The organism is Paenibacillus sp. FSL R5-0908, from assembly GCF_038006245.1.
In the GTDB taxonomy this organism is placed as follows: Bacteria; Bacillota; Bacilli; order Paenibacillales; family Paenibacillaceae; genus Paenibacillus_AQ; species Paenibacillus_AQ odorifer.
This window is the reverse complement of sequence record NZ_JBBOUV010000001.1, coordinates 2,883,067-3,113,752: the sequence shown is the minus strand read 5'-3', so window position 1 is coordinate 3,113,752 and position 230,686 is coordinate 2,883,067. Positions and strand designations below refer to the sequence as shown.

Here is a 230,686-nt window from a genome sequence, read left to right as displayed (position 1 = left end):
CCAATAACCAGTACCGAAGAACCTGCATGGACCTTTAGAAGCTTGGCCACAATCTCAGCTTTAGCAGGATTGCATGAAGCCATACGAAATTTTTCTTTTGCCGCCGCGTACATATATTCTTGTTTAAGCTCCGGATTCATGGGCACAATGATCTCTACACATTCCACTTCAGCGATCCAGCCCTGCTGCTCCAGCTCCTTCCAAGGCAAATCGTAGCGTTTCGGTCCAATTAAAGAAAACACATCCCCTTCTTTCCCGTCTTCTCTAACCAAAGTGGCTGTAAGCCCCAGCCGACGTGTAGCCTGAATGTCTGCTGTAGCCCGAAATACAGGCGCTGGAAGCAGGTGAACCTCATCATATATAATCAAGCCCCAATTGCGTTCGTTAAACAGCTTCATATGGAGAAACGGACCGTCTTTGGACGAACGATGGGTTAATATTTGATAGGTGGCAATGGTAACTGGCCGCACTTCTCTTTTTTCACCGGAATATTCACCCACTGCCTCCCCAGCCAAATCTGTTCGCTCCAGCAATTCATCCATCCATTGCCTTACGGACGTTGTATTTGAAGTTAAAATCAGAGTTTCACATTGGAGACTTTCAAGTACTGCTACTCCTACAATTGTCTTCCCTGCGCCACAAGGCAGCACCACCACACCGCTTCCCCCTTGTCCTTCTGTCCCTTGAAACAGCTGAACGGCCTCCTGCTGATATTCACGTAAGCCAAATGAATCGTTTGCCGAATCAGCCTTGCAGGTATCGTGATTCTCCTTCCAGGTCAAGCTAAGCGCTTGCCCTTCATGATATCCGGCGTAGTCGAGAACTGGATAACCCAATTTCATCAGCTCTTGTTTTAAAAGTCCTCTGTTCTCCGCAGGGCACGAGCATTCCAGAGGATTTATTCTCAGTAGACCCAACGCTTTTAGACCTTGTTCATCACTCAATTCATCCAAAAGCTCAGGAGCATCCGCTCTTAACATAACGACCTCATTCTGAGTCTCTTGGCCATGAAGAGTCAGCTTTCCATATCTGGACAAAAGAGTTTCGATTTCCTCCTCCAGTCCTGTGGGAACACCCCAGCGTGCAAGGTGATGCAGGCTAGTGATAATCTCCTCAGCAGTATAATTAAGCGCAGCTGCATTCCAAAGAGATAAAGGGGTAATTCGGTAGGTATGGTAAGCAGGAGGACTTTTTATCAGCTCCGCGAAGGTCCCTAGCTTTTTCCTTGCCACCTCAAAATCCGGATGAGCACATTCCAGTAAAATTGTCCGGTCCCTGCGTACGATGCACGCTCCTGATCCATTCATAGCTTTTCCTCCCTAGTGTTCAAGTAATTTAAGCTTGCGCTATGTAATTTTGTTTATTTTCATATAACAGGAAAAAGCCCATCCCCGCATAACGGTCATGAGCTTCCCTATCTGACTATTTAATGTAAATGCTGCTGCGAAATATCATGGAGGGCTTCACCAGCTTCATCCGCAAAAATATCGCGCACAGCCAGATCTCCAATCGACACTACGCCCACCAGCTTCTGGTCACGTGTCACCGCCAGCCTGCGAATTTGCCAGCCAGCCATTAACTCTGCAGCCTCATCTACTGAAGTATTCTCCGAGACGGTCTGAATCTCTTTGCTCATTACAGTTTCCACTGAGGTTGAACCAGGATGTTTAGCCGCATAACCTCTAATCACGAGATCGCGGTCAGTAATTACACCGAGCAGTGTCTTATGTTCTTCATTATCAACAACAGGTATAAATCCAGTGTCATAATCTCGCATTTTCACGGCAACTTCATACACATTATCTTGCAGCGTAACCGTTGCAGGCTCCTTCGTCATAACCTCTTTCACTGTCTTCAAGAATGAACCCTCCTAATCATGGTCTCCATGTTATGGGAATAGGTTCTCCTCTATGAAACGAAATTATACGATTGTGTTCTCACGCATACAGGAATTCGCCATAGCAATGAGCAGCTTCATTCCGTGCAGCATGGCATCTTCGTCAAAATCAAATTTGCTGTGATGATGTGGATAGTCAGCCTCTTTATCCGGATTTCCGGCACCCACAAACATAAAGCAGCCTGGAATCTCCTTAACATAATAGGCAAAATCCTCAGCTGGCATCAGCTTTTCCATCCGAATCACTTCAACAGATTCTCCTAAAGCCGCTGGGGCCACCTCGAAAAACCGCTGCACTTCACCATCGTGATTTACGAGGGGAGGATATCCCATAACGTAATCTATCTTAGCTTCTGCCCCGTAAGCGCTGGCAATAGAAACGGTCATTTCTTCGATTCGCTGGCGTATCAAATGCCGTGTCTCCTCGTCGAATGCCCGCACTGTCCCTGTGATCCGGCATTGCTCGGCAATGACATTCTGGGCGAATCCCCCTTGAATGGTTCCTACACTGAGTACAGCAGGCTCCAGCGGGTTCACAGAGCGGCTTACAATGCTCTGAAGCTGGGTCACCAGCGCCGCTCCCGCCACGATGCTATCAATGGTACGGTTCGGCATGCCGCCGTGTCCGCCTTTGCCAATGATATCTATAAAAAACTCGTCCGCAGACGCCATCAACGGTCCCGGAGCACTCCCTACAGTTCCCATAGGCAATGGAGTCCACAGATGCAGACCATACACCGCATCCGCTCCTTCTAACATGCCTTCGGCAATCATTCCCTGCGCCCCTCCTGGGCATACTTCCTCTGCGGGCTGAAAAAGAAAACGCAGCTCCCCTTCCAGCTCCTCAAGCCGGCTGCTGTAGTAAGAGGCTACACCGAGCAGTATGGAAGTGTGACCATCATGTCCACAGGCATGCATTACCCCTTCATTTTGCGAAACGTAATCCTTCTTGTTCTCCTCTTTAATAGGTAGGGCATCCATGTCCGCACGAAGAACAACGGTTTTCCCCGGCCGCTTTCCCCGTAGTGTGCCAAGCACACCATACCCTGTCTCGCTTCTTCTGACTTCAATTCCGAATTCGGCTAACTTATCTGCTATAAATGCTGACGTTTCCTTTTCATGAAAAGACAACTCCGGATGACGATGCAAATGGCGTCTCCATTCCACGATCTCCGGCATGAGCGAATCAACCGCTAAGCTCTTCAAGTTCTCCATCCCCTTCTCGATAAACCCGCATCCATAGCAAGCGATAGCAGTCCTGTTCACTTTGTTTCAGCCGCGAACGACTATAATTCTTTTATTGTAGCAGAAACGCAAAAAACTGGGTATTGTTAGGCACTGCCTACTCTTGCACAACCTTTAGAAACATACTATCATGAGGTAGAACATCAGCAATCGGATCAGAAATTCATCATTATACTTCATAAGGGGGATATGCGTGCTATGATTTTTGAGAACACGGGCCTCGTAGGATTGAAGAGTGATCTTCTCTATCTGGACGAGAGTGCCACAAAAGCTGGCTTCATCCGCTGGCAATGGGAATACTATCGTGCCACTTACGACTGCAAAATTGAAGACCCACAGGATGGTGGCGAATACTTCCTACGCATTAACACTCGCGCTGTCGAGGGAAAGCTAGAGAAGTCTGATGCCGTACTTGCAATTGAAGCCGTATACTTAGGAAAAGCAACCTTCCCTCATGGCCTGGAATATGAATCTCCGGTGCCAAAACCAGTATTGGACACTGCTGCTAAGCGGATTTTTGAATTAAAGCAGCTGTTAGAGGCTTGAGTAACAGAAAGGGAACGACGAAACAAAATGTCAGCCTGCCCAAAAGAGGAACACCCGATTTCCAACTACTTATCTTAACACTACTACTTGTGGGTTTCGGTCTAGTCATGGTCTTCAGTGCTAGCTCAAGCTTAACCTTAGCAAGCCCGAAGTTCGGTAATGACCCTCTATATTTCATTAAACGCCAAGTGATATGGATCGTACTCGGAACCGTTGTTATGTTTATAGCTATGAACATTCACTACAGTAAGTTTAAGAAGTGGTATGTACCTATTTTTATCATCACCGTTATACTTCTGCTCGTGGTAGCCTTCTCTGAAAAAATTAATGGTGCCAAGAGCTGGCTTAGTATCGGGAAACTTGGAATTCAGCCCACCGAATTAGCCAAAATATCGATTATCCTGTATATCTCAGCACTCATCACCAAAAAAGGTGAACGGTTTAGAGATTTCCGTACAGGATATATCCCTGTAATGGTCATCGTGGGTATTGTTGCCGGACTTATAATGATGCAGCCGGATTTAGGTTCTTGCCTCATTCTCGTAGCTACCAGCGGACTTGTTATTTATGCCGGTGGTGCCAGCATGAAGCATATTCTGGGCTCTATAGCACTGCTAGTGCTGGGTGTAGGACTAGTTATAGGCGCCAAAGCAGCGATTGATTCCTTATCTCCATCCGATAAAGCTACTGACACTCAGGATTATAGAAAAGGTCGTATCGTTGCCTTTTTAGATCCTTATCAGGTTGCTGAGGGTGATGGTTATAACATTATTCAATCCTTAACCGCTCTTGGCCAAGGTGGAGTAAGTGGTTCCGGCTTCGGCAAAAGCATTCAAAAGCTGGACTATCTAAAATACCCTTATACGGACTTTATCTTCCCCGTAATTGGTGAAGAGTTCGGCTTTCTGGGGACCTCCATATTTTTGATGTTATATCTGTATTTTATCTGGCGAGGTATTCTAATCGCTTTAAGGTGTAAGGATCCCTTTGGTACGCTCGTCGGAATTGGGATTATGGGCCTCATAGCCATTCAGGCCTTTGTCAATATCGGCGGTGTAACCAATACAATCCCTCTTACCGGCGTTACCTTGCCGTTTATCAGCTACGGGGGCTCTTCACTCCTTGTCAGCATGCTGTGCATGGGAATTATGCTAAGCATCTCAAGAGAAACCAACCTGCCTGCCAAAGAGGAAGTAACGAAATCTGTAACAACGGTTAGACAGGTTCGTTCCCGGTAAGCTTTATAAAGCCGGAGGTTAGGGAATATACACATAAAAAAGCAGCCCAGGGAATTAACCTTGGACTGCTTTTTTGTGTACAAGTTTTTTAAGAGATTTCATCATTCTTGAAAGCTACGCCTTCAACTTTGACATTTACCTCAACAATATGAAGTCCAGTCATGCTCTCCACAGCTTCACGTACGTTCTGCTGAAGCATCCGGCACACTTCGTGGATCGGTGTTTCATAGAGAACGATAATACGTAGATCTACTGCTGCTTCCAGCTGTCCTACTTCAACGGTAACGCCCTTCTGAACGTTCTTACCGCTTAGACGTTTCGCCCAGCCTTCTGACAGGCCACCAGACATGGCTGCAATTCCCGGAGTCTCCAAGGCAGCCAAACCGGCAATTTTTGAGACGACGTCATTTGAAATTCGTATATTTCCCATTTCCAGTTGAAGTTGTTCTGCCATGCCATATCCCCCCTACACTCATTATCAATTATTGTAATTCCAAAACAGGCTAAAAAGCAAATCACTTTATCGCTTTCTCGTTTACACCTAGGAACAATTTGGGTATATTGATTATGAATTCAATCTAAATACATAGATAGGAGTGTCCTTTACATTGAAAAAATGGATTTCACCATCACTGATGGGTATCACCTTTATCCTTAGTGCAATCGGCCATTATGCCGATTGGGATCATACCCTGCAGTTCATACTCTCAGCAATCGCTGTGGTGTTTGTGGCTGGATTTCTCGGCCGGGCCACTGAAAGTGTAGCTCATTACGCGGGGCAGCGACTGGGCGGTTTCCTTAACGCCACCTTCGGCAATGCTGCTGAGCTAATCATTGCCTTCTTCCTGGTCAAGGAAGGATTGTTCGACATGGTCAAAGCCAGTCTTACCGGTTCTATTATCGGCAACCTGTTGCTTGTTCTAGGATTGAGTATTTTCGCCGGCGGGATGAAGTTCAAAGTTCAGAACTTCAACGTAACCCTTGCCGGAATGAATGGCTCCCTGATGATCGTTGCCGTCATTGCCTTATTTGTTCCCGCTATGTTCTTTACCACCCACTCTATTACGGAGAAGGATACGGATGTGCTCAGTTTAATCGTTGCCGGGCTGCTCATCGCTTCGTACATAGCTTGGCTAATCTTTTCCATGATCACACATAAGAAACATCTAGAGGACGTTACAGAAGAGGGTAAAGAAGAATTAGCTCATGAACATGCCCCTGCTTGGTCCAGAAACAAATCCATCCTTTATCTCGTGCTTGCCACTGTAATGGTAGCCTTCGTGAGTGAGTGGCTGGTAGGAACGTTAGAGACTTTAACAGAACGTTTCGGATTCAGCGAGCTGTTTGTAGGTGCGTTCCTCGTAGCCATCATCGGTAATGCCGCAGAGCATAGTGCAGCCATTATGCTGGCCATGAAGAACAAAATCGGTGCGGCAGTAGAAATTGCGGTTGGAAGCAGTCTGCAAATCGCCCTGTTCGTAGCACCTGTCCTAATCTTCGCCAGTTATTTCATGGGTGATACAATGGACATTGTTTTTACGACCATCGAAATTGTCGCCATCGGTGTAGCTGTCTTTATTGCCAAATCAATTACCCAGGACGGCTCGACTAACTGGTATGAGGGCCTCTTGTTATTAACGGTCTACCTAATTTTAGGAGTCTCCTTCTACCTCGTATAATCATTATTAACCATAGTACACAACAAAAAGCGCACATGAGCGATTCGTCCTCATGTGCGCTTCTATAAATACTTAAGAAACCGATATTTATTCTTCCTTCGCTTTGTTGTTCAAAGCCTCGTAGAGTACTGCTAAGTTACGCTCCAGCTTACTTAGTACCATTTTACCAGTAATTTCTGGGACCAAACCTGCTCTAACCGCAAAATCCACTTCTCTGGAGAAACCGTACATCTGGGTATCCAGCACTTCCTCATAGAGAGGGCAGTAGCGTGTTGCCAGATTCTCCATCTGCACTTCTATAAGTTGCTGAATTTTATCGGCATCTTCTTGTAGAAGATTGATTGCTTTAAGATTATACTGTTCCTGTAATTCCGATGAAGTCATGCCTCTATCCCCCCCATGTCCAAAAGTTAAGCTGCTTTTACTATTTTACTTAATATTAGACGAAATCCGGTATCAATACAACAATTCAGTTTATACTAACCATATATTTAAAAGAACCTGCTGCGTTATCCTATCAAGTTTCATATCTACTTCTAGAAAAAACGCCCCACCGAAAACCGGTAGGACGTTTTTAGCACGACTATTACTCAGCAACAACTGTGAATTTCAAACCGTGTTTTGCAAACACTTCAGTCATTGCCTTCTTAGCTTCTTCAGCATCTGCCCCATGAACATGAAGCTCATAGCTTTGGCTGGATACCAAAGTAGTGAACAAACCAAGGATACTTTTAACATCAATGTACTTGTTGTCCGCTTGAAGAACGATTGAAGAGTTGAACTGGCCTGCCGTTTGGGCAATATCGACAATTGCCGCATTGTTACTGGACATAGAAATCCCTCCGCAACTTGATTATAAAACTTTAGTCTTTTGTTATCATTTCTTATGATACATTGAATCCGCTTACTTGTGCAAGGAGTTTTCTTGTTATTACATTTTATTTCAAGTTTTCAGGATTCAGACCTTCGAGTTCCGGCAACACAAAAATTCCATCCTTACGGATCAATACATCATCAAAATAAATTTCTCCGCCGCCATAATCTGGACGTTGGATCAACACAAGATCCCAGTGAATGGAGGAGCGGTTACCGTTATCTGTAACATCATATGCTTGTCCTGGCGTAAAGTGCAGGCTGCCTGCGATTTTTTCGTCAAAAAGAATATCATTCATCGGGTGAAGAATGTAAGGGTTAAAACCAATAGCGAATTCGCCAATATGACGTGCGCCGTCATCTGAATTCAAAATTTCGTTCAAACGGGCGGAGTCATTGCTGGTGGCTTCAACAATTTTTCCGTTCTCGAATGTAAATTTGATATTTTCAAAGGTCACTCCATTATATACTGACGGTGCATTATAGCTGATCGTTCCATTTACAGAATCGCGAACCGGGGCGCTGTAAACCTCGCCATCCGGAATATTTTTTTGCCCGGAGCATTTCTCTGCACCGATTCCTTTAATCGAGAACTTAAGATCTGTTCCAGCACTCAAAATATGTACCTTATCCGTTCTGCGCATGAGATCAGCTAAAGCATCCTGAGCCTTGTCCATCTTGGCGTAATCCAAATTGCACACTTCGAAATAAAAGTCCTCAAACGCTTCAGTGCTAATATTCGCAAGCTGAGCCATGCTCGCATTCGGATAACGCAGTACTACCCACTTCGTATGCTTCACACGTTGTTCGCTATGCACTGGATGAGAGTACAACGAGTTATACAATTTCATATTTTCTTCAGGAACATCGGACAGATCGTTCACATTCTCACCTGCACGAATCCCGATATAACAATCCATTTGCTTCATCCGGTTCAAGTCAATTTCAGCCCATGTCTGAAGACTCTCACGAGTTGCGTATTTAAGCATGCTGCGCAGGACTGTACGATCTGTTAATTGTACAAAAGCATGACCGCCGGCCTTACCGATTTCCTCTACAACAGCTTTGATTAAATCTCTTTCATTGCCAATCATTTCGACGAGCACGTTCTCGCCTGGCTGGACATTTACGGAATAACCGACTAGGTTAGCTGCCAGCTTTTGAATTCTGGGATCTTTCATTGTGTATTCTTCCTTCCTCTGTCTAAAAAATAAGCAAGCTTTTCTATTGTAGCACGCCCTGTATGGAGCGCAAGACCTGTAGGATAATGTGAAAATCAACGAAAGCCTGAAAAATTCACCTGCGATACATAAGTTTCGTTATCAGATTTATCCCCTGCTTCCGAGTAGGTAACCTTACGATTTAAGGTAAGCTTTCTAGGCAGATTATGTTTTGTATCAACGGTTAAATGGTAGACAGTCTCAACATTAGCTTGTTTCAGCTTTTGCTGTAATTCATTATTTTTCTTCTCCCATAGCTCCACCAAAGCTTGTGTAACCGCCTGATCGCTCTTTGTTATTTTTCCAGCAGAATCTGGTGTTTCAGGTCGAAGGTCTTGCATCTCTTTTTCCAATTCAGCAGTCAGCTGCTTTCTGGCCTCAGCAGGCGTCAGCTCGATCCGCAGCACATTTGTCCCTCTGCCTGCACCCGCATCTTCAGTCACATTAGCCTCCATAGATTGCAGCTCCTCCAGCTGTTTCAACGGATTAAGCAAAGCAAGCGGATTTCCGTCCTCAGAGGAACCTTCAGTGGTCAACGCTACCCATTCCCCCTCTTTTTTCTCTAGCTGACTATGAAAAGCTTTCATAGAAGTAATGCTGCTTTTTAAATCTTTAGCGCTATTTGCTGCTTTTTTAGTGGATGAGGATCTATCAGGAAGCAGTGTATACAGATTGACCTTCTTATGGTCCTGTACTGTGCCTTCGTAAAATATCATGGATTCCGGAACGGTCTTTCCACCTTTTGTAAGCATGGTTGACCCTTTAAAAGTAACCCCGTCGCTGCCCGTTATACCCGCTAACACCAAACTTAGATCTTCCTTGGCTGGTTTGTCTCTAATAACGCTGCAACCGCTGTTGAACACGCAGGACAAGGTGAAGATCATAAGAACTAACCCCTTCAGTAATAATGACTTTCTCACGGTCATCAGGCCTTTCTTGGAGTATTTTACTTTACAGCCCACTATAGGGTTCTCCCTTCCTGCGCGCCTTATACAGATGCAAATACGTTGCTGCTATCGGTTTCCATACATTGCTCTAGGCTTTAGCTTATGCGCGTTCGTCGCTTGCTTTCGAATGTCAGTACATTATCACCTTCAGACTCACGAAGTTACCGCTGCCAGTTGCCGCGCCGTTGAAGCTTTCGGACACAGCTGACCTTAATCGCAGCATTTCCCGATATTTCCCATACAACGGACTCCAGCGCAGCTATTGCACCGAAAAGCCTCAGATATGCCCCTCTTACTAAGCAATAGTGTCTCTGGTGTCCGAAAACATGCTCAAAAGGCGAACATCACGCATATAGCGTCATCTGAGTCCGCAAGCCTCGCAGCATGATAGATACACAGTCGAAGCAGCCAACCAACTATCAAAAACAATGACCAGCGACCTTCCAATTACGGGAGAACCACTGGTCAAATGCCGATGCGCGAATATTACCGCTGCCAGTCGCCACGCCGTTATCTCTATCGGACACAGCTGACCCTTAACGCAGCATTTCCCGATAGTTCCCATACCAACGGACTCCAGCGCAGCTATTGACCTTAAAAACGCACAAAATGAGTCCTTTTCCAAACAATAGCGTCTCTGGTGTCCGAAACCTTGCTGAAAAAGCTAAAATCATGCCAATAACGTCATCTGGGTCCAAATGCATCGCAGCGGCATGTTTGATACACAATCGAAGCAGCCAGCCCATCTGCCAAAACAAAAAAGCAGCGGCTCTCCAATAACGGGAGAACCGCTGCTCTGCTATCATTTTTACTTATGAGGCAATCCCTTCACACCGCTGCCATTCTCTTTAGTGTCAACGATCACTTGGTTACGCCCATTGTTCTTAGCTTTATACAGTGCCATATCTGCTCGATAGAACAGGGATTCGACGCTTACACGTTCGTCCATCCAGCTCCATTCTGCTATACCGCAGGACACTGTTACATTAGGTTCGGTCTCGTTCATCACCCGCTTGCGAATACGCTCAGCTACATTTACTGCCTGCTCTACTCCCATTAAAGGTAAATAAACCGACAGCTCTTCTCCACCCCACCTCGCAGCAATATCCCCTTGACGGATGGAGGACTTCACAATTTCACTGACCTCTTTTAAGATCTTGTCACCCTTTTGATGACCATAGGTATCATTCACCATCTTGAACTGATCGATATCCACAACAATTAAGCAACCGCAAAAATCTGTAGACTGCCGTTCCTTTATTTCTTCGTCCAGATAATGACGAGCATAAAGTCCAGTTAGGCTATCTCTGTTCGCTAAACGTCTAACTTCGGCATGCAGCCTTGCGTTCCCCACAGCTAGTCCAATATGTCCCGCCATCGCTTGAAGCAATCTGTAATTGTCATAAGAGAAATAATGGGCATCACGATGCGCCAACATGATGGCACCACGCACTTCACCACCTACACTTAAAGGTGTGGCAATCAGCGACTGCGACCCGGTAGCATTCATTAAACGAGAAGTAGTATTAGGATTATCTATGTAGTTAGACATGATTAATGATTCCCCAGTAGTATAGACCTTCCCGCCTAAACCTTGTCCTACTTCTAAAATTTCATTTTGCAAGGAGGAATGATTGCAAGCAATAACCTCTAGCCCGCCCTTTTCTTCGTTCATATGTAAAATACAGCAGTAGTCTGCGCCAAACATCTCCAACAGCTCTTCAAACGCAAATTGAAAAATATCTCCTAAGCGCAAGCTTTGATTCAGCCGTTGTGTAAGTTCGTTACTCATACGCAGCTCACGAATGAGCTGATTGGAGCGTTCATACAGCTTGGCATTCTCAAAAGCAGTACCTGCGGTATCCGCCACCATCGAGAGAAACCGTAAATCTACATCCATAAAGATCGAGTTATCCATCACCATGTGGAATACGCCATAAACCCCTTGCTTCCCGCCTAGCGGAAGACCAATTTCTACAATGTGTTGATCTTCAGTATTGGTGTTCAAAGCAACACGGCCGTCTTTGAATGCTCTAGCGCAGACATCATCACTGGACATCTGAAACGGTAAAGGTTTGACCTGCGGATGAGTGCTGCGGTGATCTTGCGACATAAACAGCTCAAGCCTGGCACCAGGGTACATTGCAGAGATGCTATCAATAACCTCCGTAAGCACGGCGTTCACATCAATATTGTCATGCATCCGCTGAACGATCTGAAATAACAAGGAGCGGCGATTACTCTCACGTTCAGCATGTAGATGAACACTCGCAAGATCAGTTACAAAAATATGTTCAAACTTATGATAGAAAATGGTCCGGAACTGCAAAGATATAGCCTCAGCAGTATCTCGTCCACCCATTAAATATTGTTGTGTCGGCATAGCACAGCCCAGGAAGGCAAAAATTTCTTTGTCAACACGTGTGATGAGCGGTATAGTAAAAAAGCTCATATCCTGACCCTGCACCGTAAGTTGAACAGATGAGGTTGCGCCAGAAAGTAAACTAGCTGCAGCCGCTTGCTCCCATTGGTGCCTCCATCGTTCTTGCTGATCGGCAATATTAGCAAAATATCTGCCTTCAAAATTCAGCACACACCAATCCCATGATTTAGCAAATGGTAGAGCCTCTAGCCCATCGATCCATTCCTCGAAGCTGTCTGCAATCAGATTGGCCAAATATGGGAAGTCATGGGACACTATTTCCGTTTCCCTAAGCCAGGCGGTGGGATCTTCGGAATCTCTACTAGCGTGCAATTTGTCCTGTATCAGCATACGACTGTCTTGAGAAGCGTATGCTTTCTGTTCTGACATAACGAAGATCCCCTTTGCTTCTCAATTAAGAAAAAAAACCTTCCCAATTAACATCTAATTAACTATATTTTACTCCCTTTCTTTGTGTATTGCATTATATTTTCCTTATTTCCGGGATTTTTTTTAGGACCAAAGAACTAACGACAAAGAATGACAAAAACTCTTTTAATATGCGCTTGACTTTATATACTACTTTCATATAATATTTATTGTTGAACAAGACTGTAACAAGTCTTACTTGGGCGTAACGTTGTGTCACCCTCACGCATTTCGTTACTGCCAGGGCAGCGGCTGAACTTCCCTGGTAGTGTGGAAGCCAATAATGCTAATCACGGATACGAAATGCGGCGCAAATAGAGCCCTAACCTGAAATTTCAAATATAAAGGAGTCTACTATAACATGGCACGTTACACCGGACCTAAATTCAAACTCAGCCGCCGTCTGGGCATTTCCCTTAGCGGTACAGGCAAAGACCTGAAACGCCCTTTCCCACCAGGACAACACGGCGCTAACCAACGCAGAAAAGTAAGTAACTACGGAATGCAGCTTTTGGAAAAACAAAAACTGCGTCACATGTACGGCTTGGGAGAGAAACAATTCCGTACTCTCTTCGCTAAAGCACAAAAACTTCCAGGTCTTGCGGGCGAAAACTTCATGTTCTTGCTTGAAAGCCGCTTGGACAACCTAGTTTACCGTCTTGGATTTGCTAACTCCCGTGCTGGAGCACGTCAGTTGGTATCCCACGGACACGTAACTGTAAACGGCAAAAAAGTCGACATCGCTTCTTACCGTGTAAGCTTGGGCGACGTTATCGGTCTTCGTGAGAAGAGCCAAGGCATGGCTTCCATTAAAGAAGCTCTTGCTAACCGTAACCACCTTCCAGCTTACCTGGAATATGCTGAAGGATCTTTCGAAGGTAAATATATTCGTTTGCCAGAACGTTCCGAGCTTTCCCAGGATATCGATGAGAAACAAATCGTCGAGTTCTACAACCGTTAATATCTCGCTTTTAGCGGGTATGACCGAAGCCTCCGGATTAATCCGGGGGCTTTTTGTTATGTCAATATCCTAAATTCCATGCCGTTGGTAAAAGGTTTCGCTTCCGCAAATCATCCCCTAAATTACTTTATTTATAATTTTTGCACAAAAGTCGAATCTTAAGACCATGAGAATCAGGTAGAAGCGCATTCAAAAACGCCAATTTATGCTATAATAATTCCGTTAAAAGGAGGAATTATCGTCGATGGCTCAAGAGAACAAGAAAAAAAACGCTAAGAAGCCTTCACCCCGCAGATCCGCCCTAAGCAGGTTCGGTTCTGTAGTTAAGTGGATGTTTATTCTTGGAATAATAGGCGTTCTATTTGCCGGTGGTGCTGTAGCAGGCTATGTCGCTTCCATTGTGAAGGATGAACCTGTTCGCTCCGAAGAAATGATTCAGCAGCAGGTCAGTCAAAATGCGATCACCGGATTCGCTTATTTCCGAGACGGCGCACCGATCGGCCAGCTTCGGACAGAAGAAGACCGAAGGCTCATTGAATTCAACGATATCCCCCAGCTTATTATCGATGCAGTTCTCGCTATAGAGGACAATAATTTTAATGAGCATAATGGCGTGGATTTCAAAGGCACCTTGCGTGCCGTCAAACAAAAGCTTCTCAATGAATCCGTTCAGACCGGAGGCAGTACACTCACCCAGCAGCTCGCAAGACGTGTATTCCTGAATCTGGATCGGACAGAAGATCGCAAAGTAAAAGAAATTCTACTTTCTCTTAGATTGGAACGCTTCTTGACCAAGCAAGAAATATTAACGGCTTATCTGAATAAGGTTCCTTTCGGCAACGGTTCGAATGGCTACAATGTATTCGGAATTAAAGCAGCAGCCAAGGGGATATTCGGTCTAGACGATCTGGACAAATTAAATGTCGCTCAAGCAGCGTATTTGGCTGGTCTTCCGCAGCTCCCTTCCACTTATTCTGCATTTAATGGCATAGGTGAATTCAACGAAAAAGCTTTCAACAGAGCTATGGACCGTCAACATCTTGTACTTCGTCGTATGCTTGAGGAGAATAAGATCACTACCTCTCAATATGATGAAGCCCTTCAATTTGATATCAAGAGTTCTCTGGCGCCGCACACCAAAAAAGCCTATGCTACCTATCCATACCTGATGATGGAGACTGAGCGTAAAGCATCCGAGATCCTTCTATCATTGAATGAAGAGAAAAATGGCACAACGGATGCCAATAGCACTACTGACAATGCCGTGTTACTTGAGGAAGCAAGACAGCAGCTCATGACCGGCGGTTATCGAGTCTACACAACCATTGATAAAAAAGTTTACAATGCAATGCATAGTGTCTCAGAAGACAGCAATAATTTTACTAAAGACAGCAAAACCAAAGGCATGGAACAGACGGCTGGCATGTTAATCGATAACAAAAGCGGAGCCATTCTCGGCATGATTGAGGGTCGCGACTTCAATATTGAGCAGATGAATTATGCTACCCAAATGATCCGTCAGCCCGGATCGACTATGAAGCCAATTTCAGCTTATTTACCAGCCTTAGATGCAGGGCTGATTCAGCCTGCCGGGATTGTGGATGACGCGCCAATTATTCTAAAGGACGGCGGAAAAGGATTCCACATTCCTAAGAATGCTAATAATCGCTATCAAGGTCTGGTCACTGCCCGTTACGCACTTAACAAATCGCTCAACTTGCCTGCGCTTAAGCTGTTTAATGAAAAGGTCGGAATAGAGAAATCTTGGGCCTTTACTAAAAAGCTGGGGATCACCACCCTCACAGATGATGATTACAGCGCGCAGACTGGGGTTATAGGCGGTCTCAAATATGGTGTATCCGTAGAAGAGTTAACCAATGCTTATTCCGCTATCGGTAACCAAGGGGCCTTTAATGATGCCTACATGATTGAGAAAATCGTCAATTCAGAGGGCAAAATTATCTATCAGCACAAGGTTAATCCAGAGCAAGTATTCTCTAAGCAAACAGCTTACCTAATGACAGATATGCTGCGAACTGTAATTACAGAGGGTACAGCCAGCACAGTAAAAAGAGAATACAAACACTCAAAAGAAATTCCGATTGTCGGTAAAACTGGATCTACCCAGAATTATGGAGACGTATGGTTTATGGGCTATACTCCTGATGTCACACTTGGAATGTGGGTCGGCTACAAAGAGCAAATCAACACCCTTACGGGAGACACACAAAAACGTCAAGCCCAAACATTATGGGCAAAAGTGTTGAATGCTGTCATTGATAAGCAGCCGGAACTATTCGTCACAGACAAATTTGCACAACCTGAGGGAATTATCAAAAAGACAGTTTCCGCATATAGCGGCAAACTGCCAACATCCCTGACTGATAAATTCACAACGGATATATTTAATACAAAATATGTGCCAAAAGAGAGCGACGACGGGATTTCCAAAGCCAAGTATATTACTTACAAAGGCGTCAATTATATCCCATTGGAAGGTACTCCAGAGGAGTTCCTAAAGGAAAAAATCGTCGTTAAACGTGAGAAGCCGATACAGGAACTAGTCAAAGAACTCCTGGCTGCCTTCCCTAAGATGAAGGATCATAAATCACTGGAGTATTATATGCCAGCCGATGCCAAGACGGATTTCCCAACAGAAGTTGATCCACGTGTGGACGATGGGGCTTCCCCTGCTGCTCCTGGAAATGTTAACGTCTCTTATAGCACTGGTAAAGCGGTCATCAGCTTCTCCGCTAGCAGCTCGGCAGATGTTGTGGGATACCGCTTATATCGTTCATTAAACGGAGGTTCTTTCCAGAAGCAATCTATACTCATGGCAGATGAGAACAAGGTATTTACGCCGGGTACACCTGCAAGTGCTAATGCTACCTTCTATGTAACCGCCGTAGACGTGGCAGGTAATGAGACGGCTTCTGGCAGCGTTGCTGGAGGGATTACCCCAACACCAGAAGCAACTCCTACACCTGATCAACAACCTGGTACAGAGCCGCCTACAGAGCCTGAGACGACACCAGGAGACATTATTGAGGATCCAGGTAACATTCTCCCGCTACTACCGACGGAAACACCAGCCGGCGGAGGTAACAGTACTGGAGGCAGTAATAATCCCACAGCAGGTAATAATACAGGGACACGTTAACCCGAAGTTCATTAAATAATTTCACACAGCAAAACACCGTTCCCATGAATTCATCCGGGAACGGTGTTTTTTCACAATTCATTCTAATCCTCAATCGTGGATAGATCTCCTGTCGGTAGATGCAGCTCCCATGCCTTCAGTACACGCCGCATGATTTTACCTGATCGTGTCTTCGGAAGTTTATCCTTAAACTCGATTTCCCGCGGGGCAGCATGTGCAGACAGACCCGCTTTGACAAAAGCGGCGATCTCCTCTTTCAAGGCAGCAGTTGGAGTATAACCTTCTCTAAGCGAAATAAAAGCCTTAATAATCTCCCCCCGCACAAGATCCGGTTTGCCGATTACACCCGCTTCTGCCACTGCCGGATGCTCCACTAATTTGCTCTCCACTTCAAATGGACCAATACGCTCACCAGAAGAGTTGATAACATCATCAATTCGTCCCTGAAACCAGAAGTATCCTTCGTCATCCATATAAGCTGAGTCGCCAGAAATGTACCAGCCAGGAATCCGGAAATATTCCTCATACTTTGTCTGATTGTTCCAGATCGTTTTCATCATGGATGGCCACGGAGTTTTTATCGCAAGATTCCCCATAGAAAAAGGCGGGAGAACATTTCCACGATCATCCAGAATCGCTGCTTCAATCCCCGGTAACGGACGCCCCATCGAGCCTGGTTTGATATCCATTGACGGATAATTACAAATCAATTGTGCCCCTGTTTCAGTCATCCACCAAGTATCATGAATACGCTGATTGTAAAATTTATCTCCCCACCGCACCACTTCCGGATTTAACGGTTCACCAACCGATAGAACATGGCGCAAACTGCTTAAATCAATCCCCTGTAAAGAGTGCTCCCCTGCACCCATCAACATACGAAAAGCTGTAGGTGCGCTGTACCAAACAGATACCTTATTCCGTTCGATTGTCTTATACCAATCCTGAGGACTAAAGCGGCCGCCTCTGACTACATTGGTCACCCCATTTAACCAAGGGGCAAATATCCCATATGAAGTTCCGGTCACCCAGCCAGGATCTGCCGTACACCAGTATATATCGTCTTGACGTAGATCTAGCACTACTCTACCTGTATAATAATGTTGAATCATTGCTCTATGCACGTGATAAACGCCCTTGGGCTTGCCTGTAGAACCAGATGTATAGTGCATAATAAGGCCATCGTCCAAATCAAGCCATTCTAAATTAAGATCAGCAGAAACGTTAGCCATCTCTTCTGCGAACCCTAAGTTTCCTTGCTCAATATCAGTTGCTCCACCTACTAGAAAAATATGACGCAGCTCAGGAAGCTCTTCTCGCTTGACCCGATGCAGCAATTCTGGCGTAGTTACCAGCGCAACAGCCCCACTATCCTCCAAACGATCTTTAACTGCTGTTTCCATAAAGGCTTCGAATAAGGGTCCTGCTATGGCTCCGATTTTGAGAATACCTAGCAGACTGAAATACAGTTCCGGTTGGCGAGGCATAAAAATAAATACCCTATCTCCTTTACCGATGCCATATTTACGCAATACATTTCCGAACCGGTTCGACCGCTCCTGCAGATCGGCAAATGTATAGGATTCTTCCCGTACAGTGTCACTGTAGAGTAGGGCCGTTGCCGCTCCCCGCCCTTCATCAACATGGCGATCAACGGCTTCATAAGCCATATTAACCTTGCCGGTTTCATACCATGAGAAATTACGTTCAACATCCTCCCACTCAAAATTGGCTACTGCCTCCGCATAATCAGACATATTGGAGCTCTGCACACGACCCGGCAAAATTTCGCTATGGACTTGACCCATCACTCTTGCCTCCCTCACTCGTTTGATTTAAGCTTTAAGGGTAAGACTCATGTTTTAAATAATGATGTCAATGCAATGAATGTGAATTTTTTATGTCTGAATCAGTATACCATAGCAAGCGTTTACATACCATTTTTTTGATCTGAAAGGAGCACTGTCATGGAGCATCGCAAAATCCCTATTTCCCATACTCTCTCCTATATGGGTAGAACGATAACTGTGAGCGGACCCCGATCTCCCGAGGACCTTGAAGCCCTGCATATGCATCAAGACCTAGATGCTTTCCGCAGGCCATTAGAGCAGCAAGAGGCGCTCGTAGAGATCGCCAGCTTGCCAGAAGGCCGTATAATTACCGCAGTAGAGAATGACGTTATAGTAGGCTATGTGACCTTCCATTATCCAGATGAAATGGAGTTATGGTCACAGGGTGGGATGGAGGATCTTATTGAGCTTGGAGCGATAGAGGTGAGTAATGATTATAGAGGGGCCGGACTAGGCCGGCTGCTGATTTCTACTGCTTTTGAGCGGGAGCAATTGGAGAATTGTATTGTTTTTACAACAGAGTATTACTGGCACTGGGATTTAAAAGGCAGTGGGCTGGACGTATGGGCCTATCGCCAAATGATGGAACGGCTGATGAAGACGGTTAATATGGTTTGGTATGCTACGGATGATCCAGAAATTTGTTCACATCCCGCTAACTGCCTAATGGTTCGTATTGGACAAGAGGTGCCCATGTCCTCCCAGGAGACCTTTGACAGAGTACGTTTTAGACAACGCTTCATGTATTGAGCATTAAATATGCTGCAGCATAAATTCTAATATGGAATGCGAGCGTTGTGAAGATTGTACTGTAAATTCCCTGAAATTCACCTCAGCTGATCCATCAGACTTATCTGACATGGAGCGAATGATGACAAAGGGCGTGGCGTTCATATGACAAACTTGGGCAACCGCCGCCCCTTCCATTTCCACACAAGCTCCATCCATTTGCTCTCTTAATTCAGCTACAATCTCCGCACTAGAAATGAATTGATCACCAGATAACACCTTGCCAATCAAGTACTTTTGACCTAGCTCATTGCATGCCTTCTCAGCAAGCTGTACTAGCGCAGGGTCTGCCTGGAAGACGGAAGTCTCCTGATAAGGAATTTCGCCTTTTGCGAACCCAAGCCTCGTAGCATCGATGTCATGTTGTACACATGTAGATGATATAACAATATCTCCAATATTCAATTCGGGATGTACTGCTCCAGCAACCCCCGTAAACAGCACACGGGATACGCCAAAATTATCAATTAGAATCTGAGTCGTAACTGCTGCATTTACTTTACCTACGCCAGATTTACAGAGCACTACGGATTTGCCTAATATGTTTCCTATGTAATATTGTATTCCTGCTTTAACTTTTGTCCGCTTGTCCTCCATACCCTCTAGAAGCAGCTTGATTTCTTCATCCATCGCTCCGATTAATCCGATGATTTCACTCACAGTAAATACCTCCCTTGATGATTTATTTAGCAAATAAAAACATAAAAAGCTCCATAAGGAGCTTTTTACGGAATAACTGTTCAGTTCTTAAATTACTTATTCAGATGATTAACCGACAAGCGGAGAATCGTTTCATGAGGCAGGATAACCCGCGGATTCTCAACGGTTTCTTTCTTCATAAGCTTGGTCAAAAGTCTCATCGCAACCGCGCCTAAATCGTACATAGGCTGAGCTACAGTTGTCAGCAAAGGACGAACCATCGAAGCCATACGAATGTTATCCACACTAATAATGGAGAAATCATCCGGTACCTTCAGACCTTCATCTTGAATACTGTGAATGGCGCCAATAGCCATTTCATCCGTTGCCGCAAAAATAGCGGTTGGTTTCTTCTTGAGTCCAAGGAAATACTTCATTGCTTCTACACCAGATTCATAGCGGTAGTTACCGATGCGTACCAAATCCTCTTGGTACTCGATTCCTGCCTGTTCCAGTGCTTTCTTGTAACCATGGAAACGTGCATATCCATTTGCAGGATCCTGCAGTGTGCCACTGATCATAGCAATCTCACGATGACCGTGACGAATCAATGTGTTCACAGCATCAAAAGCAGCGGTTTCATGATCGATGTCAACGGAAGGATAAGTTCCCTTCTCATCCCGTGTAGCACATAGAACAATCGGAACTGCAGAAGTCTGGAAAGCTTGAATATGTTCGTCAGTTACTGTACCCCCCATGAAGAGCAGACCATCGACCTGTTTCTCCAAAAGGGTATTAATGACACGAATTTCTTTCTCTTTACGCTTATCCGCGTTACACAATATGATATTGTAATGATACATGTTCGCGATATCTTCAATCCCGCGTGCAATTTCTGCAAAAATCGAGTTTGAAATATCAGGGATGACAACCCCAACGGTTGTCGTTTTCTTACTGGCAAGACCTCTTGCCACGGCATTGGGACGATATCCCAAACGTTCAATCGCTTCAAAAACTTTCTTCCGGGTCTGCGGTTTCACGTTAGGGTTATTATTCACAACCCGTGATACCGTAGCCATAGATACGCCTGCTTCTCGAGCTACATCGTAAATGGTTACCGTCAAATTACTCTCTCCATTGCGATAAATTTTATCGTTCGACTAATTAAAAATATGATACGACACTTTGTACATTTGTGCAATGATAACGCTTCATTTTCCTTTCAAAATTTCTTTCAAGGCTGAAAACGTCACCCTGGATTAAAATTGTGACCAGTGCTGGTTAACCTGTCCAAGAGCATCAATAATGTAACTTCTATCTATCGTAACAAAAAGTGAGTGAAAAATCCAACATTCCGTGAAAAATTTTCATTATTTTCACACAATTTTTTTATAATCTTCATTTTCAGTCATTTGGAAGGTTAATTGAGACAATCTTCGACTAGTTTCTTCCATCCAATGCTGGTCTGACAGCTTCTCAGCTAAACGATAAATATCGAGAAGCATATCGACCCGGCTCTGAATCCTCTCTCGGATTATCGTCTCTAGTTCTGATATTCCCCCTATTATAGTTTCTGACAAGGATTCTTTTAATACACTGGCCAATTCATTTCTCTCCGTAAACAAAAAATCTTTTCCCGGATCATCTCCACTGAGTTCTTTTACTACTTTGCCTAGATCTGCTTTAATAAACTGCAAAGGTTCATAACTAGCGCATTCTGGGCAGGTATAGACAGGAACATGCGTAATCTTCATCTTCGTATTAAAAATCAAAGAATGCATATGTAAGTTCATGAGGCCACCACAACTGCACAACTTCTCCATCAAATTATCTTTATACATCTTCTACACCTCTTGCACAAAATTAATAAAGTACAAAGTTTGACTTTTCAACTTCTATATTCGACTCCACTCGATTAAAACCCTCCTTTATTGCATATAATGATTAAATTGGCAATTTGTCTATATTTTACATCCCTAAAGATGACTTCATATTTTAAATTTGATAGAATAATGAAAGAATCATGGGAATAGAAAGGAGCTTAACTAAATGAGACTAGCCGGTAAAAAGGTCATAGCACTCGTAGACGATGAATTTGAAGATTTGGAGCTCTGGTATCCCGTGTATCGGGTGAGAGAAGAAGGTGCCGAGGTTCACTTGGCAGGTCTGGAAAAAGATAAGACATACATCGGTAAATATGGCGTACCTGCTAAAGCAGATTACTCCTGGGACGAGCTTAATGCCGCAGATTATGATGGGATTTTGGTTCCAGGCGGCTGGGCTCCTGATAAAATCCGTAGATACAGTGCCGTTCTAAAGCTCGTACAGGATTTTAATGCAGCGAAAAAACCGATTGGGCAGATCTGCCATGCAGGCTGGGTATTAATTTCTGCTAAAATTCTGGAAGGTGTAACCGTCACCTCTACGCTAGGCATCCGTGATGACATGGAGAATGCCGGAGCCATCTGGAAGGATGAGGCTGTAGTTACGGATGGACATATCATTTCCGCTCGCCGCCCGCCAGATCTTCCGCCATACGGTAAAGCCTTTTGCGATGCACTCGCTGGGGAATAAACAGTAGGAATTTAGTTTAAAATCAAACAAGCCCTGTTTCTCACAATTTGAGGAACAGGGCTTTTGATTTGAGGCTTTAAAATCCAGATGGTTATCTGATCCGCACAGAATCCGCCTCCATGATCATATTGGGATAATTTGTAAACCTAAAAGTCAAAGGTTGAGGCAGCTTTTCTTTGCCTACGTTAAGAAAATAAGTTATTGTAGTTCCCTTAGCGTCCTCACGGTATTCTCTATATCTAGAATAACCCTCAGAATCATGGACAAGCCAATGTCCGCTTCCAGCGCTATCCACAAAATTATCGTCTATCCCAAAACCAGTTGCTTCATGCAACTCCTCAACTTTTTTAGGAATCATTAAATCCAATACTATAATCCCCTTCTCCTCGTCCGCGGTCCGTTTAGAAATCGTGAGATAGTTATCCGGTGCCTTTAAAATCTGTTGTGTTTCCGTATTAATCACAAGTTCGACCTCCGATTGATCTAGAGCAGAGATTCCCTCAACTTCAAGTTTGACTGGATCATCAGGTCTCATATTGTCATTGTGGTAAATATTCGAACCACTTGCCCACATTAGTTCCTCTTGATGATCCCCTTTTCCGAGGACAAGCTTAGGTGAAAGCAAACTAAAAATCCTCATTGTATTCTCTCTGCCAAAGGTTTCCCGCATATAAATACCCGTAGGTCCAATATAAACCTGGTCCATTATAATTTTCTGTCCGCCGATAGACAGACTATCCTTCAGATCAACGAGCTCTCCTTGAAAATAATTGTTATCAGCTTCCAGTGGAATTTTGACATCCATTTCTTTTATATCCTTGTTATTAAAAACTTGACCAAGAGCATCTGGAAAAAGCGATAATGTGATATTCAACTCTTCTGGTATCTCATCCTGATATTTATCCCAGACGATTTGCTCATACATACGAGTCGTCCCAGGGAACCCAACCTCTTGTGCATTAGAAGTGCTAAACCCGCTGTATCCACTAAGGTGGTATTTATCCTCTGGTGTCTTTTTCAAAGACAAGCCAAAAAGCCGCATCTTCTGATCCGTATTGTTCTGGATTGTATATAGCACAGCAATGCCTCTTCGGTCTGCAAGGATTCCATTAACAGTCCATGTTATCCCGTCCACCTCAGGAGAAGAGATATTTACCTGCTTCATCATCCCCGCATCAAGTGCTGATTTAATCGTCAGATTATTAGTAATAACGGGTCTAAACACTTCAAGCTGACCCCAGCTTTTTGGAGGTAATTGCGCACGTACGGGATTTATCATCTGATTTGCCCAAGGCACAATTATAAGTAAGGCGAATGTCAAGACCACCAATACAACAACAGCGTACCTTTTTCTAAAAGACAAACGTGTACGGTTCCCTTGCTGCATCCCCTTGCGGATCGCGGTGTCCAGTTTTACATCCAGAATTTCTTCTGCCTCCGCATCGATTTTCTGAAAATAATCCTTAAGCAGTTTTTCTTCAGATTCAGCCATAAAACAGCTCCCCCTTCCGCTTCATTTTGTCACGCAGTTGTTTTAATCCTTTATTCAGCCATGTCTTCACTGTACCCTCTGGTTTATCCAGCACCTCTGCAATCTCAGCAAGGGTCATATCCTTGTAATATTTGAGCACCAGCACTTGGCGATACTTGGGTTTCACTCCATCCAGCGCTTGTTCCATGTCCAGTCTGCGGTCACTTTTCATCTCCATGATCCCCTCATCACTTCGAGCAGCTTCTGGGACTGTATTCCTCTTTCGGCGCTTCAGCTCATCATTACAGCAATTAATCAAAATACGTGTTAACCAAGGAGCGAATCGCTCTGCGTCTTTTAAGCTTTTTCGTTTAATCCATGCGCGGCAGGTTGCCTCCTGCAAAACCTCCAGCGAATCCGCTTCATTTCGCAAATAGCTGTAGGCAATGCTATAAAGTTTTCTTTTCTGTCCAGCCACTTGCTCATAAAACAGCTCTTCATCCGTAGCGGCCATTTCCATTTCGTCATTAATAATGTGATCCATTATCGGCCTGCCTCCCCCCTTGCCTTTATTCCTAAATCAGTTCTGTGTAACTCTCTCTATGTATTGACTGCACCGCAGGGCAAACGGTTTTGTTTTTTTATAAGTATGGCAGAAATATAGAAAAAGGCTCGGCAAGAATGCCGAACCCTTGATATGAATTGAATAAAAGTTACAGTAACTTTAGGATGAGGCTTTCTCCTGTAGTTCCCCGCTTGATCCAAGTGTAAGACCACTTTTTTGTGCAAACGCAGTTAACATTTCTTCCGTCTCTGAGCTTGTACGATGATGGAAACACGCTTTGGCGATTCTTTTGGCATCCTTGGCCAGAGTGTTCAGTGTGCGGTGTTTAACCTTCAGCAGCGCCTGCGGCGACATGCTGAGCTCTCTAATTCCAAGCTCCAGCCAAAGAGGCAAAGAACGCTCATCCGCCGCCATTTCACCACATACACTGATATCAATCTTGGCATTACGTGCCGCTTCTACCGTCATACGGATCATTCGCAGAACCGCTGGATGGTACGGATGATACATATGAGCAATTTGTTCATTCATACGGTCTACCGCTAACACATATTGAACCAAATCATTAGTGCCAATACTGAAAAAGTCAACTTCCTCAGCCAGTAAATCAGCAATCATAACCGCCGCCGGAACTTCAATCATAATACCCACAGGAAGATTCCGGTTAAACGGTATATCTCGTTGCTCCAGCTCAGCTTTCACTTCTTCTAAAACAACTTTTGCCGCCTGCACTTCCTCTACGGAAGAAATCATTGGAAACATTAACTTTACATTCCCGTATGCACTTGCCCGCAAAATGGCACTTAGCTGGGTTTTGAACATATCTAATCGGTCCAAGCTGATGCGAATCGCCCGATAACCAAGGAAAGGATTCTGTTCTTCCGGCAGCTGGATATAATCCAACTGCTTGTCCCCGCCAATATCCAGCGTACGAATCACTACAGTGTTATTGCCCACCTTCTCGACAACCTGTTTATACACTTCAAATTGTTCATCCTCAGTTGGAAAAGATCTGCGGTCCATATAAAGAAACTCCGTACGGAACAAGCCTACACCTTCAGCTCCATACTTAAGTGCTATGTTGAGTTCTTTAACTGAACTGATATTGCCGGCAAGTCGCAGGTTCACACCATCCTTGGTGACAGCCTCCACAGTGGCAAGCAGTTCCAGCTGCTCTTTCTTTTTATGCTGTTTATCCCGAATCGCTACGTATTCATTTATCGTAAGTTCATCTGGATGGATTTGTACAGATCCGGTATCGCCGTCGATCACAAGCATGTCCCCGGTCTGAATAGGATTAGACAGATTATTCTCCAAGCCTGCTACAAGCGGAATGCCTAGTGCACGAGCCATAATGGAGGAATGTGAAGTTTTACCGCCCATCATGGTGACAATACCTAGAACATAAGTTGGATTCAAGTGAGCTAGCTGGGAAGGAGACAACTCCTTCGCAACAAGAATATATGGCTGTGTATCCGATGGTAACGTAACCTCTGGAGCGCCTAAAAGATGTTTTAAAAGACGGTTTCCGACATCCTTGATATCCACCGCCCGCTCCTTCATGTACTCATCGTCTAGCAGATCAAACATCGCTACAAAATGATCAATCGCTTCTTTCACAGCTACTTCTGCCGCCTTGTACTGGCGCTCAATGATCCCGCGGATTTCACTCATGAACACAGGATCATCTAAGATCGCCAGATGAGCATCAAAAATACTCGATTCCTCCGGACCCACCACTTCTCTGAACTCTTTTTTGATGAATTCAATCTCGTCCTTAGAGGTACGGATACCTTCGTATAAACGCTCAAACTCCTTAGCTAGATCCACTGGGTTCACTTGTGTATCCGGTAAGCTCCATTCCCAGTTCGGCAAGACAAAGGCCTTCCCGATAGCTACACCTGCTGCTGCGCCTATGCCTTGTATCATCCTTCAATCCCTCCAACGTTACTTTCGTGTAAGACTACGGACATTACTGATGATTGCCCCTTTTTAACATTTTTAAATGGAGCATAGCTCCATGATTTGACTCGATCAGGATTCGTGATCACCATCGGTGTAGCCAATGAGGCCGCATGTTCACGCAAATAAGCGAGGTCGAATTTAACAAGCAATTGACCCGGCTCCACGCTGTCGCCTTCTTTTACAACCGCCTCAAAGGGTCCCTTGAGCTGTGAAGTGTCGATCCCTATATGCATGAGTACTTCAAGCCCTTCCGGCGTCGAAATACCCACGGCATGCATTGTAGGATAGACGTGCATAACTTTCCCGAATACAGGTGAAGTGAGTTCCCCTTTTTCCGGCAAAAATGCAACACCATCCCCCACTAGCTTAGCTGCAAAAATGTGATCAGGCACTTCCTCAATGGGCATCATTCTACCCTGCATTGGCGAACTGAACAGTACCTGCGGTAAATCACGAAGCATAAGCTTATTAATCTCCTCGCGGATCAGTTCTGAATACGTGCCAAATACTACCTGGACATTTCCGCCGCCCAGCTTGATAATCCCTGCGGAACCCAAACCTTTAAGCGCTCCAGTATCTATATATCGGTCATTATGAACGGTAAGCCGCAGACGGGTGATACAGGACTGCACTTGTACAATATTTTCCTTGCCTCCTAGCGCCTCTAAGATTAGCGGTGCCTGATAAGGGATATTGCCGGCCCAATCCCCAAGCTCTGAACCTTCTTCACGCCCCGGTGTCGGGATCTGAAAACGGCGAATCGCCCAGCGGAATAAATTATAGTATACAATCCCGTAGCCGATACCAATCGGAATCAGCAGCCAAGCCCTCTGTGACAAATGCATGTTCAAGAAGAAATCGATGGCTCCAGCCGAATAGGAGAACCCGTGATGGATTCCCAGCATGTAGGTCAGTACCATTGCGAGACCAGACATTACAGTATGTACCGCGAACAAATACGGAGAAGCAAATAAAAATGCAAATTCGATCTGCTCCGAAACCCCGGTCAGAAAACAAACCAACGCCGCACGCACAAAAGTCTTTTTAATCTTGGGCTTCAAATCCTCGCGCGCTTCCTGAATAATTGCAAAAGCAATGGCAGGCAGCGCAAACATCATAATCGGAAACAACCCCGCCATAAAAATCCCCGCCGTAGGATCGCCTGCAAAAAAACGCGGCAAATCCCCCTGAACCACTGCACTGCCATCAGGAGTCGTAAAATTCCCAAATTGAAACCAAAACACATTATTAAGAATATGATGTAGTCCAAAAGCGGTCAGAACCCTATATAGGACCCCATAGATAAAAACACCAAACCCGCCCGTCTGCAATATTCCCTGAAAAAGATTATCCAGCCCAATCTGCAGCAGCGGAGATATTCCTAACATTACCCACGCGAACCCGGCAGAAAATAAGCCCATGAACAGCAAAACAAAACGCGACCCTCCAAAAAACTGGATCGCCTCTGGAAGCTTAATATTTTTAAACCGGTTTTGCGCGACACCGGCAACGATACCCAGCAAAATTCCGATTAGTGTTGCAGGTTGTACAAGCCCGTCTCCCATTTGGGTGACAATTCGGTCGTAAGTGAACATCCCAGCCAGCGCTGCAAGACCCGCTGTTCCGGCTTGATTGGATAACCCCCATGCTACACCTACAGCGAACAAATAAGGCATATAATAAAATATTGCCTGCCCCGCGTAAGTAGCCACTTCAGACACCGAAGAAAGTCCCCATGCAGACCAAGGTAAGCTGCCCAAACTCAGCAAAATGGCTGCCGCCGGCAGTACCATGGTAGGAAGCATTATGGCTCTGCCCAATTGCTGCAATGATCCGAGCCAATTCAAGGCTACCCTCTCCTTTCTTTCTATATTGAATGGTAAGCGCTGCGGGGATTTTTGTCAAAAGAAACTCATGAGATCTTCACGTTACATTTTTAAAACAAATATTCTCACATTCCACTAAACATTTATTCATTAGAATCCATAAAACGGCTGGTTTTTAAGTGAGGCTATCGATACTACAGAGTCAGAATCGAGTTTAAGTGTACTTTGTGCAACTATTTATATCGGCGTTACTCTGAGCACCTTTTTAACTGCACTTCATACAACTATTTTTAGTGATTTTTCACTTCAGCTAATCTCTGATGCGTTTTAAGTGTACAAAGTGCAACTATTTCGCATTTAGATGGTTATTTCAGCGATTTAGCTGTATAAAGTGCAATTATTCCCTTGCGCAGCTACCGTATAGATGTCCCTCGCATACCTGAATTGATTTGATTGGATTTGATTGGATTTGGTCTGGTCTGGTCTGGTCTGGTTTGGTCTGAACTGATCTGATCTCATAGCATCCGCTTCATAACATCGAACTTTTCTCCCCCACTAACTAGCTCTAACACCCTAAACTCACAGTTAGAAATTCCACCTGAGTTTAAGTGTACTTTGTGCAACTATTCCTATCGACGTAACTCTGAGCACCTTTTTAACTGCACTTCATACAACTATTTTTAATGATTTTCCACCTAATCTAATCTTTAATGCGTTTTAAGTGTACAAAGTGCAACTATTTCGCATTTAGATGGCTATTTCGGCGATTTAGCTGTATAAAGTGCAATTATTCCCTTGCGCAGCCTCTAAAGTTCCTCTTACCACATTTGATCTGGTCTGAGAGCCTTCACCTCATAATACCGAATTCTTTCTCCCTGATTAACCGGCTTCAGCAACCCCTTCTCACTTAATGATTGCAGCAATCGACGCGCCGTACGGAAATTAATGCAGAAATTCGTGGCCACATCCTTTGGACGAACCGGTTTACCGAGACGCCAAGCGAAACGTAGAACCTCTTTCTCCTCAGATAAAATAGCTACGCTAGCATATTTACGCGCCAAGTAAGGCGCCAGCACCAGTTGTAACAGCATCCGGCAGACCTCGGGACGTTGCTGGATATCATCAAAAGAAAAATGAATCATTCTCCAGCCCATCCCAGTCAAAAAAGTGTCCCGATTTACTGAATAGTTGAATTTCTCGCGGTCCATATCTTTCACATGGCTTTGATATCCATCACACTCGATCCCAAAGCTGCTGCCCGTCTGCGGAAGAAAAGCAAAGTCCAAAAATTGTGATTTGCGATTCCAGTCATATACTTCGTATTCTGGATGCAAATCGTCTAGGGACTCAAACATAGGCCACCATACATTCTGCAAAAACAGCTTTTCCGCAAAATTATGTCCTCTAACCAGCCTGCCTCTTCTTTCACCTGTTCTTGATTTCATATGTTGGTCGATAAACAAACCATGAGCTTCTTCAAACTCCATAACCTATAGCCTCCCCTACAAAATAAAAAAACGCCCTTCACCGCAAAAAGCGGTTAAAGGACGTTCTTCGTCTAATCTCATTATAACTAGCGCAACAGGCGATTTGCATTAGAAATCGCACCATGCGTTACACAATACCACTTATTTTGGCTAAACTTCATCATCTAAGTTTGCATTAGCCACAGCATCATAAATTTAAACCTAGTTAGTTTATTCCACTTTTGCTCGTTCTCGCCAGTTTGCTCTTCGCCAGCTAGTCCGTTCTTCATCAGCTAGTCCGTTCTTCGCTAGGTAGTTCGTTCTTCACCAGACCGTTCGTTCTTCACCAGCTAGTTCTTTCTTCGTCCGTTCTTTGTTACGTCCGTTGGTCAACGATAACTGTAAATCACCACACACTTAATTCGGTGTTCAGTTTAACAGTTATATAACCGAACCTACTGCCGGCTACGCCCATGCATTGTGATCGCTTCTTCGACCTTGATGCAGCGGTCCATAATGGCGATCATACCGTGCTCAGCGGCGATTTCAGCGGCTTCCGCGCTAACTATACCCTGCTGGAGCCACAGCACACGTGCGCCAATGTCAGCTGCCTCCTGCGCGACCTTTGCGCAGTGTTCGCTTCGACGGAATACATTGACGATGTCCACTGGCTCCGGAATTTCTGCTAAAGTGTGATAACACTTTTCTCCCAGGATCTCACCATCCACCGTTGGGTTAACGGGAATGATCCGATATCCCCGGCTTTGCATGGCGCCCGCGACCATATAAGAGGTACGATCTGTTTTGTCTGATAAGCCGACAACAGCAATATTACCTGCGGAAGCAAGGATATCTCCGATCTGCTCCCGACTTGGATTCTCAAAGCTCATAAGTAGTGCCCCTTTCCATAGTTACACTTAATGATTCTTGTTTAACTGAAGCTAGATACGCTAGCTCCCTCATTCCTATTGTACCCACTCCACATTCGCACCAAGCGCACGCAAGTGATCAAAATATTGCGGATAAGATTTTGCCACATGATGTGCATCCTTAATCAAAAGAGGTTGACGCGCACGCAAGCCTACTACGGATAGTGCCATAATTACGCGGTGATCATAATGCGCATTAATGGTGACTCCGCCTTCGACACCTTCGGGCATGCCGTGAACAATAATCTCATCGCGGCGTTCTTCTACCTTGGCTCCGGCACGGGTTAACTCTGCCAAGTAATCGGTAATGCGATCACATTCCTTATAGCGCAAATTCTCAACATTGTAGAATCGGGAGGTACCTTCTGCAAATACTGCAGCAGCCACCATGGCCAGTACCGCATCGGTTGCAGCATCTCCATCGAATTCAACAGCTTTTAGGATACCGTTCCCTTGGACATGTACTGTACCCTCTTCATGTGTAAGAGGAACTTCCATCATCCGCAGCACATCAACAATGGCTCTTTCACCTTGTTTACTTTGTTCTGCAAGACGGTGAATTTTCACATCCGACTTTGTAACGGCAGCCGCCGCAAGGATTGCCGCAGAGCCTGGGTAGTCACCTTGAACAGTATATGATTTAGCTGCATAAGCTTGACGACCCGGAACTTTAAAGGACATGTAATCATCCGCAGCGTGCACCACAATACCTGCCTGCTCCAACACTTCCAAGGTCTGGCCCACGACAACCTTCGATTTCAAATCATCGAGGACAATAATTTCACTATCGTCTTCAAGCAATGGCGTCAGAAATAGTAGAGCACTTAAGAACTGGGAGCTTACTGCACCAGAGACAGTAATTCTGCCTCCAACCGGTTTACCTCCACGGATCGTGATCGGCAGTTTCCCTTCATTATGCTCAACCTGAACACCTAACTGTTCCAATGACACAATCAAGTCGTCATGCGGACGTTTGCCCAATGAGTCTGGATACGTATTTACAAAAGTAACCTCAGGACTTAATGCGGCCACAGCCATAAGAAAACGCAGCACCGCTCCGGCATTTCCTACATTAAGTTCTTTAACGTCTTTTGGGTGACGTCCGAAGCCTTGAATCACAATTTTTTCCTCATCTTCTGTAAGCACAGCACCCAAATCTGCTATGCAGCGGCGTATCGCGTCGCTATCCTCGCTATGTGCAGGATGATAAATCGTACTTACTCCTTCAGACAATGCCGCAACCAGCAGATAACGTGTCGTATAGTTTTTGGAAGAGAGGGCTCCAAATTCTCCTTGCAGAGATGGCGTTGGCCTAACAATAACGTCCATAATATAAACTCTCCTTAGTAGATGTAGTTGGTATGTAATGCTCATTTGACAGGGTATTCTGTTCTTGTGTTATCATTAAACCATTCTTCTGATGAAATGAGGTCAAACCCATGCATAATGTACCACAAATCACACCGCAAGAATTACGGCAGTGTATAGAGACAGGTGAAGACCTTGTACTCATCGATGTTCGCGAAGACGAAGAGGTGGCCTTTGGGATGATTCCCGGTGCACAACATATCCCTATGGGAGAAATTCCGCACCGTACTGAGGATATTCCAAGCGACGCCAAAGTGATCTTCATTTGCCGTTCCGGTGCCCGCAGCCAACGTGTCTGCGAATATCTACAGCAATTTGGTTATAACGCTGCGAACCTTAGCGGCGGTATGATTGAATGGAATGAAACACTCTCTTAAAAGCTCAACCGCGGTAATGCATTAAAATATGTTGCGACACTTCTGCCGCAGTCAGTCCCGTTGTATCGACCGTGTAATGCGCGAATAGGTAGGCATCCTGGCGATCTTCCATGATTCGTCTGACCCGTTCTTCTGCATTGCCGGCGAGCAGCGGACGATTCTCATCCCCGCTAACACGTGCAATAATCTCTTCCTCAGTTGCCGTTAGCGCAACCACATGCCCTTTACTCAGCATTAAGGCTGTATTCCCCGGCGCCAATACCGCGCCTCCACCAGTGGATATTAATTTATTCTCAGACTCTAGCATTTGCTTTAGAACCGCAGTTTCTATGCTTCTAAAGTACTCCTCGCCATCTTCTGCGAAGATTTCTGCAATGCTTCTGCCTTCAGTCTCAATAATGACATGATCCAAATCAACCAGCTCATAGCCCAGCTCCTCGGCCAAAATAGCACCAACGGTTGACTTACCAGTTGCCATCATCCCTACTAAAATAATGTTTTTGTTCTTATCTTCCTGACTCATCGTTTTTAGTTCTTCAGTATCCCCAGCCATGACTATCCTCCAACCGCGATATTTGTCATATCATAACACAGGGGCAAAACATTAGACAATCCGCTTCTTCCAGTAAAAAAAGACCCGAAAGGCTCCCCATTTCTGGTGAAGCCGTCCGGGCCGCTTGTCATTCAGTCAATTAGATTATTCTGCTGCCATCCAGTTGTGGTGGAAGACGCCTTCTTTGTCCACACGTTTGAAGGTGTGAGCGCCAAAGTAATCACGTTGAGCCTGAAGCAAGTTAGCAGGCAAACGTTCTGTACGGTAGCTGTCATAGTAAGCCAATGCGCTGGAGAATCCAGGGACTGGAACACCCAAAGTTACCGCAGAAGCAATGACTTTACGCCATGCGGATTGGTAATTGTCCATAACATTCTTGAAGAAAGGATCAAGAAGCAGATTCTTAAGCTCTGCATTGTTTTCATACGCATCTGTGATGTTTTGTAGGAAACGGGAACGGATAATGCAGCCGCCGCGCCAGATTTTAGCCAGCTCGCCATATTTCAGATCCCAACCATATTCGTCGGAAGCTACGCGAAGTTGAGCGAAACCTTGCGCGTAGGATACGATTTTGCTCGCGAACAATGCTTTACGCACGTTCTCGATGAATTCGGCTTTGTCGCCTTCAAATGTTGTTGCTTCTGGTCCGTTAAGCACTTTGCTTGCTTCTACGCGCTCATCCTTCATAGCAGACAGGAAGCGGGAGAATACGGATTCGGTAATCATGGACAGAGGTACACCAAGATCTAGTGAGCTTTGGCTTGTCCATTTACCAGTACCTTTTTGGCCAGCGGAATCAAGAATAACGTCAACCATAGGTTTGCCGGTTTCTTCGTCATATTGAGCAAAGATATCAGTAGTGATCTCGATCAGGTAGCTGTCGAGCTCGCCGCTGTTCCATTCTTTGAAAATATTGTGAAGTTCTTTTGCATCCAGACCTAGAACATCTTTCAACAACTGATAAGCTTCACAGATCAATTGCATATCACCATATTCGATACCGTTGTGCACCATTTTAACATAGTGTCCTGCACCGTCAGGTCCGATATATGTACAGCAAGGCTCTCCGTCCACTTTGGCTGAGATTGCCGTTAGGATAGGCTCTACAAGTTTATACGCACTTTCTTGACCACCTGGCATAATCGAAGGACCTTTAAGTGCCCCTTCTTCACCACCGGAAACTCCAGTACCGATAAAGCGGAAACCTTTTTCTTCCAGCTCTTTACTACGACGAACTGTATCAGGGAAGTAAGCATTCCCTCCGTCGATAATGATGTCGCCTTGATCAAGATGCGGCAGCAGTTGCTCGATGGTAGCATCAGTAGCTTTACCAGCTTGAACCATGATCAGAATTTTGCGCGGTGTTTCCAGCGAAGCTACAAATTCCTCAACGGAAAATGTGCCTACGAGGTTTTTACCTTCCGCTTCAGCAAGAAGATCATGTGTCTTCTCCGGGGAGCGGTTGAATACGGATACGGAAAAACCTTTGCTTTCGATATTTAGAGCCAAATTCTTGCCCATTACCGCCAAGCCAATAACGCCGATTTGTTGTTTTGCCATCTGGTCCTCCACCCTTTGCACCCTATATTTTTGTGAAATCCATTTCTCGCAGTATAAGAATACCACCCTTTATCAGAGACAGCAAAGCCTGCCCTGCGAATAGAGATCAATTTCATTGACAAATTCAGTCTAAGAAATGATCACAATGACTATTTTAACGTTTTTAACGTCAGAAGTGAACCCCTGTCTGCAAGTTCCAATACAAATATAAGACACCCCGATGAACGGGGTGCCTTGAAAGAACATTTGCGGCACTTGCTTACCATTCTAACATAAACAATTCCTTGGTCAAAAAGGCAAGCTCAGCTCGACATTTGTCCGCACGAACCGTATCTCCAGCTTTTAGTGCATCATTTAACCGATCCAACTGTTCATCCACTTCAATTCTCCGCTGGCGAACCCGTTCTTCCCCTTCAATAGAATAAAAGAGTCTTGTCAGCTCCTCATCTGTGAGCATAGGTCCCTTCTGATATAACACGCGCTGCTGATAACCAGAAATTTCAACTAGGCGAATCACTTCGCCAAACAAAATATTTTCTATAATAATCTGCCGATCCCGGAAACGTTTAACGATAGCATGCCCGCGCATATCCCCAATTAATTTCTCCATCCACTCTGACAAGCGAGCATCACGGATCATATAATCGCCCACAAGCTTATAGCCGTCTTTAATCCTTTGAAACCGCAATTTCACTAACTTACGACCCGTACGGACCGAAATCACAAAGACCTGTTCATTCTCGCTCCAATATAGGGAATAACCTTCTTGAATCAAATCCTTGATCAGGTCCTGGATATGCTGTCTGTCGAACCGCAGTTCCAGGTTACAATATTCCACCTCGTCGTTTTTGTTCACGGCACTCCCCCCTAACAACTTCACATCTGTAAAGCCAACCTTCATTAGTTCAATTCCAGAGTAATCATGGCTGCCGGACCTCTTCTTGAGTTAACTTCCTTTTTGCGTTCGTCTTAATCTTATTTTATACTTCAGTTTATGTAGCGGTAACTTGGTTTATTGACTATTTTTACCCGCAACAGCCTTTCTCCAAACGCTGATCGAGAATTTTAATGCCTTTTAGCCCTTTTGGAGCATAGACACTCTAGTCCTTCAGCTGCACTGTGTCATACAGAAGACCTTCGAAACTTAATTCCGTTATATCGTATGTCCTTCTAATTTTCTAAAAAATCCGCTGATAAACCGGATCATTCTCCGGTCATCAGCGGCTTTTTATTTTCCTCAGCTAGTCTTAAATTTCTGTTTCGTTCTATGCACGATAAGCAGATGCAACCCGAAGAGCAGCAGCATTACAATGGCACTTGCCAGGAATGGGACACCATGTCCTACATGATCCCACAATCTTCCTGACAATACTGGCCCCGCTACCATTCCTGAGCCTTGAAGTGTCAGGAACAGCCCCCAGACCGTCCCTCGTTCCCCCTTAGGAACTTGCTTAGCCAGAAAGGCATTCCATGCCGGGAGGATAAGCGCGTAGCTTATACCGACCAATGCCACCGCGATAAAGGCAAGTGGCAGCCAGCGAACCTGAGAGAAAAAGGCCAGCGAAAAAGCAGCTAACAAAAAACCTATATTCAGAAACACCGTTGTCCCTATACGGTCCACCAGCTTACCTGCGGGAATAAGTGCAAGAACTGTAATCCCTCCCCCTGCAATGAGGAGCAAACTGAATTGATTGGGACTAACATGCAGCTCTGTACGTGCAAATAAGGTAACTACAGGTGTCATCAAGCCAATGGCGAAGGCCTGTAGGAACAACGCCGGGTACAGCCATCTGCTGACTTTCAGCGTAGTTCTCACCTGATGCAGCGTTCTTTTTATACTTTCTAACGGACTTAGCTTTTTTCGCTCCATTGCTCCGCCAAGTCCATGCATGTCCCTCACGACAGCATGAGACCCGCTAGAAGAGATTCGTTTAGGTAAGAAAAGGGCTACTACAACTACAGCGGCAGCACAACCTAACAAGACTAGAAAAGCTACGTGATAGCTTTGTCCACCCTGATCCATTAAAAAATTCACAACAATTGGACCGATTCCTGTTCCTGCGAGAGAAGCCATCTCAACAGCGCCCATGGCCGCACCACTGCTGCCGCTTTTGGTTGATCCGGCCAGCTCGGTAATCCCGGTCATCACACATGGCCAAAGCGGAGATGTTCCGATCCCAAGAATGAGACAGGCGATGGATAACGCAACGGCCGTTTTGGCATAGATTATCAAACCAATGGCTACTAGAATCAGCAACAATGCACCTGTCATCGTCCAGCGGAACCCTATGCGCTCCATAACCCAGCCTGAAGGGCTGCGGAAGACATTGTCCCCCAAATACTGTAGGGCAAAAGCGAATCCCACTACTGTCACCGACAGCCCCAGTATATTCTCCATATACACTGGCAATAAGGCGACAAGCAGCGAACCTTTAACAAATTCAACTAAAAAAATAATTACCCACATCTCCACAATAAATGGTGATGCTAAACTAATATTCATCCGTTGTTCAGCTTTCGTGGACATTCTATCACATCCAAATCCTAGTATTCTGAAGATTGTTTTGTTATACTGATGCTTGCCTTAAAAATTAACTATTCGCGAAAGGTTGTGACAGCATTAAATGAATCAACACCGTACTCCCCTCTTCACAGCTCTAAAAAAGCATGCCGCCGGCAATCCAGTTCAATTTCATATTCCCGGGCATAAGAAGGGGCTAGGAACCGATGCCGAATTCCGTGAGTTTATCGGCGATAACGCTCTATCCATAGATCTAATCAACATCGCACCGCTTGATGATCTACATCAGCCAACTGGCGTAATCCAGGAGGCTCAAAAGCTGGCTGCGAAGGCTTTCGGCGCCGACTATACGTATTTTAGCGTACAGGGCACGAGCAATGCCATCATGACGATGATCCTCTCTGTCTGCTCACCGGGTGAAAAAATAATTGTGCCGCGTAACATTCATAAATCCGTAATGTCGGCCATTATCTTCTCCGGAGCCAAGCCTGTGTTCGTCTCGCCTGTACAGGATGAGAATCTCGGGATAGATCACGGCATAACCACCAGTGCGCTGGAACGAGCGTTAAAGCGTCATCCAGACGCTAAAGGAGTTCTAGTTATCAATCCAACGTACTTCGGCGTATGTGCCGACCTGCGTTCGATTGTCGACCTGGCTCACCGTTACGGGGTACCCGTTCTGGTGGACGAGGCACATGGAGTACTGATTCATTTTCATGAGGATCTGCCGGTATCGGCCATGCAGGCCGGTGCGGACATAGCTGCCACTAGTGTGCATAAGCTTGGTGGTTCCATGACGCAAAGCTCGGTACTGAATCTAAATGCGAAGACTGGGCTGATTAACCCACAACGGGTGCAGACCATTATGAGCATGCTGACTACAACATCAACCTCATATATTTTATTAGCGTCTCTCGATACATCTAGACGCAATCTCGCGCTGAACGGACATGAAATGGCGGAAAGAACCATCCAATTGTCCAACTACGCACGCGAGACCATTAACACTATCGAAGGCTTGTACAGCTTTGGTAAAGAAATACTTGGAACAGAAGCAACTTTCGATCTAGATCCAACCAAACTTAACATTCACGTTCGCCATTTAGGGATCACTGGTTACGAAACAGAAAACTGGCTGCGTGAGAAATACAACATCGAAGTTGAACTGAGTGACATGTATAATATTCTTTGCCTTATTACCCCAGGTGATACTCAAGAATCAGTAGATAAATTATTAGCTGCTTTGCGGGTGCTGTCCGCTATACATTATAGCAAGGGTGAAATCTATGAACTGAAGGTTCAGGTTCCAGAAATCCCGCAGCTTGCTTTGATTCCAAGAGATGCTTTTTATGCTGACACTCAGTTAGTTCCGTTCCGCGAATCTGCCGGGTACATCATTGCAGAGTTTATCTATGTATATCCACCGGGGATACCGATTCTCCTCCCTGGCGAAGTCATTACTCAGGATAATATCGACTACATTATCGACCACGTCGAAATCGGCCTGCCGGTTAAAGGTCCTGAAGACCGCAGCATCACTAATGTTAAGGTGATTGTTGAAGCCGATCCTATATCCTAAGATCTATCTTTTTCCTTAAAAACTTAAATCATTTATACAAAAACCCGATACCATAATAAGTATCGGGTTTCTGTATATAAGCATCAACTGTCCCATTCACATAGAACAGCTTAAGTTTAGTCGCTAGAATCTATTCTTGCTGAGCAAGCAGATTGTTGTAAGCTTCTTCAACAGCTTTCCATTCTTCTTCATCTTCGATATTATACAATACCATTTCTTCGTCTTCTTCTTCCATACGCAGAATAATGCCGTCTGCTTCTGGATTCTCGCGCTCTAACAACAGAGCATATAATTTCTCGCCTATGTCGAACGTTTCTACAAGCACCATTTCCACATCTTCGCCCTGCTCGTTCGTCAAGGTCAGCACAAACTCCTCGTGCTCATGGTCGTGATCATGCCCGCAACCGCATGCTTCACCATGCTCATGTTTGTGATCGCTCATTGTAATACCTCACTTTGAATTGTATTATCCTACATCTGGTATCGTACCACGTTAGATTAGTTCAGGTCAATTTAGAACACCTAATTTAACGCTGTTATTACCTTCTCCGACACAAGTACGTAATCGGCATTTTTGGAGGGCTTAATATAGAAGCCTACCCGATATTTGCCCGCTTCTTTAAAATCATAAGTAAACTCCGAGGTTGGAAACCAGAAATTATCCTTCTGCGAGCCTTCAAGCACCTGTGACTGAATATCCTTAACGTTTCCAGACGGATCTGTCATGGCCACTTTCACAGCTGAAATCTCTTCGGTCAGACTATCTACCTGAGTTAATATCTTAATTTTCAGCTTGCCTACGTTGACATTGCCAAAAACCGTATCCCCTTTAAAAAGTACAATATGGACATTAGGTTTAAGGATCGTAACTTTCCCAGAACCGTCCCAAGTAACAACCCCGCCTGTTTCTCTAGCAGGAATGTACGTTTTTCCATCAATTAGATAACCGCCGTCTACAATTTCTTTTCCGTTGCTCCATACTCTAATTTTCTGATTAACGGAATCGGCGAATAATAATGAGCCACCCATTAAGGAAAAAGCAAACACGCACAAAGTGATTTTTTTCCATCTATTCATTTGAGACCCTCCAGATAATTCATGCTGTTAATATATACTTACTTTGTTTCAGCAAGTTGCGCTGATTTCAGGTAAATATTTCATTGATCTTGCGAAAAATGATATTATGGTCTTATTCGAAGTAGAAACATTAGCTATAACCGATTTCAGGAGGGTTCTTTCTTATGAGTCTAAGCCTACAAATGCTAGGAACAGGCAATGCTTTTGCGAAAAAATATTTTAACAACAATGGCTTGCTGCTAGATGAAAATTACACCCTGCTGATTGATTGCGGGATAACAGCCCCGCTTGCCATGCATAGACTTGAAAAATCCTTCAGTGACGTAAATGCAACGCTCATTACACATATTCATGCGGATCATGTTGGAGGGCTGGAAGAGCTTGCGCTAACCTTAAAGCATGTGCACGGTAAAAAAATGATCTTACTTCTTCCGGAGACACTTATAGAGCCCTTGTGGAACAATACGTTAAAGGGAGGTTTATACCAAGAAGATGCTGTATCTTCCTTATCTGATATCTTCGATGTTAAGCCCATGCAGCCTGGAAATACCTACAAGCTCTCTCCTACTCTTTCATTAGAGATCATACAAACACCGCATATTCCCGGCAAAAACAGTTATTCCCTTCTAATAAATAACGAGATTTTTTATAGTGCGGACATGACCTTTCAGCCGGATCTACTGATTAGCCTTGTGCGGGAGCGCGGGATCCGGATCATCCTGCATGACTGCCAACTAGGTGGAACAGGCGTTGTTCACACCACACTGGAAGAGCTGATGTCTCTGCCTAAAGATGTTCGTGAGCGGATCAAGCTCATGCATTATAGCGATGAACAACCAGATTTCGTCGGACTTACAGGAGAGATGGAATTTTTAGAGCAGCATGTGAACTATAAACTCTGATCTTTGCATATAAAAAAGCCGTACATAAACGTCTGTTGACGTATGTACGGCTTTTCGTGTTGAACTATGAAAATGTCGGCAAATTATCCAGATTGTTAGTTGGATCTCCATCCGCATCTCCGCGAATATAAGTTTCTCCATCCTTACCTTTAAAAGCGTTCACTCCGGCAATATTTCCGGCCTGTACTTCTTGTAGGGCTTGGTCATAAGCCAGCACACGTCCTGTAGAGGTCTGGAAGCTTGTTAAATCGCCATCTCCATTTTTTTGAACAGCTACGAAAGATTCACGTTCGTTATTTGGCACTTTAGCTCGCCCCTTGCACTTGGATTTGCCATCATTCGGCACATCCTAGCTTGCGTAAAGAATCCAATAATTATGTGCACCATCTTTAAAGCATTTTTTGCATCCGTACATGTAATATACCTGCATCATAAAATGGCTCTGTAGAAATAACTTCATAGCCAAGCTTTTTATAGAAATTCTCTGCCTGACACTGAGCATCTAGAATCGAAGCTTCCAGTCCAAGCTCCCGAGCAAGCTCTTCCATCGCCAGCAACAAGACACGTCCGTATCCTTTGACCCGATAGTCTTTCAATACGGCGATGCGCTGCATTTTAGCCGTACCTGCTTTGTAATAGATCAATCTACCTGTTGCTACAGGTATCCCTTCATCTATAATCAGAATATGGTGCGCATTCGGACTGATGGCATCGTATTCATCAATTTCTTCCTCGGCCGGTACCTTTTGTTCCTCAACAAATACTTTAGTGCGGATATCCAGCCCCATCTGAAGCTGTTCCTCTGTAGTTACCCGTAAGATTTCTGCCGCCATGTTAGTTGCAAACTCCTCTCTCTATGTAGCCAACGATAGTTGTCTATTATATAAAATAATGACAAGAAAGAAAAGCCTACACATGGAATCCGTAACCTCTCAGTAGACTAATCCACAGAATATACTTCTTCAGGGATTGAACGGTTATATACGTCTTGCATCACAGGTGACAACGGAGGATACTGACTTTTAGATTTGCCATCCAGATTGGTCATCTCATTGATCTCGATAACTTTTGCGGGTTTCGCCGTAGAACACCCCACTACACCCAGTAGTAACACTAGGCAAACGCCGACTTCCCATTTCACAATTTTAGACATAAAAAAGCTCCTTTCATCGCAGCTGCAGTTATACTCACTACAGCTTTGACGATTCAGGAGCTTTATAAACAATAGGAGCTATTCATTCCAGTTGCCCTCTTAGAGATTGACGTTTCCAACCAAATGGACTAAATACATCATCCCAACCAAAAAGCCTGCTAAAACAAAATAAGCTGTTCCATATTTCCAGCGTGTTCTGGCTGGCACATCGTAATACTTATCATTATCGTGCACGGTACAGCTTATGTCACATTGCATTTTTAAATGAAGACCATTCTCTAACGTTACTTGCTCCAGCTGCGAAATTCTTACCTTTTCAATAATACATTGCTGTGGCAGTGTAGCTTTGCCATAATAATTCAGCTGATCCCATCTCACCACAACATACTGCTGTCTCTCTAGATCACTGTAGGTAGTAAAAGGTAAATCCCGGCGATGCTCAGCTCCTGGAATCATGTAACCCGCCTCTCGCAAGGGCTCCACGGGAATTAAGAATCCCTTAGTCACAGACTGCGGCCGGTTGTTGTTACGTCTTTTCACATATTTATTATACAGATCGTAAGCAAACATTGCCCAGATGATAAAAAACAAAATCGAACGCAAGTAAACGATTATAGCTAAGCCACCCACCAGACCCACAAGCCACAGCCAGCGCGTAACTGCGGTAGCAATACGTCCACCGTCTAGCGGATGGATGGGCAGCAGGTTAATCAAATTAAGCAATAAGCCTATATAAGCCAGGGAATAAAAAAGCGGACTATCCATATAATATGCCGCTCCAAACACAGCAGTAGCCCCAATAGTACCCAGAATTGGCCCGCCAAAAGCAACATACGCTTCTGTCTTCGCATCCAGCGGATGTTTTTTCATAGTAATTAACGCGCCTAAAAAAGGAATAAATAACGGAGCGCTGACGGGTAACCCGATCCGCTTAGCGGCTATAACATGGCCCAATTCATGAACAAGCAAAAGCAGGACGATACCTATAGCAAACCCCCACGGATAAATCAAAGCATATGCCCCTATCGAAACCATCATGGAAATTAACGGCCCGGCAATTTTACCTATTTTCAGCAGAGACAAAATCGCCTTTCCTTTTAACAGGAGCATGGCGGCTCCGCCCCCCAACCATTTCAGCGGAGTAGAAGTATTCTTTTTCTGCTCATTTTGCATTTGCGGCAAGATCACAAGCTCCTTTATCTTTCAATTTTAAGAAACTACTGTACAGTTCCATCTATCTTATCATAGAAGCATTAAGGATATTTCTACAGTGAGCCCTTCGGAAAGTATACGACGCAACTTTTAGAAACGTTTCAGCGTCAAACCAACTATCTTGGATAAATTTTACTGCCAAATAAAGAAAGGATTGGTTCATATGCTCTCTTTTCACTCCAAAGCTTGGTTATCCGTCTTAATGCTCTCAACACTTTTACTCCCTGCCACCATGTCAGCAAGCTCTTCATTAACTGTATCGGAGTCCTCTGTGCTCGCCCAAGCTTCCTCTGCTAATCCTTCGCAAGTATACTACCAATTTGGCATTCCTGGTGGATACATAGGCGGACCTGCGCTGCTCAAAAATGGGGTAATCTACGTAGATGTTCGGGGGATCGCTGAGCAAACTGGCTTAAAAATGGAATGGGATAAATCCGGCAAACGTGCTCTGTTCAAAGGCTGGACTAAAAGTTTTGCTGTTCGAATCGGGAGTCAAACTGGCGTGCTTGACGGGAAAGCGGTAGATCTAGGAGGAATACCTTTTAAATCCAAAGAAGATGGAATATATGTGCCGGCCCGTTTTATCGTTAAGGCTTTCGAAGGCAGCCATCTCCGTCTGGACTCCACAACGAACACACTTTTAGCAGATGATCTGAAGACCTACAATGTTTTCACAGAATCCTTTGGAGGGCGTACCTATACGCTGGTCAAAGCTAGTGGTGATTTATATGTCTCACAAGGCAAGGATACGGTGATAAAACTCACTTCACTCCAAACAAACTTTGACTGGGCAGGAATGAAGATCGAGAAAACGGCGGGGGGTCTGCTAGTCATTAAGATTATTGATTCCTATGGAGAGCCTCATATTAATACACGCGAAATCACACTCATATTCAAAAATGGTGCGTTACTACGCAAGGCCACATTCGCTTACCAGTTCAGAGGAGATGCGGATTTCAAACCTTATGATGGCAACCTCATCTTGCATGATGGTAATACCTTACGTTTTATCCAAGACGGCACGGGCAATGTAATAGATACTCTTGATCTTGTAAAGCTGGGTGGCGAGGAAGATGCTTACTATGTAGAAGGCATTGATAAAGAAATCATACTGCTTCGTGGAAATCAGAATGGATTGCTTACCTTAATCGACCGCCAAACAGGCGAGCGGACCCTTTTGTACAAGGAGTTGCTTACAGCAAAGGATCAGGAATACGCGGAAAATAACGATGTTCCTTTTAAAGGAGATACTTTGAAATTCGTAAAGCGCAGCGGTGACAAATTGTATTTTATAAATGACTCCCCGCTTACTGGCAAAAAAGAAGTAATCTACTCCATTGAAGGTCATTCCAATAACTCCAAGAATACTACTGATTAGATAGTACAGCACAAGTATATGTATTGATTAAAGGACAGATCCTCCTCAGTGATTATCCCTGAAAATTAACCTTCCTACATATAGGCAAACGCCGTGAACGTTGTAGGCTAAGGACCATAGACTGTTATCAGGATTGAAACATTCGAGGAGGATATCCATGGAATCAAATACAAATTTTCATCAACAGGTCGCTTGGAATTGCATGAATAAATATGTAGGTATAGTAACGACTGATGGTCAATCCTTTGACGGCTTCATCGCTCACGTGGACCAGAACTATATCACCCTTGCGGTTCCCAGCAACGAAATGGTCGATCGTATGAATGGAATGCCTGCTGAGCAGTCGAACTATAGACAATTCGGGTTCCAGCCCGGCTTTTACCCAAGACGCCGCTTCTATCCACGCCGTATCCCTTTTTTCGGAATAAGCAGTCTATTTCTACTCCCGTTTTTTATCTGACTCGGTGCAGGGGGATGAAGGGTCATCCCCTTTCTAGCTATTAAATACTAAATCGGAAAAAATTAAGCTTAAATACAACTCTACATCTATATAGATTATAAAAAAGAATTGCCATCCTACTCTCTCATATGGTATTATAAATTTCGTCGCAGGACGGTAGCTCAGCGGGAGAGCACTATCTTGACAGGGTAGGGGTCATGGGTTCGAACCCCATCCGTCCTATACTGAAAAAGCCTTATTATATAAGGCTTTTTCTTTTTTTCGATCATCGATGCCGCTCTATAAATTTGTGAATCTTGCTCTTGGGGACGGATTGAGGACGAAATTTTTCTTCTCATAAAAAAATGGGCTATCTTTTTCACAACTCAGGCAGCCCTCTCAGTTACTTTAATAAATGTTATCTGGAGAAGCCAACTTCAAAAAGTGTACAGTCAGTATTATGGTAAATCTATTAGTTGAAGAGAAAAAATGAAAGCTGCACTCTTAACATTTTAGCAACCAGAATTATCACCAATGACCAGCATATAAGCCCCACCATTAACTGATGGTGCTTATTCATATGTTTCATCGCACCTCTTCTTCAAACTTCTCCCAATCAACAATTATTTGCTTTTGTTCACTTAGCCACTTTTCCAAAAAAAGCACTTGTCTCTTTAACCGGATCATACCATTTCCCACCGATTTTATATTTTGGAAATCTATCATCAAAGAAAAATGTATCTTGAATTGAATTCCAACTCTTACAAGTTCGTTTTTCAAGCTCTGTTGTATCCCAAAATACGTACTCATTATCTATTTCATCAAGTAATTTCTCTATTTTTTCTCGGCAGATTAATAATATCTCCGATTTATCTATATTAATAGTAACTAAATTCTTACCATCACTCATCTCACAAACTCCTTACATCTTCATATAAACGGTACATCAAAGTTTTATTACGAACTTGCTCCAATAATGTCCTCTATTTTAATCCAATCCCAATCCTCGCCATAACGAAACTTAATCTGTCTAAGGTGCTGATCTACTCTCATGATTATCCCATGGATGGATCTGTCCTCATATTCCCCAAACAATGTAATTGTGATGAGACTACAATCCTCTAAAGATTGAGCTAATACCTGTGAGATTTCAGCTAATTCTTGGGAATCTAAATCAGGCTTTGATCGCACCCTTCATTTAGCGGATCGTCCAGAATCCTATTTTTATGTTCAGGCATTAACATCCGACTTCCCTCCCAAAGACCATTACCTTCAAGTTTCTTACGCTGTTGTGATTTCATTGTCTTCGTCGACTCCCTTAATAACTCTCAATGCTCGTGGCATGTTACCTCTCTGTATTTACCCCTTACTCTTCAAGCGCTCCATGTGCGCATGTATTACCACTGTAGATGACAACCCTACCTCCCTAGCAAGTTCACGTAGTTGGTGGATAGTGAATTATTTTGATCATCTTAATTAATGATCTGAGCATTTCTTTCTCTTTATCCGTTAATGGCTTCATGCAATTGCTCCTTTATCACTTGGCTGCCAAGCTAATATATTTACCATTAGAAACAATCTTGGTGCTCCTGTATTTAAGCATGTTGCACGAATCTTTCCGTCCTTTATACCTTTAACTTCAATTTTGCGCTGAGTAATTTTGCCAACTTTATCTTAGTAAACAATTTCAACGGTTTACCAATCCGCATATGCACGTTGATAGCCCCCAAAAAATAAGAACGTTTGTGTAACCAAACTAATGTTCTATAATCAAGACATAACACATTCATTATCTGGAATTTAAAGTAAATAAATCTGTGAATCCGAATCATTTTATTACATATATAGGTATTAATGTTTAGACATAATCCTTTATTATGGGTAAACTTCATAAGATATTGGAAAAAATACATAATTTATAAGGGAGAGCTTTGTATGAAAAAGATTAAAATTATTTTGATGTTTTTGCTTATCTTCACTATTATACCGATTACTGGAGTTTCAGCCGAAGAAGGTGGATTACTTAACGGTAAGCCGTTAACTTATGGTTCCCTCGGTTCGATGGGAACCGTTAAAGTTACAGAAGCCACAGACGGCGACCTAAGCACCGTGGCACAAGTAGGACATAGTAGCACACCTGATCGTCGTGTATATTATAAATTTGATACTCCGACAACGATCGATAGTTACAGTTTTTATGGCGATCTGTATGTTGTTCTACAGTACAAAAAATTCGGGTCCAATACTTGGGTCTTTTTTGATGATGGCATTTCTGTTAGCCGAGGTTTAATGTTACAAGGTAGCAAAATTAAAACGCCTAAACCAATTACAGATGTTGAATATATTATGATGGTTTCATATGATGGTAATAACAAGTATGTTAAAGAATTTGATCTGTTTTCATCAGAAGTTACGTCAACGCCGCAACCAACTGCAACAGTTGAACCAACCGCTACTCCAACACCTACAGCAACACCAACAGCTACTCCAGTACCTACAAGTACCCCTAGCCCAACTGTTACACCAACACCAACAGTGACGCCAAAACCTTCAGCAACTCCAGAACAACCAACAGGCGATCGAGCGATTCTTACTATTACACTGGTGAATGGAACAGAAAAAGAATATGACCTACCGATTGCTGAAGTGAATGCATATTTGAACTGGTACGATGCTCGCGATGCAGGCAGAGGTGCAGGATCATATGCTATTGATAAGCATTCAAACAATAAAGGTCCGTTCAGCAAACGTAAAGACTATGTTGTATTCGATAAGATACTTACCTTTGAAGTTAGTGAGTATATTACAAGCGAATAAATAGAAAAAATCCCCGCCAATCACTTCAGGTTGACGTGGATTTTTTTATTTTCACAAAATTTAAGTATGTTACTGGCAGTACCAATATTCGCTTCCCATATATCAGAACAACCTATAGACACTATCTCGACTGCTCAGCTACGCCTGCAAGGTTAATCCAAGTAGATATTAATCCTCTAAAGAATTGTCTTTAACTCTTCTTTGGAAGTATTACTCCAAATGAATTTCTGCCTTATAACAAAGCGTGAAACTATCATAAAGTATGTACGCATCATACCGAACAAACTATTGCTTAACAAACACGAGCTTTTTCGCAATTGGAATGATTATGTATAAATGGTGAATTTAATATATTTATACCATATATACAAAAAAATGTTTGGACGAAACCCATTTATTGTAATAATCTTATCGAGCTTGTATTGTTATTGGGTTCTCATTCTAAGAAGAAAGGAGAAGTATTGTTTTATAAACTTAGTACATAAAATGCTCATTTGATTTATGGAATCCGAAACATTTGATTCGTCGCAGTTCCAACATATATTGAACTAATAAAATCTACAGGAAATTAAGAACTAAAGATATTTTCCTGTCGATAAAAATTATCCAAGGGGTGTATAATGAAAAAACTTTTCTTTCTTACGTTTCTATTAACTTTACTTTTGCCTATAAGTAAGATCCATGCAGAAAGTGTGCCGGAGGACGTATACGATTATCTATCAGGAAAACCATTTGTAATTGCAAATAGCACTATTGAAAATCTTAGTTTTACCGACAATAATAATACCACAGGCACCCAAATGTACAATCATTATACTATTTCCTTTGAGAATCCTATCGATATTTCGGGTTATTCATCTTACTCAGTAGGTGGAATTTATGGGGCAGGTGTTGCAATAATTTTCAATTATGACAATGGAACGAGTAATACTACTGTCGCTGGAGGAAGTGGAGGTTACACAACTTTAGACTTAAAAGGAGTTAAAAAAATAACTCTTGCACGAACTGGTACAGAAGGAAGCCCAGGCTTTTTATATGATTTAAAAGTTTTTGTAAAAAAGACACCAACACCAGTCCTGAATCCTACACTTGATGTGACGATCGAAAAGGAAAAGGTAAGAGTAGGTCAAGAGTTCACAACAGGAATTTCACTTAAAAATGTAAAAGATATTTATGCCGAAGACTTTGAAATAAAGTATGACAATCAACACCTACAGTATCTTGGATTTGAAGAGGTTGCTGGCTATAAAGTATACAACACACCAACCGACTTAAACGGTACTCTACGCTTTATCGTAGCCAGCAAAGGTGAAGACTACGGGATTAATAAAGACACAGTTATTCTGAAATTGAAGTTCAAGGCGAAAGCCATAGGAACAGCAGTTGTCGATTCCACAAAAGCTAGGATTGCTGATACGGAGCAGGAATATGATCTTGAGAAAGAAAACTGTTTAGAGGACAGCATCATAATTGAAGCAACAGATGTCAACAAATCAGGAGAATTCACCTTGGTTGATCTAGCGATTGACGCCAGATATTTCAAGTATTTGGCGGCGGATGTTGACCCGGTAAAATACAACGCTCAGCAAGCTGGTGATGAGTACGTCAATGACGATGACCTTCTTTATATTGTGGATCAAATATTAAGTAACCCAAACTATTTGCCTAACAGCTAATAAAATAGCCTCCCAACTCTTACCTCCTCTATCCTTAGTAGCCAAGAGCTATAATTGGATGGAGGAGGTTTTGTACGTTTATAACACCTACACTTATGTTATTACAAACTGCTACCGGACCATTCAGTCACAGCGATTACATATATGAACCAAAGATAGATGGGCATCGTCTTATTTATTCTCAAGAGTCCGGAAACTAATTACATCTCCCATTTGCGGACGATGTTGTTTTAGACGGTGAAGTAGCTTGTGTTGATCCTACAACCGGAGTATCAGATTTCGAATCTGTTATGAGTCGTTTTCAAGCGAGACGAGCTGATAAAATAACTCAACTCACTGGGACACTCCCAGCGTATTACGCCATCTTTGATATCTTAATGTACAAAGATCAGGATCTGCATGGATTGCCCCTGATGAGCCATAAGGAGATACTGGCGGGGTTAACTCTACCGTCTGATAGCTTTGGAGTAGCGCCTCACGTTGAAGGTGCTGGAGAGGCATTGTTTGAGCAGATCGAAACTCGCGGTAAGGAAGGCTAGTGGGTAAACGTAAAAATAGCGTATATGAGACTGGCCGCCGTTCTCACGCATGGCAAAAGGTCATCAATTGGACCTATGCTGATGTTTTCATAACCGAATATCGCAAACAAGAATTTGGTTGGCTGGCTGCTGTTCCATCCAGTACATCCAGAAAACTACGTCCAGCTGGGATTATTGAACTCGGTGCTTCACCAATTCATAAACAGGCATTCAGAGTTGTAGCACCGCAACTAATTAAAGGTGAGGATAAGGAGTTAGTTCATTTAGAACCACGGCTACAAGCAAAGGTAAGAATGAGGAACTGGACCAAATCTGGCATGCTTCGAAGCCCAGTATTTACAGAGTTTATCGTATAAGCACTAATAGACCCTTCCGGCATAAGCTTGACAGGTTATTTTATGTTTGTTCAGAATCTAAATCGCTACGGGACAAACGTGGCAACTCATAATTTCTAACAACACCTAGCCTCTAAAATTGGTCCCTTTTTTATTAAAGAATTGGTAAAGGCAGGAGTAGACTCAATTGGTGTACTGGGATCAACTGGAAACTACGCGCATCTTAGTAGAGGGGAGCGTTTGCGTGTCCTTGAGCTTGCTGTTAGTTCTGTTGAAGGGATCCCCGTGATGACAAGCATAAGTGCGATTCGAACTCCAGAAGTACTTCGATTAGCGGAAGATGCACAACAAGCTGGGGCAAGTGCAGTACTCTTGGCTCCTATCTCCTATCAGGCGCTAACAGATGAAGAAGTGTTTTTTGTATACGAACAGGTGACAAGTTCACTCTCCATTCCACTTTGTGTTTATGATAATCCCGGCACTTCACATTTCCATTTCAGTGATGAGCTGCCCAGCAAAATTGCTAGGTCACCTAATGTTTGTTCCATTAAGATTCCCGGCATACCGTCAGAATCTGATAAAGCCAAGTTACGTGTAGAAAAACTCAGAGCTGTTATTCCACTCCATGTTACGTTTGGAATAAGCGGGAATCCATCCGCATATCTAGGCTTGAGGCAGGTTGTGACTTATGGTACTCAGTGCTAGCTGGTTTATTTCCGAGGTTATGTCTAGATATCACAAGAATGACTCAAAGTGGCCATTTAGCAGAAGCACAACACCTTTCAACATTACTAGAACCGATCTGGAAGTTATTCAAGAGCTACGGTAGCCTTCGAGTGATTTCAGCAGCTGCTGAAATCATTGGCTTAATTAAAAGTCCTAGTCTTCCCTTGCCTTTACAACCATTAAACAAATCCGTTAGGAATCACCTGAATATCATTCTAAAAGAATTAAAGTTTACTGTATAAAATTAATATAATTCATTTGGAAGTATATATCCTGCTCTATATGCCAAAATCACGCTTAAAACATTACAACATTGTCAATTGTCAACTATTTTGCGTTCATCAACAATGAAGTGGGTATTTTATGAATATAATCATCTTATGCAAGGGGGCTTTAATATGAATCTCGCACTGATTTTTCACGCAATTGAAACAGAATTACAACTACAAATACATTTAGTCAGTGGAGAGACATATGTTGGTTTTTGTCAGGAGAGCGACTCTTCAGGTTACTTCACAATAAGAACTAAGAGTGGTTTATTTTCTTTTCCTTCTTGGGCGATCAAACGGATTAAAGAAGTGTGATATCGTAGGTTATTTAATGCATGCTCTAAATTCAAATCACTCCCAAACAAAATGAGATCCAGCTAGTTTAATAGATCCGGTGTATCCCCCTCTACAATCCCACCATAATCCATAAGATGACCTATTGGATCTTGTTCCAAACGAAACCAATCCAAGTATGAGTATCCATAGAGTTGCTGGATTCCCCACAATAAAGTATGTCTCTCTGTATTGAAAATCTTTATTGTTCATCAGTACAAAAACTCCTTGTTCTCCGAACTATCTATTTCTTCGCAACCAATCGTTTTTCTGCTTTAAAGTCCTTCTTAATTGTAAATACGACACTAAGTAAACACTTCCCGCTTCTGGCACATCTTTATTGTAAAGACACTTCTTGCATTGTTGCTGTGGCTCTTGAAGAAGAACGTGGACAAAATTGAGATTAACTCCTGACTGTCCTTGGTGAAGGGGAAGTATCCGATCTTTTTACAACTCCATAACAACTATCCTCCTAATTCTATAATAACTTGGTGTTAAGATGTATAAAGATTCATCATCTTAGATCCCAATGGAGGTAATCCGATTGAACAAGAAAAAGCGGTTCGCTACATTAGTTGTTATCCTGTTTTCAGCTGGTGTGCTTGCAGCCAGTGCTCTGATCGTCCCTAGCCTGATGAATTCCGTAGTTTTCGCCAAGAACAGTTCGTCAATTCAGGGCAGTAACCGGCTGGCTTTGAGCGAAAGCACGATACCCGTGCTAAAGGTGGAGGCGCCGGCGCCGGTATCCACCATACAACAAGACCTGTATCAACAGATGACAGCGGCGCAAATCCAGCAAATCTATAACTTTATAGACAAGGCAGAAGATCCCCATATTTCAGGTCGGGAACAAACCGAATCCGAAATCAACCGCAGACAAGTGTTGGACGATAAGTATGTGTATGACGGCCTCCGCCCCAAGCAGCAGCTGCCGTTAAAGGCTGGACAAGCAGATATGTATCTAGATTTAGAAACCAATACGTACACCTACCCGGAGAGGAGTATGACTGATGAGGAACTGTTACAGCTGATTGACTGGTACTACCGGGTGAATTACTTCGTGTCCAAACGAAATCCGACTGTGCCTCAGCTTCAGCCTCAGAAAATCAGCCAGGTTGAAGCTGAGGCACTGGCCTCTGACAGTGTGCGCAAGCTGTTCGATGCCGACGTGTCCAAGCTAAAAACATCGGGAATGCTGATTGAGCTGGGACTAAACAAACGTCCAACCTGGACAGTTCATTTTGCTCCTTACAAGAATCTTACCCTGCTCGGATCAGGCGAGGTATTCTGGGAATATGATGTGTTGATTAATGCAACAACCGGTGCCGTAGAGGATACGACAGCCATTAATTTGGCACTGAAGAGAACTCCCATCGACGACGACGCAGCCGGCACCATCCAGAAGGATGCCAGTTGGATTCATAAAGCCGTGCAGGTCATCACGGACAAGCAGGGAGAAACAAGAACCATTGTCAAAGCTTATCTAACCGACACCGAGTTTAACAACAAACGCGGAATGGTGGATGTTAAACTGTTGTTGGAAGATGGAAGTAGCTATATCGCGGAGTTCCGCTATCCCGATCAGACCCTTCGTTGCCTAATCTATGAAGCTTCTGACAAAGCCAATTAAGCGGAAACGTTACAGAAATACAGCAGTCGGGGCACCGCCGCCACACTGACTTTTTCAAGACCAGTTATTAATGTAATTGTGAGTATTGCGCGAACATCAGATGGTTCTGGTTCAGGTTGATCTGCCTTCTGAGGGGTAGCTGATGCTTCGTTTGAAACTTAACTTTCCATTATTATTCAATGTAGTAACTACATAAAAATTGGTCTTACCGTTAGAAACTGATATATCTAAAAACCTATCTTATTACCAAGAAGCACAGTAGATGAAATATACAACATTAGAGGTTCTGTCTCTAAGAGCAGTATCTGTCGATATGGTGCAGAGGTTACATTTAATGATGAGATCGGATATCCATATGAGTATGGTGTCTGTAAAACAACCTTTCTGTGATGCTTTAAAGTAATTAATATTTATAACTGTCAAATCATTTCATATGTAGGTATGACTATTGTGCTAATCTCAGTCGAATGAATAGTACTCAGCAGCCTGATTCTTGTAAATATTAACATTTGATTATAAAATCAAACAAAGGCGGTGTTAACAATGAGATTAGTACTATTCATGTTGGCTGGAGTAGGCGCGATTTTCTATCTCTCATTAGGAATCATCATTGTAAAGGTACTCCTTACAAGAAAATTACCAAATAATAATTACACTCCATTTGACTACATCACGGCCCAATCTCCTGTTGAGTTTCACGATGAGAAAAAAGAGATAGAAGAAAATGCGGACCATGGTGATGATAAGGACAAAAACATCATTTCATTATCAAAACGACGACCTTCTCTTCCCTGATGCGCAATAGGCTGCTACTTCTTCATAACCTTTGGAGAGATACTCCTACTCCTTTAATGATCTGTATCTTCGTACTGTGACATAAAAAAACTCTTACGTTATAATAGTGTTGAATTAAATATTGAAGGGACTGAACTATGCGCAGATATCGATATCTTAACCCCAAAACAAATAGATAATGGAGGTAATATATTGATTACAGAAATACAAACCAAAAGACTAAAATTAAGAAAAATGAAATTATCTGACTCTGCTAGTTTGTTTAACATTTGGTCTGATCCCTGAGGTTACAAAGTTTATGAATATCAATAGTTTCACTGATGAAAGCCAAGCAGTAGAAATGATTAAAATTCTTAATAACCTGTCTTTGGAAAGCAAAGCTATTCGTTATTCCATAATCGAGTTAGAATCAAATCGCATAATTGGTTCCTGCGGTTATAATTCTATAGATTCTTCAAACGCTAAAGCAGAGATTGGATACGATATTAGTAAAGATTATTGGGGCAATGGATATGCTCCTGAGGCCATTCAATCTCTGATGGATTATGCGTTCAACACTTTAAATTTCAACAGGATAGAAGCAAAAGTCGAACCCGAAAACAATAATTCCATAAGAGTTTTGCAAAAGTTAAACTATACATTCGAAGGAACAATGAGAAAGTGCGAAAAGTCCAAAGGAAAGTTTATTGATTTATGCATTTTCTCAAAATTAGTAACAGAGTAACTTTTAATGAGTGGGCCTACATTTTTATGGTGTAGGCTTTTTATTTACTATATTTTCACGTTGCTCAACTAAATGAATAGTTTGCGTCTACTTCGTCATAGCCTTTGGGAGAGGAGGGATACTCCTACTCGTTTAATGATCTGTATCTTCGTACTGTGTATTAAGTAGCGCAACTGTTATCACATCTTCCAAACGTAGAAGGCTAAACAGACTTTCCTAGCCTCAGCCGATTCCGGATCGAGCCTAACCGCCTTCTGCCGGCAGCTCTGGGCTTTTGTATACAGATTTTCAAATTAGGTATTTATTGATAATATCTATTCCTTAAGGAGGTGGACGCACTGTTAATGATCTTTGATAAGTTATTTAATATTTCCAAGGTTGCGGCATATGCAACAATTGCGATGTACACATTCTTCCAGTTTGTACTCACAAAACATAATACGGTAAATGATTTAATCAATAGCAACCTTTTAATTTATGTCGTAGCTGCTGCTATTCTTGAGGCATTACATAATCTATATGACTTTTTATGTGGTCATCTAGAGCGGTAATTCCACTACTACCATACCTCACCAGCCCAGCGTTCCCTTTCCGTTACTTCAAAGCCTCGACGAAAATAACCCGGAAAACGGAAGCGCGAACGCTTGGGTCACGTGCTCTCCCTTACTGGCAAAATATTCGCTAGACAGTAGATTTACCCCGATCGCCTCACTTCCCTTAATAAACCTAGCCATACGCAGTATGAGTCAGTGCCATCAGGCCAATGCTTTCCCAAGCACACATCATGACGCAATAATGGATAGATTTACTCTTTTGGTCCCTATTAATCATCTATTTTTTATATGGAGCACTTAATTGACCATCTATTGATTGCATTGTATAATACAGGTATATTATGTAAAATAAAGGCAGGTGAGGCCGTTGGATGGAAATATCGATTTAGATTTAGATATAAATCTTCTAGATCTTGATCCAGCCGTAAAAGTTCTTAAAATGATATATTCTTTTGAAAGCTGGCCCAATCTTCTAAAACTAGCAGATACTTTTTACAACCGAATAACTCAAATTTATAATAATTACACACACAATAATGAACTGGAACTAAAACACCAACGACCTTTAATTTATTATTATGGATACAGCTTGCTTATGCTGGGACTAGCCCACAAAGAAATCGAAAATTATGATAAAGCTCGAACTTACATTAAAGCTTATAGCGATTTGAGTTGGTTCAAGGGATTAGATGCTGAAGGATTAAATGAGGTAGCCTATTATAAGTACATATCAGAACCAAATCTTTTAGAAGTAGAAGTGCTTTCTGGAAATATTCAATTCATAGATCGTTATGTTTCTTTCCTTTTATCCAACTCTAAAGAAGTTCTACCGGGACTGATAACTTTGTTAAAGACAGCTACTAATTTCAATTTAAACATTGAATCTCATTTAGAACTTTTCTCTAATAGTATTTCAAAATTTGAGGATACCCCTGCGGATGAAATTATAATAAATTCCTACCAAGAAACTTTTTTTATTAATATGATCAGATATAAAACGAAAATTCAAGATTATAATACAGCTATCAAATATAGCATGAAATTATTAGATTCTGCAGAGGTCACAAACTCTGATAAAATCTTTAAACAAGCAGTAGTATACTTCGAATCATTACGTTCATGTGCTAATGCTACTCAGATTAAAGATTTTGAAGAGAAAATAATAAATTTCAAAGAAAGGGTTGAGTCTCTATGAAAAAATTTGCCGTCTCTTTATTGTTGGTCCTCACTATCGTCAGCATTGCGCCAGCACTGCCAAGTACCTCACCAGTGGTCTTATTCCACGGAGCAGAACATTAATATCAGAGAAGTACAGCGCAGGTTAGGAGATTGCTCCTAACCTGTTTTTTATGAAGTGAATTATGTAGTTATTGCAATAACATCCCCCATCTTGAACCAATCCCACTCCTCCTCAGACCAGCGGAGTTTAATTCCCTGTTGTTTATCCAGTTTCATCACGATACCTCGTTTTAATATATTCTCCATGGGATCAAACAGAGTGAGTGTAATCGGGCTGTGCTCTTCCATCGAACGATATAACAATATTTCAAAACGCTCTATCTCCTGTAGATCTAAAGTGGGTTTTTCACGACGTTCCTGCTCATTATTGTCATCTAAAATCCGGTTTTTATGTTCGGGCAATATCATTCTGCTACACTCCCATACGTTCTCTAATTTTTCCATCATGAAGCTGCCTCCTAATAATCCGTCCAGTAGTTCGTTTTACTACCATCTATCCCCCACTGGAGCTCTTGTGGCTCTGGCTTTCTCTTTTTAAACCTAGGGTCAATCCTTTCCCAGCCTTCAATAATTCGGGCGCTCTCTGGTGGAGTGTGTGGGGTCCATTCTATATATTTTTCGTTAACTAATTCCCTAAGCCCACTAATGATCTTATCTGGTGTCCGTCCACTCTTGATCTCTAACTCCTGTAAAGTTGGCATATGAGCATGATGCACAGCAGAGTGTCGCATGATCATTAGTAGCTTTCGGGCGGTGTCACTAAGCATAACGCTTTTTTTGCACAGGCTGCCAAGCAAGAATATTAGCCTCCAGAAATACGCGTGGAGCTCCGGTTGATAAGCAAGTTGCGCGAATATATCCTCCACGAATCCCTTTCACTTCAATTTTACGTTGAGATATCTTACCTGATTTATCTTGGTACACTATTTCAATGGTTTGACCCATACTTATTTGCATAATTACTCACCTTCCAAGGATAAGAACGTTTGTTTGTATTATAACCAAACGTACGTTCGTTAATCAATGTAAAAATATCCCGCCAGGCATGAATTATTACATACAAAGTCATCGCCCAAGTTTATAATTTGTTCTATAAGCATTTATTGCATTTCCGCAAACAAACTAAGGAGTATGAGTGTTTTTTATATGTTATAGGGGGAAACGAATATTAGGACCGATGACTGAGGCTGAAGCTATGCGTGAATGGTTTACACTCTCCGGTACAGTGAAGGAGATTTATATTATTGAGGTAGATGAGAACGATAAGGTAAGACGCCAGATCGGACCCACAAAGAAGAAAAAGAAATAAGTATAAAGTAGAAAACGTAAAAACACCCCGCCGACCCATTAAGGTTGACGAGGTTGTTTTAATTTTCAAAAAGGAAACTGAGTAAGCGAGACTATTAACATTACAATCCCAACAATCGAGGATAGCACAGCCATTTCATCTTTCGTTTTCAAATACAATGCCGCTCCATTAAATATTAAAGCTCCGCACATCCCCAGCATAGTCCAAGACACTATCACTTGCTCCTGGCCGCACGCTAATTTAATATATTGGTTCCGCCATAAATTATAATTCATAGATTACTATTCCTATATCTGGTAGAATTAACTAGCAATTATTAGCAGATTTAGGGGGATATCAGATTGAACAAAAAAGCTTTTTTATGTATCGTGGCAACTATTGTAATCCTTTCAGGATGTGGCAGTTCCACAACAAATTCAGAGAAAAAAAATACAACGTCTACAGGAGTTACACCGTCCGAAGCAACAGCCAGCCCTTCAGAGCCCACTCCTGAGCCAAAAAAGAAACTTACAGCTTCCGAGAAACTGGCTCTCAACTATGTGGAGATTTTCCTCAATGGTTCAGATATCGAAGCGAAAAAGAAATTCGTATCCGAAAATATACTTCCAGATGTACAACCCATTTTCCAAATGGCTGAATCTACTGAGACACCCGAGAATAATAAACTTAAGAATCCTACAGTAATTGAAACAGCTGATTATACGGACAAAGATGGCGGAAAAGATAAACTCGTGCTTATCCAAGGTGAGAAGTCTTCCTCCAATAGCGAACTTATCATTTTTATTAAAGATGACAAAGTTGGTTGGGGGTATTCGTCTAATGACAAGGATAAGGATGCATTTAACGAAGTGAGGAAACTCTTCAAGGAACCTGTAATTAGTACTTCAGATTCTGGTAATGCAGGTACAACTGAACAGTCTCCTGAAGCGACACTTAAAGAAATCAGTAATTTTGTCGTTTCAGATATTTGGAATGATGGATTTGTTGATATCAGCTGGTATGCAGGTTCAGGAACTGGCTCTACGGGTGAAACAATAGATATAGATTTTACAATCGAGCAATTAGGAAAAGCTATGATTCAAAAAATGGAATACGATAGTTATATCAGCAACCTTGATGCAAAATATGATTCAGTTAAAAGCATCTGGACTAAGCTCACGGGTGAGATGGATCGTATGTACAAACAAATCCAAGATACGCCTCCTATTGCAAATGATGCAACCACCAAAATAGATACAGGAATATTCACCCAGTACTTGGAAGCCTTTACTGAGGAGGTTGACAAATTACCTAATACTTAGATTGAAAAATAAAGTCCCTGCTGGCCGCCTCGGTTAGCAGGGATTTTGTTCGGCTTTAATGGCTTGCGACTCAAAATAGTAATCCACCAGAACATAAATGAAACCAGCAATACCGAAAAAAACAACAGCTGTACTACTATTCAAATGGTATTCCCGTATAAAGCGTTCATCGTACAACTCGTAAAAGAAACCATATCCCGCAATACCACTCAATAAGAATATCATTATGCGGCTTATTAAAGGATTAGCTATCTTTCGAATAACCCATGATAAAGGAAGCAGTATAACTGGGTAAAGAAGAACTGAAAAAAGGAACATCAGAAAAATAAAAGCAAACCCAATGTTTTGAAAACCGTAATATTCTGTTGTACTTATTTTATTTCCTTCCCAAAGCTCCAATCCAAAGGCTGCCAGGGTGAATAAAACCGTCGAAACAAACCATAACATTATAGGCTTAACTGCACGCAAAATAATCCCACCATTTTTATGCTTTTTATACTTACAGCCGTTCTTTCAATTTATCATTTCGCACTTAGTTTAGATGGATTACCTTTTTACCTTGCTGAATAATTCTTGCATGTAATCTTCCGTCATGTATTCTCTAAACTCTTTATCTAATAAGTATATTTCATCTTGATTTATCCATTGGTAGTTAAAAATAGTCCCACAGTCTTCACCTTCTCCTTCTCCAGTGAAGCTCCACTTTTCAGGTAATCTCGTTTCTGGAATTAGAAGGTAGTCATGTCTTTCGACATTCGCATCTATAAAATCCTTATAATAATATTGTGTGCCTATTTTCTTTACTAATTTAAATTGTTTAAGTCCACTTTCTTCTTGAATTTCCCTGAATAACGCTTTTTCTTCTGTTTCCCCGGCATCGACATTTCCACCTACTAATCTAAAGGGTACTTCAGGTACATTAAGATAAACTAATAAGGTCTTTTCTCCAACTTCATTGTCTTGCAAAATAAATCCGTATACCTTTTTTCTAATCGATTTTCCTACCTTCATCGTGACACCTCATATCTTCAACATCTCTTCTGGGACTAAGTGGCTCTTCTAATATTGTTTTTCGATCTTTTGCTTCATCCTTATTTACCTGTATCGTAATTATTTTTTTCTTTTTTTGAGCCGGAATCATATGAAAAAAATATTGAAATAGGATTATGAATCACAATTTTTTTCAAGGAATCACACATAATATTTGTTTCACCGATTACTACACTATCATCTAGTACTTCAAGTTTATGCTTTTCCTTTTGACTTTTTATCGAAATAAATAGAAAAGGAAAAACTGGCAGTTTGTGTCCAACATACTTACACCTCTATTCATCACCTTAATTATTTCACTTTGGATATTATATCATTAATTCCCATCTTTTATAGGTATGATCTCCCTTTGGAAAGGTTAATTGTCTTGTAATATGGGTAATCCATCTTCTCTTGAACTTCTCGAACTACATTTTCATTAGTAAGCGATTCTATGAAATATAAACCCAGATCAATCGAAGCTGCTACTCCTCCCCCAGTAAAAACATTTCCATCCCTTACGAGCCGTTCCTTAACTACTTCGGAACAATAAGGTGCTAATAGTTCATATGCAGAAGGATTGGTGGTCGCCTTTTTCTGATTTAAGAAACCGGCAGCTCCCAAAATTAAAGCCCCTGTACACACTGACACCTTGTATTCAACCTCTCGAGCAGTCTGAATCCATGTTATAAAATCAGTATCGAATCTAAGTTGTCGAGTGGATAACCCTCCAGGGATAAATATCAAATCATAGGCTGACAGATCAGGGGAAACCTGGTTTATTTTCAACGTCAATCCTCGATCATCCGTGACTTCTTCCTTGTTGGAACAAAAATCCCACGATACATTTTCTATAGCCTTTAGAACTCCCATCCGGGTAACCGCATCGTAAAAACCAACAAAATCTAACGTGGTCATCCCATCAAATAGAATATAAGCCATCTTCATCATTTTCATTCTACACACTCCTTCGATACTTTTCGGCGAAATTCATTGGGGGTGATCCCGTATTCATTTTTAAAAACACGATAGAAAGAACGCAAACTGTTAAATCCGGAATCAAACGCGATATCCGTGACCGGATGGGTAGTGGATAACAGCAGCATATGAGCAAAGGCTACCCGTTGGCCATTGATGTAATCACGAAATGAAATATGAAACTGCTCCGAAAAGATTCGGGAAATGATAAATTTACTAATGCCAAGCTCTCTTGAAAGCGTCTCCAAATTTATGTGATCTAAAAAATGCATGTCGATATAAGCTAGGATTTTGGGGACGAGATCCATTTCTTTTTTGTAGTCTACTTTTTTCATTAGCAGTAACGGCAGCGCGTGCCCTAATACTACAGAGGTATAAGCCTTGAGCAGACGAACATCACATTGTTCTTTATATAGTTTATACAAGGTTGCCAGCAGATCTTGAAGCACCTTTTGTTTCGAAACTATAGGGTTATCCGGAACATGATTAAGCAAATCCCCCGCAAAATCCCCTGGAAAAGTGGCGTCAAAAAAGAACAGCAGGATCTGGCTTTTCTCTAGGGTTTTGTAGCTGTGAGGTTGATTGGAAAAAATAATCGCTATGTCTCCTTCAGACAAATCATACTCTTTTCCATTGATGTTGATATTGATTTTGCCGGACAAAACCATTGTTATCTCTACATTTTTGTGTAGATGAAGAGGATAAGTGTTATTGGTAGAAATAAAGGAGTGAAACGCCTGGTCACGATGCTGATATTTAATATTCATGTTTTTCTCCCTATCGTCATGGAATGCCAAGCACTATAGCTGCTGTAATACTAAGAACATAATATGAATTTGTTCGTTTGCGCAAGAACCAAAGAGCAATAGTTGGCACAAAAAAAGATTTTTTTGGCAGGTAAATACGCCCTAAAAGTTTTAAAGTATTACCAGTAAGCTGCTTGTCGCAGACCAGTATCATTTCACTGAGAGGAGGAAGTATAACAGGAACAGCATTCAGCGATAAAACTGTATCCATGTTATACGTCAAAAAGATGAAATGGAAGAGTAAAAAATCAGGTAAGGTTATAGGTGTCTTATTGAGTTTTTCGGTAGCGTTTTCATTTTTAGGAGGTCACACACTCGCAGCTTCAGGGCAGGCAGACGGAGACAAAAGTTTTGCGGGTGCCTCTATTCTTGCTTTTCCTGGCGCGGAAGGTGGCGGCGCCTATACAAGCGGTGGTCGAGGGGGCGATGTATACATCGTAACTACCCTTGAAGATTACGCTGTAAAAGACAAACCGATTGCAGGGTCCCTTCGCTATGGGATTTTATCTACGCCTAAAGAGGGTCGTACCATTGTTTTTCATGTTTCCGGAACGATTGAACTGAAGAGCACGTTAAGTCTCAATAATATTAAAAACCTGACCATCGCTGGGCAAACCGCTCCAGGCAACGGAATTACCATTGCAGGTTGGGATACCAATATCAGCAATTCAGAGAATATCATTATTCGGTACACCTCTTTCCGTCCGGGTGCCACTAATGTTTATAATGGCAGCGATTCAATGGATGCGCTTTGGGGGAGAGACAACAACTACTTCCTCATAGACCATTGTTCCTTCAGTTGGAACACAGATGAAACTCTATCTTTATATAGAGGCGAAAATGGCACGATCCAGTGGTCCATTATTTCCGAAAGCCTGACTCTATCCGGGCATTCTAAAGGAAGACATGGCTACGGTGGTATTTCAGGCGGAGACAAAACAACATTCCATCACAATCTGTATGCGAACCATACCTCGCGAAACCCAAGACTAGGCGGCGGTTACGCAGGTGCTGCAGATGCTGATCATGTGGCGGTTGTTCAGTTCTCCAACAATGTAATTTACAATTGGGGCTTTAACGGCACTTATGGCGGAGGTTTTACTTTTACTAACTTTATGAACAATATCGAGATTGCCGGCCCGGGTACAAGAGATAATGTAATTAACCGAGTGATTGATGCCGGTGAAGCTACCAAACTGGGCGGTTTCTATATCGCTGGAAACAGAATTAACGGGAAGCTCACAGGCTTACTGAATGATTCTTCAGACTATGTGAAATTTTCTGGCGTACAGAGTGGTGAACAAAAGACGACTCTTGCAGCCACACCATATCTTTCCGCGGACAGTACTGGAGTTAACCATGGTATTACCAATAAAGCATTTGATAATTATATTAAGTCCGGCGTAAAGCAAGCGAATGAATCACTATTAAAAAACATTCTGCAACAAGCAGGAGCTACCTATCCGCGTCGCGATGCTATCGATGCAAGAATTGTGGCAGAAGTCGAGCAGAACTCGGGAAGATATATCAACACTGAACATGAAGTCGGGGGTTACATTTCAGACTTTGGCGTCATCGAGGCACAATATGATAAGCAATTTGACACTAATAAAAACGGAATAGACGACAAGTGGGAAAAGAAAAATAAAATCTGGGGCATCAAGGATGCATACAAAACGGTTACTAAAAATGGTTACACCTGGCTTGAGCTTTATATTAACGGTCTAGTTGATATGAAACACGTCGCCGAAAACCCTGATGCTAAGCTTTTAGCGCCAGAAAACAATGCACAATTTCTTACCGGGAAAGAGGTCGAAGTTAAAATTAATGCTTCCCCTAAATCCGGAAACAAAATAAAAAAAGTTGCTGTATATAATGGATCTAAATATCTTGGGGAAGCAGTCAAAAAAGGCAACACATACACATATACCCTCAAGAATTTAACGGATGCTTCCTACTATATTTCTGCAAGAGTGACCGATACCCAAGGAAATGAGACGCAGACCACAGCCACTAACATCCATATCAATGCTGCTACCTCTTCCCTGGCTGAAAAGGGTTGGACTACAGCAGATATCGGTGATCCGAGCATTAAGGGTTCCGGAAGTATGACAAATGATGTGCTTACCGTTAAAGGCAACGGAAAGCTTGGTAAAAGTGAAGGTGGCACAGAACAATCAGAAGCAAACAATGCAACCAAAGATAACTTCCACTTCGTGTATAAAGAACTGAACGGAGATATGGAATTTACCGCGAAGCTCGAAGAAATCGGGACCGTTGACAACCATGCCTTCACCGGGCTAATGATCCGCGATAACTTGAATAAAGACAGTGCCGCGGCGGCCCTTGGCGTCTCCTATGTGAAGTTATCCAAAGAGACCAGCTGGTCATCTTATCTGACGGGCAGAAGCATTAAGGGCGGAGGATTTGATGAATTAACTGAAACTTTAGACAGCGTATCTGCTGCTGAAAAAGCTGGCATTCAACTTGTTTCAGATATTCCATTTAAAATTAATGGTGTGGAGCAAGGATATTGGCTCAAGCTTGGCCGTAAGGGAGATGTTTTTTATGCTTACGGATCAACGGACGGAAAAGACTGGAAGCTAATTGGCGAGCGAACTATTGTTATGGATGGTTCGGTATATGTCGGATTTGCCGTTGACAGCAACGATGTTGCCAATAAGATTGAGCAACTGAACTACGCTAAGTTCTCTAACATTACTGTGGAGAATACATTCACTCCAATAGGTGACTCAGCGATAAATAAATAGTGTCTGTTCTTCTACACAGTTCCAAAAACACGGAAGCCAGTAAAGCGGCTTCCGTGTTTTTATTGCTATCCAATTGGACCAGCACAATAAATTGCCTGATTCACTGTTCACTATGGCTTTAAAGTTCCTTCTTTAACATTACTTCATCATCCTTAACATACCCGCTCAATTCATACGCTTTTATGGCCACACGATTATCTTCTCCTGTTAAAATCTTAACTGTTTTGACTCCACGAGAATAAAGCTGACTTTCCAGAAAAGAAATTATTGCAGTAGCGACACCATTCCTACGAGCCGACTCTTTTACATACATTTCAGTAATTTCACCATATGCTTCATTATAACAAAATGATTTCAGACTTTGAGCACAGCCAAAACCAACCACTTCATCCCTTAAAGTAGCCACGGCCACCACTTCATTATTGCTGTTCAAACACTTAATGATCTCCGGCACAGGACGTTTTACTCCACCATTGAACTCAAGATTTAACCTAGACAAAACATCCGCGTCACATATCGTTGCCAGCCTAACATTTGGAAGCATTCTCTTCCCCCTCTACAACGTTCCCTTTTCAAGAACATACTCTTCATTGGAATTTTTTAAAACGATATCAAATTTATGATGATAAGGATGCATAAACAACTCATATTGCATCCTGCGCTGTTCATGGGATTTTCTTAAATAATTTATATCTGTTCCTCTTTCAGAAACATCACGTATACTCCTTCTCACCAACTCGGTTTCTTCATCCGTATATAAGTAGATTTTCAGATCATACAAATTTGGGTCAGTAAAAGCAACGCTCATGCCTTCTACAATATTTATCTTGTTTTGTGAAGATATGAACATACTTTTTGTATAGCCCGTGCCAATGGTGTAAAAATCCAACCCATCCCTCAACATATGAATATCTCTCTCTAAAGCAGATATATGATGAGCAGCAGGATGACAAGCTGTCACTTTATCGTGGTAATGTGCATTCTTATATTCATAGTCGATAGAAGTGTATTTTCTAAGACTAGATTCAACAATATAGGGGTCTGTATTAATATAATTCACATCATCCCGCTGCAAAAGCTTTAAAAGATTATGAGCAAACGTTGTTTTTCCAGATGCACCATGACCCGAAATCCCAATGATGAATCTATTAGCCTCACCGCTAATCAAATTAGTTATTTTATGTAACACCTTGTCCATATTATTCGCCCCTCTCCCTACTCGATCCTATGTATTCCTTACTCCGCTATGGTTTAGCACATTAAAATCTATGGTGCATTTTATATAAAGAAACTTAATAGAAAGGGGTAGATCTTCCATGGCTACTCGTCAGCCTGATTTAGTATTGATCAGTTGGAGCAGAAATCCTTTGGTTGCTGGATCAGCACGTAGGATTATTGCCGCCCGTGTTATTGGAAATGCTGTGCCTTGCAGACCTAGCTTGAGACCCAATGGATTGCTTAACACCGCTTTGGCTTGCTTATTAGACAACGATGTTGGTTTTAAAGTAGTATTTCGTAAAAAAACTTCAAGCATTAGCGGATATATTTTGTTACAACGTAACTAATAGGTTTAGGGGGCAGTGAAAATTGCTGCTCTCTTTTTCCTGTGCATCTCATTGCACTAAAAGTCCAATCAATCCTAGAAAATGGTGTATATAATTTATTAGAAACTGAATCTGATTGAAAATGGGTGAGTCCATGAAATTACAAGCTGTGAAAAAAAGCTATGATTTAATAGTAAGCTTAGGGATGTCTTGTGCTCCTGCTATAAATCTGCAAAGAAATAGCTTGAGGAAATTCTCCATGCCGCTCGACTGGATGGTTTCTTATTCATTAGCTGATGTAAATAGACTTTATAAGAATAGATTTCAAAATTTCATGGAATTAATAAATCTGCAAATCCTTGATGAAACACATTTTTTTCTGGAGGATGGATTACCAGTTTATCCTAATGGGAACAAAAATGCATTAGTGAAATCCTATTTTATTCAGGATACTTTATATAACATTATCTCAGTTCATGATTTTCCAATCCATCAAGGTAAACACTGGTCTACAACCTTTCCTTCGTATAAAGCGAAGCTGGAATTGCGAATTAATAGATTTTGGGACAAGTTAATCCACAGTAAAAAAACTTTATTCATTAGATGGTTTGCCTCATATGAACAGGCTGTAGAGCTACAGTCAATTTTGTCTGCTTTATTAAAACCGAACGAATTTATTATTCTTATTCTTATTCCCGTTCGTGAATCAACCTCGGTACAAGAATTAAATTGGAACATAAGTGATATTTGTGTGTTAGAAGTTCCTGAAGATATGAACGATTATGATAGCTGGGATTATATTTTGAAAGACATACAAGTAACTAATAACTAATTTCGCTTTGACCGATCAAATGATTAATTATTTCCTCTGCTGCAAAAACATATGGATACAAATACAGCCTACTGATGCTGACCAATAAAGAAATAGGGTTACTAATTCCAAAATCGTATTGATTCCCATGCGCTGCTGGATTTGCGGGTTCAGGCTCTACAAGATCATACTTCTCCATCAGCCTTTCCTTCGTTCCACTATCTACTACTGTTCCGTTACCTTTATCCGCAAGGACAGATCCCGATTGAATACACGCCATGAATAAGACACAGCAAATGGTGAGGATTGCTAGTTTCTTTTTTCGCATCATACATCTCCTAATTCTTTCTGTGGTCTCCCCTAAAACTTGGAGCCGTTCAAATTATTTCTTGGGTAATCGCAGGAAAACTATGTATTCGACAATCTTGATCAGTATAGATCATATTTCATGAAAATAATGGGAGAAAAAGTCTCGAATTCTATAATACTCCTTTCTATATATAAAAACAAAAGCACCCCACACTAAAATTAGCAGGGTACTTTTGGATTCTTCGCCGTATTTACAATATCAACATTCCGCTGAGCAGTTTATGGAGTTGGTGTTCCGCCGTTCGCATTCAGTGTTTCGCCACTGATATAGCTAGATTCTTGGCTAGCCAGGAATACATATGCCGGAGCCATCTCCGCAGGCTGTCCCGGACGACCTAGTGGTGTGCTCGACCCGAACTCTTTCAGGACTTCCTCCGGTTGCCCACCCGCAACTTGAAGAGGTGTCCATACGGGACCAGGTGCTACTACATTGACACGAATTCCCTTATCAGCTACTTGCTGAGCGAGAGACTTACTGAATGTATTAATAGCAGCCTTGGTGGTCGCGTAGTCCAAAAGGATCGGCGAGGGATTATAAGCTTGAATAGAAGAAGTGTTAATAATGGTGCTGCCCGGTTGCATATGCTTCACCGCAGCTTTGCACAGCCAGAACATGGCATACACGTTCGTCTTAAATGTGTCGTCAAAATGCTTCGTAGTGAGATCAGCGATGTCTGGAACGAATTGCTGTTTGCCCGCGATATTGGCTAAAATATCAATTCCACCTAGCTCCTTAACCGCAGTATCAACGAGTTGTTCGCAGTAGGCCTCCTCCTTCAGATCGCCTGGAATGGCGATTGCAGTACGACCTGCTTCCTGCACTAGCTTGACCACCTGCTTTGCATCTTCCTCTTCCTCGGGCATATATGATAGAACAATATCTGCCCCCTCGCGAGCAAAAGCAATAGCAACAGCACGGCCTATACCGCTATCCGCTCCCGTAACTAAAGCTTTCCGTCCGGTCAGGCGCCCAGTTCCTTTATAAGTATCTTCTCCTGTATCAGGTATTGGATTCATTTTCTTTTGCAGGCCCGGCTCCTCTTGTTGCTGCTTAAATTCCGGTCCAGCCTTAGTGTACTGAGTGGTAGGATCTTGCATCGTATATTGGTTAGACATCGATCAATTCCTCCTTTATTTTTAGAAATACATTTTTATATTTTCCGAACTCTTTGTTATGTAAACACAACAAGCACGCCTCTAAACATTCACGTTCGATAACACAGCCTTGAATAGTGCCGCAAAAATACCCTAGCCACCTGTCAAGGTGGCTAGGGTATTCCTTCTCTATTTCTCAAACTTAAATCTCCTCTGACCTGCCTTGCACTGACTCATACCGCGTGCGTATGCTTAAATAAATATATGGTAGCTCACTTGTTATTTGGGGAACGCTCCGTATAGTCTGGCGTATACATTAGATAAAGGAGTGATAAATCATGGGCTTTTTTATATTCCTCTTTGTACTGTTAGCATTGCTTAATATCTTCTTTCCTCATTTGGGATGGTACATGCGCTATGGCTGGATGATGAAAGGGGATGTAGAGCCCAGTGATGCCTATTTATTAATGACTCGCATCAGCAGTATAGTGGCACTTATTATCCTCTTTTTTATCTGGACTAGTTTCTGACTTACCCTAACGCTCTTAGCACATCTTCAATCTTGCGCTGATGCGACAATACCCCATAATTCATCCAGGCCATAAAATCCACCTCATACACACAGCGATTACGAACAGCGGGCAGATTGCGCCAAAGCGGTGTATCCAGCAGCTCCCGTCCTTCTCCTTCCTGTCGATCAAAGGTAATGAACAAATGATCTGCAGTGAGGCTTGCAAGCTCTTCTCTTGTTAGGCTCACCCGCTTCTGTCCACGAGTCAACTTCGGAACCAATTCATGGGGCTGCAAACCTAAATCATGATGGAGTACGCTACCTGTATAACCCAATTGCCCGCATCCATAGAGATTGATTCCGTAGGAAGATATTCTAAGGCATGCTACAGTCTGCCCTTGGACAGAACGGTTTAGCACTCGTCTGGCTTGCTGCGCCCGATGCTCATAATTTCCGATCACTTCCTGGACACGATCTGTTCTGCCAAAGACGGCTGCTGCGGAAAATAACGTGGCCCGCCAATCCTCTTGATGACAAGGCAGCTTGAATAACGGAGCAATTTGGCTGCACTCATCCAGGTGCCAACGCTGAAAGCCATCATCCAGCAGGATCAGTTCGGGCATGTACTGGGAGAGCTCCTGCCAATCGCCAGTCGAAATATCAACCGCAGGCACATCGAGGAGGGACAGATACTCCTGCTTCCCCCACTGAGCGTGAGAATATTGCGCCACCGGTGTAATATCCAGAGCCAGCAGATAGTCTTCCAGAAAAGGAGCGAACACCCGAAGCCCTTCCTGATGGAAGCTTCTGTATTGGCCGGGCGTAACGCCCACCGATCTTTTGAAACGCCGGTTAAAATAATACTCATTGCTATACCCTACGGATAACGCGATATCATGCATACGGTCATTCGTAAGCAGCAACTGCTGCTGCGCCCTTTCAATACGAAGTCCGTTCAAATGCTCTAAGGGAATCCGCCCTGTCACTTCTTTAAAAATCTGTGTGTAGCGTGTACGTGTAATGCCTGCCACTTCAGCTAATTGATCGACGGTTATGGCGTGATTGTAGTGTTCTTGCATATAGCGGATGGAACGCTGTACCGCCTCATGGGCTCCTTTCATCTGGATGACAGAGGAATTTGCCCGCATGATCAGCAGCAGTAACTCTTGAAAGCGGGTATGGCCTGCGAACCATTCAATCTCTTCCGTACTTCTGCGACTATGATAGATAGCCTCCAGCAGTAATGCACATTGTGAAAAAGGTCTGCAGCTTAGCGGACCGGACCGGAGAATTCCTTCTTTAGTCCCCTTTTCCATTCCACTCTGCCTGCTTCCCCCCGTTTCTATGACTTCAAAAGTAAGCCTATAAAAGCTAAGTCCTCGCTCCTCGGCATTGATTTTGCTTATTACCCCCGGTTCGAACAAGAACCCGACACCTTTTTCCAGAGGAAAACGCTTCTCCTCGGCTTCTAACCATCCCTGTCCTTCCGATACAATGATCAGGGTATGATTTTGAAACACTAAGGTCTGTCCGTTCACCGATAAGGATTGGGCTTCTATGTTAATCAAGCTATAGAATAGCCTCTTTTTATTGCTGTCTTGTAAATCTTCTGCCATTCTAACGCCCTCCAATTGAGAACCATTTTCATTCACTTTACTATAGTTTAGAATAAAAAAGAAGGTCTATCAACTATGCTGATAGACCTTCTTTATGCTATTCCTTACGACGACTGCCGTTTTATTTCACCATAGCTTTCAGCAAGTCATCAAGCTTCATCGAATTGGCTGTGATGGCACCAGTCTGCCAGTGGGAACGTTCCATTCTATAAACATTCCCGTTCTTCACCGCCGGCAGGCTCTTCCACAACGGGCCATCAAGGATTTGAGTCGCTTCCTGATTCCCTTCAGTATCCCAGCCCCCGTTGTCAGGGAACACAATGATATGATCCGCTTCGAGCTGAGGGATAAGCTCTTCGGAGATAATAGATTGATATTCAGTCATTTCTGCCGCCATAGGCACAGGTGTCAGGCCAAATTGAGAATAAATCACACCGGTGAAACGGTTTTTAACACCGAATAGAGCAAAGGTTTTATCCGCTAAGTTGAGCCGGATCACTGCTACTTTTTCCTGACCCAGGGCCTGTTGCAGCTTAGCTTTCCCCTCTGCCACTTTCTGATCATACGCTGCAAGGACAGATTCCGCCTTCTCCGGAATACCGAGCGCATCAGCAATAGCCGTAAGCACTTGTCTTGAGTCTTGCAACACCGCCTCAGGTAGACGATAGGTTGGTGCTATCTTGGAATATTGTTCATATTTCGCCGCATCCGCACCTCCATCCACAATAATCAAATCCGGATCTTTTTCCAATAATGCCTCCATGCTACCCGTGATATCGAATTCTGGCACATCCAGATTTAAATAATCCTGTTTGCCCCAGCTTGGATGATACCACTGCACGACCGGAGTAATGCCCAATGCCTTCAAATAATCTTCAACATAGATTCCGGCTACCCGTTGCGGTTTAACTGGAATTTCAACATCCCCGAATTCCCCGGCAATCGTCCGAGTTGCACCCTCTTCTGCGGCATTTCCATTTCCTTCAGTTGGTGCGCTAGTGCTCGCGGAGGTAGATTCCTCTGCATTCTCTGTCTTAGCAACGTTTTCTTTGGCAGTATTGTTATTCGTTCCGCATGCTGCCAGCGCGGTTATTGCCATTATAAGTACCGCTGCCCATAAAAACTTCTGACCCCATCTTGCCATTGATCCCTTCACTCCTATGCTTTATTGTCATTGATTATCATTCTCAATAACCTTTATCACAATAGTAGCATGACTTTCATAGCTTTCAATGCACTTTCTCCGCAAAAAACTTATACAAACTATTTCTAGTTATTCTGCTCTATCATGATTCGGTAGGATTCTTCTTCTATTAAAAATATGTCATCCTTTATTAACTTGATCGCAAAATTTCTTTTTTACAATTGATTTATACGATACTTTCGCTTACAATAAACTCATAAACGCGCGTTTATGAAAAGAGGGGAAACATGCGCAGCGAAGATATTGCTAAGTTGGCCGGGGTTTCCCGAAGTACGGTATCCCGCGTGATCAACAACTATTCCAATGTTCCTGAAGAAACCCGGGCCAAAGTGCTGCGGGTGATTGAGCAACATCAGTACGAACCGAACAGCTTTGCACGGGCTCTGGCCGGTAAGAAAACCGATACCATCGGATTGTTCGCCATCAGTATGAACGAGAAAGAGAACACTACCCGAATTTATCAGAACAATTACTTTGCACCCTTCGTCGATGCCGTAGTCGACACGTCGAATGCCCGCGGATGTTACGTTCTGATTCATACGGTATACTCTCCGGACGACTTTCTGAAGGTAAAACAAGCTTTTCTGCAAAAACGAATTGACGGTGGTATAATTGTCGGCACTCAGAAGGATATTAATATCGTCCGCGAAATGGTGGGACTCGATTCTCCGCTAGTACTGATTGATTATGATATCTCAGAGATTATGTCGGAGCATCTTGACCGCAATCATTTGGCCATTGTGAATTCCAAAGACTACGAGGGCACCACAGAAGTGATTGAACATTTGATCTCCTTAGGCCATCAAGAGATCGGTATCATCTGTGGGCAAATGAATACGTACTCTGGTCGAGAACGCTACACGGCCTATGAGGACACGCTGAAAAAACATGGTCTGCCTATGAATGAGAAGTTTATTCTAAAGGGTGATTTTCTGAAAGAGACGGCTTATGAAGAGGTCAAGAAGCTGCTTTCTTCTGGTGAATCTTTGCCGACTGCCTTTTTCTCTTCCAACGATGACATGGCTATTTCAGCGATGGAAGCGTTCTCCGAACATGGAATCATTGTCCCGGAGGATATCTCCATTGCGGGTTTCGATGACATTCAGCTGGCATCCCGTATTCAGCCTAAGCTCACCTCTGTGCGCTTGCCGATTTACGAAATGTCAAAGGCTGCAGTGGAAAAAGTAATCGAGCTGTGTGATTCACAGCAGCCGACTTTCAGCACGATCAGCTTTCCAGCTCGTTTAGTGGAGAGAGATTCCTGTCAACCGCCGAAGAAGTAGCACAGATTCATCATTCACTGAAGAATACATATTTTTCTGTGGAGCTGCTATCATCGGTTCTCGAAATCACTGCCTAATACTATCTTTTAGAAACAACGGAAAGAATCCCTTCCCTCGAGGGAATTTTTCCTGAAACTTATAAACGCGCGTTCACAATCGAAAGGAGACTTTCTCACATGAAATTCGGTACCTTTGACGACACTCGTAAAGAGTATGTAATTAACACACCAAAAACACCTTACCCTTGGATTAACTACCTTGGTAATGAACAATTTTTCGGACTTATTTCTAATACTGCTGGTGGCTATACCTTCTATAGAGACGCTCGTCTCAGAAGATTGACCCGTTACCGTTACAACAATATCCCTATGGATGCTGGCGGCCGTTACTACTATCTTTATGATGATGGTGATTTCTGGACTCCAGGCTGGATGCCAGTAAAACGTGATCTGGACTTCTACGAATGCCGTCACGGTCTTGGCTACACTTCCATTACTGGTGAACGCAACGGGATCTCTGTAAACCAGCTTGCTTTTGTACCTATGGGTCATAACGCTGAAGTACATCGTCTTGTAGTGAAAAACACGGGTTCTGCAAAGAAATCCGTTAAACTGTTCTCTTTTGCAGAGTTCTGCCTTTGGAATGCACAAGATGATATGACTAACTTCCAACGCAATCTCAGCACTGGTGAGGTTGAAGTGAAGGGTTCTGTTATCTATCACAAAACAGAATACCGTGAGCGCAGAAACCACTACGCTTTCTACTCTGTTAACAAAGAAATCGCCGGCTTTGATACTGACCGCGAAGCTTTCGTAGGGATGTACAATGGTCTGGAAAGCCCGCAAGCTGTTGCTGCAGGTGAACCAACTAACTCCGTTGCCAGCGGCTGGTCCCCTATCGGATCGCACGCCCTGAACATTACTCTGGAGCCAGGCGAAGAGCAAAGCTTCATCTTTGTCCTTGGTTACATTGAAAACCCAGAAGAAGATAAATGGGAATCCTTGAATGTAATCAACAAAAAACCAGCAGAGGCTATGATCGAGCAATTTGCTACAGACGCTCAAGTGGATGCTGCTTTGGCTGCACTGGCTGCACACTGGGATAACCTGTTGTCCAAATATCAAATCCAAAGTGGCGACGATAAGTTGAACCGTATGGTTAACATCTGGAATCCATATCAATGTATGGTTACCTTCAACATGTCCCGTTCCGCTTCTTACTTTGAATCCGGTATTGGCCGTGGTATGGGCTTCCGCGATTCTAACCAAGACTTGCTCGGATTTGTACACCAAATTCCTGAACGTGCTAAAGAACGTATTCTCGATATCGCCGCTACACAATTTGAAGACGGCAGTGCCTATCACCAATACCAGCCGCTCACCAAAAAAGGTAACAATGAAGTCGGTACCGGCTTTAATGATGACCCGCTTTGGTTGATCCTTGGCACAGCTGCTTACATCAAAGAAACTGGCGACACATCGATTCTTGATGAGCAGGTTCCTTTTGACAGCAATCCGGATAACACGGCTACGCTGTTTGAACACTTGAAACGCTCCTTCGAGCATGTAACTAACAATCTCGGACCTCACGGCTTGCCGCTGATCGGCCGTGCAGACTGGAATGACTGCTTGAACCTGAACTGCTTCTCTACAGAGCCGGGCGAATCTTTCCAAACTACTGCCAACATCGAAGGCCGCGTAGCGGAATCCGTATTTATCGCGGGTCTGTTCGTCTTCGTTGGACCGGACTATGCAGAAATCTGCCGGATGCGCGGACTTAATGATGTAGCTACGGATGCAGAAGCTAAGATTGACAACATGCGTGAAATCACACTGACTCACGGTTTCGATGGTGACTGGTTCCTGCGCGCTTATGACCACTATGGCGACAAGATCGGTTCCAAAGAAAACGAAGAAGGTAAAATCTTCATCGAACCACAAGGTATCTGTGTTATGGCCGGTATCGGTGTGGAAGATGGTCAAGCTGAAAAAGCTCTGACTTCCGTGCAAGAGCATTTGGATACTAAATATGGTATCGTATTGCAACAGCCACCATATTCCAAGTACTATCTGAACCTGGGTGAAATTTCTACGTACCCTCCGGGCTACAAAGAAAATGCTGGTATTTTCTGCCACAATAACCCTTGGATCATGATCGCTGAAACTGTACTTGGACATGGTGACAGAGCGTTTGAAATTTACGCTAAAATTGCTCCTGCTTACTTGGAGGACATCAGCGAAATTCACCGTACTGAACCTTATGTATACTCGCAAATGATCGCAGGTAAAGATGCCGTTCGCCACGGGGAAGCTAAAAACTCCTGGTTGACTGGTACTGCTGCTTGGAACTATGTAGCGATTACACAATCTATCCTTGGTATTCAAGCGGACTTCAATGGTCTGAAGATCGATCCATGTATTCCTACAGAGTGGGACAGCTTTGAAATCACCCGTGTCTTCCGTGGAGATACTTATGTGATTCAAATCAAGAACCCGAACCATGTATCCAAAGGTGTAGCCAGTCTTACCTTGGATGGCGCAGCTGTAGAAGGTAACATCATCACTCCTGTTGGAGACGGCGCTGTACACCAAGTAGTTGTAGAACTGGGTTAATATAAAAAATCCGCTCAATCGTTCAAACGAACGGTTGAGCGGATCTAAAATTAACATTAGATGCCCCCTGAAGGATTCAGGGGGCATCTTTTTTTACCCTTCCACAATATCTGCTCTTAAATCACTCGCAACCTCAAGCATTCTAGGAATCACGGCTTCATTAGCCCCAGAAACATAAATATCGCCCTGATAATGTCTAAATGGGATTGTTGTTTCACCATAGCTCCACATAAAGAAATCTCCCTCAATGGACATGGTAGTGGCACCTGTTACTGTAAAAAATGATGTATAGGTGAAATCAGGTTTGGATGCGAAATATTGCTTACACTCTTCTAAAGATAGGGTTGTTGCTGAATCTCCATCATTCTGCATTGCTCTTGTCATTCGATAACGTTTACTCATTGTGATGCCTCCAATATTATCTGTAAAATAATCAGTTGCCTTATCCAGATCAAATATAGCATACAATGAAGGGCAAATCCCATTCCATTTCTAAGTCAAAAATGTTAATATAGCCGTTTTTCATAGCTTTCTTTTAGTGATTTCGAGATATCCTCTGGAGTAACTCCAAGTTTGCGGGCATGCTGCGCCAGTATTTTTGATGGATTAGGCAATACTTCTTTCGCAAGCCAATGATCGTCATCCCACAAATGTGACCGCTTAAAGGCTTTTGCACAATGCATATAACATTCTTCAACTTCCACGCCAATTCCAATGACCGGGACTTTACCATGCGCCTCCATAGGTTTCAATATTTCTTCATCCTTAACTATACTCGCGTGCCCATTTATTCTTAATGTTTCTTCAAGTCCGGGGATGATGAATATCAATCCGACTTTTGGGTTCTCAAGTATATTCCGCAAAGAATCAAACCGTCTATTCCCAGGGCGTTCAGGGATCACTAAATGTTTATCATCCAACACGTGAACAAAACCTTCTGCGTCCCCGCGCGGAGAGACATCACAAGCACCGGACGAACCGCTTGTAGCCATAAAAAGCATTGGGGATTTTGAGATATAATCACGGCAATGATGATCTATAAAAGTTATGGTTTTGTTGTTAACTAATTCGCTTGGGTACCCAAATAAAGACCTTAGCTCTTCTTCTGACTCTATAACTTTTTCGAAAAAGTTTGGCTTCATACTTCTCCCTCTCTCAACTTAATAAGCCCCAATATTCTTATTGTTGCTCAAATATCCTCTTAATAATTCCCCATGATATCTTGGAAACACATGTAAATGATAATGCTATACATCTTGGCTGCCATCCGGCTCATTATGTTGTCTAGAAGAAACGCCATCACATTTATAAACTTCTTTAAGTCCTCTAGCAACTTCAATTTCCAGCTCATGTATCCGGTTTGAGATCTCAACTTCCAATGTGTAAATGTTCTCGATATGCTGATTAGGGATGATTAGAACATGCCCGAAACCAACAAACAAAAGGGACAAGTATAACCCTCTGGAGCATGATTATAAATATAGCCCGCCTCCACTGTTATAGGATTTAAGAATATTTCTATGTTTCTTCTAATTTCGCCATTTCGCATGCGTTCTCCTTTTTGCAAAAAGAAAAGGACAGACTGTAAATTACAGCTGTCCCCATCGGTAAATGTTGATAAACTACAGCCATTCCCGAGATCTATGTCTACCTATAACTTAAACGCTGGCTTCCGGAATCCATACCTTCATTTCACCACTGCCACGATTTCCCCATAAGTAATACGGAACTGCCTTAACCTTAACAGTTTGAACTGGTGCTTTGACTCTGCTGTAAAGCTCACCACTCCAGCCCTTTTTATCTACACGCAGCCCCTCTGCCTCGACAACAACAGCGCCGCCGAGTAATGTCTCTTCAAAAGCCGCAGTAAGTTCACTGCCTTCTTTTAAAGAAATCGAGCTTAACGGCTCACCATTATCGATACTTTCAAGACAATACACAAGAGGTCCACGCTGAATCGTTACTTTTTGAGCATCTGCACGCAAACTTGGATGTGCGTAGATACGATGTGCCTCCATAGGGTCATGCACTTCGATTACATCTCCTGCTCTCCACAGTCTCCGGATAACGAGGTATCCCTGCTCGATGTTCTCAGCAGTATCCATTGCTTCACCGTTGACTCTGATCTCCATTCCTTGGCTCCAAGATGGAATCCGCAAGGCAATCCCAAACTGGGCTTCCGCTGCAGGATTAATCTTCAACGAGACTGTACCTTCCCATGGATAGTTACTCTCTTGCTGAATCGCAACATCTGTTCCGCCCAGCTTTGTTGTCAGCTCACTCCCAATATACAAATTCGTATAGAGCGTATCGCCATGGATCGTATAAATATATTGATTAAGCGAAGTCAGCAGACGCGCCACATTCGGAGGACAGCAAGCGCAGCCAAACCAACCTTGGCGCTCGGACTTCACATGATGTTTATCTGGGTTGCAGCTGCATGCCTTAGGCCATACTTCCAGTGGATTCACATAAAAATAGTGCTTACCATCCTGTGCCATTGAACCCAACACATTGTTATAAAGCGCCCGCTCCATGACGTCGGCATAACGTGCATCCGGCGATATTCTCAGCATCCGCTGTGCAAAAAAGATCAACCCAATAGATGCACAAGTCTCTGCGTACACCGAATCGTTAGGCAGATCATAATCGAAGGTGAAAGCCTCACCCCGATGCGTAGATCCGATCCCGCCAGTAATGTACATTTGCTTAGTAGTGATGTTATTCCACAGTCTCTCGCATGCTTCGCGAAGGGTATCCTCTCCCGTAAGTGCGGCTAGATCAGCCATAGCACTATACATATAAACCGCACGCACAGCGTGTCCTACAGCCACTTCCTGTTCTCTTACCGGAAGATGACTTTGGTAATATTTTAAATCTAATTTCTCCTTCTGACCTGTGAAAAAATTGATACTCCCCAGACTATCCCATTGTTGCTTTAAGAAATTCGGCTGTTGACCTCGCTCATTAATAAAAAAGCTGCTGAGCTTCAAATACCGCTCCTCACCTGTGAGCCGATACAGCTTAACGAGCGCAAGCTCAATCTCCTGATGGCCATCATATCCCCGCATTTTGCCTTCTTCCGCACCAAACACAGAATCGATATGATCAACCATTCGGCACATGATGTCGAGCAGTTTTCTTTTGCCTGTAGCCTCGTAATAAGAAACGGCGGCTTCAATGAAATGCCCAGCACAGTACAGCTCGTGGCAATCGTTCAGATTGGTCCAGCGTTTGCCGGGTTCTTTTATCGTAAAATAAGTATTTAAGTACCCGTCTTCCTGCTGCGCTTCTCCAACGAGGTCAATCACTTCATCCGCTTGACGCTCCAGCTCAGGATCACGTTTGATGCTTAAGGAATAACCTACGGCCTCCAGCCACTTGGCTACATCACTGTCTTGAAATACCCAGCCGTAAAATTCACCGGTCTTCCGGCCCGCAGCAATCTCAAAGTTAGCAATGGCATGACTGGGCTCAGCTCCCGCTGCTTTGTCGTGCAATGCCTCATATTGATATGGGATTACAACATCTTGTACCAGCTTTATATAACTTCCCCAGAAATCATCTTTAATGCTAACGGATTGATCTTTTACAACTTGCTGATCCTGGATCGTTTTATTCATCATCATCTTCCCCTTAGCCTTATTTTATACTCGCTAATTACAATTATAGAGCGTACAATAGATAAAAAATATAATCAGAAGCAACCCCTTTTTTGTACTATTTCACACTCCTATTTCCAAGGACAATTTGAGCTCGGACTACGATAAAAAGAGAGGTAGAACACAGTGAGTCCTTCCTATGTACATTTCGCAGCGCCGCCTTTTCCATATTTTCTGGAATGCAATCACACTGTCTATCAACCCGGAGAGCAGCATCCAAATAGAAGCCATATCGGGTTATTTGATCTGATTATTGTAGAGCAAGGTTGCCTATTTATCGGTGAAGAGCATAATCAATGGGAGGTTGCGGCTGGGCATACGCTGCTTCTGCTGCCTGACCGCTATCATTATTCCGTTAAGTCTTGCGAGGAGCTGACTTCGTTTATATGGATTCATTTTCATACCCTCGCAGATTGGTCAAGCTCTGAAGGCGAGCCTGTGTATATCAACCGAGAGACACATTTCCGCCAGTTTCTTACTCATCCATATACCATTCGCATCCCGCAGTTTGGTCCCCTTCCTGATCCCTTTAAAAGGAGTGGACAAGCTGAGAAGCTTTTACAGCTGTCCACTGGAAGACGTTCCAGTGCAGTTTGGGAGCAGCAAAGGATTTTTGAAGAAATGCTGCGGATGATGGATCTAGCGCAGTATGATACTTCAGAAAGTCATGCGGTAGAGATCGCCGAGAGGACAGAGACTTATATCCGCAATCATTACGCGGAGCCTCTCTCCAATGCCTCTCTGGCGGATGCGCTGCATTTTCATTATAACTACCTTGCCCGCTGCATGAAACGCGTATATGGACTGACTCCGATGGAGTATTTAACGGATTACCGTTTGGAACAGGCCAAGCTGCTTCTGCTTAAGACAGAGATGCCTATAGCTGCGATCGCAGAAAGTATCGGCTTCGAGAGCACCGCCTACTTCTCGCGTCGCTTTACTCAGCAGATCGGCATCTCTCCGCTTCGCTTCCGCAAGCGGTATTCCCGATAACGGCAAAAACAGCACGTCTCATAATTGGAGGCGTGCTGTTTTCGTTGTTGCTCATAATTTGCCCGCAATCGGACTACATTTGTGGGAATAGCTGCAACTGAGTCCGATAGTGTGACAAAACGAGCGGAATCATGGAAATAAGAACAACTGAGTCCGAACAGTTGCTGAAAAGAACGCCGCCTGCCAAATTTGCACCTAAACGTGCTAGCCATTGTTTAAACTAGCTTTCTGGGGCTCAACCTAGCTACACTGTGCGAAATTAACTACCTATGGCTTAACCAAGCTACTCCGTGCGAGAAATTAGTTACCTGTTGCTCAAACTAGCAGCCTACGTCTCGAAATCTGCTACCTTTTGCTAGAACTTGATCGCATCGGACCGTATTGCAGCTATTTCAGCATATGGGTTCATTTTGCGAAAGTTTCGGACTGTATAGATCTTATTGTCCTTGATATGCGCAGAAAAGGAGCGCATTTGAGCGAATAGCTGCAACTGAGTCCGTTAGTGTGACAAAACGAGCGGAATCATGGAAATAAGAGCAACTGAGTCCGAACAGTTGCCGAAAGAACGCCGCCTGCCAAATTTGCTCCTAAACGTGCTAGCCATTGTTTAAACTAGCTTTCTGGGGCTCAACCTAGCTACACTGTGCGGAATTAGATCCCTATGGCTTAACCTATCTACACCGTGCGGAATTAGCTACCTATAGCTTAACCTAGCTGTCTACGTCTCGAAACCTGCTACCTTTTGCTAGAACTTGATCGTATCGGACCGGATTGCACCTATTTGTGATTTTCGGCCTATTTTGCGGAAATTTCGGACTGTATAGCTCTTATTGCTCATAATTTGCTCGCAATCGGACCACATTTGTGGGAATAGCTGCAACTGGGTCCGTTAGCTCGAAAAAATACCTTGTATCTGCCTAATAGGGGCTCCTGGGTCCGCATGGAGGCTGGGCGGTGAGTTGCTCTAATGTCTGTTGAGCTAACGGACCGCACTGCACCTATTTGTGGGCGAGATCTCGCATAATGTATTGGTGAGAGTAACTTAACGTCTGTTGAGCGCAACGAACCGGATTGCACCTATTTTGGGGTGGGATCTCGCGTGTGATGTATGGGTAGGAGTTACTTAAATCTATTGAACGTTGCGGACCCTATTGTACCTATTTGTGATTTTCCGTCCATTTTGCGGCAGTTTCGGACTGTATAGCTCTTATTGCTCATAATTTGCTCGGAATCGGACTACATTTGTGGGAATAGCTGCAACTGGGTCCGTTAGCTCGAAAAAATGCCTTGAATCTACCTAATAGGGTCTCCTGGGTCCGCATGATTAGGCCCGAAATCAGTTTTTTTGCTTCACTGCAATTTTTTGGAAGTGACAAGCATATTTATAAGACATGCCTTTAATGTGGAGATGTTAAATATGCAGTCATTATTAAGATACGCGATCATCCTGATCGGAAGCTTGCTTATTGCAGCAGCAACTAATTTTTTTCTAGTCCCATATAAAATCCTAGATGGGGGAATAATAGGAATAGCCCTCATCATCAATTATTTATCCGATGCCAAAATCGGTATAGCTGTCCTTCTCTGCAGCTTTCCGATTTTCCTGTTAGCCTGGCTGAAGGAACGCGATATCTTTTTCAATAGTGTATTAGGTTTATTGACCTCATCGTTTCTGATTGAGCTTCTCGGTCCCTTTCAGTACCACTTTCTGTATTATTTTGAGTTCGGCTCCATTTCCAGCGCCATTATTGGCGGTTTTTTAATGGGAACGGGTCTTGGCCTTATGCTGCGGTTCAAAGCCAGTACAGGCGGAACGGATCTGCTGGCTCAATATATCAAAAGGTATCTCCCGCTTAATCTTGGACTCATCATTTTTTTGACAGATTTCATAATTATCGGCGCGGGAGGACTCCTGATTTCCAAAGAAACCTTCTTCCACTCCATCCTCACGATTATCGCTGGGGGTGTGGCCACAGGTCTCTGCACCTTGGAGACTGAAGAGAAATGGAAAAAAATATGAATATACACGATCATATGTTCGTATTATAATAATAAGAAAATCATCTACCGTATCTCTACCTCACCTGGAGAGTGTGAATCTATGAATAAAGAGCGTGTTATTTTGTTATCCGATTGTCAGAGCTTTTACGCCTCCGTGGAGAAGGCCTCTAATCCGCAATATAGCAACAAACCGCTTATTGTCGCCGGAGATCCGGCTAGACGAAGCGGGATTGTGCTTGCCGCTTGTCCGTTAGCCAAATCTTTTGGCATTACTACCGCCGAGACCTTGAAGGAAGCACTCGCGAAATGCCCCGAAGTAATCGTCGTCAGACCACATATGCAGCAATATATCGATGTTTCCTCCCAAATCACGGACATTCTACGCAAATTCAGTGACCTCGTAGAACCTTATTCCATCGATGAGCAGTTTATTGATATCACCGGCAGCCTCAGCTTATTCGGAAGCCCAAGACAGATCGCTACGACCATTCAGGACCTGATCCGCAGAAATACAGGTGTGCGCGCACGTATCGGTATAGGTTATTCGAAGGTTACCGCCAAAATGGCTTGCGACCTGTGGGCCAAGAAGAACCCGGAGGGTCTATTTACCCTCACTCAGGAAGAGCTACCCGATGTACTTTGGCCGCTGCCTATTAGTGAGTTGTTTATGGTAGGCCGCCGCATGTCTGCGCACTTCCAAAGCATGGGCCTCACAACGATTGGCCATTTGGCACAGATGCCGCTAAGCGAGCTGAAATGGCGCATGCGGGAGAAATTCCATAAAAAATGCGATATCGATGCCGAGCTATATTGGCGAATTGCCAACGGCATCGACGATAGCCCTGTAAGTCCGGCTACCTATGAAGTTGCCCCCAAGAGCGTCGGGCACCAAATGACACTGCCACGGGATTACTATACACTGCAAGAGATCAAGACCATCATTCTGGAGCTCTCAGAGCTGGTGTGCAGGCGCAGCCGCAAGCTGAAGGTGCATGGTGCAGTCGTGTCTGTTGGCTGCCAAGGCGCCAGCTTTGATGACCCCAGCGGCTTCTCGAGACAGACTACGATGAGCGATCCTACGAATGCAACCCAGCTGGTATACGAGGCCGCCCTCGCTCTTTTCAAACAGCATTGGGAGGGTCAGCCTGTGCGCCGAATTCATTTAAGCCTGTCCAATCTGTCTGACGAAAGCCAATATCAGCTAACCTTATTTGAGTCGCGCCCCCGCTACCGTGAGCTCGAACGGGCCACTGATGCGCTGAAGAATAAATACGGGGAATCGATCATTGGACGCGCCGCATCGTTCACAGATGCCGGACAACTTAAGGACAGATCCGGAAAGATTGGCGGGCACTATAAATAAACAGTGCATCTTTATACATTTTATTTCTGAAACTATATTAAAATATATCCCATATCGTTTATAATGCTATATTGAGGTTGTTATTTTCACACAATGAAGCGACAATCATAAGTATATACACATAGATATGTAACATTCCAGGGGAGGACCGGAGAAGTTGGAAAGCACGAGCAACACTAACACTACCTATTATGAAATCGTTGATCTCTGTCTTCTTGCTGGCAAGATCATGCTGCAAAACGGTGCAGAAACCTACAGAGTAGAAGATACAATGACACGTATGGCTGCTTCTCTCGGTTTTCCAGGGGCACACAGTTATGTGACGCCAACCGTTATTATGTTCACCACCAATAGAACGGAGCCTGTTAAGTTATATCGGATTGCCGAGCGGACAACAGATCTGCAGAAAGTCTCGGAGGTTAATGATATCTCGCGGCGTCTGAATGATCGTCAGATTACAGCCGAGGAAGCTCGGACACGATTAGGTGAGGTCGATGATGCCGCGCATGCATATCCGGTATGGCTGCAAATCATAGCAGCGGCGCTTACCGGCGCTTGCTTCACCGTTATGTTTAAAGGCAGCTTGTGGGATGCTCTCCCCGCATTGCCGATTTCCGGGTTAGGTTTTGCTGCGGTTATCTACCTGCATCGTCTTGTGCAGACTAGATTTTTTGCAGAGTTCTCTGCTTCCTTCCTGATTGGACTTCTAGCCTTCTATTCTGTAAAGCTGGGCATAGGTCAAGAAATGGACAAAATCATCATCGGCTCCGTGATGCCTCTAGTACCCGGTCTACTCATTACTAATGCCGTTCGTGATCTGATGGCTGGTCATCTGGTCTCAGGCATATCCAAAGGAGCAGATGCCTTTCTAACTGCTTTTGCGATCGGTACAGGCATTGGGCTTGTACTATCACTATTTTAATTTTCCATGTGAAAGAGGTTAGCCCTTCATGATTTTGCAACTTATAACCAGTTTTATCGCCGCGGCAACCTTCTGTATTTTATTTAATGCGCCTAAGCGCGCTCTACTGCAGTGTGGTTTTGCTGGAATGGTAGGCTGGATGGTGTATGTAATCCTTGATGTAGAGTGTGGGCCTGTTGTTGCTACGTTTGCGGCTACTGTAGTGGTGGGCATCGTCAGCCAGTTGTTTGCCCGATCCTTCAAAATGCCGGTTATTATTTTTAGTGTAGGCGGTATTATCCCACTTGTTCCGGGTGGCCTTGCTTACGATGCTATGCGTAGATTTGTGGAAGAAAACTATAATCTGGCTGTAGAAATCGCTGTTCGGGCATTAATGCTCTCTGGTGCAATTGCGGCTGGACTGGTACTGAGTGAAGTTATCGGACAAATGTTCCGCCGTCGTGCCAGCAAAGCGTAACCTTCTTACAACGTCATTTCATAGATTCAAAAAAAAGAAATCGTCTCTTGGTATAATGAGGATCATACATCCCTCTTCCAAGAAGCGATTTCTTTGTACTGTCCTATCTACACAAGTACTGCTACAGGTTCAACCTCCGAATAAATACTATTGATCCGGTTATTTTTAATCCAAGAAAGTCCTACGGTACCTTCACCCGCATGAACAGCCACGGCAGGAATGTAAGTCATAATCTCCGTACGTAAATCAGGCGCCATCTCTTTGATGTCTTCTTCTAGCTTCAGCGCCATTTCTAAATTATTGGAATGCATGATGCACACATCGCTAACAAGTCCAGCATCCTGTTTAAAGATATCTAACAGCGCCTGCTTTGTCTTCTTCATCGTGCGGATTTTTTCCACAACAATGACCTTGCCCTCGTCAAAACGCAGCAGCAAATTTATCCGCAGTAATTGACTAAGAATTACCTGTGTACCAGAAACACGCCCACTACGGTGAAGCTGGGACAAGCTTGCAGGAATTAAGTAGAAGGACATATTTTGAATGATATTCTCTATCTTTTCTTTAATCTCTAGACCAGTAAAGCCCATCTTGTGCCAATGAATACCTCGCGTGATCATTTCCCGAATCGGATAAGCGCCAACCTTGGAATCAATTCCAATAACATTAGCTTCCGCTATTTCAGCACCTTGCATGGAAGCATTGTATGTTCCGCTAAGCCCTGTCGAAAGATGCACCGCGATAATCTCATCATATTCTTCCTTCAACCGTTCGTATAACTCGATAAACTCACCGATTGGCGGCTGTGAGCTCCCTACTTGATCATGCTGACGCATTTTCTCATAGAACTCATCGATCGTAATATCTATATTTTCTTTATAACACTCGTTGTTAATAATCAGACGTAAAGGAACAATATACACATGGTTGTTCTTGGCGAACTCAGGATCGATTGTACATGTACTGTCGGTTACCCAGGCAATTGATTTCATGGTCACTTGTCACTTCTCTCTTTCATGAAAGGAATAGTAGAATGTTTGAAGAGACAAGGGCCACTAAACCTTCTCGGCCAATGAATCACTCTCTCATCCTGTACAATCAACATACGAATAGACCAGCGGTTTAGGAAGTCCTCGTGCGTATTCGTAAATTATACAAGATAACGAGCGATAAGATAGGCAAAACAGGACGATAATGCAAATTTCATTCATCTTTTTTCAACTTTATTCGACATTATTTCACATTATGTATGACGAATATACCTATCCTAATAGAACCAGTTCATGTTATGTAAAAGCCTAACCACAGCAAAAATATCCCCGTCCCCACCCTCACCTTCCTTACATAAATCAGCGCTTGGTAGTTACATTAATAGGTACTCTTTACAGTTGTTACAGTACGGGGCTAAGTTATGATTGGTCAGATATGGCCCGGCATCTGTCAATTTGTCCAACTTTCCCTGTTGGCGGGTTGCGCTCGCCTTTATGAAGATCAGTTACCTTCTGCTGTGATAAAGCTTATTACGGTGTGATTAAGGCTACCGTCCAGTTTTTCTCCTGAATTTTAAAATCCAACTCGCGATAAGACTTAGACAGTTCATCGATCCGCTTCTGAATCTGAGCGACATCCACCGTTCTCTGGAAACGAACCTCAGAGCGGCTATACCGATCCTGAGTGATCGAAGCTTGCTCAAGCAAATCGCTAAACAGCTTCCGCAGCTGCAGCATTTTATCCCGTTCGGCTAGGGCATCGGCAATACTCCAATTCTCATTGAAGGCAACAGATGAATTCGTTCGATTAATCGCTCGAATCAAAATCGCCTGCTCGTTAACAGCTATTTCTAGCTCATGCAAAAGAGCCTCCGGCTGCTCTGCCGGATCTTCCCCCTCCTGCACCTTAACGACCCGATCGAGCCGCTGCTTTAGCTGCGCGATTTTACGGGTAAGATCACTTCGGTTCACTAATGCTTCCGCAAGTTTCATCTTTAAATTCCCCCTAAGATTTTCTGATAGGTGGCGATATCCAGTCTTCGACCAAATTTACAGCCAATCTCCTTGAAGTAGGCACATTGTTCATATCCATTCTTTGAGAAAAGCTGGCGACTGCGTTCATTCTCTGCGCAAACGGTAGCTACTAACACATGGAAATCCAGTTCGGCAGCTCTCTTTTCAATAAAGCGTAAGGCATGCTGTCCTATTCTTTTACCCACACAAGCCGGTTTCAAATACACACTGATCTCCCCAGAGCTATCATAAGCCGGCTTACTCTTATGTCTAGCAATCAGAACATAGCCCTGAATAACATTATCCCAGGATAATATAACGTATGATTTGAACCGCGGATCATCATTCATCACTGATTGCCGCATTTCGTCCAAACTTAAAGGCTCGGTATGAAAAGATACCGTAGTGTTCAGCACGTAATAGTTATAAATATCGAGTACATCCGACAGATGCTCTTCGCGAATTTCAGTGAATAACAAGCTTTCTCCCATTACTTTGTTCAACACAGCTAATCCTCCCAAATGGATGTTTCCAAATGATCGACGAACTTGCGTAATTTACCGGCTAGCTTGCGGTTAATAGTTCCATCCTGGTACATTTGCTGCACCTTATCCCGTTGCTCCTGAATAGCTTTCAGTTTCAATTCAAGCTTTTGATCATCAACGAGACCATCCTTTGTCCAGCCTTGACCCTGCTCGAAGCGTGAGATTAGTTGCTCATAACTGCATGCAACCTTCTCTACTGCTTTTCGGTTGTTCTCATTCATACTTGCATTAACAGCAGCTATTGCTGCGCGGGACATAGAAACCTTAGCTTTTCTTGCACATTCAGCCTGTTGCAGCATTTGTTGGCTAGCTTCCCGTTCGTTTTGTCCTGAGAACATCCCCGCAAATAGCCTTCTAATCTCTGTAAGGGATAATCTAATTTGAGAGTTGAGACTTCTGGCTAAGAAAACTTCACTATGATCCAAGAATTCTTCCATTTTCTGAGCCACTGAGGCAGGAATCTCATTGTTAGTAAGCAATCGGGTCAGCTCTTTGCGTTCAGCATGCAAGCCCACTATCCTTGCTTCAACCCCAAGCCGACGGAGTTCCTCAAATGCCGGATCGTTCGCTTGATCCTCGCGGTTCAGACTATAAACCTTTTCTCTAAATTCACTCAAAGCTGGCTGTGCGGAATCCTTGCTCTCCTCCGTCATCATACTTTGAAGCAGCGTTATCCCGGCAGCAACAACCTTAGATTTGGCCGCCTGCTCAACCTCAGTATCCCCTGGTTCGGCAACCGGCTCTTCTTTACCTGCGAGAATTGGTAAAAAGATACTAGCGATCAGCAGCGACATTAGAATCACACCCGCAGCGATAAAGATGATTAAATCACGTTCAGGAAAAGGCGAGCCATCCCCTAACACAAAAGGAATCGAAAAGGCACCGGCTAAAGTAACCGCGCCTCGCACCCCTGAAATGGTCAGGATTAGCATGGACTTAATAGACGATTTTTCCATTTTTTGCAGGCCGGCGCCAGCCAGGGAAAATACATATACCCATATAAAACGCAGCACAAAAAGCAGCAAAGTTATCGCTAATACATAACCAATCACCATAAGATTGTCCACCGCTGTATCCCGGTAGATCACTTCAATAACATCTGGAATCGACAATCCGAGAATAAGGAAGACCAAACCATTCAAGATGTAGAGCAGCACAGACCATGTGCTGGCGGATACCAGCTGTAGTTTATACTGTGGTGAGACCGCACGGTCCTTCTCGACCGCATGAATTATCCCTGCTGCAACCACAGCTAAAATGCCGGATACCCCTATTTCTTCACTAATCAGATACACAATGAAAGGAGTCAGGATTTGCAGCAGCACATGCACTGTGATGTCCTCCATCCCCAGTCTGCGGATAAATACGCTGAACCGAATCAGAAGAAACGCGAGTATTGCTCCGACAATTAGCCCGCCTAAAGCGATAATCACAAAGCTAATGGAGGCTTTCGGCAAAGAAAATATGCCTGTAACAGCTGCTGCAATAGCGAAGTTAAACGCAACAAGGCCAGAGGCATCATTCATCAATGATTCGCCCTCTAGAATACGATGAATACTCTTGGGAAGATGTACTCTCCCAGCGATTGCACTTACCGCCACAGCATCTGTCGGCGATAAAATCGCTGCCAGCGCAAAAGCAGCTGCGAGTGGAATGGTTGGAATCATCCAGTTAATGGAATAACCAGCGATAAGCACTGTAGCAAATACCAAGCCTAGTGCCAGCATTAAGATTGGAGCCCGCAGGTTCCATAACTCATTTCTTGGGGTTCGCTTTCCGTCATTAAACAAAAGCGGAGCAATAAATAACACGAAAAACAACTCTGGCTCCAGTGACATATGTATTCCCAAAGGCAGTAGTACGACCACTACACCCAAGCCAATTTGTATTAAGGGTATCGGCACGAAGGGAATGAATCGGTTTATGATGTTGGATATTGCGATAAGCCCAAGTAGGACGAGTACAACTAGAAATGTCTCCAAACCACATCAACTCCCTTTTTTTATTTGATTATTATATCGCAAAGCTTTAGGCAAGGGCAAAATCTAGCAAAAGATTCTCAATAATAAATTCCCCTACAAATTCCACAAAAATTCCATCAGATACATATTGACATAAATATTTATTTATGTTATAATAAAATATTTACCTATTGTGTTTATTTTCAGTTTTGAGTAATATATGCATTAGCCTCACGGCGTCGCTCTTATTATCAATCACGGAGGGATAATAATGTACATTGCTCAAGGAATAGAAATGCTCGAGATTACAGCGCAGGTTATGGGTGGAAAAGACACGATTTACCCCACGCTACTCTGGGATGAACATGCCGCCGTACTCGTCGATACCGGATTCCCGGGTCTACTCTCTACTTTCAAAGAGGCTCTAAAAGAAGCGGAGGTGCCTTGGGAGAAGCTCCGTACCCTTATTATCACGCATCAGGATTTAGACCATATTGGTTGCCTCCCTGCCCTATTGGCTGATGAAGATCTAGAGCTTACTGTTCTGGCTCATGAAATTGAACAGCCTTATATTCAAGGAGAGTTAATGCTCCTTAAGCACACTCCCGAAGCTTTAGCGGCGGCAGCGGCTATGATCCCAGCTCATGTACCTGAGGAGTGGCGGCGTGCCTTCCTCTCTGTATTAGCCCATCCTCCTAAAGGAAAGGTGGATCAAACGCTTGTGGATGGAGAAAAGTTACCTTTTGCCGGTGGAATTACGGTGATCCATACCCCAGGCCATAGCCCAGGGCATCTCAGTCTTTACCATCATGATAGCCGTACACTTATTGCCGCTGATGCCTTGACCGTTCAGGATGGCGAGCTACAGGGTCCCGCTCCTTCCGCCACACCTGACATGGAGCTGGCTTTGGCCTCTCTGAACAAGTTCTCTGAGTATGAGATCGATACGGTCATTTGTTATCACGGCGGACGCTACCGCGGAGATGCAAACAGACGTATTGCTGAACTAGCAGAAGGAAAAGGAAAGCTGTAATAATACAAGAGAAGACAGAGCCTAAAATCCGGCTCTGCCTTCTCTTGTCATATAGGATCGTTATTCTTCATTATCACTTAAGACTCTGAACCCACCGTAAACCGTTCACGAATATGCTGCGGCTGTTCGATTTCATCGACAATAGCAACAGCATAATCTTCGTAGCTGACATAACTTTCGCCTTTGGAGTTCACCAGAAGATTATCCTTACCTTTTACATAAGAACCTGTTCTTGTGCCGATGGCAAAATTAGCAGATGGACTAACAAAGGTCCAAGAGAGTTCATCTGTTCCTTGCAGAATCTCCAGATTCTTGGCTTGATTCGTCGCTGTTGGCTTAATAAAGTCAGGAAAGTCATTCGTATCCACTACTTTAAGCGTTTTGGCTTCATCTACATAAAGACTTCCTGCACCCCCAACTACAATCAATCTTGTATTGGGCGAAGCCTTTAACGCTTCAATAAGCACATTCCCGGCATCCACATGCAGATGTTCTTGTCCAAACGGCGCACCAAAAGCATTCACAACCACGTCGAACCCCTGCAAATCTTCAGCGGTAAGTCCAAATACATCCTTTTCAATGACATTCGCTTTACTATTTGTTACTTTAGATACATCCCGCACAATCGCTGTAACTTCATGACCTCTATCCAACGCTTCCTGCGTAATTCGGCTTCCAGCTTTTCCACTTGCTCCCACAACTGCGATTTTCATATAATTGTCCTCCTGAGTTTACGATGTTTTGGCTTTAATATTTATATCAAGGAGCTCCTGAACGATGGTTCTATCGATATCGAGATCAAATTTTCTCCCCCAAAAGCATTCCGTGCCCCGTTGAGTGATCCGATCATAGTCTTCTATCGTTAGCGTTCTAGGATAATCCGGTCCTGTTTCCCAATCTGTATACCGCTTGATTTCATTCAGCACATGCATCTTATAAATACTATTCAAAATTATCGTATGGAAAAAAATTTCGTCTCCACATAAAGTGTTCCTAAAAAATCTGACGTATTCCGGAGAGCTTTTTGTAAAATCCAAGATGTACTCCATACATCCACCTGTAATAGACATCCAGTTTGAGCCTTTATATAAACCGTTCGGCAGAGCGCTTAATCTTCTTTGCAGAAACGGAACGCTCATAATTAGTTTAATGTACCTCATTCGGATCGCTGTCATACGCCGGGTCCTTGAGATGAGGAATCTAGGATAATAAACTGAGACCCGCTCGTAACATCCCCAAGTTTCCGCAGCATTAGGCAGCTGCAAATACTTCACAAATTCCTTACCTTCATTCACCTTAAAGAAATCTAGAATCACTTCATTTGAAGCAAGAGGCAGATCCTGACCGCTTAGGATGTGAATATAATTGAAATCCCCATGTTCTTTGATCAGCAAAAAGCACTTCAAAATGCATTCAATCTGGCTGTAATGCCCCCACTGCACATCAATAGGCTTTTCCACAAAATGAATATCGTTACGGTGAATAATATCAGCTTCAATATTACTTTTCTGATCGACATGCAGGAAAAACTCTACGGACTCGTTAGTTAAACTATCGATTAGCATATTGATCTGCTCCGGATTCTTATGACAAAGAATGATATACGCCATTTTGAATGCTTCCAACAAACTTCACCCTTCCGCCCATCTATTTCCAATATTATAAAATAAATGGACGAAAATGGATATATAATTATCTCTCTAAAACAAGTCTGATTCCAATGTTCCATGGATCTTGGAATGTAGGATTTCCATTCACTTCTGTAACTGCGTAACCAGCCTGCCGAACTCGCTCCACCACAGCGTTGCGTTCCTCTTCATTCGTAAGAATTAAGGTAAAATAATCAATCCCCACAGTATCAGCTGGAGCCGCAGGTGCGCCCTGTCCGGCCCAAACATTCAGCCCGATATGGTGATGATAGCCACCAGCAGAGATAAACATAGCAGCACTTCCATAATTAGCTGTTAGTTCAAAACCAAGCAAATCGACGTAGAAGGCTTTCGCCTTATTTAAGTTCCCCACATGAAAGTGAACATGCCCAATCACTGTTCCCGCTGGCAGCCCGTTCCATGATAAACCTTCAGAAGCTGCCAATAGTCCATCTACATCCACTGGATCAGTAGACATCATTACATGCCCTTCCGCATCATATTTCCATTCACTCTTAGGTCGATCTCGATAGATTTCAATCCCATTATTATCAGGATCCTGAATATACAACGCTTCACTGACCAGATGATCCCCCTGCCCCACTTCAATCCCCGAAGAGATCAAATTACGAACAACCAATCCAAGACTAGGACGGTCTGGAACAAGAATAGCAAAATGATACAACCCCGCCACAGAATTAGGACGGATCACCCGCGCATTTTCAATCTCCCGCAAAATCAATAACACATTCTGACCGTCAGCGGTCATTTCCACTTCACGACCAGTCTGCCGCAAAACGCTTAACCCCACAACATTCTGATAAAAGGTGAGCGAACGCTCCAAATTGCTTACTCTAATCTGCACCAGACCGATCTGAGTGTCTGGTTGAAGTATTGTTTTAGTCGTCATTATAAATTCCTCCTAATCGCGCTGTAACTGCTATAGTTACAAATTAACTATCTTTAGTATAGTTACATTCTATATGTTTGTCAATTACCTATAAAAAAATCATGTCGACTGGTTCACAGCCAAACATGATTCACAAAATAATATTATAAGTAATTCAAAAAAAGGTTTCCGGGTATTTCAACTCTCCCTTAATCCTCTGCAGTACGCCTTCCTTCAGCTCACAGACCATAAAGACATTCTCCGGTACCTCAAATTGCTTCAACTCCAGCCCATGCAGCCCTGCGGGTTGAAATCCGAATCTCGGGTAATATTCGGGATGCCCGATTAAAAAGACAAGCTCATATCCGAGCGTTCTACATCTTTCTAACCCTTCTTGGATCAGCGCCTTGCCGATTCCTTGCTTCTGAACGTTCGGCAGAACAGCTAATGGGGCTAACGCAATCACATCAGATAACTTCCCCCCATCTTGAACTACAGCCTTACTTAACAGTAGATGTCCTACAATCTCATTATCTTTTTCCGCGACAATCGAGAGCTCTGGGATAAACCCCTGCGAACTTCTAATGTTTTCGACCAACTGCGCTTCATCTTCCCGATCACCAAAAGCCTTAACATTCACTTGAAATACTCCATTATAGTCTGCCACAGTTTCTGTTCTAATCCTCATTTTTGTTGCTCCATTCCAGAAAATATTCGGATACACTGGATTCCAGAAGGCCGATCAAATCTTCATCCATATACTTATAGTCATCACCTATGTTCAGGCAAATTATTTTTTTGCTCATTACACAGTCTCTAAATTTATCTTGAATTCTTCGAACATGTTTCTTCTCCATCACAAAAGTCACATCCGCCCAACCCAAATGCCCTTCAGAAATTTTAATTCTGGCATGATCTTCAGTCCCTGCAGATCTCACTTCATGGCCATCAATTCCTTGAAAGATCTTCTCCGCAGTTAGACTCCGCCAGCGATTCTGGCTGCAGACAAACAGTAGTTTAATAAGTGCACCTTCCTTATCCGATTGTTAAAAAGATATTTATTGTCTCGCCTGCTTCGTGTATTCAATCAACCAACAATCTCTTAGCTCTCCTTCATGTTGCTCGTGCTGTTCAAGGTATCTCTTCTTCACAAAGCCAATCTTCTCATATACTCTAAGGGCTCTCTTATTCCAGGCTTGCGGGTCCATGACAATTCTGTCCGCTTGTTTTATTTCGATAAGATACTTAACCGTTTCTTTAATGAGCCGTGAACCAATTCCCTGATTCCATAAATCAGGCTCGCCAATGAACTGGTCCATCCCAAAGATTTGACCTTTGAATCCCACGTAGCCGTACACTTCTAATTCTTCATCATCTATAAGATAGAACTGGAGATAACCTATATCCCGCTCCTTGTATTGCACTATACACCGCGTGACTTCGGCTTGCTCGTCGTAAAAATGCTCCCTCACCAGCTCCAAATCATGAGGGCGATCACGACCTTCATAGAACTCCAGGACAACAGGATCTGAAAGCCATTTTACAAGTAATGCGGCATCGTTTAGCTCAAGTGTTCTTAGTCTGATCTCTTGCTTTTCAAAAATAATCACAACGCGCCATACAGTTCATAAAGAGGTCTGTAGCTTGGATGTTCTTCTATTTCCGTTACGACAACACCTTGCTCGGAGTCAATCACACGGTAGGCTTTAGCATCTTCTCTGGTCGACATCACTTTATATTCCTTATCTTTATAGATGATCGCACAATTGTTATCCACCGCGATTCCAGGCAGACCTCCACCTTTAACCATGCGTGTAAAATCTTCAACCCGAATATCCTCATTATAATGCGGACAATGAATGCCCGGCAGAATCCCCATGGCTTCAAGCTTGATATACTGCCATTCCCCCTGGTCGTCGAACGCCTCAGAGTCACTATGCCCATATTCGAACCAACAGATGGAACCTGCGCTAAGCCCGGCCAATACGGTTCCAGAGGAATAAGCTTCTTTCAAAAGCGTATCTACCCCTGTATTTTTCCAAATCTCCAGCATCTTTCGGGTATTGCCTCCACCAACATAAATCAAATCAGCAGCTGTAATTAAATCTGTAATCTCATCCTGAGTGTAGGTTTGGCTCACAAGCAATAAGTGACTTGTTTCACATCCGAGAATATCGCCATATACTTTGCTAAAAGTATCACAATACCCCGGCGCATCACTACTGGCTGTTGGAATAAATAACGCCTTCGGCTTAGCCTTTTGAGTTAGCTGCACAACTTCACGATCAATTTCCAGCGTTTCAAGCTCGATTAACTCTCCCCCGCCAATAACTACAATAGTGCCCATGATTTCCCCTTCTTTCACTAGGATTACATCCTATTGCTCACTCTTGGCTTACCGATGCTTGCAAAATATTCCTCTGCCAATATGCTGTAGATTTCCAGATCCACCAGCCCTTTACCTGACCATACATGCGCCTGCCTTAACGTGCCTTCTTTCGTAAAACCATTTTTCAAAAGCACCCGCTTCGATCGTTCATTAAAGGGCATAACCTCAGCTTGAATTCGATTGACTTCTGCAGTCTCAAATAAATATTTCACCACTAACTGAATGGCCTGAGCTGCAATCCCTTTTCCCCAATAAGGTTCCGCCAAAAAGTAACCGATCGTCACCATATCCACCTTTTGATTAAAATCCATAACTTCGATGATACCTAGCAGTATGTAAGGGTTATTTTTGAGGAAAATCCCCCATTTCACTCTTACCCCTTTGGTAAAATCACGTTCGAAATGCCCGATCATATTCTTAACTGTATCTTTATTATGTTTTGGAATAATCCCACAGTACTCAAACACTTGATCATTGCTATAAATGCCAAATACCTCATCAAGGTTGCTGGCTTCAATCTTTTTCAGTAATAATTGCTCGGATTCCAAAGTAGGGAATTGCTCAAATACGTGACTAAGCTTCAATTTGTTCCCTCCATTACTTTTTGATGGCTTGGATTAGGCTTGCAGTTTGTTTTTTTGTTTCCTTTATTATCCCCGGACACTTCCCCTGTACTGCGCGGTTCTAAGCTCACGAATATAGGGCTCTGCAGCTGGCATATCTGCCTCAACGGCCTGTTGAACGGCTAACTCAATGTCATAAGGCACTCTTACAAATTGCATATTCAAAGGAGCTGCTGACACTCCCATGTATTCTCCCTCCATAATCACATAAGATGCCTGGGTTAAATCAAGCGGATTCCCCACACTGCCTACATTAAATAAAGTCTTGCCTTCTAGATGTTGAATAAAAGCATTATGAATATCCCCGTAACCTACGAGATCCGCTTGTCGTTTCTCCTGGCAGAGATCAGAATAATCAAACAAAGATAATCGCTTTTCATAATCATCCCAAGGTTGAACACGTTCATACAGGCTTCGTGGCGAAGCATGAAATAACCGTACAAATTTACCACTCATCATAAACTCAATCGAAAACGGCAGCGTGCTTAAATAAGCTAGGCGCTCTTGACCTAACAACCCGCGGCACCACCGGGCCATCTCAAAATCAACATCCTGATTCATTAAATCATCCCAGTTCCCCATAACACTGATTTCACAATTCTTTTTTATGATATCAACGGCTAGATCTGAGTTCGGTCCTTTTCCAACAATATCACCTAAACAAAAGACTCTGCTGATTCCCCGCTGCTGGATGTCATCTAAAACGGCCGTAAGGGCCGGTATATTTCCATGAATGTCTGAGATTATTGCAATTTGCTCCACTGTAGGACCTCCGTATATATTGATCTTTAAAAAAGTTACTTATCCTAATTCTAATTGTACTGCATTCTCAATGTTGGCTGTTGCTGCTCATTTATAGGGCATTTTTGCCTTTCTTTTCGCTACTTTTGATGATTTCAGCCAAATCTGAGGCATTTATACCGTACATTTCAGCATTCCAGCCACTTCAGCACATTTTAACGGCATTTATACCGTACATTTCACCATTTCAGCCACTTCAGCCCATTTCAACGGTATTTATACCGTACATTCCACCATTCCAGCCACTTAAGCCCATTTCAACGGTATTTATACCGTACATTCCACCATTCCAGCCACTTCAGCACATTTCAACGGCATTTATACCGTACATTTCAGCATTCCAGCCACTTCAGCCCATTTCAACGGTATTTATACCGTACATTTCACCATTTCAGCTACCTCGTTCTAGTCACACTTAATCTTTTGTAAACTTTATGGATTGTAAAATATCCTCTATCCTCTTCATATCTTCTTTATGTACTTCATCCACACTATAAGGGAACTGCACCATAAATGACATTTCCGGTTCCTCAATAACGTAATAGATAGCTTTCCCTTTACTCCCTTCCTCTTCGAATACTTCAGTTTCATACTTTATGGACTCTAACCCGCCTAAATTAGCTTTACTTTTTGTCAGCTCCGCCCCGTTGTTGTAATTCGTTTGGGCATCCTCGAGCCATTTGTTGACAAGCTCCATGTCCTTAGGCTTAAATCCAAAGAGCATTACTCCCGGACCATTAAGTCCCTCAGCAGGTTTATAATCAGTCGTAGAGACTATCAACCATAATGGCGCTCCATACTTCTCAGTTACAACCCAATGATCCGGATAGTTAAAGGTGATTCCAAAATTAGTATCCTCGTATTTAGTGGTATCCCTTGATTCATTACATCCGGTAATCATTACCATAATTAGTAGTATTGGCAGTAATTTCTTTAACATTCTTTAGCTCTCCCTCAATGTAAGTATGTATATTAACTTTATCCAGCTTATAAATACAGATTCTATATTCCCTCTTACTTCCCTTCTTTGACCATAAACCTAATTAAGCAAAAAAAGACCAGAATCACGTTTTCACATGTTCTGGTCTTCCTTCTAAGCTATGATATGGTGTAATCATAATTCAGGCATTTCATTCACAATTTGTTCCAATGTAACCTCCTGGAGAACATTCTCCATTGCTTTTTGGGCGAGCGAGAACACAGGTACAATTGCACTGGCTATATTCTTGCCAACAGGACAATCGGGATTAGGATGCTCATGGACAGAAAACAACGAGTCCTCTTCCACCGCATTAACTGCCTTATAAATCTGCAGCAGCGTAATCTCGGATGCGCTACGCGTAAGCGAGGCGCCTGCGACTCCCGGACGGGCATTTACTAGTCCTGCTTTTTGCAGCATACTCGTAAGCCGACGGATAACTACAGGGTTTGTGTTTACGCTACCAGCTATCCACTCCGAAGTGCTTTTGCCTTCTTTATTGCTGTCAATCAACGTTAATATATGAATGGCTACCGCAAATCGGGTGCTAATATTCATAGAAATCTCTCCTTCTGCCTTGCTACAAAACATCATTCAGATGCAACTATAATAGTTACATTTCAAGCATTTGTCAAACTTTTGAGAATATGAACAACTTAAAATCTATCAATATTCTCCATATAAATTAGGATGGTATATTTTCATCAAAAAAGGTCGCTGGGCAATATTTTTAATAATAACAGTTGTCTTTGAATTTATTAATATAACTTACAGTTTAATATTCGAACAATCCATAGAATGGTTTTCTTTGATTATATTAATTCTCTTTGTTTCTTTAATTGTTAATTCTAATATAAGTAAAAACAAAAAAATGATTAAATACAACTGCCAAATGGCACTCGTATCCTAAGTATCTTTTCCTATGTTATCGAATTCCTTTAGAATCTCAGCCACCTGGGCAGCATATTTTTTACTCAGACGCGATTTGCCAAGATTACTCTTCACAATCTTAAGGATTCGGGCATCTCGGCTCTTTGCAAATCTCTCCAGCATAACAAAGCCTTCTTCAGGCTCATTCGCCACAAATACACTCAAGCTGTATTCAAGTCCCTTAGATAATACACGAAAATGCTCAGTATCCTCATGTTGCACTCCCCTACCATCTATACTCTCCATGATTCGGGCAGCCAACTGAAGACAATATAGCGTATTTTCTTTCTTTTTTAAAAGAGGAGGATGCGCTAATGCCGCTACAAAAGCCCGTTGTTCAAGCCTGTTCGCACCTTTCTCCCACATGTCAATCAGCTTCCTGAGCAGGGTGAAATCATCCTCCCCTATACTTTGCAGCGCCATAGCAGACGCTTCACGCACCCTCCATCTCGAATCATTCATAGCTGTCTTAATGCTGTTTTGAATCACTACTTGCTGTTCTTCTCCAGCGTAACTGTAATAAACACCGAACGCCCTAACCGCACAAAACGGCAGAAACTCACGGGGATCATTCACCCCAGCTTCAGCTTCAGTAATATTAGTCCAAGAGACGAGCAGCTCCCAGCCTGTATCTGTTAGATTAGGATGCGCGAATTGTTTGGCGAAATGGTCTGAGAGCTCCAAATTCACTCGTGGTCCTGGGAGTTTACTCTCCTGCATCATCAAATCATTAAGCTGTACCCACAGCTCCTTATCGTTTACCCATTGCTGAAACGGCACTTCAATCATCTTTTGCTCAGCCATCTCTGGTCCCTCCGATAGTTATCTTCAGATTCGAACGATTCCTTGCATCGCGTATGCGAGTTTCCTGTTCCATCAATATTTGATCAAATCTCCAGCATTAATCACTCATGGACATTTTACATCACATCAATGGCTTATGCATATAACCGATGAGGGAATATTAACACCTTGGCAGAAAACTTCAAATCTAGATAGAGCGAAAACGTGCAAGACAAAAAGCAACTTATCTGTAGATAAGCCGCTTCTCTGTAACAAGTTCAATATCACCTAGGCTTAGATCGTTAAAAAGCATCCAATAGTTGCATGCAATCCTGGTGAAATTGGCATTGGTCTACCACTGAAACCTCCCCGGGAAATAAGGGGTTTTGCGCACATACGGCTAATTTATATTTCTCATCAATATGATACTGCTTAAAGTGATACAATCCGATTGCGTCATGGTTCTCCAATTGAATTCCGTTGTTTAAACGAAACGAAAACGAGTTCAATGGAAGAGATAATCCCTTCCCTATCGCTTTGATATAGCTTTCTTTAAGTGTCCAAAGGTCAAAGAACAGACTCATCCGGCCCATCTCTTCACATTCCGTCAATTGGACATATTCATCTTGCGAAAAAAAACGCTTAGCAATATTAAGATCGGCTTGCTGAATCTGCTCAATGTCAATACCGATCGGCAATTCATCTAATGCGCAAACCACCCATTCTCCTGAATGCGAAATATTAAACTCTACAGTACCCCCCCTTTTTTTTAGGGAGGGTTTTCCGTAGACATTTGTAACAAACTCGATATCGCGGTTGTTCACTTTTAACCGTTTATTTAAGCTTACACGAACCAGCAATTCAGCAATAAGAGAATGCTGCAACGCTTCCACTCTTTTAAAGCGTTTAAGCCGCTCTCTCTTTTGTTGGGGGATGCGCCACATTAATGTTTCTAACGCAGGTTCAGATATTAGCTCAGCCACCTTCACCCCGAAAATCTCCATCGCTCATCGCTACTCCTTCAGCTCATAAGTACTTGCGAATCCTATTCATGAAAGGACAACACGTCATTCTCTATAAAAGCAGCTTTCTCTACAATTTTCCGCTTATAATTCCTTACTTTTGAATCATCTTTCTCTCCTTGAAGTGCAAAAAAACTGTCCCGTGTTTCATCAGAAATTCCCCAGAATTTTTGCATCACCAAGGAAGTATGCATGTAGCTTTCTTCACCATCTTTATAAATTCCAAAATCAAAAAGCTGTTCCTTCACCTGTTCATATAGCTGTGTGCCAACATAAGGAACATTGATATTTATCACATAATTATCAGCCTTTAAGGCTTTAAAAAAAGGTAACATCTCTATATAATCTTGGTCATTGAATCCAGGGCATCCCAGCAAAATATAGGCTGTCCGTTTGATTCCCGCCTCCGCTGCCATGCGGAAAGCTTCCTCGACTTCCGTCAATCTAATTCCTTTATTCACCACTTGCAGCATCCTTTGGTTGGCCATTTCCACACCAAATTTCAAATGCACGCACCCCGACTGCTTCATCTTATCAAGGATATTCTGTCTCACACAAATGTCCACGCGCGCCTCTGCCCACCAGTGAAACTCAGGGTACTCCTCTTTTAGTTCAATCAGCAATCTAAGCATTTCTGAAGTGCGTTTGCCTAAGCCCGGCAGAAAGATCATATCTGAGAAATAAAATCCAAATACATGCATACGTTCAATGCGGTAGCGGATTTCGCTAACAAAACGTTCGGGAGACATAAAGGAGACATTGCAGCCGCGCAGCGAGGGCTGATAACAGAATGTACAGCGTTTGGGGCACCCGCGCATAGACATAATGTAGTCCCAGTCTTCCGGCTTATTTTTCTGCGCTAAATATGAATCTGTCAGTATCGGAAGATCGTTTAATTGCTGGGCCCATTTAACAGGCAGCATTCCCCTTGCATTCTCCTCTACTACAGAAACCGCAAGGTCCTCACCTTCTCCAACAATGATCGTATCCAAATCAGCCATATCCTTCAGCTTAGCATGTTTAAGCAAATGTCCATAACCAATACAGGTAACCTTATCTCCCCATCTCTTCTTTATCTCTTTTGCAAGGTATGCACAGGACTGAGTACTTCCAAGCTCGACAGTAGGCATCAGAACATCGCCAACACCAATAAACACATAATCAGGCTGAAAGCGCTCTAGCTCATTTATTATCATATCAAAGCTTTCATGCCCCCGAGTACAGCGTTCCTGCATAAGCCAGCTGTTCATAGTCATACTGTACCGCTCTGTATAATCATGATCATCTGGAGCATTATCGCCATTAATTAACGTGACTGCATGACCCCTACGATGCAATATCTCCGCTATGTAATGCATAGCAGGACTGATCCTATTGTTTTTCGACTCAATAAGCCGGTAAAACGGGGGAATAACACAGGCTACTCTTTTACTCTGACGATCTGCCATTGATTTCGGCCTCCATTGTTAAATTTTAGTGAAACTGAGGTCTGAATCTGAGACGATGGAAGAACCGACTTTGGCAGCGGAACCGGGAAGTGTTCCAAATCTGGCACCCAAAAAACTGGCAGAGAATTGGGGCATCCAGCCATGCACATTAAAGCAGCCATTTCGGTCAAAACCGGCAATTAACATTCCCGAACGGTCGTATCTCCCTCTTGGAAGCCAAATCCAGTATTCCGAATCCGGGGTATTACCTGTCAAAAATCTCACTCTAGCCACGAAAAGAAGATACCTTTCCAAACTAAAGTTAAGATCCCCGCTGTCTTCCACCAAGTGTGCAACCTCTAGCCCTGTGTGTTTCATTAATGAAGGCGACAGCGCAGCCGATGTGCGAATCCAGCAATCTTCCTGCTCCGTTGCGGCTGTCACAAGTGGATCTTTTAAGGCCCAGCTTGAAATTCTTGTAAGCTCACCAATCTGTTCCCGTGTAATTCCCTTGGGAAAGCACAAAATAATTTCTCCATTTTCTCTCGATGAACGAATCTCTTCGCTTGTAAAAGGACAAGGCGATAGTTCGAATTTTCTGCCAATGATCTGATCTACCCCCATCCCACGATACCAGGATTCAAGCTCCAGACGCAGCATTTCGGGATCATCCAGTGAATGCTCAAGGTTTGCGGTAAACCGTTTGAGATCCGTCCGCTGAAGCACATTTGCGTTTAGCATATTATCTATAAGCTTTAACATTTGGTTCTTAGAGTTCTCCATTTCAATAAACCTCCTATACTTCTAAATCTTGTAGTATTCATTAATTTTTCTGCCTGCTGCAGTTAGCCAGCGATTGGACCGCAATGATGATATGTCTAATGTTTGTGCCGAATTCCCGGCTATTTCTTCACTGATTAGGAGTCCGGCGGCCGGGCTGTGCATAAAACCATGTCCGCTGAATCCTGACGCATGGTAAAACCCTTGGATTTTGTTATCAGCGCCCAGCACCGGATGGGAGTCCGGCGTGTCATCATAATACCCTCCCCAGCAGGATTTGATGGTTGCTTCCTGGAGACGAGGCAGCCGACGAAGAGCAGCTTCCAGATGTTTATATTCCCATTCCGGGTCCGAGTAGCTATAATCCGGATCTTCGCATCCCCCTGCAACAAAGGGCTTATTTAAGCCCGTTAACAGACCGCCTGTCTCCTTATGTAAGCCCAGACCTTCCCCGGGGAACACAATAACGGGAAAATCGGCGGGCAGCCATGGGAGCACATCTGTAACCAACAACTGCTGATGGCAGGGGATTACCGGCAACTCAATTCCGGCTTTAGCAGCCACAAATTTGGACCAGGGGCCAGTAGCATTTACAACAACTCGCGAAGTTATCGCTCCTTCTGACGTTACCACTTGCTGTATCGCGGAACCGTCAGTAATAAAGTCCGTTACAGCGACTCCAGGATAATATTTGACACCCAGCTCTCTGGAGAGCCGAATATACGTGCTTGTAATCTTATTGGGATCGATCAATCCATCCTGCTTATTGTAAGTTGCACCGGTTACATCCTCTAGAACCAGCATCGGCAGCTTCTTTTGAATCTGCTTAGGCTCCATCCATTCCGTTTGCACACCCAACCTTTGCTGCAAAAGCATCGCATCATAAAACTCAGAAAGATTATCTTGTGCCGTGAAAATAAACATATATCCGCACTGGTCCATTTCATCCTGAACAAGGTTATACGAATCAAGCTGCTCCAGCAATCGAAAACTTAACTTGGACAATTCAATATTTATCTCCGTTGTAAACTGACTTCGCATCCCGCCTGCGCAGATAGATGTGGTTGCTCCGCCTAAACTTTCGCTTTTCTCAAGCACTACCACATCGGTTATTCCTTTTTTGGCTAAATAGTAGGCTGTACACGCCCCGACTGCCCCAGATCCAATAATAACAACTTCACATTTATCGGGTATCACCGAGAATTCTCCTTTTCTTCTATTTTGCTGATTACAGTACTAAACTCTTTCAAAAGCGCTGACAGAAGCGCGCGCTCTTGCACATCGATACTCTCCACTGTGCGTGCAGCGATCCGCAACAGGTTAAGGTCAGGCTCAAGATGATATTTCACCAAAATGTTTCTGAGAATAAGAGTGGTTTCGTATATATCCTCATAGCCTTTCATAATGAAATCAGAAAGGTTATATCCACATTGAGATAAATATCCAAGCCTGTTAACCATGCATTTTTTGTGCTCCCAGAGTAAATGAAACGGACGAACACAATAGAAAATTTCGTTACGCGCCAACCTATCTAAATAGTCTAGCAGCGCTCCATACACCTTCATTCCCCAACACGAACCTCCATCTGTTCCCGGGCAGGTTACCATGGTTTCTGGCTGGCGTGAATAGTAATAATCCGCTAGGCTTGCGATCAGTGTAGTTGGCTCAAAATGCATCTTATCAGCTTCATTTAGCCGGACAGAGCGAATCGAACGCCGTTCGAATGCATGAGCGCGCAGCGATGATATGATCTGATCGGCGGGAAGCTCATGAAACTCGAAGATTTTATCGTAATCCGAGCCAGCAATACTAAATGTATGACTAAGATCATCATAGCCGTAAATCATAAAATTCCTTTCGAAATGAACCTTATTAAAATAGTGCTTACCTTCTATATAAAATTCATCCAAGCTTACTTCGACATACTCCTTCTCGGCCAGACAATCCAAGATCTGTTTTACAGCAACACGTTCAGGACCAAGCCTGATCTCTTTCAAATTCAGATAGGGGAAATGCCCCAAAGATTGCTCGGGTGACAGAAATTCAAGATCCATCACATCCATATTCGCTCCAAGATATAAATGAATATAGTGGTTATGCAGCCAATCCATCTTTCTAGAGCAGACTTCCACTACACTGAGCAGATGAGAGCTGTTCATGCTGCTGTTCACCATAGGGTACTTGATCGGCAGGTTAGGCATCTGTGGCACATCCTTCACCATTTTTACTCCAGAGATATGCCGTTAAATCTCCAACCGTAGGAAAATGTCCTGCTACCAAAAGGTAAGGATCAAAGTCCAATTGCAACGCCCGCTCAACTTCAACAATAAATTTGATGTAAGTAAGCGAATCCATTTCCAGATCTGTGAACACACTTTCGGGCTCCAAGGAAATATCACACTTTACAAATAGGCGCAGCAATACCTCCACCCGCTGTTGTATTTGGTCCATCATATCCTCCCCGTCCATCATTTATCTCTGGCCTAATGTTCCTTCGCCTACTTGCAAAATTTCTTCCAACGACATTCCTAATTGAGATAACACTGATTTCGTCAGCTGTCCCTGGGCTGCAGCAGAGGACGGTTCAGCAAGCATGTCCGCCATTCTTGCAATCGTAAATTCGCCTAGGTACAACTCGATAATGGTTATGTTTGTATTGAATCTTTTGTTGACAATACTAACTAGCTTTAGAGCTAATAACGAATGGCCGCCCAGATCAAAAAAATTCTCGGCAATGCCGATCGCACGGCCCTCCAAACTCAACAACTCTTGCCAGATAGATTCTATCTCTTCCTGAAACTCATTTTTAGGAAGTAGAGCGCTGCTCGCTTCTTTAAATCTCACATCAGGCAGCGGAAGCGCCTGGCGATCAACCTTACCATTTCGATTTAACGGAAATCTCTCAAGTCTCATAAAGATGCCAGGAATCATATAGGCCGGCAAATAAGCTCTCGCATAGTTTCGCAGCTCCGCAGCGGCAATCTCTTTATCGCTCACATAATAGGCAATCATAAGCTGCCCCCCGTTATTCTGCTTGAGCGGATGGACAAGAATCTCTTTGATCCGGTTGTAACGGCGAAATACGGCCTCGATTTCACCCAGCTCTATCCGCGCACCGTTGAGCTTGATTTGTTGATCTGTTCTTCCCCCATAAATAATCGTGCCGTCTTCGAGGAATTTGCCCATGTCTCCTGTGCGGTACAGATGTTCAGCAGCAGGATGTCTGGAGTAAGGATCGGGTACAAAACTGCGGTTGGTCAGCTCTTCATTTCCGATGTATCCTAGGCCCACTCCTATTCCACCAATGCATATTTCTCCGTAAACCCCAACGGGAACCGGCAGAAGATACTTATCCAGAATGTAAATTCGGAGATTGGAAATCGGTTTGCCGATCGGAACACTTGAATGGCCTCGGCTCTCCGCACAGTCCCAGCAGGTTACATCAATGGCCGCCTCAGCGGGCCCGTACAAGTTGAACAAATGCGCAGCGGATTTTGAGAAAAAAGAATTACGTAACGTGGTACTCAGCTCTTCTCCACTGCAAATGACATTTTTAAGTGAAATACAGCTTTCTATTGGAAAGGAGTCCATAAACTGCTGCAGTAACGCCGGAACAAAATGAATCGTCGTAATATGCCTCTCGACAATCACATTCCCAATATATTCAGGATCATGCGGTTTATCCGGTCGGGCCAATACCAATTCCGCTCCATGCAGTAATGGCCACAGTAGCTCCCATACTGCCACATCAAAAGTGAGCGGTGTCTTCTGCAGCACTTTATCGGTCTCATCCAAACCAAACTGCTGCTGCATCCAAAGAAGCCGGTTGTATAATCCCTCATAGCTGTTCATCGCGCCCTTCGGGGTTCCGGTTGAACCGGAAGTATAGATAACATAGGCTAAATCACTGGGTTCAGCCGGCTCATTGTGCACAATTTCACACCTTAAGTCAGCTGAATAAGAGCTAATCCCGACGAGGACCACCTTATGCATCGGTTTAAACAGAGCCGCATATTGTTCCTGGGTGATGATCAGTACACACGACGACTCACAAATCATATGGGCCAGACGTTTGGAGGGCAGCTGTGGATCAAGCGGCATAAATGCCCCGCCGCATTTAATTACCGCCAGAATTGAGGTGACTAGCTCAACAGATCTCTCCAAGCCCAACCCAACAAGGCTGCCACGCCCAATCCCCAATTGCATCAGCCTCGAAGCAAGCATATCTGAGGCCAGATCAAGCTCCTCATAACTCATGTTGTCTTCTCCGCTCAAAAATACAGCCCGCAGATGACTATGCTTCGCAGCTTGTTTTTTGATCTGGCTTATGAACCTTCGGCTGTCCAGACAGCCGAAATCCATACAAGTATCATTCCATTCGTAGATCACTTTATTGATTTCTTCCGCGGTCAAAAACATGTGGCTGCTAACCGTAGCCTCCGGTCGCTGCAGCAGCTGCTGGAGAATGTTAATGTAGTGGTAATGGAATTGCCTCAATGAGGCCGCGTACCATTTATCATTGTTGTATTCGTAAAATAATTGCACTCCGCTTCCGGTATCATTAAGCCCAATCGTCAGGTCAAAGGCCGAAGAGCTTTTATCTGCCTTTAACGCTTCAACAGTTAGGTTGGATAACTCCAAATCCGTTTTGCCGCTCTGCACATAAGTAAACATCGTTTGAAACAGCGGATTTTCCCCTGGCCTGCGATCTGGATGCATAATACTGACGAGCTTGTCGAAAGAGACTTGTTGATAGGCAATGCCCTCATTAATTGTTTCTTTCTCTTTATTTAATACTTCAAAGAAGCTGTCTTCAGTCTGCACATTGGTGGTGAGTGGCAAAGTATTGGCAAAAAAACCGAAAAGATTCCTTACTTCAATGCGGTTACGGTTAGCCATGGTTGAGCCGATAATCAGGTTAGACTGGCCGGTATATCTAAACATCAGGACCCGGTAGGCTGCGAGCATAACGTTATAGACCGTGAATTCGGGGTGACGTTTTATAAAATCCAGCATTTCATTATAGGCATCCTGCGACAACTCTCCCCCATAATTGCACTCCGAATCGGTTGGCCCAGCAGCTTCAGTCATTGCCGCAAGGTTTAAATCAAGCCGTGTATCTGCCGAAGCTAACTTGTTGCTCCAATAATCCATTAGTGTTGGATTGCCGGCATTTGCAATATATTTTTGTTCCCAGACCGCATAAGCAGAATACTGTACCGGCAATTCAGGCAAGCGTGCCACCCTGCCTTCTTCCAAAGCGTTGTAGATCTCACTGAATTCATTTGTAAAAATATCCAGAGACAACGCATCTGAAATGCTGTGATGGAAACGAAATATCAGTAAATGCTCGGTTGGGCTCATCTGTACCAGTACCGTCTCAAATAAAGAGCCTCCATTTAATTCGAACGGTTTATTAATCTCCATTGCCAACCAATCCAGCGCCTGTTTCTCCATCTCTGACTCAAGACAATCCAGCCGCTCAATCCTGACCACTGCGGGCTGTGGAACCGTCTTTTGGTAAGGCTCCCCGTCTTTTTCGTAAAATACAGTGTCTAAAATTCGATGCCTTTCCTTCAAGATACCCAGACATTCAGTCAAGTGTTTATAATTCAGACAACCCTTCAAGCGGTATTGTATCGTCATATTGTAAGCGGAGCTGGCAGGGTTCAATTGATGCAAAAACCATAATCTGCGCTGAGCGCCGCTCAGCGGAATATCGGTTAAATCGGAATCAGCACGGATAGGAGGGAGACTTCTATGCATTCGCTCGGCCTGCAGCAGCGCTTCCCAATTTGATAAACCTCGAGTCATACTTCATCCTCCCGATTCTTGGAATTAAAAATCATGCATCAGGAAATTGCCTTATCATTGAGCAACACTTTAAGACAGTTAATAATCGTCAAGGGAGACTCAAAGGTCTCTGGAGTGAGACAGTTGTCTGGAATCTGAACCCGGAAGACCTCCTCCAAATCGTACAGAAGATATAAAGCCCGGAACGAATTAACTCCCCATTCGGTTAAAGTTCTGTTCAAATCAGCAGCCTGTAGCGTCTCTTTCTGCTCTACTGAGGGTAAGGCTCCATTTTTGCGGATTAGTTCCATCACTGTCGCTTGGATATATTCCTCATCTCTGTTCATAACGGTCAAATCCCCTCGTTTCCCGTATTATTTTTCAATTAAGAAATTGCCGACCGCCAGCGCATCCATAGCGGAGGTATAGAAGGTTTTAATGGCGTCGTATGGAGTCTCACACACCGGTTCTCCTCGTGTGTTAAGCGATGTGTTCATTATCAGCGGAATGCCAGACAACTTATAATGCTCGGCAATAAGCTGATGCCAGACCGGATTCACCTCGCTTCGGACCGTTTGCGGTCTGGTAGATCCATCTACATGCACGATGGCAGGAACAGCCTGCCTTCTCTCTTCTTTGACTGTGTAGGCTTTCAGCATATACGGCGAATACTGCGCCTCCTCCACCAACCAATCCGCATGTTCATCCATAATACTTGGCGCCAGCGGTCTCCAGGATTCTCTGAATTTGATTTTTTGATTGACTTTTACATATGAATCATAACTTGCAGGACTGGCTGTTATGGAACGATTGCCCAATGCCCTTGGCCCCATCTCGGCTGCGCCTTGGAACCAGCCAATGACTTTACCTCTATCAATCAGTTCTGCCGTCTGCCGGCAAATATCGGATGAATAGTTATACTTCAAACCAAGCTTGTTTAATACCTCCGATATATGGTTGTCATCATAGGAAATTCCCCAGTAAGGAGTCTTCAGTCTGCCCTTTACAGGGAGAACGGAACGTTCTTTAGAGGCAATCATGGCAGCTCCGATACAGCCCCCAGCATCATTGGTTGCCGGTAATACGAAGATTTCATCAAAAATTCCGAGGCGTTCCAGCCTTCCATTCGTCGTACAATTGAGAGCAACACCTCCGCCTAGCACCAAATTTTTACTGTTGCCTTGCCGGATGGTCTGCCGGCAAAGATGCACAATAGTGTCTTCCAGCGCCTGCTGCGCCGATGCGGCAATATCTTTGTGCTTCTTGCTGTATTCCACCGTATAATTGAGCCCGCCATACAGTGTATTATTGCTATAGATACGCTTTGGAGGATCACCGAATTTACGGTACATTTCCTTCATCCATATTCGGGTCAGCTTGTTATACTTATCCTCCAAACCAAGCGAACTATCAGGTTCTCCGATAGGAATCTCGTACCCGTCTTCCGTCAACCGTACAGAAAAGTCATAGACTGACTCTCCATAAGAGGCTAATCCCATCAGCTTTCCTTCTCCTGATGTTCCAAGCTGTAAATAATCACTGACGATGGAATAAAAAAATCCAAGCGATTGTGAAATCCCGTATTCTTGCTTGATCTCTATGTGCTCATTCTCCCCATAGGCTACTGTGGTTGAAATATCGTCACCTTGTCCGTCCATGACCAAAATCACCGCATCATCGAACCCGGATAAATAGTAGGCACTTGCCGCATGGCATAAATGGTGGCTGACCGAAATGATAGTGGGCATTTTTTTGCCTGATAATACCGGATGCTTCTTGAATTTCTCCAATATCCCCAATTCTTCCGCCTTTTGCGGGTCCCATGATAAAGCAATCAGATCGATATCTTCAAAAGCAACACCCGCTTGGGACAGACAATTGAGGAGCGACAAAACCGGGGGCTCTCCGTAAGCATGTTTTTTTCGGCAGAAACGCTCCTCCTCAGCATAGGCCACCAAAACGCCATCATGAACCAAACATGCCGCTGAATCATGTCCTAGCCCACCGCTTAAACCAAGAATTAACACGTATACTCCCCCTCTAAGTTTTGTTGATATTGATTGAGAAGCTGATTTACAATTCGACCTGTTTTGGAATTCCTGATTTCCGCGATGTTCTCTGGTGTACTTTCACCCAAGACTTGTCCCCCCTCCAGGCCTCCCTCCGGCCCCATGTCAATAATCCAGTCCGCCATGACTAAGACATCGGTATTATGTTCTATCACAACGACAGAATTACCCGAGTCGACCAACTGCCCAAGCATATCAATCAGCTTAATCACATCATGCGGATGCAGGCCTGTTGTTGGTTCATCAAGCAAGTACAAGGTGTGGTGTCTACTGCTTTTTGAGAGCTCTCTGGCCAACTTTACCCGTTGTGCCTCCCCGCCGGACAAAGTGGTTGCCGGCTGGCCCAGAATTAAATAATCCAGTCCAATACGGCACATCACATCCAGCTTGTTATATACGGATGGTTCATCCGCGAACAGTTCCATCCCTTCTTTTACAGAGCAAGCCAATACATCTGAAATGCTATGGTTTTTATACTTTACATCCAGAATCTCCGGCTTAAATCGTTTGGTCCGGCATACAGGACATGGGGTCTCAACCGACGGTAGGAATTGCAAATTCACTTGCACAAGCCCTGCTCCCTGACAGCGTTCGCATCGGCCGCCGGGGACGTTGCAAGAAAAGTGTTTGGCCTGGAGATTACGCATTTTCGCTTCAGGCAGCGCAGCAAAAATATTCCTTATCGCCGTGTACACATCTGTGTAAGTTGCCGCGTTTGATCTTGCAGTCTGACCGATAGGGGATTGATCAAAGCTAATGACCTTATGCACATTCTCCCAGCCCTTAACAACTGCATAGGCATCAGTCTCGGTGCTTTGGGTAAAATGAAGCTGTGCGGATCGAGCCAGGACGTCGAACATAAGAGTCGATTTCCCCGACCCTGATACCCCGGTCAGCACAACGAGCTTGCCCAACGGGATATTAACACTTACATCCTTAAGGTTATGGCGATTGGCGTTTGTAATCTCAATGCATTTCCCGTTCCCTCTGCGGCGCTGTCTAGGAAGAACCACCGTATCTTTACCAGCGAAATACTGCCCGGTCCATGATCTGCTGCACTGAATCAGCTGCTGCACGGAGCCAGCCGCAACCACTTCTCCCCCTTGCTTGCCCGCACCCGGTCCGATATCAATAAGGTAATCGGCCGCCCGCATAACATCCGGGTCATGCTCGATAACTAGAACCGTATTTCCAAGATCACGCAACTGCCGGAGCACCCGGAGCAGGCCTTCGGTATCTATCGGGTGAAGGCCAATTGTCGGTTCATCGAGAATATACAACACTCCTGTTAAGCTAGCTCCGATTAATGAGACGAGCTTAAGCCTCTGCATTTCTCCCAGAGATAAAGAAACGGTGGAGCGGTCCAAGCTTAAGTAGCCGACACCCACTTCAATCAAGCGGGCCAGCTTTTTTTCCATTTCGGAAACGATGTTCATAAGCGGATCCTGACTTCCCCCTAGCTGTTGAGCGGACACTTTACGCAACCAGCCAAGCAAATGGAAGAGCGGCATTGCAGATGCTTCGGTGATACTTTTCCCGGCTAGCGTAACCGCTCGACTGTCTGCGTTCAGCTTCGTACCGTGACAATCCGAACACTCTTGCAGATGAAAGAATTTTTCAATCTTCTCTCGATAGTCCGATTCGTGTCCACGTTCCTTGTATCTGCGTTCCAGGTTGGTCAGAATCCCCTCGAATCTTCCCTCTGCAGCATAAGTTGGAGGGGTCTTCCCAGGAAAATGCCTGATAAATCGCTGGCTGTATACACCGAAATACAGCAGATCCCGTTCGACCGTGCCCAAATCTCTCAAGGGTTTATCAGGATCAAACACAAATCCGTAATAGTTACCGGCTGCAACCAAATTATCGGCCATTAACTGTGCTCCATGAGGATTGCTCCCCTTAAGTGCACACTGCTTCAAGCTGAGGCTGTCATCGAAAATTTCTTGTAAATTCGGTTTTCGTTCAACCCCCAAGCCCATACAAACCGGACATGCGCCTTCAGGTTTATTGAAAGAGAAATGGGACATGGTCAATGCTCTAAGCTCATGGCTGCACTCTGGGCACACGGCTTTGCCCTCATCGGAATAGGACATAGGAAGATCTTGAATCTCTGTTTCGATCGACTCATAGTTTTCCTGCCAGATGTCAGCACTACTTGAACCCTTGACTTGGCTTCCGCAATTAGGACAAGCTCTTTCTCCGCTTTTGGTAAACAATATACGAAGCAAGGTGTACAAATCCGTTGTAGTTCCAACGGTTGACCGGGGATTTCGGTTAGTGTGGCGCTGGTCAATACAGATGGAAGGCGACAACCCTTCAATAGAATCAACCTTAGGTTTGTGGATAAAATCACTTATCATACCGAGCGAATCCATGTATTGCCTCTGACATTCCTGCTGCAAGGTATTCATGGCAAGCGTTGATTTGCCGGAACCAGACAATCCAGTTAACACCACTAGTTTGTTTCGGGGGATAGACAGAGATATATTTTTCAGATTGTTTTCTCTCGCACCTTGAATTTTAATCCAGTCATTCAATGTGATCGGCTCCTTCATGAGACATCGTCATATGCTGCCGTATGAATGTTATCCATTCGGTCTTCGCTTCAAAAATGTTCATCAGTTCACTGAAGCATGATTCATGATTAAAAGCTACTAACAGATTTCCTTGCATCTTTGATGCTGGTTTTCGTTTTTTGCCGCTCCATATTTCTCCTTCAAAAAAACAATAGCTATCTTCATCCGTTATACAAACCCCGCCTTGAGACTGGTGGCTTTGATTTAACCAGACATACACCAACACTGTAAGGGAAGCCGGATCGGCGGTACCGTGACGTATTACTTGGTCCGCAGTCATCAGTCGGTCGTGTTCCCGAAATATGGATTTCTTCTTCAATAAATCCACATACTCAAAAAAATGCTGTTTCGTATTATAATCGCTCAGGAACTGACGAATAAGCGGACTATTCATAGATGCGAGAACATAAGCCTGCGGTTTTGTTACTAATAGTGTCTGATAAGCATATTTGGCGTACGTATATACAGAATCCGGCAGATTGCAGCTGTATCTCAGCATCGTTTGGCGCAGCAATTGATGAAGTTGCAGCGGGTCAGCGCATTCTTTTAAACTGGGCATTGGGCATTCATCCATATAGCTAATTCCCGTTGTTAGCGGACGCGAGAATTTAAACACAATGCCATCCTTGAACCAGTTATTTAATCGCTCCACCGTCCGGCCTGATAAATTCGAACTTCCGGCAGCAGACCAATACTCCCTCTCATTGAACAGCTTGCTGATTTCGGTCTGATAATAGTAAGTACCTGCTTTTAATTTAACAATCCGGTCTGTGAAAAACAGATATGCCTCTCCAGTGATGGAGACGAGCAAACAATCGTAATTAACTAAACGGAGCTGGACGATATCCGAAGCCGCCAAGCCGCATAATCGGAGCACCGCAAAATAAAATGACATAAGCGGCGTACAATTAGCGGTTAATGGAAAGTGATCTTCAGCCAAGGTCAACAATTCATCATAACTAAACGTTGGAGCAGTAAATTTGCTTGACCAGCTGCTGTTACGATCAGGCCGCTCAATCTGGAAATTGATATTTTCACTTGCAAAATGATATAAGGACTCCAACGTCCCTAGAGTGGTTGGCTGAAACAGCAATGCTGCCAGATCAGCTACGCGTAAAGACAGCATATTGGATAGAATGGCCGCACATTCCAATTCAGAGTGCACTTCCCGGGAACGTATATTTCGTGGAATTGCCCGAGCGTACAAATTCGCCGGCAGAGGATCGCTGCTGTTTCTAACAATCTCCAACTCCGCTTTATTGGTCCACCAGAAGAGATCAGTCATGGAATAAGTATCGTAATGAATTAGATCGGCTTCGGCCGAACCAAACGGTAGCCAGCTTTTCTCGATCGTTACAACCTTCCATTCTTTTTTGTCTTCAACATAGCGCATAGTATAAATATGCTCATCCTTTAGCTGGTCAAACTGTTCATAAGTAAAGGTCAAAGTACAGGCTGCAACAATTTCAGCAAGACTTATTCTGACATTTCGTACGTTAAATTCTACGCAAGTCGGAACTGTTTTTTGTAAATACCCATGGAACCATGCCCGCTGTGATTCAGCTTCCATTTCATCTTCGAAATACTGGGTCTCCAGCCAAAGTTCAATATCTCCTGTTGTTAAAGCACGATGAAGACAGTCGAGCAATGTAACGGAAATGGCGGATGTATCCAATGTCTTTTCCACACTCTTCACCTCACCTTGCTGACATTTCGGATCGCAGCATATTCTCCAGATACAGTTCGAATTTTTCAGGCTGGGCCTCCGTTATAAATTCCTGCGCGGCAGCTTTAGAGGCTGCAGAAATGGATTCGTAGAGTGTCCTGTCCGTCAGCAGCCGTTGCAAAGTCTCTACCCATATGGCAGTATCCTGTTCGGGAATAACCGGCATTGTATGTCCTGTTGCTTCATCCTTGTAAGTTTCCGTAATCGGCGTCACCGGAAGATTATAGTCAACCTTGCATTTCGATTGCATGAGGCCGCCTTGGTCGCTTGCAATAACAGGAATACCTCTTAGCATCGCTTCAATTACTGTCTGCCCAAAAGCTTCAGCGCAGATGGAAGGATGAAGCCACACTCGTACCTGTTCAAAAATCAAATTCATCTCGCGCTCCGGTTCAAGCAGTGTCACATTAGGCAGAGCACGTAAAGCGGATTGTTCCTCCTGCTTCAAATCGCCCCATGTAATTACCGCAGCAAAAGGATAGTCCGGAAAAGCTTGAGCCAGCTTCAGAAAAATGGATAAACCCTTAATCTCTGTAGGGTTGCATATCGCGATGTATCCTCTGTTGAAATTATGAAAGGTTGGAAAAATACCCTCCCCATAAATTGGGAAACGTAGCGAAACAGCATTGGTATAACCACCCCATTCGGTGATAGTATGAGCTACGAAATCACTGTCACCAATAAAGCCGGAGACCTGGGCAAGCTCCTGTCGGAGCAGCGGATTTTCGATCCAGCTATGCGGCCCAAAAGGGAGAGTGATCACATCATGACAAATCACAACCAATTTTGTTGCGCCTCCAGCCACGAGCTTTATTCCCGCAGCAACCATGGTGTGGTAAGCCATATTCACAAGAACCACGTCCGGCTTGCCTCTTTTCATCAAATCCCCTGCTGTTCTGTATAACAGCATAACACTCGTGGTGAAATGGCATTCTACACCATTTACTGTACCCTGAAGACTATGCGTGGAACGAATAATATCGTTTACCCCATGCTCCTGCAGCTGTTCCTCCACCTGTAACAGAGAATCTTCCTGGTCTACCAGATGGACTACTCTACATTGATGTCCCCTGGCAGCCAGGGACTCGAATACTGCACGGTTAGCCTTGACGGCCCCTTGATAATAGGCAAAATAAGCACCTTCAGAAAGAAACAAAAGATTCATCGTCAGCTGCTCACCCTTTCCGACTGTCCTCAATATATGCCGTCAATTTTCCGGTATCATTTAATAGTTCCAGTGCCAGGTCATCATCTTCAATGACGATTCCAAGCTGCTGTTCAATCTTAACGATAATCTGCAAAGCAATCAGTGAATCCATATGGAACGCTTCAAGTAAATCCGCTTGCGCATCCAGTTCCTCCATTGTAACCTCCTTGCTCAAGACCTCTGAAAAAATAGCGGCCAGCTTACCCAGAATCTCCTTGTTCTGCATGCTTATATCTCCTCTCAGAAAACCTTTGGTTGCCGCTCTGCCGTATCTTGTACCAGCTGCTGCAGCATGTTCAAGCTCTTGGTCCGGGCGGAAGGATCAGGAAACGAAAGGGCTTCAACGGCAAATTGATCGCAATACCCGCATACCGCACAATCCAGCGAACGGCAATCGACTTCTTTGAAAAAATCAATAAAACCTTGCAGCTTAGAATTGTCAAGATAAACATCCAATAAGGTCAGGGCACGGATGCTCTGGCGGCTCTGCTGCGTTTGCCGGGAAAAAACCGCCTTTTCTCGTGTAACCGCACCGGCGGCTCTGCGATGGTTGGTGTGAACGATGTTCAAAATATCAGCCAAGTTCCCCGGATACTGCCTATCATGATAGGCTTTTGCCGCCTGCAACAGCCAGGCAGTAGATTTTGACCGGTCCGTCAGCTTAAAACGGTGTATGCCTATCTGCTCATATTCCGCCAAATCCTCCGGCCTGATCCAGCGCGCCTTCATGATATTCCCTGGATCATTAAATTTCTCGTAAGTGCATTTGACGGAGCAATAATCCATAAAGCTTTGGTTATCCGTTCCACGGTTGGATGAGCCATGGCTCATTACATTGTCATGATAGACCTGCATTGGACATTCATAGAGACAGGTCTGATTGACAATGACCTGGATTTCACATTCAACGCTGTTCTGTATACGTTCAAGCAGCCTGAAATCTCTGGCTATATTTTCTCTCACTGTGATCTCTTTGACGCCCATTGAATCAAAGTATTTTGCCCGTTCCACACTTTCGACCACCGCAAAGGAGGACAAGCTCACTTTGATCTCAGGATGTCTTCTCCTGCAAATGTCCACAAGCAGCTGATTGGCTAAGGTGATCCAGTCCACACCTATTTCAGCGGCCCAATCCATTTGATCTACAATTTGTCGGTAGCCTTCATCCTCATATTCCCTGTTGCCGAGACAGGAACTGTTCATCAAATAGTTAAACTCTTTGTTGTACATATGGGCACGCTTAACCGCTTGTTCAATATCGCTCCGCGTACTTATCGGCATTGCCGCAGCCGATCTTCCGCTTCCACAGCCCTCCTGAGAAGAACCACCGAAGAAGCAGCTGATATATTCGTATCCGCCCAGCTCGTCAATAAGCTGGATATCGCCGTTATATGGAACAGATATCTTCATAAATTACACCTGCCAGCTATTTTTTTGTGCCAGTGCGATCAATGCAGCACAGCAATTCTCAGTTCCGCTTAAAGTCCTCAGCTTGGACCTATAATGCCCGCGAAGCTCAGCCAAATTATCGTTCAACGCTGTCTCAACAATCTTACGGATACGGCTTGGTCTGAATGCTTGAACGGGTAGTTTATAAGTGAGCCCAAGATTTTGGAGCTGCGTACAATTATAGTCCCGTTCAAAATGTTGACCGGGAATGGTTATGCTCGGAAGTCCATGCAGCATTGTCGTAAGCATAGTATCTTGTCCGCCATGAAAAATTACCAGAGCTGCTTCCGGCATAATTTCAGCAGCCGGGATAAACCAATGGAATTGAATATTGTCGGTATGGTCAGGAAGCGCCTTAAGCTCATAATGAAATCCGCATAAACAGGCAACACGGTAGGGTTGCTTGTCAAAGATCTCTTTGACCAGCTCAATATAAATTAAAGGGGGAATAGCACTAACGCTTAAATAAATAAAAATTAGCGGCTTGCCCTGCCAGTCCGGATGCCACTGCAAATTTGAAGATTGTCTTGCCTCCAAATCCAGAATGTAACCGGCGAAATCGCACTCCTTCAACGCAGCCAGCTCCGGCTCCAGTTCCGGTAGTGTCGGTGCCATTTTAATCGTTGCTCTTGAAAATAATAATTCAGCCAGATTGGAAACAGAATCCAGTGAATAATCCGCCAACACCTCATTAAAAGCGGCGATAGCTTTGGCAGATCCCGGATACTGTAGGTTGGCCGGGAAGGCTGGATGGCTTGGCCAGCTCGCAATCATCAAAGCGGGAATCTGGGCCACGGCAGCTGAAATGGAAGCACTCGGACGAGACTCGGCAAATATGGCGTTGGGTTTAAAAGCCTGTATCGCCTTCAGTTCAGCCTCAACCGCTTGACGAATAAAGCCCGATTCTGCCATCCCTGTCCACTCCACATAATCGGCAGCACTGCGAACATCTCCGGAATTCCCTGAAGGAAGCGGAATCGGATAGTCATAAACCTGAAAGCCGTTGGCTCGGACAAAGTCAGCAAGCTTGCCGCCAATCACAAAGCTGACCGTGCAACCTTGGCTTTGCAGAACCTTGGCAATGCCCAGCGTTTTGCTCACTGATCCTACAGAACCGGAGCTAGGGGGGCTTGGAAGAAGCATAATTCTTGGTGGACTCACAAACTATTCACCTCGCTTCTATTGGACATTTCTTCGATTAAATAAGGAATCGCATGGGCGTAAGTAGGGTATGCCAGCCGTACATCGGCATTCTTTTTTATCTTTTCGTTTCCCATACGTACGGAAAGGGCGCGTAAACCATGTATACTTAGTCTGATACGCTCAGTGACAGCCTCAGGAGAAATCCATTGTATTTCAGACAGTTGAGCATATTTCCGAACCTCTTTTATCAATTCCTCCTGTGTTAGAGGAAGATCATCACTCACGTTATAAATCTCTTGAACAGCAAGATTACTCCAGGCCAACTGCATCATTGAAATAACATCATCAATATGCACTTTAGATGAATAACTGCGCCCGTTCCCCAGCATCTGAGTGCAGCGCATTAATTGCCGGATATAATTATGCTCAAGCGGGCCGTACACTTCAGCGATCCTGAGAATGATATAAGAAAATTTCGCATGGGTGCAGTATTGCTGGACCAGCCGCTCCATTTCGAGTGTAATTCTTCCAAATGGATGAACGGGGTGGCACAGTGCAGATTCATCGGCCACACAAACGTTGTCGCTTCCATATACAGCCCCATTGCTTGCCACAATGAACTTGCCATACGTTCCGCTGCGCAAAAGTTGGTCCAGCAGATTCCGCGTCCCCTCTACATACAGCTGCCTCATCCGGGACACAGAACCAGAATGTTTGCCGGCAAGATGATAGACGACATCAATATCCTCCCCTATGCCATCCATCGTTTCAGGGTTCAGAACGTCGCCTACCCACAGTTCCATACCCAATTCTGCAAGTGTTTCGCCAACGCCTTTTTCCTTCGGCAATACAAGCCCTCTGACAGCATGTCCCTGTTCCAGTAAACTGCTTGTTAACCTGCTCCCGATAAAACCGCTGCAACCTGTCACAAGAAACCTCATGACGTCAGGATGTGACTGGCTGCTTGATTCTGATTTCTCAGCTTCTTCCCATAGCGACCCTTGGGAATGTTATCCGTCCACTTGATTACTCTCGGCACCTTATATGCCGCAAGTCTCGCTGAACAGAATCTGATAATATCATCGGCTGATACCTGGGCATCCAGCGGCACGATCTCCGCAATCAGCTTGCTGCCATAGTATTTATCGGAAACACCATATACAAGTGCTTCTTTAATGCCGTTATGGAGCAGCAGGACTTGTTCAATCTCTGCCGGATTTACCAAATGTCCGCCGACATTGATGTTATCAGAAAGCCGCCCCGACAAATACAGATACCCAGCCTCATCCAACCTTCCCAGATCACCCGTACGTACCCAACCCTGTTGAAAGACCTCTGCCTGCAACTCGGGTTGCCCGTAATACCCGCACGATATATGAGCGCCGCTGACCCATATCTCTCCTTCCTCTCCATGAGCAACCTCGTGCCCCTCCGGGTCAAGCAGCCGAATAGAAACTCCCAGATGTGGCTGTCCCACCGAATCTCTGATCAGTTCTTGCTCATTTGAAGGATTATAGGCAATTGCCCCACCTTCGGATGAACAGAACAATGAACGGATAGACTTGCCCGACAGCTTATAAAAGTCCTTAAAAGTCGCTGCGTCCAGATGAGCAGAGCAGCTGATGCACAGTCTCACTTTATCCCAAGCTACACTTGACGATGACACGACTGACTCATTAAGCAAGGTATACATATAGGGAACCGCAAAAAGAATCGTTACCTCTTTGCGATTGATCTGCTCGCAAATTCTAGCAGGCATTGTTCCCTTCGACATGATTAATGTAGCACCGGCACAGAGGGCCGGTAGGACTACAGTGGTTAGCGTCGCGGGCAGCCACGGCGAAATCGGTGTGAGCAGCTTGTCGTTTGCAGTAATTTCAAGCCCTCTACAGATGGCCATTACATTATTGTAGATGGCCCGATGGCTAAACTGTACGCATTTAGGCGGTCCAGTCGTTCCTGAGGTATAAAAATTCAAAGCAATATCTTCATCAGAATGCTTATCTGCCTGTAAAAAAAGCGTTGCAGTCCTAAAGATAAATATCGGTACTCTGAGTACGAGCTCAAGCTGACTGCTGCCCTCCGAATCAATTGGATCGCAAATTAAATACTGACAATGGCTTGACGAGTGCATTCTCTCCAGTTCCGGTAAGTTCTTCACAGGTTCAAATGGGATCGGAACGGCTCCCGTATGCCAGCATGCAAGCCACAGCATGATAAAAGCAGATTTGTCTGCAACGGCTAAGGCAACTCTGTGCCCGGGCCGGATCCCCGCGAGATCCAGCTTCTCACTACTGTGCTCCAGTTCCTGCCGTAGCTCTTCATAAGTGATCGTTGATCCTTCATAATCAATGGCCGTAAGCCCTGGATTATTCGAGCAATTGAAATAAATCAAATCCAATATGGAAGAAGTGTTCACTTAGAATCCTCCTCAGCTAGAAGCACTTGCATATTTTTTCACTGCTCGTTTAAAAAACGCACTGGCTAACATTAGCAAAACCGCAGCTAGCAAGCTGCCTCCGAATAAATAGGACAGGCTTACCCTGCCCACTAATGCTTCTGCAGGAATGGAAACGATAAAGGCGACAGGAACGATCCAGGTAAGCGCTAATTGAATTGGTTTCTGATATACATTGACCGGAAATCTACCCATCTGCATGATACTGTCGAATATACTCAACATCGGACTTCCGGCATACCAAAACGCCAAAGAGCTTAATAACAGCAGTATTGAGTACAACAGCAGTAAAGCATTGCAAATGGCCCATACAAACATCAGACAAGTGGATATTCCTATCGCTTCTTGCATTTGAGAAACGCCCAGCACCATCACCGCTACTCCCACCATAACATCAAACAGATTAAGCGGAGACCAGTATCTCGTGCTCACATAAAACTGGGTCTCAATCGGTTTGAGCAGCGTTAAATCAAATCCTCCAGTCCATAGCTCCCCTTCCATCCCGGCTAATGAGCCAAGGCTTGGACCAACAAATAGATTTTTCATTGCCAAAATAAAATAGTACACGCCCGATAATGCCAGCGTATCCGCAAAAGTCCAACTGTTAAGCGAATTTGTGTTGGAAAAGAGGATCGCGATCCCGCCAATCGTCCCGGTTAAATTAATTGCGGTATACAAAATTTTGATTAGAAAGTCACCGCGGAATGACGCTTCCTTTAGAAGCGCTGTAGAGAAAAACAATCTCAGCAAACGCATATATCTCAGCATGTTCCCTACCCTCCCACGGCCATGTATGCACGAATCCCTTTTTTCCACACTAAACGGTTACATAATATGATAACGACCGCCCAAATGAATTGAACAATTATGCCAAAAACAAGCTGTGAATGATCCAACTTTCCAAGGGAAAACTCTATCGGAAAGCTGATCATATATTGAAAAGGCAAATAATCCGAGATATCCTGCATAAATCCCGGAAGCAACGACGAAGGCGCTACCTGTCCGGCCAGCAAAAATACCAGGGTGTCATTAATAGAAAGCAAGGACTTGATTTTATTGGTGAAAAATGCAAACAGGGAAAGTGTATAGGCCAGCATAAATCTGATTATTTGAGCCATGAGAAGAAGATAAACGGCCACCAGCAAGTCCAGACCGGATATAGCCAGTCTGAAGTTCAAAAAAATGGCAGCCACACCGGCAACAAATATAACAAAAGGCATACAGACGATTTTGACAGCCAAATCTGATGCAACCACATCGTAAAAAGGCGATATCGGCCTCAACAATACAATCGACATCTTGCCGCCATAGATTTGATCGCCGACCGTCCAGTGTGAGGTAGGGTAGGTCAGCTGATTCACAAGAATTAACAGAATATAATACCTCACAAAATCCTGCTGAGTGAACCCGGTTATGCTTCCATCTCCCGCAGCAACGGTCCAAACAAACATATAGATGATAGGTCCCATCATCCAACCAAGCGTCAATGTCCAGAAAAAACCTTTTTCAGCCATAAACCCGAACATAGTCCTACGTATCAGCGCAAAGCCTCCGCGAAAATTCAAAGGAGCCTCCCCTCTCGATACACTTCATCAATTACCGAATCGATTGGAGCATCATTGATTGTTACATTTCCAATGCAATAGCTATTAAAGATTTCTGAAACAATCTCAGGTACAGCTTCCTTCTGAATCTTAAACAATACGTAGCTTTCCGCAAGCTCCATGACCTGCAAGCTGTCAGTAAACTTCTCCTTTAGCTCTTCAATTGTGCCCGTTACGTCTTCATCCATAAAACTGACTTTAAGAATGCGGTAGGGAGCTATTTTACCGCTCAGCTGCTCCAGAGATCCGTCGTATAACAGCTTGCCTTGATTGATCAGCACAACCCGTTTACAAAGGGAAGAAATATCCTCCATATAGTGACTGGTAAGCAGGATGGTTGTCTCATGTTTTTGGTTATACTCCTTGATAAAACTGCGAAGCCGCAGCTGCATGCTGACATCCAGCCCTAAAGTAGGCTCATCCAAAAACAATACACGTGGCTGGTGTAACAACGCTGCTGTTAATTCACACTTGGAGCGTTCTCCCAAAGAGAGATTCCGCGCCTGATTCTTAAGCAGATGCCCTATATCCAGCAGTTCTTTTAGCTCATTGAGTCTTTGTTTAAAATCAGCATCAGAGACTCCGTATATTTCCTTCATCACAAAGAAAGAGTCCTCGACCGTAATATCCCAGGTTAACGTCGATTTGTTCCCCATTACCATACTGATGTTGCGCAGAAACTTATGTTGGCGTTCCCAAGGTTTGAAGCCATAGACGGAAATGTTGCCTGATGTCGGATACAGGATACCGGAGAGCATCTTCAGCGTGGTTGTCTTTCCCGCGCCGTTAGGTCCGATGAACCCGACAATTTCTCCCGGCTCAACCCTGAGGTCGATACCTTTTACCGCCTCAACTTCGTTGTATTCCATTTTGATCAGACTTTTGAACGCATGCTTTAACCCATGTTCTCTTACAGGGACGCGATAGACCTTTCTCAGATTATCAATAATAATGCCCTCGTTCATTGCTGCCCCCTTAACTCTGCGACCACACTTAAGAATACAGCCAAAACATAATCGATCTGCTGATCAGTCAAATTGGGATAAATCGGCAAGCAGATATGACGCCGACAATAATCATCCGCTAGCGGATATTCCCCACTGAACTGTAGAGAAGCAGCGATCGGCTGCCTATGAAGCGGCGTTGCATATACCTCCCCTTGGAGCGAAACGCCTTTCTCCTTGAGTCTGTCCTTCAAATCGGAACTGTCAACGTCTAAAGGCACTATAACAATGTACTTATACCAACTGCATCTGTCCTGCGGCATCACAATCTCGAAATCAGGAAGATTTTTCGTAAAGAAGGAAGTATAACGGTTGGCGATCGCTTCCCGTTGTTCAATGATCGCGTCGAGCCGCTCAAACTGCGTAAGCGCTATCGTTGCTGTGATATCACTCATTCGATAATTGTTGCCAAGCGAGGTGTGGTAAGTCTCCCAAGGCTGGGGCTTGCCATGATTGCGGAACATTCTTAGCTTCTCAGCCATTGAATGATCGTTTGTGACAATGATCCCTCCTTCCCCCGAGGTAATGATTTTCGTGGCAAAAAAGGAATAACTTCCGGCAATTCCGAAAGCTCCCGCACCTTTTCCGGCCATCCTGCTGCCATGTGCATGAGCGGCATCTTCAAATAACCAGAGCCCCTGCTCATCGCACCATTGCCTGATTTCTTCAATCTCCGGTGTAACAATTCCGCCAATATGTACGATAATAACCCCTCGGGTACGACTCGTGGCCTGCTTCTTTATTTCAGCCAGCGACACCGAAAATGTACGGGGATCAATATCAACAAGGCGAACATGCCCTCCGGCAAACAGGACACTGGAAGCCGTGGCAATAAACGTATTTGCCGGAACCAGCACTTCCTGCCCCTTTACTTCGAGCACTCTCATTACCGCTTCAATCGCACTTGTACCCGAATTAACCGCAATGGCATGAGTAACTCCTACATACCGGGCAAAACGTTCCTCCAGCTCCTGTACATACCTACCCTGACTCAACGCTCCTCTCGACAGACAATCATCAATTCGCTCCATAATGATACGCCGCTCCTGCTCAGAAAATGCAATATCGAGTGCGGGTACATCCATAACACCTTGTGTCAACTGCATGACGAACCTCCTCTACCAGTCATAGACTACAGTTTTCCCTTCAAAAAAGCCTTCCTCCGCTTGCCTGATAAATTGCTCCATATGTTCCGCATGAATATGTTGGGCAATTAGGCTGGTTACTTCAAGCTCTTGCTTCCCAATTCTGCGGGAGATTTCCTGAATACGGTCATGCGTTATGGATTCCTTAAGTATTCCAGGTCTTGTCAGATCAATAAATTGTATGTGGTGGTCTGGTGGATGGTTTTTTAAAGCCGAATGCCGTTGAACCTGCGAGAGCAGGTCCGAATCAAGTGCAACAATGGCTCTCTCCTCGCAGTCCCACACACCGCTGTTTAACCCGGCCCAAATCTCATCCTTGGCCTCCTTCTTTTCAACACTGAAGCTCAAATCTTCATCCTGCTCAAGCAACCTTAATAAAAGCTTTCCTAGCAGTCCCATTCCCCACAGTTCCACCGTTTTAATGCCTTCATCTGCCAGCTCTTCACACACATTTAGTGCCACACAAAACATAGGAACAAACGCAGCTGTCACAGGGTCTAAGTCGTTGGAAATAAAGATCTGACCATCCACCCCACTGTGCAGAGGGACACATACATCCTTTGTATAATGAGGAGAAAACACAAGAGCTTGGCCTACGCGATGCTCTGCTCCAAGCCCCGCTTTAGTCACTACTCCGACACTGGAGTAAGGATAATGCCCTGGTAAATGGCATGCCCCATGAAAAAGCTGCAAGCAGGATGGGTCCTTTACCGTTCCCGTTAAAGTAAAACGGTTGGTAATGAACAATTCATTAGGACCCGGTTCCGCCTTGCGAGCAGCGGTGAAGTGTACACTAGGCTGAGGCCCCGATTCAGTGAACTTATTGTACATAGCCGAAATAACCGTCTCCTTACTGTTTATATATGGTCAGGTATCCAGGTATAACGTCCGCCCACCATAGGCGAGTGGAAATTCGGCATCCAGCCATGTGCTGTAAACTCGCCAGCCGAGTCGAAACCAACCACAAGCATCGCCTTTCCTTCATATTTGCCGTTGGTAATCCACATCTTTGTCCTTATATCCGGTGTTTGTCCTGTCAGATGCCTCATGCGGGCGACAAATACCAGATACCGCTCCAGACTCATTCCCAATTTTCCGGTTTTCTTGTATGTACGCTGTATTTCCACAGCCGTCCGATCCAGCATATCCGGTTCGGTTGTCCGCGGAACGGTGAACCAGAAATCCTCAATTTCCGGAGTTGCTGCGACCAGTTCACTCTCCAGCGCCCAATTGCGGATATTAAACAAGCAGCCTAATTGCTTGCGGCTGACGCCTTGGGGAACACATAAAATGATCTCGTTTCTTCGGTCCGCTTCTTCTAATTCTTCTCTCGTAAACTGCGGCATCCGAAGTGAAAATTTTCGCTGGATGATATATTCGATTCCTAATGTTCTGTACCAATTCTCCATCTCGCTCCGGATGTATTCCGGAGAATATGTGTCGTGGACATCGCTTTGAAACCTGAACATATCCTCCTTCTGAAGCAAGTGCTCATCGAGCATGACGCCAATCGTATGCAGCGTTTGTTGTCTTAACAGCTCCTTCTCAATCATCGCCCAACCTCCTGTACTGTGTTCAATGCCGACAATATTTCAGGTATGACTGTAAAAAGATCGCCTACGATCCCATATGTGGAGTAATCAAAGATAGGTGCATTGCGATCCGTATTTATTGCAATTATCGTCTCCGAATGATGCATCCCAACCTTATGCTGCACTGCCCCAGACACTCCGCAGGCGATGTACAGTTTGGGCTTGACCATTTTACCTGTCAGTCCGACTTGATGCATACTATCCATCCATCCACATTCTACAAGCGGTCTGGTAACCGCTACTTTCCCCCCAAGCGCATCGGCGAGCGCATAGATTAAACGAAGATTGTCTGCGTTTTGAATGCCTCTCCCGGCAGCAACAATAATTTCTGTAGTCTCGATGTTCTCCTTGCCCGCGGCTTCTTCAATTACTCCCATAAACTGCAGGACTGAGGAAGAGCAAGAATACAGGGAGCTTAGATCAACAATCTTGCCCTGCGCGACGTGTGCGGTCTCAGCAGCGGAATAAAAATTGGTTTTTACAGTTGCCATTTGCGGCCGTCTTGCCGGTATTTTTATCTCAGCGAATTGCTCGCCCATTTGCGTCGGTCTGGTAATAATAAAATCCCCGTGATCCGGTCCCATCTTCAAATCGATGCAATCGGCGCATAGCCCCGTCCGCAGGCGGACTGCGACTCTGGGGAAAATAGACCTTCCCCATGCGGTGGCCATACCTAGCACGACAGAAGGTCTTTGATCCCGGAGCACCGCAGAAATCAAATTATAATGAATATCTTCGGCGTAACGCTGTATTCCCGGTTTGTTCACCATCCACACCTCATCTACTCCCCACTGAAGCAGACGCTGGGCTAGGTCTTCTATACGCTCTCCGACGACCAAAGCGTAAATGCGCTGGGCTCTCATAGCCTGCAGCTGTTTTGCTGCGGTAACCAGTTCCGGAAAATATGAAGAGAGAGCGCCCTCAGCATGTTCCACAACAAGGCAAATACCCTCATGCTCAGGGTACGGTTGTCTGGTCTCCTGTGCCCTGTCTTTCATTATAATGGCTTGGTTAGGACAGCAAGACGTGCAGACTGAGCAATAAGTACATGCCGCAACGTCGATACGCAAGCCCTCATCCTCATCCTTGATTGCAGCGGCGGGACAGCGTTTTAAACACAGGAGGCAATATGTGCATTGTTCCTGATCAATCCTAATCATCCATTTCTAACCTCGCTGATTTTGCTGATTATCGGCTCCAATACCCGTAGACATTCATCGCTTTCCAGCAAAATCCCCTTTCTTTCGGAGTGCTGTTCGTACACTGAAACTACTTCAGTAGCCGAGCCTGCCAAACCAACCGTCTGTGGGTCAAGGCCAAGGTCATGACAGGACCATACCAGAATATCCTTGGTTCTGGCATGCAATTTGGCAGCAATTGTTAGCGGTTTCAACTCAGAGACGGCTGTCATTCCACCAATACTCAATACTGCCGGAAGCCGGCAAGACTGTCTGGTTGTTACCCCTTCGTCATGCTGGCGGTGGAACAATACCTCATCAGTCGAAATATCCTCAAACCGTGTTACATTTATCGCGTGGGGGATATCTAGATACTCGCCGATACCCGGACCTACCTGACCGGTATCACTGTCGGTTGAATGGCTACCGGTCAGAACCAGATCACATCCACCAAGCTTCTCAACAGCACGAGCCAGTACCAGCGATGTCGCCAATGTATCCGAACCGGCAAAAGAAGCGTCGCTGAGCAGGACAGCCTCATCGATCCCATAACCCATAAACTCCTGCAGAACCGTTTTACAACCGGGAGGGGCCATGGAAATAAGAGTTACATTAGCATTACAGCTATTCTTCAGCTCCAATGCTACATGGATGGCTTGCCGGTCCGGATAGTTTAGCTCAAAGGTTGCCTTCGGTGGTGGTGTGGCCGAGATCTTACGGCCTTCATCAATACCACGCACATTGTTTTTGTTCACGTGTGCAATAAACTTTAAACAAACCACTATTCGCAATATATCGCTCCCCCCATCATATTCTGCAGCTTTTTTTACCAGAGAAACGTATGCCAAAATGTTTCCAAAAGTACTATTCTTCGCCAGATTACCATTTCCCTTTATTATCATAATATGATTATCATCACATAATTGGAACGAACAATTATTATAGTATAATAATGTCATTTATTTCATTTTCATTTACATATAAGGGGAATATGGAGGTGTAAATTGAGTAAAATTACTTTACCCGTTTCCGATCCACTAATAAATACTTCCAACGCCTATGGGACTTTGTTTTCTATTATTTCTTCGGATAACCGCATATGGCCCTGGGTTTATTCCAACTTCATTCAGCTGAGATATGTAACGGATTGGGAAACTTACTTTTTTGACAATCATGAGCTTCTTGTTGATTATTGCCCATTTCTCAATAAGTTCATATTGCCTAGAACCATCATTTCCAAGTGGTCTTCCTTTACGGATTTTGTAGTAGACTCTATCAACGGCGATTGCTATGTATGGTGCCATCTCGACCGGTACTTTATATCTGCATATCAGGAGTTCGGCCAAGAGCACCGTTTTCACGAGACATTAATTTACGGCTACGATCTTGATCGCCAAACAGTCTGCATTCGGGACAATATTACGGGCGGTAAATTTATGACCGCTCAATGCACCTTTTCCGAACTGGAATCCGCCTTTGACTATCCGTCCGGGGAAGAAAATTTTATTACGCGTGTAACTTTGCTTAGCAAAATCGATGCAGAATTTGATTTAAACGTCGAACAGATTGTCGACAGCTTGCAGCGATATCTATCCTCCAAGCGCTCATTCGATTTTATTAACCATACCACTACCAGCATCTATGGACAAAGTGTGTACCCACACCTCATTTATCAAATGGAGCATCCTAAAGAAGATGACCCTGAGCTTGACATTAGAGCCTATCATTTGCTGTGGGAGCATAAGAAGCTTATGGTTTTAAGACTTAAATATCTCCAACAAATAAAACTCCTGCTGCAAAGCGACCGATGGATTGAGCGTTATACTGAGCTTGAAGAACGCTCTCTTCTGAACAGAAATATGGTGCTTCGGTATAATCTGTCCATGGACCCCAAGGTGCTAGACGCACTCAAACATTCTCTGTTGACCATACAAACAGACGAAACCAAATTATTGGGCGAAATAATAAGCGCGCTCGGCTCCAAGGGATGAATTGGAGAATTAGCAGCAGTTGGAGGGACAATTATGCAGACGTTGCAGACGTTAGAAATGGAATATTACTATAATTCTGCAGGGGAGCCTATAGCAGAGGTACAGTCACTGGGAAACTGCTATACCCGTAATATTTTTTTCATGCTAAAGAGGTATGTCAATGACTCTAGCGTATTGTACAAGATGTTTTTAGATGATTTTAATCTGAAATTAGTTACCCATACTGACAGTGACCAGTTTGAATTAAGCTTGAACGAGATCAAAGATCCCGAGAATTATATAACAGTCGCTAATAAACATACTTTTAGCAACAATGCAGAGGCAGCCATCCAGACGATAGAGACACTGTTAGCAAATAACGAAGTCGTATTTGTCAATACGTTAATGAAACGAGTCCCCTTTTATAGAACATTTGAATTAAACCCGGCTCTGGAAACAGATCATATTGTGGATGGGCATATATTTTTGATCCTAGGGCAGACAGCAACTGATTTTTATTTCTTGGACAATTATATAAATTACAACAAAGAGTATTTCAAGCCTTATCCGCATAACAAAAATATCGGTCAAGATGCCAAAACTTCGTTTATGGATGCCTACAATCGGCAGTTTTCCTGTTTCACAGTGCATCCTAATCAAGATGAGCTTGCTGAATTGCCAGCCCGAGCCTCGCTCATTTTAAGAACCGCGCTATCGAATTATTATAAGCCGCCCTCTTGTACCGAAGGACGCCTGGAATATATCGGACGATCAGCTATCCAGGAACTGAACAATCTGTTTGCAAGTGGACGCTTCATCCTCAATACAAAGATTTCAAACCGCCCCCATGACCTTTACTCTTTAACCCGGACGACGCTCACCCGTCATTCAGATCGAAAAAAAGTATTGCTGTTGCTGCTGAATTCCTTAGCAAATCCTAATGCTCTCAGCGATGTCATTCATTGTGCCCGGCAAAGCATCGAACAATGGGAACTTTTAAGGAATGTTATGACCAGGCAGTATATCATGAATGAATTTACACTTACTGACCAGATGGAAGAATACATGGCCTATGTCCTTCATGCGGAAGACCTGTTTTATCATTCCATTGAAAAAAACATCGATAATTTATGCCAAATATAGGATATAAGCGTAACGCCTCATCCTAGAAAAAAAGAGACTTGTCAAATAGACAGGTCTCTTTAAAGTATTTACCGCATTGCCACTTATCACGGCTAATAACAACTTCGTTAACGACATGGAAGGAACGGAGGGTCCGGGTAAGGGCTTTTGCTCATATCCCCCTCCATCCTCCACCCCTTTAAGTCGCTATTCGGGCTTACACACTAGTCAGAATTATAGGCTCACCTTTAGTCACGATAATCGTATGTTCAAACTGCGCTACCCGACCGTTATCTACAACACTTAGCGTCCAGCCATCCGATTGCTGCTCCACATAGTCCGCTCCAGTCGAGAGGAAAGGCTCTACTGTAATTACTTGTCCTTCCTTCAGTACTGTGGTCACTCTTGGATTATAGAAGGGTAGAATTTCAAAAGGCTTCTCATGCAGTGATTTGCCAATTCCATGGCTGCACAGATTACGCACCACTCTATAACCGCGTTTGCGAGCTTCAAGTTCCATCATTCTGCCGATCTCGTTAACCTTCATTCCTGCCCGCAGATGATTGATCACACTCATCATGGTTTCCTCTGTACTCCGGCATAAACGCAGAATATCATCGTTATAGGGCGGCAGTTGAAAAGAAACGCCAGCATCCCCATAATACCCATTCAGCTCAGCAGAGACATCAATGTTGATCAAATCGCCAGCATTAATCACTCTCGGACCCGGAATACCATGAGCAACCTCTTCGTTCACACTGATGCAGGTGCTGCCCGGGAAATTATAAGTTATCTTCGGGGCTGAGGATGCTCCGAAGCTTTCCAGAATCTCAGCTCCAATAAGATCTAACTCCGCGGTCGTCATCCCAGGGGTTACTTTCTTTTTCATCTCGGCAATGGTGTGGCCCACCACTTTTCCAATAGCTTTTAACCCTTCTAAATCTTGTACCGTATCACTTGTCATCCAACACACATTCCTCTCACTTCATGAATTAATCATTTGTCCAGCCTCTGAAATGCACTCCCTACCCACTGAAAAGTATCTTCCACTTGCTTGCCTGCTGCGTTATCGTAGTAACTTCTCTTGAAGCTATGCTCATCAACTTTATCCAGTTTTATGGAATACCGCTCAGGACTGCTGATAAACAGCTGATTTTCAGGTTTAATAGGCAGTTCTTCTATCACGTTATTTCTTCTGAGTGTAAAAAGCTTGTAGAAATAACCGTTACTCGTTCCATATTGTCCGATCGTAAAATCGGGATCACCGTCTCCATTATAATCCTCAAACTGAAGCTGGAAAAAATCATTAAAGGTCTGGGCAAATTGATCATTTAACGGATAGCTACTCAGCGTTTTTCCATGCTCATCAGTCACTACTAGCCTAAATCGGCCACTCCAGTTTCTTCCCGCTAACGGACTCGGTGTAGTCCAATCTTCGCTATATGTCCCCTCTAGCAGTTGCAGATTTAAAAATCCTGCTCTGCCTGTGACCGGAGACAGTTCATTATGTGATAGGGTTACTGGACCTGTTACCTCGACAGAAGTCTCCACAGGGTCTGCCTGTTCAACGTTCTCCGTATCGATTGTTCCATAAATGAGCTTTCTTAACTGGTCAGAGTTTTTTACAGGAATCGTGTAGCCCTGACTGCTGTTCTCCGCTGTAGTAAACATCCCTTCATGTCCAAGTTGATCTCCAAGCGCTATGTAATAGCCTTCTGAATAGCCGTCTCCATAAACAAGCTTCATTTCAAATTCCGGACCCCAATCCAGATCATCAGAAAATTTTTTACTCTTGTTCATAGCCTCCGCAAGCGTCTTGATCAAAACAGAATCCTTTAGCGTTAAGCTCTCTGAGTGCAAAGGACGATCCGCTTGTTTCTGATCACTAGTTGCGACGGGTGTCAACGACACGCCTTCGATCCATCTGGCATTGATGAAGCCCAAATCACTTTTACATCCGCTTAACACTACGACCAATAACAAAGATGCTATCCATATTAACCGCCTAATGCGAATCGCCTCCAATACATAAGCATATTCCAATTATAACAGTGTCTATAAATATATAAAAACGACTTTACGAACACGCGATTAAAAAAAGACTACAACCTGCTTATTAAAGCGTGGTTCTAGTCTTAACATGGCAATTGATTAGATTGCTCCCATCGTTTTGAGCCAAGCATCCGCAATAAGTGCATGACCTGCAGGAGTAGGATGTACTCCATCATATGCCCAGTAAGCCGGTTCTGCTTTTACGGAAGCCGCTGCAAAAAGTCCATCTAGCTGAACCAGCGGCGCCCCATATTCACGTGCCAGCTCGCGGACAATATGAATTTTAGGATCAAGATCCTGACGCCAAGTTCTACGATCTTCCGGTACAGGCAAAACAAAAGGCTCTATAAGCACTAATTTAGCAGCTAAAGATTTCTGAGTGCGTTCGATCAGGTCCCGATACGAAGCTTCAAACTGCTCGGGAGTGGTTTCTTCACCAGAATCAAAACGCCGCCAAGTGTCGTTAATTCCAATATAAATAGACACCCACGTCGGCTTCAAATCCAGGCAATCCTTATCCCAACGTCCCTGCAAATCAACAATACGATTACCACCAATACCACGGTTAAAAAAAGTAAGATTCTTCTCTGGATATAAATGCCCCAGTCGAGCGGCGACCATCATTGCATAACCTACTCCAAGTGATGAAGCGTCTTCATGATTACGCCCCCAGTCTGTTATGCTGTCCCCTTGAAACAGAATGACATCGTTTTGTTGGAATATCATAAATGAAATCCTCCTCTAACTACCTCTGTTAATATAACCCAATCTATTATATCAAATACAATGAATACAGCCTACTGTGAAACATCAATAATGCAAACATTTCACTAAAAAAACAATAACAAAAACCCCGCTCAGATTTGAGCAGGGTTTAAGGTTAAACTATATTAGTACGCTAGGCTGAACAATCCTTTAATGTGGGACAAGTAACGGATATTACTTGCTTCCTTCATCAGAGTTGCAGGTAAGCCTTTTAATGGAGTAGAACTTGCACCAACGATGGCAACACCGTCTTTACGGCCTAAGCTAGCAAGTGTACCAGAGTTGATTGGACTAAAGCTTTCAAACGATTTATTTTTCAAGAAGGCATACAGATTGTATCCGATCAATTCACCCATTTGCCAAGCGATTTGAGCAGTTGGAGGGTAAGGACGTCCATCTTCTGCAAAGACCACCGCGCTGTCACCAGCAACGAATACATCTTTGTGGGAAGTGGATTGCAAGAATTCATTCACCGTTGCACGACCGCGGTTAACTTCAAGACCGGATTCGCCGATGAGTGGATTTCCTTGTACGCCACCAGTCCATACAAATGTGTTAGCAATAATTTTTTGACCGTCTTTCAAGTCAATCGCATTGCCTTCTACATTCGTAACAGGAAGACCTGTCAAGAATTGAACACCACGTTTTTCCAAGCTTGCTACAGCACGTTCGATCAATGCATCTGGCAATACTGGAAGGATTTTAGGACCTGCTTCAACGAGCATAAGCTTAATTTCTTTAGGATCAACGCCATATTTTTTAGTAAGTGTAGGCAATACATCCGCGATTTCACCAACAAGCTCAACACCTGTTAAGCCGCCGCCACCGATCAGGATGTTTGCATCTGCTTCATTTTTCGATTTCGCATATTCACGAATACGATCTTCAATATGTTGATGAATTTTGTTAGCATCTGCAGCTGATTTCAATACCATACTGTATTGTTCAAGCCCTGGAATGCCAAAATAAGCTGTAGTGCTGCCAAGACCTACAACAAGCGCATCATAAGTAAGTGTCACACCATCAGAAAGAACAATTTGTTTGTTCTCCACAGAAAATGAATTAACCTTCGCGATTTTCAGGTCAATATCTTTACCTGCGAAAAGCTTAGTTAGAGGCATAGCTACAGCACCCTCTGCAACACTACCTGCTGCAAGACGATGCAATTCTGTAATGATTTGGTGAGTAGGATACTGATTAACTACAGTAATTTTAGCTTCATCTTTTTTGAGATATTTGCGTACGGTTAAGGCGCTTAGTAGACCACCATAACCTGCTCCTAGAATGACAATATGTTTAGACATGATGTTTCCTCCGTCCCTTACGTATAAGATATGAAAATGATTATTTCTGCTTACTGCGTTCTCCAGCAACTTGAAGGTATGCATTTACGAAACGGAAAAGCTTTTGCGCTTGCGGATCTTTCAACAACTTCATAAGACCAAAAAGACCAATAACTTCGTTACTTTCATTCGCACGATCTTTTGCTTCGATCACTGTAGCTGCCATATTCTTCGCAGAATGCACTACAGGTTCAGCAAGTTCTTTAATTGCACTTACCGTATCACTTTTCAAGACATCATCCGCTGCGACAGTTTGCACAAAGTCATAGGACTTTGTAAGCACACCAACAAGCTCAGTTAATTTTGGCAGCTGTTCCACCAAGACTGTTAATGATTCCTGAACTTCTGGTTTCAAGAGCTGTTCTAGAACATCCATTTGTTCCTTGCTGACAGCTACCTTTGGTGATTCTTGTTCAGGTTGTGTTTGAGTGATTGATTCTGACATATCCAAATCTCCTCTGCAATAAGCTTTGCTGCTTAATAGTAATGAAAAACATAAGAACTTTTAACGCCATATTTCTATTATAGCACTTATCAAGTTATAAATGTCACAAAGTTTTTGAATTTCCATAAAATTTTGTGATTTTTATTACATTATAATGAATTATTTAAATTACTAGTGTTAATTAAAACCGTTTGAGTGAATTAATGTACAAATTCATTCAAATTCTTCTCAGTTTTCAACAAAACATCTACAATGTCCATATTCTTCTCTGTTAGAAGTAACCTGAAATAAAGAGAACGCAGGAAGTTCTTTGTATTTATTCGAGTAACGTACTGGCTGTGGCTTCTAGGCCAACTGCCACATTGCGCCAAGTCGAGAATCCAATCGGTTATAGACTGCTGTGGAAGTAAATGATGATCGATGATTGTCACTATAATAGTAGCAATTCTTTCATCTTCTTCCTCCCTGAATATGTATTGATCGTTATAAAGCATCTTTTGAATAACTGTCAGAACCTCTTCTCTAACCGCGGTATCACTCTCCGAGCATAAAACCAGCTCATCCAAGGCGTCTGCGCCATGGGCTGCTGCGTGTGCCCAGCCTTCTTTCTCCATATAACCTCTTAAGTCCCGTTCTTCCTCATAATAACGAATCAAACCCTGCTTCACCTTTATAAATTCAGTGCTATCCAATATAGCCTTTTCCCTATGCCGCTGGAGAATAAGAGCAACAACCAATACAGAAAATGTTCTTGTATACACCGTCAGATCTTCTTTATTCCCAATGTGATAAAACAGATGCTGCTCGTCAAGAAGTATCCACAGCAGTTCACGAATCTCAACATCATTAAACCAATGTTTCTCATTAATCCATTTGTAGAATGTGGAATAAATCAATTCATCACGCAGTACAGACTCGGGATCTCCTATATGCTCAAGCATCAACTTCACATAATCCTTTATGTCCTCTCCACTTCTAAGCTCGTAGTCATTCTCTTCGATTCTTTGCAAATCTATCATCAATTGTTCTCTACTATTAATCAATTTATCCACCCTTTCATCCACTGTGTTTCTACATATCCTAATATCCTAATTTATGTCCTATTTTTTGACAACAGGGTATTCAAGATTAACTTCTATAAATTTTATCATTGACGAATTTTATAGGCTGTGTTATTTTGAGTTAGTAACATTTAGTTAGTTCATTTATAAATATCAGGTGTTTATATTTTACAACCGAATACATATACAACGGAGGAATACTTATGAGCGCTTTTACAGACTTGATTCAGTCCCGCAGATCCGCAATGAATTTTGTGGAAGGAGTCATCATCCCTCAGAATGAATTAGAGGAAATGTTCTCTTACGCCAGATTGGCACCATCGGCCTATAATCTACAGCATACAAATTACAAAGTGATATCTAACGAGAGTTTAAAAGAAGAAATTCGCGAAGCGGCTTACGGCCAATATAAAATCCATACTGCTTCAGCAGTTATTGTAGTGCTAGGAGATAAGCATGCTTATAAGCAGGCTCCAGAAATCTATGGCGGGCTTAAAGCTTTAGGAGCGATGTCACAAGAGGAATATGATGAGCAGATAGAGATGATTAACAATGCTTACATTGATAAGGATGCTTTTCAAAGAGATGAAGCAATACGTAATGCCTCTCTCTCGGCCATGCACTTTATGCTGATCGCCAAAGATAAAGGCTGGGATACCTGCCCGATGATCGGCTTCGATGCTGATGCTATCCAATCCACCTTGAATCTGCCGGATCATATGGTACCTGTTATGCTGATCACGATCGGCAAAGACAAAAAACATAAAATCAGACCCCGCGGCTACCGTAAGCCAGTCAATGAATTCGTTGAATTCATCTGATAATAGATACAGCAAAACGTTCCATCCGAGGGAAGTGGCGGGTGGAACATTTTTTTTAATTGGAACTCATCATGAAGATAATGAACCGTGTGCCCGATATACAAGAGAGGCTCTACTTCGCATATTGCAAAATGGCAATCGCTGCTCGTTCCCGTCGTTCAGAGTCATCACAAATCAAAGCTTCTTTCAAAATATTAAGCGCCTTAGAGAGCGTCTCCTCATCCAATTCCAGCGGACTATTCACTTCTTGTACATTAGCAGCAACACCTGTAATCCACAAATCCAAGCGAGCGCTTGGTTTTGGACCCTTATATTGTACAACCGGTGCACTTTGATTAAATAACTCCCGCACATCTGTGTTTAGTTCAGAAATCAGCAGACTTTTCAACCACGTCACACCTCGCCGATGGCATGTACCTTCGTCAACATTATCAGTTAACGCGTTGTAAAAATAATCTCCGAGGTCCCCGAGATGTACCCAATCTCCATCGGCCACCAGCACATAATCTCCATCTTGCATCGTATGTACAAATAGCTGAAGGGCCTGCAGATGTTGCATAAGCTCCAACTCACTATGTTGGTATGTGCCAATCAATCGATCACGAAGTTCCTCTGTGCTTAGATTCTCCAGATCCCCTATTCCGGGGTAGCCGATACTCACATAATTATCCTCCAAAAATGTGCTGATCCGCTCAATCCCCAGTGGCTTCGATCCCATCCGAAACAGATTCATATGTCATTCCTCCAAATACTTAATAAAATGCTTGTAGTAGCCCTTGGATTTGGGAGTAACAAACCGTCCATCATTCGCAGAATCCTTCATTAGTTTATGAAGATTCGGACCTCCAGTATAGGGATCTACTACGCTAGCCTTCAGTCGTGTCGCTTGGATTGCCTTCTGAGGACAAGAATAAACACAACGCATACATAATAAACAATTTTGACTGAAAACAATTCCTTCTACGCCGCTACTAATATTGGATGTTGGACAGTTGCTGACACATTTTAAACATAGTGTGCAAGCGTCCGTTGTACGCAATCCTTTGGCGAAGTATTTTCCCCCTTGGTGTTCCTCACAATAATATACTGTTCTCAGAACCCGCTCCAACACAGGGTGAATCGGCAGATTTCGTGATGTCCGGTTTACGATTTCCTCTGCAAACAATTCCACCTTACGCTGTGCGGCTTGGTACAACTGCTTATTCAACCTGTCATCATATTTGATATAAAAATTACATGGCATCGCCAAAATCGAATTGTGAAAAGGATTATATCCCTTCCCACGCAAAGAACGAAGCACCGTATTCGAAGCACCGTTATTGATATAGTGTGGAGAGGATGCCGTTTTGAATACAAATGCCGGGGTTCCATTACATTCAGGCAGCTGATCTGCAAAAAGTTCAACAAAACCGGAAGCGCCAAAGCCTAGAACCGGATGACCAATACCTATAAGATCATAAGCTTCATATTCTACAGAACGAGTGCCTTTAATAATATCTTCCACTCTAAACAAATCTACGTCTTGCCCTTTACTTCTTAGCCTTTCAACAAATTGCTTAGCAATAATCTCCGTATTGCCCGTACCTGAGAAATAAAATATGGCCGTCTTTGCATTATGCATTCCATCCCCTCCCAGATCAAATATACCTCATTGCCGTCTGGGAAAGCTGTGAAGTTGAAATGGGTTTAGGCTGTTTCGGACTCAGTTGCCCTTATTTCCATGATTCCGCTCGTTTTGCCACACTATCGGACTCAGTTGCAGTTATTCGTTCAAATGTGCTCCTTTTCTGCACAAATCAGGGGCAATAAGAGCTATACAGTCCGAAACCTTCGCAAAATGAACCCATTCGCTGAAATAGCTGCAATACGGTCCGATACGATCAAGTTCGAGTAAAAGGCAGCTGGTTTCGAGGCGTAGGCGGCTAGGTTGAGTAATAGGTAACTAATTTCGTGCACGGAGTAGATAGGTTGAGCTATAGGTAGCTAATTCCACATGGTTTGGATAGGTTGAGTCATAAACAGCTAGTTTAAACAGCGGGCAGCACGATTAGGAGCAAATTTGGCAGGTGGCGTTCTTTTCAGCAATTGCTCGGACTCAGTTGCAGCTATTCACCCAAATCTACTCAAATACTGTACATTAACAAATCTTCAATCATGAGTCCTCACAGGAGTAATTAAAAAAAGTGTGGACGAAGATGCGTCTACAGGCAGGATCACCAGCGGCCTTTCTTTTCCCGCGAACCTGATTCTAAGCGTCTCACTATCGATCGCCCGAAGGATGTCCCTGAAATATTTTCCGTTAAATGCTACTCGAAAATGATCACCTTCCAGATGCTCCAAAGGAATCTCTTCTTTTACATCCCCAATTTCTGCAGTCTTGGACACTAAACTTAACGTGTTAGAAGGACGTACGCTGAGCATAACACTCTCGCCAGCCAATATAGAAATACGTTCAACCACATGTAACAAGCGGTCTTTCTTAACAACCACTTCGGAGAGGTACGCTTTTGGGATTAAATTATTGACAGAGGGATAAGTTCCTTCTAAAAGAGCTGACTGAACCCTCAATCCATTAGAAATAAACCTGATTTGCTTGGTACCTATTTCTAATTCGGTGCTGCTGTCTGCATCATCGTTTAATATTTTTTAAAAGATCCTCCAGGGTGCTGCCCGGAATAACAACATCCAAAGGAATTGCCCCGTAATCTTCTACGCTTTCAACAACATGCTGGGCGAAGCGAATGCCATCAGTGGCGACTACACGAATATTTCGCTTATCTATTTGAAACAAAACTCCTGTGAGCACAGGTCTGGTTTCCGATGAAGAGACCGCAAAAACCACTCTTTTAAATATTTGCTTCAAGAGAATGTTCTTCATGCTTATCCTTTGAATATTTGGATGATCTATGTATTGGATTCTCGGAAACTCTGCTGCATCCATTCCACATAAACGAAATTGAGTGTTCCCTGATTGAATATTTAAAATGAATGACTCTACGATTTCCAGCCTAATTAGTCCAGGATCAAGCTTACGAACGATCTCATAAAAATAACGTGCGGGAACTACGATCTCACCTGTGTTGTGCACAACCACCGAATCCATCTTCACAGGGAGCTTATACTCAATGGTCATTCTTATATTGCTGGCTGTTAATATCAAACCCTGGGTTTGCGCTTGAATAAGTATTCCTGATAGAACACGTGAGGAACTATTCGCGGATATGGCTTTTAATGCTGCCTGTAAAGCGGTACTAAGTGAATCTTTTGATACATGGATTAGCAAAGACTTCACCTAACTCTCCTTAGATTCCTTTACAAAATGCGCCTCAATAATGTTCCGAAATACTTGGGAGCGAGACGCGTTCTGATCCGCACAAGCCTGCTCTATCTCTTGCCAAATGTCCTCAGATAACGTCAAAGATACCTTTTTGGTTACACCAGTGCTTTTTCTCCCTGCACCTTCCCGAAGACCTCCCCTTGTAAAAAGAAACCCCAACTGCCCGTCTTTAGTGGCTACACCTACTTTGACTTTATCCTCGTTGTTACTTGCGCTATCGCTAGTGACTTTATCTTTAATTTCGCTAATACTGCTCCCCTTGTGTTCGCCTTCGAATTTATGATCACCCAATCCCTCACACCTCCATATTTGAATTTAGTAACTTAAATCAATATATCCACTAATTTCATAATACCATAATCGCCATTAATCCACCACAATTCTAACCACAAAAAAACACCCCAAAGATCGGAGTGTGTGCGGTGCGGTGGGCTGGGCAGAGTTGGGTATGAGTTGGTTATTGCAACGTTAACCCATGGTTTTTTTATTTTGCTTAAATTTGTTTGTGAATGTATGAGTTAATTGCACTTTATACAACTATAAACCATACATTGTGCTGCCCGAGCGAAATAAGTGTATTCTCTGCAACTAAATTCAACGATATTAACAAATTAGTGTGAAAAGACTTCTTTTAACTGCACCAAATGCAACTAAAAGTGACTAAGCATCTTATCTCCTGCAAATAAGTGTATAAACTGCAACTATCCCGTTTGCCCGCTCCCTGACACACGCATAGACGCACACGCACTCACCCTCATCATGCATTAACCCAATCTTCCTCCCCTCTCACTCACCCTCATCATGCCACTACACCAAACCTTCTTCCCCTCTCACTCACCCTCATCCCGCCACTAGCCCAACCTTCCTCCCTCTCCCTCACCATCTCCAAAGACTCCTTTCCCTACAACTCCCATTACCTTTACCGCAGAACTCCCTACTCATGTAAAAATAGCTCGCCTCATAGCTCAACGTGTGGCACTTATTAACATCTACTCTTCCACCCGCCTTACCGAAACTACACTATCTCAGGATGTTCTGATAATTTGGTGGGAAGTCTGACTTTTTGGGGTCTTTTAGATGCTTGAAAGATTCAAGCTTCACCTTAGGACCAGGAGAGATCCTAAAAGTCATGGTATCTTCTCCAACTGAAATATGTGGACCTACTGTAGGATATACGTTAAGTGTAATCAAGAAATCAAACCCACGGAAACCATTGAGCCGCTTCACCTCAGTCACATCCACAAAGTAAGGATAAACCATTGGCGATTCTCGCAGAAGCGGCGAATAAATATCCGCAATTTTTTTCTCAATATGGGGTAATAGAAATAACATCAGCATGTCTTGAAACTTAAGTTCGCGAGAATCTTGATCTGGCAGTTGAAGTCCCGAATCAGACCTGGAGGGCGTTATAGATTGAGGTTGAATTAACCTATTAGCGGAGCAAGGTTGTGGCGTCAGAACGAGCATCACTGCGACAAGAAGGGGAGCAATCCAGCTTTTTTTCATCACAATAGCCTCCTTAGGGAACTTTATATAAATTCCCCAAAGAGACCCTATTTCTATACGTTAAATCTCAACCCTGTCAAAAAGAAAGGGTGCTCCCTTAAGATAATTTCTCAGGATCGCTAACGCATAGGGCTGTTCTGCTTTTAGACCCTGGGTTTCCCTAGGATCGGATGCGTGATGGCAATAATTTTCGATCATAACCATGACCGTAAAATTCTCTAAAGTCTGAACCCACTCCCCATCAAGCTTGGCGATACTTTCGTACCCCTTAATGACCCCTTCTCTTTGTAATGGATACAGTCCAAGAAGGGTATGTGCCACGTCATAAAGATAATACCCCCAACCACATCTTCCAAAATCAATCGGCCGAGGCTCACCCTCTTTAAATATGATATTGCCTTGATGTAAATCTCCATGGATAACGCCATAAGACCTTCTGTTCTTATTTTTATGCTGCTTGCTTAACCAATTGTATAACTTCTCAGCTGCCGACTGATACAGCACAAACTCTTCATCCGTAAGAAAACAATGATAATGCAGCTTTAAACGAAGCATTGCTTTTCGAAAGCTATGTTCATCCCAAACAGGACGATTAAAGCCAGGGGGTAACTCCAGCTCCTGTGCCGCCTTATGTAGCTTGGCTAATAGAACACCTTCTTTGTAAATTTGTTCTTCGGTAAGATTTTCATTCGCATGTTCCCCTTCAACCCAGCGCATTAAAGAGGCATACACGCCTTCTCCATTTCCCTGTTCCACTTTGAACGTTACAGCACCCGTGCGATCATGAACACCTTTTGGCAGGGGGACATCAATTTTGCTCCTTAAAAGCTCCAGCCACGCGATTTCGGAGTTAATTTCCTCTTTAGATCTCCCCGAATGAAGGCGCAGTAAAAAAGTTCCCTCTTTATTAGTTTCGATTACAAAGGTACAGTTATCCGATAGCTGGTTAAAACGAATCTGCGTCCAATCCAGGTCAAAGTTCTGAAGCGCTATTAAAGCTGCCTGCTTATAATTTTTTCTCATCGCAAAGGAAGGAACACTTCAGCCTCACCGGGCCAGGAAGGGTTCGTAAATTGATAAATTTCTATATCCAATCCATGATCATTACTCTGCAAACTGCTATTAAAGTCTCTCTTCATTTCCGGCAATTCAAGCACTTGGACTTGGCCATCATCATTCATAAATAACCATCCCTTCAATGATCTATAAAATGAAAAATATCTGAAAAAATATTTATCTTGAAAATATTTTCAGAAAACTAAATAATAGAAAAGCAATACTTACATGTCGGATCTATCATCTTAACCAAGGTGGAGCTTCATTACAGGCAGAAGAAAGGTTGAACATCGGCATCATGAACGCAATTCCAAACCTCAACAAGGCACAAACACGCAAAGAACGAGCAGGGAAAGAGCCTTTTCCCATCTCTATACTTTCTCTTACGGTAGGCGCTTTTGCGATTGGTATGACTGAGTTTGTTATTATGGGTATTTTACCAAATGTCGCCAACGATTTACAGGTTAGTATTTCGACTGCTGGCCAACTCATTACAATGTACGCACTTGGAGTGGCCGTTGGCGCACCCATCCTGACCATTCTCACGCAGCGCATTCCGCAAAAGAAACTGTTATGCCTTCTCATGATTCTTTTTATACTGGGCAACGGAATCTCTGTGTTTGCACCCAACTATACCGTTCTCATGGTAGCTCGTATAATTACAGCTTTAACTCATGGTACTTTTTTTGGGGTTGGCGCAGTCATTGCATCCAATCTTGTACAACCCAATAAGCGGGCCGGAGCCGTATCTATTATGATGGCAGGTTTAACGATAGCCAATATTGTCGGAGTTCCTCTAGGAACATTTATTGGACAAAGTATGGGCTGGCGGGCCTCATTTGCAGCGATTGCTGTCATGGGAGTCGCCGCGCTGATCGGCATCCTCATTTTTATTCCAAAGCTTAAACAAGAGAAACCAGCGAGTGTTATCCAGCAGATTGCTGCTCTGGCTAATCCAAAGCTGCTGCTATTCTTATTGATCGGGGCGTTAGGGAACGCCAGCTTGTTCACCGTGTTCACATATATTACTCCACTGCTTGAAGAAGTGACTGGTTTTGCTGAACATAGTGTGACTTGGATTCTAGTCTTATTCGGCTGTGGGGTGACCATCGGGAACATCGTTGGCGGAAAGCTTGCGGATTGGAAGCTGATGCCTTCTATCGTGGGACTTTATTTTGCAGTCAGTATGATTCTAACGATCTTTTCCTTCACGATGCATAGCCCAATAGCTGCGGTAATCACAATATTTTTCTGGGGTATGGTGTCCTTTGCGGTCATGCCAGGTCTGCAAATACGGATTATGAGTCTGGCTCAGGCAGCCCCTGCACTTGCTTCAACGACCAGCCACTCCGCCGGGAATCTCGGTAACGCAGCGGGTGCCTTTATTGGTGGTTGGGTTATTTCTCATCTAGCGATCACTTCGCTTCCTTGGGTCGGTGCGGTTCTAGTGGGCCTTGGTCTGGTATTAGGCATAGCTTGTTTTGTAGCAGAACGGAAAGAAAGTGTAGCGTAAGCTTTATAGATATTTATACAAAAAACGAGGGCGCTCCCAAAGTCATCATGGCTTGAGGCACCCTCGTTTTATATTTCAGAGGAACAATTCTGCTCTTCTAATCTTCAACATCTGCTTTGCACCTTTTTGAAATTCATAAGGAACCTCTAGTTCCTCTGTAGTAAATCCTTGTCTTACCAAATCATCAATAAGGCGGTCTAAATGCTCATACCTTTTGCAAGAAAGATCGACTAGTGGAAAGATTCGAAGCTCGCCTCTCGTCACCCGCATGAGTTCCTTAACAGTCTCTAGATGGAATTCATAGTCCAGCCGATCGCTGTACATAAATAGAAAGTGAGCAGATAATGTCAGATCAAATGCTTCATCCGCAAAAGGCAGATCCGGAAGTACCACAGGAACATAATGCTCCGGGGTTTGTTTTCGATCCTTAGTGCTGGCGGTTAAAGCTGCGTTTCTCGCTTCGGTCAGTCCCTCGATTGATTTAAAGTAGTTCCAAACGAAATTATCCTGTACTTTTTCCATTCCGGACATCGCATGTGCAATATCTAGAACCCCTTTGACTGCCAGCTCATCTTCAGAGTAATAGTAAGCAATATCAGCAGCCGTTACTTCACCACCCAACTGATTCGCTATTGCTGTAAAAGAGCAAGCACCCGCAGGACAATCCAGAATTCTCTGGCCGATAAGATCTGATTCCAGCAAATCAAACATACGTATATATTCCTCATAGGTCCTGCCAATAAAAACAATTCTCTCCAAATCAAGTTTTCCCTTTGCTCCGCTCATCTTAGCTCACCTTTCCTCTTCTATGCTCATCTACACTTCTACTTCTGTTTTATTATACGAATCAGGTAATCCATTAGAATACCCAAAATCAAAAACGTTCCAAAATGAATAATATAAGTTGGGAATCTGACGCTGATTAACGCACTATTGGTTTCCCATCTCGGATTATTTACATCAACCATGAAGCTTTCAAAAGGTTCTGTAAAGATCAGTGTATCTATAATAGGGTTCAAACGGACAAGAATAATATTCGCGATCCCCACCCCCAGATAGTCACTCAGACAGATGATGATACTTATAATCGAAAGCCAGAAACTGAATTTCCTCCTAAAAAACATCAAACACCGCCCTTTCTATTTTTTCTATTTCTTAACAATTCGTTTAAAATTCAAAATATCCTTGTCACGGTTAGTTCTTGTTTTAAAAAATGATACAATCTGGAGCTCGCTAGCTTGAGCGGATAATCTGAAAGTTTACATAGGATCCCACAGGTCATATCAATAACCTTCCCCTCCAGCTTCCGTACTATAGTTCCTGCTGGGGCTGGATTCAGCACAATCTCAGGAACAAGTGCCACGCCTAAACCACTTCCCACAAAATATTTCAGCGCTGTCATACTCCCAATCTCCATTGTATCTAGTGGCGGCCCGCCTGATTCCTGCAGCACACTTTCTAATTTTTTGCGATAAGGACAATTCGCTGCCGTAATCAGTAAGCGATGACTCTGTAGATCCTCTGGGGTGATATGTTCCTTGGATGCTAGCGGATGCTCTTCTGGCAAAAGTAACAAGAATTCCTCCGCAAATAACGGTTCAAAATAAAGCTCCTTACCGAGCTCTGGTGCCGAACACACTGCCAAATCAATTTCACCACTCAGGAGTAGTTCACTAAGTGCGGCGGTTCCCGCAATATCCACGGAGACCTTCACTTTAGGAAATTGCACCATAAACCTACTTAAAAGCTGCGGCAAACGATAGCTCGCCGTCGGGTCCGTTACTCCTAATCGCACGTTGCCAGCTTCTCCTATTTTTAAATCAGCCAAACGGCTCTCTAGTCGTTCCATATCTTTAACGATATGTAAGCTCTCTTCATAAAACAATCTGCCTGCTTCTGTTAAGCTAATCTGCTTACCCCGCTCAAGCAATTGACATCCCAGATCGGATTCAAGCCTTTGCATCTGCATAGTAACTGTAGATTGGGCATAGTTCAATTCTTCTGCTGCGCGATTAAAGCTTCCGGAAGTTACGATCATTTGAAAGGTTTTTATTGTTTTTAGATCCATCTTAGTGTCCTTCCCTATTCAATTCAAATAAATTGAACCAAACCTTCATTATATTCAATTATACGAAATCAACTTTTCTCTATAGAATACTTTATAACAACAATATTCGCCACATAAGGAGTGACTGAGGGTGGATCTCAACAATAAAGTCGCATTAGTAACTGGTGGAGGGACTGGAATAGGCAAAGCTGTAAGCTTGGAGCTATCCAAACGTGGAGCCCACGTCGTAGTGAACTATTCTAGATCTGAGGATGAAGCCATTGAGACCGTAAAGACGATTCTGAATCAAGGGGGGCAGGCTATAGCAATACAAGCGAATGTGTCTAAAGATCAGGAAGTGCAAAGTATGATCCATTCGATTATTCAACATTTCGGGACAATAGACCTGTTAGTGAATAACGCCAGTATAACTAAACATATTGCTCTCGGAGATCTGGAAAAGGTAACAGAGGAAGTATGGGATGAGTTATATGATGTAAATGTGAAAGGAATGTTTTTCTGCGCCAGAGCGGTTGCACCGTATATGATTCAAAAAAATTCAGGAGCCATCCTCAATCTCGGCAGCATCGCTGGACAGACAGGCTTAGGCTCATCCCTCCCATATGCCGTCTCCAAAGCGGCTGTCCACGGTCTTACCAAATCGCTGGCACACGCGCTGGCTCCCCATATTAGAGTTAACTGTGTAGCGCCGGGAGCCGTTGCTACTAGATGGTGGGCTGGACGAGAAGAACAGATGCACAAACTAGCCCCTAATCTGCTGCTTCAGCATATTTCAACCGCGGAGAATATCGCCCAGTTCGTCTGCGCTGCGCTAGAACAGGAAGCAATGACTGGACAGATCATTACCATAGATAGCGGACAAACATTGTAACAGCTAAAACAGCTAATGGTATGTCAGAACTACTTTTAAGTATCATTAGCTGGTTTTTGCGTACCGTACAGGAGGAAGTGAAGCGTTGAAAAAATAATTGGGGAATTTCTCCCTAAAATTCTGAGTTTTCTGGTCATCCAACCAATAATTAGGGAAATCCTCCCTAATTATTAGCTAATTTACTGAAAAATAACGAATTCGCCTGATTTTTAGGGAGGAATTCCCTGATTTCGTTGATTTAAAGCAAATACCGGCTATTTTCAGGGAGGTTTTCCCTAATTACTCTCTAGCCCACACCGCACGAACCATAAATGCATCTGACATACCACATAACGTATACCCACGCCTCCTCATAGCACATACCACATACCACATGATTCATAGAACGTAGCCATCCGACATACCACATACCACATGATTCATAGAACGTAGCCATCCGACATATCACATATCGCATGACTCATAGAACGTAGCACATAGCGTATCCCACATGCCTCATAGAACGCGTAGTACATAGCCTATAGCATATAGCACATAGAACATACCACCTATAGCCTGAGGGTTAAAGTAAGAAGCTGCCCCAAAGTAGAATTTTCTACTTTTAGGACAGCCTTTTCAGCATAACTATTGGTGAAGATTCTTAATTAGGTTCACTACCCCAGATCAGATTACCCGAGATGTAGGCTGGCGCTTTTGTCCAGTCTACAAAATTGGTATCAACCGCATTAAAGGAGTAATCTCCGGTTTGAGTGTAATTTGACCAATCCTCTTTAGCTACTCGCACTTGGATATCGATGCTCGCACCCGCAGCAAGTGAACCTGCTGCACTCGAGAATCCAAGCTCCAGATAATAATCCGCATCAGCTTTAGCCGTTGGCAGCTTCACAAACGTGCCCGTTACATTCGCGCTTCCAGCCTGTGACCAATCGCAAAAGAAGCTTTGTGCCTTCTCTCCGTCAATTGTGTAATAATATCTTAATTTCACATCAGAAAGTGCAACAGCACTTGTACTTGTGTTCACCAGCTTGAACTTTGGATTTAGCGTATTTCCGGAAGCAGTCACTGTACCGTTATACATCTGCACTTTCAGTGCTGCTGTAGGAGCTACTGACGTATCTGAGATAGTGACAACCAAGGATTGTGCGGCTCCGGCACTAAACTCAAAGGTCAGCGTTGTCGTTCCTACGGCTTGAGTTGCCAGATACTCCTTCTTGAGAGTGACTGTTGATCCACTTACCGTATAATCCGTTCCGGTTACGAGGGTTGCCGTTCCGTTCTTGATCGTGCTCAGTGTATTTCCGTTCAACGTCATAGTTACTGCGACGTCCGCTTGATTTGCTGTTTTCTTATCAAATCCCGCGTTTGTTGGCGTTATCGTGGAGTTGGATACCGGTGTTGTAGTATCCGTTACCGCTACCGCCAAGGATTGTGTGGCTCCAGCGCTAAAGCTGAACGTCAGCGTTGTCGTTCCTACCGCTTGCGTCGCTAAATACGCTTTTTTAATCGTCACTGTTGATCCGCTTACCGTATAATCCGTTCCAGCTACGAGGGTTGCCGTTCCGTTCTTGATCGCACTCAGCGTATTTCCGTTCAACGTCATAGTTACGGCGACGTCCGCTTGATTTGCTGTTTTCTTATCAAATCCCGCGTTTGTTGGCGTTATCGTGGAGTTGGATACTGGTGTTGTAGTATCCGTTACCGCTACCGCCAAGGATTGTGTGGCTCCAGCGCTAAAGCTGAACGTCAGCGTTGTCGTTCCTACCGCTTGCGTCGCTAAATACGCTTTTTTAATCGTCACTGTTGATCCACTTACCGTATAATCCGTTCCAGCTACGAGGGTTGCCGTTCCATTTTTGATCGCACTCAACGTATTTCCGTTCAACGTCATAGTTACGGCGACGTCCGCTTGATTTGCTGTTTTCTTATCAAATCCCGCGTTTGTTGGCGTTATCGTGGAGTTGGATACCGGTGTTGTAGTATCCGTTACCGCTACCGCCAAGGATTGTGTGGCTCCAGCGCTAAAGCTGAACGTCAGCGCTGTCGTTCCTACCGCTTGCGTCGCTAAATACGCTTTTTTAATCGTCACTGTTGATCCGCTTACCGTATAATCCGTTCCGGCTACGAGGGTTGCCGTTCCGTTCTTGATCGTGCTCAGTGTATTTCCGTTCAGCGTCATAGTTACGGCGACGTCTGCCTGATTCGCTGTTTTCTTATCAAAGCTTGCAGTTATTGGCGTAATGGTCGAGCCTGTAGCTGGTGGATTTACAGGGTCAGCATACAAGGTGCCTCGGCCATTCGTACCGAGATATACACGTCCATAGATTCTTGGATCCCCAGTAATCGCCATATTGATCTTAGCGTATTGGTGAGCATCGTCATTAATACGAACCCAAGTTGCGCCAACATCATCGGAACGGAATACGCCCCGTACACCATCAATCTTAGCTACGGTATACAATGCCATATAAGTTTGGCCCGGAGCAGCCTTACCATAACCAATAAGATCAGCTTCTTCTACATTCGTTAACTTCGTGAAGCTCGCACCTGAATTAGTAGAGTGCCATAGACCATATTTATTCTCAACCGTATTCCCTCCGGCGAACCAAATGTCACCTTCAATACCTGGAACTGCCTTCATACTGATTTGGGCTTCATTCGGCTGTAATCCAGCCACATTATTGGTCGGGAAGCCCGAAGCTGCGGTGGCAGTAAATGTAGCTCCACCATCCACACTTACATAGAAGGTTCCTGCATAAAATCCATAGTATTTGTTAGGATTCACGCGATCAGACGCTATCTTCGCGCCTGCCGGTAATCCTGCACTTGCTGTCCAAGAATTGCCTGAGGTTTTGGAATAATACACCCCGATATCTGAGGTGCTCCACAGAATGGAATTACCACTTGCAGAGACAGCTACTTGTCCATGGCCCACCGTTGTTTTGGTTCCATTGGAAGGCTCGGAGTTTGGCATGTACCAGTTCACTCCACCATCGTTAGAGATACCAATGGACTTCATACTTGGCGTTTTTTCTTTATCTGCACTGCCTACCCGCACCATATAGGACGGACTCAGTTCAGCATAGTCAATACTCATCGTCGTTGCCCATGAAGGACTGGTCTGGAATTTAGTCGGCGCTACCGACAAATCCTCATGACGGAAACCGGAAACGTCACCAAGTGCAGTGATCAAATGGGAGGTTCCCGTTGGCGGGCTAATTAGCCCCAGCACTGCAGTTTCCTCCACACCTTTTGCCATGACAGAGATATTTACCTTGCCACCGGTATCCCATGAGGTCAAATTGTTCGAGCCATAAATTGTTGCTCCAGTGCCGTACATCATTCGATTCGAGTTAAATGGATCAATTTCCAAATCACCCATCATCCAGCCTAGCTTCGGTGAAGGATCCAGGGATGTTGAAGTGGTTCCATGATCGAGCCATGGAGCGGCGGTGATATCCATGCTGAACTTATAAGTCCGTTCTGGATAATTGCCCCAATCCCAAATGCGACTCCAAGTAGCGCCACCGTTGGTACTGCGGAAAATGACTTCATCAGGCCACCAAGCGTTTAAGCTGGATACCATCAATGTGTTAGGGTGCTGAGCATCCAGCGCCAACCCACCAAAGCCGTACCAATTATCTGTACCCGTCGTAGGACTGATATTGGTCCAAGCCCCACTAGTTTTGTTGTATTTCCATACTTCACCCTTACTACCATCATACGGTCCTACACCATTACTATAAGTAATATAGAGATCGCCTGTGGATGACAGCTCGCCGTGATGTGGCAAGAACCCCGTAGGTTGTCCAGCCAGAGCTGTCCAGGTTACTCCACCATCTGTACTCCGATATACACTGCTTGCCGTATCAGCTACACCGACATATATCGTTTGAGTTGCGTTGCCAAGTGTACCTGTACTCTTATCAAAAGTGATCCAAGACAATCCGACAAGATCATTCCCATAATCAAGTGTTGGATTCTGAATATACGTTCCAACGTTTGGAAAAGAGGTTACCTTTGACCAAGTTACACCTGAGTCAATACTTTTCCAGAGGCCATTACCACTTCTAGCTCCAAAGTAGAGAATGTTGTTCTTATTGGGGTCGATGACTAGGCGTTCACCAGCGGAACGGCCCGGCATATTGCCACCTACTTTAAAAGGCAGTGGAGTAGTTTGCCAGGTGTTCCCCCGGTCATTAGAGCGCATAATCTGGCCATTATTATCCCAATGATTAGTATACGTACCCGTTGCCATGTAGACTTTATTAGGATCAATTGGGTCTGTAGCCAGAGCATCTACGCCATTCTTGTTCCAATCTACCCAGCCTACCGAGTCACTAATTGAGACCCAACTGGATGTAGCTTGATTCCAGCGATAGGCACCGCCAATATCTGTTCTGGCATAAATCAGATTCGGTTCAGTTTGATTAAAAATAATTCCGGGTACAAAGCCCCCACCAGCTCCCGTTACAACGCTTTTCCAGGTGTAAGGTTCACTTGAGGCTGCATGGGTAGTAGCTGGGAATGCAGAGAATAAAGAGCCTACCATCGCGCCAAGCAGGACCAAAAGTCCTGTTTTTCGGATACGGTTACGAATCACGTTTTACGCCTCCTACGATATAATTGGTTTGTTTATGCCATCTTCTTACTCTATATCCCTGCTCCTCCCTCCCCCTTAATCCATACCTTCTGAACTTAGAATCCATTTTCTGATAACGCTTTCATTATAATGGTAAGGTTTTTCATTATCGAGAGAAAATGGTTATATTTTGCAGAAGATTGTCTCTAAAAATCGTACCATTTTCACACTTTAGGATACAATTTCACTAAATTTTGATCAAAAAAATTCTGTTGATAAAGAAAACCTCCGGAATAAATCCCAGAGGCTTTCTAATATAACTATTCTTCACTAGTATCTGCAGGCATAACAATCTCTTTTATACCATTAAAATGGCTGATATTTGTTTGCAACGTGAGCACTGATTCTGAATCTAAGTTTTCTGATTTCAATGAAGTGAATATTTCCGCTTCCACTTTTTGCGGCAAATGTGTAGTTTTATCCAGCGTATATCTTAGTTTAATTTTGTCTGTTAAATTCTGTTTCATCAATTTGAGTGTTTCCTTACTCGCATCATTAGACGATATCTCCATCGAAAGTATGTATTCTTGTTCCTCTTCAGTAACAACGATCTCCTGAGAATCTATCTGGTACGTGTCTATATAATCGTACGGATCAATAAATCTTTGTACAATTTGTTTTTCTTTCACTGGAATATAATCGTCTTGCTTGATAAATAAATCATCCATTACCTTTGTATGATATTCAGTATCCGATATGTACTCTTCTCGTTCCTTCCCTTCCGCAGTCTCCGATTTTAGATATACGGTATAAGGATTTCTAACATAGTCGACATGAAATGAGACAGCGCTCGACCAATGTTTATCTTCACTTTTTTCCGATTTGCTTGATGTTTCTTCTTGTTTCTCCATTTCTATAGTGTAGCTCTCCTGCTTAGCCAGTTCACTCCGAGACATGCTGAGCAGCTCCTCTGCACGCTTATCTCCCTCTCCTTCAGCACCCGATTTAGTGTTCGTTGCACAACCTGTCAAACCTAACATACAAATGATACCGATAAAAACCGCTTTTCTGATAAACATATTACTTCCCCTTCACTTCAAATGAAATCCAAATATAACTAAATCTATTTTATCATTATAAAGCTAACAGCTTATATGACGGAAAAGGTAGACATGTGAAAAAGCGTCTTAAGGTGTACAGTTGCGCCGGGTTTGGTGGTTTGATGCAAATCAAAAAAATACCTCCCCGCCTTTACAGCAGAGAAGGTATTTTAGTAATATTACCAATTCCATTAGCTCAATGTGTCAATACAAACTCATCCAGCAGCTTTCCATCCACATCATAGGCCTGATAGGTTAATGTATCCCCGGTAACGTTAATGCCGGCAAACATTTGCTTATTGTTCTGAAAATGCACTGCGTGATAGAACTGATCTTCTTTTTTCTCGTTAAATTTCCCTCCAGAAGCGTTGGTCACAACATAGACTGTCCCTCGTTTAGCATCTTTGGAAATCTCACCTTCTGGAACTTTTTTTCCGCCAAGTAACGGGTAGGATCTGGAATATTCATGATTATGACCCTGCAGCACTAAGTCAACCTGATACGTATCAAAAATATCCGTCCAATCTTCAACTTTCTTATAGGAGTTCCCCCCGTAAGCCGGACGGTGCATCGCAACGATTTTCCATTTCTTGTCTGTGTTCTTCAGATCTTCCTTCAGCCATTCCGTTTGCTTTTTTAGATTGCTCTCTGTATTTAGTACCGTTACATGCACAGGTCCATAATCGAAGGAATACGAGGTACCTGCAATTGAACCCTTCGCCCCATTATCCGGCAGGTTGAAGTGTGAATTATAATACGTTGCATCCTCATCCACCTCATCATGATTGCCTGTTACCGGCATTAACGGAATCCCTGAAATCCAGCCCTGCACATTGCCAAAAAAATCATCCCAGCCTGCCGAATCCTCCGGATCCTCCGTCAAATCCCCATTATGCACAATAAATTTGGCTTCAGGAAATGTCTGAAAAGCCTTGTCCAGTGTATTCCCCCACAGCTTAAAATCCTCTGCCGTTTCCCCTTGAGAATCCGTCACGTTGATAAAAGACACACTGTCCAGTCCATCTTCTTCCGTTGTAAATTCCGCTGCCGGACTCCATTCCCCTTCAACGCCACTACCCACTCTATAAGTATATAACGTCCCGGGTTCAAGACCCGTAGCTTCCACTTTATGAACACCTTTGGTGCCATTGTCTGTTTTGATGGAACTACTTTTCGCTTCTACCCTTTGTACATCCGTATTTGCAAAAGAGGACACCTGTCCCTTTACAATCTCCAGAATGCCTGCTGCACTAGAATCACTTGTATACCAAGTAAACGCGCGGCTTGTGCTCGCGGCTCCCTTAAAGGTAGTCACGAGATCATACGGTGCTGGTGAATTTGCATCACTTCCGCTTTTCGATCGTTCCAACCCATAAGCCACTAAAATAACCACAATCACAAGCACTCCTAGGATTATGGCAAATTTATAGTCTCTCATCACAGTACCTCCTTATGAAAATTTCTCTCTAGCCTTCTAAATAAGATAGCCCCCTGCAAAGTCAGAAGTCAAATCTGCACACGATTCTTTATACAGACTTTTGTTAACGCAGTGTAAAACATTCAGCAAACATTCAGTCTATTTTAAGTTAAGCATAAGGTCTGTCTCCTAGAATTAGTCAAGCAGGAAGGTTAGCCAGAGATAGAGAGAGAAACGAGGTGTGAAAATGAATAAGAAGCTTCAATTCCGGCATGAACTTAAATTTTTCATTAACTATCATCAATACCTTATATTACGCCAGCGATTGCAAAGCTTGATTGATAAAGATCAACACGCTAATGAGAGTGGAGAATACCACATTCGGAGTTTGTATTTTGACGATATCAACAACACGGCACTTGCAGACAAGCTCGGCGGTCTCAGAGAGCGGGCCAAATACCGGATTCGCATTTACAACATCCAAGACAACATCATTCACTTTGAGAAAAAAATTAAAATGGACGATTATATCGCCAAAATCAAAGAACCGCTTACCCGGCAAATGTACGACGAGATTATGGCGGGCAACTACGAAGTACTGAACGTCCCGGACAGTCCGCTGTTCATGGAGTTATACGATCAGATGCGCCATAACCTGCTGCGACCCAAGGTCATCGTGGATTATGTTCGCGAGCCTTATGTTTGCCACAACGGCAATGTGCGAATAACGTTCGATAAAGAATTACGTACGGGCCTGCATTCTACGGATATTTTCGATAAGGATTTGCATCCGATTCGGGCAATTGATGAGAACTTCATAATTTTTGAAGTGAAATTCGATGAGTATATTCCGGAGTACATTAAAATCGCGTTGCAGCTGGAGGGACTGAATAGGCAGTCCGCTTCGAAATACGTGATCTGCCGCAAATTCTTAAAAACTAACACTTGGGAGGATTATTGATTATGAATGCATCACTAGCACCGCTAGCAGCTACAACAACGACTACAGATACTACAAATAATTTTTCAGACATTATTAAAAACTCGGTGATCGACAATTTTGTATCTGATATTAGTATCTCCAAGATGCTGATTACCTTGGGCGTAGCTTTTCTGATCGGATACTTCATTTACCTGCTCTACAAACGTGTCTTTAGCGGTGTTTTATATTCCAAAAGCTTTAACGTCTCACTTATGGGCATGACCATGATTACAGCTACTGTCATTATTGCGATTAACTCTAACCTTGTGCTGTCCCTCGGTATGGTCGGCGCATTGTCCATCGTTCGTTTCAGAACACCAATCAAAGATCCAACTGATCTGATCTTCTTGTTCTGGGCAGCTGTAGCAGGGATTGTAACTGGAGCTGGATTTTTCACCTTGGCTATTATCGGTTCGATCATTATCGGCCTCATTTTGTTCCTGTTCATCAAACACTCTTCTATCGAAACGCCATACTTGCTGGTCATTAACTGCGACAGTGATGAAAGTGAACGTGAAGTACACAGCCATATCACCAAATCCGTAAAACGTTACAATGTAAAGCAAAAAACAGTCTCCGCAAACAATATTGAATTGACGCTGGAACTTCGTCTGGATGATAAAGTAGGCGGCTTTGTCAACACAGTCTCTGACCTAAAAGGTGTCAAAAATGCACTCTTGATCAGCTATAGCGGTGACTATGTATCTTAATTACAACGAGATGAAAGGCGGTGCCCCAGATGAAAACCAGAGGTAAGTCAATCCTGCTGAGTTTTTGCTGCCTGCTGCTGGTCATCGCCGTAGCCGGGTGTCAGAACGCAAGTCCGTCTGCAACAAATAATCCAACGTCTGATGCTCAAGACAAGGTCATTTCGAGCGATGAGAAAAAGCTAGACGAGCAGGTCTTTCCAAAAGATAAGGTCGTGGATGTCAAAATCACTTTGGACCCGGACGATTTTCAGGATATGCTGGATAATGCCAGTGCAGAAGAATATAAAATGGCTTCCGTAGAGTACAACGGTATGAAATACGATAATGTAGCTGTACGGACCAAAGGAAATCTCAGTCTCAGAAGCGTAGTACAGATGACAGACTCTGACCGCTACAGCTTCAAAATTTCTTTTGATGAGTATGTAAACCAGAATTTATTCGGCATTACTAAGATCAACCTGAATAATAATTACAGCGATGCTTCTTATATGCGTGAATTTCTAACCTATGAGCTCGCTGAAAGTGTCGGCCTCCCGACGCCGAAATATTCCTTCGTCAATGTGTATGTAAACGATGAACTGAAGGGTTTCTATCTTGCAGTAGAACAGATCGGTGATGCTTATCTGGAACGCAATTTCGGCAACACTTATGGTGCACTTTATAAAGGTGTAATGACCGGTCAGGGCAGTGATTTGACTTGGCTGGGCGATGATCCAGCCCTCTATACTGGACTAGAAATGAAATCCGATAAGTCCAACGATGATATTCTTGTCGACATGCTGAATGAGCTAAATAACGGCACCGATTATGAAAAATACATCGACGTAGAGGAATCGCTGAAGTATATCGCTCTAAATGCGGTCACGGGTAATATGGACAGTTATTTAGGTGGGAATAAGCAGAATTATTACTTATATGAAGACGATGGAGTCTTCTCGATTCTGCCGTGGGATTATAATATGGCTTTTGGCGGCATGGGAAGCGCAGATGTGTTAATTGACGAGCCTACCCAAGGTGCGTTGGCAGAACGCCCGCTGATTGCGAAACTGCTCGCTAATGAGGAATACAAAACGAAATATCATGAAATTGTTAATGAGATGATTACTGGCTATCTAGCGGACGATACGTTCCAGGCTCGGATTGATGAGCTGAACACGATGATTTCCAGCTATGTCAAAGCGGATCCATCCGCCTTCTACACTTTCGAACAGTATGAAAATGGGATAAAGGCTGTTGAGACCTTCATGTCGAACATGGCCACAAGTATCCAGCAGCAGCTCGACGGCACCATTCCTTCCTCCGGTGACGGATCAGGAAGTGGTGGTGGCATGGGCGGCGGTGGCTTTGGTGGCGGCGCTAAAAATGGCGCAGCTCAAGGCGCTGCGGGTGCAGGGCAGGCCACAGGTGCGGATGGCGCTAATGGTAATACTGGCGCAAACGCAGCTGCACCTAATACCGAAGGGCAAGCAGCTACGGGTGGACAGACTGCTCAGGGTGGTGCAGGTGGTGAGCCTGGTGCCATGGGCGGGCCGGCTATCCCTAATGCCGGCGGGGGTCCTGGCAGTAACTCACAAGCAGCTGCGGGTGGGCAGACTACACAAACAGGGCAAACTGCTCAGGGTGGACAAACCAACACTAACGGCCAAGCTGCTCAAGGTGGATTTGACGGCGGTGCGGGTGGTGAGCCTGGTGCTATGGGCGGACCCGCTTTCCCTGAAGGCGGCGGAAATGGCCCTGGCGGTGGCGGCATGGGCGGCGGTGGCTTTGGAGGCGGTATGCCTGGTGGTATGGGCGGTGGCGACTTTGGTGGTGCTGGTACTATGCAGCAAAAAGGCAGCACGAGTGAAGCCATCACAACTGGCGTCGCCATCCTTCTCCTAATACTAACCGCTGCTTTCGTAACCTACTACAAACGCAAACGGCTGTAGAGCAGTAAAAAGTATCTTCATCAACAAATAGTTCATGCAAGAAGCCTCCGTCGTTTATTGGCGGAGGCTTCTTGCATGAACACTATATTCTTGTATCACAACTAGTTCCCGCTTACTCTTTCCGCCCGCGCAATATACTTATGGTTGCTATTAAAAAGGCTAGTAAAGAGATCCCTAATGCGATATAGACCATTGGGTTGACACTGTTAGAGTTGTTCTCGCTTTCCATGATGGCATTATGTTCTTCCATGCTCATGCCATTGTCACTGGAACCATGAGAATGTTCATCCCCACCGGAAGCTTGCACAATCGAAGTAATAGAATGTGGACTTTCTGTTCCTGCCTCACCAGACCACTGCACCAAGCTGCCATCGGCATAATGCTGATAAGCATCCCAAGCAATGTCGCCTGCAGTATCAGGATTCTTTGCTGTGAAATAGAAACGTTGGAATTGTCCTGCTTTAATTCCTTCTCCATTAGCTATCCAGCTAACTTTGTTCCCCTCAATGGTAACATCCCAGCCCGGTGTAGCCTCATATTGCTTGAACTCGGCACCTGCCGGGATTCGTAGATCGACTTGTACAGTCGCCACATCTTTTTCTGAAGGAACTTTAAGTGTGTAAGTCTCCCATGCTCCGGTACTGGATTGTGCTGGTGCCACGGTTACGTGCGCGCTAGCCACGGCTGCGAACAACAGAAGTGTTGCAGCGGCTGGTGCGAAGAGTGTCATTATTTTGCGAGATAATCTGTTCATAGTTAGAGTGCCTCTTTCTTTAAGTAATTTTATCATTATTCACTTTCATCTCTATCCTCATATTTACCGCGGAAAATCACGTTTACGTGAAGCAAGCCCCTGCTCCAGAGCATAACGCGTCAGCTGCGTACGATTTTGGAGTTGAAGCTTCTGAAGGATGTTTTTCAGATGGTTTTTTACGGTATGCTCCGAAATCGACAGGCTTATGGCAATCTCTTTATTTGTCGATCCGGAAGACACACAGCTTAAAATCTCCTTCTCTCTTGCCGTCAATGACTCTCCTTCGTCCGTTACTGAAGGAACGGTAAACTCTTTCAAGATTTGAAAAGCCAGCTCCCGGCTTAGCGGTGCTTCTTCATTCACAATGGCTTGCAAATATTCAATCCAGGTGGAAGGTGCCAGATTCTTCAGTAAGTACCCCTGTGCGCCTTGCTTCAATGCTTCGAGGAGGTGGGAAATTTCGTCCGATACCGTAACGATAACGATTTTGACATAGGGATATTCCTGCTTGATCCGGCGAGTAGTCTCCAGCCCGTCCATCTCCGGCATCTGAATGTCGATAAGAATGAGATCAGGCATCCACTGGGCCGTGAACGCGATCGCCTCAGGACCACTCTGCACTACACCAATGACTTCAAAACTATTATCCATGGACAAAATCTCACACATCGCCTCACGCGCATGCGCATGATCATCCACAACCAAAACCCGGTACCGGCTCATAAAATCCCCCCTCCTTTCGTAATTTCCACATTTGTCCCCGTATTGCCGGAGATCACCTGAAGCTTCCAACCCATTCCTTCGACACGTTCCTTCATGATCTGAAGGCCGTAACTTCCGTTCACCTCAAAGGGGTCATGCTGAAATCCTTCGCCATTGTCGACAATCGCCACGCTCCAGTTTTTCTCAGTGCCTGCACCCGTGATAGAAACCTTCGCCGCTCTTGTATGCTTACGCACATTAATAGTAGCCTCTCGGATACAAGATAGCAGCTCTGCTTTTTCCGAAGGAGAGAGAGCTTCATCCTGTAGACTCCATTCCAGGGAAACCTCAATCATAATCTCGTTAGCCATTTGAGCAAGCTGATCTTTAACCGACTGTTCCAATGAAAAAGAGTGCTGCTCAGACACTGGTACCTTCAGATTGGCGATCGCCTGCCGAACATAACGGTTCACCTCGTGGACGGTCTTTTTGATCTGATCCACATTTTCTTCGCTGACTTCCCCATTCCTGCGGCTTGCTTCCAGACGATCTATTTTGACAGATAAAAGAAATAAAGATTGCGCCATCCCATCATGCAGTTCCTTAGCTAGCCCTTCTCGGGCTTTCATTGCCTCTTTGAGCGCACGTTCCTGCTCCAGCTCCCGCTGATTCCGCTCCATAAGCGAAAACAAAGGGACGAGCAATACAAGAGTGAACAAAAATACGAGGACAGGTGTCAAATAATTCCCCAGATCCATCGATATATAAGGCATTAGAAACTGATGGCGCACGACCTCCCAGATCCCTACCATTAGCGTTGGCAGTAACAGGATCATGTACTTGATTCGGTTATACGTTGCTGTCCCCTCCCGTACATCTTATGATTAACAATATCACCGTCACAATTCTGCTACATGACTCGATCGGGCTATTTAAAGTTCTTATTGTTACAAATTTAAGTATTTTAAAAAATTAATGCTATCCTTCATAATATTATAAGCAATATATAGTGAAAATTTATACTTTCTTATATTGTAGCAAAAAAAAGATACACCCTTCGATGTATCTGCATCCCAGTTATAGTGGTGATGTGTATCGTCCGTATTGAATGTCCATTTCTTTAAAAACATCTCCCTCTTTTTTCAGGAAAAATGTATTTACGCCTTCCGCTCCCCACCACTCCATACCAAGTAATGGACCTTCAGCGGTTTCCGCCGCAAAAAGAATAGAGAACATCTCTGGTATGACTTCCCCACCATCATCCACTCTCCAGACAGAAAATTCATCGCCTTGAATGACAGCCGGATAATCCATAAAGGTAAGCCCCGCCTTGTCTTCCAGCACGAGACTAAATAACATCTCCTGATCCTGCCTAATGAATTGAACGAGATACAGCTGCCGATCACCAGACAGGTCAGCAAGTTTCCAAATGTGCTCTACTTCACGATTTTTCGCAGAAACAATATTCTGCCGCACACTTTCTGCAACATTTAGCGAGGCTTGCTTAACCTCCGTAGGCTTAACAGAGATTAGCGCATTCGTATTAAATTCTGTCTGATCCGTCAGGTAATAGGTCTCATCAGGAGTCGCTTTTCCCTCTTCAACCGTATAAAGATACCCTGGCAGATTCACAAAATTATGAGCCATCTCCCGGCCATTACTGTTCTCCGTACCCTCCTGCCATTTATTCAATTTCACTTTTAGCACTTGCCCATGATCGCCGATCGCCTCATTCAATTGTTGCATTTGCGCATCCAGCCCTTTTTCCTGCCCGGTGACTAAGATGCTCTTGCCAGACTCATCTGCAAAACCAAAACTCGCCTTCAGCTTTTCAGCTTCCAGATAAGCTGCTGGCTGCTGCATGCTTGCCGTTGGTGCTGGCTCTGCACTTGGAGAAGGGGTTGGCTTGTTAGAGCCTGAGCAGCCCGCCAGCAGTAGAACAATAAGAAAACTCACACTGAGCTTATTCATTCCCATTCCTCCAGACGAAACTAAAATATTCCCATACTAAGATACCGTTCCCCTGTGTCAGGTGCAATGCAAAGCACGCGTTTGCCAGCCCCAAGACGACGCGCTTCCTGCAACGCCGCCCATACAGTGGCACCACCGGATGGACCCAGCAGAATTCCTTCTTTTGCAGCCAGCGTTCTTACCGTCTCCAAGGCAGCTTCATCCGCAACCTGAACGATGTCATCGTAAACCTGTGTATTCAAAATGGCGGGTACGAAGCCCGGACTCGTTCCTACCAGCTTATGTGGTCCTGGCTTTCCTCCAGATAATACGGGCGAGCCTTGCGGCTCAACCACAAGAACCCGGATATCAGGTAGATGCTCACGCAAAACCTCACCCGTTCCAGTTATCGTGCCCCCAGTTCCTGATGAAGCAACAAACACATCCAGCTTACCTTCCATTTGCTCCAGGATTTCCAGAGCGGTCGTTGTCCGGTGAATATCGGGGTTGGCTTTGTTCTCGAATTGCTGTGGAATAAAACTGTTTTCCACTTCTTTTCCCAGCTCAATCGCTTTTGCTATAGCTCCCGGCATCCGTTCTGCTGCGGGCGTTAGCACAACATCCGCACCATAAGCCTTTAGAATATTGATTCGTTCCTTGGTCATATTATCAGGCATGACAAGAATCGCTTTATACCCTTTTGCCGCGGCATTCATCGCTAATCCTATCCCAGTATTTCCACTAGTCGGCTCAATGATCGTCCCGCCCGGCTTCAGCAAACCTGCTAGCTCGGCTTGCAGGATTAGATTATAAGCTGCCCGGTCTTTTACACTGCCACTTGGATTAAAAAGCTCCAGCTTTACATATAGTTCTGCATCTTGGGGGCTAGTCAGCCGATTTAATCTTACAACCGGTGTATTCCCAATCAGCTCTGTTATATTGTTAACCACTAAGGATGTCATTTTAGAGCCTCCTTCATTTCTGTACCTTCCATTATTGTAACGTGAGCAGCACCTCCTGTCGATTCAGAACCCTTGGTTTCTGCAACCTGAAAACAACCGCCCCCCACGAAAGCGGGAGACGGCTGTTCAGTACTGGCAACATTTATTTTTAAGGATTAACGTTAATCGTAAAAGTAGACGTATTGTTTTTAATATTCGTTACCGTGTTGGTAATCTTCAGATTGTTAAAGGTGGCTGACCCTCTGGCAGGACCTTGCCCAGCCTCAGCCGCTTCATTTACCCAGATGCCCACTCCGGATTTGCTGTCAAAAGCATCTCCACTCTTTTGCGCACCGGAAATTGTGACATTCGTGAAGATGGTATCTGTCACTGGGAATTGCGGCGTGGAGCCGACATAGTTAGTTTGGAACATGATGCCATGATAGGTTGGATCAATGATATCCACATCACTGACACGAATGCCTTGGAATACCTTAGAGGCTGAGAATACCCAGATTGCCGGGAAGGTCTGTGCCCCCCAGAAATGTCCACCTGCACGAACAATGGAAATATTCTCAAAATTCGTTGTCGGTGAAGCGCCAAAGCCGTTCATTGGATACCCGAAGTCAAGTGAGCTGATCGTAATTCCAGAATAGCAAAGCGTGTCGGCAATATAAATGTTGCGGAAGGTATTGGCATATCCGCCATAGACGGCTACACCTGCTGCCCGCCAGGTCAAGATTGAAGTGAGATTCTCATAAATATTATCCTTCATATCTGCACCACCGGAATCAATAGCCGAAAACAATGCAAAGCTATCATCCCCTGTTGCCCTTGCCTCAATATTGGATACGAGATTATTTGTGCTGCCATTCGTCATATTGATGCCGTCAGCGAAGGTGTTGCGGATACGGGAGTTTTTGATCACCATGTAATCCGTATTAGCTCCCCAGTACATACACACCTGATGTTCGGTCCAGATGTTATCGATCGTAATATTTGCCACATTGGAGAAATCAAATACTTTACCCGGACCATCAATACGTGATGTGTAGTTCCCGAAGTAAGCGAAATTCGCAAAAGTAGAGCCGTTAGCGGTATCACTTGCCCGGAAACCGATATCCGTATTCTCCTGATTCGTTGGAGCGTAGAATCTCGTATACCAAGGGCCTGCACCAATGATCTTCACCGCTTTTCCATAGACCTGAAATTTACTGGAGGTCTGATAGTTACCAGCTGGCAAATACACACCTACGAGATTTCCGGTCGTATCCATGCGTACTTTATCTAGCGCATTTTGCACATCCTGATGTGTAAAGCCGGCAGGAACCGTATATTTGGCCGGATCTGGATTGGCAATCGGTGAAACCTGCTCCAGACTGATGAAATCAATGGCATACTGCGAGGTATTTGCCACATCCTTTTGCAGTCGAATCGTACTACCTTTCGGAATCGTGCTGTCGAACATAATGTTAGCTTCATCATAAATATGCCGCGGAGAACCCGCGCTTGGTGAATTGCCGGGACTTATCTCTGAACCGTACAGCCATGCATATTTAGAGGTCAGATTAATCGCCTTGGTATAAACTCCGTTCACATAGATGTTCAGTGTAGCATTCGTACCGTCTCCACCCGCCGAATCTGGAATCGAGAAGCGGGTGACCAGTGTATTAGTATCAGCCTTAGTAGTGAATTCTACATAACTGCCTGTAGTATTCAGTGTGACTGCTCTTCTGCCTGAAGCCTCACCCGCAAGATCTCCAATGGTCCGATTAGCAGCAAGCTTCACAGCCCCGCCACCAATCACACCCTCCTCAGCCTCATACATGTCGTAAGGCATATTGGCTCCACGACCTACAAAAAGAGACTGTGTTTGAATATTGTTGGCTTGTTTAACTGGCAGCTCATTTGTGTCTACGGCAATTTCGGTCTTCACAGTATATTTGCCATTAGCTGCTGTCCAAGTGCCCAGACTAACAGGAGGCGCTGTTACTTCACTGCCAATCACGCCGTTATAGGTTCCAGTTAAGGTTTGGAGTACAGCATTCGTAGTAGCATCCAGAACCTTCAAGGTTATGTTATGCGCACCCCCTGCGGATGCTGCCGTCCCTTGATTCTTGATTGCCACCGAGAAGCTGACCACATTGCCGCCTGCTGGATTGCTTGGTGTCCAGCTAACAGGGGAAGCTACTAGATCAGAACTGGATACGGGAGCAATAATAAGAGAATTTGGACTAGTGAAGCTGTTATTGCCTTCGTTCAATTCAATAACCGTATTATTCTCGTCAACCTTTGCAGTTAAAGTATAGGTAGCTGCATCCTTTACGCCCATATTTAAAGTGACGTTCGTAGATGCGCCAGCCGCTAACGGGCCCACTGGGCTAGTACCTACAAGTGTGCTGCCCAAGTAGAAATTTACATTAGTCGCTGTGGAAGCTAACGTTCCAATATTTTTTACCGTTGCATTTAAAGTAATGGCATTGGTCTCTACTGGAGCTGAAGGTGTCCATGTAAGACCGGTTATCGCCAAATCCGGATTAGCAGCTGGTGCACCCATCACTTGGAATTCAGCGATTTGTCCAGCGGTTGAACCAGTATTGGTGGTAATCTTCAACTGTACTTCACTAGCCGTGGCCGTTACCGGAATAGTGACCGTATTGCCGGTTGCCGGATTAAAAGTATACACGGTTGCTGGCACAAGACTAGTAAAGGCTGTTGTATTCTGATTATGCCCAAGCACTTGAATAGTCTGAGTACGTGTGGACCAGGCCGATGATGGATTCAGTTTGAGGACAATGGATGTAATATCGGCATTACTACCCAGGTTTACAGATAATGTATTGGGATAACTTCCTCCTGCTCCTTCCCAGTAAGTAGTTACATCACCGTCATTCGCATTTGCAGGAACAAAGGTAAAGACGGAAGAGGAAGCGTTGATGCTTTTGTTCAAAGCCAGATTGGAACCCGCCCCAGGCGTTGGTGTAACTGTTGGTGTCGGGGTCGGTGTTACCGTTGGAGTTGGTGTAGGTGTTACTGTCGGTGTTGGCGTAGGAGTTACCGTCGGTGTCGGTGTTGGTGTTACCGTTGGAGTTGAGGTAGGTGTTGCCGTTGGTGTTGGAGTTGCCGTCGGAGTTGGTGTTGTAGCAGAAGCTGGAGTGACGTTCAAATTATCTAGATTCACATTTCCAGTGTCTCCTGCATCGTACTTATAAGTAATCGTGTTAGTGCCAGCATTCAGAGCCAGCGTCTCAATCTTTGTTGACCACGTATTCCAATTGGCCAGATTCGCAAGTGAGGTTTGCTTAATTTTAGTTCCATTCACATAAACACTGATGGTTTTTGTACTGCCTGATGCATTTGAAAATCTTAATGTAGCATCGTAGTTACCAGCAGAAGCCACATTAACACTAAATGCAGTCGCAGCACCTTGATTTAGGTAACCATCAACAAATCCTGTACCTGTATAACCTGTATGATCCGTGTTAACCTTGGCACCACCGGATAATGCAGCATTCTCCGCTTCATATCCTGAGGATGGATTTGTAGTTGTATTACCATGTACCTCAAACTCCGCTAACTGTGCTGCTGGCCAGACCGTATTGGATGTGAAATTCAGTTTCACATATCTGACATTCGCAGCTGTAAAGCTGATGGTCACTGTATTGGAATCACTCGTTGGATTAAATGTATAATTGGCGGAATCTACTAAGTTATTGTAAGCTGCATCATCTGTACTCCCTTGCACCGCTAACGTTTGAGTTCTTGTTTCCCAATTCGTTGGCAGCTTTAGCACAACCTGATTCACGCTGCTTGCTGCCCCTAAATCGACTTTAATCCATTGCGGAAAAATACCGCTTGCGCTCTCCCAATACGTTCCTTGGCTGCCGTCATTAGCATTGGCTGCTACGTATACATCACCGAAGGAGCTTGAAGTAATAGTCTTCCCTTGGGCTAAATTCCCCGCGGCTAAACTCACCGAGGGATATAATCCTAACTGACCTACAAATAATATAACAATCAAACAATAAAGTACTGCCGTCTTCCCGGTAAATCTTTTAGAAGCTGCTATCATTGAATAACCACCTCCCAAAATTTTGTGGAGCTATACAGCAGAAAGGATGCGCTTTCAAAACAGTAGTTTTATAAACATTCGCCTCCTACATTTGAAATGATGGATTACGGATACAAGCTAACTAATAACGCTAATAATATAAGTTATAGGTAGATGGCCGTCGATGGCGATTTCTATGCTTTCTATGTGGGATATTACGTTCAACAAAAAAAGCCCCGGAGAGGCCAAGGGGACTATATTGCCCCTTAACTCTCCGACGCTTCGTGTTATACATTAAATCTAGCTACCAACCCTTGCAGTCCATGCGCCATTGTACTTAATTCACTTGCAGAGGATGCAATTTGTTCGACCGAAGCCATTTGCTCTTGTGAGGCTGCTGACACATGCTGAGTACTCGCAGCGGTTGTTTCCGAGATTTGCGTAACATTACGAATTGACTCTACAATCTCATCCGCAGCCGCCGTAATCTCCTCTACGGCTCCAGATACTTCCTGAACCTGTTCGGCGAGTGAATCTATAGATAATCGAATCTCACCGAAGGAACGTCCCGCTTCTTCGATAATCTCCGTACCTCCCTTTACTTCACGCATGCTGCTCATCATCACCTTCATGGCATCATCTGCTTCACTTTGGATCCCAGTCGCCATTTCTGCAATTTGATTGGCGGATTCCGCGGACTGCTCTGCCAGCTTACGGACCTGATCGGCAACCACAGCAAAACCTCTACCTTGCTCACCAGCACGAGCTGCCTCAATCGTCGCATTTAGGGCCAGCATATTCGTCTGCGAAGCGATTCCTTTTATGACTCCTACAATACTGCCAATCTCCTGAGATCGCTTCACAAAACCTTGGACCTGCTGTGATAAAGATTGTATGGAGTGATTAATCGATTCCATTTGCTGCCCAGCGGCCTGAAGGGATTCATCTCCTGTAATGGCAAATGCCGCAGAGCGATGGGAGGCTTCCGAGATGTCCTGGACACTGGCAGCAATTTGGCCGATTCCTAGTGATATTTCTGAGATTGTAATTGTATTAGTCTGCAAATCATTCATCTGTTTGGCTGTTCCAGAAGCGACTTCACCCATAATATCCGATATTCGTTCTGTGGCGCCTGCCGTCACTCCACTATCTGACCTAAGCTTTGTAGAGGAACTCGCGAGACTATTCGCTGATAACTTTACCTGCTCAATCATCGTGCCCAGATTATCTGTCATTTTATTAAAGTTAAACGCCAGTTCACCAATCTCATCTTTAGAACGAACACTTAACTTGCGGGTAAGATCGGCATCCCCATCTGCAATTTCCTTCAACTGAGTGTTCACATCACGAAGCGGTTTAATAATCCGTCCAGAAATTAGCAGCGCAAGGATCACCGCGAGCACTACCGACAATCCGGTCACACCAAAGCTAGTAATCAAAGCGTTATTACGATGCGAATTTGCCAGGCTTTGTCCATTCTCTATTTCCTCCATGAGCATGTTCTGAAACACAATCTGAGATTCAATCATAGCGTCTAATGACAGGTTCGTGAATTTCTTCTGCGCTTCCGGGAAGTTACCTTCCTTAGCTAAGGCAAAAGCTTCCTTCAGAACGATTAAATAATCATTCCATTTGCTCTTCAGCTCAGTTACACCCTTTAACTCAGCTTCACTTAATCGGGCACTCTCCAGCTCTGTAATAGCATTTTCAATCAATGGGAGCATTTCTTCATACTGCGCCAGATAGGAATTCCGCTCATCATCTGTGTTGCTCATCACATAACGAGCACCCAGCTCATCTGCGGTACGAATCTTATCCGTTAAACCTTGAACAAGTGACAGCTTGTCCCAGTTACGATTAACCTGATCTGTCAATTGGGTAACCTTCCCCTGAAACAATGTGTTTCCGGCTATCGCCACTAGAAAGACTATAATCACAGCAGTAAATCCTAAGACTATTTTTCCACGGATACTTTTCACCATCGTTTTTCCTCATCTCTCTATGTATGTAGGTCTATTTGGTACTTTTATCCTACTGGCTCTCCCTTAAGCCTCTCTGAATTTGAACTGAATGTTTGCTTAAAAAAAACAAAAAGACCCCTATTTCCGGCCGAGGGCAGGAACTAATGGTCTTTTGAGATCTTTTTATTCGTATAAATTTCCGTTAGCCAGCTCTGCCAGCTTCGATTCATCCAGTACACTTAAGCGTCCACGATTTCGTGTAATGATTCCTTCATCAATAAAACGACGTACGATTCGATTAAGATGCCGATAGCTTGTGCCAAGCAATTCTGCTGTCTCAATAAGACTTGAGGTCCGAATCTCCTCCACTCGCCGGTCACCGTTTTTATCCGCGAATAAAGACATTAAATAACTGGCAAATCGATTCTCCACAGGATACAACAGGTTAAGTGCTGAGGCTTGACCTAGCGTATGCAATTTGTGACTAAGTTCTCCGACGAGAAAACGTAACAACGCTGTATTTTCCTCAAGCTCTCTCAGGAGTAGTCTTCTCCCTGCAAAAAGAATCAAGCTCTCACCCACAGACTCCACTTGATTCTTAACAGGGAACCGGTGAAGCAGCTCTACATCCCCAATCACAGATATCGGATTTGTAAACCGCACCAGCATAGATTTGCCATTTGGCAGCAAGGTCTGAATTTTGAGCTTGCCCTCAACCAATATGAACATCCCATCCAATTGATCGCCAACCAAACACAGCTTTTCTTCATCCGCGTAACGTCTCAACTCCATTTTATGCGTTACCAGCGGGCTAAATATTCCGTCCAGACCGTTCTTCACTGCCAAGGCACGGACAGCCTCACGGTCATTTATCGTCTGCATGTAGTGCCCCCTCTATTGTTTGCTCCAGTGTAATTTAGAATACCCCACAAAAAAAGGACATATGTCCTTTTTAATGAGGTTTTCCTATGACACTTTACATTACAACAGAATCCACACAATAACGAATCATATCTACCTTCTGATCCTGCAGCCAAAATTCAATACTCCGATGGTTGATTTTATCCACGTATCCGAGAATCTCAGCCCCTTGCTCCCCTCTTTTATAATAAGAAGTCCCATAAGCCTTGATCACTTCGTCTGCTGAAGCTCCAATATGAATATCTCTTGCCGTACTCACCGTATGATCGGAATAGACGCTGATTAGAATGATCTTATCATCACCACGTGCTGTGGCTATTGTTGTCTCGTGACCCAGATCATAATACTGATACCGCTCTATATCATTATTTGGCTTAGGTTCCCTAGCGATTGAATCAAGGCTTTGAAGCAGCTGAATGCCGCCCAGACTTTCCTGTTCAAGATTGGTGCTGGAAACACGCGAGTAATGATTTTGTTTGGGCGCATTGTATAAATAGATATGATAGATCCCGTAACTTAAACCTACCGTAATAAAAATGATGATAAATGACCAGCCTCTTTTAAATGGCTTCTTCCTCACTGACCTCACACCTTCTTCTTACCTTTACTGTGCAAAATATTCAGCCAGCTCACGCTGCGCCAGATATTGCGGGAAATTAAACGACTGCCATGCCTGCTCACGCTTATTGAGTTCTCTCCATTCATTCTTTAAAAAATCATCCAGCATCCCATCTTCCTGTTCACTAAACCTTATCAGAGAAGGGATGACCTCCGGAGATAAACGGACCAAATAATTGGCATCCAATTTGCCACTTGCCGCATAACGATCCATATTTTTATTAGCGATAATAACATCCATCCCGATATAGTTCATGACGACGTAGGAGATCAAGCCCAGCACAATATAACATTTCGCCAATGGCACACGCTGAACAGCTATCCGTAAGGCTGCAACCACCAACAATAAGCCCATAAATATCATAAATGCATGCACTAAAAACCGAGTCGTGGTATAGCCGTACACCTCTTCATATAGAGTCAGACGGGTATAGGCGGAATATAGCATCACTGTCGAGCAACCAACCAGAATGTAGAGCAGGACATTAATGAATTTTTGCAGCCCTCCACTTCTTTTTCCTTCAGATACCAAAGCCAGCAGCAAAATCACGAAATTAATCGCAGCCACCATAATCAGCTCAAAAAATCCACTACGTGCGTAATCAGCATATGAGCTGCCCTCTGGTAAAATCCCTTCCCATGCTCCAAACAAGTAAGAAAACTGTACGAAAACAAACAATACATATACCGTGTTAATGGCTATAAGAATCGTCGTCATAATTATCGGATCCATTTTAAAGCTTACAGGCGCCAGTACTGGACCATATTCCTTAGGCTGCATATTCCAGTCATAGATTTTCGAATCCACATACCCCCACACTAAGCCGAACAAGCCCATGCCCAGCAGGATAATCCACAGCACCCGCACAAAACTTTCCCCAAATGAAATCCGATCCAGAACATTCGGCAGCTCCAGCAGTACATGATGAAACACTCCGTCCGCTGAGGACAGCAGAGTAACCACAACCAGCAATATTGGAAAAGAGATCGCAAGTCCTATCAGCACTTTCCCCATGACCTGCTTACGCTCGTCCTTCATCTTACTGCCGCCAGTCCTTTTAATGATCGTAAACACAGTGCTCCAATGGCGGAAATTCTGTGGAAGCACATGCTCCAGTGTGTTCCCCACTAATCCAAGCCGGCTCCAAGCCGGCCGTTTATCACTAAGCAAATAAGTCGTATGTAATAAAATCAACACCGGGATCACCAGCAGGTTCAGCCCAAAGAAGAAAAAATTATGAAAGAATAAATAGGTTAATGAAAGTAGAAAAATCGCTCCAAACCAGAAGTAACTGAATTTGTTAAGCTTGCGGATTTTAGCCTTGGCATAATAAAGCATGAACGCATAGAACAGACACACAAAGATTGGATACGATAGGCCCGCCAGCTTTCCATAAAATAAATACTGATGAACTATTGCCAATAAGAACGCGGCAAGCAAAGCAGCAAGCGATCGATTAAGCCTAAGTCCCGTTTCCGATTCCATTTCCTCGGTCATGGTAATTACCCCCATTTTCTTACTTTCTCATCCTTATTTTACGTGATAAAATAAGAAAAAAAAGAGAAAGAATTTATTTATAATTTCCTATTTTCCGAAAGGAACCAAAACAATGAAGCTGCATAGCCAATTTTTAAAGCTGCAATCTCATTTTGGTGGAGCTACAGAAATCTCAGTGACGATGGATGAGTTGGCATTGATTTTCGGCTGTACACACCGCAATGCCATGCATATTGTGAATAAAATGATGTTGCAGGAATGGATCAAATGGACGCCTAAGCGTGGGCGGGGAAGCCGCTCTTTGCTGCAATTTCTTGTTCCCTCCGAAGAAATAGCCCTTCAATCCATGATGCAGGCGATTAGCCGCAAAGATGTTCACAACGCTATAGAAGGCATCAAAACCCATGCCAGCTCCACCTCACTACAGGATACATTGCAGGGGTGGCTGCTGACCTATTTTGGGCATCATTCTGAAATTCGTAGTGACAAGCAAATTGATACTCTCCGGCTGCCTATTACCCAGCAGCTCCATACCTTCGATCCGCTCTATATGAATCTGCTGGCAGAGTCATTTGTTTCCAGCCATGTTTTCGACGGGTTAGTGAAACGAAGCGGTGAACGGGATAAAATTGTTCCCTGTCTGGCTCACGCCTGGGAAGTCGATGAGAGCCGGACGCTCTGGACTTTTTTTCTACGTAAAGAGGTGTTATTCCATCATGGAAAAGTGCTGACAGCCAAGGATGTAGTCTATTCCCTTGGACGGTTGATGCAAACCTCTAAACGGACACTCTATAGCTATATTTTCAAAGAAATCCAGCGGGTCACCGCATTAAATCCATCCACCGTTCAAATTACGCTTAAGCAGCCTAATGAACTATTTCTGCCATTTTTGTGCACGAGCAGAGCTGCAATTGTACCGCGTGATTTAGAAGGAATGGATGAGCAGAGCTTTGGCCGTAGACCCGTGGGGACTGGCCCCTTTAAGGTTGTGGATATGACCGAGGACACTTGTGTGCTGGAGGTTTTTCCTTATTATTTTCAAGGACGGGCTCATTTAGATCGGGTTGAAATCCTTTATGTCCCGTGGGATACCGAAACATCATCCTCTGATACGGGTTCTGCTTTTCACGTGATTCAGAATCCCTCATCCGCCAGTTCTTCGACCTGGAGCCGAATTCATTCGGAGTCTTCCATTCGGAAATTCGTCACCTGCAATACGCAAAAAAAGGGACCGCTAAGCGATCCCCTGCTTCGGGCAAAAATAGTCTCCTGTTTAAAAGACGACTCAGCGTCCTTCGAGCAGGAAGTGATAAAAGATCAAGAAATCACGTTGCAAATCTCTACGATTCCACAATATGCTGGCGATGCTGATTTTATTGCCACTAGACTAGAGCAACAAGGTTATAAATGCAATGTCATTTCCGTGTCTCCAGAGGAATTTAAAGGTCCGATTCGGCTGGAATCTGACCTGATTGTTTTCTCATTATTTCGTGACGAGGATGAACAACTTCGTTTGTTTGATCTATACCTCACACTCTCTAAGCATATTGAACCGCATACTAGAGCGGATATTGAAGGCTGGTTATATACCATCGCGCGCGAGCCTAATCCGGTGGCCCGAGCGGAAAGTTTCAGTATCATCGAGAACCGTCTGATTGAAGAGCACCACCTACATATTTTGTATGAAAAGCCGACTCAGACAGCTTATCTCCCCTCTGTCCGCGGGGTTAGCTTCAATAGCCAGGGTTGGGTTGATCTTCGTCATGTCTGGTTTCCGCCACTGCTTTCTAGCAGCACAAGTTGATCTGCTTGATTAAAAAATGCGGAAATCCAGAGGTTACCCCGGATTTCCGCATACGCGATAAAGCTAATTACTAAGCTGCTGTTTTAGTCGTAGCTGTAACTGTAGAAGTCCCTGCATCCCACTTCACATCCATATTCAATCCCTCGGAAATAAATCTTACCGGAACCAGTGTCCGATTTCCGATAATTTGTGGAGGAACGTCGAGTGTGAGCGCTTTGCCATTGATGTAAGCAGTCTTGCTGCCAATGGCCATTACGATCGTTGTATTGTCTTTTACTGCGGTGATTTTCTTAGTCGTTTGATCCATGGTTACTGTAGCACCCAGAGCATTAAAGATTGCATTCACTGGCACCAGCACCCGGCCATCCTTATTCACAGGAAGCTGATCTGCAAAGCTGACCGCTGTTCCGTTTAAAAATACGGATATTCCGTTAGTGCCCGTCGTGTTCGGATTAGTTGTTGATGGTGTTGTAGTTACAGAGGGTAGAGGTGTGACATTAAGTCCTAGCTGGCCTTGCAGATTAGCAAGTCTGTTCAGCGCAAAGGTCATAATCGAACCTGCAGCCATTGTGCCCATACCTTGTCCCCCGCCTCCAGCGTTTCCTGTTGGTGGTGTAGGATTACCATCAGTCGCAGTCCCTGTATTATCAGGACGTGCTGGCGGTGTCGTTCCATCCGGAGGTGTCATGCCCTCCATCCCTTCAGGAGGTGTCATGCCTTCCATCCCAGCTGGTGGAGTCATTCCTCCACTACCACCCATCTCACCTGATGCTGAATAAGTAACATTACTTTCAAATTGTTCCATGGTATAAAATTTGGTTGGGTCTGCTTGAACGTAAGGTTTGATTAAGGTAGCTAATTCAGTAATTCTGCTCTGAATTCCTTCCAAATAATCAACCAGCTCAGATACATATTTCAGGTATTTAGTCTTATATTCAGGCACTTCCAACAAATTAGCAATCATTGGGACCTGATCTAAACTTATCCCAAGTGTAGGATTATCAATTGATGCAGTTACTGCGTTGGTATTGGCTGCGATGGTTGTTGCCGATGTAGAAGTTGTGCCCGCAGCAGCTGTTGTATCTGTTGTCCCTGTTCTGCCGCCTCCGCCACCAGAATACCCGTTAAAGGACATGTTCATATCCCATGGAAGTACACTAAATTTTCCGGATGCATCCCCGTACAACATATAATTATGACCTTTATCCCCGTTATAGCTGTCATAGTTCCCCAATACAGCATTAGCAGCGATATACTTCAGTGCAGAATCCACATCTAGCACACTTTCAATAGAACCCTTCTCACCGGCAGGCATCTCATTCAGCACCTTGATGAAGTTCTTTAACGAAGCTTTATCATCTTCTTTACCTGTATCATAAGTTATCGTTTCGTAGTCACTGCCTTCTTTGTACTGCAGATAACTTTTTTCTTCTGTATCATACAAAACACCATCGTCATAATTTTCTCCATAGGTACGTTCTAGATAGCTGTCATCTATCGCTTCCACACCTACATAAAAACCATATAATTCTCCGTTGATATACAGGTTGGTGAACACAGTCAAAGGTGCATCCACACCAATAGAACGGAGCGCTTCGTAATGTAAATATTCACGAATATACGAAGGGTCCGAAAAATTGTTGTTCAGTACCATTTTATCAAGACCAAGTAACGTTTGCTTCTTATCATATTTATCAAATTTCAGCCGGAAGCTGTATCTGTCCGAGTCTGTCATACTGGCTACCGATTTCAACGTCAGATTCCCTTTAGTAGAAAATCCAACATTTTCAACAACATTCCCGTCAACTTCAACCTTAACTTTTTTGTATTCTTTTTCGAGGGGACTTGCTAATATACTTTTCCAATCCGCATCATCAATCGTTACTTTAACATCAATGATTCTGTCACCCGCGAACAGGGATTCATACGCTTTCGTTACACCTGCATCCGCCGCACTAACTACGGGCGTGTTTCCAGCAACACCAAACGCCGTTGAGACGATAGCGAGACTTAGTATAGCTGCCATGAACTTTCTCAGCAAATTTTTCTTCTTCACCATGTGTAATCCTCCTTGAAGTACAGATTTATGTTTTCGCAGTTCAAGGAGATTGTAAAATATGAATCTGAATATACGCTGAATAGCTTGTCTATGCCTTGTTAGGCAGGCTGTTTATCAGCCCTTTGCCAATCAGATTAGCGGAAACCGGCATTTTTCCGATCTCTCTGGCCCAGACAGATAATTGCCCGACATGATGAATCTCATGAGCAATCACATGGCGCATTACCTCACCCCAGGCATCGGTCACGATCCTGCCATCCGGAAGGTGATCCTCAAAGATCCTCTGCTCCAGCCCCTCATGCCAAGCCGTTACAAAGGGTTCCACCTCTGTGTGGAATTTTGCATCCAATTCTCGTACTTGCTGCAAAGTCTTGTACCGCTCAAAATCCTCTTGGAAATCCGGTTTTCCTTGCAGTACTTGAATCCAGCTCCACTCCACATCAACAATATGAAAAAGCGTCTTAAGAATACTGCCTACACCACCTATACGTGTTGCGAGCAGCTCCTCCTCAGAAATATTCGCACACCACTCATACCATTGTTCACGGACCATCCAGTTATATTGAAAAAATGTCTGCAAATAAAAACCTCCTAGAAAGTTGTTGTGTTTTTAATGGGAGCTTAAATGTTTTCGGTATCCCTCCACCTTTTCATCTCTATAACCTAACGATTCATAGAACACATGCGCTTCCTTCCGCTGCTCACCGGAGACTAAAATGATATAGTAGCAGTCTCTTTCCCGGGCCGCTTGTTCAATGGCGTTCATAAGTTTTTTGCCAACGCCTTGACGGCGCGCCCGCGCTGAAACCACCACATTCTCAATCACCATAAACGGTTTGCAGTCCCCCACTAAGTCCTGACACACGATGCCCATCAAAGACCCTAGTAGCTTCCCCTCTACAAAAGCACCCAATAGAATGTAGCGGTTATCCGCCTTAACCACTTTAAATACTTCTTCAAGCTTATTAAGGTCAGACGGTTTATTCATCAGCTCTTGATATAAATTCCCCAGTTCAGGAAGAGATTCTATTTCTATTTCTTTTATAACAACCATGATTGTTCATCCTGCTTTCTTTTAAATTAACGGCCCTGCTCATACACATATAGTCCACCATTCCGTGGATGAGATATACGCTTTCCATTATAACCTCTTTGGACCAACTGCTGCGCCAACACCTTCATAAAAACTCCATGGGTAACTACTAACACATTTGCTGATCCAAAATCGCATTCTAAGCGCTCGATCATATGCTTCGACCCAAGCGTTAAAATTCTCCCCAGATATTCGTCCGCGCCTCGGTTAATTGTCCACTTTAAAGTGCCTCACTAAACCTATCTTCATTGAACTACACTCCTATTTGCTTAGACATTCAGAGCCCCTTTTAAATCTATGTATCACTTATACTCATTTGTAAATATCTCAACACGATCTCAACGCGCTCTCCAACCGATAAATCTTCCTCTATTCGTAAAACAGGACATTCCAGTGCGGACATCCATTTCTCATGCAGCACTTTGCTCCTGACTTCAACTCCAGCAACATCATATAATGCCGCCCACTCCATAAAGGTCTGATATGCTTCGTATTTACTTCCGCCAGGCAAAATATGATCACCATATCTCTCGTACTCTCTGGCTCTTAATCTATCTAAACGAATTTCCGGTGGAAGTCCTAGAAAAATAACCAAATCGAATAATGGTCGAAGGCCATCTCCCCAGCCACATACCGCACCGCTTAGAATCCAAGGCTCCTTATGGGTCAAATCCCTTGTAATTCTTGCCAATCGCTCATTGACCTCACTCTGCTTAGTGAATTTATGCTCCCAAAAATAGTCGTCACTGTCTAACTGGACATGTGGCAACACTTTAGCTAATTCGTAACCTAAAGTACTCGTTCCTACCCCTGAGGCTCCCATAATATGAATTCTTCTCATACATTCCCTCACCTTTAAATGGATTTAAAGTTGCAATTCGGGCAATTTTCCTCCAAGTATAAAAACAAATAGACTGCTCTCTAAGTAAGCAAAGCAGTCCATTTATCGTATAAATCTTATTCCGTTATAGCTGCTACGTCTTTAGGAATCCGGCGTGCTGCATCCGTGGATATAGCCGCTTGGATTACTGCCAGGCGCACCTGCTCAACTACTTTTTCGTTAAAAATACTTGGGATGATATATTGCTCATTGAGTTCATCCGGATGAACGACCGATGCAATGGCTTTTGCCGCAGCCAGCTTCATTTCCAGATTCACAGTTCTAGCCCGGCAATCCAGTGCGCCACGGAAAATACCCGGAAAACATAACACATTGTTGATCTGGTTCGGATAATCACTTCTGCCTGTCGCTAGAACACGAACAAAAGGTTCCGCCAGATCTGGTTCAATCTCCGGTGTAGGATTAGCCATCGCAAAAACGATGTTATCACTGGCCATGCTTTTAAGATGATCCACGGTCAGAATTCCCCCACGGGACACCCCAATAAAGACATCTGCCCCTCGTATAACCTCCGTTATTCCACCCTCAATTCCCTCAGGATTGGTTGCGGCAGCAAGCTTCTGCCATTCCGGATTATCATACTGGAGATCTTTTCTGAGAACGCCTTCACGATCAACCGCATAAATATAACGCGCGCCCGCTGCCAGCAGCAGATTACATATGGACACCCCAGCCGCCCCAATACCCACAACAACAATCCGTGCATTTTCAATAGATTTATTTACAACTTTAAGCGCATTCAAAAGTCCTGCAAAAGCCACCACGGATGTTCCATGCTGATCATCATGAAATACCGGAATGTCCAGCTCTTCCGCAAGCCGGCGTTCGATTTCAAAGCAGCGTGGTGAACTTATATCCTCTAAGTTTATCCCTCCAAAGCCAGGAGAAACTGCTTTTACGATATTGATAATTTCATCCGGATCTTTGGTATTTAAGCACAGCGGAAAAGCATCAATGTTCGCCAATTGCTTAAACAGCATCGCCTTACCTTCCATGACAGGCATCGCTGCTTCCGGACCGATATCCCCTAGTCCAAGTACAGCAGTGCCGTCCGAAACGACTGCAACTGTATTTCTTTTCATCGTCAGAGAATAAGCTTTTCTGGGATCTTCGGCAATCGCTGTACATACCCGGGCTACCCCCGGAGTATACACTAAGGATAAATCCTCCCGATTTTTAATTGGCATTTTAGGTGTGATTTCGATTTTCCCGCCAAGATGAGCCAGAAATGTCCGATCCGACACGTTGATTATTTTAATTCCCGGCATCTTCGATAATATTGAGATAATATCTCCATTAGCTGCGTCTTGCACATTCACTGTTATATCTCGGGTAGTGACATCCTTCCCTGCACGTATCACGTCAATAGCAACAATATCTCCGCCAGCTGCGGCAATTCCTGAAGCAACATCGCCAAAAGATGCAACCGATTTCCGAATTTCGAGCCTGATAATCATTGTAGTCGCAATCGACATGAATTAGCCTCTCTTTCTTCAATCCTATTATTTAAAAAATACTATACTTTCCCATTTAAACATATCTTCCGCCTATTAACTAGATCAACGAAAAATTTTTCTTCTTACAGTATTCCCATCCGCACCCGATCCAAATACATCCTGTATGGTAGCTACGGGCACAGAGGCATTTTCCCATAAAAATAAAATTCATCATAATCTAAAGTGTATGTAAGCATAAACAAACCGTAAGCTCTTCTACTCTTCATTACCTTCTCTGCATGCTGTAGAGCATCCTGCCGATTCCTTTTCTCCTTTAGCCCTTTCTAGTTGTTCTCCTTCACTAAGGTCTGTACTGCTCTTCTAGCAAAACAACCTTACCTTCTACAAATGTCATATGGAATAATCTATCCATTAGCTCTTCGCTAATAAAACTCGTATAGTCCACTTGCTGATGTCTCGCCCCGTTTAGTTCAGCTATAGTTACATCAGTCTCCAGCTTAACCCGCTTGATTTCTTCGCTTGCGTTTCTGATATAGAATCCATTAGGTAATGATTCGGGTTCTAGTACACCGTCTTCTTTAGCTGCAATTTCTGCCGCCTCTCCACCGAACCATTCCACCTCATCCAGATCCAGATAAACCGTATTCCCTTCTGTGATTATTGCCTTTATAAAAGCTATTTTTTTCTCCACTTGCGGTAACTTATAAACAATTTTTTTCAGTTCCTCCACACTCTCACCCTGCACTCCGCTCTCAGAGTTAGATTGGATTGAAATCTCACCCATAGTTTGAACTAGCTCCTTAGTAGTTGGGTTAGTCTTTTTTGGTGGCTTGTTGTAAAAAGAATATCCATTAAAACCAAGTGAGACTAATGTGATACCCGCTAAGACTGTAATCATTAAATTTTTCCATTTCATAAGCTTCACCCTCTATCACGCGATTTAACGGAACCTTAATAAACAATTGCGCTATATCATAGACAATCACAAGTTGACCGGGCAGAATAAATATTATATACATGTCTTACCTATAACGTAGTTGAAGGAGCTCACACTTATGACAGAATCATTTCAAGCATTAGTTGTCGACAAAACAGAATCTTCCTTCTCCGTAGCTGTTAAACCGGTTACCCTAGAGGATCTGCCAGCTGGAGAAGTTGTAATTAAGGTTGCTTACTCCAGTGTAAACTATAAAGACGGTTTAGCCAGTATTCCAAACGGTAAAATTCTAAGAACATATCCCTTTATTCCAGGGATAGATTTATCCGGTATTGTGGTATCTTCCACAGACGAGCGGTTTCATAAAGGGCAGCAAGTCATTGCGACAGGATATGGTGTTGGCGTATCACACTTTGGTGGCTTTAGCGAATACGCTCGTATTCCCGCAGGTTGGATCACTCCCCTTCCCGACGGCCTAACGCTTAAAGAAGCTATGATCTACGGTACTGCAGGACTGACAGCCGCCTTGTCCATACTAGCCCTGGAAGATCATGACGTTTCCCCGGACAAAGGCAAAGTACTTGTAACAGGCGCTACCGGCGGTGTAGGTGGATCTGCTATTGCCATGCTTGGCGCAAAAGGGTATAGCGTAGTGGCAAGCACAGGTAACGCTGAAGCTGCCGATTACCTTAGAGGTATAGGAGCCGAAGACGTGATCTCACGTGAAGAGGTCATTGGCGGCGCCAGCAAACCCTTGGACAAACAATTATGGCAAGGCGCAGTAGATTCGGTGGGTGGTGACACTCTTGCCGCAGTTTTGAGTAAAATCACCTACAGAGGTTCTGTAGCTGCAAGTGGCTTAACCGGAGGCACTTCAGTCCCAACTACAGTACTTCCGTTTATTCTTCGGGGCGTTAACCTTCTCGGCATAGATTCTGTGGAATGTCCTGCAGACCTTCGCCAGAAGGCTTGGAAACGAATGGCAAGCGATCTGAAGCCAAGTCAGTTGGAGAACCTCGTGGATCGTGAAGTCACGTTAAACGAGCTACCGCAAGCATTGGAAGATATTCTACAAGGAAACCTTAGAGGAAGAGTACTTGTCCGTTTATCTTAGATTCAATAACGAAACCTCCCGGAATCTAGAATTCCGGGAGGTTTTTTTAGTTTACTCTTGGTTATTCGGATACTGGTAATGCGGCTGCTGCTGTACATAGGGTTGTCGGCGATAATGCTGATCATAACCCTGCGTATAGTACCCTTGCATCGGGTATGGCTGATAATTAAAGGCTTGTGTAGCTGGAGGCATTTGTGAAGATATCGGGATAGGTTGTGCCTGCATATGAGCGTATGGATTCATATTTGGCTGCATATTAGGATACATATTTGGTTTAACATTGGCTTGCATATTTGGAGCCATGTTAGGGGCCATATTAGGAGCCATGTTGCTGCTGCCCATTACTTTATCTTCTTCGCAGCAGTCAGCAGGAGGGCCGATGAAGGTTCCAGGCTTGATTGGAGCTAAAGCTTCTTTTACCTTAGCTTCATTTAAGCAGTAAGTATGGGCTAATACATTAGCCGGGGTTTTGCTAAGAATATCCGAACCTAAGATAACCTCAGGAATAGGTGCGTCAAAAATCGCGAGCAGATGTGTATTATCGACAGTAGCTATCTCATAATGCCACCAGCCTTGCGGCACATTTGCCACTTGACCCGGACAAATCGGAAAATGCAGAAGTTCATTTGTGAACGGATTGATTAAAGACACTACCGCTGAACCGCAGATACAATATACAAGCTCTGCAGCATTTTGATGATAATGAGGTTCAACCACATTTGATTTGCTAAGAAAAATATCCAGCAGCGATATGTTCTCGAGCGTATTCAATTGTTTAACCGACAGCAAGTTAATGAAGTTGTTGGCATCTTTTTTAAAAAGTGTATTAGTGTTCACATCAAAAGTAAACTCTGTATTGGGGGACGTATAGTCCATGTATGAAGTCACTTTTTTTCCTACCTTTCTGTTGCTATAAATTTTTGCTTTCCCTAAACACAAGATATGCGTTTGCCTATGCCTAGGTGCGGAGATTCACTACTCCTGATAAAAATTCATCTTTCTTTTCTAAACGGGGCATCCTCTAAGTACTACACTCTCACCCCACATAGGAGGCACAGTATGAAATCGATTCGTACAAAAATAGTGTTAGCGTTATGTATCACTGTCTTTACAATTATGGGTTTCCAGCCTATGAATCTCAGCTCCACGGTTGAGGCCGCCAATAACAAAACAGCAGCGAAACAAGCGCCTCTTACATTTGTTCTAGTTCATGGGTCTTGGGCTACTGCTGGTTTTTGGGATCAAACGGCCGCCGCACTTCGCAGCTTAGGACACACCGTCTATACTCCGGAATATGCCGGACATGGCGGGGACAAAAACAATAATGTAACGCATGCGCAAATCACACAATCTGTTGTCGACTATATCAAGCAAAAAGACTTAAAGGATATTATTCTGCTCGGACATAGCTTTGGTGGGTCGGTGATCCAAACCGTCTCTCAGCAAGTACCGGATCGAATCAAACGTCTGGTATTCTTCGACGCCTTCGCACCGCTGGATGGGCAAAGTGTGGCGGACCAATTTCCAGCTGATTCGCTGAAGTACTTTGAACAGCTGAGAGATAATTCCGGCAATAACACCATAACGCTCCCTTTCCCTCTTTTCCGGGATACATTCGTCAACACCGCCAGTCTTGCGGAAGCGCAAGCTTTTTACAAACAAGCTCCTCCTGAGCCAGCAAGTCCACTTTTCGAAAAGCTTGATCTCAAGAAATTTTACAGTCTCCAGATTCCCAAAAGTTATCTTTATCTAACGGAGGACACCGCGATACCGCAAGGTCCGTACGGATTCCATCCTACACAATCCAGTCATTTAGGCGTTTTCCGCTTCATCGAGGGCAAAGGAGATCACATGACCACCGTTCGAACCGAACCCAAAATGCTGGCGGAATTGATGGTGAAGGCGGGAAGAGATTAGTCGCTAAACAGCTGGATAGTCTAGTAGCTGTTGTGGCTTGAGCTGGGGTTTTTGCGTTGAGCTGGGCTTCGCGAGCTGGGCTATGTGACTCTGAGCTGAACATTGCGACTTTAAATACACTAGAGTTTGGCGGTGTACGGACCGAGGAGCTCTTATTTTCATAATTTCAGCGATTTAGTCATGCTATCGGACTCAGATGCAGCTATTCACCCAAATCTCCTCCTATAATGCGTGATTCGAGGGGAATAAGAGCCATACAGTCCGAAACTCTCGCCAGAACGACCATAATGCCAAAATAGCTGCAATACAATCCATAACGATCTGTGAAGTGAGGTCTCTTAAGTAATCACCAACGTAAGCTGATGATTTGTGAGGCTGAGCAGGTATTATCACTCTAGGCTGAACATTGTCACTCTAAATACACTAGAGTTTGGCGGTGTTCGGACCGAGGAGCTCTTATTTTCATAATTTCAGCGATTTAGTCATGCTATCGGACTCAGATGCAGCTATTCACCCAAATGTACTCCTATAATGCGTGATTTTAGGGGAATAAGAACCATACAGTCCCAAACTCTCGCCAGAACGACCATAATGCCTAAATAGCTGCAATACAGTCCGTAACGATCTGTGAAGTGAGGTCTCTTAAGTAATTACCAACGTAAGCTGATGATTTGTGACGCTGAGCAGGTATTATCACGCTGAACTGAACATTGCGACTTTAAATACACTAGAGTTTGGCGGTGTTCGGACCGAGGAGCTCTTATTTTCATAATTTCGGCGATTTAGTCATGCTATCGGACTCAGATGCAGCTATTCACCCAAATGTCCTCCTATAATGCGTGATTTGAGGGGAATAAGAGCCATACAGTCCGAAACTCTCGCCAGAACGACCATAATGCCTAAATAGCTGCAATACAGTCCGTAACGATCTGTGAAGTGAGGTCTCTTAAGTAATCACCAACGTAAGCTGATGATTTGTGACGCTGAGCAGGTATTATCACTCTAGGCTGAACATTGTCCCTGATGATTTGTGACGCTGAGTTAGCCTTGCCACTTTGAGCTGCACTGCCACCCTGAGTTAGCCTTGCCACTCTGAGCTGAACATTGCCACGCTGAGCTGAACATTGCCACGCTGAGTTAGCCATGCCACTGTCACTCTCAGATAGTCTTGCTACTTTGAGTTGGTACTGTCACTCTGAGCTGAACATTGTCACTGATCATTTGTGGAGACACAGGCTGCGTGAACTAAACGATTGTGCTTTCGAATCAAAAAAAGAGCAAGCGTATGGGAACCCCCTACTACGCTTGCTCTTTTTCCTATACATAACCAACCTACTTCCTGGGCAATCCGCCACGCGGCAGCTCGGGGTCCGATGTCACTCCGGTAATTACCCAGCTATTCTTCTCTTGCACAAGTGAGATTGTCAAAAGTATAGAAGGTGCTGGTCCACTTGAAGTCGCAGTATCCAGACGCATTTCTATGACCTCTGAATTCTTGTTAATTATCGTTTCTTTAGTGACCTCGTAGTTCGTGATCCAAGGGCTAGAGACACCCGTCACCCAGTTTAGTTCGACAAACCGCGGATACATAATCTTTTTGAAGTCTTTGGAGAAGATCGAATATTGAATTGAGGCATTACGATGCTGCAATCCGAACCCGTAAAGCTCTGATGCTTGAATTGCAGAAGGTAATATAATGCGCCTAGACTCCGGAGCTCGCTTGGGCATAGCCGATAGCAGTTCTCCATTAACGTGAGTCATAGTAACGGGGGCTGATGCACCCATGGCCATTCCCGGCAGAAGCAACAATCCTGCAATTAGGGCAGTCGCCATTTTCTTTTTGTTAATTAGAATCACCTCATTCATAGCCTGTTAACTACATGTGAATTGAATCTAATTATTCCCCCACTTCACTCGTAAATATGTACACGGTTTCCAAATCCACCAATAATGTATACCTTAATGAATTAAACTGGTAATATAAAATACAACGATACTATACAATCATCAATTCCATTAGATTTTATAGGAGATGTTCCCATGAAAAAAATCTTAAACATTTGTCTAACAGCAGGCCTGCTGCTCAGTCTATCCGTCGCTACCTTGAATACAGCAAGCGCAGAATCCAAGGTCAAAACCTACAAAAACTGCACGGAGCTAAACAAAGATTACAAAGGTGGAGTAGCCATTTCCAGCTCAACCAAGAACAAAGGCGGCAAAACGAAATACAAACCCTACGTATCAAAAGAACTCTATAATGCCAATAAAAAAAGCGACCGTGACAAAGACGGAATCGCTTGTGAGAAATAGTCTTAGCCTTGCTCCACTATTTGCTTGAGCCTTAGATCCGGCGTGAAAAAGAGTCTGTAGCTCAGTACACTGAGCAGCATACTCGTTATGGCAGCAGAGGCAGTGAACGAGAACACAATTAATATCTGATAACGAACAGCTACTACAGGATCTGCGCCCGCGATGATCATTCCGGTCATCATTCCAGGGAGTTGGACAAGCCCAACCGTCTTCATACCGTCGATGGTAGGAATCATGCTGAATTTTACAGATCTTTTTCTAACTTCCTGGATTGCCTGTGGGACCGTTGCGCCAAGAGACAACAACGTTTCAATCTCCCCTTTGCTCTGCTGAATTTCATGCTTGATATGGTTAATGAACAACCCTGAAACCACCATAGCACTGCCAATGGTCATGCCGCTAATCGGAATGATATATTGTGGCGTAGCCTCAATGATATGTAAGCTGAGCAGAATGCCCATCATGAGCAGTTCCATAGTAGCAATCGCCAGTCCAATTCTCCAGACTAATCCGCGCAAGCCATTGCCTCTTTTGGCTGCATTCCATGCGGCTACACTGATCATGAAGAGAATTATCACAATTACATAAATGCTCTGATCCGATTTAAAAATAAATTGCAGCACATACCCGACTGCAAGCAATTGAATGGCCGACCGCACTGTGCCTACAATGATATCTTTTTCCAGTCCGAGCTTTTGCCACACGGAGACCAACATCGTCCCTAATACAAACAGAAGCGTGAAGCTTAGTGCTGTATAACTCATAACAACGACGCTCCTTCCGAAGGCCGAACGAATCTTTTAGCCAAATCTTCCGCAGATTCAGCAAAAAATGACTCGCTCACATGCTGTTCCAACCTGCCTTTTCCCATAAACCATGTAGTTGTGCTTATTCTGCTCGCCTGCTTAAGATCATGAGTAACCCAAATCATCGAAGTCCCTTCTTCCTTATGCCAATCCTCTAGTAGCTTCTCAACCATTTGAGTGCTGTTGACATCGAGCGAAGCGGTGATTTCATCGAGCAATAATACCGTAGGTCGGAGCAGCAAGGATCGAATTAAAGAAATCCGCTGCTTTTCACCACCCGAACAATCTGCCGCTTTTTTGCTTAAATCCAAATGTTCCAGCCCCAATTGCCCAATTAGTCGCTGCACTAGTTTAAGATCATAAGGTTTGTCATGCAGTCTGCTGACAGTTCTTAAATTATCCTCCACACTGCCAGACAGCATGACCGCTTGTTGTGCTACAAACCCTATTTTCATCCTCCATAATCTCGCATCCATACTTTTATATGAAGTCCCATTTACCAACATATCTCCCTCATCCGGAGCATCCAAGAGAGCCAGAATTCTAAGGAGTGTACTTTTCCCTTGGCCAGAAGCACCAATCAGTGCGATGCGGTCCGATTCAGCTATGTCTGCGGAGATTTCCGAGAAAAGATATTTCGAAGTGTGGTCGTTACTTTTCCAGTTAAGTTTTGCAAGACTTTGAATTTCAAAAATACTACTCAATCCCCTACCTCCTAATACCATCCTACTAAAATATCATACCGTCTAGTATTATAGCATTTCAGCTATAAAAAAGAGAAAGACATCCAGTTTCAGGACGCCTTTCCCTAATCGAACTATTGCTTTTTATTGATTAAACCGGGCCACAACAAACACCGCAGGTGAATTCCAATAGATCGTCACTTCATTCGTAGAATAGCTAAGCTCATGATCGACAAAGCACTGCGCAGCTGGTATTCCCTGTAAATGCTCAACTACATATTCATCATGCAGCCCACGATCTGGCCCCCCTGACACCAATCCTGGCACCGGATCAGCCACATGGTCACCAACAGAAGGGCGATGATGCGGATTCATCACGGCATGATCCCCAAACCCTGTAACATAGCTGATATCCAGTACGTTACGCCCCATCAGATAATGTAGATGATCTAAGGCACAGTCCGCAAAACCGGAGTTTCCACTAAAATATTCAGCCGCCAGCAGCAGCATTGCATTGTTCATTACTAGCATATTGCTGCCCCAGATATAGTCCTCCTCTTTTAAGGAGATCCTATAGCCCTCCTCACGACTCTGCTCCGCTAATCGTTGCGCCTCAGCAACAAGCCCTTCTTTTAACGAGGCATATAAAGCACGGTCTGCTAGCTCCTCACCATTTAACAGATAAGCAATCGTGCCATAGCCCCCCATATCGCCCCAGCCTAAACTGTATTTTGGAAAAACCAGCTGTGCTAGCTGTAGAACTGCTTGATGATATTCCTCTTTCCCTGTCGTACGATACAGCTCTGCCGCTGCCCAATACCGCTCGTCCTTATCGACCCCATCTCCGTATTCTCCAGTGCTGATCTCAGGAGGATTCGTAAATCCCGGTGCATCGGGATGCTGAACAAGCCATTCCCATGCTGCCCCCGCAGCATCCAGACATTTCCGCGCATAAGCAGCATCAAAAGGCTCGTACACTCTTGCAGCCATAGCCATAACACCAGCAAAATCCCCAGTTGCAGTAGCAGATATTGGTGAGAAGTACAGGTCTGCTGTATCGTCCTCAGGCATAACATCCAGACCAGGAAAGCTTAGCGTAGTCAGTTTATGGTATACGCCACCTGTTGCAGAGTCTTGCATTTTAAACAACCAATCGAGCTCCACCTTGCATTCCAGCAGCACATCTGGCGTAGATCCATCACTTTCAGGCAAAGGGATAGCGCTTACAAAAGCCGAGGGATATAATTCATATGCAAGCAGCATATCCGCGATAGCTTTCGCTCCGGGACCGCTATATTTTCCATAATCACCTGCATTATGGCACTGTTGTCCGGCGATTACATTAATTATTTTATTAGCATAGTGACGCGGTTTTTAATTCCAGTGTGTACATTGTTTACATCAAAAAAAGTATCTGATTTTTAATTATTGTGGGAAAGATGTGGGAAAGTCCACAAAGTAAAGACCCGGGATTATTCCCCCGGGTCATCCACTTTAAGAATATCTTTAAACGGTATTTTAACGGTGTCATCGTATCCCCTTCGAATATGTATGCGTTGTGTCTGGCCATCTAATTCAATGACTTCTCCTTTGAATGGTTCACGTCTCCAAGCGGAGATAAAGATTGGTTTGTGACTTTCCTGTGCTTCTCTTAATTTTTCTGCAATCTCTTCTTGCGTAAACTCATCGAGTTTTGGGCGGATATTTTCAGTCTGTTTGCTTTTTGACGGCTTAGGAACGGCTGCCATGAGTATCACCCTTTCATGTATGATAATTGGATTATACACGAACCTATGTTCCTATTTCAATATCCTATATATTCCTAATTGTAGGAATTTGGTTTAAAGGATTCTTGTAGAATGCTTTCAAACTCAATAAATTCACCAATAACAGAACGAAACTCGTCTATAAAATTTTCTTGTTGAGGCAAACTTTCCTTTTCAAGATCCCAGAGTAGTATCATTAAGTCCGATTTTAATTTTGCAGCGAATGATAAATCGTTCAAATCAATTCGTCTCATTTCCTCACCTCATGATGTATAGTGTGTTATAATTCCTTCGAAATCATCAACTTAATCGAAGGGGCTTACCGCAGTGATCAGATCCTTCCGTGGGAACTGTCTGCTGCAATCTATTCTGAACAGCCAAGAAATGACTCCTGCAGAATTTGCCCGCCGAAGCGGTTGGTCTTCACGTATGGTTTATTATTGGTGCGACAATAGTAAACCTATGAGTGTTGAGGCCATGCATACTGCTTCGTTAATTCTAGGCGTTCCTATGGAGGCATTATATACTTGGAAGGTCGTTGAGAAAGATTGAACAGGCAGGGCGACTTTGGTCGCACTCCCTCGGATAAAAAACGAACCTATAGGTTCGTAAATGATCTTACGTGCATTGTAATATCTTTAATGTCAAATTACTGTCGCTATATGTCGAAATGACTATCGGTAATTAAATACAAACTTTAACAGTTAAGACCATATTCATATAACAACGATACTTAATAGTACGAAGTAAGGAAAATCAACCTTAGGGGATGGAAGAAGTGAAAATCGAAGAGTTAAAACTTGGCGTTCGGGTCCGTATCAAAAACGGTTTCCATATCAATAAGATCGGTATTGTTATAGCTAAAGGAACACAAACTGTCTTGCTAGATATTGATGAGCCGTTACTTATTAGTGTGCTGCCAGCATATCTAGAAACAGCACCTGAGAATCCATTACCACCAGGATGGGAAGAAGTAAAGATATAAAGAGGCTTCACTCACAGAATAATATAGTAAGTTTTTCCTCGTTTTGATAGACTAATCTTTATAAAGCCTTAGGAGGATTAGTTTATGTCTAATAGCGAAGAATTAGTTTTATGGGAAGGCAAACCTGCTGGTATCTCGGATCGATTAAAGGAAAAAGCAAAACTCGGTATTCTTAACAATACGACCTACAAAATCACGACTCAGCGGATAATCATAGAGTCCGGTCTCATTGGGAAAAATATTGAGGAAGTTGAACTTCTTCGAGTACGGGATTTATCCGTAAAACAGTCTCTCAAAGATAAATTGATTGGTGTAGGGTCAGTCACAGTATTCTCCGATGACATTTCTAATTCTTCAGTTATATTCGAAGACATTCAAGATGCTCATAAAGTTAAAGATATAATTCGCAAGGCGGTTCGTGAAGAGAAGTCTGCTCATAATATTAGTTATCGCGAAAACCTGTAAAAGCTTATAAAACAAAAAATCAATACAACTTTCACCATAACAGTAAACCTGTTATAGTGTCCCTATATTCTAATGGAGGTAAATCATCATGGAAAACATCATTGATGAAAACACAGTATTAAGACACTACTTTCCACTTCCAGCACATCTTTATTATATGGATATCGATTGTTTAAAAACCGTGGCTCAAGAAGAAGAACGAGGACACAATTTAACGGGGCTTATAAATGCTCTATACATCCAAGGTCATTTAGATCTTGATCGTTTATTAAACTGTACTCGGAAAGAAATATATCAGGCACGGAGAATAGGTGCTAAAAAGCAAGTACTTCTACTTAATTTACTAGAACGGATTTCTGCAGATCCCAAGATAATAGAAAATCACAAAATCCCCCCAACGATAACAATACACACTGAAAAAGATATCGGGGAATTAACCTTAAAGAAAATCATTGGAAAATATAAAGAAACACACGTAGATTCATTAAAGCTTGAAGAAACAAATGAAAAGGAAGTTCGGTTAAAAAACATTAAAAATAGGCTCCGTGAAATGGGAATGATTCAATAACTAATCCTTTCAACAACATAGAAATATTTCTCTTGCCAGTTATAAGTTATACTCGTTAATAAGACGGTACAGGCGGTGCCTGGTTTAAAACCAATTAAAATACCCCGAGGACACCCGGGGTATTTTAATATCTATATTGTTCAATTTTCCCAACCATATCAGTTCTGGTCTTCCTCTAAGAAGTCTAAATACAATTTATAATGGTTGTCGATCCGTTCACATCACAATGTCATACGATTTTTTATATAATGTCACTATATTCACACTATCTATTCTAGATCAATACCAAACCCCTAGTTTAGATGTTATTCCATGAAAATACATAGTAATAATTACCTGATTCTGATAGACTATTCCGTGGCGATAATTATCATTTTTTAGGAGGATATAGAAAATGTGGATGACAGTGGGGTTATTAAGTTTTTTAGCAAGTGTTGTTTTGGTTGTAATGGGATTGATTTATTTAATTAAGAAGAAAAAAACGAAAAAGTTATTCTTATCAGCCTTGGCGTGCTTTGCAATTTTTATAATTGCTGTATCAGTTGATTCATCTAATGACGCCGAAACAGCTGCTGAAACACCAACTTCTGCAAATACTAATGGAGAAGCAAAAACAGTTAGCGCAAATCAAGACTCTAAAAATACAACAGCAGAAGATACTACAAAAGAAGCTGAAAAGAAAGCCAAAGAAGAAGCAAAAGTGAAAGCAGCAGCTGAAAAGAAGGCTGCTAAGGAAGCAGAAGAAAAAGCCCAAGCAGAGGCTGATGCTAAGGCTAAAGCAGAGGCTGAAGAAGCTGCTAAGAAATCACAGGCAGCTCTCGTCATGACTCAGGTTGTCACCAACCTCACAGAAGGCGCATCCGAATTAGATGATAGGACTCGTGAATACTTGGTGAGTAACTTTGATCTATTTCCTGCTGTTAGCGCAGAAACTAAAAGTAAAGCAGCTGCTGAAGTTGATCCAACTATTACCTCTCGTCATTTATTTAAAAACATCTCACCTTACTATGCAAAGATGATCGAAGTATCTGGGGAAGTGGTTCAAATTTCAGAGGAAGAAACAGACTTTGGAACTCTCGCGGCTATACATATCATGAACGATAATGGAGATTCCATTATGGGTATTTATCTAAATTCTACTGGAGATATCCTTGATGGTGATTACGTTACATTTAAGGGTGTTCCTACTGCAGCCTATTCTTTTGCTAACGTAGGTGGAGGCACAACTAATGCCATCTTACTAACGGTGTCTACTATTCAAAAAGTTCAATAAAAATAGCCCTGGGGAAACCTAGGGCTTCTCTGTATACTTGCACCTACTACATCTTATACTTTGTTGAATCCTGATAGGTATTTTACCAATACATGATTCACCTAGTCATTTTAATGAATTTTAATAATTCTTCCAGCACTCAATGTCACCGTCATCGACGACTAAGCCCCTCCAGTATAATCACTAACTAGAGGAATGTAAAAATACAATTATATGTAGGAGCTGTTTTAAAATGAAAACGTTAACGACATTCCTTGGGTTCTTTCTTTTGTTGAACTCATTGATAATCCCAGTAAGCGCTCAATCTCCCACCCAACACGCAAAAGATATTGTAATCAAGAAATATCCTAATGAAAAGATCCTCTCATTAAAAACAGTAGATCTAAACAACGACAAGAAAAATGAATCCATTATTTTAACAGACTCAGGGAACCTATTCTTCCTAAATTCCAAAGATGTTTTAGTTCTAATTAATACAGGTGTAGCTTATGAGGAAGAAGATTTGGAGATTAAGGTTCTTCCAGCTTCCAGCAAAGAAAAACATGTCGCAATTGTAGTGGATACACCACCTTCTACCGTGGTGTATGTATACCGACTCGAAAACGGTACTCTAGTACAAAAACTTCATTTCATTGCAGACATCGGAGTAGACTTCGAAAAGAACGGTGAAATACGTCAAGTATGGAAAAAATATCGGCAAAACGGAGGATGGGATATAGTTTCAGGAACTTTTACTTGGGATACAAAAACTAATAAATATAAGGGTTCAGGTAAGTATATTCTTAAATAAGCAGAAGCCTCAGAGGAAACCCTGAGGCTTTATTATGTAATAGCTCCAATTACATCGTCTATCATTATCCATTCCCAGTCATCATCATGGAGAAATTTAATCTATCCTAATTGACAGTCTACCCTCATCACTATGCCATGTATTTGTATATCCTCGATCACATTAAACACCGTTAATGTGATGGGACTGCAATCTTCTAATGATTGAGCTAACACCTGTGAGATCTCCACTAATGCTCGGGGATCTAAATCAGGCTTTGATCGCACCTCTTTTTTTCAACGAATCGTCCAGAATCCTATTTTTATGCTCAGCATTATCATCCGACTTCCCTCCCAAAGACCATCACCCTCAAGTTTCTTACGCTGTTGTGATTTCATTGTCTCCGTCGACTCCCCTAATGACTCTCAACGCTCGCGGCATGTTCTTACCTCTCTGTATGTACCCCTTAATCTCTAAACGCTCCATATGCGCATGTATTACCGCTGTAGATGACAATCCTACCTCCTTGGCAAGTTCCCGCAAAGTAGGTGGATAGTGATTGATTTCGATCATCTTAATTAATGATCTGAGTATTTCTTTTTCTTTATTCGTTAATGGCTTCATGCAATTGCTCCTTTATCACTTGGCTGCCAAGCTAATATGTTTATCGCTAGAAACACCCTCGGCGCTCCTGTATTTAAGCATGTTGCGCGAATCTCCCCGTCCTTTATGCCTTTAATATCAATTTTACGCTGAGTTATCTTGCCAACCTTATCTGAGTAAATAATTTCAATGGTTTGACCAATCTGCATTTGCATGATGGTAACCTCCTAAATATAAGAACATTTGTTTGTATTATAACCAAACACATGTTCTTAAATCAAGCGAACACATATTAATCTATTGGGATTAAAAAGAAAATAAATAATTCTCCATCATTTAATTACAAAAATCTTTTACAAAGATTAAAAAACTCGCCTATACTCAGGCGAGTTTAAAGGTGATGGAGTCTTGAAAAGGGGTTACTTATACCCTATGCAAACAAAACAACTGGGTTCTTGATGATCATGGATCTTTTTGTTTATCCCCTTCGTTAGAAAACAAGAAGATCACAATAGCATTGAATACTACAGCAAGCAAATATGTTGGTTTTCCTGTTAAAGCAAATAAGAATCCAAATGAAATCATTATGGACCAACTAAGAAAGGCATTGAGTTTGAGAAGTTCATTACTCATAATTACCTCTTCCTTTCAAGCGAACGTTATTGTATATATATTCCCAGCCTATCTTCTTTCTATGCATACAAATTTTTTCTGTATCAAAACTATATATTCAAGCCATAGAATAAAACTGGACACTCAATGCGAAGGTTGACGGAGTATTCTTGTCTTTACTCTAAACTAAAATCATAGTTGGATGCCTCGAGCGGTAGCTATCTCGATAGATTCTTACGTATAGCCTTCTAATATGGACTCTAACCCAAGAATTTTTCAATCATATTTGTTTTAAAGTTCTAGATAAATGCCATTGCCCAAAGTCAGCTCTTCGTTAGAAAGTTGTGCTTCTCTATGTATGTAGTACTCAAACAATCACTTCTAAAATAAAAATATAAACACTAATACTCCTAGAATAATTACTCCGACGTTAATCACACAAACGCCTTTTCTCTTCTTTAAATAGTAGTAGCCCCCGTTATATATGAGCGTACCGCATAATGACACAATTGACCAGCAATACCATTGCTGAACATGTGGAACATTGTACTTTAATAATATGAACAGATTTATAACAACCGTGGCCACTGTAAAGCAAATTCCAAAAAATAGGAGTTGATTTTTCATTTCATCGCTCCTTAAGTCAAAAATGCCCCGTCTAGTTTGATGGGCGTCCTTCCGAATCTTATTAAGATATTATATTCTTTTCGAAACCGTTTGCAAACGATCTACTGTTAATGTAATTTAAAGATTTCGAACATCCCACCGACCACTTAAGGTTGGTGGGAAATTTTTATAATCCTTTAAAATTCACCTATAACTTATTCGCATGTTGACTACAGAGTAATCATTAACATATTCCACTAAATTTCCGAAACCCGAATAACCTTATACCTTGAATTTTCCTTTTCTAAATCAACTCTAATTTTTTTGGTTTGATTGTCTTTGAAAAGATTCCCCTCAACAGTAAGACTCTTACCATTTATCTCACAAACTTTTTTAGGAAAGAAACCCCAATCCGAACCAAATTGTTTTGATATAGAGCTATTGATTTCTTCAAAGAGGATAGATAATGTGTATGTTCGTATGTCTTTTACTGGATCTTCAATATGATCTCCTGGCGTAGCTAAACAAATTCGACCTACACTCATAGTTAGGAACAAAGTCGACAGAATCACAAGTAATTTCATTTTGAATTTCAATTTGATCACCTCTTCTTTATCTATAGTTAGCAATAACAAGAAATTTAATGCACAAGTTTTATTCTGTAGGTGATACTAAATAATCAAGACGTAAAAAATCTAAATTCAACAATAATTTACATTATTTTATGATCAATTATACCTATATACAAATAAATGTAATATTTTATAATAAAATAGAATAAAATAACATTTTGGGGAGAGTGTAAAATGAAGAATAAACTAAGTTTAGTACTAATGACAGTATAATTTTTTGTGATTTTATTACCATCTCATTCATCCGCAGCTGAAGATATCGCACCCGTAACTGATGATGTTACCGCAGTTGTAAATACAAGTTCTCCTCCAGCTGACATTTCACCTTTATCTCAGGATACCTTCAGTTATGAATTTTCTAGTAACTTTTATACCCCTACATTCCATGTCTATAATCCCAATACCAATATCACAGTTAATCTTACAAGTACAAGCACTTATGATTCTAATGATGGTGTATTTAAGGTTTCTTTAGAAAAATGTGATAAATCAGGATCAATTGTTTGTACATGGAAAAGTTTATTGACTGCTGCTGCCCCTTCGGATGGTGCCTGGACTGTTCTTTTCCCAGGCGGGTTTGAAACAGGAGATTATAGAATCAGATTACATGGAATTCTGCCTGGTGGGTATACTGTAAAGGGTTATGCCCAATATATATGGTATTAAACCCAGCCTCATGAATTTGCTGATAACACCCATTTCTTCGAAGCGAAAAGAACATAAATGTTAAAATCTCCACCTAATGTTCAGACCTACGTTCTAAAATGTCAGTATGAAAAATACCCCATCTACCTTAATGTAGATGGGGTATTTTTCATACGCGATTATGCCAAAATCATTCTAAATTCAAATTCACTTCTCATATAATAAGCATCCGCGACTTTAACACTAACAGGACTCCATTTCTGAATCGAGCCACCACAATCAACTATACACCCTGCCAGATCACCACGGCGTTCAAGTATATCTACGTGTGACTGTGACAAAGCAGCCGTAAGAAATTCAGAGTCTGTCTTTAGGACTTTGTATATATTACTCAATACGATCACTCCTATTTATTCTTCGTGACCAGTCGTTTTTCCGCCTTAAAATCCTTCTTAATAACTTTATTACTATTCATATAATTATCCCATGAATCTAGTATAATTCTCGGTTCCGACTCAATGATATCTTTTGCTTTATTTATCTCTCCTGACTTAAATAAGTCCATGATATTAATGAGATCACTGCGATTATGTAATTTCACTGCGTTATAACCAGCAAGTTCTTCACATGCTGATGTATATTGATTTGAGGATATCACCATGGACTTCTTAGCTCGGTAATATCTCATCGAACCATAAACCTCTTGAACAGCTCCTAATCCTACCGGATTCGAATACCTTTTGGCCTGAACAACATTTCGATATCCTTCACGATCAGTAAAAACTAAATCAGAACCGAAATCACGACTCCCCTGTGTTTTATATGCATCAATGTACCCCAATGCTAAAAATAAACGATACAGATATTCTTCAAAGTCAGTTCCGTCTTCCATTCGGTCTATGTCCTGGATCGTAATCTTAAGTGGATCAATTACTCTACTTTGGGGAGGGTAACTCTTCTTTGTTGATAAAACTTTGAATACAAAAGCAGCAGTAATGATAACAATAATAACCATGAAAATTATAATTTTTGTCAACCAGCAACCCCCATCAATTTAAGACCCTCGCCGACATTGGCAAGATTCTTCCAAATTACAATGCCAGTACTTCCAAACCATATAACCTTAATATAAATGATTTGGAACATTATGTATATGCACTCTATATCACAGGTAACGAGATTTTCCAGAACGCAAAAGACTACCAACCAAAGCCAACAGCGTGTTTCTATTTGTTCTCATCTTCAAGACTACTTTGAGCTCCCATAAATAACTCTATTAAACGGGCTGTGAACTCCTCAGCCATCCTCGTATCGCGTTCTTGTTTTCTAGTAATCCGCCCTAAAACTACTGGCTCGGAATTGTAGTGTTTCAACGGAACAGTTACAATCTGTTTTTGATAACTTGAAGGTAAAGAGTGAATGATAAAATCAGGTCCTATCGTAATGGTATCTCCTTTGACAACCATTTGATATAAGGCATCCATATTATTGGTAGATAGCGCAACTCGATTAGTAGGATGTGCAGATATCAAATTATGAGCAATTGATTCAATATATTCATCTCTATATAGGACAAACACTTCATTTCTTAAATCCTCAGCAGTTACAGCGTTCAAAAACCGTAATGAGGAATTCTTGTTCACGATCAGTACAGCCTTACCTTGTATTAAAGGCATCCAATCAAAAGAAGCATCCTTTTGTTGCTCAGAACTGTAAGAAACCAAACCCATACTTGCATATCCTTCATTCACGTGACTTTGTACTGTCTCTGTATCACCCTCTAACATTTGAACATTCAGTAAAGGATATCTTTTAGCAAACTCAATGGTAGTTTGAACAACCTGTGGAACCATTCCTGGTATGGTGGAAATGATAATATTTTCTGATGATTCTTCTTTAAGAAGTGATAGCTCCCGCTTCATTATCTCCACACTTTTAAGAATGGATACAGAATGTTGGAGGATTAACTGTCCTTCTTTCGTTGGGGTGATTCCTTTCTTTGTACGATGAAAGATAACTGTATCCAATTCATCTTCTAGCTGCCGTACCGATTGACTAATCGTAGGTACTGTCAAATGATGCACACTAGCAGCCTTAGTAAAAGTCCCATAATTAGCAGCTGAAATCAAATACTGTAATTGCGTGATATTCATCAATCTCATCCTTAAATATATATTTAGGAACCTTAATTATATTTAAATATATTTTATCATGATGAGTTGGTATTATGAATATATAGCAGAACATTTATGCATGTTATCGTTATTGGAGGTCATCAGGATGAGAAGTTGGCAAAGTTTCCTTGTCGAACGTTTATTATTACTAAATAAAAAGAAGATCAACACAGCCTATTATATAGAACAAAAAAGAATAGCTAATCAAACCCCTTATGTAATACCAGCTAAGCTTCAACAAAAATATCATATACTGAAAGATAATACCTATTCATTAGACACATATATTTTGGAATCAACCTCAGAACCACATACAAGAGTAATTTTGTATCTACACGGCGGAGGATATATCGAACAACCACTATCATGGCATTGGCGTTTTTTATATAAATTATCCCAAAAGGTGAATGGAACAATATATGTACCTGTGTATCCTAAAGCCCCAAATCATAATTACAAAGAAGCCTTTGAGCAGGTTCTTCCTATCTATGAATACTTATTAACCAAGGTTCAACCAGAGAATATTGTGCTGATGGGTGATTCAGCAGGTGGTGGCTTTGCACTTGCTCTAGCACAATTCTTATTGGAAAATGATATTTCGCAACCAGGCAACATTATACTCCTTTCCCCATGGCTAGACATCACACTCAATCATCCGGATGTAGCAACAATGGAGAGCAAAGAACCTATGCTTGATGCGAAACTTTTGATCGAGGTCGGTAAAATTTATGCCGGGGAAGCAGTAAAAAGTAATTATTTATTAAGTCCGATGAATGGACCTATACAAGGCTTAGGCAAAATCTCCTTATTTATAGGTACTCATGAATTATTCCTTCCCGATGCTCGAAAATTTAAGGGATTAGCCGAAAAAGAAAAAGTAAGCATCAACTATTTTGAGTATCCCCAAATGAATCACGTGTTCCCTGTATTTCCTATTCCAGAAGCAAAGACAGCTATGCAACAAATGATAGACATAATAATAAAGGATACGTAGGATCTACTAACTGATCGCTTTTATTTTTTTGCTACACCTAGTACTTTTTCTTCCTTTGATTTTATAACACATCACACCTTAACTGTAACATTATCTCGTTTTTTGGATGAACTTCACGAACACCAACAAATCCCTCATAGATCAATTAAGATTAACGAGGGATTTGATATTCGCGCTTATGCCAAAACCATCCTAAATTCAAATTCACTTCTCAGGTAATAAGCATCAGCAACCTTAACACTAACAGGACTCCACTTTTGAACTGGACTACAACAATCAATTGTACAGCCAGCCAAATCACCACGACGTTCAAGTATATCTACTTGAGACTGTGACAAAGCAGCCGTTAGAAATTCAGAGTCAGTGTTTAAGACTTTGTATATATTGCTCAACACGATCACTCCTATGTATTATATACCCCTATCATAGTTGACAGGGCATGTTGCTATGTAATAAGTAATTGGAATAATAATTTCAGAATGGACAAACACCAGGTACCTTTAGCATCTTATTATTTTGTCCATGAAGTAACTCCATCAACATATTTATCTAAAGATTCGCCACCAGATACTTTTCTAATGTGATCTTTTAATTCTTCGATATTACTCAAAGCTTCACCGATATAGAGCTTAGCAGACTCTTGTATATCTATGCCATTATCAATTTTTTCGCCTTCTGATTCAATCATTTTCGTAACAGCTATTTCTAGAGCTTCATGGTTTAGTTGATTAAGATAAGTTAATAATTGATTAATTTTTATGTTTGACTCTTTGTGCAGCCAAATTTCCTGCGTTCTTGCTATAGCTGATAACTGCTCGAACTGACTCAATGGTGCAAATTCATCCATATCTTTATATTCTAAGAATTCATTGCCTGGATTAATAAACGGAGCTAAATAGTTTTGTAAATCAATTAAGGACCTGTAGATTTTATTATAAGATTCCTCTCTAACTGAAAGCAGCCTTAATACATATCTTTCTTTTCTTTCTTCTTCTAGTCTTTTTTTTGATATTCGCTCATTTGCTTTTGTTGTGAGAAAAACAACTGCTATAGCGGTGAATGAAGAAATAACGGCGCTCCATATGTAATTAATAGTTTTCAACCCCATTTCATGATATCTCATATTTCATTGAAATTTCGACAGATAATTGTCAATTCCTCTATATCAATTAAAAAAAGCCCACCAGCCGAAGCCAATGGGCATAACCTCAAGTGTTTGAGCATTTAATTCGTGATATCAACAGTCTTTGTTTTTGCGTCATATACAACTGTAGCTCCTAGCGCCTCTGCTACTGCCCGAGCTGGTGTATAGGTAGTGCCGTTATCAAGCACACCGTCAGCTACCTTTTTTCCGTTCACGTTAACTGTCACCTTTACATCTTTATTCACAACTGCAACTCCTAACTTAAGCTTGTAATCAACCAAATTCTTGAACGCTGTCCACCCCGTCCACTTCCCACCATCATACATCAAACGAGGACAAATCTTACCACTCCAGTCAAAGTGCCGCCGAAGCCGATCTATGCCCCACCCACGCTCTTTGAGCATCGATGCAACCAGTTCAGCAGCATTATCTAAAGCCTTTGCATAATCGCCACTCTCGCAGATCTCAATGCCTATGCTTGTACGATTACCGGATTTAATTCCACTACCGTCACCCGAGTGCCATGCGTTTTCCGTTAGTGGGATACACTCCACTGCTTCTTTACTATCAACCACTATATGAAATGATGCTTGCCGATCGTTAGAGGGATTAGTTAGCCATGAGCGCTCATTAGCAGCTGTACTGGATGGATTACCTGTGTTATGGATAGTTATTGTTGTCGCTACCATTGTAAGCGAAGGACGACGATTACAGGCTGTTTTTAATGGTACATGATCCTTACGATAAATCATTATTGATCACCGCTTTTCTTAGCCTGCTTAATAAGCTGGTTTCCGTATACAGCTACAGCCCCACATAGGATACCTTGTATAAAGCTTGTAATTACAAACCCTAACATCAGTACAGCAAATACAATGGCGACCAGCGTAACAATATACACAATGCTCCAGTCCGGTACTTTTGGCGTTTGTTTTAACCAATAACCGATAATCCAACAAACTACGACAACAACCATTAATTCAGGATTAATAAACTCCATAACTGCATTCCATTCCATATTAATTCATCCTCTCTATTCTTCGATTTTGTCCAAGCGCTTATGGGCTTGCTTGGTAGATTCTTCAACTCGTGTTACTCGCTCAGAGAGTGCATCCGTCCGTTGACCCTGCTGTCTGACATCAGCTCGAATATCGTCCACACCACGTTTGATGTACTCGACATCTGTACGTAACACTGCTCCGCTGCCAGCCTCTTGCGCCACATCTTTTTTAAAAGCAGATGTTCTGGTTACCCACCCTAATACAACACCGCTTACTGCTGCTACTAATGCTGTGATCGTTGTAATCTCCACTACCTTCCCCCCCTTATATAAATAGCCCCCGGAGATCCGAGGGCAAAATAAAAACGCCTCAATGGGCGCCGACTTTATTTATTCTTCTTCTGTAAGGAATTCAAGTCCGCTATCAACCAGAATTTCTTTAACTCCCGGTCTCAAAGTAGATGGAACCTCGACATATTTGGTCTTACCTAAGATTACGCGCTGTGCGAAAAACATAGCCATCATGATGTCACCCCCTTTCCTCTTTGACATGAACCAGTAAAAAATGCGCGCTATCATTGGTATATCTGCATTGCCATTTCAGCAATGATGTCCTCGATAAAATCTGCACGTTCAGTTATTGCGTTGTTCTGTGCTTTTAAGAGCATGTTCTCTTTTTTTAACATCTCAATTTCTGAGAGCTCACCAGGCTTTGTCAACTCCGCAATCTCTTCTGGTGTTAAGCCTTCGACCCAAAGGTTATCAGGTTGTACTGGAGGTGTGTAAACTGGCTCAGGACCTTGTTTCTCACCCTCCGCCCATTGCTCCCGCCAATCATGCAGCTCGTCGGCATAGTCGCTCTGTGCCTCTAGTACAACGTCCTGCCACGCATTCCATGCAACTAAATCAAAGTGTGGCTTATATAGTCCAGCAGGTACAGGTACAGCCACACGATAGCCGACAAGCACTGGCTCCGGTGTTTCGTTTGCTGGCGTGTCGTGATCGTACTCGGACGTCGGAATCTCATAAAGCGGCGTGACTCCGAACTCAGTATCAGAGACAATCGTCACGTCTGTGTATAGCCCATTCATATCTGTTATGATTGCTTCTTTCATCGTTTTACGCCTCCTTAATTGACCGCCAAGAACGGCGGAATGTTATCGAGACTTAGCCATGTTGTGCCTCCAGAATATGGGGTTACACGGCCTTTATAGTCCACCTCGACATTGCCGATTAAAACACCACTGCCGTTATTGGATACGGATATTGACTCGATGCCGGCTGTTGCTGATGGGCGATATCCAGGCGGTAACGTCAAGATTGGCGACCCGTTGACCCCGCTCTTAACCATGCCCCTGATATGCACAAATCCAAGCGTGTCTTTGTAATAGTAAGGTGCGTTGCTGCTGCTATACGTCTCCCATCCATTAAGCAATGTCGGTGTTATCTGCGCCGGTACGTCCTTCTCCGCTTTCTTAGCCTCAACCACGGATACTCTCGCCAGCGCTTCCGTCACCCCATCGGTCAGATCACGTAACTGCGCCTTCTCGGAGGCTGCGTAGAATCCTGTAACTGAAGGTACTGGTGATTTATCCAGTTTGATATATGAGACGCTATAAGAGGCAGATGGATCATACATAGCAGGCGGCTGATTTGCGCGAGAATTTCCGTATCCCGCAGTCGTCGCTTTTTCTATGATCCATGCCCCAACTCTTGAATCTTTAAAAACATTGAGTATCTCACGTGCTTTATTTTTAAGTCGAGAGTCTCCACCTGGTGAGTATAGACTTGGATCATTATTGATATACCAATTACCTGTATCTGTTGATGGGGTAACTCGCTCACGGCTTACATATCCACTACCTACTTCTATAAAGTTATCTCCCTCAAGTAGTGATAGGCTACCGTCTTCTTGGACTGCTTCCGTCGTTACGGCTGCAAGACGGTATAAGAGTTGATATGGTGTCCAGTTTGGTACGGCCGTCGTAGGTACAGTGTTTGTATTGCCCTCATAGAGGTTACTCTGATATCCCCACACTTTTGTACCTGTTCCGTTATATGGATTGGTGGATCCAGACAATGCCATCTTCCACCCGTTAAAATACGCTTTAATCTCGTCCACACTCGGTGTATAGGAGTCTCCCCAACCGGAGTCTGAGGAAGCTATATTGAGATAAAAATTCGCATCTGACGTTAGTTGCCTGTAAGTATCCGCACCAGCAGCAAACACATTTACACTTGAAGGAGTATTTACTAGGCTTATACCGTTGTACTTAGTTACAAAACCAATTAATCTGTTATCTCCTGCAAAAGTTGCAGCAAGCTTCGGCAGCTTGACAACTTTATAACCTGTAGCAGTCCCATGATATTCCCACGGCAAAGTTCCATCCGCAATCAACTCACGCCATAACCTCGTTACCTCATACCGCCCGTTAACCTCACGCAGTATATCCGGTTCGCTGCCATCCGTTGGGTTAGCGTGTAACTCTACTCCACCAAAGGCGATAAGGCTGTCTTCGCGCGGTTGGAACTGTGTGGCTGCGTTGCCAAGTTCTAATTGAGGGTTAGAATAAACGAAACTACCTGCGGTTGAATTTGTTGTAGCAATATAAATAATCCCACTTGCTGGTGCAGTAAATGAAGTACTCGTCACACCATTAGTGCTAGCTAAAATTGTTCCTGTACTATTAGTATCAACAATTAAAAAGTATGTGACGGTACTTGCAACATCTCCCTGTGAAAAGGTGTAGCGTTGTCCAGGTATAACATTGAGAGTTATATTACTGCGTTGAGAACTGCCAGTTGGATTAGCAATTAACTTATAGGGTTCCGCTACTTTAGCGTATACATGTAGTACCCATGCTTGATCTGAAAATGGTGGTATCAAATTCCGACCATACCGTTTTACCCATAACCCATCTACTCCATTAATACCAGGAGGGACGAAAGGCCAGCGTTGTGCAATTTGATCCGATGTCATGCTGTCGAAAGAAATGTAATCAGACGCCGATACTTCGATTACACGAAGGCTATCGAACTGTACCCACCCCACGGTTCCTAATCCATTATAGTTGTATAAACGTAGGATGATAGTTCCCGATGTTGTCGGCATGAATTTAACTGAGTGTGTTTTTGTTGCGGCAGAAGTTACAGAGGTGGCATTGATTATTGTACTTGTTCCACTCGCAGCAGCGAGATGTGCGAGCGAGGTACCATCTGTTACAACATCCACGAGAGCCACATAGCGTTTACCAGACTCAACCGTAATATTACGCTCTAATCGTCTAGGTGTCCCCGTATCAGCTGCAGTTGAAGTGATACGTTGTGCCTTACCGCCATTTATCGACACTAGGGATGGCGTTGCTCCGTAAAGCGTAGCTGCCCAACCGTCGGCCATTCCGTCCGAGTTACTATCTGTTTTAAAACTGTCAGATAATAATGGCATTAACGTCCTTCCCTGTACCTTTAATCCTTGTAGTCTAGCGTTCTTTGTTGCGTTTAGAATTTGCTGACCCGCTGCTAAATTGATAGAAGTGAGAGATTCAGTATTCAACCTGTTATTAATCGGAAGCACTGCTGCATCTGCTTTAGTCTGAGATCCTGTTGTTGTTTCTTTGGCGTTCCATGTCACCTTTTCAGTATCCGTTGCAAAACGATGTGTAGCATCCTCTACAACTTCAGATCCGTTAACGTTTCCCCAAGATATGCTCCCAGCTGTTGTTCCAGCTTTAAGTACTTTGCCATTGTTACTAGTACCCGTAGCTGGTACGTGTTGATTACCATCTCCTGTAGGATGTGTATAATTATTAGCTCCGGTAGCTACTCCAGACAATTTTGTCTTTTCCGCTGTCGTGTAATCATTGGTAGATAATTGCTTGCCGGATACCTTATCTACCTTATTACCAACTGTTGTGTCTATTTTATCCCAGTTATCATTGAGCATAGTATCGATGTTAAAAGTATCATTACCATCGGTAACTGGGTTAACTTTGAGTAAATTCAAATTGGGTGTATTACTGGACAACAGGCCCACCTCCCGCAAATTTATTTAATAGCGTCTGCTGCAATTGGTTGATTGTCATGATCTTATGCACCTCTTTGATAAGCAAATAACGGTAGGCATAAGACAAAATCATATGAGCCGGTTTGATATCCTCTAAAGCTTTTTTAAGGTCATCTATGTTAATTGGCACACCCAATGTATCAATAAAGGTAATCACGATCTTATACTCAACTGGAGATACAGCCACATCAACTGTGCCGCCGTCATATGCCTGTGCTACATTCTTAATCATGTCTCCGGATACCTTACCAAATCCGCGCATTTTTGAAATGATCACAGACCGCCGTTGGTCACTAGGTTTGTTGGTATCGACTACGATTTGTAATTCCTCTTCGTATCTCCCTAATGCCCAAGTAGCCGACTCCGGGAATGCTTGGTTCAATAATTCTTCAACCCGTGTGCCAAGGAGATCAAACTCTGGTCCTTCACCGTTCATCAGCTCGTTCATTTCGAGTATGTCAGCATAATATGCCGGGAGATAATTTTTTAAACGGTCAGTCCCATTCATGTTACAGTCACCGTCCCAAGCACTGCTACAGCATCATCTGGTATCTGAATATTAACTGTTTGATTGTTTACTTTCAGATTTGTATAATCAATCACCGGTGGTATATCTAATATTAGACTCTGTATCCGGGTATAACGGACTAACGAGTCAGTAAAGGCAAGAGTAGCCAGATAATTCCTAGTCGCTGTCTCCAACTGCGTTTTTACTTGATCCGTTGTAGCTCCACTTGCAAGAGTCACACTCACCGATATATTAATAGGAAACTCAGTAGCCCCAACTACCGTAACAACTGCACCGATCGGAGCTACTCCTTCACCCATCCCGTCCTTTGTCGGATCAATGAAATTCTGAACAGCCTCTACAATGGCTGTCGATGGTTTTCTCATATCATTGTTTAGCAACACTACCTTAACGGTACCAGGTCCATTCCATAGAGGAAACGCCTTAGCCCGACCAACACCGCTGATTTCCCGAGCCCATTGCTCATATTGGTATCTGTTACCGCTGGTGACTGGTTTGGTTATCCGCTCCTGATACCTCTCGTAGAGCGCTTTATCCGTTTCCCGGTCAACTCCGGCAACAAGCAGTTCTGTCAGTTCTGCCCGAGCTAGGTTATTAATAAAATCAATTGGCAGTAGTGCCCCGAATGTTTGATTTCCAGCAGATCCCACAGTTTCTGACTCCATCCGGTAGTTACCAAGAGAAAGCCTTTCTATTGCCTTGTAGTTGATATCGCCTATTGCAAACCGACTGCCTATCGGGATATCTAAAAGAGCATTGGATGAATTGTAAAACAATCCTCTTAATTGCGCTTTAGTGGCCATCTTTCTGGTAACACCCGACCACGCTACTGCCCGATCTAAGTAATCACCGCTCGTTGTGTCTGCGAAGATCAGGTTTGTATTGATATCCAACTCAACATACATCTGAGCTAATTCCATTGCTGCTGGAGCCATAGCATCATAAATAATGCTACCTTCTCGCTTGTCCAGCCCATCTGGTACCCGGTCTAGCATCCTTTCTAAGATCGTTTCAAACGTTTGATCTTCATACACCGCCATTCACCTCCAATCGGTCTGTATAGTTACCGTAATCACTCTCTACGTCAAACAAGACGAGTACCGCATCGCCATCATAGTTAAATCTAAAGTTGGTTACGGAAACGATACGATCATCCTGAAGTAACGCTTCCCTAGTCCAGCGTTCCACTTCGGTTTCAAACACCGCCCGGCCCCGCACCGCTCCAACATCTGCCTCACTACCGTAATTGTCACTGTAAATCAGGTTTTCAAATCGGATTGTCGAGAGTATTTTTATAACTGCCTGTTTTACGGCATCCAATCCATCCACTACCACGGATCCTATACGCCCATTTACAAGGTCTAGTTTATAAGTAAGACTTGGTTGGGGTGTATCCTCCATATCCTCATTCAGCAGCACGTTATCGCTCTGTGGTATCAAACTCTCACCACCCTATCCATGATTACGTAGCGTTGACCACCTTGCATGCGGATAAGTAAAAGTTTATCTCCGGTAGCTAACGGCTTACGAATTACGTATTCTTGGATTCCTATTGTTATTTTCTGTTCAGATAAGGTTTCCGGAACAATTAAAAAATCCTCCGTAAGTGAAAGCCGATTATCGACCAACACTACAAGAGGATTAATTTTTTCTACAATTCCTAGCTGTACCAGAACTGGACCAGCAGCATTTACCGCTTCAGTGGCAGCGCGTTTTATCGCATCTATCATGATCACACCAACCTTAGCTCTAAGTCCATGGTATGTACTCCACCTTCTTTCTTATGAGTACATTCATCGACTAGGAAGAATTTATTTATGTTCATTGCGTTGATATATAAATTAACGTAGCATCCTGCACGCATTCGGTAATCTCCAAGGGCCTCTATACTAAGCGTCCGCTTCTCTCGATTCTTCATGAACAGTTGCTGAGTTAGTTGCTCGGTAATTTGAGCCTGATTCAGATTCTCATCTACTGACTCGTAGAGTTGTAGCAATCCCCACTTAGCAATGCTGGCGCTATCTTTGGTAACGTAAGTTTCCCGCTTACCAGTCTCCTTGTTGTCTCTGTACAATACAATTTGATTGTATGTCTCATCGTCAATGTTGCGGCTGTAAGAGTAATCCGTCATGAGTGAATCATCACCCACCACAAAAGGAAAGCGCATATTAGAAGCATTACGTATCGTCAAGCTCCCAAAATCGTCAAAGAATACGAAGTTGGTCCCGTAGTTAATCAGGGTCTCATCTAACGCCATGCAGATCATATCGATAAACGTTTTATCGTCACGGATCTGGGAAGGAATAATGTATTTTGTATCTTCCAGCGTTCCGGTCTTGAGCTGCATGTCTTGAGCGATCTTTTGAACTACCTGAGTTGCTGTCTGTTTCGTAAATACATAAGTTCCGCTATTCATCAGATACCGGATCTGATCATAAGCAAGGATGCTTATTTCTTCTGTCTTGCCAGTTTCAATACTGAAAATATATCCATAGAAAACCCTATGTCCCTCATCTGTGTATCTAACCACATCACCATTGTTCAGTTGGAATTTTTTATCTTGCCACGGGCCATGGTCTACAAGGGTGAATTCTAAGGATGCTGCCTTACCTATACGGATTGTCTTCCAAGATATATCAGTAACGATGCTGGAAACATCCCAGACGGCGCCATTTTTATTATCGATCAATAATTCCATGTATCATCACCCCGGTAGCTTCAGAACAGAGCCGATTTTGAGTGTCTTCAGCTGCGCATCTGTTAAGCCGTTTAACTTCTGAATCTCTTTCCACCGACTACCGTCACCAAGTTCTCTTTTAGCTATCTTCATCAAGGTGTCCCCGGATTTGATGGTAACTGTTTTAGACTTGGTACGTTCATCTGCGCGTTTCGCTGGCTCTTTCTTAGTGGTGGTTGTTGTACCAGCTGGTGTTGTATTTGTCTTCAACGTCACCTTTTTAGCAGCGTAAAAGACATACTCCTTCAGGCTGATTTCATATTCAAAATCGCCCGGGCTCCCGGCAACCTCTTTATAATTAAATTCTTCGATACTGGCAGCAATATTTATTTTGAGACCCGTTGACGTAAAAATAAACCGGATCGGCTTGCGCTTGTTCATCCAGGTTTCAATTAATTGGATGTAGTCCGCGGGTTGCCCCCAGTTTTTTGATGATACATAGCTTGGTACAGTACCACCGACTGCGATAGCCGGAAAAAAACTACTAAAGCTAATCTCTTTCAGCTTAGCGGCCTTGATTACATTAATTTCACCAAGATCCGTTATATCATAAGTCTCTCCGTCACCTTCCCCACCAATCTCTATTTCTTCCGGAAGGACGGGGATTTCAAACCATATTGCACGGTTGTTAAAACTTAGTTCGATGCTGTAGTCATTAGCCATAGACTCACCTCCGATTTATAGAGGAATAACCCCTTTATTGTCGAATATTGGTAGGTGTTCAGTCATACCAACTATTCATGAAAGGAGTTGAATATTATTAATATTGATCTGCAGGAACTTGAAAAGGACATCTTAGAAAATTTTTTCGAACTAAATGTCGATGATAATTCCAATCCTGAACTAACACGACAGATAGCCGAAGTATCCGCCCGGATTGTAACAATTGCTCTTTCTAGGCTTTCACATTTACAGAAGGAGTCAGAGTGACAAAGGGTTTAGAAACTTCGCTGTAAATTCGTGAGGAAGAAGATATAATGTCTTCCTCCAATCGGCGAGATACGGAATTAATAATTTCGTTCATCGATCGTTCATTCTGAATGTTTATCGAAACATTGAAGGTCGTTACTTTGGCGACCTTCTTTTTATGCGCATGGCGTCTTAACATTGGCATTCCCTCCTCTTAGCTATATACTCCCTTGGCTGTACTCACGATGTCCTCATTAAGCTTCTTTGTGATTTTACTAACGATGGAATCTACATTAGTCTCATTGTGTACTGGTCCTGTCTTCACTTGGATAGTAGGTGTCAATGTTACGAAGTTTTGGATATTCTTCATCTCAGCAACATCACGCATAACCTTCAGATCCTCTTTAGAGATGTCGATTGGCTTCTCTACTTTGCCGACTTTATCAACTTTTTTAAGCTTATTCTTTTTGTCATTATCAGTCGCTGAACCATTTCCCGCACCGGTATGTGTGGAATCCCACTTAGAGAAATCATACCCTTCTGCAGCTTCTTTATTTTTATTTTGCTTGGCTAATTCCTCTGCTTCCTTGGCTGTTTGATCTTTGGCTCGTTTATCCGCTCTATCTTCCAGCATCTTCTGTACTTTGGCTTCTCTCTCAGCAGCAGTTTTGGCAGCGCCATTCTCAGCAGCGGTTATTTTCGCCGCTCTTTGTTGACGAGCTGCTTCTTCTTCAGCGGCAGCTCCGGTTGCAAATTCAACATGCCCAATTGCTTTTATGCTGACGAACTTTAATCCGTTCAGTTTTTCGATAAGTTTATTCAACCTATCTATTGCTCCGTTTGCTAAGTCTTCCATTAACTTAAGAGATTCAACTTTCGCATATCCGAATGCATCAGCTATTCCGTATCCAACCTTCATGAAGAAGATGGGAACCTGGTCGAAAAAATTAAGAATTGCATTCCACGCCCTCATCATACCGGCGGCAAATTGGTCGTTAGTTTTCCACAAATTTATTAACCACTTAACAAGGAAATAAATAGCTGCTACCACAGCGATAATAATAACGATAACCCATGTGAGAGGATTCGCTAATATCGCAGCATTCAAACCAACCTGAGCACCAGTGGCAGTCGTTGTCGCAGCCGCCTGTGCTAGTGTTGCTCCTGCGAGGTACGCTTGTCTCGCTTTAGCGATACCCATTAACAAATTTTGTATGCCCATAACAACGTTTGAGGCAATGACTACACCTTTCCATAAAGCAAACGCCCCTGCAAGCCCTGTTATTATAGGTGCAATGGTCGTCCAGTTAGAGGAAAAAAAGTTATAAATCTCTGTAGCTATATCAAGGACACGAATGGCATTTTGAACCACCCAATCCAGTGCTGTGCTCAGGCCATCAAAAAAGGGCTGGAATGTCCCGTCTTGAAAGGCTGTATTGATCATAGATATTAGCGGCATCAGACTCTGAACTGCAGCACCGCCTGCATCCGCTAAAGTTGAACGTAAGTTATTACCTAATACTTCAACCTGTTTGGCAGGGGACGCCATCATGGTGTCAAATGCTTTTTGACCCATTTGCTGCTTCTCCAATAACTGGTCGAACGCCTTGATGAACCCCTCCATATTACCCGCCTTACCGAGGTCATCAATGTTAAAAGCCCGTATATCGGATTTACTCATGTTAAATCGTTCAGCTAGAGAAACGATATCGCCACTCATAGCCTCCTTGAGCGCAAAAGCAGCACCCTCTATCCCATTCCCTGCACTATCAAAGGCATTAAGCCGCTGGGCGAGATTGTTCAGCTGAGATAACTGGTCTGTATTTTGAGTCGTTGAGAAAAAGGACAGCGTGCTTTGTAGCGATTTAGTTACATCCTGACCAGCTGCCAGCGCTTCATCCTTGAATTTATCGAACATCGCTTTCCCTATCTCAGCATCTCCGGTACGTGCCTTAAACATATCCTCCATCTTCTGTTGCTCCATCGCCCCGCCAACTGTCTTTTCGAAAAGAGCCTTAGCGCTCGCCAGTGACAGGTAAGCAGCAACTAAGCCTTTAATATTACTAAGCCAAGCTGAGCTGCTTTTACCAGCTTCACGTACCCTACCATTAACCCGAGATTGCAAGTCCGCTATTTGCTGTTCTAGTCTAGCTATACGTTCAAGCGCTTGCCGTAGTCCATCAGCATCAGAAGTACGTGTGCGAAGTTGGCGTGTAACTCTGATAAGTTGCAAAACTAGCCGTTGTAAGTTAACAAACATTGCTTCAAGTGATCGTGGAAGTTCAATCCTGATGCGTGCTTGAATATTACCGAGCTCCGAATCAATCTGTCTTCTGATGGCAGCGATCTCAGAATTAATATCTGCTGTATTAAGGCGAATTTTGAGAATAGATTCTTCTCCACCTAATTGCTGCCGAATAGTTGTGAGTCTCTGAAGAATCTCACTAGAATTAATACTAATTCTTATTAGACTGCCAGTTCCCAAAGCAGCTATTTGCTGTTTAATAATATCTAGGTTATGAATAACATCAAAAGCACTAATTCTTAATGTAATTGGATTTTGTACTTGTGATTGCAAACGAGCCATAAGTTGTAGCGTTGATGCAAGTACAGTATTCACCTGCGCTAACCGTTGGCTGAAAGCATCGTTCAGAGCTAAACTGGCGGCAATACTATTCATACAAACTCTCCTTTCTGAGAAAATAAAAAAGCACCCCTTTCAGGAGTGCCTTCCGTTGATTCAAATTTATAATTCAACTATATTGGAGTTCTTTGTTCTTAAAGTTAACTCATCTGCAATTTTTCGAGCGTATTTGATATCTCTGGGTTTGGTCGTAGCGTTATCTGTTTTAAACGAAGCAGAACTAACCTGCCCAGACTTATTTATATAACTAATTAAAAGATAGCATGTCATCCAAATACCACCATTTGGTGCGGGGACATTCTCAACTTTAAATTGAGCATCTTTTATTTGTGAAACGTCAATTGAAAAACTTGTTCCTCCGCCATCAATATTTAATTGGGTGGAATCCAGTTCAATTTTGCAAAGATTCCTTTCCGGTAAAGGCAGTCCATCTACGTGATATAAATTCACAGTTATAGACTGATTCTTTTTAGAATCACTTTTCTTGAAAAAACCCATTCTATCACTTCCCCTAAAACATTTTTTCTATATTCTACCACAGCAGATGGAGGGTTGTGATCATTTTTTACGAACTTTGGACTTAGCTGCATCCTTTTTCTCTTTATCGATTCGAACCAAGATCATAGCATAAATTGCAGATCTATCTGGCTTGCTCATTGCCATTAACTCATGTGGCATGATATGAAGTTCGTGGAGGGCGTAGTAAGCCAAGTTAGCCTCACTATCGCCCTCCTCGATTAGTTTTTTACATCTTCAACCAGTTCATTAATATCCTGATCAAAGCCATTTAAGGTTTGAACCTGATCAGTTAACTTGGTAAACTCTCCTGGTAGCAACATTTTGCGCACCAGAGCCTCAGCACCTTTTACCCCGTATGTCTCCTGTAAAGCTGCGTCTTTCAGGTTAGGATAGACAACAGTTGCTGTAACCAATTTAGCGACATACTCATTTGGATCAGTCTCAGAAGTATATTGTCCATACTTAGCCTTTGTACGTTTAGTTGCTGCCTTGCGGATCTCTTGATTTTCCGCCTCAGTGATACTACGTAGCTTCCAAGGTATCGCCTTTCCATCTTTATCTTTAAATCTAGGAGAGACTACGAAATCCTCTGTAGTCTCAACCGCTGCGTTTTGTGCGTAGAATGCTGAAAAATCGCTCATATTATTAATTCCTCCTGAAATTTGGTTTAATTGGCTGGTGGGTTAAATGCTTGACCCATATCAATATCCTCAAAGGTAAAATCAATATCCTCTTCTAGTGCATCAGACTCTGTATCTAGTGATACCATAACCACACTATCAAGATTCACGCCTAGTAGAGTAATTGTTTGAGACCCAATGGTAGATCCCGGATCTTCATTAGTTACCGTAATATCAAAGTTGGTATCTCTACCCGTTTTGATATAATCGATCATTAACTGGCGGAAACGACTTGTTACATAATAAATCGTCATGCTGCCGGTACCCGACCATCCAGTGGTTTTGTGCTGAGTACCACGGCGGCCTAATGTTTTAACTTCAGCCTTTTCCTTCTCTACGGAAGCTTCCAGCGTTTTGATATAAAACATTTCCTCAACCTGGCCGTTAATTGTGGCGTAAGCCCGCCCCTCTTGTCCGCTGATCGTGTCATTTGCTTTTAAGAACGACATCTATCTCACCTGCACTTTCATATATACTTTTTCGATACTGTCTACTGGCTGGATATTAACTTCGACATATATAGCATCTGAATCATTGCCAGGAGATACAGTGATATCCGTCTGAGCATCAAAATTTTGAATGGCATCAATACCCTGCAGGTTATCCAGATAGATCACAGCCTCTTTGCGAAACAGAGCTCGGCCATCAACATTGTTTGATACCTTACCGATGTAAAATGATTCAAAGATGCGCTTCAAATCATTCGCAATACCATCCAACACACGGAGCACACGGTTTTTTTGAAGTTGTTTTCCCTTCTTTGGAGTGTAAGAGAGGAAAGTATTAATATCCTGTTCTATCACAGCCCGATTAACGGAAGGGGTAAAGACAAATTCTCCGGCTTTCAGAGCTGCTTCAATTTGTGTGCTCGTATACCTTGGTGCCACATCTACAGCATCGTCGTATGCCGAATAAGTAAGAGACTCATTCATCTCAGCTGCTGCCGAAGCACCTGCTACCCAAGCAGTAGCCTGGGCTGCTGTAAGTATGGTCCCGTCTGAAAGTACCACGCCATTCTTGACGCTGATTACACCTTCGAAATCGGCTACAGGGTAGTTCTCAAGTGCTGCCTGTACCTTTTTACCTTCTGACTCTCTCAAGCGCCGTACAAAGGCAGCATATACCGCTTTGAGTGCATTGTCCGTGGATGTCAGTGCCACTGTCTGGAAATCGTACAGTTCTAGTGCAGCTAGATATGCAGTATGATCCGCATTAGTCACAGTGCCATTTGCTCCGCCAATCAAAGGAGCTCCTGCATTTGCTGTTAGTGTGCCGGTCCCACTCCATATAATCCAGTCATTCGGGATAAGCCCCGCAATATTAGCGACTACCTGCGTGTCCACTACTGCGTTATCTAGCAGTGTTTTTACATCAAACTTGCTACTATCATCAATGTTGGTTTGTACGACAACCTTCAGCGCATTACCTCGAATGCCACCATATCTTGCTGTAGCTACCAAGGTCCCAACTGTGACCGTTGACTTTGTTCCGTCATTGAGTTTGTACAGCAACACTGTCCGAGCTCTTTTAAGTGCCTCACGCACCAACAACAGCTCTGGGGCTGTAATGTCATAGCCAAGCGTTTTGAATGTATCCTCACCAGCTATAATCGGTGTGATGACCTTAGCCGCTCCCCATGGGAGAGTTAGCGCTAAAGAGGTTATTCCCCTGCTGCCAACCGTACCCAATGCCCCGCCAGACGTTTCCACGTTAACATATACACCGGGTCTTACTTTATTTTGAGTGGTCCATGTTCCACCGGCCATAATCTATTCAACCTCCTTGTTCTTAAAATCATCGATCACTTGTTGCGCCTCAAAAGCTGTATACAGTTTTTCTGGCTCCAACAGCGCCGATAGGACGTCTTTGTCTTGATATGAATACTTAGCAGAGGCTAAGAACTGCTCCTTGGTAAATGACCCCTCAATCGGTGTCTCAGCTGCCTTAATGCTTTTCTCACTCACTTAATACCGCCTCCTTGCTTCATAGTCTGCATTTTAATATCCGGTGCTTTATCCCGGATCAGGTGAACATTGTACTCAACGAAGAAATGCAATACTCCATCCACTATTTCATGCCTCATACCTGTTCCCCGGTAAAGCCCATCATGCCCAGTTACATATTCCAACTCGGAATACAATTGTTCAGATATTAGCTCGCATTCTTCTCGGGGAGCCGCTGATTCCTGTTGCGGGAAGTAATGAACGTCAAAGGGATTGAAACGCTGATAGCGCCGGTTAACCCCTCGGACCTGACTACTTTCCAATAACAGCACAAAAAAGCACGGCTGCTGCATGCCCTGCTCCACTGCTTCGTCATAAACCGGATACTCCGGAGTAAATAACGATAGCTTTTTTATGAGTGCGTTTTTAATATCCTGCATATTCACCGCCCCATATGCTTCTCCATATATTTTTTCAGCTTCCGCTCCATGATCCCTGGTAACTCTCTCTTAAGTTCCTGCTCGGACAGTGTCAGCATGAATTTACCGTTAACCCAACCTGTCCGTAGTCTGGTAACATGGCCGTACTCTACATAGAGGGCATATTCTACATTGTTGACAATCTCAACGTGTACTCCGCCTCCTGGGAGTCGAACCAAATCACCAATTTGCCAGCCTCGTCGTAAGTCTCCCGTTTTGACCGGGGTACGTGCTACGGTTTTAGCTAGCAATCTCCCGGCAAGTTCGCGAATACATTCCTCCATAAACTGTGGAAACTCATTTTGCATCCGTTGAAGGTTCTTCTGAAGCTTCTTAACGTCCTTGAAGTCAAACTTACCCATACTCATGCGTTCAGGACCTCTTTTAGCTTAATCTCCTGATGAGTAGCATATCTAAATGCCTTACCCGTCTGCTCTCCTTTGAACTCCATGCCGTTCTGCTGAACCGTGATTCGGCTTCCTGGCTTGATAGTTACATCAGGAGAGATAAACAGCTTAGCATCATAATTGACCTGATCCGCTGTCACTGTTTGTGTGGCAGCAGGTAAGGATGACTGAGAGAGTCCACACGGTTCATTAGCCAAGACAATGATAGGTTGCTGTTGTGTTTTACCGGTTACTGGATCTTTTACATCCTTCATTTCCGATATAGTACATAAGCCTTCATAGGTGCTCTCAATAGCTGCTCGCTCTGCTGGGATATTACCAAAACTGACCATGTTACCACCTCAATCTGCGGAACGCTTGCAACTGAGCCGCATAATTCCGAACGAAAGCTGCTCCAGGTCCGACCGTAACCGTAGCCTTAGCGGATCCGAAAGCTGTTGTAACATCCCCACGCTTGATGCTAGTAACTGCTGGCGCGGTCTGTTCGAATTCTGTTGGGTACTTCGTCCGGTAGTAATCCTCAGCTATATGCAGAACCACATTATCCAAGGCTTCTGGAATAGATGGTATGTTGCAATAAGTTTTAATCTCCTGGACGATAGTTTCCAAAACAAACAGCAGCCTACTATCCTTACTGCTATCTTCAAACGGTATCAGTAGTAATTGTTTCAGTCGAATTAGATACTTTTGGATCTCCTCCGGCATCTGCTTCACCTGCTTTCAAGATAACTGCAAGCACTTCCTTTATCTTCGAAGCTTCGCCCAAGTCAATACCATGTTCCTTAGCATATTTCTTGAGTGCTGGCAGTTTCATTTCTTCCAGCGGCAAATTCTGCTCATCTTCATCATCATCTAATTCAGGCACATCTTCACGGCGGATTACTCCATCTTTAATCAGGGATTCTACTTCACTAGGGAGGATCAAAATCTTATCACTAGCCTTATAGAATTTCCGATTGTATTTCGCTCCAGTTATCAGTGATATTTCGATTCTCTTATCTTCAGACACTCTCATCACCCTTTCAAAGAAATAGGAGAGGCATAAGCCCCTCCTTAAACCACTTTCGCAATAAAAATATTGTCGATAGTTTCAAATGATGGCAGCGTGATTGCAGAAACGATAGTTTCCACACTTACTGGGTGTGGCTGCTTAATTGTTGTGATGGCCACACCTGTATTCACGATAGATACTTCTGCACTTGTTGCCCCGCTCATAAGATCAGCTTCTTCTGGAGTAGTACCATACCACGTTTTACCCAAAGCTCCGTCTGGAATCAGTGTGAAATAATCGTCTGGATAGAATTGGTGTGAGCTGCCATCTTGTAGAGCATATTTCTTGTTGTAAACCGCAACCGTCAATCCCAGTTTGGACTCCAGGTATTGACGCATCAGTGCATCAGTCATGATGATGTTTAGCCCGCCAAGAGGATTCATATCCAAACGCACCTTTTCATTAGCTAGAATGTTATTCCACGTCTTACGAGTAACGATGGCCTTTGTTGGACGCACACCTTGCTCATCTTCAATCGTGTCCTGCCATTCTTTGATGTCTCCCACGATATTAGCTGTTGGATCATCCCATTTATCTGATCCTGTAAGAGTGGTCTTATGCCCAGCCTTCATGTTGTAGTCATAATCATAGTCAATCCGATTGGCCGTGATTCTGATTTTACCCGATGATAACAATTGCATACGCATGCGCTCAGCGTTAACCTCTGCACCGCTAACCAAACTAGCTCTATCATCGTAAATTTGAGTAATCAAAGATTTTACATATTCGCCGTTGTTCGAGTCCAAAAGTCTTAGCAATTCTTGACGATCTTTCTCTTTTAACAGCATAGCCTCACGGAAAAACGGCATCTCTGTTTCTACCTTTCCGAATCCGATTCGATCTCTCAGAGTTGCTTTAACATCGAATTCCGATGGCATCAAGGCTACAGGCAGTCCTCCTGCTCCTTTGATCCAACCAATATCTAAACCGAGCTTTTTTGCTGATGGAAACAACGTTGCTCCCAGATATGGAATAGCGTTTGATGGATTAGCCGCAATATAAGCCGCAATCTCTGGAGCTCTTACTAAATCTTGAATGTTAGGCATAATTATTTTCACCTTTCCTTTCTTAGACGATAAATGTGATCTGCTTCAATGCTGTCAGTTCTTCAGCAGTAGGAGCAGTCGGGATTTTATTTTTATTAATGAACGCATGAATGAGCATCGCCCCTGGTGCTGGACCACTTGTTACATCCGTATCATTCAACAGAACACCTTCAGCATTGGATACTCCAGTAGTGGTTGTAGCCTTGACCGCCAGTTTAGTATCATCAGCAATCACACCGCCACCTAGAATAGTTCCAGCTGGCACAATCTTTTTACCATCAGCGTTAGCTGTAACACCTGCATCGCTCACCGTGACGGCAATTGCTACATAGTGATCTGGGAATTTAAGAATTTCTTTCTTATTCCCATAGGTAGTTTCTTTAAATTTACTCATTTTGTTTATCCTCCGTTCTTATTTAAAGTAGCTTTCTCGGGCTGTATCCAACCCTTCATTGCCTTTAGTAGATTCAGCCAATTGTTTACCGAAGCTACCGACCTTCTCATCGCCTTGTTCACCCTTGGATTGATCCTTGCCATCCAATAGAGAGGTCCCTTTAAACTTGAACCCTCCACCGCCGCCTTTATCCTCGGTTTTAAACAAGTAGGCATCCGATGTTTGTAGACCCTTAAGTTGCTCTTCTAAGCCGACCACTTTACCGTCATCACCGATGACTAACTTTTCTTTGTCTATAAGCCCAGTAACATGCTTCTCGTTATGCACCTTACCGTTCAACGCGGATGTGATGGCATTGTTCAGGGTCATGTCCTTCAGATCTGCTTCATATTTCTCCTTGGCCGATTTGTTGTCGGCTTGCAGCTGATCTATCTGTTTCTTAAGATCATCTGACAATCCAGCAGTTTTGCTCAAATCCTGTATCTGTTTGTCCCGATCTGCGACATCCTTTTCAGCCTGTTTCTTAGCATCTGAAACATCGTTATACTGCGACTTCGGAACAAAATGCTTAGGTAGCTCCTTGCCAGCATCACCAACAATAGAATCAACCTTCGTATCGTCTAGCCCTGCTGCCTTCAAAATTGCTTTTAACCAATCCATCTATCATCTACCTCCATAGATTTGTATAGCTGCTCTCCAGCTTAGGGAGTGAACCGATATGCTCCGGTTCATGAGCAATATTAAAGGGCCTGCCGCTGCTCTGCGATAGGCCCACTTATGATTACATCGAATTTTTTCACTGCTTCGACTGCGTCATCCCAATTAGCGAAATAGCCTAAATGATGTGACTTCCCGTTAACCCTGCGTTTAGCCCTCCACTTTCCTTTATTTTCATACCATGTAACGCCAGGAAACTTCGAGATTCGTTTCTTTAAATCTGGGTTTCTTACATTCTCTGATTGGGTTACAACTCTCAAATTCACTAGCCTATTATCAAGTGTATCGTGATTGATGTGGTCTACAACCAATCCATCCATTGCCGCAGTTAAATACCTATGAAGCATCACATTTTTACTCGGACCTAAACTTCTATCGTAGCCTAGTACATAATATGATTTTGTATTTTTGTTCCACGATGCTCGGAATGTTCCGTTAAATTCATTAAGAATCTCCAAGGATTTAGTATCAATCAAGGTTTCTATGATGCCTTCACTGGAAGAAACATAAATAGCAGTGATTTCGCCACGAATGTTAAATTTGTTTTTCACATTCACAACTCCTCCCAATATAAAAAGCACCCTCGCATATTGGAGAGTGCTTCATATACCATATTTCTGTTTGATTAATACCCATTTCATAGCTTCTTCACGATTTAACCGCCGCTCTTCTGTTGCATTAGCATCCAAAACACCTACTAGCTGTTTTGGCAGCTTATCACGCTTCTGAAGATACTCAAACCTAACGGCGCTGATCTCGTCCACAAAAGCGTCAAATCGTTCGCCTAGCTTCTCACCTTGCGGGGCAAACTGTTCAGCGATAGCCGCCCTATTCTCTTCTTTAGTTCGCAAGATCATCACTCCTTTGTATATTGTAGCGATTCAAGAAGCATTACTAGCTGTTCCATGGTTAGGTGCTTTTCGTCATAACCTGTGAGTGCCTGCTCAATAGTAAGCAATGCAAGATACGAATCTTCTGCTTTATCAAGTAAACGGTTAATCTCATCTGTACTCAGGTTTATTGGGGCTGACTTCTTCAGGATGTACGTGCTACCTGAATCAACTGCTCTCAACTCCTTGATTCCATTCTTTATGAATGCTAGGACATCATCCCGACTAAATGATCCTCCGGGTTCCCCATCCACTGTAGGGTGGTTATGGGTGACGATGCTCTTTTTAAGTACTTCAGGTGGTTTGATCTTGGTAATATCGACAGATGCCTTATCACCCTTAACATGGATAACCTCACCTTCTTTAGTGAGAGCAATAGCATGTTCTTCTGTAGCGTTCCTGATGGCTTGCTCAGCATCCTTTACATAGTTGCGGACGATATCAGGTTTAGACAGATCGATATTACCTAGTTTACGCGGAATGTCTGGCTGCAGCTTCGGTAGATCCATTTTACTGAGATTAATCAGCGGTGGTGCAGTCTTTCCGGTTTCATCATACCATTTCTCAGGTTCCAGGGTATAGATGCTTTTCTCAGGAATTGGAATATCCTTTGTTGGCCCGCCCGGAATCTCAATAGTAGGTAAGGGAGTCTCTGGTGCTTGCTTACTCGGAGTTTCAACAGAAACAGCCTCTGTAGCTTCAGGAGCGTATTTCTCCGCCCATTCCTTATAGTTGATATCCTCTGGTATGGTCTCAGTCTTACCGTCCTCGTCACGCGCTACCCGAGCTTTAATGTTATCCTCATAGTGCGGGATAGTGGTAGAACGACAATGAGCATGTAGAGGTGGGTAGTTAACATTAACCACCGCATCAACAATAGCAAATACTTTTCCATCCATATCCTGGCACTTAGCAGATGTCTTATTATCCAACGTAGCTGTAAAGCGGTATTCTTCAACACCTAATTCTTTATAACCAGCTAGTCGAGATTGTCCAGCAAAGTAAGCTGATTCTGTAAGAATTAGTCGTGTAGCTGCTTTTTCTGATACACCCATACGATCCTGAAGCTGTTGAATCATCTGTTTTGATGTATCCCCGCGTATAAGTCCTTGAGTAAAGATATTCCGCAGTTCACCATTCAGCCTTACTCGATCAGTCCATATACGAGATGAGAAGTTGCTACCATCTGGTGCCCATGGAGCTGAAAGGATAGCTTCAAGCTGCCGCTTATCCACCTTGGAGAATGATGCTCCTATACCGATACCCTTTTCCAGTTCAAAAATACTTCGATAGTATCCATCCTTGTAGACGTTACCTAATAGCTCTGTTGTACCTGTCAAACGCTTAGCTGACAATACCTCGATATGTTGCTTCATCTGCAATTGGATGGACTCTAAGCGGGTAACACGTACTCTAATGCTGGCATTCTCTAGTTCCTTCATCCAACGCTGATCTATGGCGTTCTCTTTACCGCGAGCAATATAATCCTCAACGGTCCATTTGAATTCTTTGAGCTCGCCTGCTTTGAGAACTTGTTTAGCAGCGGATAAACTAACAATCCCGTTATTATCTGCGAACCGCTGATAGAAATTGTTAACGTCCATCTGGATGGATATCTGAGCCTTGCGGTATTCCTTATTCATTGCCTTTGTGAATGGCACTCCCTTGTTAAGCAGAGATTCATTCAACTGCTCCATTCGCTTTGACCAGTAAGCTTCTGATCTCATTTCTTATCATCTTCTTCCAGCTTAGCATTGCCTTTAGAATCTCCCTGAAGTCCGTAATCCTCCATATCTTTCAGCGCTGCCTTTTCTTCATCAGCCTTGCGCTTAATTTCCTCCTTGGTATTTGTCACCCATGGATGGTTAGCAAGTATGGTTTCATCGGAGACTATACCAACGCTGTTTTTAGCGTCAGTAATAACCTGGGACTCATTAATGACGATATCCCGATTAAACAGGAAATTTACAGTTTCCTCAGAAAAATCAATACTAGTGGTATTCGCAAGATGAGTATTAACGAACCACAGCAACTGTTCAAGAGCTGCCTGAAATTCATTCTCGATATCATTGGCATCCATATCCAAATCAGCATATAAGAATTTTAACGCTTCCCCGCTCGGTGCTGTAGCAAATGAATCTGCTTGAGTATCTACCCCACGGCCAAATTCATAGATATCGTTTCGAGTCATATCCATATGAGTCTTGTACGCTTCCGTGTCGATCTCCAAGTTAAGAGTGTCTACTCCACTGTTATCATCTGCTGACACCTTAACAGCCCGTAGTATGGACAGGTTACGACGGAACTCACCTAAATCAGAGCCCTCATATCCACGGATTACATAAACACTGTTCGGCAAATCCTCCAAGTTATTGCTATTGTCAGATTTTTTTTGATCATACTCATCAATCTGGCTCTTGAGCAATGATATCAGCGGCAGCTCATCCTCGTTGTATTTAAAGCATATGAAGGGGATTCGCTCCCAGTTCAACGCCTTCTCATCTGTCTCTTCCTTTTCATCAATTACAGAGAAGTGGCCGCTATTCCCTCCCGATTCCACATCAGAGATGAGACCGCTTATAGATGGCGTGGGCAAATGGCTGCTGGAGCCAACCACATAACGGTTAACACCCTTAGAATGCCAATACTCAACTTTCTGGATAGTGGTCTTTTTAGTTCCTTGATAGGCTTCGACCTCATACACCCGGATGAGCGCTTGCAGATCAGTGTGAGCAGCGTCCCTCCATAGGGGAATAATCTCTTCTGACGGCAGCATTTTAAACCGGAAATTGCCCTTTTCATCATAGTAAATGTGAAGCCAAGCGCGGCCCTTCTTAATGGACTCCTTTAGCAGGCTCTTGAGCATCCGTTTGAATCCTTTATCAAAGAATCCGCTCAGCATTTCATCGTAGACTTTGTTTTCTGTTTGAATGCTCATTTCCTTACTAAGCAGATACCCCGCTTTCTGGTCAACAAGTTTCCTCAAGAATCCATGAACGATTTTATTATTAGCCAGGTTTTTAGCTTCAATTTGTGCCCCACCATCACCGATGGTCATACGCTTTCGGTCCAGTATGTCGCTCTTATTTCGGTAATACTTCTCCCCGGCAAGCATGTCCTTGCGATCTTGGGAGTTGTACCAATCATCGATTTCCTGTTTGATGATCTGTTCAATCGTCATAGCATTTGCTGCTCCGTCTTCAATGATTTTGAAAACTTCCTGTGTGGTACTCAAATAGGTTTCCTCCTCTCCAATTAATCAAATGAAAATGACGGACCCTTCATATCGCCCTCAAAGGCGTAACGGGTAGCATCAATTGTATGATTGTCCTTATCCTCCAACTTCGCCCGAGGATTGCCATCTGGGTCTGTTTGATAATCGATATTTTCAAACTCCCTAGCAAGGTTCGGTGTTCGCTTCTGATCTATAACGATTTCCTTCAGATCATCCAGCCACTTTTCGCCGTATTCAACTGATCCCGGGCCCTTCTTGGCACCCCTCATCTTTACATCAAGCTGATTACGCATTTCATCAATAGACTTTGGCTCTGCGCTGTCCGCTGTTGTAATGGTAGTGTGATAGCCTTTATTTTTTATTACCTTTGCCAATTCTCTGTTCGAAATCTTCACGCCATATATCTCATCCATGGCGTATATTGTTCGGCGAGTCTTATCATAATGCCAACGGACAAAAGCTACCGGATCGACACCGTACCCCCAGTCATTGCCTTGCCGTATATTATCGAACCTATTAACTTCCTCATCGGTTATAGTTCTGAAAACTAAATTATCGAACGGAACCACCCCACTCCCGATTGCTTTACCGCCATATTCCCAGTCATATTTCTGCTGACTCTTTTTACGAACTTCTTCAGCTTCTTGGACGAATGCCTTTGATATATACGGGTTATCCAGGTAGGTAGAATGATGAACGTAGGTGTTATCAGGAATGAATTGTGACTCATACTTCTTGTTCACCCAGCTTTGTTTCCGCTTAGGTGGGTTGTAAGAGTAATAGAACTCATAAAAAAGACCATCTTCCAATTCTGCACGCAACACAGAATTTTCAATGGTCGAAATCTCTTCTTCAGTCTTGAATTCCGCTAATTCCTCGATCCACATTATAGCTATTGGAAACTTAGATACTTTAATGGATTTAATTTTCAGCGGATCATCGGCGCCTCGGAATATGATTTTATTCCCGCGAGGCAAGTAAATAAGCTGCAGCGGTGACTTTACAACACGCCAATATTGTTCCACTCCTAGTATTTCAATCGCTTCCTTAAGCTGCTCAAACACTGACTCTTCCAGTGTTCGGGCAACCTTGCGGATGACCAGCGCCGTAACCGGGTATTTCATCATGTTTTTAACAACCTTCAGCCCGATATGCGTTGACTTAGCTGATCCGCGACCACCCTTTAAGACATGTCTAAGATAGCGGTGTGAATTGGATGCTTTCCAGAACGAATGAAAGTGTGGGGTAATCTTTTCAGATAAGCGAACCTTAATCATCATCTGTACCAATATCATCAATGATTTGAACGCCTATTTCCCCAGTGATTTGTTTATCCACCCACATGCCATATCGCTTACCAAGCAATTCCAAGGCCTTGATTTTGTCCGCAAATTTGATTTCTCTTTCCACACCATCTGAATCCTGTCCAGGTATGGTTTTTACCTTGACTGAAGCGATAGCGGCGGTATCATCCTCTGATGCATCATCCCGAATAGTAGCATCACTGAAATTCACCACGTCCGGAGCGTTAAGAAAAGCTATTCGGGCTAATTCACGCATGATTCGCTCCTGATTTATACCTGTTCTTCTGGACAAAACTGCCAATCTCTCATCTATACGCGCGCGAATGTGAGGTTTAGAAAGGTTCTCAGCACCTATCTCTTTTGCTGTTTTCACACTATATCCTGCTCGTATGGCCGCTTGTGTAGCGTTCAAATCAATCAGATACTCATCAACGAATTTCTGTTGTTTATCAGTTAGCTTCATGGCATGATCACCCACCTCCAAGTTTAAGCATTAAAAAAAGCACCCTTAGTTGGGTGCTTTTTTTCAATCCAATGTTTCGTACAGTTTATCATTGTACATCCTTACTCTCCATTCAGCATTGACTTCTCCATTAACATATTCACAATCCGACGTAACGATTAATGGAAATACTTTTACTTCCGTTTCTTTTTCATATACCCTGGGCTCTGTCACATTTTCCAATAAGTACAGAAGGCCTTCGCCTTCCTCTGTATAACGTAATGTCGTTGATACTCCTGGATTGTTATTACGAAGTTTTGCGTAGTGCTCCGCATGCTCAGGCATTATAATGCTTGTAACGTATTCTCGAAAGGATACACTGTCAATTCCGGTTTCTAAACTATATTGGCGATGCATGCCAAATATCCGAGCTTTATCCACCTTGCTAATCAGTCTCCAATATTCATCCACATCATCACTAAATATGACCCTCAGAAACTGAAATGCTAGATCAGACTGTTCTTTGGAAATTTGCGGCCAGTTTTCCTGCATACTTTTCATCTCCTCCTCAACATCCAGGATTCGACATAAGATGTAAATTCCCTTCTTTTATTTACAAATCCCCCCACCAATCTTACTATCCATCAACTCTGCAGCTTTTGGGGTTTAGATTATGGGTTATAGCTCTTTTTCCCAATCAATTGCGTTTAGAAGAGTGGCATATTCATCTCTAACATCAACAGAAATCCGTTCATCTTCAATAATCATGCAAATGATTTCTGTTGCTTGCTTGATTGGTTTCAAGTTCATAAAGTTAACTGTTACACTTGCCATAAACAACCTCCTATCATAATGTATACTCCCTGCTGGAATCGAACCAACGACCGCCGAGATATAAGCTCGGAACTCTTACCCCTGAGTTAAGGGAGTAAATAAAAAAGCCGCCTACCGGCGACTAGGATTCTTTAGATATTCTCTTATTGATGTGTAAGACAATTAGGTTAGAATCGATGTCTCTAAAATTAATTTTAGCGGAGTTATTAGACACCTCTTCTACACCTTCCTCGGTGATTTCACCCTTCTTACCATACTCAGGAAGTATAAGGTGGTTTCCATCAAGTTTATAATCAACAACATGACGAACTCCCGCTTTGACTACTTCACCATCATCCGTCCAAATCGTTATATCAATTAACCCTTTACCATCGAATAACTTTTTGACCTGATCTACTTTACTCATACAATCGCCTCCTGTCATCTAATTCAACAAAAGGTGACATATTCCTTTATTTGGTCAAGCTCAATTAACCGTGAGCTCATCGGCTGGCGTGAATTTTTCACACACCATTCATTATAAGAGCCGAACCGTTAATAGGTTCCTCCTATATATAGGTGGCAGGCGTACGGCAAGATTAGACACATTGGAGAAATAGACTCATTCCCTTGTTAATCTCTACTTTGGTTGTAGCGCGATCCAGATAAGATTGTACTGTGCTTTTTTTAGTATCAAGTTCTAAAGAAATCTGTTTTAGTGACATTCCACAACCGTGGTGTAGAACGAAGCATTGCCTTTCTCTCTCAGATAAATTGTGCATGGCATCCTCAATAGCGTATTGTTCATGAGGTTGCAAACATCGTCCTTCCTCTTCCTCCTGTTGAAATTCTACTTCATATGCTGTGAGATATTCCATCCATGCAGGATCCCATACACTTGTTCGTTGAGCTCCAGATCTTCTATCAATCGTTCTTCGCCATCCTGGAGGATATCCTGTTTCCATCCATTCAATTGAATAATCTAGATCACTTATAATTGCGGACATCATATTTTTATCTAGTTTGATTGGTTCCATCTGCTTACGTAAGAGTTCACGCTCATTCCTATCTTTGGAGTCTTCTATTTTCTTCTTCAATGGCTCAAGTTCTTTTTCTAGTGAAGCGAGCTTTTTATTCAACTTCCCCTTAGTGTCTTTATAACTCGCAATCAACGCCCGATCATTCATCATTAACCCTCAACTCCTTTGTGATATAATCGACTTGAGGATAAAAGCTGCTATTGCCCTGATGCTTCAGGGCTTTTTTCTGTATAAATACCTTCCACCAACATAGAAAACATCTTCATGTTTGTACTAATAGGATATGTGTTATACGGATCTTTGAATCTAACCCAGCTTGGACCCCACGCCAGTACATCTACAGGCTCTCCAGGGCTTGCAGTAAAAATAAATTGTCTATGCCCGTCCGACAATGCTTTTTGAGTGTCCTTGTACCTCATTCTACTGACCTCGCTTTTATAGTGTCTTGTTCCTCTCTTTATGGGGAGCAAAAGGGATAAATCCTCTCCGGCCCCCTCTTCGTTAGGTTTATTCGGTCTGACTCGATGGCGCTTCGCGCACAACTGGTTCGTACTCGTCCATTTTGATCACGCTTGGAACACCTGTCTTGTGATCTACAATGAGTGTATAGGTTGAAGAATCATAACCATCTTTCGTTGGTTCTTTATCAAAAGCAGCATTGCATAAAGGACAATCTTCTAACTCGTAATCATCTAATTCATAGAATTCACCATCGCAATAAGGACAACACATTACCACAATCTCTATAGCTGCATTACTCGTCTTCCAAAAATTAATACTCTTCTTCATATCCTCTTCTCCCCCTTATACCTCTATTAGTTCTGGATTCTCGTAGATGTTGCCAACTACTTCCGATACTTTCAGTTGCCCATCACATTCCAAGTGGTAATAAAAGCTTGGTTCTCTCGCAAAGATCATGAATGCACAATGTTCCTGAACCCATTCCACTTCTCCTATTCCAGCATCGTCCTTCAAGAGATCCCCTTCGTAGGTCTCCCGTCCGTTCTTGTCCTTTAATCCGGTGTACTGGCCGACTGTTTCAGAAAATACGCTCCACTGCGCTCCTTCAGATGTGAAAATGTACATTGTTTCTCCGTCTGTACCTACTACCAAACTCCCGTATACCCATACATCGTCTTTGCGTTTTGCTCGGAACTTAATCTCTCTGCCCATCATGTATCCTCTCCTTTGATTGGGGTCTCAGCCCCCTAAATCATGTAATTGCAACTTTTCTACAATCTGAACGCAATTTTTGCAACCGTGGATTGTCTCAGCCCCCTTATAAGTTCATCCAGCCCTGTTTCGGCCATCGCTACGCTAAGTAATGCGGTCGTTTCGGAGGCCTGACGGCCAATCAGTAATACTCTCTGCCTTCGATTGACTCAGTGACTGTTCGGTTATCTTCGCCTCTCTCATTCTCAATGTCAGAGTAAGCGCCTTTTATCATCTTCACCGTTATGCCAATGTCATAAAGATAGATAATTTTATCCATCAAATCAGAATCATTAAGGACATCCTCTAAGTCGAAATGCATACCATGGTTTTGTTGAAATAGGTTTCGTCGCATTATTTTCGGTATATCGTTCTCTTCCCTTGTGAGTGTCATTGGTTATCTCCTTCCTCAACCGCCTCATAGGTTGCTACGAAGATATCCGGCTTACACGGGTAGAACTCGCCCTTTACGCCTCTGATGATGAAATCTCCCGGACTAGCTATCATCGCACCTTCCAGTGTGTAAATTTTCAAACCATCACTTTTGATATATCGCTCGAAGTTATCCCATCTTTCATGGTCTTGGCGGGTTTTAAGCACTACTGGTTTATCCATAAATCCGTAGATTTCAAAAGCATTGTCACCTGTAAACTGTACGGCTTCGATCTCTACAGGCTTTTTTCTGAACTTCGGCATCTATTCGCCCTCCTTGGGTGCTGGGGTATCTGGGTAAAGGGTGCGTAACAGATTACTTACAGAAATGTACGCCGCGTTATCATCCGGTTCTAGAACTTCTTCGAAATCACCAAAGTTCATGTATGCCCGACCTTCTTCTAGGTCGTATCTGAACATATACACCATAAGTTCTAGTGCCTCTTTCAGCCGTTGTTCACGCGCTTCTGCTGCGTCTGCGCGCTCTATCTCACGGTATTTTGCTAAGGTTAACTCTCTTATTTCTTCCTGTTGCTGCTCCACTGCTTTGTAGCAGTCAGAAAGTTCTCCTTGATAGAATTTGGCTTCTTGGAGCCAGTAAAGCATCGGTTCTGTCCAAGCAGGAAATGCATCGTGCTTAATAGTGCCCTGAACCAAGTCCATATCCTTTTGCCAGTCCCTTTGTGTCATTGAGCTTCCTCCCCGACATGCGTTTGATCGTAACACCACACGCTGATTTTACCGTTCAAGTTTTTTTGTGTGGCGCTGGTTATGACTCCACTTTCCTTCATATCTCGTAGTACCTTTTTCCATTCCGTTTCTTTAGCTTCGACTTCAAATCTATTCATCTCTTATATCCTCCTTGTGGGAGAGGAGAGATACTCCTACTCCCTGATATCGTCGTATGGCATACTACTGAATCTGTTTTGGATACTCCAACACATCACATTCTTTTTGCGCTTCAAGTTTGCTGCCGAATTTCAAAGCTTCGTTAAGGTCGGTTGTATACTCCTCTGAAAGTGAATTGATTACTTTTTTCAGATACTCGCCTTGTAAATTAACGATAACCCACTGTTCCATTCAAATCCTCCTTGCTAATGGATAGCGTGATATATGCCGCCTCTGCCCTCTCTCGGGGGCTGGCGAGTAATAGGCGTTTAACTTCAATGAGTGCTATGAGGTCGTATTCTTCAACCTTGGCGTACGTTGTCCCGTATACTATCGCTGACAAAGTTTTCAAATATAACGCTGCATCTACCTCTATAGCCTTTGCCTGTACCTCTAGGCTGGCAGCAGGGTCATTGCAGTAGTCTGGAGCATATGACCATATCAGATCCTCTGTACCACTGGAGGTAGCGCGTATTTTTCTGCCAAGCATTAAACTCCATCGTTCCTGAGTTTTGGACCATTCCACTGTGTACCCCATCAACTCCGCCAGCGCCATGTTAAGCTGCTGGTCTGTCTTATCTTTTACCTGTGTCATGACTTTCCCTCCTTGCGCTTCAGATCGTTTCTTTGCCTCTGGAGCGTCTTTATATGAGTTATTGCAGACATAGCGATCTTTTTTATCCATTCGGGATCAGCAGCCGCAATTTCTGCCAGAGACATTTCAGTAATGCTTTCTAATTTAAGGATGGTAGTAGGTCGGTCATAATTGGAGTGTTCCTTTGTCATGACTGTGCCTCCCAACCTTCACTACATTTAGCACATTGAAATCTATGGTGAGTCGTTTCATCAGGAATTTGATGTACAGCAGGCTGTCCACATCCACACCAGAGACGAGAGAGGTCATCACGCAATTGACCATCAACGAGTTTTATAGGTCCCTGTCCTAAATCATTCATGCCTTGTCGATCCCTTCCTCATCACCTAGGACTTCCGCAATTGACTTCAAAGCACCATTCCCAATGTCCAACCAGCTTTGAGTTTCTTGTATTGTCCACAATTCATTTGGTTGATCACGTAAAAGGTCGCAGATGGATTCATTTGATACTTCCAG

At 43.4% G+C, this 230,686-nt stretch carries 246 protein-coding genes, 2 tRNA genes and 6 pseudogenes (2 of these 254 running past the window's edge); 57 read left to right on the top strand and 197 right to left on the bottom strand.

What is annotated here, in order from left to right; translation table 11 throughout:
- The 3 genes from MKZ09_RS13835 to MKZ09_RS13825 all read right to left on the bottom strand — a co-directional run.
- Positions 1–1,307: the 5' portion of a DNA repair helicase XPB gene (locus MKZ09_RS13835; protein ID WP_076202485.1), read on the bottom strand. 406 nt of this gene lie to the left of the window's left edge; 1,307 of the gene's 1,713 nt are visible here — the first part of the coding sequence; the start codon lies at positions 1,305–1,307; its stop codon lies beyond the left edge, outside the window.
- Between the two features lie 119 nt (positions 1,308–1,426).
- Positions 1,427–1,858, bottom strand: coding sequence for a CBS domain-containing protein (locus MKZ09_RS13830; protein WP_076136123.1), 432 nt, complete (start codon positions 1,856–1,858; stop codon positions 1,427–1,429).
- Positions 1,859–1,921: 63 nt separating this feature from the next.
- Positions 1,922–3,112, bottom strand: coding sequence for a M20 family metallopeptidase (locus MKZ09_RS13825; RefSeq protein WP_076136121.1), 1,191 nt, complete (start codon positions 3,110–3,112; stop codon positions 1,922–1,924).
- Between the two features lie 228 nt (positions 3,113–3,340).
- On the opposite strand from MKZ09_RS13825, the gene MKZ09_RS13820 reads away from it, so the two are divergent.
- Both MKZ09_RS13820 and ftsW read left to right on the top strand, forming a co-directional pair.
- On the top strand, positions 3,341–3,688 hold the full coding sequence (locus MKZ09_RS13820) for a YugN family protein (protein ID WP_076202482.1): 348 nt from the start codon (positions 3,341–3,343) through the stop codon (positions 3,686–3,688).
- Positions 3,685–4,926, top strand: coding sequence for a putative lipid II flippase FtsW (gene ftsW / locus MKZ09_RS13815; protein WP_081389035.1), 1,242 nt, complete (start codon positions 3,685–3,687; stop codon positions 4,924–4,926). The genes MKZ09_RS13820 and ftsW overlap by 4 nt, the downstream gene beginning before the upstream one ends.
- 88 nt (positions 4,927–5,014) lie before the next feature.
- Here the strand turns inward: ftsW and MKZ09_RS13810 are convergent, their stop codons facing one another.
- On the bottom strand, positions 5,015–5,380 hold the full coding sequence (locus MKZ09_RS13810) for an Asp23/Gls24 family envelope stress response protein (RefSeq protein WP_019911482.1): 366 nt from the start codon (positions 5,378–5,380) through the stop codon (positions 5,015–5,017).
- A gap of 154 nt (positions 5,381–5,534) precedes the next feature.
- Here MKZ09_RS13810 and cax point away from each other — a divergent pair, with 154 nt between their 5' ends.
- Positions 5,535–6,605 (top strand): calcium/proton exchanger, encoded by a 1,071-nt coding sequence (cax, locus tag MKZ09_RS13805; protein WP_038570286.1) that lies wholly within the window; start codon positions 5,535–5,537, stop codon positions 6,603–6,605.
- Between the two features lie 87 nt (positions 6,606–6,692).
- On the opposite strand, the gene MKZ09_RS13800 is transcribed toward cax, so the two are convergent.
- The 6 genes from MKZ09_RS13800 to MKZ09_RS13775 all read right to left on the bottom strand — a co-directional run bounded on the left by MKZ09_RS13800 (position 6,693) and on the right by MKZ09_RS13775 (position 12,457).
- A complete protein-coding gene (locus MKZ09_RS13800; protein ID WP_036686156.1) occupies positions 6,693–6,989 on the bottom strand; it encodes a YlaN family protein in 297 nt (98 codons plus the stop codon).
- A gap of 202 nt (positions 6,990–7,191) precedes the next feature.
- Positions 7,192–7,437, bottom strand: a complete 246-nt coding sequence (locus MKZ09_RS13795; RefSeq protein ID WP_036686154.1) for an HPr family phosphocarrier protein — start codon at positions 7,435–7,437, stop codon at positions 7,192–7,194.
- Positions 7,438–7,543: 106 nt separating this feature from the next.
- Positions 7,544–8,659, bottom strand: coding sequence for an aminopeptidase (locus MKZ09_RS13790; RefSeq protein WP_076136119.1), 1,116 nt, complete (start codon positions 8,657–8,659; stop codon positions 7,544–7,546).
- Positions 8,660–8,754: 95 nt separating this feature from the next.
- A complete protein-coding gene (locus MKZ09_RS13785; protein WP_076202479.1) occupies positions 8,755–9,660 on the bottom strand; it encodes a hypothetical protein in 906 nt (301 codons plus the stop codon).
- 521 nt (positions 9,661–10,181) lie between these two features.
- Positions 10,182–10,403 (bottom strand): hypothetical protein, encoded by a 222-nt coding sequence (locus MKZ09_RS13780; protein WP_143767297.1) that lies wholly within the window; start codon positions 10,401–10,403, stop codon positions 10,182–10,184.
- Positions 10,404–10,453: 50 nt separating this feature from the next.
- On the bottom strand, positions 10,454–12,457 hold the full coding sequence (locus MKZ09_RS13775) for a sensor domain-containing diguanylate cyclase (protein ID WP_076202473.1): 2,004 nt from the start codon (positions 12,455–12,457) through the stop codon (positions 10,454–10,456).
- Positions 12,458–12,857: 400 nt separating this feature from the next.
- On the opposite strand from MKZ09_RS13775, the gene rpsD reads away from it, so the two are divergent.
- Positions 12,858–13,457 (top strand): 30S ribosomal protein S4, encoded by a 600-nt coding sequence (rpsD, locus tag MKZ09_RS13770; protein ID WP_036686147.1) that lies wholly within the window; start codon positions 12,858–12,860, stop codon positions 13,455–13,457.
- A 244-nt stretch (positions 13,458–13,701) separates the two neighbouring features.
- Positions 13,702–16,617 (top strand): transglycosylase domain-containing protein, encoded by a 2,916-nt coding sequence (locus tag MKZ09_RS13765; RefSeq protein ID WP_076136111.1) that lies wholly within the window; start codon positions 13,702–13,704, stop codon positions 16,615–16,617.
- Between the two features lie 83 nt (positions 16,618–16,700).
- Here MKZ09_RS13765 and acsA read toward each other — a convergent pair whose 3' ends face one another.
- Positions 16,701–18,425 carry an acetate--CoA ligase gene (gene acsA, locus MKZ09_RS13760; protein ID WP_076129125.1) on the bottom strand — a complete coding sequence of 575 codons (1,725 nt, stop codon included), beginning with the start codon at positions 18,423–18,425 and terminating at the stop codon, positions 16,701–16,703.
- Positions 18,426–18,584: 159 nt separating this feature from the next.
- Here acsA and MKZ09_RS13755 point away from each other — a divergent pair, with 159 nt between their 5' ends.
- Complete coding sequence (locus MKZ09_RS13755) at positions 18,585–19,217, top strand: GNAT family N-acetyltransferase (protein ID WP_076136110.1); 633 nt, start codon at positions 18,585–18,587, stop codon at positions 19,215–19,217.
- Positions 19,218–19,220: 3 nt separating this feature from the next.
- On the opposite strand, the gene MKZ09_RS13750 is transcribed toward MKZ09_RS13755, so the two are convergent.
- The 3 genes from MKZ09_RS13750 to MKZ09_RS13740 form a co-directional block, all read right to left on the bottom strand.
- A complete protein-coding gene (locus MKZ09_RS13750) occupies positions 19,221–19,916 on the bottom strand; it encodes a 5'-methylthioadenosine/adenosylhomocysteine nucleosidase (protein WP_076136108.1) in 696 nt (231 codons plus the stop codon).
- A gap of 92 nt (positions 19,917–20,008) precedes the next feature.
- Positions 20,009–21,019 carry a catabolite control protein A gene (gene ccpA, locus MKZ09_RS13745; protein WP_036686140.1) on the bottom strand — a complete coding sequence of 337 codons (1,011 nt, stop codon included), beginning with the start codon at positions 21,017–21,019 and terminating at the stop codon, positions 20,009–20,011.
- Positions 21,020–21,271: 252 nt separating this feature from the next.
- Entirely contained in the window at positions 21,272–21,736 is a 465-nt protein-coding gene (locus MKZ09_RS13740; RefSeq protein ID WP_076136106.1) for a hypothetical protein, read from the bottom strand.
- 208 nt (positions 21,737–21,944) lie between these two features.
- Between MKZ09_RS13740 and MKZ09_RS13735 the strand changes: the two genes are divergently transcribed.
- Entirely contained in the window at positions 21,945–22,469 is a 525-nt protein-coding gene (locus MKZ09_RS13735) for a type 1 glutamine amidotransferase domain-containing protein (RefSeq protein ID WP_076136104.1), read from the top strand.
- A 91-nt stretch (positions 22,470–22,560) separates the two neighbouring features.
- Here the strand turns inward: MKZ09_RS13735 and MKZ09_RS13730 are convergent, their stop codons facing one another.
- The 7 genes from MKZ09_RS13730 to aroA all read right to left on the bottom strand — a co-directional run bounded on the left by MKZ09_RS13730 (position 22,561) and on the right by aroA (position 32,020).
- Positions 22,561–23,961: a DUF4179 domain-containing protein gene (locus tag MKZ09_RS13730; RefSeq protein WP_076136102.1), complete on the bottom strand. Its 1,401-nt coding sequence runs from the start codon at positions 23,959–23,961 to the stop codon at positions 22,561–22,563.
- On the bottom strand, positions 23,954–24,484 hold the full coding sequence (locus MKZ09_RS13725; RefSeq protein WP_111503630.1) for a sigma-70 family RNA polymerase sigma factor: 531 nt from the start codon (positions 24,482–24,484) through the stop codon (positions 23,954–23,956). Before MKZ09_RS13725 ends, MKZ09_RS13730 begins: the two co-directional genes overlap by 8 nt.
- 180 nt (positions 24,485–24,664) lie before the next feature.
- Positions 24,665–26,434, bottom strand: coding sequence for a phosphoenolpyruvate--protein phosphotransferase (gene ptsP / locus MKZ09_RS13720; RefSeq protein ID WP_076136100.1), 1,770 nt, complete (start codon positions 26,432–26,434; stop codon positions 24,665–24,667).
- Positions 26,431–28,317: a glucose PTS transporter subunit IIA gene (locus MKZ09_RS13715; protein ID WP_036686132.1), complete on the bottom strand. Its 1,887-nt coding sequence runs from the start codon at positions 28,315–28,317 to the stop codon at positions 26,431–26,433. Before MKZ09_RS13715 ends, ptsP begins: the two co-directional genes overlap by 4 nt.
- A gap of 797 nt (positions 28,318–29,114) precedes the next feature.
- Positions 29,115–29,783, bottom strand: a complete 669-nt coding sequence (locus tag MKZ09_RS13710) for a hypothetical protein (protein ID WP_076202470.1) — start codon at positions 29,781–29,783, stop codon at positions 29,115–29,117.
- A gap of 434 nt (positions 29,784–30,217) precedes the next feature.
- Positions 30,218–30,652 carry a CoA-binding protein gene (locus tag MKZ09_RS13705; protein ID WP_076104783.1) on the bottom strand — a complete coding sequence of 145 codons (435 nt, stop codon included), beginning with the start codon at positions 30,650–30,652 and terminating at the stop codon, positions 30,218–30,220.
- A gap of 75 nt (positions 30,653–30,727) precedes the next feature.
- The gene (gene aroA, locus MKZ09_RS13700) at positions 30,728–32,020 is read right to left on the bottom strand and encodes a 3-phosphoshikimate 1-carboxyvinyltransferase (RefSeq protein ID WP_076202466.1); all 1,293 of its coding nucleotides are present in this window, start codon (positions 32,018–32,020) and stop codon (positions 30,728–30,730) included.
- A gap of 110 nt (positions 32,021–32,130) precedes the next feature.
- Here aroA and MKZ09_RS13695 point away from each other — a divergent pair, with 110 nt between their 5' ends.
- Positions 32,131–32,436: a rhodanese-like domain-containing protein gene (locus MKZ09_RS13695; protein WP_036686126.1), complete on the top strand. Its 306-nt coding sequence runs from the start codon at positions 32,131–32,133 to the stop codon at positions 32,434–32,436.
- A gap of 4 nt (positions 32,437–32,440) precedes the next feature.
- Here the strand turns inward: MKZ09_RS13695 and MKZ09_RS13690 are convergent, their stop codons facing one another.
- The 4 genes from MKZ09_RS13690 to MKZ09_RS13675 all read right to left on the bottom strand — a co-directional run bounded on the left by MKZ09_RS13690 (position 32,441) and on the right by MKZ09_RS13675 (position 37,076).
- Positions 32,441–32,989, bottom strand: a complete 549-nt coding sequence (locus MKZ09_RS13690) for a shikimate kinase (RefSeq protein ID WP_256719159.1) — start codon at positions 32,987–32,989, stop codon at positions 32,441–32,443.
- Positions 32,990–33,133: 144 nt separating this feature from the next.
- Positions 33,134–34,549, bottom strand: a complete 1,416-nt coding sequence (gene gndA, locus MKZ09_RS13685; RefSeq protein ID WP_038570246.1) for an NADP-dependent phosphogluconate dehydrogenase — start codon at positions 34,547–34,549, stop codon at positions 33,134–33,136.
- 259 nt (positions 34,550–34,808) lie between these two features.
- The gene (locus MKZ09_RS13680) at positions 34,809–35,405 is read right to left on the bottom strand and encodes a hypothetical protein (protein ID WP_036686566.1); all 597 of its coding nucleotides are present in this window, start codon (positions 35,403–35,405) and stop codon (positions 34,809–34,811) included.
- A 381-nt stretch (positions 35,406–35,786) separates the two neighbouring features.
- Complete coding sequence (locus MKZ09_RS13675; RefSeq protein ID WP_076136097.1) at positions 35,787–37,076, bottom strand: MFS transporter; 1,290 nt, start codon at positions 37,074–37,076, stop codon at positions 35,787–35,789.
- Between the two features lie 97 nt (positions 37,077–37,173).
- On the opposite strand from MKZ09_RS13675, the gene MKZ09_RS13670 reads away from it, so the two are divergent.
- Positions 37,174–38,649, top strand: a complete 1,476-nt coding sequence (locus MKZ09_RS13670) for an aminotransferase class I/II-fold pyridoxal phosphate-dependent enzyme (RefSeq protein ID WP_036686120.1) — start codon at positions 37,174–37,176, stop codon at positions 38,647–38,649.
- A gap of 130 nt (positions 38,650–38,779) precedes the next feature.
- On the opposite strand, the gene MKZ09_RS13665 is transcribed toward MKZ09_RS13670, so the two are convergent.
- Both MKZ09_RS13665 and MKZ09_RS13660 read right to left on the bottom strand, forming a co-directional pair.
- Positions 38,780–39,091: a DUF1292 domain-containing protein gene (locus MKZ09_RS13665; RefSeq protein ID WP_036686118.1), complete on the bottom strand. Its 312-nt coding sequence runs from the start codon at positions 39,089–39,091 to the stop codon at positions 38,780–38,782.
- 80 nt (positions 39,092–39,171) lie between these two features.
- Positions 39,172–39,726 carry a copper amine oxidase gene (locus tag MKZ09_RS13660; RefSeq protein ID WP_036686116.1) on the bottom strand — a complete coding sequence of 185 codons (555 nt, stop codon included), beginning with the start codon at positions 39,724–39,726 and terminating at the stop codon, positions 39,172–39,174.
- Between the two features lie 164 nt (positions 39,727–39,890).
- Here MKZ09_RS13660 and MKZ09_RS13655 point away from each other — a divergent pair, with 164 nt between their 5' ends.
- A complete protein-coding gene (locus MKZ09_RS13655; RefSeq protein WP_076136095.1) occupies positions 39,891–40,628 on the top strand; it encodes an MBL fold metallo-hydrolase in 738 nt (245 codons plus the stop codon).
- 64 nt (positions 40,629–40,692) lie between these two features.
- Here MKZ09_RS13655 and MKZ09_RS13650 read toward each other — a convergent pair whose 3' ends face one another.
- The 4 genes from MKZ09_RS13650 to MKZ09_RS13635 form a co-directional block, all read right to left on the bottom strand.
- Positions 40,693–40,932 carry a DUF3892 domain-containing protein gene (locus tag MKZ09_RS13650; protein ID WP_036686113.1) on the bottom strand — a complete coding sequence of 80 codons (240 nt, stop codon included), beginning with the start codon at positions 40,930–40,932 and terminating at the stop codon, positions 40,693–40,695.
- Between the two features lie 85 nt (positions 40,933–41,017).
- Entirely contained in the window at positions 41,018–41,461 is a 444-nt protein-coding gene (locus MKZ09_RS13645; RefSeq protein WP_076136093.1) for a GNAT family N-acetyltransferase, read from the bottom strand.
- 107 nt (positions 41,462–41,568) lie between these two features.
- Positions 41,569–41,781, bottom strand: a complete 213-nt coding sequence (locus MKZ09_RS13640; protein WP_076136092.1) for a hypothetical protein — start codon at positions 41,779–41,781, stop codon at positions 41,569–41,571.
- A 99-nt stretch (positions 41,782–41,880) separates the two neighbouring features.
- Positions 41,881–42,954 carry a site-2 protease family protein gene (locus tag MKZ09_RS13635; RefSeq protein WP_076202851.1) on the bottom strand — a complete coding sequence of 358 codons (1,074 nt, stop codon included), beginning with the start codon at positions 42,952–42,954 and terminating at the stop codon, positions 41,881–41,883.
- A gap of 202 nt (positions 42,955–43,156) precedes the next feature.
- On the opposite strand from MKZ09_RS13635, the gene MKZ09_RS13630 reads away from it, so the two are divergent.
- The 3 genes from MKZ09_RS13630 (at position 43,157) to MKZ09_RS13620 (ending at position 45,053) form a co-directional block, all read left to right on the top strand.
- A complete protein-coding gene (locus MKZ09_RS13630; protein ID WP_081394196.1) occupies positions 43,157–44,371 on the top strand; it encodes a copper amine oxidase N-terminal domain-containing protein in 1,215 nt (404 codons plus the stop codon).
- 157 nt (positions 44,372–44,528) lie between these two features.
- The gene (locus MKZ09_RS13625; protein WP_036686108.1) at positions 44,529–44,831 is read left to right on the top strand and encodes a hypothetical protein; all 303 of its coding nucleotides are present in this window, start codon (positions 44,529–44,531) and stop codon (positions 44,829–44,831) included.
- A 150-nt stretch (positions 44,832–44,981) separates the two neighbouring features.
- Positions 44,982–45,053, top strand: a tRNA-Val gene (locus MKZ09_RS13620).
- A 394-nt stretch (positions 45,054–45,447) separates the two neighbouring features.
- On the opposite strand, the gene MKZ09_RS13615 is transcribed toward MKZ09_RS13620, so the two are convergent.
- Genes MKZ09_RS13615 through MKZ09_RS34440 form a run of 4 tightly spaced genes read right to left on the bottom strand, consistent with a single transcriptional unit; the run spans position 45,448 to position 46,262 of the window.
- Positions 45,448–45,720 (bottom strand): group-specific protein, encoded by a 273-nt coding sequence (locus MKZ09_RS13615; RefSeq protein ID WP_076202463.1) that lies wholly within the window; start codon positions 45,718–45,720, stop codon positions 45,448–45,450.
- A gap of 47 nt (positions 45,721–45,767) precedes the next feature.
- The gene (locus tag MKZ09_RS34445) at positions 45,768–46,001 is read right to left on the bottom strand and encodes a YolD-like family protein (RefSeq protein ID WP_081386922.1); all 234 of its coding nucleotides are present in this window, start codon (positions 45,999–46,001) and stop codon (positions 45,768–45,770) included.
- Positions 45,980–46,111, bottom strand: coding sequence for a hypothetical protein (locus MKZ09_RS13610; RefSeq protein ID WP_256715148.1), 132 nt, complete (start codon positions 46,109–46,111; stop codon positions 45,980–45,982). The genes MKZ09_RS34445 and MKZ09_RS13610 overlap by 22 nt, the downstream gene beginning before the upstream one ends.
- 58 nt (positions 46,112–46,169) lie before the next feature.
- Positions 46,170–46,262, bottom strand: coding sequence for a LexA family protein (locus MKZ09_RS34440; RefSeq protein ID WP_141240308.1), 93 nt, complete (start codon positions 46,260–46,262; stop codon positions 46,170–46,172).
- 483 nt (positions 46,263–46,745) lie between these two features.
- On the opposite strand from MKZ09_RS34440, the gene MKZ09_RS13605 reads away from it, so the two are divergent.
- The 11 genes and pseudogenes from MKZ09_RS13605 to MKZ09_RS13555 all read left to right on the top strand — a co-directional run bounded on the left by MKZ09_RS13605 (position 46,746) and on the right by MKZ09_RS13555 (position 56,403).
- Positions 46,746–47,627: a hypothetical protein gene (locus tag MKZ09_RS13605; RefSeq protein WP_076136088.1), complete on the top strand. Its 882-nt coding sequence runs from the start codon at positions 46,746–46,748 to the stop codon at positions 47,625–47,627.
- A gap of 620 nt (positions 47,628–48,247) precedes the next feature.
- A complete protein-coding gene (locus MKZ09_RS13600) occupies positions 48,248–49,303 on the top strand; it encodes a cohesin domain-containing protein (protein WP_076202460.1) in 1,056 nt (351 codons plus the stop codon).
- Between the two features lie 95 nt (positions 49,304–49,398).
- Positions 49,399–50,198 (top strand): annotated as a pseudogene (locus tag MKZ09_RS34435) (ATP-dependent DNA ligase).
- Positions 50,199–50,339: 141 nt separating this feature from the next.
- Positions 50,340–50,882, top strand: coding sequence for a dihydrodipicolinate synthase family protein (locus tag MKZ09_RS34430; protein WP_370511159.1), 543 nt, complete (start codon positions 50,340–50,342; stop codon positions 50,880–50,882).
- Positions 50,831–51,145: a dihydrodipicolinate synthase family protein gene (locus MKZ09_RS34425; protein ID WP_370511161.1), complete on the top strand. Its 315-nt coding sequence runs from the start codon at positions 50,831–50,833 to the stop codon at positions 51,143–51,145. The genes MKZ09_RS34430 and MKZ09_RS34425 overlap by 52 nt, the downstream gene beginning before the upstream one ends.
- Positions 51,146–51,301: 156 nt before the next feature.
- Entirely contained in the window at positions 51,302–51,487 is a 186-nt protein-coding gene (locus MKZ09_RS13580) for a hypothetical protein (RefSeq protein ID WP_076136081.1), read from the top strand.
- 562 nt (positions 51,488–52,049) lie between these two features.
- Complete coding sequence (locus tag MKZ09_RS13575) at positions 52,050–53,135, top strand: hypothetical protein (protein WP_081394195.1); 1,086 nt, start codon at positions 52,050–52,052, stop codon at positions 53,133–53,135.
- Between the two features lie 543 nt (positions 53,136–53,678).
- Positions 53,679–53,930: a DUF3951 domain-containing protein gene (locus MKZ09_RS13570; protein ID WP_076100646.1), complete on the top strand. Its 252-nt coding sequence runs from the start codon at positions 53,679–53,681 to the stop codon at positions 53,928–53,930.
- A 192-nt stretch (positions 53,931–54,122) separates the two neighbouring features.
- Positions 54,123–54,654, top strand: a pseudogene (locus MKZ09_RS13565) (GNAT family N-acetyltransferase).
- Positions 54,655–54,998: 344 nt separating this feature from the next.
- Positions 54,999–55,205 carry a hypothetical protein gene (locus MKZ09_RS13560; protein WP_076136075.1) on the top strand — a complete coding sequence of 69 codons (207 nt, stop codon included), beginning with the start codon at positions 54,999–55,001 and terminating at the stop codon, positions 55,203–55,205.
- A 370-nt stretch (positions 55,206–55,575) separates the two neighbouring features.
- A complete protein-coding gene (locus MKZ09_RS13555; protein ID WP_076136074.1) occupies positions 55,576–56,403 on the top strand; it encodes a hypothetical protein in 828 nt (275 codons plus the stop codon).
- Positions 56,404–56,567: 164 nt separating this feature from the next.
- On the opposite strand, the gene MKZ09_RS13550 is transcribed toward MKZ09_RS13555, so the two are convergent.
- The 4 genes from MKZ09_RS13550 to MKZ09_RS13535 form a co-directional block, all read right to left on the bottom strand.
- Positions 56,568–56,894, bottom strand: a complete 327-nt coding sequence (locus MKZ09_RS13550; protein ID WP_076202454.1) for a YolD-like family protein — start codon at positions 56,892–56,894, stop codon at positions 56,568–56,570.
- 11 nt (positions 56,895–56,905) lie between these two features.
- Complete coding sequence (locus MKZ09_RS13545; RefSeq protein ID WP_076136071.1) at positions 56,906–57,244, bottom strand: hypothetical protein; 339 nt, start codon at positions 57,242–57,244, stop codon at positions 56,906–56,908.
- Positions 57,207–57,404: a hypothetical protein gene (locus MKZ09_RS13540; RefSeq protein ID WP_370511158.1), complete on the bottom strand. Its 198-nt coding sequence runs from the start codon at positions 57,402–57,404 to the stop codon at positions 57,207–57,209. The genes MKZ09_RS13545 and MKZ09_RS13540 overlap by 38 nt, the downstream gene beginning before the upstream one ends.
- A gap of 417 nt (positions 57,405–57,821) precedes the next feature.
- Entirely contained in the window at positions 57,822–57,968 is a 147-nt protein-coding gene (locus MKZ09_RS13535) for a hypothetical protein (protein WP_179089524.1), read from the bottom strand.
- A 129-nt stretch (positions 57,969–58,097) separates the two neighbouring features.
- On the opposite strand from MKZ09_RS13535, the gene MKZ09_RS13530 reads away from it, so the two are divergent.
- Positions 58,098–59,057 (top strand): hypothetical protein, encoded by a 960-nt coding sequence (locus MKZ09_RS13530; protein ID WP_081394194.1) that lies wholly within the window; start codon positions 58,098–58,100, stop codon positions 59,055–59,057.
- A gap of 33 nt (positions 59,058–59,090) precedes the next feature.
- Here MKZ09_RS13530 and MKZ09_RS13525 read toward each other — a convergent pair whose 3' ends face one another.
- From MKZ09_RS13525 to MKZ09_RS13510, 4 genes are all read right to left on the bottom strand, one after another.
- Positions 59,091–59,525: a hypothetical protein gene (locus MKZ09_RS13525; protein ID WP_256719158.1), complete on the bottom strand. Its 435-nt coding sequence runs from the start codon at positions 59,523–59,525 to the stop codon at positions 59,091–59,093.
- Positions 59,526–59,603: 78 nt separating this feature from the next.
- Positions 59,604–60,068, bottom strand: a complete 465-nt coding sequence (locus MKZ09_RS13520) for an NUDIX domain-containing protein (RefSeq protein WP_076136066.1) — start codon at positions 60,066–60,068, stop codon at positions 59,604–59,606.
- 369 nt (positions 60,069–60,437) lie between these two features.
- Complete coding sequence (locus MKZ09_RS13515) at positions 60,438–61,034, bottom strand: DJ-1/PfpI family protein (RefSeq protein ID WP_076202837.1); 597 nt, start codon at positions 61,032–61,034, stop codon at positions 60,438–60,440.
- A gap of 5 nt (positions 61,035–61,039) precedes the next feature.
- Positions 61,040–61,831, bottom strand: a complete 792-nt coding sequence (locus MKZ09_RS13510; protein WP_076136063.1) for an AraC family transcriptional regulator — start codon at positions 61,829–61,831, stop codon at positions 61,040–61,042.
- Between the two features lie 311 nt (positions 61,832–62,142).
- Between MKZ09_RS13510 and MKZ09_RS13505 the strand changes: the two genes are divergently transcribed.
- The gene (locus MKZ09_RS13505; protein ID WP_143767295.1) at positions 62,143–64,641 is read left to right on the top strand and encodes an Ig-like domain-containing protein; all 2,499 of its coding nucleotides are present in this window, start codon (positions 62,143–62,145) and stop codon (positions 64,639–64,641) included.
- A gap of 118 nt (positions 64,642–64,759) precedes the next feature.
- Here the strand turns inward: MKZ09_RS13505 and MKZ09_RS13500 are convergent, their stop codons facing one another.
- Positions 64,760–65,185 (bottom strand): GNAT family N-acetyltransferase, encoded by a 426-nt coding sequence (locus tag MKZ09_RS13500; RefSeq protein ID WP_076202448.1) that lies wholly within the window; start codon positions 65,183–65,185, stop codon positions 64,760–64,762.
- A 12-nt stretch (positions 65,186–65,197) separates the two neighbouring features.
- Complete coding sequence (locus MKZ09_RS13495; RefSeq protein ID WP_076202445.1) at positions 65,198–65,839, bottom strand: uridine kinase family protein; 642 nt, start codon at positions 65,837–65,839, stop codon at positions 65,198–65,200.
- Between the two features lie 118 nt (positions 65,840–65,957).
- On the opposite strand from MKZ09_RS13495, the gene MKZ09_RS13490 reads away from it, so the two are divergent.
- The gene (locus MKZ09_RS13490) at positions 65,958–66,206 is read left to right on the top strand and encodes a hypothetical protein (protein ID WP_076136059.1); all 249 of its coding nucleotides are present in this window, start codon (positions 65,958–65,960) and stop codon (positions 66,204–66,206) included.
- Between the two features lie 133 nt (positions 66,207–66,339).
- Positions 66,340–67,017, top strand: a complete 678-nt coding sequence (locus tag MKZ09_RS13485) for a DUF1796 family putative cysteine peptidase (protein WP_076136057.1) — start codon at positions 66,340–66,342, stop codon at positions 67,015–67,017.
- Here the strand turns inward: MKZ09_RS13485 and MKZ09_RS13480 are convergent.
- Together MKZ09_RS13480 and MKZ09_RS13475 are read right to left on the bottom strand one after the other, a co-directional pair.
- A complete protein-coding gene (locus MKZ09_RS13480; RefSeq protein ID WP_341040876.1) occupies positions 67,007–67,327 on the bottom strand; it encodes a hypothetical protein in 321 nt (106 codons plus the stop codon). The genes MKZ09_RS13485 and MKZ09_RS13480 overlap by 11 nt on opposite strands.
- 257 nt (positions 67,328–67,584) lie before the next feature.
- Positions 67,585–68,481, bottom strand: coding sequence for an SDR family oxidoreductase (locus tag MKZ09_RS13475; RefSeq protein ID WP_076202438.1), 897 nt, complete (start codon positions 68,479–68,481; stop codon positions 67,585–67,587).
- A gap of 317 nt (positions 68,482–68,798) precedes the next feature.
- On the opposite strand from MKZ09_RS13475, the gene MKZ09_RS13470 reads away from it, so the two are divergent.
- Positions 68,799–68,990 carry a DUF6199 family natural product biosynthesis protein gene (locus MKZ09_RS13470; RefSeq protein ID WP_076130567.1) on the top strand — a complete coding sequence of 64 codons (192 nt, stop codon included), beginning with the start codon at positions 68,799–68,801 and terminating at the stop codon, positions 68,988–68,990.
- A 1-nt stretch (position 68,991) separates the two neighbouring features.
- Here MKZ09_RS13470 and MKZ09_RS13465 read toward each other — a convergent pair whose 3' ends face one another.
- Together MKZ09_RS13465 and MKZ09_RS13460 are read right to left on the bottom strand one after the other, a co-directional pair.
- Complete coding sequence (locus tag MKZ09_RS13465) at positions 68,992–70,587, bottom strand: helix-turn-helix domain-containing protein (RefSeq protein ID WP_076202435.1); 1,596 nt, start codon at positions 70,585–70,587, stop codon at positions 68,992–68,994.
- Between the two features lie 121 nt (positions 70,588–70,708).
- Positions 70,709–71,731 carry an ABC transporter substrate-binding protein gene (locus MKZ09_RS13460; protein WP_076202432.1) on the bottom strand — a complete coding sequence of 341 codons (1,023 nt, stop codon included), beginning with the start codon at positions 71,729–71,731 and terminating at the stop codon, positions 70,709–70,711.
- 287 nt (positions 71,732–72,018) lie between these two features.
- On the opposite strand from MKZ09_RS13460, the gene MKZ09_RS13455 reads away from it, so the two are divergent.
- Positions 72,019–73,074: a LacI family DNA-binding transcriptional regulator gene (locus MKZ09_RS13455; RefSeq protein WP_076136047.1), complete on the top strand. Its 1,056-nt coding sequence runs from the start codon at positions 72,019–72,021 to the stop codon at positions 73,072–73,074.
- A gap of 176 nt (positions 73,075–73,250) precedes the next feature.
- Complete coding sequence (locus MKZ09_RS13450) at positions 73,251–75,686, top strand: GH36-type glycosyl hydrolase domain-containing protein (protein WP_036685988.1); 2,436 nt, start codon at positions 73,251–73,253, stop codon at positions 75,684–75,686.
- A 93-nt stretch (positions 75,687–75,779) separates the two neighbouring features.
- Here the strand turns inward: MKZ09_RS13450 and MKZ09_RS13445 are convergent, their stop codons facing one another.
- The 4 genes from MKZ09_RS13445 to MKZ09_RS13430 all read right to left on the bottom strand — a co-directional run bounded on the left by MKZ09_RS13445 (position 75,780) and on the right by MKZ09_RS13430 (position 79,312).
- Entirely contained in the window at positions 75,780–76,088 is a 309-nt protein-coding gene (locus MKZ09_RS13445; RefSeq protein ID WP_076202429.1) for a hypothetical protein, read from the bottom strand.
- Between the two features lie 104 nt (positions 76,089–76,192).
- The gene (locus tag MKZ09_RS13440; RefSeq protein WP_076100658.1) at positions 76,193–76,828 is read right to left on the bottom strand and encodes a pyridoxamine 5'-phosphate oxidase family protein; all 636 of its coding nucleotides are present in this window, start codon (positions 76,826–76,828) and stop codon (positions 76,193–76,195) included.
- 105 nt (positions 76,829–76,933) lie between these two features.
- Positions 76,934–77,137 (bottom strand): HIT family protein, encoded by a 204-nt coding sequence (locus tag MKZ09_RS13435; protein WP_076202426.1) that lies wholly within the window; start codon positions 77,135–77,137, stop codon positions 76,934–76,936.
- A 207-nt stretch (positions 77,138–77,344) separates the two neighbouring features.
- Positions 77,345–79,312, bottom strand: a complete 1,968-nt coding sequence (locus tag MKZ09_RS13430; RefSeq protein ID WP_256719165.1) for a glycoside hydrolase family 127 protein — start codon at positions 79,310–79,312, stop codon at positions 77,345–77,347.
- Between the two features lie 162 nt (positions 79,313–79,474).
- Between MKZ09_RS13430 and MKZ09_RS13425 the strand changes: the two genes are divergently transcribed.
- The 5 genes from MKZ09_RS13425 to MKZ09_RS13405 all read left to right on the top strand — a co-directional run bounded on the left by MKZ09_RS13425 (position 79,475) and on the right by MKZ09_RS13405 (position 85,084).
- Positions 79,475–80,341 (top strand): helix-turn-helix transcriptional regulator, encoded by an 867-nt coding sequence (locus tag MKZ09_RS13425; RefSeq protein ID WP_076202420.1) that lies wholly within the window; start codon positions 79,475–79,477, stop codon positions 80,339–80,341.
- Positions 80,342–81,758: 1,417 nt separating this feature from the next.
- Positions 81,759–82,361 (top strand): YitT family protein, encoded by a 603-nt coding sequence (locus MKZ09_RS13420; protein ID WP_076136033.1) that lies wholly within the window; start codon positions 81,759–81,761, stop codon positions 82,359–82,361.
- Positions 82,362–82,442: 81 nt separating this feature from the next.
- Entirely contained in the window at positions 82,443–83,705 is a 1,263-nt protein-coding gene (locus MKZ09_RS13415; protein ID WP_076189810.1) for a DNA polymerase IV, read from the top strand.
- A gap of 157 nt (positions 83,706–83,862) precedes the next feature.
- Positions 83,863–84,627: a threonine/serine exporter family protein gene (locus MKZ09_RS13410; RefSeq protein ID WP_076136029.1), complete on the top strand. Its 765-nt coding sequence runs from the start codon at positions 83,863–83,865 to the stop codon at positions 84,625–84,627.
- A gap of 28 nt (positions 84,628–84,655) precedes the next feature.
- Positions 84,656–85,084 carry a threonine/serine exporter family protein gene (locus MKZ09_RS13405; protein WP_036685970.1) on the top strand — a complete coding sequence of 143 codons (429 nt, stop codon included), beginning with the start codon at positions 84,656–84,658 and terminating at the stop codon, positions 85,082–85,084.
- Positions 85,085–85,191: 107 nt separating this feature from the next.
- On the opposite strand, the gene MKZ09_RS13400 is transcribed toward MKZ09_RS13405, so the two are convergent.
- The 4 genes from MKZ09_RS13400 to MKZ09_RS13385 form a co-directional block, all read right to left on the bottom strand.
- Positions 85,192–86,076, bottom strand: coding sequence for a DegV family protein (locus MKZ09_RS13400; RefSeq protein WP_076129966.1), 885 nt, complete (start codon positions 86,074–86,076; stop codon positions 85,192–85,194).
- A 528-nt stretch (positions 86,077–86,604) separates the two neighbouring features.
- A complete protein-coding gene (locus tag MKZ09_RS13395) occupies positions 86,605–87,066 on the bottom strand; it encodes a DIP1984 family protein (protein WP_076136027.1) in 462 nt (153 codons plus the stop codon).
- 2 nt (positions 87,067–87,068) lie between these two features.
- A complete protein-coding gene (locus MKZ09_RS13390; RefSeq protein WP_232061303.1) occupies positions 87,069–87,593 on the bottom strand; it encodes a GNAT family N-acetyltransferase in 525 nt (174 codons plus the stop codon).
- Positions 87,594–87,595: 2 nt separating this feature from the next.
- Entirely contained in the window at positions 87,596–89,614 is a 2,019-nt protein-coding gene (locus tag MKZ09_RS13385; RefSeq protein ID WP_076129954.1) for a Na+/H+ antiporter, read from the bottom strand.
- Between the two features lie 250 nt (positions 89,615–89,864).
- On the opposite strand from MKZ09_RS13385, the gene MKZ09_RS13380 reads away from it, so the two are divergent.
- Positions 89,865–90,626, top strand: coding sequence for an MBL fold metallo-hydrolase (locus tag MKZ09_RS13380; protein ID WP_076202417.1), 762 nt, complete (start codon positions 89,865–89,867; stop codon positions 90,624–90,626).
- A gap of 77 nt (positions 90,627–90,703) precedes the next feature.
- Here the strand turns inward: MKZ09_RS13380 and MKZ09_RS13375 are convergent, their stop codons facing one another.
- The 38 genes and pseudogenes from MKZ09_RS13375 to MKZ09_RS13195 form a co-directional block, all read right to left on the bottom strand.
- The gene (locus tag MKZ09_RS13375) at positions 90,704–91,339 is read right to left on the bottom strand and encodes an NAD(P)-dependent oxidoreductase (protein ID WP_076202414.1); all 636 of its coding nucleotides are present in this window, start codon (positions 91,337–91,339) and stop codon (positions 90,704–90,706) included.
- An 18-nt stretch (positions 91,340–91,357) separates the two neighbouring features.
- Entirely contained in the window at positions 91,358–92,251 is an 894-nt protein-coding gene (locus MKZ09_RS13370) for a beta-1,6-N-acetylglucosaminyltransferase (RefSeq protein WP_143766722.1), read from the bottom strand.
- Positions 92,252–92,318: 67 nt separating this feature from the next.
- The gene (locus MKZ09_RS13365; RefSeq protein WP_076202411.1) at positions 92,319–93,185 is read right to left on the bottom strand and encodes a VOC family protein; all 867 of its coding nucleotides are present in this window, start codon (positions 93,183–93,185) and stop codon (positions 92,319–92,321) included.
- A 154-nt stretch (positions 93,186–93,339) separates the two neighbouring features.
- Positions 93,340–93,852: a GNAT family N-acetyltransferase gene (locus MKZ09_RS13360; protein ID WP_076136016.1), complete on the bottom strand. Its 513-nt coding sequence runs from the start codon at positions 93,850–93,852 to the stop codon at positions 93,340–93,342.
- Entirely contained in the window at positions 93,842–94,186 is a 345-nt protein-coding gene (locus MKZ09_RS13355; RefSeq protein WP_076202408.1) for a low molecular weight protein tyrosine phosphatase family protein, read from the bottom strand. Before MKZ09_RS13355 ends, MKZ09_RS13360 begins: the two co-directional genes overlap by 11 nt.
- Before the next feature lie 36 nt (positions 94,187–94,222).
- Positions 94,223–94,774, bottom strand: coding sequence for a GNAT family N-acetyltransferase (locus MKZ09_RS13350; protein WP_076202405.1), 552 nt, complete (start codon positions 94,772–94,774; stop codon positions 94,223–94,225).
- On the bottom strand, positions 94,771–95,529 hold the full coding sequence (locus MKZ09_RS13345) for a Type 1 glutamine amidotransferase-like domain-containing protein (protein WP_143766721.1): 759 nt from the start codon (positions 95,527–95,529) through the stop codon (positions 94,771–94,773). Before MKZ09_RS13345 ends, MKZ09_RS13350 begins: the two co-directional genes overlap by 4 nt.
- Positions 95,530–95,534: 5 nt before the next feature.
- A complete protein-coding gene (locus MKZ09_RS13340; RefSeq protein WP_076202402.1) occupies positions 95,535–96,137 on the bottom strand; it encodes a GNAT family N-acetyltransferase in 603 nt (200 codons plus the stop codon).
- Between the two features lie 66 nt (positions 96,138–96,203).
- Positions 96,204–96,938, bottom strand: a complete 735-nt coding sequence (locus MKZ09_RS13335; protein WP_076136008.1) for a metallophosphoesterase family protein — start codon at positions 96,936–96,938, stop codon at positions 96,204–96,206.
- Between the two features lie 454 nt (positions 96,939–97,392).
- Positions 97,393–97,917 (bottom strand): hypothetical protein, encoded by a 525-nt coding sequence (locus MKZ09_RS13330; protein WP_076202399.1) that lies wholly within the window; start codon positions 97,915–97,917, stop codon positions 97,393–97,395.
- Positions 97,918–98,091: 174 nt separating this feature from the next.
- Positions 98,092–98,514 carry an Rrf2 family transcriptional regulator gene (locus tag MKZ09_RS13325; RefSeq protein ID WP_076100677.1) on the bottom strand — a complete coding sequence of 141 codons (423 nt, stop codon included), beginning with the start codon at positions 98,512–98,514 and terminating at the stop codon, positions 98,092–98,094.
- Between the two features lie 348 nt (positions 98,515–98,862).
- Positions 98,863–99,690, bottom strand: a complete 828-nt coding sequence (locus tag MKZ09_RS13320; RefSeq protein ID WP_081394192.1) for a hypothetical protein — start codon at positions 99,688–99,690, stop codon at positions 98,863–98,865.
- A gap of 377 nt (positions 99,691–100,067) precedes the next feature.
- Positions 100,068–100,658 (bottom strand): annotated as a pseudogene (locus MKZ09_RS13315) (4'-phosphopantetheinyl transferase family protein); the annotation flags it as partial.
- Between the two features lie 56 nt (positions 100,659–100,714).
- Positions 100,715–102,139, bottom strand: coding sequence for a B12-binding domain-containing radical SAM protein (locus MKZ09_RS13310; RefSeq protein WP_076202396.1), 1,425 nt, complete (start codon positions 102,137–102,139; stop codon positions 100,715–100,717).
- Positions 102,140–102,157: 18 nt separating this feature from the next.
- The gene (locus MKZ09_RS13305) at positions 102,158–102,901 is read right to left on the bottom strand and encodes a hypothetical protein (protein WP_076202393.1); all 744 of its coding nucleotides are present in this window, start codon (positions 102,899–102,901) and stop codon (positions 102,158–102,160) included.
- A gap of 21 nt (positions 102,902–102,922) precedes the next feature.
- Positions 102,923–104,095, bottom strand: coding sequence for an NAD(P)/FAD-dependent oxidoreductase (locus tag MKZ09_RS13300; protein WP_036685941.1), 1,173 nt, complete (start codon positions 104,093–104,095; stop codon positions 102,923–102,925).
- The gene (locus MKZ09_RS13295) at positions 104,092–105,099 is read right to left on the bottom strand and encodes a hypothetical protein (RefSeq protein WP_076105500.1); all 1,008 of its coding nucleotides are present in this window, start codon (positions 105,097–105,099) and stop codon (positions 104,092–104,094) included. The genes MKZ09_RS13300 and MKZ09_RS13295 overlap by 4 nt, the downstream gene beginning before the upstream one ends.
- Positions 105,092–105,352: an acyl carrier protein gene (locus MKZ09_RS13290; protein WP_162164283.1), complete on the bottom strand. Its 261-nt coding sequence runs from the start codon at positions 105,350–105,352 to the stop codon at positions 105,092–105,094. Before MKZ09_RS13290 ends, MKZ09_RS13295 begins: the two co-directional genes overlap by 8 nt.
- A gap of 18 nt (positions 105,353–105,370) precedes the next feature.
- Positions 105,371–108,712 (bottom strand): non-ribosomal peptide synthetase, encoded by a 3,342-nt coding sequence (locus tag MKZ09_RS13285; protein ID WP_076202390.1) that lies wholly within the window; start codon positions 108,710–108,712, stop codon positions 105,371–105,373.
- Between the two features lie 38 nt (positions 108,713–108,750).
- Positions 108,751–109,038 carry a hypothetical protein gene (locus MKZ09_RS13280; RefSeq protein ID WP_036685933.1) on the bottom strand — a complete coding sequence of 96 codons (288 nt, stop codon included), beginning with the start codon at positions 109,036–109,038 and terminating at the stop codon, positions 108,751–108,753.
- Between the two features lie 27 nt (positions 109,039–109,065).
- A complete protein-coding gene (locus MKZ09_RS13275; protein ID WP_076202387.1) occupies positions 109,066–110,718 on the bottom strand; it encodes a carbamoyltransferase family protein in 1,653 nt (550 codons plus the stop codon).
- Positions 110,712–113,297: an excinuclease ABC subunit UvrA gene (gene uvrA / locus MKZ09_RS13270; protein WP_076202384.1), complete on the bottom strand. Its 2,586-nt coding sequence runs from the start codon at positions 113,295–113,297 to the stop codon at positions 110,712–110,714. The genes MKZ09_RS13275 and uvrA overlap by 7 nt, the downstream gene beginning before the upstream one ends.
- Positions 113,290–115,023 (bottom strand): hypothetical protein, encoded by a 1,734-nt coding sequence (locus tag MKZ09_RS13265; protein ID WP_076202381.1) that lies wholly within the window; start codon positions 115,021–115,023, stop codon positions 113,290–113,292. Before MKZ09_RS13265 ends, uvrA begins: the two co-directional genes overlap by 8 nt.
- Before the next feature lie 10 nt (positions 115,024–115,033).
- The gene (locus tag MKZ09_RS13260; RefSeq protein ID WP_076202378.1) at positions 115,034–116,227 is read right to left on the bottom strand and encodes a glycosyltransferase; all 1,194 of its coding nucleotides are present in this window, start codon (positions 116,225–116,227) and stop codon (positions 115,034–115,036) included.
- 10 nt (positions 116,228–116,237) lie between these two features.
- Positions 116,238–116,495 carry an acyl carrier protein gene (locus MKZ09_RS13255; protein ID WP_076202375.1) on the bottom strand — a complete coding sequence of 86 codons (258 nt, stop codon included), beginning with the start codon at positions 116,493–116,495 and terminating at the stop codon, positions 116,238–116,240.
- A gap of 14 nt (positions 116,496–116,509) precedes the next feature.
- A complete protein-coding gene (locus tag MKZ09_RS13250; RefSeq protein ID WP_076202372.1) occupies positions 116,510–117,679 on the bottom strand; it encodes a peptidase U32 family protein in 1,170 nt (389 codons plus the stop codon).
- Between the two features lie 3 nt (positions 117,680–117,682).
- Positions 117,683–118,879, bottom strand: coding sequence for a glycosyltransferase (locus MKZ09_RS13245; protein ID WP_076202369.1), 1,197 nt, complete (start codon positions 118,877–118,879; stop codon positions 117,683–117,685).
- The gene (locus MKZ09_RS13240; protein ID WP_218643103.1) at positions 118,876–119,790 is read right to left on the bottom strand and encodes an NAD-dependent epimerase/dehydratase family protein; all 915 of its coding nucleotides are present in this window, start codon (positions 119,788–119,790) and stop codon (positions 118,876–118,878) included. The genes MKZ09_RS13245 and MKZ09_RS13240 overlap by 4 nt, the downstream gene beginning before the upstream one ends.
- An 8-nt stretch (positions 119,791–119,798) precedes the next feature.
- Positions 119,799–121,280, bottom strand: coding sequence for a class I adenylate-forming enzyme family protein (locus MKZ09_RS13235; RefSeq protein ID WP_076202363.1), 1,482 nt, complete (start codon positions 121,278–121,280; stop codon positions 119,799–119,801).
- Positions 121,281–121,292: 12 nt separating this feature from the next.
- A complete protein-coding gene (locus tag MKZ09_RS13230; RefSeq protein ID WP_036685913.1) occupies positions 121,293–122,087 on the bottom strand; it encodes an ABC transporter permease in 795 nt (264 codons plus the stop codon).
- A 5-nt stretch (positions 122,088–122,092) separates the two neighbouring features.
- Positions 122,093–122,884 (bottom strand): ABC transporter permease, encoded by a 792-nt coding sequence (locus tag MKZ09_RS13225; protein WP_038570104.1) that lies wholly within the window; start codon positions 122,882–122,884, stop codon positions 122,093–122,095.
- Entirely contained in the window at positions 122,881–123,888 is a 1,008-nt protein-coding gene (locus tag MKZ09_RS13220; RefSeq protein WP_036685909.1) for an ABC transporter ATP-binding protein, read from the bottom strand. Before MKZ09_RS13220 ends, MKZ09_RS13225 begins: the two co-directional genes overlap by 4 nt.
- Positions 123,885–125,033 (bottom strand): DegT/DnrJ/EryC1/StrS family aminotransferase, encoded by a 1,149-nt coding sequence (locus MKZ09_RS13215; RefSeq protein ID WP_052096964.1) that lies wholly within the window; start codon positions 125,031–125,033, stop codon positions 123,885–123,887. The genes MKZ09_RS13220 and MKZ09_RS13215 overlap by 4 nt, the downstream gene beginning before the upstream one ends.
- 12 nt (positions 125,034–125,045) lie before the next feature.
- The gene (locus MKZ09_RS13210) at positions 125,046–125,903 is read right to left on the bottom strand and encodes a hypothetical protein (RefSeq protein WP_076135974.1); all 858 of its coding nucleotides are present in this window, start codon (positions 125,901–125,903) and stop codon (positions 125,046–125,048) included.
- Positions 125,904–125,929: 26 nt separating this feature from the next.
- Positions 125,930–126,625, bottom strand: coding sequence for a hypothetical protein (locus MKZ09_RS13205; RefSeq protein ID WP_036685905.1), 696 nt, complete (start codon positions 126,623–126,625; stop codon positions 125,930–125,932).
- Positions 126,622–127,734 carry an electron transfer flavoprotein subunit alpha/FixB family protein gene (locus tag MKZ09_RS13200; RefSeq protein ID WP_249267735.1) on the bottom strand — a complete coding sequence of 371 codons (1,113 nt, stop codon included), beginning with the start codon at positions 127,732–127,734 and terminating at the stop codon, positions 126,622–126,624. The genes MKZ09_RS13205 and MKZ09_RS13200 overlap by 4 nt, the downstream gene beginning before the upstream one ends.
- 3 nt (positions 127,735–127,737) lie before the next feature.
- Positions 127,738–127,824 (bottom strand): annotated as a pseudogene (locus tag MKZ09_RS34420) (4Fe-4S binding protein); the annotation flags it as partial.
- Positions 127,821–128,624 (bottom strand): electron transfer flavoprotein subunit beta/FixA family protein, encoded by an 804-nt coding sequence (locus MKZ09_RS13195; protein ID WP_256719164.1) that lies wholly within the window; start codon positions 128,622–128,624, stop codon positions 127,821–127,823. The gene MKZ09_RS13195 and the pseudogene MKZ09_RS34420, both read right to left, overlap by 4 nt.
- Positions 128,625–128,846: 222 nt before the next feature.
- Between MKZ09_RS13195 and MKZ09_RS13190 the strand changes: the two genes are divergently transcribed.
- Together MKZ09_RS13190 and MKZ09_RS13185 are read left to right on the top strand one after the other, a co-directional pair.
- Positions 128,847–129,833 (top strand): hypothetical protein, encoded by a 987-nt coding sequence (locus tag MKZ09_RS13190; RefSeq protein ID WP_076202356.1) that lies wholly within the window; start codon positions 128,847–128,849, stop codon positions 129,831–129,833.
- A gap of 33 nt (positions 129,834–129,866) precedes the next feature.
- Positions 129,867–130,955, top strand: a complete 1,089-nt coding sequence (locus MKZ09_RS13185) for a hypothetical protein (protein ID WP_076202353.1) — start codon at positions 129,867–129,869, stop codon at positions 130,953–130,955.
- A gap of 196 nt (positions 130,956–131,151) precedes the next feature.
- Here MKZ09_RS13185 and map read toward each other — a convergent pair whose 3' ends face one another.
- The 6 genes from map to MKZ09_RS13155 form a co-directional block, all read right to left on the bottom strand.
- Positions 131,152–131,898, bottom strand: coding sequence for a type I methionyl aminopeptidase (map, locus tag MKZ09_RS13180; RefSeq protein WP_076100706.1), 747 nt, complete (start codon positions 131,896–131,898; stop codon positions 131,152–131,154).
- Between the two features lie 32 nt (positions 131,899–131,930).
- Complete coding sequence (locus tag MKZ09_RS13175) at positions 131,931–132,917, bottom strand: hypothetical protein (protein WP_143767294.1); 987 nt, start codon at positions 132,915–132,917, stop codon at positions 131,931–131,933.
- Between the two features lie 168 nt (positions 132,918–133,085).
- Positions 133,086–133,712 (bottom strand): SGNH/GDSL hydrolase family protein, encoded by a 627-nt coding sequence (locus tag MKZ09_RS13170; RefSeq protein ID WP_076202347.1) that lies wholly within the window; start codon positions 133,710–133,712, stop codon positions 133,086–133,088.
- A gap of 164 nt (positions 133,713–133,876) precedes the next feature.
- Positions 133,877–135,055 carry an NAD(P)/FAD-dependent oxidoreductase gene (locus tag MKZ09_RS13165; RefSeq protein ID WP_036685891.1) on the bottom strand — a complete coding sequence of 393 codons (1,179 nt, stop codon included), beginning with the start codon at positions 135,053–135,055 and terminating at the stop codon, positions 133,877–133,879.
- A gap of 40 nt (positions 135,056–135,095) precedes the next feature.
- On the bottom strand, positions 135,096–135,539 hold the full coding sequence (locus MKZ09_RS13160) for a DUF1641 domain-containing protein (RefSeq protein WP_036685888.1): 444 nt from the start codon (positions 135,537–135,539) through the stop codon (positions 135,096–135,098).
- A 200-nt stretch (positions 135,540–135,739) separates the two neighbouring features.
- The gene (locus MKZ09_RS13155) at positions 135,740–136,582 is read right to left on the bottom strand and encodes a DUF2785 domain-containing protein (RefSeq protein WP_076208404.1); all 843 of its coding nucleotides are present in this window, start codon (positions 136,580–136,582) and stop codon (positions 135,740–135,742) included.
- Between the two features lie 221 nt (positions 136,583–136,803).
- On the opposite strand from MKZ09_RS13155, the gene MKZ09_RS13150 reads away from it, so the two are divergent.
- Positions 136,804–137,421 carry a nitroreductase family protein gene (locus tag MKZ09_RS13150; protein WP_076135958.1) on the top strand — a complete coding sequence of 206 codons (618 nt, stop codon included), beginning with the start codon at positions 136,804–136,806 and terminating at the stop codon, positions 137,419–137,421.
- Positions 137,422–137,533: 112 nt separating this feature from the next.
- Here MKZ09_RS13150 and MKZ09_RS13145 read toward each other — a convergent pair whose 3' ends face one another.
- The 8 genes from MKZ09_RS13145 to MKZ09_RS13110 form a co-directional block, all read right to left on the bottom strand.
- Positions 137,534–138,154, bottom strand: a complete 621-nt coding sequence (locus MKZ09_RS13145; protein WP_076208400.1) for a hypothetical protein — start codon at positions 138,152–138,154, stop codon at positions 137,534–137,536.
- Between the two features lie 3 nt (positions 138,155–138,157).
- Entirely contained in the window at positions 138,158–139,042 is an 885-nt protein-coding gene (locus tag MKZ09_RS13140) for an EFR1 family ferrodoxin (protein ID WP_076208399.1), read from the bottom strand.
- A 527-nt stretch (positions 139,043–139,569) separates the two neighbouring features.
- Positions 139,570–139,989 carry a hypothetical protein gene (locus MKZ09_RS13135; RefSeq protein ID WP_341040870.1) on the bottom strand — a complete coding sequence of 140 codons (420 nt, stop codon included), beginning with the start codon at positions 139,987–139,989 and terminating at the stop codon, positions 139,570–139,572.
- A gap of 61 nt (positions 139,990–140,050) precedes the next feature.
- Complete coding sequence (dnaN, locus tag MKZ09_RS13130; RefSeq protein ID WP_341040869.1) at positions 140,051–140,713, bottom strand: DNA polymerase III subunit beta; 663 nt, start codon at positions 140,711–140,713, stop codon at positions 140,051–140,053.
- The gene (locus MKZ09_RS13125; RefSeq protein WP_256719321.1) at positions 140,714–141,049 is read right to left on the bottom strand and encodes a hypothetical protein; all 336 of its coding nucleotides are present in this window, start codon (positions 141,047–141,049) and stop codon (positions 140,714–140,716) included.
- 729 nt (positions 141,050–141,778) lie between these two features.
- Positions 141,779–142,264, bottom strand: coding sequence for a DUF3888 domain-containing protein (locus MKZ09_RS13120; RefSeq protein ID WP_256719320.1), 486 nt, complete (start codon positions 142,262–142,264; stop codon positions 141,779–141,781).
- 60 nt (positions 142,265–142,324) lie between these two features.
- Complete coding sequence (locus tag MKZ09_RS13115; protein ID WP_076208397.1) at positions 142,325–143,287, bottom strand: phosphotransferase enzyme family protein; 963 nt, start codon at positions 143,285–143,287, stop codon at positions 142,325–142,327.
- Positions 143,284–143,445, bottom strand: a complete 162-nt coding sequence (locus MKZ09_RS13110; protein ID WP_162636717.1) for a hypothetical protein — start codon at positions 143,443–143,445, stop codon at positions 143,284–143,286. Before MKZ09_RS13110 ends, MKZ09_RS13115 begins: the two co-directional genes overlap by 4 nt.
- Before the next feature lie 173 nt (positions 143,446–143,618).
- Here MKZ09_RS13110 and MKZ09_RS13105 point away from each other — a divergent pair, with 173 nt between their 5' ends.
- Positions 143,619–144,833, top strand: coding sequence for an MFS transporter (locus MKZ09_RS13105; RefSeq protein ID WP_036686510.1), 1,215 nt, complete (start codon positions 143,619–143,621; stop codon positions 144,831–144,833).
- A 75-nt stretch (positions 144,834–144,908) separates the two neighbouring features.
- Here the strand turns inward: MKZ09_RS13105 and MKZ09_RS13100 are convergent, their stop codons facing one another.
- The gene (locus MKZ09_RS13100) at positions 144,909–145,619 is read right to left on the bottom strand and encodes an SAM-dependent methyltransferase (RefSeq protein WP_076208396.1); all 711 of its coding nucleotides are present in this window, start codon (positions 145,617–145,619) and stop codon (positions 144,909–144,911) included.
- 388 nt (positions 145,620–146,007) lie between these two features.
- Positions 146,008–146,901, bottom strand: coding sequence for a LysR family transcriptional regulator (locus MKZ09_RS13095; RefSeq protein ID WP_076208395.1), 894 nt, complete (start codon positions 146,899–146,901; stop codon positions 146,008–146,010).
- A gap of 130 nt (positions 146,902–147,031) precedes the next feature.
- Between MKZ09_RS13095 and MKZ09_RS13090 the strand changes: the two genes are divergently transcribed.
- The gene (locus MKZ09_RS13090) at positions 147,032–147,772 is read left to right on the top strand and encodes an SDR family NAD(P)-dependent oxidoreductase (protein WP_076135946.1); all 741 of its coding nucleotides are present in this window, start codon (positions 147,032–147,034) and stop codon (positions 147,770–147,772) included.
- A gap of 640 nt (positions 147,773–148,412) precedes the next feature.
- On the opposite strand, the gene MKZ09_RS13085 is transcribed toward MKZ09_RS13090, so the two are convergent.
- The 4 genes and pseudogenes from MKZ09_RS13085 to MKZ09_RS13070 form a co-directional block, all read right to left on the bottom strand.
- Positions 148,413–149,195, bottom strand: a complete 783-nt coding sequence (locus MKZ09_RS13085; RefSeq protein WP_341041866.1) for a X2-like carbohydrate binding domain-containing protein — start codon at positions 149,193–149,195, stop codon at positions 148,413–148,415.
- Positions 149,169–152,321: pseudogene (locus MKZ09_RS13080) on the bottom strand (X2-like carbohydrate binding domain-containing protein); the annotation flags it as partial. The pseudogene MKZ09_RS13080 and the gene MKZ09_RS13085, both read right to left, overlap by 27 nt.
- Before the next feature lie 350 nt (positions 152,322–152,671).
- Positions 152,672–153,430, bottom strand: coding sequence for a DUF6612 family protein (locus MKZ09_RS13075; RefSeq protein ID WP_076208393.1), 759 nt, complete (start codon positions 153,428–153,430; stop codon positions 152,672–152,674).
- Positions 153,431–153,647: 217 nt separating this feature from the next.
- Positions 153,648–154,889 (bottom strand): purple acid phosphatase family protein, encoded by a 1,242-nt coding sequence (locus MKZ09_RS13070; RefSeq protein ID WP_076208392.1) that lies wholly within the window; start codon positions 154,887–154,889, stop codon positions 153,648–153,650.
- Positions 154,890–155,115: 226 nt separating this feature from the next.
- Between MKZ09_RS13070 and MKZ09_RS13065 the strand changes: the two genes are divergently transcribed.
- From MKZ09_RS13065 to MKZ09_RS13055, 3 genes are read left to right on the top strand one after another with little or no spacing between them, the layout of a single operon-like run.
- Positions 155,116–155,829, top strand: coding sequence for a polyphosphate polymerase domain-containing protein (locus MKZ09_RS13065; RefSeq protein WP_036683495.1), 714 nt, complete (start codon positions 155,116–155,118; stop codon positions 155,827–155,829).
- 2 nt (positions 155,830–155,831) lie between these two features.
- Positions 155,832–156,560 carry a DUF4956 domain-containing protein gene (locus tag MKZ09_RS13060; RefSeq protein WP_036683492.1) on the top strand — a complete coding sequence of 243 codons (729 nt, stop codon included), beginning with the start codon at positions 155,832–155,834 and terminating at the stop codon, positions 156,558–156,560.
- A 29-nt stretch (positions 156,561–156,589) separates the two neighbouring features.
- Positions 156,590–158,488: a CotH kinase family protein gene (locus MKZ09_RS13055; RefSeq protein WP_076208391.1), complete on the top strand. Its 1,899-nt coding sequence runs from the start codon at positions 156,590–156,592 to the stop codon at positions 158,486–158,488.
- Between the two features lie 112 nt (positions 158,489–158,600).
- Here MKZ09_RS13055 and MKZ09_RS13050 read toward each other — a convergent pair whose 3' ends face one another.
- The 10 genes from MKZ09_RS13050 to MKZ09_RS13005 all read right to left on the bottom strand — a co-directional run bounded on the left by MKZ09_RS13050 (position 158,601) and on the right by MKZ09_RS13005 (position 171,884).
- Complete coding sequence (locus MKZ09_RS13050) at positions 158,601–159,242, bottom strand: DUF1775 domain-containing protein (RefSeq protein ID WP_076208390.1); 642 nt, start codon at positions 159,240–159,242, stop codon at positions 158,601–158,603.
- Positions 159,243–159,305: 63 nt separating this feature from the next.
- Positions 159,306–159,965, bottom strand: coding sequence for a response regulator (locus tag MKZ09_RS13045; RefSeq protein ID WP_076138754.1), 660 nt, complete (start codon positions 159,963–159,965; stop codon positions 159,306–159,308).
- Positions 159,962–160,735, bottom strand: a complete 774-nt coding sequence (locus MKZ09_RS13040) for a sensor histidine kinase (protein ID WP_341040867.1) — start codon at positions 160,733–160,735, stop codon at positions 159,962–159,964. Before MKZ09_RS13040 ends, MKZ09_RS13045 begins: the two co-directional genes overlap by 4 nt.
- A 286-nt stretch (positions 160,736–161,021) precedes the next feature.
- Entirely contained in the window at positions 161,022–161,915 is an 894-nt protein-coding gene (locus MKZ09_RS13035) for a hypothetical protein (RefSeq protein ID WP_076208388.1), read from the bottom strand.
- A 20-nt stretch (positions 161,916–161,935) separates the two neighbouring features.
- Complete coding sequence (gene cysK, locus MKZ09_RS13030; protein ID WP_036683481.1) at positions 161,936–162,856, bottom strand: cysteine synthase A; 921 nt, start codon at positions 162,854–162,856, stop codon at positions 161,936–161,938.
- Between the two features lie 148 nt (positions 162,857–163,004).
- Positions 163,005–166,907 carry a discoidin domain-containing protein gene (locus MKZ09_RS13025; RefSeq protein WP_076208387.1) on the bottom strand — a complete coding sequence of 1,301 codons (3,903 nt, stop codon included), beginning with the start codon at positions 166,905–166,907 and terminating at the stop codon, positions 163,005–163,007.
- A 266-nt stretch (positions 166,908–167,173) separates the two neighbouring features.
- On the bottom strand, positions 167,174–168,868 hold the full coding sequence (locus tag MKZ09_RS13020; RefSeq protein ID WP_076208386.1) for a methyl-accepting chemotaxis protein: 1,695 nt from the start codon (positions 168,866–168,868) through the stop codon (positions 167,174–167,176).
- Between the two features lie 162 nt (positions 168,869–169,030).
- Entirely contained in the window at positions 169,031–169,729 is a 699-nt protein-coding gene (locus MKZ09_RS13015; protein WP_036683474.1) for a Crp/Fnr family transcriptional regulator, read from the bottom strand.
- Between the two features lie 94 nt (positions 169,730–169,823).
- Positions 169,824–170,348: a hypothetical protein gene (locus MKZ09_RS13010; RefSeq protein WP_076138759.1), complete on the bottom strand. Its 525-nt coding sequence runs from the start codon at positions 170,346–170,348 to the stop codon at positions 169,824–169,826.
- A 24-nt stretch (positions 170,349–170,372) separates the two neighbouring features.
- On the bottom strand, positions 170,373–171,884 hold the full coding sequence (locus MKZ09_RS13005; protein ID WP_076208382.1) for a DUF4153 domain-containing protein: 1,512 nt from the start codon (positions 171,882–171,884) through the stop codon (positions 170,373–170,375).
- A 112-nt stretch (positions 171,885–171,996) separates the two neighbouring features.
- Here MKZ09_RS13005 and MKZ09_RS13000 point away from each other — a divergent pair, with 112 nt between their 5' ends.
- Positions 171,997–173,688 (top strand): ABC transporter substrate-binding protein, encoded by a 1,692-nt coding sequence (locus tag MKZ09_RS13000; protein WP_076208380.1) that lies wholly within the window; start codon positions 171,997–171,999, stop codon positions 173,686–173,688.
- Between the two features lie 70 nt (positions 173,689–173,758).
- Here the strand turns inward: MKZ09_RS13000 and MKZ09_RS12995 are convergent, their stop codons facing one another.
- The 6 genes from MKZ09_RS12995 to MKZ09_RS12970 all read right to left on the bottom strand — a co-directional run bounded on the left by MKZ09_RS12995 (position 173,759) and on the right by MKZ09_RS12970 (position 180,114).
- On the bottom strand, positions 173,759–175,747 hold the full coding sequence (locus tag MKZ09_RS12995; protein WP_076208378.1) for a CotH kinase family protein: 1,989 nt from the start codon (positions 175,745–175,747) through the stop codon (positions 173,759–173,761).
- A gap of 88 nt (positions 175,748–175,835) precedes the next feature.
- A complete protein-coding gene (locus tag MKZ09_RS12990; protein ID WP_076208375.1) occupies positions 175,836–176,327 on the bottom strand; it encodes a DinB family protein in 492 nt (163 codons plus the stop codon).
- Positions 176,328–176,357: 30 nt separating this feature from the next.
- Positions 176,358–176,801: a GNAT family N-acetyltransferase gene (locus tag MKZ09_RS12985; RefSeq protein ID WP_076138764.1), complete on the bottom strand. Its 444-nt coding sequence runs from the start codon at positions 176,799–176,801 to the stop codon at positions 176,358–176,360.
- A gap of 334 nt (positions 176,802–177,135) precedes the next feature.
- Positions 177,136–177,681, bottom strand: a complete 546-nt coding sequence (locus MKZ09_RS12980; RefSeq protein WP_076208372.1) for an AAA family ATPase — start codon at positions 177,679–177,681, stop codon at positions 177,136–177,138.
- A 116-nt stretch (positions 177,682–177,797) separates the two neighbouring features.
- Positions 177,798–179,216: an NAD-dependent malic enzyme gene (locus MKZ09_RS12975; RefSeq protein WP_076130640.1), complete on the bottom strand. Its 1,419-nt coding sequence runs from the start codon at positions 179,214–179,216 to the stop codon at positions 177,798–177,800.
- Positions 179,217–179,538: 322 nt separating this feature from the next.
- Positions 179,539–180,114 (bottom strand): hypothetical protein, encoded by a 576-nt coding sequence (locus MKZ09_RS12970; RefSeq protein WP_076208369.1) that lies wholly within the window; start codon positions 180,112–180,114, stop codon positions 179,539–179,541.
- Between the two features lie 139 nt (positions 180,115–180,253).
- On the opposite strand from MKZ09_RS12970, the gene MKZ09_RS12965 reads away from it, so the two are divergent.
- Positions 180,254–181,249, top strand: coding sequence for an acrylyl-CoA reductase family protein (locus MKZ09_RS12965; protein ID WP_076208367.1), 996 nt, complete (start codon positions 180,254–180,256; stop codon positions 181,247–181,249).
- Between the two features lie 300 nt (positions 181,250–181,549).
- Here the strand turns inward: MKZ09_RS12965 and MKZ09_RS12960 are convergent.
- A pseudogene (locus tag MKZ09_RS12960) lies at positions 181,550–182,137 on the bottom strand (cupin domain-containing protein); the annotation flags it as partial.
- A 171-nt stretch (positions 182,138–182,308) separates the two neighbouring features.
- Between MKZ09_RS12960 and MKZ09_RS12955 the strand changes: the two are divergent.
- A complete protein-coding gene (locus MKZ09_RS12955) occupies positions 182,309–183,166 on the top strand; it encodes an alpha/beta hydrolase (protein WP_081394420.1) in 858 nt (285 codons plus the stop codon).
- Between the two features lie 899 nt (positions 183,167–184,065).
- Here the strand turns inward: MKZ09_RS12955 and MKZ09_RS12950 are convergent.
- Positions 184,066–184,311, bottom strand: coding sequence for a hypothetical protein (locus tag MKZ09_RS12950; protein WP_076139033.1), 246 nt, complete (start codon positions 184,309–184,311; stop codon positions 184,066–184,068).
- Between the two features lie 187 nt (positions 184,312–184,498).
- On the bottom strand, positions 184,499–185,032 hold the full coding sequence (locus MKZ09_RS12945) for a hypothetical protein (protein WP_076139034.1): 534 nt from the start codon (positions 185,030–185,032) through the stop codon (positions 184,499–184,501).
- 174 nt (positions 185,033–185,206) lie between these two features.
- On the opposite strand from MKZ09_RS12945, the gene MKZ09_RS12940 reads away from it, so the two are divergent.
- Entirely contained in the window at positions 185,207–185,476 is a 270-nt protein-coding gene (locus MKZ09_RS12940) for an excalibur calcium-binding domain-containing protein (RefSeq protein WP_076139035.1), read from the top strand.
- 2 nt (positions 185,477–185,478) lie between these two features.
- Here MKZ09_RS12940 and MKZ09_RS12935 read toward each other — a convergent pair whose 3' ends face one another.
- The 5 genes from MKZ09_RS12935 to MKZ09_RS12915 all read right to left on the bottom strand — a co-directional run bounded on the left by MKZ09_RS12935 (position 185,479) and on the right by MKZ09_RS12915 (position 188,985).
- A complete protein-coding gene (locus MKZ09_RS12935; protein WP_076208658.1) occupies positions 185,479–186,240 on the bottom strand; it encodes an ABC transporter permease in 762 nt (253 codons plus the stop codon).
- Positions 186,237–186,986, bottom strand: coding sequence for an ABC transporter ATP-binding protein (locus MKZ09_RS12930; protein ID WP_232061291.1), 750 nt, complete (start codon positions 186,984–186,986; stop codon positions 186,237–186,239). Before MKZ09_RS12930 ends, MKZ09_RS12935 begins: the two co-directional genes overlap by 4 nt.
- A gap of 123 nt (positions 186,987–187,109) precedes the next feature.
- Positions 187,110–188,303, bottom strand: a complete 1,194-nt coding sequence (locus tag MKZ09_RS12925; protein WP_256719341.1) for a glycoside hydrolase family 9 protein — start codon at positions 188,301–188,303, stop codon at positions 187,110–187,112.
- Positions 188,304–188,437: 134 nt separating this feature from the next.
- Positions 188,438–188,713 carry a YolD-like family protein gene (locus MKZ09_RS12920; RefSeq protein ID WP_076139037.1) on the bottom strand — a complete coding sequence of 92 codons (276 nt, stop codon included), beginning with the start codon at positions 188,711–188,713 and terminating at the stop codon, positions 188,438–188,440.
- A 74-nt stretch (positions 188,714–188,787) separates the two neighbouring features.
- Positions 188,788–188,985: a hypothetical protein gene (locus MKZ09_RS12915; protein ID WP_076139038.1), complete on the bottom strand. Its 198-nt coding sequence runs from the start codon at positions 188,983–188,985 to the stop codon at positions 188,788–188,790.
- Between the two features lie 73 nt (positions 188,986–189,058).
- Here MKZ09_RS12915 and MKZ09_RS12910 point away from each other — a divergent pair, with 73 nt between their 5' ends.
- The 6 genes from MKZ09_RS12910 (at position 189,059) to MKZ09_RS12885 (ending at position 192,812) form a co-directional block, all read left to right on the top strand.
- Positions 189,059–189,283, top strand: a complete 225-nt coding sequence (locus tag MKZ09_RS12910; protein ID WP_076139039.1) for a helix-turn-helix domain-containing protein — start codon at positions 189,059–189,061, stop codon at positions 189,281–189,283.
- A 226-nt stretch (positions 189,284–189,509) separates the two neighbouring features.
- On the top strand, positions 189,510–189,716 hold the full coding sequence (locus MKZ09_RS12905; RefSeq protein WP_076139040.1) for a hypothetical protein: 207 nt from the start codon (positions 189,510–189,512) through the stop codon (positions 189,714–189,716).
- Positions 189,717–189,800: 84 nt separating this feature from the next.
- A complete protein-coding gene (locus tag MKZ09_RS12900; RefSeq protein ID WP_076139041.1) occupies positions 189,801–190,181 on the top strand; it encodes a PH domain-containing protein in 381 nt (126 codons plus the stop codon).
- A gap of 88 nt (positions 190,182–190,269) precedes the next feature.
- Positions 190,270–190,749 carry a hypothetical protein gene (locus MKZ09_RS12895; protein WP_076208659.1) on the top strand — a complete coding sequence of 160 codons (480 nt, stop codon included), beginning with the start codon at positions 190,270–190,272 and terminating at the stop codon, positions 190,747–190,749.
- Between the two features lie 394 nt (positions 190,750–191,143).
- Positions 191,144–192,022: a hypothetical protein gene (locus tag MKZ09_RS12890; RefSeq protein WP_076139043.1), complete on the top strand. Its 879-nt coding sequence runs from the start codon at positions 191,144–191,146 to the stop codon at positions 192,020–192,022.
- Between the two features lie 232 nt (positions 192,023–192,254).
- Positions 192,255–192,812, top strand: coding sequence for a hypothetical protein (locus MKZ09_RS12885; RefSeq protein ID WP_076139044.1), 558 nt, complete (start codon positions 192,255–192,257; stop codon positions 192,810–192,812).
- A 101-nt stretch (positions 192,813–192,913) separates the two neighbouring features.
- Here the strand turns inward: MKZ09_RS12885 and MKZ09_RS34415 are convergent, their stop codons facing one another.
- From MKZ09_RS34415 to MKZ09_RS12865, 5 genes are all read right to left on the bottom strand, one after another.
- Positions 192,914–193,078: a YolD-like family protein gene (locus MKZ09_RS34415; protein WP_143763757.1), complete on the bottom strand. Its 165-nt coding sequence runs from the start codon at positions 193,076–193,078 to the stop codon at positions 192,914–192,916.
- A 91-nt stretch (positions 193,079–193,169) separates the two neighbouring features.
- Positions 193,170–193,415, bottom strand: coding sequence for a LexA family protein (locus MKZ09_RS12880; RefSeq protein ID WP_076208660.1), 246 nt, complete (start codon positions 193,413–193,415; stop codon positions 193,170–193,172).
- Positions 193,412–193,609, bottom strand: a complete 198-nt coding sequence (locus MKZ09_RS12875) for a hypothetical protein (RefSeq protein WP_178944274.1) — start codon at positions 193,607–193,609, stop codon at positions 193,412–193,414. Before MKZ09_RS12875 ends, MKZ09_RS12880 begins: the two co-directional genes overlap by 4 nt.
- 247 nt (positions 193,610–193,856) lie before the next feature.
- On the bottom strand, positions 193,857–194,027 hold the full coding sequence (locus MKZ09_RS12870) for a hypothetical protein (RefSeq protein WP_178944273.1): 171 nt from the start codon (positions 194,025–194,027) through the stop codon (positions 193,857–193,859).
- 842 nt (positions 194,028–194,869) lie between these two features.
- The gene (locus tag MKZ09_RS12865; protein ID WP_076139048.1) at positions 194,870–195,208 is read right to left on the bottom strand and encodes a hypothetical protein; all 339 of its coding nucleotides are present in this window, start codon (positions 195,206–195,208) and stop codon (positions 194,870–194,872) included.
- Between the two features lie 255 nt (positions 195,209–195,463).
- On the opposite strand from MKZ09_RS12865, the gene MKZ09_RS12860 reads away from it, so the two are divergent.
- Positions 195,464–195,910, top strand: coding sequence for a hypothetical protein (locus MKZ09_RS12860; protein WP_076208662.1), 447 nt, complete (start codon positions 195,464–195,466; stop codon positions 195,908–195,910).
- 158 nt (positions 195,911–196,068) lie between these two features.
- Here the strand turns inward: MKZ09_RS12860 and MKZ09_RS12855 are convergent, their stop codons facing one another.
- The 3 genes from MKZ09_RS12855 to MKZ09_RS12845 form a co-directional block, all read right to left on the bottom strand.
- Positions 196,069–196,284, bottom strand: coding sequence for a hypothetical protein (locus MKZ09_RS12855; protein WP_076208663.1), 216 nt, complete (start codon positions 196,282–196,284; stop codon positions 196,069–196,071).
- 11 nt (positions 196,285–196,295) lie between these two features.
- Entirely contained in the window at positions 196,296–196,925 is a 630-nt protein-coding gene (locus MKZ09_RS12850; RefSeq protein ID WP_370511197.1) for a restriction endonuclease, read from the bottom strand.
- Positions 196,926–197,115: 190 nt separating this feature from the next.
- On the bottom strand, positions 197,116–198,042 hold the full coding sequence (locus MKZ09_RS12845) for a LysR family transcriptional regulator (RefSeq protein ID WP_076273416.1): 927 nt from the start codon (positions 198,040–198,042) through the stop codon (positions 197,116–197,118).
- Between the two features lie 127 nt (positions 198,043–198,169).
- Here MKZ09_RS12845 and MKZ09_RS12840 point away from each other — a divergent pair, with 127 nt between their 5' ends.
- Positions 198,170–199,057, top strand: a complete 888-nt coding sequence (locus tag MKZ09_RS12840) for an alpha/beta hydrolase fold domain-containing protein (RefSeq protein ID WP_076138702.1) — start codon at positions 198,170–198,172, stop codon at positions 199,055–199,057.
- 511 nt (positions 199,058–199,568) lie between these two features.
- On the opposite strand, the gene MKZ09_RS12835 is transcribed toward MKZ09_RS12840, so the two are convergent.
- From MKZ09_RS12835 to MKZ09_RS12590, 50 genes are all read right to left on the bottom strand, one after another.
- Positions 199,569–200,165 carry a hypothetical protein gene (locus MKZ09_RS12835; protein WP_076138700.1) on the bottom strand — a complete coding sequence of 199 codons (597 nt, stop codon included), beginning with the start codon at positions 200,163–200,165 and terminating at the stop codon, positions 199,569–199,571.
- Between the two features lie 116 nt (positions 200,166–200,281).
- Positions 200,282–200,953 carry an N-acetylmuramoyl-L-alanine amidase gene (locus MKZ09_RS12830; RefSeq protein WP_076138699.1) on the bottom strand — a complete coding sequence of 224 codons (672 nt, stop codon included), beginning with the start codon at positions 200,951–200,953 and terminating at the stop codon, positions 200,282–200,284.
- Complete coding sequence (locus tag MKZ09_RS12825; RefSeq protein ID WP_076138698.1) at positions 200,953–201,219, bottom strand: phage holin family protein; 267 nt, start codon at positions 201,217–201,219, stop codon at positions 200,953–200,955. Before MKZ09_RS12825 ends, MKZ09_RS12830 begins: the two co-directional genes overlap by 1 nt.
- Before the next feature lie 15 nt (positions 201,220–201,234).
- Positions 201,235–201,513, bottom strand: coding sequence for a hypothetical protein (locus tag MKZ09_RS12820; RefSeq protein ID WP_076138697.1), 279 nt, complete (start codon positions 201,511–201,513; stop codon positions 201,235–201,237).
- 78 nt (positions 201,514–201,591) lie between these two features.
- A complete protein-coding gene (locus MKZ09_RS12815) occupies positions 201,592–201,726 on the bottom strand; it encodes a hypothetical protein (RefSeq protein WP_256718572.1) in 135 nt (44 codons plus the stop codon).
- 50 nt (positions 201,727–201,776) lie between these two features.
- Positions 201,777–202,316 carry a hypothetical protein gene (locus tag MKZ09_RS12810; RefSeq protein ID WP_341040861.1) on the bottom strand — a complete coding sequence of 180 codons (540 nt, stop codon included), beginning with the start codon at positions 202,314–202,316 and terminating at the stop codon, positions 201,777–201,779.
- A gap of 14 nt (positions 202,317–202,330) precedes the next feature.
- Entirely contained in the window at positions 202,331–205,225 is a 2,895-nt protein-coding gene (locus tag MKZ09_RS12805) for a hypothetical protein (RefSeq protein WP_341040859.1), read from the bottom strand.
- Positions 205,215–205,772: a YmfQ family protein gene (locus MKZ09_RS12800; protein WP_076208582.1), complete on the bottom strand. Its 558-nt coding sequence runs from the start codon at positions 205,770–205,772 to the stop codon at positions 205,215–205,217. The genes MKZ09_RS12805 and MKZ09_RS12800 overlap by 11 nt, the downstream gene beginning before the upstream one ends.
- A complete protein-coding gene (locus MKZ09_RS12795) occupies positions 205,769–206,833 on the bottom strand; it encodes a baseplate J/gp47 family protein (RefSeq protein WP_341040858.1) in 1,065 nt (354 codons plus the stop codon). Before MKZ09_RS12795 ends, MKZ09_RS12800 begins: the two co-directional genes overlap by 4 nt.
- Positions 206,820–207,233 carry a DUF2634 domain-containing protein gene (locus tag MKZ09_RS12790; RefSeq protein WP_036684205.1) on the bottom strand — a complete coding sequence of 138 codons (414 nt, stop codon included), beginning with the start codon at positions 207,231–207,233 and terminating at the stop codon, positions 206,820–206,822. Before MKZ09_RS12790 ends, MKZ09_RS12795 begins: the two co-directional genes overlap by 14 nt.
- A complete protein-coding gene (locus MKZ09_RS12785) occupies positions 207,230–207,523 on the bottom strand; it encodes a DUF2577 domain-containing protein (protein ID WP_076208584.1) in 294 nt (97 codons plus the stop codon). Before MKZ09_RS12785 ends, MKZ09_RS12790 begins: the two co-directional genes overlap by 4 nt.
- Before the next feature lie 2 nt (positions 207,524–207,525).
- Positions 207,526–208,491, bottom strand: coding sequence for an XkdQ/YqbQ family protein (locus MKZ09_RS12780; protein ID WP_076138687.1), 966 nt, complete (start codon positions 208,489–208,491; stop codon positions 207,526–207,528).
- A 6-nt stretch (positions 208,492–208,497) separates the two neighbouring features.
- Positions 208,498–209,193 carry a LysM peptidoglycan-binding domain-containing protein gene (locus tag MKZ09_RS12775; RefSeq protein ID WP_076208585.1) on the bottom strand — a complete coding sequence of 232 codons (696 nt, stop codon included), beginning with the start codon at positions 209,191–209,193 and terminating at the stop codon, positions 208,498–208,500.
- A gap of 232 nt (positions 209,194–209,425) precedes the next feature.
- Positions 209,426–209,638, bottom strand: coding sequence for a hypothetical protein (locus MKZ09_RS12770; protein ID WP_076104539.1), 213 nt, complete (start codon positions 209,636–209,638; stop codon positions 209,426–209,428).
- 15 nt (positions 209,639–209,653) lie between these two features.
- Positions 209,654–212,119 carry a hypothetical protein gene (locus MKZ09_RS12765; protein WP_076104538.1) on the bottom strand — a complete coding sequence of 822 codons (2,466 nt, stop codon included), beginning with the start codon at positions 212,117–212,119 and terminating at the stop codon, positions 209,654–209,656.
- Positions 212,120–212,185: 66 nt separating this feature from the next.
- On the bottom strand, positions 212,186–212,581 hold the full coding sequence (locus tag MKZ09_RS12760) for a hypothetical protein (protein ID WP_076104537.1): 396 nt from the start codon (positions 212,579–212,581) through the stop codon (positions 212,186–212,188).
- A 239-nt stretch (positions 212,582–212,820) separates the two neighbouring features.
- On the bottom strand, positions 212,821–213,243 hold the full coding sequence (locus tag MKZ09_RS12755; RefSeq protein WP_076104536.1) for a phage tail assembly chaperone: 423 nt from the start codon (positions 213,241–213,243) through the stop codon (positions 212,821–212,823).
- Positions 213,244–213,269: 26 nt separating this feature from the next.
- Positions 213,270–213,731, bottom strand: coding sequence for a phage tail tube protein (locus tag MKZ09_RS12750; RefSeq protein WP_076208586.1), 462 nt, complete (start codon positions 213,729–213,731; stop codon positions 213,270–213,272).
- On the bottom strand, positions 213,732–215,048 hold the full coding sequence (locus MKZ09_RS12745; RefSeq protein ID WP_076208587.1) for a phage tail sheath family protein: 1,317 nt from the start codon (positions 215,046–215,048) through the stop codon (positions 213,732–213,734).
- A gap of 3 nt (positions 215,049–215,051) precedes the next feature.
- Positions 215,052–215,246 carry a hypothetical protein gene (locus tag MKZ09_RS12740; protein ID WP_076208588.1) on the bottom strand — a complete coding sequence of 65 codons (195 nt, stop codon included), beginning with the start codon at positions 215,244–215,246 and terminating at the stop codon, positions 215,052–215,054.
- The gene (locus MKZ09_RS12735; protein WP_076104533.1) at positions 215,243–215,665 is read right to left on the bottom strand and encodes a phage tail terminator family protein; all 423 of its coding nucleotides are present in this window, start codon (positions 215,663–215,665) and stop codon (positions 215,243–215,245) included. The genes MKZ09_RS12740 and MKZ09_RS12735 overlap by 4 nt, the downstream gene beginning before the upstream one ends.
- Before the next feature lie 2 nt (positions 215,666–215,667).
- Positions 215,668–216,072 (bottom strand): HK97 gp10 family phage protein, encoded by a 405-nt coding sequence (locus MKZ09_RS12730; RefSeq protein ID WP_076208589.1) that lies wholly within the window; start codon positions 216,070–216,072, stop codon positions 215,668–215,670.
- A complete protein-coding gene (locus MKZ09_RS12725; protein ID WP_076208590.1) occupies positions 216,069–216,443 on the bottom strand; it encodes a hypothetical protein in 375 nt (124 codons plus the stop codon). Before MKZ09_RS12725 ends, MKZ09_RS12730 begins: the two co-directional genes overlap by 4 nt.
- A 1-nt stretch (position 216,444) precedes the next feature.
- The gene (locus MKZ09_RS12720; RefSeq protein ID WP_076138674.1) at positions 216,445–216,816 is read right to left on the bottom strand and encodes a phage head-tail connector protein; all 372 of its coding nucleotides are present in this window, start codon (positions 216,814–216,816) and stop codon (positions 216,445–216,447) included.
- Positions 216,755–217,120, bottom strand: coding sequence for a hypothetical protein (locus MKZ09_RS12715; RefSeq protein ID WP_143767401.1), 366 nt, complete (start codon positions 217,118–217,120; stop codon positions 216,755–216,757). Before MKZ09_RS12715 ends, MKZ09_RS12720 begins: the two co-directional genes overlap by 62 nt.
- 44 nt (positions 217,121–217,164) lie before the next feature.
- The gene (locus MKZ09_RS12710; RefSeq protein WP_076208592.1) at positions 217,165–218,208 is read right to left on the bottom strand and encodes a major capsid protein; all 1,044 of its coding nucleotides are present in this window, start codon (positions 218,206–218,208) and stop codon (positions 217,165–217,167) included.
- A 22-nt stretch (positions 218,209–218,230) separates the two neighbouring features.
- Complete coding sequence (locus MKZ09_RS12705) at positions 218,231–218,602, bottom strand: hypothetical protein (RefSeq protein ID WP_076138671.1); 372 nt, start codon at positions 218,600–218,602, stop codon at positions 218,231–218,233.
- An 18-nt stretch (positions 218,603–218,620) separates the two neighbouring features.
- Positions 218,621–219,262, bottom strand: coding sequence for a phage scaffolding protein (locus MKZ09_RS12700; RefSeq protein ID WP_076138670.1), 642 nt, complete (start codon positions 219,260–219,262; stop codon positions 218,621–218,623).
- 80 nt (positions 219,263–219,342) lie between these two features.
- Complete coding sequence (locus MKZ09_RS12695) at positions 219,343–219,870, bottom strand: HNH endonuclease (RefSeq protein ID WP_076138669.1); 528 nt, start codon at positions 219,868–219,870, stop codon at positions 219,343–219,345.
- A 51-nt stretch (positions 219,871–219,921) separates the two neighbouring features.
- Positions 219,922–220,170: a hypothetical protein gene (locus MKZ09_RS12690; RefSeq protein WP_076138668.1), complete on the bottom strand. Its 249-nt coding sequence runs from the start codon at positions 220,168–220,170 to the stop codon at positions 219,922–219,924.
- A gap of 5 nt (positions 220,171–220,175) precedes the next feature.
- Complete coding sequence (locus MKZ09_RS12685; protein ID WP_076208593.1) at positions 220,176–221,936, bottom strand: minor capsid protein; 1,761 nt, start codon at positions 221,934–221,936, stop codon at positions 220,176–220,178.
- Positions 221,933–223,444, bottom strand: a complete 1,512-nt coding sequence (locus MKZ09_RS12680) for a phage portal protein (protein WP_256719333.1) — start codon at positions 223,442–223,444, stop codon at positions 221,933–221,935. The genes MKZ09_RS12685 and MKZ09_RS12680 overlap by 4 nt, the downstream gene beginning before the upstream one ends.
- A 20-nt stretch (positions 223,445–223,464) precedes the next feature.
- Positions 223,465–224,721, bottom strand: coding sequence for a PBSX family phage terminase large subunit (locus tag MKZ09_RS12675; protein WP_076208600.1), 1,257 nt, complete (start codon positions 224,719–224,721; stop codon positions 223,465–223,467).
- Positions 224,714–225,211, bottom strand: coding sequence for a terminase small subunit (locus tag MKZ09_RS12670; RefSeq protein ID WP_076208595.1), 498 nt, complete (start codon positions 225,209–225,211; stop codon positions 224,714–224,716). Before MKZ09_RS12670 ends, MKZ09_RS12675 begins: the two co-directional genes overlap by 8 nt.
- 63 nt (positions 225,212–225,274) lie before the next feature.
- Positions 225,275–225,742, bottom strand: a complete 468-nt coding sequence (locus MKZ09_RS12665) for a hypothetical protein (protein ID WP_076208596.1) — start codon at positions 225,740–225,742, stop codon at positions 225,275–225,277.
- A gap of 126 nt (positions 225,743–225,868) precedes the next feature.
- Positions 225,869–226,024 carry a hypothetical protein gene (locus MKZ09_RS12660; RefSeq protein ID WP_179089657.1) on the bottom strand — a complete coding sequence of 52 codons (156 nt, stop codon included), beginning with the start codon at positions 226,022–226,024 and terminating at the stop codon, positions 225,869–225,871.
- A 23-nt stretch (positions 226,025–226,047) separates the two neighbouring features.
- Positions 226,048–226,120, bottom strand: a tRNA-Ile gene (locus MKZ09_RS12655).
- Positions 226,121–226,145: 25 nt separating this feature from the next.
- A complete protein-coding gene (locus tag MKZ09_RS12650) occupies positions 226,146–226,430 on the bottom strand; it encodes a hypothetical protein (RefSeq protein WP_076208597.1) in 285 nt (94 codons plus the stop codon).
- A 172-nt stretch (positions 226,431–226,602) separates the two neighbouring features.
- Positions 226,603–227,193, bottom strand: a complete 591-nt coding sequence (locus tag MKZ09_RS12645) for a sigma factor-like helix-turn-helix DNA-binding protein (RefSeq protein ID WP_051491328.1) — start codon at positions 227,191–227,193, stop codon at positions 226,603–226,605.
- Positions 227,194–227,240: 47 nt separating this feature from the next.
- Positions 227,241–227,462: a hypothetical protein gene (locus tag MKZ09_RS12640; RefSeq protein WP_076138663.1), complete on the bottom strand. Its 222-nt coding sequence runs from the start codon at positions 227,460–227,462 to the stop codon at positions 227,241–227,243.
- A gap of 88 nt (positions 227,463–227,550) precedes the next feature.
- Complete coding sequence (locus tag MKZ09_RS12635) at positions 227,551–227,832, bottom strand: hypothetical protein (RefSeq protein WP_076208598.1); 282 nt, start codon at positions 227,830–227,832, stop codon at positions 227,551–227,553.
- A 15-nt stretch (positions 227,833–227,847) separates the two neighbouring features.
- Entirely contained in the window at positions 227,848–228,219 is a 372-nt protein-coding gene (locus tag MKZ09_RS12630; RefSeq protein ID WP_143767402.1) for a YopX family protein, read from the bottom strand.
- A gap of 178 nt (positions 228,220–228,397) precedes the next feature.
- A complete protein-coding gene (locus MKZ09_RS12625; RefSeq protein WP_076208599.1) occupies positions 228,398–228,649 on the bottom strand; it encodes a hypothetical protein in 252 nt (83 codons plus the stop codon).
- Positions 228,646–228,951 carry a hypothetical protein gene (locus tag MKZ09_RS12620; protein WP_341040855.1) on the bottom strand — a complete coding sequence of 102 codons (306 nt, stop codon included), beginning with the start codon at positions 228,949–228,951 and terminating at the stop codon, positions 228,646–228,648. The genes MKZ09_RS12625 and MKZ09_RS12620 overlap by 4 nt, the downstream gene beginning before the upstream one ends.
- Positions 228,952–229,377: a hypothetical protein gene (locus tag MKZ09_RS12615; RefSeq protein WP_341040853.1), complete on the bottom strand. Its 426-nt coding sequence runs from the start codon at positions 229,375–229,377 to the stop codon at positions 228,952–228,954. It lies immediately after the preceding gene.
- The gene (locus MKZ09_RS12610; RefSeq protein ID WP_341040852.1) at positions 229,374–229,535 is read right to left on the bottom strand and encodes a hypothetical protein; all 162 of its coding nucleotides are present in this window, start codon (positions 229,533–229,535) and stop codon (positions 229,374–229,376) included. The genes MKZ09_RS12615 and MKZ09_RS12610 overlap by 4 nt, the downstream gene beginning before the upstream one ends.
- 64 nt (positions 229,536–229,599) lie before the next feature.
- Positions 229,600–229,767: a hypothetical protein gene (locus tag MKZ09_RS12605; protein ID WP_179088780.1), complete on the bottom strand. Its 168-nt coding sequence runs from the start codon at positions 229,765–229,767 to the stop codon at positions 229,600–229,602.
- The gene (locus MKZ09_RS12600; protein WP_341040851.1) at positions 229,745–230,170 is read right to left on the bottom strand and encodes a hypothetical protein; all 426 of its coding nucleotides are present in this window, start codon (positions 230,168–230,170) and stop codon (positions 229,745–229,747) included. The genes MKZ09_RS12605 and MKZ09_RS12600 overlap by 23 nt, the downstream gene beginning before the upstream one ends.
- Positions 230,167–230,361 carry a hypothetical protein gene (locus MKZ09_RS12595; RefSeq protein WP_076208145.1) on the bottom strand — a complete coding sequence of 65 codons (195 nt, stop codon included), beginning with the start codon at positions 230,359–230,361 and terminating at the stop codon, positions 230,167–230,169. Before MKZ09_RS12595 ends, MKZ09_RS12600 begins: the two co-directional genes overlap by 4 nt.
- A 166-nt stretch (positions 230,362–230,527) precedes the next feature.
- Positions 230,528–230,686: the 3' end of a hypothetical protein gene (locus tag MKZ09_RS12590; protein WP_076208147.1), read on the bottom strand. 300 nt of this gene lie beyond the right edge of the window; only the last 159 of its 459 coding nucleotides appear in the window; its start codon lies off the right edge, out of view; its stop codon occupies positions 230,528–230,530.

Bases quoted from the DNA above. Each gene is read 5' to 3' on its own strand.
- MKZ09_RS13450 (WP_036685988.1), top strand. From the start codon at position 73,251: ATGAAATTCGGTACCTTTGACGACACTCGTAAAGAGTATGTAATTAAC.
- MKZ09_RS13570 (WP_076100646.1), top strand. From the start codon at position 53,679: ATGAGATTAGTACTATTCATGTTGGCTGGAGTAGGCGCGATTTTCTAT.
- MKZ09_RS13400 (WP_076129966.1), bottom strand. From the start codon at position 86,076: ATGAAATCAATTGCCTGGGTAACCGACAGTACATGTACAATCGATCCT.
- MKZ09_RS12765 (WP_076104538.1), bottom strand. From the start codon at position 212,119: ATGAATAGTATTGCCGCCAGTTTAGCTCTGAACGATGCTTTCAGCCAA.
- MKZ09_RS12875 (WP_178944274.1), bottom strand. From the start codon at position 193,609: ATGCAAATGCAGATTGGTCAAACCATTGAAATTATTTACTCAGATAAG.
- MKZ09_RS12780 (WP_076138687.1), bottom strand. From the start codon at position 208,491: ATGGAATTATTGATCGATAATAAAAATGGCGCCGTCTGGGATGTTTCC.
- MKZ09_RS13560 (WP_076136075.1), top strand. From the start codon at position 54,999: ATGATCTTTGATAAGTTATTTAATATTTCCAAGGTTGCGGCATATGCA.
- MKZ09_RS12800 (WP_076208582.1), bottom strand. From the start codon at position 205,772: ATGAATGGGACTGACCGTTTAAAAAATTATCTCCCGGCATATTATGCT.
- MKZ09_RS12870 (WP_178944273.1), bottom strand. From the start codon at position 194,027: ATGAGTAATGAACTTCTCAAACTCAATGCCTTTCTTAGTTGGTCCATA.
- MKZ09_RS12650 (WP_076208597.1), bottom strand. From the start codon at position 226,430: ATGAGTAAAGTAGATCAGGTCAAAAAGTTATTCGATGGTAAAGGGTTA.
- MKZ09_RS12920 (WP_076139037.1), bottom strand. From the start codon at position 188,713: ATGGCAGCCGTTCCTAAGCCGTCAAAAAGCAAACAGACTGAAAATATC.
- MKZ09_RS12745 (WP_076208587.1), bottom strand. From the start codon at position 215,048: ATGGCCGGTGGAACATGGACCACTCAAAATAAAGTAAGACCCGGTGTA.
- MKZ09_RS12835 (WP_076138700.1), bottom strand. From the start codon at position 200,165: ATGGGGTTGAAAACTATTAATTACATATGGAGCGCCGTTATTTCTTCA.
- MKZ09_RS12700 (WP_076138670.1), bottom strand. From the start codon at position 219,262: ATGGATTGGTTAAAAGCAATTTTGAAGGCAGCAGGGCTAGACGATACG.
- MKZ09_RS13185 (WP_076202353.1), top strand. From the start codon at position 129,867: ATGCAGACGTTGCAGACGTTAGAAATGGAATATTACTATAATTCTGCA.
- MKZ09_RS13360 (WP_076136016.1), bottom strand. From the start codon at position 93,852: ATGAGGATTAGAACAGAAACTGTGGCAGACTATAATGGAGTATTTCAA.
- MKZ09_RS13625 (WP_036686108.1), top strand. From the start codon at position 44,529: ATGGAATCAAATACAAATTTTCATCAACAGGTCGCTTGGAATTGCATG.
- MKZ09_RS12815 (WP_256718572.1), bottom strand. From the start codon at position 201,726: ATGATGGCTATGTTTTTCGCACAGCGCGTAATCTTAGGTAAGACCAAA.
- MKZ09_RS13375 (WP_076202414.1), bottom strand. From the start codon at position 91,339: ATGAAAATCGCAGTTGTGGGAGCAAGTGGAAAAGCTGGAAGCCGAATT.
- MKZ09_RS12640 (WP_076138663.1), bottom strand. From the start codon at position 227,462: ATGAGGTACAAGGACACTCAAAAAGCATTGTCGGACGGGCATAGACAA.
- MKZ09_RS12895 (WP_076208659.1), top strand. From the start codon at position 190,270: ATGGAAAACATCATTGATGAAAACACAGTATTAAGACACTACTTTCCA.
- MKZ09_RS13455 (WP_076136047.1), top strand. From the start codon at position 72,019: ATGCGCAGCGAAGATATTGCTAAGTTGGCCGGGGTTTCCCGAAGTACG.
- MKZ09_RS13670 (WP_036686120.1), top strand. From the start codon at position 37,174: ATGAATCAACACCGTACTCCCCTCTTCACAGCTCTAAAAAAGCATGCC.
- MKZ09_RS13000 (WP_076208380.1), top strand. From the start codon at position 171,997: ATGAAGCTGCATAGCCAATTTTTAAAGCTGCAATCTCATTTTGGTGGA.
- MKZ09_RS12725 (WP_076208590.1), bottom strand. From the start codon at position 216,443: ATGGTCAGTTTTGGTAATATCCCAGCAGAGCGAGCAGCTATTGAGAGC.
- MKZ09_RS12645 (WP_051491328.1), bottom strand. From the start codon at position 227,193: ATGATGAATGATCGGGCGTTGATTGCGAGTTATAAAGACACTAAGGGG.
- MKZ09_RS13230 (WP_036685913.1), bottom strand. From the start codon at position 122,087: ATGCTGAGATATATGCGTTTGCTGAGATTGTTTTTCTCTACAGCGCTT.
- MKZ09_RS12685 (WP_076208593.1), bottom strand. From the start codon at position 221,936: ATGAGATCAGAAGCTTACTGGTCAAAGCGAATGGAGCAGTTGAATGAA.
- MKZ09_RS13205 (WP_036685905.1), bottom strand. From the start codon at position 126,625: ATGATTGAGAAGGAGCTGTTAAGACAACAAACGCTGCATACGATTGGC.
- MKZ09_RS12735 (WP_076104533.1), bottom strand. From the start codon at position 215,665: ATGCAGGATATTAAAAACGCACTCATAAAAAAGCTATCGTTATTTACT.
- MKZ09_RS13035 (WP_076208388.1), bottom strand. From the start codon at position 161,915: ATGAATAAGCTCAGTGTGAGTTTTCTTATTGTTCTACTGCTGGCGGGC.
- MKZ09_RS13495 (WP_076202445.1), bottom strand. From the start codon at position 65,839: ATGGACAAGGTGTTACATAAAATAACTAATTTGATTAGCGGTGAGGCT.
- MKZ09_RS13140 (WP_076208399.1), bottom strand. From the start codon at position 139,042: ATGCATAATGCAAAGACGGCCATATTTTATTTCTCAGGTACGGGCAAT.
- MKZ09_RS13310 (WP_076202396.1), bottom strand. From the start codon at position 102,139: ATGGCAGATCGTCAGAGTAAAAGAGTAGCCTGTGTTATTCCCCCGTTT.
- ptsP (WP_076136100.1), bottom strand. From the start codon at position 26,434: ATGATACAAGGCATAGGCGCAGCAGCAGGTGTAGCTATCGGGAAGGCC.
- MKZ09_RS12595 (WP_076208145.1), bottom strand. From the start codon at position 230,361: ATGACAAAGGAACACTCCAATTATGACCGACCTACTACCATCCTTAAA.
- MKZ09_RS13065 (WP_036683495.1), top strand. From the start codon at position 155,116: ATGAATAAGAAGCTTCAATTCCGGCATGAACTTAAATTTTTCATTAAC.
- MKZ09_RS13145 (WP_076208400.1), bottom strand. From the start codon at position 138,154: ATGAATCTGTTTCGGATGGGATCGAAGCCACTGGGGATTGAGCGGATC.
- MKZ09_RS12785 (WP_076208584.1), bottom strand. From the start codon at position 207,523: ATGATAGATGCGATAAAACGCGCTGCCACTGAAGCGGTAAATGCTGCT.
- MKZ09_RS12980 (WP_076208372.1), bottom strand. From the start codon at position 177,681: ATGAGAAGAATTCATATTATGGGAGCCTCAGGGGTAGGAACGAGTACT.
- aroA (WP_076202466.1), bottom strand. From the start codon at position 32,020: ATGGACGTTATTGTTAGGCCAACGCCATCTCTGCAAGGAGAATTTGGA.
- MKZ09_RS12720 (WP_076138674.1), bottom strand. From the start codon at position 216,816: ATGCCGGAGGAGATCCAAAAGTATCTAATTCGACTGAAACAATTACTA.
- MKZ09_RS13820 (WP_076202482.1), top strand. From the start codon at position 3,341: ATGATTTTTGAGAACACGGGCCTCGTAGGATTGAAGAGTGATCTTCTC.
- MKZ09_RS13740 (WP_076136106.1), bottom strand. From the start codon at position 21,736: ATGTATAAAGATAATTTGATGGAGAAGTTGTGCAGTTGTGGTGGCCTC.
- MKZ09_RS12880 (WP_076208660.1), bottom strand. From the start codon at position 193,415: ATGAAGCCATTAACGAATAAAGAAAAAGAAATACTCAGATCATTAATT.
- MKZ09_RS12995 (WP_076208378.1), bottom strand. From the start codon at position 175,747: ATGGTGAAGAAGAAAAATTTGCTGAGAAAGTTCATGGCAGCTATACTA.
- MKZ09_RS13070 (WP_076208392.1), bottom strand. From the start codon at position 154,889: ATGAGAGACTATAAATTTGCCATAATCCTAGGAGTGCTTGTGATTGTG.
- MKZ09_RS12620 (WP_341040855.1), bottom strand. From the start codon at position 228,951: ATGCCGAAGTTCAGAAAAAAGCCTGTAGAGATCGAAGCCGTACAGTTT.
- MKZ09_RS13420 (WP_076136033.1), top strand. From the start codon at position 81,759: ATGCAGTCATTATTAAGATACGCGATCATCCTGATCGGAAGCTTGCTT.
- MKZ09_RS13600 (WP_076202460.1), top strand. From the start codon at position 48,248: ATGAAAAAACTTTTCTTTCTTACGTTTCTATTAACTTTACTTTTGCCT.
- MKZ09_RS13295 (WP_076105500.1), bottom strand. From the start codon at position 105,099: ATGCCTAACCTGCCGATCAAGTACCCTATGGTGAACAGCAGCATGAAC.
- MKZ09_RS13290 (WP_162164283.1), bottom strand. From the start codon at position 105,352: ATGATGGACCAAATACAACAGCGGGTGGAGGTATTGCTGCGCCTATTT.
- MKZ09_RS13395 (WP_076136027.1), bottom strand. From the start codon at position 87,066: ATGAAACTTGCGGAAGCATTAGTGAACCGAAGTGATCTTACCCGTAAA.
- MKZ09_RS13645 (WP_076136093.1), bottom strand. From the start codon at position 41,461: ATGGCGGCAGAAATCTTACGGGTAACTACAGAGGAACAGCTTCAGATG.
- MKZ09_RS13660 (WP_036686116.1), bottom strand. From the start codon at position 39,726: ATGAATAGATGGAAAAAAATCACTTTGTGCGTGTTTGCTTTTTCCTTA.
- map (WP_076100706.1), bottom strand. From the start codon at position 131,898: ATGACAAGTGATACGGTACAAGATTTAGAAGGGTTAAAAGCTATTGGA.
- MKZ09_RS13430 (WP_256719165.1), bottom strand. From the start codon at position 79,312: ATGATGAATAAAACGATCCAGGATCAGCAAGTTGTAAAAGATCAATCC.
- MKZ09_RS13150 (WP_076135958.1), top strand. From the start codon at position 136,804: ATGAGCGCTTTTACAGACTTGATTCAGTCCCGCAGATCCGCAATGAAT.
- MKZ09_RS12810 (WP_341040861.1), bottom strand. From the start codon at position 202,316: ATGAAAGAAGCAATCATAACAGATATGAATGGGCTATACACAGACGTG.
- MKZ09_RS13800 (WP_036686156.1), bottom strand. From the start codon at position 6,989: ATGACTTCATCGGAATTACAGGAACAGTATAATCTTAAAGCAATCAAT.
- MKZ09_RS13305 (WP_076202393.1), bottom strand. From the start codon at position 102,901: ATGGAGAACTCTAAGAACCAAATGTTAAAGCTTATAGATAATATGCTA.
- MKZ09_RS12900 (WP_076139041.1), top strand. From the start codon at position 189,801: ATGTCTAATAGCGAAGAATTAGTTTTATGGGAAGGCAAACCTGCTGGT.
- MKZ09_RS12945 (WP_076139034.1), bottom strand. From the start codon at position 185,032: ATGAATGAGGTGATTCTAATTAACAAAAAGAAAATGGCGACTGCCCTA.
- rpsD (WP_036686147.1), top strand. From the start codon at position 12,858: ATGGCACGTTACACCGGACCTAAATTCAAACTCAGCCGCCGTCTGGGC.
- MKZ09_RS13025 (WP_076208387.1), bottom strand. From the start codon at position 166,907: ATGATAGCAGCTTCTAAAAGATTTACCGGGAAGACGGCAGTACTTTAT.
- MKZ09_RS13510 (WP_076136063.1), bottom strand. From the start codon at position 61,831: ATGAATATTAAATATCAGCATCGTGACCAGGCGTTTCACTCCTTTATT.
- MKZ09_RS13605 (WP_076136088.1), top strand. From the start codon at position 46,746: ATGAAAAAGATTAAAATTATTTTGATGTTTTTGCTTATCTTCACTATT.
- MKZ09_RS13735 (WP_076136104.1), top strand. From the start codon at position 21,945: ATGAGACTAGCCGGTAAAAAGGTCATAGCACTCGTAGACGATGAATTT.
- MKZ09_RS12830 (WP_076138699.1), bottom strand. From the start codon at position 200,953: ATGATTTATCGTAAGGATCATGTACCATTAAAAACAGCCTGTAATCGT.
- MKZ09_RS12615 (WP_341040853.1), bottom strand. From the start codon at position 229,377: ATGACACAAAGGGACTGGCAAAAGGATATGGACTTGGTTCAGGGCACT.
- MKZ09_RS13215 (WP_052096964.1), bottom strand. From the start codon at position 125,033: ATGCAGTTGACACAAGGTGTTATGGATGTACCCGCACTCGATATTGCA.
- MKZ09_RS13515 (WP_076202837.1), bottom strand. From the start codon at position 61,034: ATGAAGATGGCTTATATTCTATTTGATGGGATGACCACGTTAGATTTT.
- MKZ09_RS13285 (WP_076202390.1), bottom strand. From the start codon at position 108,712: ATGACTCGAGGTTTATCAAATTGGGAAGCGCTGCTGCAGGCCGAGCGA.
- MKZ09_RS13105 (WP_036686510.1), top strand. From the start codon at position 143,619: ATGAACGCAATTCCAAACCTCAACAAGGCACAAACACGCAAAGAACGA.
- MKZ09_RS13765 (WP_076136111.1), top strand. From the start codon at position 13,702: ATGGCTCAAGAGAACAAGAAAAAAAACGCTAAGAAGCCTTCACCCCGC.
- MKZ09_RS13520 (WP_076136066.1), bottom strand. From the start codon at position 60,068: ATGAAGGTAGGAAAATCGATTAGAAAAAAGGTATACGGATTTATTTTG.
- MKZ09_RS13755 (WP_076136110.1), top strand. From the start codon at position 18,585: ATGGAGCATCGCAAAATCCCTATTTCCCATACTCTCTCCTATATGGGT.
- MKZ09_RS13460 (WP_076202432.1), bottom strand. From the start codon at position 71,731: ATGGCAAGATGGGGTCAGAAGTTTTTATGGGCAGCGGTACTTATAATG.
- MKZ09_RS13380 (WP_076202417.1), top strand. From the start codon at position 89,865: ATGTACATTGCTCAAGGAATAGAAATGCTCGAGATTACAGCGCAGGTT.
- MKZ09_RS12825 (WP_076138698.1), bottom strand. From the start codon at position 201,219: ATGGAATGGAATGCAGTTATGGAGTTTATTAATCCTGAATTAATGGTT.
- MKZ09_RS13100 (WP_076208396.1), bottom strand. From the start codon at position 145,619: ATGAGCGGAGCAAAGGGAAAACTTGATTTGGAGAGAATTGTTTTTATT.
- MKZ09_RS13610 (WP_256715148.1), bottom strand. From the start codon at position 46,111: ATGAAATCACAACAGCGTAAGAAACTTGAAGGTAATGGTCTTTGGGAG.
- MKZ09_RS12635 (WP_076208598.1), bottom strand. From the start codon at position 227,832: ATGAAGAAGAGTATTAATTTTTGGAAGACGAGTAATGCAGCTATAGAG.
- MKZ09_RS13220 (WP_036685909.1), bottom strand. From the start codon at position 123,888: ATGAACGAGGGCATTATTATTGATAATCTGAGAAAGGTCTATCGCGTC.
- MKZ09_RS13675 (WP_076136097.1), bottom strand. From the start codon at position 37,076: ATGTCCACGAAAGCTGAACAACGGATGAATATTAGTTTAGCATCACCA.
- MKZ09_RS13550 (WP_076202454.1), bottom strand. From the start codon at position 56,894: ATGATGGAAAAATTAGAGAACGTATGGGAGTGTAGCAGAATGATATTG.
- MKZ09_RS13055 (WP_076208391.1), top strand. From the start codon at position 156,590: ATGAAAACCAGAGGTAAGTCAATCCTGCTGAGTTTTTGCTGCCTGCTG.
- MKZ09_RS12795 (WP_341040858.1), bottom strand. From the start codon at position 206,833: ATGGCGGTGTATGAAGATCAAACGTTTGAAACGATCTTAGAAAGGATG.
- MKZ09_RS13630 (WP_081394196.1), top strand. From the start codon at position 43,157: ATGCTCTCTTTTCACTCCAAAGCTTGGTTATCCGTCTTAATGCTCTCA.
- MKZ09_RS12965 (WP_076208367.1), top strand. From the start codon at position 180,254: ATGACAGAATCATTTCAAGCATTAGTTGTCGACAAAACAGAATCTTCC.
- MKZ09_RS13500 (WP_076202448.1), bottom strand. From the start codon at position 65,185: ATGCTTCCAAATGTTAGGCTGGCAACGATATGTGACGCGGATGTTTTG.
- MKZ09_RS12840 (WP_076138702.1), top strand. From the start codon at position 198,170: ATGAGAAGTTGGCAAAGTTTCCTTGTCGAACGTTTATTATTACTAAAT.
- MKZ09_RS12955 (WP_081394420.1), top strand. From the start codon at position 182,309: ATGAAATCGATTCGTACAAAAATAGTGTTAGCGTTATGTATCACTGTC.
- MKZ09_RS13540 (WP_370511158.1), bottom strand. From the start codon at position 57,404: ATGCAAATAAGTATGGGTCAAACCATTGAAATAGTGTACCAAGATAAA.
- MKZ09_RS13465 (WP_076202435.1), bottom strand. From the start codon at position 70,587: ATGGCAGAAGATTTACAAGACAGCAATAAAAAGAGGCTATTCTATAGC.
- MKZ09_RS13615 (WP_076202463.1), bottom strand. From the start codon at position 45,720: ATGAGTGATGGTAAGAATTTAGTTACTATTAATATAGATAAATCGGAG.
- MKZ09_RS13705 (WP_076104783.1), bottom strand. From the start codon at position 30,652: ATGAGCTTTGAGAATCCAAGTCGGGAGCAGATCGGAGATATCCTTGCT.
- MKZ09_RS13640 (WP_076136092.1), bottom strand. From the start codon at position 41,781: ATGTCTAAAATTGTGAAATGGGAAGTCGGCGTTTGCCTAGTGTTACTA.
- MKZ09_RS13095 (WP_076208395.1), bottom strand. From the start codon at position 146,901: ATGGATCTAAAAACAATAAAAACCTTTCAAATGATCGTAACTTCCGGA.
- MKZ09_RS13470 (WP_076130567.1), top strand. From the start codon at position 68,799: ATGGGCTTTTTTATATTCCTCTTTGTACTGTTAGCATTGCTTAATATC.
- MKZ09_RS12935 (WP_076208658.1), bottom strand. From the start codon at position 186,240: ATGAGTTATACAGCACTAAGCTTCACGCTTCTGTTTGTATTAGGGACG.
- MKZ09_RS12845 (WP_076273416.1), bottom strand. From the start codon at position 198,042: ATGAATATCACGCAATTACAGTATTTGATTTCAGCTGCTAATTATGGG.
- MKZ09_RS12885 (WP_076139044.1), top strand. From the start codon at position 192,255: ATGAAAACGTTAACGACATTCCTTGGGTTCTTTCTTTTGTTGAACTCA.
- MKZ09_RS13060 (WP_036683492.1), top strand. From the start codon at position 155,832: ATGAATGCATCACTAGCACCGCTAGCAGCTACAACAACGACTACAGAT.
- MKZ09_RS13015 (WP_036683474.1), bottom strand. From the start codon at position 169,729: ATGCAGACGATAAATGACCGTGAGGCTGTCCGTGCCTTGGCAGTGAAG.
- MKZ09_RS12605 (WP_179088780.1), bottom strand. From the start codon at position 229,767: ATGGAACAGTGGGTTATCGTTAATTTACAAGGCGAGTATCTGAAAAAA.
- MKZ09_RS13730 (WP_076136102.1), bottom strand. From the start codon at position 23,961: ATGGCTGAATCTGAAGAAAAACTGCTTAAGGATTATTTTCAGAAAATC.
- MKZ09_RS12660 (WP_179089657.1), bottom strand. From the start codon at position 226,024: ATGGCAAGTGTAACAGTTAACTTTATGAACTTGAAACCAATCAAGCAA.
- MKZ09_RS13050 (WP_076208390.1), bottom strand. From the start codon at position 159,242: ATGAACAGATTATCTCGCAAAATAATGACACTCTTCGCACCAGCCGCT.
- MKZ09_RS13365 (WP_076202411.1), bottom strand. From the start codon at position 93,185: ATGACGACTAAAACAATACTTCAACCAGACACTCAGATCGGTCTGGTG.
- MKZ09_RS13170 (WP_076202347.1), bottom strand. From the start codon at position 133,712: ATGATATTCCAACAAAACGATGTCATTCTGTTTCAAGGGGACAGCATA.
- MKZ09_RS12630 (WP_143767402.1), bottom strand. From the start codon at position 228,219: ATGATGGGCAGAGAGATTAAGTTCCGAGCAAAACGCAAAGACGATGTA.
- MKZ09_RS12970 (WP_076208369.1), bottom strand. From the start codon at position 180,114: ATGAAATGGAAAAATTTAATGATTACAGTCTTAGCGGGTATCACATTA.
- MKZ09_RS13440 (WP_076100658.1), bottom strand. From the start codon at position 76,828: ATGAAGCCAAACTTTTTCGAAAAAGTTATAGAGTCAGAAGAAGAGCTA.
- MKZ09_RS12760 (WP_076104537.1), bottom strand. From the start codon at position 212,581: ATGGGTTTTTTCAAGAAAAGTGATTCTAAAAAGAATCAGTCTATAACT.
- MKZ09_RS13250 (WP_076202372.1), bottom strand. From the start codon at position 117,679: ATGAAGATATCTGTTCCATATAACGGCGATATCCAGCTTATTGACGAG.
- MKZ09_RS12675 (WP_076208600.1), bottom strand. From the start codon at position 224,721: ATGATTAAGGTTCGCTTATCTGAAAAGATTACCCCACACTTTCATTCG.
- MKZ09_RS12705 (WP_076138671.1), bottom strand. From the start codon at position 218,602: ATGAGTAAATTTAAAGAAACTACCTATGGGAATAAGAAAGAAATTCTT.
- MKZ09_RS13825 (WP_076136121.1), bottom strand. From the start codon at position 3,112: ATGGAGAACTTGAAGAGCTTAGCGGTTGATTCGCTCATGCCGGAGATC.
- MKZ09_RS12985 (WP_076138764.1), bottom strand. From the start codon at position 176,801: ATGGTTGTTATAAAAGAAATAGAAATAGAATCTCTTCCTGAACTGGGG.
- MKZ09_RS13725 (WP_111503630.1), bottom strand. From the start codon at position 24,484: ATGGATCACATTATTAATGACGAAATGGAAATGGCCGCTACGGATGAA.
- MKZ09_RS13160 (WP_036685888.1), bottom strand. From the start codon at position 135,539: ATGTCAGAATCAATCACTCAAACACAACCTGAACAAGAATCACCAAAG.
- MKZ09_RS13255 (WP_076202375.1), bottom strand. From the start codon at position 116,495: ATGCAGAACAAGGAGATTCTGGGTAAGCTGGCCGCTATTTTTTCAGAG.
- MKZ09_RS13020 (WP_076208386.1), bottom strand. From the start codon at position 168,868: ATGGTGAAAAGTATCCGTGGAAAAATAGTCTTAGGATTTACTGCTGTG.
- MKZ09_RS13790 (WP_076136119.1), bottom strand. From the start codon at position 8,659: ATGAAAGATCCCAGAATTCAAAAGCTGGCAGCTAACCTAGTCGGTTAT.
- MKZ09_RS13320 (WP_081394192.1), bottom strand. From the start codon at position 99,690: ATGGCTGAGCAAAAGATGATTGAAGTGCCGTTTCAGCAATGGGTAAAC.
- MKZ09_RS13665 (WP_036686118.1), bottom strand. From the start codon at position 39,091: ATGAGCGATCACAAACATGAGCATGGTGAAGCATGCGGTTGCGGGCAT.
- MKZ09_RS13045 (WP_076138754.1), bottom strand. From the start codon at position 159,965: ATGAGCCGGTACCGGGTTTTGGTTGTGGATGATCATGCGCATGCGCGT.
- MKZ09_RS12775 (WP_076208585.1), bottom strand. From the start codon at position 209,193: ATGGCTAATGACTACAGCATCGAACTAAGTTTTAACAACCGTGCAATA.
- MKZ09_RS13810 (WP_019911482.1), bottom strand. From the start codon at position 5,380: ATGGCAGAACAACTTCAACTGGAAATGGGAAATATACGAATTTCAAAT.
- MKZ09_RS13330 (WP_076202399.1), bottom strand. From the start codon at position 97,917: ATGTTAAAGAAATTACTGCCAATACTACTAATTATGGTAATGATTACC.
- cysK (WP_036683481.1), bottom strand. From the start codon at position 162,856: ATGACATCCTTAGTGGTTAACAATATAACAGAGCTGATTGGGAATACA.
- MKZ09_RS13580 (WP_076136081.1), top strand. From the start codon at position 51,302: ATGAATCTCGCACTGATTTTTCACGCAATTGAAACAGAATTACAACTA.
- MKZ09_RS13475 (WP_076202438.1), bottom strand. From the start codon at position 68,481: ATGTCTAACCAATATACGATGCAAGATCCTACCACTCAGTACACTAAG.
- MKZ09_RS13115 (WP_076208397.1), bottom strand. From the start codon at position 143,287: ATGAGAAAAAATTATAAGCAGGCAGCTTTAATAGCGCTTCAGAACTTT.
- MKZ09_RS13445 (WP_076202429.1), bottom strand. From the start codon at position 76,088: ATGAGTAAACGTTATCGAATGACAAGAGCAATGCAGAATGATGGAGAT.
- MKZ09_RS13280 (WP_036685933.1), bottom strand. From the start codon at position 109,038: ATGAACAGAGATGAGGAATATATCCAAGCGACAGTGATGGAACTAATC.
- MKZ09_RS13795 (WP_036686154.1), bottom strand. From the start codon at position 7,437: ATGTCCAGTAACAATGCGGCAATTGTCGATATTGCCCAAACGGCAGGC.
- MKZ09_RS13485 (WP_076136057.1), top strand. From the start codon at position 66,340: ATGAAATTACAAGCTGTGAAAAAAAGCTATGATTTAATAGTAAGCTTA.
- MKZ09_RS13110 (WP_162636717.1), bottom strand. From the start codon at position 143,445: ATGAATGATGATGGCCAAGTCCAAGTGCTTGAATTGCCGGAAATGAAG.
- MKZ09_RS13120 (WP_256719320.1), bottom strand. From the start codon at position 142,264: ATGAAAAAAAGCTGGATTGCTCCCCTTCTTGTCGCAGTGATGCTCGTT.
- MKZ09_RS13405 (WP_036685970.1), top strand. From the start codon at position 84,656: ATGATTTTGCAACTTATAACCAGTTTTATCGCCGCGGCAACCTTCTGT.
- MKZ09_RS13710 (WP_076202470.1), bottom strand. From the start codon at position 29,783: ATGGAGTTTGAAGAAGCTCATGGTTTGTTTATCGACCAACATATGAAA.
- MKZ09_RS12625 (WP_076208599.1), bottom strand. From the start codon at position 228,649: ATGACACTCACAAGGGAAGAGAACGATATACCGAAAATAATGCGACGA.
- MKZ09_RS12750 (WP_076208586.1), bottom strand. From the start codon at position 213,731: ATGTCGTTCTTAAAAGCAAATGACACGATCAGCGGACAAGAGGGGCGG.
- MKZ09_RS13260 (WP_076202378.1), bottom strand. From the start codon at position 116,227: ATGAATCTTTTGTTTCTTTCTGAAGGTGCTTATTTTGCCTATTATCAA.
- MKZ09_RS13210 (WP_076135974.1), bottom strand. From the start codon at position 125,903: ATGTACAATAAGTTCACTGAATCGGGGCCTCAGCCTAGTGTACACTTC.
- MKZ09_RS12670 (WP_076208595.1), bottom strand. From the start codon at position 225,211: ATGAAGCTAACTGATAAACAACAGAAATTCGTTGATGAGTATCTGATT.
- MKZ09_RS13775 (WP_076202473.1), bottom strand. From the start codon at position 12,457: ATGTCAGAACAGAAAGCATACGCTTCTCAAGACAGTCGTATGCTGATA.
- MKZ09_RS13165 (WP_036685891.1), bottom strand. From the start codon at position 135,055: ATGTCTAAACATATTGTCATTCTAGGAGCAGGTTATGGTGGTCTACTA.
- MKZ09_RS12755 (WP_076104536.1), bottom strand. From the start codon at position 213,243: ATGAGCGATTTTTCAGCATTCTACGCACAAAACGCAGCGGTTGAGACT.
- MKZ09_RS13415 (WP_076189810.1), top strand. From the start codon at position 82,443: ATGAATAAAGAGCGTGTTATTTTGTTATCCGATTGTCAGAGCTTTTAC.
- MKZ09_RS12710 (WP_076208592.1), bottom strand. From the start codon at position 218,208: ATGCCTAACATTCAAGATTTAGTAAGAGCTCCAGAGATTGCGGCTTAT.
- MKZ09_RS12665 (WP_076208596.1), bottom strand. From the start codon at position 225,742: ATGCAGGAAAACTGGCCGCAAATTTCCAAAGAACAGTCTGATCTAGCA.
- MKZ09_RS12770 (WP_076104539.1), bottom strand. From the start codon at position 209,638: ATGTTAAGACGCCATGCGCATAAAAAGAAGGTCGCCAAAGTAACGACC.
- acsA (WP_076129125.1), bottom strand. From the start codon at position 18,425: ATGGGTCAAGTCCATAGCGAAATTTTGCCGGGTCGTGTGCAGAGCTCC.
- MKZ09_RS12610 (WP_341040852.1), bottom strand. From the start codon at position 229,535: ATGAATAGATTTGAAGTCGAAGCTAAAGAAACGGAATGGAAAAAGGTA.
- gndA (WP_038570246.1), bottom strand. From the start codon at position 34,549: ATGGCAAAACAACAAATCGGCGTTATTGGCTTGGCGGTAATGGGCAAG.
- MKZ09_RS12940 (WP_076139035.1), top strand. From the start codon at position 185,207: ATGAAAAAAATCTTAAACATTTGTCTAACAGCAGGCCTGCTGCTCAGT.
- MKZ09_RS13635 (WP_076202851.1), bottom strand. From the start codon at position 42,954: ATGCAAAATGAGCAGAAAAAGAATACTTCTACTCCGCTGAAATGGTTG.
- MKZ09_RS12890 (WP_076139043.1), top strand. From the start codon at position 191,144: ATGTGGATGACAGTGGGGTTATTAAGTTTTTTAGCAAGTGTTGTTTTG.
- MKZ09_RS12950 (WP_076139033.1), bottom strand. From the start codon at position 184,311: ATGGCTAACTCAGCGTGGCAATGTTCAGCTCAGCGTGGCAATGTTCAG.
- MKZ09_RS13325 (WP_076100677.1), bottom strand. From the start codon at position 98,514: ATGAATATTAGCACCCGATTTGCGGTAGCCATTCATATATTAACGTTG.
- MKZ09_RS13695 (WP_036686126.1), top strand. From the start codon at position 32,131: ATGCATAATGTACCACAAATCACACCGCAAGAATTACGGCAGTGTATA.
- MKZ09_RS13655 (WP_076136095.1), top strand. From the start codon at position 39,891: ATGAGTCTAAGCCTACAAATGCTAGGAACAGGCAATGCTTTTGCGAAA.
- MKZ09_RS12600 (WP_341040851.1), bottom strand. From the start codon at position 230,170: ATGACACAGGTAAAAGATAAGACAGACCAGCAGCTTAACATGGCGCTG.
- MKZ09_RS12730 (WP_076208589.1), bottom strand. From the start codon at position 216,072: ATGAGTATGGGTAAGTTTGACTTCAAGGACGTTAAGAAGCTTCAGAAG.
- MKZ09_RS12915 (WP_076139038.1), bottom strand. From the start codon at position 188,985: ATGAGACGAATTGATTTGAACGATTTATCATTCGCTGCAAAATTAAAA.
- MKZ09_RS13490 (WP_076136059.1), top strand. From the start codon at position 65,958: ATGGCTACTCGTCAGCCTGATTTAGTATTGATCAGTTGGAGCAGAAAT.
- MKZ09_RS12975 (WP_076130640.1), bottom strand. From the start codon at position 179,216: ATGTCGATTGCGACTACAATGATTATCAGGCTCGAAATTCGGAAATCG.
- MKZ09_RS13075 (WP_076208393.1), bottom strand. From the start codon at position 153,430: ATGTTTATCAGAAAAGCGGTTTTTATCGGTATCATTTGTATGTTAGGT.
- MKZ09_RS13480 (WP_341040876.1), bottom strand. From the start codon at position 67,327: ATGATGCGAAAAAAGAAACTAGCAATCCTCACCATTTGCTGTGTCTTA.
- MKZ09_RS13690 (WP_256719159.1), bottom strand. From the start codon at position 32,989: ATGGCTGGGGATACTGAAGAACTAAAAACGATGAGTCAGGAAGATAAG.
- MKZ09_RS13005 (WP_076208382.1), bottom strand. From the start codon at position 171,884: ATGACCGAGGAAATGGAATCGGAAACGGGACTTAGGCTTAATCGATCG.